Genomic DNA, 230,686 nt, shown 5'->3' on the forward strand with positions numbered 1-230,686 from the left:
GCGGCCTTGAATGAAACTCCAATGAGGCCACCATCCTGCTCTCTACCAAATAGAACACATTGGGCAGAATCGAAATGAGGCAGGATGCTGCGCAAACTGTTTTGAACAGAAAATACTTCTTCTTTAGGAAATAAGCCGAAAGCTACTAAATGCCAGGGAAGATTAGCGGGCAAAATCTTTACGGCTGAATGTTTCAGTTCGGGCTGACCGGATGAAGGGTCGATCATGTTACAAGTAAGGCCGTTGACTCCGCGGCCCGGTGTTTTACCAGCAGCGCCTGAAATAAATTCAGAACCCCAGTGCATAGCAATAAAGGCTTGCGAGGAGGCGATATCGTCTGAGACTTTGATTGGGAAGATCTCACTACCTCTGCGACTAGTGACATGAACTAAATCACCATTTTCTAGATTCATCCTGCCGGCATCTTTAGGTGATAGTTCTACACAAGGCTCAGGTGAGTGCCCATAAAGCGTTCCAATGGTTCCGGTTCTACTCATACCGTGCCATTGATCTCTGAGGCGCCCAGTATTTAAGGCAAATGGATATCGTGCATCCACTGATTCTGCAGTTGCCTTATGAGGCGCAGCGATAAAGTGTGCTTTCTTATCTTTAGTTGGGAATATTCCATCTTCATAGAGACGTTTCTTTCCCGAATCTGAACCTACTGGCATTGGCCACTGTTGAGGCCCACGCTCCTCAAGGATTTTGTAGCTTAAACCAGTAATATCGAGATCGCGACCGGCTGTACTCTCACGATGCTCATTCCAAATATCCTCAGGTCCGGCGTAAGGAAATAGAGTGGATGTTCCTTCTTTTCTATTGCCTGGTAATAGCGCTTCAAGAGCTAATCCAATTTCAAGAGCGATCTGCCAATCATGTTTAGCAGACGCATAGGGATCAATTGCGGGATTTACTTTGGAAATTCTTCGCTCTGAATTAGTAACTGTTCCCACTTTTTCTGCCCAGGTAGTGGTGGGCAATAATACGTCTGCATATAAGGTAGTGGCCGTGTGCGCATAAGCTTCCTGCACCACAACAAATTCTGCCTTGCTTAATCCCTCGTGAACTGCATTGAGATCAGGCATTGATTGTGCAGGGTTTGTACAGACAATCCATATGGCTTTTAGTTTTTCAGTACGCAATGCCTCAAACATGGGAATGGCACTAAGACCTGGCTTTTCGGGAACTGAATCCACCCCCCACAGGTTTGCAACTTCTGCACGATGTTCTGGGTTAGCAAGATCACGGTGTGCGGATAGTAGATTGGCTAAACCTCCAACTTCCCGGCCACCCATGGCATTGGGTTGTCCAGTCAAAGAGAATGGACCAGCACCAGCTTTCCCTATTTGACCGGTGGCCAAGTGTAGATTTACTAAAGCAGCATTCTTGGCTGTACCTGATGCTGATTGATTTAATCCCTGGCAGTACATCGATAGAGTTGCGGGAGAAGTTGCAAACCATTGCGCTGCTTGGAACAAGTCTTTTTCGTTAATGCCACAGATCTGACTTACTGCCTTAGGCGTGAAATCTCTAACCAAATCACGCAGCGCATCAAAATCTGCCGTATATGAGTTGATATAAGACTCATTAATCCATTTCTCCCAGAGCATGATGTAAAGCATCCCGTGATAGAGGGCAACATCAGTACCAGGTTGTATCTGTAGGTAGAGATCAGCCTCTTTGGCGGTATCGGTTTTTCTGGGATCAACAACAATAACTTTGAGATCCGGATTATTTTTACGGGCATCCTCAAGACGTCTATATAAAATCGGATGAGCAAAAGCGGTATTTGATCCCGTAATAAAAATAGTGGATGCAGAATCAATATCTTCATAGCAACAGGGTGGGGCATCCATTCCCAAAGTTTGCTTGTAGCCAGCTACCGCACTAGACATACATAGGCGTGAGTTGGTATCAATATTGTTAGAGCCAATTAGGCCCTTCATTAACTTATTAAAGATGTAATAGTCTTCGGTCAGTAATTGACCAGACACATAAATGCCAACAGATTCTGAACCATGCTCTTGAATGATGTCGGCAAATTTTTGGGCAACAGTTTGAATTGCCTCGGGCCAAGAAATATCTACCGGATCTTCGCCTCTTGCCTTGCGGATTGCTGGTGAACCCAGCCGAGCCTGCATCTGAAGGCTTGGGTTTGCAGTGAGGTGAAGGGTGGAGCCTTTACTGCAGAGTCTGCCAAAGTTTGCAGGATGATCGGGGTCGCCGCGAACCCCGGTTACCTCGATCTTTCCGTTACTTTCTGCGGTTTCAATAATGACGCCACAGCCAACACCGCAATAGCAACAGGTGCTCTTAACTTCAGCCATGAGTAGCTTGCAATTCCTCGCGGCTTAGCCAAACCACACCAGACTCTACTTTGACTGCAAAGGATTTAGCACAGCCTTCATCTGGGGCAACTGCACAGCCAGTGGAGAGATCTATATTCCAGGAATGCAGTGGACAGGTTACGGATTTTCCATGGACAATGCCCTGAGACAGGGGGCCACCCTTATGCGGGCACTTATCCAATACGGCAAATACTTCGTCTTCTGAATTTCTGAAAATAGCTATTTGACCAGCTGGCGCCTCAATAACCCGAGATCCCAGAACAGGAATCTCATCAACTGTTGTGATTTTTTGCCACTGATCAAGTTGGGCGGTATTAGACATTTCCAACCTCGACAATAGGGATGGTTTTAAATTGACGAACATCTACACCAGCACGTTCAAAGTCTTTCCAGGGATCTGGAGCATCTTTTAGATCAAACAGCAGTCTTTCGTAGAGAGCTTTACGACTTTCAGCATCGTCGACCACTTTTTGCTTAATGTATTCCATGCCAACTCTTGCCAAGTAATGGACAGTTCGATCCAAATACCAAGCTTCTTCGCGGTACAGCTGTAAGAAGGCACCAGAATATTCACGAACTTCCTCATCAGTTTTAACTTTACAGAGAAATTCCGCTACTTCAGTTTTAATGCCGCCGTTACCACCAATATAGAGTTCCCAGCCAGATTCAACACCAATGATTCCAACATCTTTGATGCCAGCTTCTGCGCAGTTTCGTGGGCAGCCAGATACTGCAAGCTTCACTTTGTGAGGTGCGTACATACCAAAGAGCATTCTCTCTAGATCTACGCCCATTTTCATGGAGGACTGGGTACCAAAACGACAGTGCTCATCACCAACACAAGTTTTCACTGTGCGAATTGATTTGCCATAGGCATGACCTGACGGCATATCCAACTCTTTCCAAACCGCTGGGAGATCATCCTTCTTGATGCCAAGTAAGTCAATTCGTTGGCCGCCAGTGACCTTCACTGTGGGCACTTGGTATTTCTCAGCAACGTCAGCAATTCTTCGTAGTTCAGAAGGAGTAGTTAGACCACCAAACATCCGCGGAATAACTGAGTAGGTGCCATCTTTCTGGATATTGGCATGAGCACGTTCATTAATGAAGCGGGATTGTGGATCATCTTTTGCTTCATGTGGCCATGTGGAGATCAAATAATAATTTAAGGCAGGGCGACAAGTCGCGCAACCGTTAGGTGTTCTCCAATTCAGCTCGGTGCGAACTTGCTCTTGAGAAATTAAGTGACCGGAGCGTATGGCTTGACGAATTTCATCATGAGAAAGATCGGAGCATCCACAAATTGATTTCTTTCTAGGGGTTGCTGAATAGTCTGTGCCAAGAACATTCATCAGCACTTGCTCAACTAGGCCTGTACATGAGCCACAGGAGCTGCTTGCTTTAGTACATTTCTTTACTTCATCAAGCGTGAATAAACCCTGTTCCCGAATAGCCTTGACAATGGTGCCTTTGGTAACCCCGTTGCATCCGCAAATTTCATCTGCATCAGTCATTCCGGCCGCTTTATTGTGACCTTGATGGCCAACATCACCAATATTGGATTCACCAAACATCAATGTGTCACGAATTTCTGCAATGCTTTGTTCGTCACGCATGAGCTTGAAATACCAAGTGCTGTCTGCTGTATCGCCAAACATGCAGGCGCCAATTAAACGATCATCCTTAAGAACTAATTTTTTATACACGCCACCAATAGGATCGGCTAGAGTAATTTCTTCAGTGCCTTCGCCTCCCATAAAGTTTCCAGCGGAGAAGAGGTCAACACCTGTTACTTTCAGTTTTGTTGACGTTACTGAGCCCTCATAGCGACCAATACCGTGTTCGGCAAGGTGATTTGCACAAACCTTAGCCTGCTCAAATAAAGGCGCAACTAAACCATAGGCAGTTCCTCGATGGCTTGCGCACTCGCCAACTGCATAGACTCTTGGATCAAACGTTTGCAAAGTGTCATTAACAACAATGCCTCTTTGGCAATGTAAACCTGCAGATTCAGCTAAAGCTGTATTGGGCTTAATACCCGCCGCCATAACAACTAAGTCAGCCGGTATTTCTAGCCCGCCTTTGAAGCGGATATGGCCGACACGATCGCCAGCTGCATTAGGGGTAATTGCCTCGGTAGAAGTTTTCAGTAAAAACTTAAGACCCTTTTCTTCCAAGGATTTTTGTAGTAAATCAGCCGCTGTTTTATCTAGCTGTCTTTCCATCAACCATTCAGCCAGATGGACCACAGTCACACTCATACCCCTGAGAGCCAAACCATTTGCAGCTTCTAGACCAAGTAGGCCGCCACCAATGACAACGGCATTTTTGTAACGCGTTGCCACATCAATCATCTCATTGGTATCTTTGATATCACGATACGCAATCACGCCAGGTAAATCATTTCCCGGAACAGGCAAGATGAATGGTAAAGAGCCCGTAGCTAGCAATAAGCGATCGTAGCTTTCAACGGTGCCATCATCGGCAATAACCGTGCGCTCTTTGCGATCAATCTTAGTTATGGTTTTGCCAAGATGAAGATGGATGCCATTACTCTTGTACCAATCGAGGTCATTTAGAACAATTTGCTCAAGAGTCTGTTCGCCAGCCAATACTGGGGACAGCAAAATGCGGTTGTAGTTGGGATGGGGCTCAGCACCAAAGATGGTGATGTCATAAAGCTCTGGGTCGAGCTTTAATAGTTCCTCGATGGTCCTAACTCCGGCCATCCCATTGCCAATCATGACGAGTTTTTGTTTTTTCATGCTTTGATCTTGAAGCCATCTGCATAAGCAGCAGGGTTGGAGCCATTCCACACAACACCATCAAATAATTTGCTGGAGCGCATATCACTTTTTGGTAATGGGGTTTTGGAGGCCGTAGCCGCATCTTTGTAGATAGCGATATTGTTAACCTTCTTCGCAACTGCCAAGTAATCTGGATGTTCTTTGAGTAATCCCCAGCGCTTATGTTGAGTCATAAACCACATGCCATCAGATAGGTATGGGAAAGTCGCTAAACCGTCGTTATAAAACTTCATCGCATGCGGGTCATCCCAGGTCTTGCCGATACCATTGTTATAGCGACCCATCATCCGATCTTGAATCACACTAACATCAGTATTGACAAACGAAGGCGCAGACACTACTTCTGCAGTTGTATGTTTATTAGTTGTCGATGCATCTATGTATTTACCTGCTTCTAAGATCGCAGCTGTAACAGCGCGACAAGTATTGGGGTACTTTTTAGCGAAATCAGAAGTTGTTCCTAAAGCTTTTTCCGGATGATCTTGCCAAATTGCTTGTGTAGTAATGGCTGTAAAGCCAATGCCGTCAATGATTGCGCGGGCATTCCAGGGCTCACCTACACAATAGCCATCCATATTTCCGCTACGCATATTCGCGACCATTTGTGGGGGCGGAACAGTGATAATTTTCGCGTCTTTAAATGGATTAATGCCGTAGTTCGCCAACCAGTAGTAGAGCCACATAGCGTGCGTACCGGTTGGGAAAGTTTGCGCAAAAGTGTAGTCACGCTTTTCTTTATCCATCAAAGCTTTAAGGCTTGCCCCATCAGTAACGCCCTTTTGGTAAAGCGCTTTAGATAAAGTAATTGCTTGGCCGTTATTGTTCAAGGACATCAGGAGAGACATATCTTTTTGTTGTCCACCGATACCCATTTGCAGTCCGTACATCAAGCCATACAGAATGTGCGACATGTCATTTTCACCATTCACTAGCTTGTCACGGATTGCAGCCCATGATGCTTCTTTGGTGGGGATGATCTTGACGCCGTACTTCTTATCTAGACCAAGATGGTTGGCCATGACAACCGATGAGCAGTCTGTAAGGGCAATGAAACTGACCTTTACATCCGTTTTCTCAGGGGCGTCGGAGCCTGCTGCCCAAGCTCCTGCTTTAACCATTGGGTCTATTAAAGACAGAATGCTTGCAGAGCCAATACTTTGGATAAGTTTGCGACGCGTAGGATTCGCATCAGCAACAGTGGGGGTAGTAGCTTCTGGTAATAAGCCGCTAATGCTTGTTTTCTCTTTCATGCTGAGCTCCTTTGGTCGATAACTAACAATAAAGAAGTTGAAAGTTGCGAGATTAATGAAATGGCTCAGAATTGGTGCACCAAACCAATGCATGAGCACTTTTGGTTCACATAGAGAATTTAGGGCTATTGCTGACTGTTACAAATGATGCATGGAACAAATTGCACCAAGAACAGTCAAAGCACCCAAATTAAATGGGGCGTTGCCTGGCGTCTACCTCATCGGTGCTGGGCCTGGAGCCTCTGATCTCATAACTGTTCGGGGTTCAAGAATTTTGGCTCAGGCAGACATTGTTTTTTATGATGCACTCATTGATATTTCTATGTTGGAGTGGTGTCCTAGCACTAGGTTGGTGCAGGTAGGCAAAAGATGCGGATCGCATTCAAGCTCTCAGCACTTCATCAACAAGCAATTGGTGGATGCTGCAGGTAAGTACTCAGTAGTTGTGCGCTTAAAAGGCGGAGATCCAATGATCTTTGGTCGTGCACAGGAAGAGATTGATGCTCTTGAGAAAGCAAACGTGCGCTATGAGATTGTTCCAGGTATCACTACTGCCTTAGCGGCCTCGGCAGAATTAAAGCAGCCTCCAACTACGAGAGAGTTAAGTAGAACCCTGACGCTGACTACACTTCCAGGCCGTTGTGCACACGAAGATCATAAAACCGCTATTTACTATATGGCGCGTGATCAGCTATCTGAGGTTGCGACAACATTGATTGCTCAGGGCTACACGGTAGATACCCCTGTTTGCTTGATGGAATCGGTCAGTCTGCCAACGCAACGCAGTTTCGCCTGCACATTAGATGAATTGCGCTTTGGTGATGTTCATCATCATTTTTTAGATAAGCAACCTGTTGTGGTGATGGTCGGAGAGGTTTATAGAAAAAAACTGCATACGCTTATCCCATTAATCGAGTCACAAAATCATTTCAACGTATTTCAAGCGGCATCTTAATTACTTACTAGGAGCTATAAATGAATTCATATCGTCCTTTTGATCCAGATAGACCTCTGTTTAGCAACCGCTGTAGCTGTGGACAGCATGCATCTGAGTTAGATCATGCAAACTCGCTTTCAGCAATGATGGATGCCGAGCAGCAAAGCGCAGATTTTGTTGAGGCCAGCTTAGTTAAGGCTCTTTTTCCTCAAGAAGATCGTAGACGCGCATTTTTAAAGGCTGTTGGAGTTGGTGGAGCAATGAGCGCTCTCTCGGGCTTCTTGCCGGTAGGGTCCTTGCAGGCAATGGCGCAAGAAAAAGCGCCATTAGAAAAACCAGACCTAAAAATTGGCTTTATCGCAATTACTTGTGCGACTCCACTCATCATGGCCGACCCACTAGGTTTTTATAAAAAACAAGGCCTGAACGTTACCCTTAATAAGACCGCAGGTTGGGCTTTAATTCGTGACAAGATGCTCAATAAAGAGCATGATGCCTCACACTTTTTATCACCAATGCCGATCTCAATGTCAATGGGCTTGGGTTCTGATCCTTCTCAGATGCGTGTGGCCACAATTCAGAACGTGAATGGTCAGGCTATTACGTTAGCTAACAAGCACAAAGATAATCGTGATCCGAAAAACTGGAAAGGCATGAAGTTTGCTGTTCCATTCGAATACTCAATGCATAACTTCTTGCTGCGTTATTACGTAGCTCAAGCTGGCTTAGATCCAGATAAAGATATTCAGATTCGCGTTACACCTCCACCAGAGATGGTGGCTAATTTACGTGCCGGCAATATTGATGGTTTTTTAGGGCCTGATCCATTTAACCAGCGCGCAGTGTATGACGAGGTCGGATTTATACACATCCTGACTAAGCAGATTTGGGACGGTCACCCTTGCTGTGCTTTTGGAACCTCAGAAGATTTTATCCGCAAGAATCCAAATACCTTTGCAGCCCTCTATCGTGCAGTCTTAAATGCTTCGACGATGGCGCGTGATCCTGCGAATAGACCTTTAATTGCTAAAGTAATTTCTACGCCAAATTACCTTAACCAGCCAGAGACAGTTGTAATGCAAGTTCTCACTGGTAAGTTTGCAGATGGTCTAGGCAATGTGCAAAACGTACCAGATCGCATCGACTTCAACCCAATTCCTTGGTACTCCATGGCAACCTGGATGTTGACTCAAATGCAGCGCTGGGGCTATGTCAAAGGCGATGTGAATTACAAGGACATCTCTGAAAAAGTATTCTTGTTGACCGACGCTAAAAAGTATATGGGTGAGACTGGCATTGCAGTTCCACCATTAGCTAAAGTGGGATACAAAAAAGACAAGATTATGGGTAAAGAGTTTGACCCTAGTCAGCCAGCAGCCTATTTGAAATCTTTTCAAACTAATAAAGCATGAATGTAAGGTAAATGAATGAAAACAGTATCAATTAAGGTTAAAGGTGCAATTCTATCGGTTGTGATTTTGCTCATGTGCTTATTTATCTGGCATATGGCGACAACACAAAAAGTTACACCGCCGCCTGGGGTATCAACTGCCTCTAGTGAATACAACAGCCTCATGGGTCAGGGCGGTAGTGAGCCTGTTCAAAAAACTGGATTTCCAACCTTAACGCAGATGGGGGAGACTATCTATAAGCAGTTGTCACACCCTTTTTATGACAATGGTCCAAACGATAAGGGAATTGGTATTCAGCTGGCCTATTCTTTGGCGCGTGTTGCCTTAGGATTCTTGTTGGCAATGATTGTCGCTATTCCGTTTGGATTCTGGATTGGGATGTCACCATTAGCTTATGAGGCATTTAATCCTTTCATTCAAATCCTAAAGCCGATTTCTCCATTGGCTTGGATGCCGATTGCGCTATACACCATCAAAGACTCTGCGATTTCTGGTATTTTTGTGATCTTTATTTGTTCCGTATGGCCAATGCTCCTAAACACAGCATTTGGAGTTGCTAATGTACGTAAAGAATTATTAAACGTTGCCAAGACATTGGAAGTCTCTCCTTTACGTAAGGCATTCTTAGTCATTCTTCCTGCGGCTGCACCAACTATTTTGACTGGTATGCGCATCTCTATGGGTATTGCCTGGTTAGTGATCGTTGCTGCTGAGATGCTTGTCGGCGGCACCGGAATTGGTTACTTCTTATGGAATGAGTGGAATAACCTATCGCTCTCCAGTGTTATTTTTGCAATTCTTTTAATTGGTATTGTTGGAATGTTGCTAGATACAGCATTTGGCAAGTTACAAAAGGCGGTTTCGTATGCAGATTGAAAATACATTCCTCAAAGTTTCAAACCTCAGCAAGTCGTATAAAGCTGACGCACCTCCAGTATTTGAAGGAATAGATTTTGAAATCGAAAAAGGAGAGTTTGTTTGTATCATCGGTCACTCCGGATGTGGCAAAACCACTATTTTGAATGTGCTTGCTGGTCTTGAAGAAGCAACTGGCGGCGATGCCATCATGCTTGGTAAGCGCATTCAGGGCCCCGGTTTAGAGCGTGGCGTTGTATTCCAAGGGCATGCTTTAATGCCGTGGATGACAGTACTGCAGAATGTGGCTTTTGCAGTGAAGTCAAAGTATCCCGATTGGTCAAAAGAGCAGATTACTGAGCATTCCAAAAAGTATCTGGCGATGGTCGGCTTGGTAAATGCTGAAAATAAAAAACCATCTGAATTATCTGGCGGTATGAAGCAAAGGGTTGGTATTGCAAGAGCCTTTGCAATTGAGCCAAAAATGCTACTACTTGATGAACCATTCGGAGCCTTGGATGCGTTAACTCGCGGGGTTATTCAGGATGAGCTTCTCAAAATTTGCAAAGAAACAAATCAAACTGTATTTATGATCACCCATGATGTTGATGAGGCAATCTTGCTTTCTGACAAAATTATGCTGATGAGCAACGGCCCTAATGCACGTATCGCTGAAATCGTTGTCAACACTTTGCCCAAAGGAAGAAAGCGGGCCAATTTACATCATGATGCTATGTATTACCCAATGCGAAACCATTTAGTAGATTTTCTAGTCAATCGATCAAAGGATCTACAGGTAAAAGGTGCTAAGGGTGAGTTGGATGGTTACAAGCCTGTAATAGTGCTTCCAGGCGTTGATGCGGTTGTTGCTTAATACACTAAAACTTAAAACTAGGAGAAAAAGATGGATCGTTCAGTAGTTACACAAAAAATTATCGAAGCCAAAGTTCGCAATGGCATGAAGTGGAGTGATATCGCAAAGGCAATCGGCGAATCAAAGGAGTGGGTTACTGCAGGCTGTTTAGGTCAAATGACCTTTACTAAGGTGCAGGCTGAAGCCGCTGGTAAGTTATTTGATTTGACTGATGAAGAGATGGCTTGGTTGCAAATTGTTCCTTATAAAGGATCTCTGCCAACCGCCGTACCAACAGACCCATTGATCTATCGTTGGTATGAGATTGTGAGTGTTTATGGCACTACTATTAAAGAGTTAATCCATGAAGAGTTTGGCGATGGCATTATGAGTGCAATCGATTTCTCAATGGATATCCAACGTGAGCCGGATCCGAAGGGCGACCGTGTGCAGGTTGTATTATCAGGTAAGTATCTTTCTTATAAGACTTACTAAAAATATAATCGCACCCTAGAACCACTTTCGGGTGGTTTTTTATTGGGGTATTCTTAGCGACAACTTACTAAAAAAATTGAGATTAAATATGTCAGGCATTATAGATTTTAAGGCGCTCGTTAGTCAGATTGGCGAGGCTGTAATCATTTCTGATCGGGATGAAAATATCTTGTTTTGGAATGTTTCTGCTGAGCGTATTTTTGGCTACGGTTCGGCAGAGGCTGTGGGGAAAACCCTCAGTATTATTACGCCTGAACGTTTTAGGGAAAGGCACTCTAAAGGGTATTTCCACACCATACAGACTGGTGTAACAAAGTATGGAAATACTTTGTTAAGAGTTCCTGCGATGCATAAGGATGGGCGTTCTATCTCCATTGCTTTTTCAGTAAGCATGCTTTTTGATGATAAAAAACAACCCATTGCCATAGCTGCGATTGTCCGAGATGAAACTGAACGTTTTCAAGAAGAGCGTAATTTGAAGGTCAAACTGGCAGCATATGAGAGAAGCGAGTAAGACCCCAATGCTAAGGTTGCTATAAATCTGCTTAGATTTAGCTCTTTTGTTTCTCCTTCGCCATTGCTTATGCCCATAATGGGCTCACCATCCCGCTTACCAGTGAAACATGGATTTTAGTAAGTTTGAATGGATTACTCGGGAGTAGAGTCTACCTTCTAAGCCATATGGGCAAGGGGTTTAATGGACATTGGTAGGTTTTACAGGAGGGTCAAAATCTAGATCTCGTCTCCGCCAGCACTTTTGGCATTTTTTCTTCTTTTTACTATGCGCAACATAGACTTAGCCCCCTAACCGGGGCTTTTTCTTTATCACTCCCGCTTACCAGTACGCTTACCACCCAAACAATATGTGATTGCAGATATGTGGCTAATACCAATTAAGCTAACAATCGCTTATTACATCCTGATGGCATGGTTAATTATTGAATACACTAGATTTCAATATAAAAGCCAAAATCGTGTCTTATCCAATTTATGAAACTTCATGTACTGAGTGATTTGCATCTAGAGTTTGCTGACTTTACCCCTACATCAAATACGGCAGATGTTATTGTTCTGGCGGGTGATATCGGCCTTCGCGCGGAAGGTGTAACTTGGGCCAGGAAATCTTTTCCGGATCAAGAAATTATTTATGTGGCTGGCAACCATGAGTTCTATGGTTCTCAGCGTTCTCATGTCATTGAGGACATCCAAAATACATGTGCAGAAAACGGCATTCATTTCCTAGATGACGATGGGATTGAGCTTCATGATCCCCAATCAAATACTCCCGTCCGTTTTTTAGGGGCTACGTTATGGACGGACTTTTTATTATTTGGCGAAGATCTTAAATCTAAATGCTTATCGTATGGCGAGCTTTACTTAAATGACTTCCGAAGAATCCGTGACGGAGGCAGAAATTTTTCTCCAAAAAAGTCTATCCAATTGCATGAAAAGTCACTGGCTTGGCTGCAAAAAGAATTCGAGAATCCGTTTGATGGCAAGACGGTAGTGGTTACCCATCACCTACCTTCAATGCTATCGGTTGCACAGCGCTATAAGCCCGATCTACTATCCGCCTGTTTTGCCTCCGAGTTAGCCCATCTCTTTGGAAGAATGTCTCTATGGATTCATGGGCATACGCATGACTCCTGTGATTATCAAATGAATGGCACTAGGGTGGTTTGTAATCCTCGCGGTTATGTGCGTTCTAACCATGCTGAGAACCCAGCATTTAATTCATCTTTAATAATTGAAATCTAGTTACCCATCACACGCTTCATAATGAGAGCTTAGTTTTTGGCTAGTGTCTTGATTAATTCAGTGCTGCAAATATCATCGATATGCCTATAGGCTAGAGAGATTTCTTCGATTTGATCTGCAGCAATTCCAAGGTTTTCGAAGTGTGTTTTCCATTGCCTAGTTACTCGCCATACACGATCGATAATGTCGCTTGCTTGCTGCGCGGATAGGCCAAAGCGCTCTTTGGCACCATAGGCATTATCTAGTGTGGCCAATTTACCTTGTGGTCCAACACCTAGATGTTGATAACGCTCACTTGCAATGACTGCATGAGGCATCACGTCATAGAGTGGACTCAGGCTCCAGCCTTTAAGCGCATGGCTCCATAAGAATGCATGATTGCGTAGATGATCATCATCGTTACTAACAAAAATATTAAAGATCATGCGTGTATATAGTTCTTCAATATCAGCTTTGACTGTATGAACCACGCAATATCTGCGGATGGCATCCGCAATATCCATATAGCTTTTTGTATTGGATTCTGATTCGTGACAGGTAACTAAGGTGAGGGCGCTAACGACATGATGACGAATTTCTACTGGCCGAGCAAAAGCAGTCCAAGAGCGATCAAAGCGTTTGACCATCAACACTTTTTTCTTGCCAACTTGTTCCAATTGAGTTTGCGCTACATTAAGACCGGCTAACTGCGCAAGTTTGAGTGTGGCGTATTCAATGCTCGGCACATCTAAAGCGCCATCATTGTTGCCTGGAAACTTGGCCATCCATAAAATGTTTTCATCATCGCGCACACTTGCCTTAGGGCGCATGCCCCCAAGACCGCTACCCACAATCAAAATTCTGGATAGTGCTTCTGATACTGGCAAGCCCGCCTCAATCTTTTGCGCACCCTCGAGTACGTATGACAGATTGTGAATACTTTCGTGAGCAGGGCGCTCCTCTTGATCTAAAGAAGATCGAATGTCTAAAGCTCCAACACGATCACTGCCCGCTTCGAGTAGATAGGTTGATTCTGGAAGGCTATTGGCTGGAACCTTAAGCCTAGCTTCAATCACTCTTCTTCCCCAAGAATCAGGAGCAGCATCCCGAATTCCACCAAAAGCCTCTAAGCCGTTAGGTGGAATGAGGCGTTTACCTTTGATCTCACTTTTACTCCTAAGGCTAAGAGCGACTGGATCCACTTCTTGTGCGTTGCTCCTATCTAAGTAACGCAAGCCATAAGCAAATGAAGAGGCAATAAGTCTTGAGCCTTCCTCATCTACTTGCAGTTGACCTGCTGGTACAAATTCACCATCAAGATTGGCAAAGACAAAAAGATCCTTAGTGGTATTGGCCATCAGAAATCAAGCGCTTTCATTTCCGCTGCACTTAAATCACGCACGCGTTGTGGACGTGAGCGACGCTCTAAAGCAATGATCGCAGGATCATCTCCGCTTAAGAGTTGCAATAAGTTCATGCCTGGAGCGATTGCATCTAAGTAACGCAGGAGCGCACCAACGGCTACGCCAGGATCACCCTTTTCAATGCGCTGGGCAGTAGCGCGAGATAGGCCGGCACGGATTGCTGCTTCACCTTGGCGAACACGACGCGCAAGACGCAAAGAAACAAGGCATTGCGCTATTTCAGCGGATTGGCCAAGCTGCTTTGATGCTAGGGTCAGTTCTTGATCTACGCGCATAGTTGCCTCATGCATTTTGTTAAGTATGAGGCGTTAATATACCTGTTTATACGCCATAGGTCAATAAATATGACTCATAAATGAGTCTTTAAGTGTTTTAATGATTTATTTATAAGTCATTTAATGGTTTACAGTAGAAAATTTAGACTTGTAATTCCGTCAAAGGGACACCTCTTTACCGGACAGATTCTCCATGCGTTTTTCTATAAAGTCCTCCCAGTCGGTCATCAAGCAAACCCGTTTTTCCTAATGACTATTAGTTAAAGCCGTTGACCGCCTGCATATAGCCTTGAATATATTGTGGTGGTAAAAAGAGTTCAGTCTTAATTCCTGATTTGGAAGAAACGGTCAGGATGAAACCCTTCTTCATCTTATCTTTGAGGAATGCCTCAGGTATTTGAATAGAGACCACTTCTCTAAAGATGCAACCTCTATCACCACAAGCACCAGCTTCTCTACCTACAACTTTAAATGTAGTGCTAGGTGTGTTTTCTAGTATTGCAGAGTCGTAATAACGCCATTGTGAAAAATACGTTAGTTGCGCGTTGAGCTCATAAGTCTTTGCGCCTTGCTTTGGTTGCTCGGCTCTAAGGCTAAACATTTCATAAGTATTGGCTTCATCCATCGTGTTGATAGGAGGGCCCTGATAGGTTTTTCCACCAGTTGCAGAATTTGGCGTGATGATGGTCGAGTGATAGACATCATTAATTTCCCAGCCACTAATTTTTTTATCATTTTGGTTGCAGGCAAGAAGGCCGGCACTAATGGCAAGTAATAAGACGATTCGGTAGATGATGCGTTGCATATAAAGCTCCTAGATAATCACCAAATCATACTATCCCTTGGTGTAGAGCTTGATTTCTGGGATTTAGACGTATTTCCCGGTCAGGCCGCCATCCACTACCAGCTCAGTGCCGGTGATGTAGGAGGCAGCATCTGAGACTAAAAAGGCACAAGCATGAGCCACATCCCATGCTGTCCCAGAGCGACCCATAGGTACCTGGCGGTCACGCGCAGCCCGGGCCTCATCTAGGCCATTTTCAGAGAACATCTTGGCAACGGTATTAGCAATCCGAGGAGTATCGATTAGGCCTGGAACTACCGTATTAGCCCGAATTCCTTTATCCACATATTGTTGAGCAATCATCCGAATAAATTGGGTATTAGCAGCCTTGGTAACGCTGTAGGCTAGGTGAGGGTAGCCAAGATAGCGCATACCAGCGACCGAAGAGATCGCAATGATGTTGCCAGTACCGCGTGCCACCATTTCAGGCAATACTTCTTGAGCTGCTAGCAATAAGCTCCGCACATTGACCTTGTGAATGCGGTCAAAATCTTCAGCGCTGGTTTCCATTGGTCCGCCAACTTTGCCAATGCCCACGTTGTGGTGCAGAACATCAATAGGACCAAATTGTTTACGTGCTTCGCTAAAAAGTCTTTTCACATCCTCTTCTTCAGAAACATCTCCAACAAAAGTCTGCGCTATACCGCCTTCATCCAGAATGATCTTGGTAGTTTCTTCTGCGGAAGCTTGATCTCGATCGACTACACAGACCTTTGCACCTAAGCGAGCATAGGTAACACATGATGCTCTACCAATACTCCATCCAGGACCTGCAGATCCGCCACCAGAGACGAAGATTACTCGATCAGTGAGATCTGTTGGCAAACCAGGAGGATGATTACTTTCCATTTATTGGCTCAGTCCCACTGTCATGCCGCCACAAACATAAACAACCTGACCAGTAGTAAAGCCGGCGCGATGATCAAGTAGTGAAGCGGCAATATGAGCCACTTCCTCTGGTTGGCCAATGCGACCAAGCGGCACGCTATCTAAGATGCGTTGCGTAGCAGGTACGCCAGGAGGGTTGGCACTCTGAAAGAGCTCAGTTGCTATCGGGCCTGGTCCAATCGCATTAACCGTAATGCCATCATTTGCGAGCTCTAAAGCCAAAGTGCGAGTCAATCCCAGTAATCCTGCCTTAGAAGTCGCATACGAAATACGCTCTTCTTTACCCAAAGCAGCACGACTAGCAATATTCACAATGCGACCAAAATGAGCGGCTTTCATAGTGGGAAGTAAGGCTTGCACGCAAATAATGGCAGCCGCGACATTCACATTCATGACCGCTTGAAAATCTGCAATCGTAGTCTTCTCGATTGTGGCGGGGCGCACGATTCCTGCGTTATTGACTAAACGAGTGATTGCAAATTGAGACGCTATCTTGGCTAATGCATCACGCAAAACTTTTTCATCTGAAACATCTACTTTGATGAAGGTTTCATGCTTAGCAATATTGCCAGGGACTTCTTTATCAAGGTTAATTACATGCATGCCATCCGCAATCAGGCGCTCTGATATCGCACGCCCGATGCCGCGGCTAGCGCCAGTGACTAATACGCATTCCCTGGTTGATTTGACTTCAGAAACCATTATTAGCCAATCTTATTGGCGCCATCCACAAACGGAATGGCATGTTCAATCGTGTCCCAAATAAAGCGACCAGATGGGCTTTGTTGCTCCTCAACAATATGGGCCACTAAGCCAGCAGAGCGGGAGATGACCGCAAAGCCACGCATCACAGCTGTAGGAATGCCAATCTCACCTAATAGGGCGGCAACCGCACCAGTGGCATTAATCGTAATGGGGCGACCAGCCACTTCATCCACTGCTTTAGATAGGGTCTCAAGAGCTCTAATGTGATCACCTTTGAGTTCTTTCTCAGCACGGCCCATGTCTAATAGTTTGTATGCTCGTGGATCTAACGGCTTATGCAGGTGATGTCCAAAGCCAGGAACAGCACCTTTAATGCTCTTGTAATGATGCGCAATGGAAAGAGCTTCAGCGTATTGGTCTTTGGCGGCAATGATGCGATCAAGCAAGGCGGAACAATTTTCCATTGTGCCAATAAAGGAGCTGCCAACAGCAAGTAAGCCTGCAGAAACTGCGCCTTGAAGGTTCTCTGGGGCGCTCATATAGATCAAGCGTGTGGCTATTGCACTCGGCGTTAAACCATGCTCCATCAACACAATCAGCACTACGTCTGTAATGCGAATATCAACACCACGAGGCTCTCTACCTAAAATCTGCATCAACATCACTTCGGTAAATGTTTTCTTGCCCATCAAATCTTTCACTAAATCTGCATCGCGATAATGCAGGCTAGTCAGGGTATGGGTGCATAAGCCAGTGATAGGAGTTTTTTTGTCAGTCATAGTCTATAAGTATTCAATATTGTCTAGGCAGGAGTTTGAAGTTTTTGAATCACAGCACTCTTAAGAAGCTTGCCCACATTGGAGCGTGGCAAGCTCTCATAGAAATGGACGTGCTTAGGAGTTTGTACTGGCCCCAATAAATTGCGAACAAATGCAATCAGTTCTGCTTCATCCGCTTTTTGTCCAGGATGTAATTGGACGGCAGCTTGAACAGTTTCACCCCACTTTTCGTCGGGGAGGCCAAAGACAAGGCATTCGTGAACGGCAGGGTGCTGACTTAAGGCGTTCTCAACATCCACTGGGTACACATTAAATCCGCCAGTAATCACGATGTCCTTAAGGCGATCCTTGAGATACAAAAATCCACGTTCATCAATTAGGCCGCGATCACCAGTATGAAGCCAGCCATCGATAATGGTTTCAGCAGTCTTTTCAGGCATGCGCCAATAGCCACTCATCAGCAGATCACCTCGGGCAACCACTTCACCGATTTCACCGGTAGGTAATAACTTTCCTTCGGGAGACATGATGGCCACATCACTAAACCAAGTGGGTCTGCCAACAGCTGCCCAGTTGTTGGGATCTTCAAAATCCTCAGGCCGCATGACCGTCAAAATTTGCGGCGCTTCGGTTTGACCATAGGTCGTACCCAATACTGGGCCAAAGAAATCACGCACCTTACGCACTTGTTCTGGAGGCATTGGCGCGCCGCCATAAATCAGCCTGCGTAACTTTGGAAAATCGTTTCTAGATGCATTGGGTAATGCCATCAACATATAAACAAGGGTTGGCGGCATAAAGCAGACAGTGCCGCGACGCTCACGAAACGCAGTTCTCACCACTTCAGCTCCTGCACCATCCATAATCACATGACAACCACCTTGCGCCAAGATCGGAACAATATAGGTAGATGTGCCATGCGTAATCGGAGCGGCAACAACATAGCGCTCATGCTCATCAAATCCCCATACCTGAATCTGATTGCTGATGTTTGCCATCCAAGCGCGATAGGGCTGCATTACACCCTTAGGAGCCCCAGTAGTGCCACCGGTAAATTTAATGGCCTGAATTGCATCTAGGGGTAATTCAAAAGAAGGTTGCGGCGCATCTTCATGCAATTGAATTAATTCGTTCATACTCCGCGCAGAAGCATCAGAGTCAGTGCCTGTATAAACCCATGCCCCTGCAGCGCCTTTAAGTAATGCTTGATTAGTGGCATCCAAAATCACAATAGAAGGCTTGGTGACATTAACAATACGCTGAATCTCAGGGTGGGTGCTCTTAGGGTTCAGTGGTACCCAGACCTTGCCACAAGCCAAAATAGCTAATAAGGCAGTAATGTGATCAGCGCTATTACCAGCACATATAGCAACACGACTCTGAAGGCTGGGGTCTAAAGCTGTGAGTCCTGCGGATAAGGCTTTAACGCGCTTCGCTAGGGTGGCGTAATGAATCGGGCCACTCGGTGTATCAATGGCAATGCGATCGGGCCAACGCTGTGCGGCCCTCCAAAAAAAATCAATCGGAAACATAATGAGTTATTCGGCTTTAGCGCCGGAAGCCTTTACAACATCTCGCCAGCGTTTAACTTCGGTTGCTTCAAATGCAGCCATTTTTTCTGGTGAACCAGGCTCTGGTGTTGCGGCTAACTCTTGCATGCGCTGACGCACCTCAGGTGAGTTAAGTGCTTTATTCAGAGCGGCATTTAGTTGTGTGATGACTGGTTTTGGAGTTCCGGCTGGGGCGACTAATGCAAACCAAGACTGCACATCAAAACCGGGATAGCCTGATTCAGCAATAGTTGGAACATCTGGCAAAAATGGGGAGCGTTGGGCGCTAGTCACAGCAATCGGACGAAGTTTTCCGGCCTTAATATGAGGTAATGCAGAGGGTGCGTTGTCAAACATGGATTCCACTTGACCGCCAAGCAAATCCGTTACTGCAGGAGCGCTACCTTTATAAGGAATATGCAGCATTTGAATTTTTGCTTGCATCTTAAACATTTCACCGGAAAGGTGAATAGATGAGCCGCTACCAGAGGAGGCAAAGGTTACGCCATCTTTCGCATCCTTAGCGTAGCGCACGTATTCTGCAAGCGTTTTTACTGGAAGATTTGGGTTTACTACCAAAATATTCGGGATCTTGGCAATCATGCCGATCGGCTCAAAATCTTTAATCGGGTCATAGCTTAGGTTCGGATAGAGCGTGGCGTTAATCGTATTCGCAATGGAAAAGGCGTAAAGCGTATAGCCATCTGCAGGTGAGCGAGCCACAATTTCTGCGCCAACGTTGCTATTGGCGCCTGGGCGGTTTTCTACCACGATAGATTGACCTAAGGTATTGCCCATGCCAACTGATACCAAGCGGGTTAATACATCGGTTGCACCACCAGCGGAATAGCCAACAATAATTTTGATGGGTTTGGTAGGCCAGGCAGCGTTAGATTGCGCTAGGGCCGGAATTGAAGCGGCCGTGATGAGGGCAGCAAAAACAGTCAGCAAGCCTTTTTTGGGCGTGAAATGTAAAGACATAGATCTCCTTCAATTGGTAGGGTGCTTTAAGACAGTCTTAAGAAGCCCCAATTTCTTATTTATTCAGTATTTATAACACCAAAGCGGCTTAAACACCCCAATAAGGCTGCAGTCAAGGCAATCCCAAATCCCTTTTATTAGGGTATCTCATTACTAAATTATTACACTTCACAACTTCACAACTTCAGAAGTTGTGATATAGTGTTGGTACTGGGAGATGAAATGAAGAGACAGGTACCGAAAACACATCAAGCCTTGGAGTGGGTGGGGAAGGGTATGACCGCTGCTCAAGCGGCCAGAAAGATGCAGATTTCAGAATCCAGTGTGTATGCCGCCCTTAGAAAGACAAAGGCGAAAGAAGTGGGTTGTTGTCCAACGTGTGGTCACAAAATAAGGAACTAAGATGAAAAAGACTCTATTAGCAGCCGTAACAATCTCTGTTGCTGCATTCGCTTATGCGAATACATCGCCGTCAGATTCTTCTGAGTTAGTAAATCAGCAGTGCAAGATATCTGCTGAAGCGGTATCCACTTTGAAGGGTCTTCGTTACGGCAATACTGCAATCCGCAAAGATGTATCTACATTAATTAATGCCAGCCTTAAGACTCCAGAAAATCGCGAGCTGGCGCAGAAGACCTTGAACCTCATGGTTGACGATAAGACAGCTGATACACGGGGTTTAGAGGGTAAGTACTGCTCTTAAGGAGTTCAGTCTGATTTTGTAAGGTGGCACATAACGCTGAATGTCCTGATTGTGGAAATATGCGGGCATTGTTTAATCAGTGTCCGCATTGCGGTTCTGTCAATTTTCCTATCTTGAGCTCAGATACGATTGAGCTCAATATTAAGCAAGATGGGCCATATGTTGAAGAGGCGTTAGAGCGGCTGACCGACTATTTACGCAAGTCTTTAGAGGTTGGGATTAAAGCCATTGTGTTGATTCATGGATATGGATCAAGCGGTGAGGGTGGTCGAATTAAGTGGGCTATCCATGATGCGCTCGAAAATAACCGTTACTCCGACAGGGTTGACGAATACCATTTTGGCGAAGATGTAGCTTTTGGCAGTGAGTCCTACCATGCCCTGCTCAAACGCCGTCCTGGTCTGAAGCGATATCTCAAGCGATTTAAAGAGGGTAATGCTGGCATGACAGTTTTATTGCTGGGATCTCAGGCTAGAAGTGCTTAGAATAGGATTATTGGTATTAATGCCTCATCTATTAGGAATCCATTTCCATGACTGCTAAGAAACTCGAACATTCAGATTCACATGATGCCAAGCAAGTTGGCGCAGAAAGTCTCATCGGCGAATTCAAGGCCTTGATGGCTGATGCTGAGGCTTTGATTAAAGCGACAGAAGACCATCCAGGCGCTGCCGTCACATCTATTCGTAATAAAGCATTAGAAACTATTGCTGGTGCCAAAGAAAGCCTCTCAGGTGTTGAGGGCAAGATGCTTGATAAAGCGAAGGTAGCAGCTGAAGGCGCAGATGATTTCGTGCATCGCAATCCTTGGGAGGCAGTGGGTGTTGCAGCTGGCTTAGGTTTGCTGATTGGCTTATTCATTGGACGCCGCTAGTTCTCTATGTCACAAGAAAACTTACTTTCCTCCATCAAAGGTCTTGCTTCTACCGGAGTATCAATAGCCCAAACCCGCTTAGAACTATTATCGCTTGACGTTCAAATCGCTAGAAGTAAATTCATCAGTTTGCTGGTGATGATTATTGGCGCCTTATTCTTCTTGTTCTTTGGCTTGGTCATGCTGGCATTGCTAATAGTGATTTATAGTTGGGAGACGGATCGAATGATGGCGCTCGGTTTACTAGCTGGAGCATTCCTATCTATTGGGTTAATTTTGACCCTCTTAATTACCCAGTCATTACGCAAGATGCCAAGATTGTTTGAGGCTTCAATTACTGAGTTGGCCAAAGATCGCGAAGCCCTTTCAAAATGAACGCCAAACTAGAGGTTCTAGAGTTGCGCCAACGTGAGCTAATGCTTCAGGCAAGTCGTGAGCGCAAAGAGTTCGCTGAACATTTTGAGGCTTGGGAAAAGCCACTCTCATGGGCTGATAAAGGGGTTGATGCCGTCAACTTCTTGAGGAGTAATCCGATTCTATGGACCACTGCATTTGCAGCGTTAGCGCATTACAAACCTAAGCTTGCAAATAAGGCTCTTGCAGTAGGTTGGGGCGCCATGAAGGTCATCAAGAGTGCTAAAAATCTCATTTAGATTTTTAATGCAGACTGATGTTGAATGTCAGATTGATTTAATAGGTCATTGCCATTTAAGAAGGTAATTTCTAGCAAAGTAATTGCGCCACTGACTTCAAAGCCGGCATTACGAATTAATTTGTCAGCAGCAACTAATGTTCCGCCGGTGGCCAGAACATCGTCAAGCAGCAATACTCTGGCATCTTTAGGTAGAGTGGATTGCTGAATCTCTAAGGCGTCATTGCCATACTCCAGGCCGTATGCTTCACGATGGCTTGCCAAGGGAAGTTTGTTTGGCTTTCTGGCTAACACTAAACCTTTATGGGCATAGTGGGCTAAAGCAGAGCCAAAAATAAAGCCGCGGGATTCGATGCCCAAAATGTGAGTGTAATTAAATTGCTGTGCAATCTCATTTAGCTGACGAATGGCTTCCTTAAAGGCGGCTGGATTAGCTAATAAAGGGGATATATCTCTAAAGAGAACACCTGGTTTTGGAAAATCAGGAACCCCTGGTAGATAATCTAATAAATTCATCACAATCCAATATGAAAACAGAACTCCTTATTATTACCGCATTAGAGTCCGAGCTCAAGCGTGAGTCCCTCCCAAGAGGCGTAGAGATTGTGTATTCGGGAGTTGGCAAAATTAATGCTGCCATGACTTGTATCAAAGCAATACACCAATACTCACCAAAGAGAATATTGAACTTTGGTACCGCAGGAAAAATCAAGCCAGAATTGAGCGGCTTATTGGAGATAGGTAAAGTTATTCAACGCGATATGGATGCTGAGCCATTGGCGCCGCGCGGCAGCACTCCTTTTTGCACCCGTCCACAAGAATATCTTTCTACGGGGAATTTTCTGTGCGGCTCTGGAGATAGCTTTGTGACTTCTTATGATTCTTGGTTGCATAGCCAAGGTGTAGATGTAGTAGATATGGAGTTGTTTGCGATTGCTGCAATCGCACATGAACATCAAATACCTTGGCAGTCATTTAAATACATCACAGATGAGGCCAATGAAGACTCTGGGGAACACTGGCAGGCAAAAGTTCATCACGGCCAAGAGCTCTTTTTAGCGGCTTTGAGTCAGGTTCTTGCAGACTATTCCTAGTTAGCCGTTTCCGTAATTTGAGTAAAACGACCATAATTCACCCTAAATAAGGGTTTAAACCTCTCAGGCTCTTGATGATTGCGGCTGAGCCGCGCCGGCAAAATAAGTGCTTGTGTTATAAAATTCATTGACTAGTCAATTAGTTTTATGAAAAACACCAGACCTGCACCATCATCCTTCTATACCCCAGATAATTACACCCCCCAGGGCAGTGTTGCTTATTTGATGTTGCGTAATAAATCAAGCTATCAACGCCTAGGTGATTTGAAGCTGGCTGATCTTGGTATTACCGCAGCGCAGATGAGCGTGTTGCTCCTTGTTTCACATTCTGAAGCAGCTACGATTTCTTCCTTATCGCAAGCGTTGGGAGTTAATGCCGCAGCAACTGTGCGCGTGGTTCAAAAACTGGAAAAGATGAAACTCATACAAAAAGTACCCTCCAAAAAGGACGGACGGGTAATTGGCCTGTCGCTCACTGCTGCCGGAAAGAAGGCTGCTATATCGATTCCACCACTGTGGTGCAATCTATTGAATCAGTCATTAAATGGTTTCACGCAAAAAGAATTTGAGCAATTGCGTGATTTCTTATTGCGAATTGAAAAAAATAATTTACAGCAACTAGAGGTGATCTCATGAGGCGCTTAAGTTGGGTTTGTAGCTTAGTCCTAATAACTTCTATAGGCTTGCTCCTATCGGCTTGCGCCTTTTTTCCTAGACAGGCGTTACCTGAGCAAACAGCGAAACCTATTGGCGTGCTTGAGCCAAAGCTGGGTGCACAGGACAATATTAATAACAGCAGCACCAATCCTATTGAAGATTCTTGGTGGAAGGCATTTGGTGATCCCCAGTTAAATCAATTGATTCAACTGGGGCTTAAGCAGTCTCCTAGCCTGGATACATCAGGCGCAAGGTTAGTAGCAGCCCAAGCGATGTTAGAGAATGAAAGGGCGGTATTTATTCCTCAGGTAAGTGTTGGAGGTCAGGTTGATCGACAACAACTTTCACAAAATTATATTTTTGTGCCTGGCATGCCTATTTACACTGGATACGGACTAGCCAATGCATCACTTAACTGGTCTCTGGATATTTGGGGAAAGCAAAAGAAGTATTTTGATGCCGCCAAGAACCAGGTACTTGTTGCTCAAGCAAATTACAAAGCATCAGAACTTCTTCTGTCGACCACTATTGTGCGTGTTTATTTTGACTATGACCATATGGTTCAGGCTCGAGAACTTTATGCGAGAGAGCTTGAGGTCAGAAAGAATTTACTGCGCATTGCCATTGACCGCCAACACGCTGGCCTAGTTGATGCGTTGACAGTAAATCAACGCAAGGTAGAATTAGAGTCCGCTCAGGCTAATGTAAATCAGTCTAACTTGAGTGTGAGGATGATGCAGCATCAACTTGCTGCGTTGGTTCAGGAGGGCCCATCCTGGGGTGAATCGCTCAAGGCCCCCTCTATTCAAGCAACCAATCTTAGTCTTCCCGAAGTTATCCCATCCGATCTATTGGAGCGCAGGGCTGATTTACAGGCGCTCTTAAGTCAGATTGATGTAGCAAAGCTGCAATTAGAAGGTGCAAAGTTAGAGTACTTGCCGGACGTGAATCTTGCAGGTTTCATCGGAGTTCAATCATTTGGCTTATCTCAACTCTTTTCTAGCAGAAGTCAGCAATTTAGTATCGGCCCTGCGATAAATCTGCCAATTTTTGATGGCGGCCTGACTGATGCCAATATTACTGGCAAAGAGGCTAATCGAAACCAAGCAATTGCCTCATATCAGGAGCAACTTGTGCAGGCCTTACGTGAAGTCGCCGATGGCATTGGATCTGTGAAGAATGCACAGGCCAATTATGAGAGCTACGCTAATGCCGAGATGGGTGCCAAGCGAAATTTTGAAATTACGCGCAGTAGAAGCGAGGTTGGAATTGCCTCAAAAGAAATGGCTCTAACGGTGGAGCAGGCCTATCTTTTGCAGGGGCAAAACTATGCAGATGCCAAAGCCAAAATGTTGACTGCGAATGTAATGCTGGTTCAGGCCTTAGGCGGCTCTTATCTTCAGTCTAAATCTAAAACTCAAGCGAAATAAAACGGACAAACTCAATAAGTATTTCACTCAGAATATTCATGGACACTACTACAAACAATGGCAGGTTTAATCGACCAAAAGCTTTCAAGATCCTTTTTGCAATCTTGATAGGCATCTTTCTTTTAGGGCTGCTTTACTGGCTTATTTTTAGCCGTAACTCAGAATCTACTGATGATGCATATGTATCAGGATCGCAGATTCAGGTTGTATCTCAAATAGAGGGGGCCATTGCTACTGTCAATGTTTCTGAAACCCAATCTGTCGAAGAGGGCCAAACCCTCTTTAGGATTGATCCTACAGAGGTAATGATTGCTTCAGAAAAAGCGGATATTGATTTGCGTAATGCGGAGGCAGATTACCAAAAACGTAAGGCCTTACAAGGCGATGCCAGTGTGTCTAAAGAGGAGCTGGAGCATTCCCACTTGGCTTTGCTAAAAGCGATGGCTAATGCACGCCAAGCCTACATTAATCTACTTCGAGTTGATGTCCAAAGTCCAGCTAAAGCCACAATAGCAAAACGGTATGCTCAAGTTGGCCAACGTGTAGCTCCAGGCACTCAACTGGCAATGATGGTTGCTGGCGATCACATTTGGGTTGATGCTAATTTTAAAGAAGACCAGCTTAAAAATATTCGCATTGGACAGTCAGTCAAATTGGAGTCTGATATCTATGGCGGAAAGATGGAATTTCATGGGAAGGTCGTTGGCTTTGCCCCTGGAACAGGCTCTACTTTGGCTCTCTTGCCACCTCAGAATGCCACGGGAAATTGGGTAAAGGTAGTGCAGCGTTTACCCGTGAGAATCGCGCTTGATAGTAATGAGTTAAATAAATACCCTTTAAATATTGGCTTATCAATGAATGTCAAAGTTGATACCAGCAATCGCGATGGTAGTTCACTACAAGCGATGGATAAAGGTCCGATTAGTGACACAACTATTTATCAAAAGCAATTTGATAAGGCTGAGCGCCATATTCAGTCTTTATTGACGAAATCTAAGAAACCATAATTAGTCCTCATGAGTGCGCCTGAGCTAGAACCCCTCAAGGGATATAAGCTGGTACTTGGAACCTTGGCTTTTGCCTTGGGTTCCTTTATGAACGTTCTCGATATGTCTATTGCAAACGTTGCATTGCCAACGATTGCAGGCGATTTTGCTATTAGCCCCACTCAAGGGACTTGGGTTATTACTTCCTATGCAGTTAGCGAAGCCATCTTCTTGCCATTAACCGGTTTTTTAGCCAAGAGAATTGGTGAGGTGCGTCAGTTTATCTTTGCCACGATCTTATTTACCGTAGCATCAATGCTTTGTGGCTTAGCGCCATCTTTTGAGGTATTGGTCATCTCGCGCATTTTGCAGGGCATCGTTGGCGCCTCAATGATTCCGCTTTCTCAAACCTTAATTATGAAATGCTACCCGCCTGCTAAGCAGGGAATTGCATTAGGTATTTGGGCAACCACAACTATAGTAGCGCCTGTTTTGGGGCCCTTGATTGGTGGTTGGTTAACCGACAATCTGGTGTGGCGCTGGGCTTTCTATATTAATTTGCCATTTGGAATTTTGGTTGCTGTGATGGTCTATTGGTTGTATGGCGCTCCAAAGCCTGAATCTACTAAAGAGAAAATCGATTTAGTTGGCATAGCTCTGCTGGTTGCTGCTGTAGCTTCGATGCAAATTGCTCTAGATAAAGGCAGCGAGTTAGATTGGTTGTCATCATCATTTATTGCAACTTTAGCGGTAATCTCTTCTGTATCTTGGGTCGCCTTTGTTCTCTGGGAGTTGGGAGAAGAGCATCCGATTGTGGATTTACGCTTATTTAAGCTGGTTAACTTTCGTACCTCTGCCATATGCTTGGGGGTAGGATCTTTCGCCTTTTATATCTATATTGTGATTGGGCCTTTATGGCTACAAACGCAATTAGGCTACACCGCATTTAACTCTGGCAAGGTCATGGCAATCACTGGCATATTGGCTTTATTTTGTGGCCCTTTATTTGGAGCCAATATCCATCGCATTGATGCGAGAATCATTGCCACCATTGGATTTGCTGCCATGGCTATTGGGTGCTGGATGGCGGCAGCCTTTACAACTGGCGTCGACGAAAAAACGCTAATGCTTGCTCGGCTCATTATGGGGGTGGGGATTGCTGGATTCTTCATGCCGATGTCTGCAATCTCCATGTCGCAGTTACAGGGGAATCAAATTGCTTCTGGTACGGGCATATCCAACTTCCTAAGAAATGTAGGTGCTAGTGTAGGAACAGCGGTTGCTACTACGCTATGGCAGGACAATGCGATTCGACAGCATGAGAACCTCATGAGTAATATTCAGGCTGGGAATCTTGCATATCAACAATTTATTGATACCGCCACCCAACTTGGTATGACAGAAATGCAGCGATTTGCCTTGATTGATAACTTGGTTACATCTCAGGCCTACATGCTTTCAACCAATCAGCTAATGCTATTGGCAGGACTCATTCTGGTGGCGCTGATGCCCCTAATTTGGTTATCTAAACCTCCATTTGGATCGGGCCTTGTCGGCCATTAATGAGGCTTTAATGCTGCGTCATCATTAGGGATTCTACCGAGATGCTCTGAACACAGCTCCTATGAAAGGCTGCCTATCAATCCAAGCATTTTTTTTGAGTGGAGGCTAAGATGTAGATATGAATGGCATAAGCACAACCCAGAATCCAGGGTGGCACGATAAGCGCTGGCTTTGGTTATTGAGCCCAACTATTCCATTTGCTTTTACCGCTTCTATTCTGGCGTTTGTGTTGACGGGTCAGTGGCTTTATTTGCTTTTTGCCCCAGCCATCATTCATATCGCCATACCAATCTTAGATCTGACTTTTGGTGAAGACTTTAGCAATCCTCCAGAATCCGCCGTCGACAACTTAAATGCAGATTTCTTTTATCGTGCTTTGGTCTGGCTTTATGTCCCGTTTCAACTCATTGGAACAGTCTATGGAACTTGGCTGGCGGCGACTCAATCTTTAGATTGGTATGCCTACGTTGCCTTGGTATTTACAGTGGGATCCACCAATGGTATTGGTATTGGAACCGCCCATGAGCTAGGACATAAACAAGAATCTATTGATCGATGGCTTTCTAAATTGGCATTAGCCTCCAGTATGTATGGCCACTTCTTTGTAGAACATAACCGTGGCCATCACAAACGGGTGGCAACACCAGAGGATCCTGCTAGCGCCCGGATGGGAGAAGGTTTTTGGGTATTTCTGCCGCGCACTGTATTGGGTAGCCTATATTCAGCATGGGAATTAGAGCGAGAACGCTTAAAAAGAAAAGGTAAGGGCGTTTGGAGTATCCAGAATGAAAATCTCCAAGCTTGGTCTCTCACCATTCTCTTGTATGGTGCTCTCATGCTTTGGTTGGGATGGGCAGCCCTGATCTTTCTTGCCCTTCAGGGCATCTACGCTGCCTCCATGTTGGAGGTTGTGAACTATGTAGAGCACTACGGACTATTGCGTCAAAAAGATCAAGATGGTGAGTACGTGCGCTGTGCACCAGAGCACTCTTGGAACAGCAACCATATAGTTGGAAACATTTTGCTGTATCACCTACAGCGTCATTCTGATCATCACGCACATCCAACTAGACGATATCAAGCGCTGCGACATTTTGATAAAGCACCGCAATTACCGGGTGGGTATGCATCTATGATTACTTTGGCGTATTTTCCGCCCCTCTGGTTCGCCTTAATGGACAAGCGTGTGGTGCGTCATTACGCTGGAGATATACATAAGATCAATATTCAACCGTCTGCTAGATCACAGCTGATGAATCGCTGGGCTAATAAATCATGAAGCCTCAGGCCTTTGATTACATCGTCGTAGGTGGCGGGTCTGCTGGTAGCGTGATGGCAGGGCGGCTTAGTGAGGATGCTGGCACTAGCGTTGCATTGCTTGAGGCTGGCGGTAAGGGCGATAGCTGGGTCGTGAAAACACCTGCGGCTGCAGTCGCCATGCTACCCACATCAATTAATAATTACGCCTTTCAAACGGTAGCTCAGAAGGGCTTGAATGGCCGTCGAGGATATCAACCCAGAGGTAAGTGTTTGGGCGGTTCTTCAGCAATTAATGCCATGATTTACACCAGGGGTCATCGCGCTGATTACGATCATTGGGCGTCTCTTGGCAATGCAGGTTGGTCATATGATGACCTACTGCCTTACTTTAAGAAAAGCGAAAACAACACCACCATTAAGAATCAATTTCACGGGAATGATGGCCCATTATCTGTATCGAATCTACAGTCTCATAATCCTTTTCAGAAAATCTATTTGAATGCAGCCAAGGAAGCCGGCTTTCCGGTTACAGAAGACTTCAATGGCGCCGAACAAGAGGGTTTGGGGATTTATCAGGTTACCCATAAAAACGGTGAGCGCTGGAGTGCGGCGCGTGGCTATTTACACCCCCATATGGGTAAACGGACAAATTTAAATGTGCAAACCGGGGTTCAGGTTGAGCGTATTTTGTTCGAAGGTAAGCGCGCTGTGGGCGTGAGCTATACGCAGGGTGGTAAACAGCACATCATGCGCGCTAATAAAGAAGTCATTCTATGTGCTGGCGCCTTCCATTCACCTCAATTGCTTATGGTTTCAGGAGTTGGCCCCAAAGATCAATTAAGTCAATTTGAAATACCGCTAGTTCATGAGCTTCCTGGAGTCGGTCAAAATTTACAAGATCATCCAGATTTTATTTTTGGCTATTCCGCAGATAGTCTTGATCTGATCGGCGTTTCTCTAGGCGGTACAGTTAAATTGACTGGTGAAATTATCAAGTATGTTCGTTCACGCGAAGGCATGATTGCCACCAACTTTGCAGAGGCGGGCGGCTTCCTTAAAACAGATCCCGGCCATGATGTACCAGACGTGCAATTGCATTTTGTAGTTAGCTTAGTGGAAGATCATGCCCGTAAATTACATATGGCCCATGGCTACTCATGTCATGTATGCGTTCTGAGGCCTAAGAGCCGGGGACAGGTAACGCTAGCTAGCAACCGTATGCAAGATGCACCATTAATTGATCCAGCTTTCTTGGCTGAAGAAGAGGATTTGGAAACCCTAGTTAAAGGTTATAAGCTGACCAAACAACTAATGGATGCCCCCTCGTTTACTAAGATACGTAAAAAAGATGTCTTTACGCCTAATGTAAAAACAGATGATGACATTCGGAAGATTATTCGGGAGCGGGCTGATACGGTCTATCACCCAGTGGGCACCTGCAAAATGGGCCATGATGCAATGGCGGTAGTTGATGCAAACCTAAAAGTTCATGGCATGGAGGGATTAAGAGTGGTTGATGGCTCAATCATGCCAACCTTGATCGGAGGCAATACTAATGCCCCCATCATTGCCATAGCCGAAAAAGCAGTAGACCTGATCCGAATGGGTCGCTAATCTAAACCTTCAAAATTAGCGGCACGCTTTTCTAAAAAAGAAGTGAGAGCTTCTTTAGCTGCAGGACCATGAAGTCTATCAATAAAGAGTTTGCCCTCAATATCAATTTGATTGAGTACTGCAGTCTTCAGGGCGCCATCCTTTAACAAAGACTTGGTTCGAGATATCGATCCCGAGGAAAGGGCGGTGAGCTTTTGAGCTCTTTGCTCCGCATAAGGCAGCGCTGATGGCTCTGTGATTACTTTATTTACAAAGCCAATTTGCTTAGCATCATCAGCGCTGATAGGTTCTCCAAAAAGTAATATCTCTGAAGCTCTTTGATGACCAACGAGGCGTGGAAGCAATAAAGAGACGGCACCTTCTGGAACCAAGCCCAAGGAAACAAAAGGAAAGATGAAGCGCGCATCCTTTTGGGCGTAAACCAAATCACAGTGAAACAATAATGTTGCACCAATGCCAACCGCAACTCCATCAACTGCTGCAATTAAGGGTTTGGTTAATCCTGCAAGCACCTTTAATAAGTTAATCGGTGGGGCATCTTCATGTGTGATGGGTGATTTCATGAAATCAGCAATATCATTCCCGGTTGAAAAAGCATTGCCAGCCCCAGAAATCAGCATTACCTTTACTTGGGGGTTTTGATCCCCATCAGACAGTATCTGCGTAAGCTCGCGATACATCGTGTTGGTGAACGCATTCTTTTTCTCAGGACGGTTTAGTAATATCTTCAGAATGCCGTCTACTAGCTGATGATTAATCATATGGGCTATGGAGTGCCTTTAAGTAGGCTGGCTTTAGTTTGATCATATTCAGCTTTTAAATGGGCAACGAACTGCGCTGTAGGTGTAACTGCTTTCACGGCCCCAATACCTTGACCGCAACCCCAAATATCTTTCCAGGCTTTCTGAGCTGCGCCACCAAAGTTCATCTTGCTTGGGTCACTTTCTGGAAGATTATCCGGATCCAAGCCAGCGTTGCGGATGGAGGGCGCTAAATAATTGCCGGACACACCAGTAAAAAGGTTGCTCAAAATAATGTCATCTGAGTTGCAATCAACCACTGCTTGCTTATAGTCTTCACTCGCACGCGCTTCTTCAGTGGCAATAAATGCAGAGCCAATGTACGCATAGTCAGCACCTATGGCCTGAGCTGCTAAAACAGCACCGCCAGTAGCAATGGAGCCACTCAGTACTAATGGTCCTTTAAACCATTCCCGAATCTCCTGAATTAACGCAAAGGGGCTTTTAATGCCGGCATGTCCACCAGCACCAGCTGCAACTGCAATTAAGCCATCAGCACCTTTTTCTATCGCCTTTTTAGCAAAGGCATTATTAATGATGTCATGTAATACGATGCCGCCATAACTATGCGCGGCAGTATTAATTTCTTCGCGTGCACCGAGAGAGGTGATGATGATAGGTACTTTGTATTTGACGCAAAGCGCCATATCATGCTCAAGACGATCGTTGCTCTTGTGCACAATTTGATTGATGGCAAATGGTGCAGCTGGCTTATCCGGATGTTCTCTGTTGTATTCCTCTAAGGCGGTAGTAATTTCAATCAACCATTCTTCAAACTGTTCAGCTGGTCTGGCATTGAGGGCTGGCATAGAGCCAATCACACCCGCTTTACACTGAGCAATCACTAATTTAGGATTGCTGATAATAAAAAGTGGTGCTGCAATGACGGGTAAATTACCATCCGCCAAATGTTTGCGTAGAACTTCTGGAAGAGGTTGATTGCCCATATTATTTAAGTGATCCGTAGATTATTGCTCAGCTTTGTACCAAACTTGGGTGCGACCTAGTAATGGAACACCAATATAGCCACGGACATCCATTTTCTTGCCATCTTCAGTTGCAATTTTGACGCGATAGATTTCACCTTCTTCAGGATCCAGAATTTTTCCATCTATCCAAACACCCGGTTTGTCTCGTCTTAGATCGGTCATGATTTTCATCCCTAGGATGGGCTTATCTTTACGATCATCTTTGCATAGCGTGCAATACACCAAAGGCTTTTCATTTGGCTTTGGAAAGGTTTTAATAATAGTGCCTTCCAGTTTGCCGTTCACATCTTCAATCTTAATTAAAGAAGAGGGCTCATTGGTTTTGTCATCAATGGTCTTCCAAACTCCAATAGCTGGGTCGGTAGCTTGAGCATGCGCATTGCCAGCAATCAGACCAAGTACGCAGGCTGATAGAATAAATTGCTTCTTTAACATTCTGAAGTCTCCTGATTTAAATTAGGCTAATTAACAGCGCTCAAATATTCCAGCAGCGCCCATACCAGTACCAACGCACATCGTCACCATGGCGTGCTTAAGATTACGTCTCTGTAGGGCATGAATCGCTGTAGCAGCACGGATGGCGCCTGTTGCACCCAAAGGGTGTCCAAGGGCAATAGCGCTACCCAAAGGATTGACTTTGCTTTGATCCAAACCGAGATCGCGGATGACAGCTAAAGACTGAGCTGCAAACGCTTCGTTCAATTCGATCCAATCTAAATCCTGCAAATTGAGCCCTGCAAGTTTTAAGGCGGCTGGAATTGCTTCCTTAGGACCAATGCCCATGATTTCAGGTGGAACACCTTTTACGGCAAAGCTAACAAAGCGCGCCAAAGGGGTGAGGCCAAAGGTCTTGATTGCTTTTTCACTAGCCAAGATAAGTGCACCAACACCATCAGAGGTTTGTGAACTATTGCCAGCAGTAACGCTGCCCCTTGCGGCGAATGGAGACTTGAGTTTGGCCAAACCTTCAAGCGAGGTATCTATGCGTGGACCTTCATCTTTAGAAAATTCACGCCATTGCACATCTACTTCACCTTTACCCAGATCCATCGAGCGATGAGCTACCTTAACTGGGAAGATTTCAGAGTTAAATTCACCGGCAGCTTGTGCAGCCATAGCCTTTTGATGCGAATGGAATGCAAAAGCATCTTGATCCTCGCGACTGATCTTCCATTGCTGCGCAACTTTCTCGGCAGTTAAGCCCATGCCGTAAGCGATACCAATATTTTCATCCCCCATAAAAATTTCTGGCGACATTGATGGCGAATTGCCACCCATCGGTACCATGCTCATAGACTCAACGCCACCAGCAATCATCACATCCGCTTCACCAACCCGAATGCGGTCAGCTGCCATAGCAATAGCATTTAATCCGGAGGAGCAGAAGCGGTTTACGGTAATGCCACCTATAGTATTTGGCAGACCACCGAGAAGTAAGCCTATCCGAGCCACATTCAAACCTTGTTGACCTTCTGGCATTGCGCACCCAATAATGGCATCCTCAATCGCTTTGGGATCTAGGGTGGGGACTTGCGTCAGAATATGCTGCAGGGCATTGCCAAGCAAATCATCTGGCCGAGTATTTTTTAATGCGCCTCGCCCAGATCTGCCAACGGCACTGCGAGTAGCTGCAACGATATATGCGTCTTGGATATTTTTCATAGTGATATCTCGGTAAATTAGTTTCTAACAGGCTTGCCAGTTTGGAGAATGCCCATAATTCGTTCCATCGATTTAGGGTGACCAATGAGCTCCACAAAAGCCTGACGCTCTAGTTTGAGCAGCCATTCTTCTGTTACCAGCGTTCCTGCATCTACATCACCACCGGTAATAATCTGGATGATTTTCTGAGCAATGTGAGCATCATGTTCAGAAATAAATCCACCATCACGCATATTGACTACCTGACCCATCACGGTGGCAGCAACAGAACGGCCGCCTACGGGTATTAAGGTTGGGATAGGTGGCCTATATCCTGAGTAGCGCATTGCCTTGACCTGATTTTGTGCTTGAGCTAGTAACTCATAGACGTTAGCAACAATAATGTCACCCTTTTGCAGGTAAGCCATCTTCATTGCCTCTTGGGCCGATGAAGAAACTTTAGCCATCGCAGCATTTTCAAAAGACGCTTTGGTGAAATCTAAGTAATTGGTATTACCAGCAAGCGCGACACCCTGAGCAGCCCGAATAGCCGCTTCTTTTAGTCCGCCACCAGCAGGCAATAGACCAACACCAACTTCCACTAAGCCGATATAGCTCTCCATGGCAGCAACTCTGCGTGCAGATTGGAGGATTAATTCGCAACCACCCCCTAAAGCAATGCCAGAGACTGCTGCAACTACAGGTACTTGGGAGTATTTGATTTTCATCATCGTGTCTTGAAACTCTTTGACGAACGGCTCAACTCCAGCAGGACCGCCTTTCATAACCATCGGCATTGCGGCTTCCAAGTTGGCGCCTGCAGAGAAAGGTCCGCCAGGTGTGCCGAGCTTTAATGAACTTGGCTGCCAGATCACCAATCCCGCATAATTTGCTTCTGCAATCTCAACTGCTTTTTGCAGACCACTTAAGACATCTGGACTGAAGGTATTCATCTTCGAGCGGAATGAGGCAATTAAAACCTCAGGTTGATTAGCATCTACCCAAGCTCGGAAGTCTGTGTTTTCAAAAATAGTAGTGCCCGCTGTTTTAGGATCGGGAGATCCATCTCCTAATAGTGGCGCTCTAAATACTTGCTTTTGATACACCGGCAAAGCAGAGCGGGGGATGTATTTATTCTCAGACGCAGACCATGAACCTTCAGGCGTGTGGAAAGCTTGCTTATCAGCAACTGGGCCGCTAAAGATCCATGCGGGCAAAGGTTCTTTGCTTAGTGATTTGCCTGCATCAATATCTTCTTTAATCCAATTAGCCACTTGCGTTACGCCAGCCGCTTGCCAGTCTTCAAAGGGGCCTAAATTCCAGCCATAACCCCAACGCATTGCAAAATCAATCTCACGGGCCGATTGCGCAATCTCACCAAGATGAATGGCACAGTAGTGGAAGATATCCCGATAGATAGCCCATAAGAACTGAGCTTGCGGTTCGTCGGTCTCGCGCAGCAATCCAAGGCGTTCTGCAATCGGTTTTTTCAGAATGCGCTCAATCAGCGGTTCAATTGTTGCAGTAGATGGTTTGTATTCACCGGTGGCAGCATCCAATACAAGAACATTCTTCCCATCCTTGCGATAAAAGCCTGCCTTGGTCTTCTGACCCAGCGCACCTTTTGCAATGAGTTGATTAACAACTTCAGGTGTTTTAAACAGGGCAGAGAAGGAATCGCCTTGTAATGCATTTTCCATAGTCTTAATGACATGAGCCATGGTGTCTAAGCCAACGACATCGCTGGTTCTAAAGGTCGCTGACTTAGCACGTCCAAGTTTGCTACCGGTAATGGCATCAACCTCATCAAAGCCTAGGCCAAACTTTTGCGCCTCTGCAAACACTGCCAGGATCGAGAAAACACCTACACGGTTGCCGATAAAGTTCGGGGTATCTTTAGCACGCACAACCCCTTTACCCATAGCAGAGGTCATAAAGGTTTCTAGGGCATCCAATACGGCCGGGTCAGTGTCTGCAGCTGGAATAAGTTCCAGTAAGTGCATATATCGAGGCGGATTAAAAAAGTGAACACCACAGAAGCGCTTCTTCAGATCACCAGAAAAGCCTTTGGCAAGTTCCCCAATAGGAAGACCTGAGGTATTTGTAGCAAACAGAGCATGCGCCGGAATATGTGGAGCTACTTTTTCATAAAGAGCGTGCTTCCAATCTAGGCGTTCAGCAATAGCTTCAATGATGAGGTCGCAACCTGCCAAGAGGCCTAAGTCGTCCTCATAATTTGCAGGAGTAATTAGATTGGCTTCTGAAGATAAACCGAGTGGAGCGGGTTTTAGTTTCTTCAGATTCTCGATCGCTTTCATTGCAATCGCATTCTTGTTAACAGATTTGCCATCATCCGATTTGCTTGGCAAGTCAAACAGAACAACTGGTAGACCGACGTTAATGCACTGCGCCGCAATCTGGGCACCCATCACACCAGCACCTAGGATGGCTACTTTTTTAATAATTTTGTTATCACTCATGTTCAGTCTCTCAGAAAAAATCAGCAGGCATAGCCATTAACGATTTAGAGCCAGCACGTGCTTGACGGATCAGCATGGCTGTCTCAGGAAGGAGTTTGTCAAAGTAGAAGCGGGCAGTAGCTAGCTTCGCTTGATAGAAAGGATCATTACTCGATTTATTGGCCAAAGCAATCTTTGCCATGCGCGCAAAAAGATAGGAATAAATCAAATGGCCCACAACGCGCAAGTAAGGAACTGCAGCAGCGCCCACTTCTTCGTGATTCATCATGGCTTTCATACCAATTTCTTTGGTGAGCTTTTCCACCTTGACGGCGATATCAGCAAGCGGATCAATAAACTCCTGCATTTCTTTGCGAACACCTTCATCTTCGATGAACTGTTCGATGATCTTGCCAAACTTGGTGAGCTTTTTTCCCATATCGCCAAGAACTTTTCTACCCAAGAGATCAAGGGATTGAATGGTGTTGGTGCCCTCATAAATCATATTGATACGGGCATCACGCACATATTGCTCCATACCCCATTCGGCAATATAGCCATGACCACCAAATACCTGCATACCTTCATTCGTAGCAGTAAATGCGTTATCGGTTAAGAAGGCCTTAATAATTGGCGTAAGTAGGGCAACCATCTCGCCCGTTTCTTTGCGAACCTTTTCATCAGGATGATTGAGTTCTTTATCAATCATCAGAGCTACCCAGTAAGAAAAAGCCCTGCCTGCTTCTGCATAAGCTCTCTGAGTTAAGAGCATTCGCCGTACATCAGGATGAACAATGATTGGATCAGCCGCTTTCTCAGGAGCCTTAGCACCAGTCAAGCTGCGCATCTGTAAACGCTCTTTGGCATAAGCAGCAGAGTTTTGATACGCCACTTCGGTCAAGCCTAGACTTTGCATGCCAACACCCAAACGCGCTGCATTCATCATCACGAACATCGCGTTAAGGCCCTTATGGGGTTCGCCAACCAATGTACCGATAGCACCATCAAAGTTCATAACGCAAGTGGCATTGCCATGAATGCCCATCTTATGCTCTAGAGAGCCACAAGACACTGCATTGGCTTTACCAATTGAACCATCAGCCCCGATATGAAACTTCGGAACCGCAAATAAAGAGATGCCTTTGCTTCCAATTGGAGAATCAGGTAAACGCGCTAATACTAGATGAACAATATTCTCAGCTAAATCATGATCGCCGCTGGAGATAAAAATCTTGGTTCCATTGATGGAGTATGTGCCATCTGCTTGAGGCTCAGCTTTCGTTTTTAGTAAGCCTAGATCTGTGCCGCAATGGGGTTCAGTCAAACACATCGTTCCAGTCCATTGACCGGATACCAATTTTTCTAGGTAAGTTTTTTTCTGTTCTTCAGTGCCGTGGGCATGTAAGCACTCATATGCACCATGTGATAGGCCGGGATACATCGTCCAAGATTGATTGGCAGAATTTAAAGTCTCATACAGAACGGTATTAAGTAATTGGGGCAATCCTTGGCCACCATATGCGGGATCGCATGATAAAGCGGGCCATCCGCCAGCAACATACTGCTCATAAGCCTGCTTAAAGCCAGCAGGAGTTGACACTGATCCATCCTCACGCCGCGTACAACCTTGTTGATCGCCAATTTGATTCAATGGGAAGGCGATCTCACTGGCAAATTTGCCGGCCTCTTCGATGATCTGATTCATGGTTTCTTTGTCAACATCCTGGTATGCGGGCAGAGCAGCAAACTCTTTGCTAGCATCAAGCATTTCATGAATAACGAATTGCATATCGCGGAGGGGTGGGTTGTATTGAGGCATATTCTTTATCTTCTGTGATGGGATTTAAGAGTTGCTTATTAGGAATTATTTAGTTACTTGATTTGCTGCAAAAATTTCTTTAATTAGCTTATTTGCAATTGCTAGGCATTTTGGATTTTCTAGAAAACGAGAATCATGGTGAACGCCTAATGCGATGCTGTAAAGCCTAAACAGTAGAGCTTGGGCATCCACTGATTTTTTTAGATGTCCCTCAGAAATTGCTTCTTTTATGGCTCTTAGCAAAGCGGAGCGCCATACTTCAACGCTACGAAGTAGCTCATCTCGAACAATACCGGGACAGTCATCAAATTCAGCGGCTCCAGAAATAAAGAAACAGCTAGAGGTATCACCACCGCTGCTCATTTTGAGCCAAGAGCTAATCATTTGATTAAGCCTGGGCAGGCCCTTTGGTTTTAATAGGGCGGGTGCGAATACCACTTCCTGAAATTTTTGATGGTATGCACGAATAACCTCAACCTGCAGCTCTTCTCGGGAGCCAAAATGAGCAAAGACACCGCTTTTACTCATCTTTACAGATTCAGCTAGGTTCCCAATGGTCAAGCCTTCAAGACCGGATTTGCTTGAAATTTCTAAGGCTGCATCCAAAATTAACGTCTTGGTTGCCGACCCTTTGGTTGGCTCGTCTGTAACCTTCAAATTAACCCTTACTTGATTCATGGGATGTATTTTGACCTTGCAATGTTGTAAAAATAATACGATCGTTCGTTTATATTACATCAATACCAAAAACTTGAAACTAGTTTCCAGGCCCTTTAAACAAACAATCCGATCTACAGGGCCAATGGAATTAATGCACTGCACAATTAATTGAGGGAAAACCCGAGATCCAAATTCTAATAAAGGTAATTAATATTTAGTGAGTTGTTTGATATCAATAAAAACTGATTACAGGAAGACATATGAAAACAGTAAAAATTAGCGCTTTGGCTTTAGCAATGATGGGTGTATTCGCAACAAGTGCAAATGCACAGTCTGCAAAAGCAAATGCATGGGAAGGCGCTTATGGGCAAGTATCCGTAGGCTATGGAATGTTTACTCCTAGCGTAGGTACTGGAACTGCAACATCAACATTATCACCAACAGCTCAGGCCTACGGTTATGGACCTACATCTACAGTCAGCACATCTGCGGCTAGTACGAATAATGTAAATACAGCCACCGCTAATCTTGGCCTTGGTTATAACTTCGCTGTTAATAGTCAATATGTAGTGGGTGTTGGTATTTCTTACTATCCTGGAGCTAGTTCTGGCGCCACTGGTGTGTTGGCAACAGGCGCCACCACAGTCACAAGCTCTAAGGGTGCGCCTGCTATACCAGTTGCCGCAAATAACAATGCTGGTACTTTGTCATATAACATTAAGAATCTTTATAGCATCACTATTAACCCTGGTTATGTGATCGATAAAGACCGTTTAGCATACGCAAAGGTTGGCTACACCGGTGCCACAATCGGACTTTCTGGCGCTGGCATTCCTTACAACGCAGTGAATCTCACTGGATATACACTGGGCTTAGGATATAAGCAGATGGTTACTGAATCCTTGTATATGCTTGGCGAGGTTAATTACGCCTCCTACGGAAATAAAACTGCTACAGCAACATCTGATAGCGGTACTGCACTAAATCAACCCGTAAAAGGAACTGGGCTTGATTTCTTGGTTGGTATTGGTTACCGCTTCTAAACGTTGTAAATTGTTAAGTCAAAGCCCTCTCATAGCAGAGGGCTTTTTCTTTAGATTTATTGTTCCTGTGATTAGAATGAGTCATACAGATTTAACAATCTGACTATAAGTAAAACTAGATCGAGACCGAAAGTAACTCATGGTTAATCCCTCAAAACCTTGGTTAAAACACTATCCTGAGGGTGTGCCTCATGATGTTGATATCTCTGGCTATAACTCTTTGCTTGATATGTTCGAGGAAGCCTTTGAGCGCTATCCAAATAGACGTGCCTGTGAGTATCTCGATAAGTTCTTAACGTATCGAGAGCTTGATCAGCACTCCAAGCACTTTGCCTCTTACTTGCAAAACCTGGGTTTAGAGCCTGGTGCTCGTGTGGCAATTATGTTGCCTAACGTATTGCAGTTTCAGATTGCGATGATCGGCATTCTTCGTGCTGGGTACGTAGTGGTCAATGTTAATCCGCTCTATACCGCCCGCGAGTTGGAATACCAACTTAAAGATAGCGGCGCTTCAGCCCTCGTGATCTTAGAGAACTTTGCACATGTTTATCAGCACATCGCTGCTGACGTGCCATTGAAAAAGACCATCGTTACTTCACTGGGTGAAATGATTGGACTCAAAGGTGCGGTAGTCAACTTTGTAGTCCGTAATGTAAAAAAACTCGTGCCCGCATGGGATTTGCCTGGTCATATTACTTTTTTGACTGCTTTAGGTGAGGGCAGTCGTCATTCCTGGAATAAACCTAATACTTCTTTAAGTGACATTGCCTTTTTGCAATACACAGGGGGCACTACAGGTTTATCTAAAGGCGCCATTCTTTTGCATAGCAATATTCTTTCTAATGTCATCCAGACAGAGTTATGGCTTGAGCCGGGATTAAAGCGTAAGAATGTAGATCAATTGGTTTTCTTATGTGCGCTACCTATGTATCACATCTTTGCCTTAACAGCCTGTTCAGTATTGGGTATGCGCAAAGGTGGTCTGTTAGTTTTGGTTCCTAATCCACGTGATTTCGATGGATTCATCAAGCTATTGAAGAAGCATCCAAATATCAATATTTTCCCTGGTGTTAATACTCTCTTTAATGCACTGATGCATAAACCTGAATTCGCCTCTGTTAAGTTTCCTAATATTTTGGCAACTATTGGTGGTGGCATGGCAATGCAAAAGGTAGTTGCAGATCATTGGCAAGAAATGACTGGCGCTCCTATTGCCGAAGGATATGGCCTTTCAGAAACCTCACCAGTCGCTTGCGTAAATTCCGCTTTGATCGAAAGTTTTACTGGTTTTATTGGTTACCCAGTGCCAAGTACAGAAGTGCTTATTTTGGGTGACGACGGTATTGAGGTACCTTTTGGTACTCCTGGTGAGATTTGTATCCGGGGGCCTCAGGTAATGGCTGGGTACTGGAATAAGCCTGAAGAAACTAAGAATGTCATGACATCCGATGGCTTCTTTAAATCGGGCGATATTGGCATCATGAGTGCCGATGGTCTCACTAAGATTGTGGATCGCAAAAAAGATATGGTTCTGGTTTCTGGGTTTAATGTTTATCCAAATGAAGTAGAAGAAGTCCTATCATTGATTCCTGGTGTCCTAGAGTGTGCAGTCATTGGTGTGCCTGATGAAGATTCTGGTGAAGCTGTCAAAGCTTTCGTTGTAAAGCAAGATCAGTCCCTAACAGAAGAAGCTATCTTGGCATTCTGCAAAGAAAACCTTACCAACTATAAGCGCCCAAAGCACATTGTTTTCCGTGCTGATTTGCCAAAAACCAATGTTGGAAAAATCCTAAGACGTGAATTAAGGGATTTATGAGTATTACCAAGGGTCATCGCCCAAGGCTAATCATTTAGAATAAGTTTTTTAGCGCTTTATTAGTAAAAATACTATCGTGATGCTTTGGCTTCGCTCCTTACTGTTCTATTTATTTGGTTTCACAACCGTCATTATTGTTGCTAGCGCAATTATTCTGGTTATACCCTTTACGAGTCGAAGTGCGCGTTACCAGATGGGCGTATTTTGGTGCCGCTTAACTCAGAAAGCACTCTTATTTTTTTGTGGAATTAACATAAAGATAAAGGGCTTTGAGAATATCCCTCGAGAACCTAATAAATCATTGATCATTTTAGGTAAGCATCAATCGGCATGGGAGACCTTTATCTACCCAGCATTTTTCCCAAGACAACTTTGCTTTGTATTCAAAAGAGAATTATTGTTTGTGCCATTTTTTGGCTGGGCTTTAGCCTCTTTAAAAATGATTCACATTAATCGTGGTGATCGTGAGAAGGCTCGTGAAGCAGTCAATGAGCAGGGCAAAGTAGTTTTATCTGATGGAAATTGGATTGCCATTTATCCAGAAGGTACTCGAACCCCACGTGGGTCATTTAAGCCTTACAGAAAAGGCGGTGTTCGCCTTGCTATTAGTACACAAACAGACATTCTTCCGGTGGCGCAGAACTCTGCTGCCATTTGGCCTAGAAATACCTTCTTAAAGCATCCTGGAGTGATTACGCTTTCTATTGGACCAGTGATCTCAGTAGCGGGAAAAACGGAAGATCAGTTACAGTTGGAAGTAGAGACTTGGATTGAAGGCGAGATGCGGAGAATTGATGCGCCTGCTTATACAAATTAATGAAGCGATGAATAGAAAGGCTAGCAATGTACGTTAGCTTTTCTTCATCTTCTTGCGGATATACAAAGTCTTGGTGATGCGCGCCACCACATCATCTTCTTGATCTTTTACGTCGACTATAAAGTCCCTTAAGACCTTATCTCCAGGCTCTGCGGCATTAATAATTTCATCTAATTGGTCTTGAGTAATTTCAAAACTAGCATGAACCTTCCCTTTGCCAGGCTTGAGGAATTCAATTTTGGCCGCCTGATCCCAAATAATATAACCCTTACCTAGATTCTGAGACACCATCATCATGAAGAAGGGGTCAGTCATTGCAAAGAGACTGCCGCCAAAATGAACCCCCACAATATTACGATTCAATAGACCATGCCTAAGGCGTACTCTGGCATGACGAAAGTCTTTGGCAATATGCTCAACCGTAATGCCAGCACCCAGAAATGGGGGCCATAGATTCATGCCCCTACGCAAGAGATTGGCGTTAATCACTGAAAACTTTTATTTAGATGAAGGGGTTTTGCCAATCATTTTGACTGCTCTCAAGAAATCAAAGTCCACACCTTGGTCTGCTTGGGTAACGGTATCCAAAAAGAGTTTCTTGTAACCACGTTCAGCAGTCGGCGAAGTAATGGGATTATCTTTCATGCGCTGAGTCAGTTCTTCATCCGAAATGAGTAGGCTTATTTCACGATTCTTTACGCTTAAACGAATACGGTCACCATTACGCACTTGTGCCAAAGGACCGCCAATAGCAGATTCAGGAGTAACGTGGAGCACAATCGTACCAAAGGCAGTGCCGCTCATACGTCCATCGGAGATGCGCACAATGTCTTTGACGCCGGCTCGTGCCAATTTCATGGGAATAGGAATGTAGCCAGCCTCTGGCATACCAGGAGCCCCTTTGGGACCAATATTTTTGAGTACCAATATATCATCGGCAGTGACATCTAGGTCTTGACTATCAATACGATTAGCTAAGTCCGCAGCATCTTCAAACACTACGGCACGACCTTCATGCTCCATGAGCTTTTCATTAGCAGCAGACTGTTTGATGATGGCACCACCAGGCGCTAAATTACCATGCAATACAGCAATACTGCCGCGTGGATAGATTGGCTTATCAAAAGGACGCACGACATCTTGCTTGAAGCTAGGTTGAGCAGCATCAATCTCTTCACCAAGAGTTCTACCGGAAACAGTCATCGCATCAAGCTTCAATAGAGGCTTCAGTTCACGAAGCAAGGTAGTCATGCCGCCAGCATCATGGAAGTTTTCCATATAGTGGTCACCAGATGGTTTTAAGTCCACCAAAACTGGAGTCTCATCACCCATCTTATCGAGCGCATCCAAATCAATCTCTAGACCCATGCGTCCAGCAATAGCAGCCAAGTGAACAATTCCATTGGTTGATCCGCCAATGGCTAACAAAACACGCATCGCATTTTCAAACGCGTCTGCAGTGAGCACCTTGTCAATCGTTAAACCTTCTTTGGCCATCTTCACGGCACAAGTTCCGGTTTCTTCAGCTACGCGGATACGGTCTGCAGTCACTGCTGGAGGAGTTGCGCCACCTGGAACAGTCATACCTAGCGCTTCAGAGATACAAGCCATCGTGCTTGCTGTTCCCATCACTGAGCAGGTGCCAACGCTGGCTACCAGTTGATCATTGACTTCATCTTTTTCAACTTCATCAATTTCACCAGCACGGAATTTACCCCAGTAACGACGGCAGTCAGTGCAAGCGCCTACACGTTCGCTGCGATGGGATCCGGTGAGCATTGAGCCGGTAATCAGTTGAATGGCGGGTAAGCCTGCAGAAGCGGCACCCATCATTTGTGCGGGAACGGTTTTATCGCAACCACCAATCATGACAACAGCATCCATTGGCTGTGCACGCAACATTTCTTCGGTGTCCATGGACATCAAATTTCGCAAGTACATGCTAGTAGGTGCAGCAAAACTCTCATGAATCGAAATCGTCGGAAATTCCATTGGCAGACCACCGGCCAACATCACACCGCGCTTTACCGCTTCCAAAAGCTGAGGCATATTGCCATGGCATGGGTTGTAAGCGCTACCGGTATTGATGATGCCGATGACAGGGCGATCTAATGCGCTATTGGTATAGCCGGCACCTTTAATAAACGCTTTACGTAAAAATAAAGAGAAGCCTTTGTCACCGTAACTAGTTAAGCCTTTGCGTAAACCGCTCTCAGCGGGATCTTTTGGTTTATTGCTCATGAATGTCTCATATCTTTTTAATGTTCTTTGGCTTTATTGTAGCGATGGAATAGCCTATTTACCTACAGTCCGCCACCCCAGCGGTACTGCCAGGAGATCCCCATCGCGGTGTAGTCAGTATTGGTATTGGAATAGACGCCCTTGCTTCCGGTTAGGCGGATCGAATTGTGCTTATTAATTGGGTAAGAAAAGGTACTGCCAAAACGCCAATTTTCTTGTGAACCACTAATTGCGGTTCCGTTTACATATTTTTGACCACCCATGAAGTAGGTGGCATCGGCAGAGATATAGGCCGTATTCTGAAAGTAATAGATCGCATGGGCTTCCGAGGAGTAGATGGGATTTTGGGAGAGCGTATTGCTTCCCAGAAAACTGGTATTGCTGGTGTAGATCGTCGCCATACCTGCCAGTTCCAAACGCCATGGTCCAACTGCTTGAGATGCTCCGATGGCTGGCTGAATAAGAGAGCGATTGGCGCCCACGTTGAGCATTTGCTCGCTGTTGTACTTGCCCCATGGGATGGATGCAGCAAGACTGGTGCCAATAATGAGATCTTGTTTGTAGTTATTAAATTCTTCTAGCGAGAGTGCTGGCGCACCATAAAGATTGGCGGAGATCTTTACAACAGGATCGGACAGACCTTCTGCGGAGGCGTTCATATTTTGGGTCCTAATGCTGCCCGTACCTGAAAGTTGCGCATAAGGGAGGAGCAGGCTAATCCTGCCCGACTGTCCGAAGACATTAATAATGCGGGTCAGGCTTGCTGCTTCAGTAGTGAGGGTGTATGAACCACTCTTGGCCTGGGCTATTCCACCCGAAACAAAGTTAATGCCAATAGGCGCATTCGAATACGCGCGAGCTTCAATCTCTTGAGCGGACGCTTGTTGGCAAATAAATCCCAACAAGCAGAGCCAAAAAATTCTCACGCAATACAAGTAAGACAATTATTTTTTGGGGCCAAATAGGACGGCAAGTGTTTCAGTATTTCCAACAACCTTATTGAACCCTACAAAAATTAAGTAAGGCCAAACAATTAACCAATACACAATCGACATCGCCAATACCCTTAATGGATCACCGCTTCCAAAAGCGGCCATGGAGGTAATAAATTCTTTTCCATGTATTAGGCCATCGATTCCGGCTTCAATATAGTTCAGGGCAATAATGACAATAATGTATACGATAGACTCAATAAATAGAGGTCCAACAATTCCATGTGCTTTATCGACCTTGATTGGATAGGCAGCCTGAGCAATCAGCATAAATTTTGCCGATAAGCCTGCCTTAATTAATGCAAAGCCAAAGAGAGCTAGGGGAATAGGGCGCTCTTCTAAAGCAGTTGTAGCCATAAACGTAATCGCGCAAAACCAAATACCGAAATAAAGCGACAGAGCAAGCGCTTTCCTCATTTCATCTTCCAGCTTTAATTTCAAGCCGGGTTTGTTTGGTGGGTTCTTAGCGCTGTTAGTCATGAAAATCTTTAATAAGATAAATAGGGATGTTAATCGCCGCAAGTGGAGCAAGAGCTGGAAGTAGCTACTTCAGCTGGTGCAGGTTCTTGTGTATAGCGCGCAATAAAGGCATGTGTTGTGGCCATTGGTATTTTTAGCCAAACAAAGTGACCCGATCCAGGGGCTACATCAATTGACTCGCCCTTCATATTCCACATCTCAGTCAATACAACATCCGTGTTTCCATTTGGTTCAATGATTTCGATTTTGTCACCAACAGAAAAACGATTCTTAACATCTACCTTCACTCGACCCGTAGCAGAGTCAATCTCCAGCGTTTCACCAACATACAAGCTTCGCCCCGATAAGGAGTGGCCACGCATATAGAGTTGATACTCTTTGTCATGGTGACGCTCATAAAAGCCATCTGTATAACCACGGTTGGCTAAACCTTCTAATTGACCTAATAATGCAGTATTAAATGGTTTGCCTGCTACAGCATCATTAATTGCCGCTCTATAGGATTGCACAGTACGCGAAACGTAATAAGGTGATTTGGTACGACCTTCAATTTTGAAAGAGTCAACACCCATCTTAGTTAGGCGCTCAATATGCTCAACGGCTCGCAGATCTTTCGAGTTCATGATGTAGGTGCCATGCTCATCTTCTTCCATTGGCATCAAGTCATCAGGGCGACGTGCTTCCTGAAGCAGTACAACATCACCACTCGTATTTTGTTGCCCAGGCTTCACCTTGTAATCCCAGCGGCAAGCATTCGTGCAGGCGCCTTGATTGGAGTCGCGGTGAGACATATAGCCCGATAACAAGCAGCGACCTGAGTAGGCAATACAGAGAGCGCCATGAACAAATACCTCAAGCTCCATCTCAGGGCAGTCTTGACGTACTTCCTCAATTTCATCAAAGGAAAGTTCGCGGGACAAAATTACACGACTAATACCAACCGAGCGCCAGAACTTAGCGGAAGCACCATTCACGGTATTGGCCTGAACGGATAAATGAATTGGCATATCTGGCCACGCTTCCCGCGCCATCATGATGAGGCCTGGATCGGACATGATTAAAGCATCCGGCTTTAATGCAATTACTGGATCCATATCTTTAATGTAAGTACGCGTCTTACCACCGTGAGGTAATAAGTTAGAAACTAGATAAAACTTCTTGCCCATTTCATGGGCGGTATCGATACCTTGCTTGAGAACCTCAATTTTGCCAAAGTCGTTATTACGAACCCTTAGTGAATAGCGAGGCTGTCCGGCGTAGATGGCATCTGCGCCAAAATCAAAGGCAGTACGGAGCATGGAAAGGCTGCCGGCTGGAGCGAGGAGTTCAGGAATCTTAGTCATCCGGCTATTTTAGTGAATACGGCCGAACTTGTTTGATTTGCCTTATGACTCAGTCCTGGGGCCTTCTAGAACTGGGTTTGCGTAGGCCTGACAAGTAGGCGGCTAGCTAATGAAGAGTATCCTACAGGTGATGTGGAGAGCATTGTCAAGATGAACGGGGAGACTTCCCTTTGACTTTTCACCCTAAATTGAAGGCGCTTACTATAAAAGCATAACGAATTCAGAAAGAATGTAATGTCAAAACTCACATCCAAACCCATCCTAAAAAAAGCCAGTGCCATTTTGGCTCAAGAGTTTGCAATACCTAAAGATATTGCTTGGGCATGGGTCACTCTATTGCTTTCACAAGAAGAACAGAAGCGCGATAGCGAAGAAAAACGTTACAGCCGCATTGCTGAATTTGAAGCTTGGATTTTGGGCCTAAGCCTACCAGCCGACCCAAAGAATCCTGAGAGCGGTGCAGTGAGTCCAGAGGCAGTTAAAAATTCAGCAAGAAATGTCTTTGAGTGGCCACATGAGTACATCTTCGAAGAACCAGCATCCCCAAATCATATGGATACTAAGGTTACCTATAGCGATACCATCACCAAACCCATTTTGGATGCAGTTAAAGACGCTGGTGGATCCGATGATCGAGTAGCATTGATCGCCATCTTAGAAGGCTATGCAAAGGAAGGTAAAGAGCCGTTCGCTAATGTCACAGCAGAAGGCATTGAATGGAAAGGCAGCGCCTGGAAAGAGGGTGATAAATATAACCTCCTGACCATTAAGACTCTGAATAATCGCTTGGCTAATCTACGTAAGAAGGGCTTGATCTAAGTAGATTGCTTTAACTAGGCCGTAAAAGAAAAAGCCCCTAGATTTATCTAGGGGCTTTACTTATTTGGCTCCTCGACCTGGGCTCGAACCAGGGACCTACGGATTAACAGTCCGGCGCTCTACCGACTGAGCTATCGAGGAATAAGCCGATATTATAGCAAGATGAATTCACTTCTTCCCACTTCTGTGCAGATCCCCAAAGTACTGACCATTGCTGGGTCGGATAGTGGCGGTGGGGCGGGGCTCCAGGCTGACCTCAAGGTCATCACCGCCCTTGGTGGCTATGGCATGTCAGTCATAACTGCTATTACCGCCCAAAATACCTTGGGTGTCACGCGCATTCAGGATGTCGATCTTGAGGTCGTAGAAGCCCAGATTGACGCAGTTTTAATGGATATTGGTGCTGATATTGTCAAAATCGGCATGTTGGCCAGTCCAGAAATAGTCCGGACTGTTGCTAAATCTTTACGCAAGCATGGTATGAAACGCATTGTTCTAGATCCTGTTTTGCGCGCTACCTCCGGTGCTAGCTTAGGTGGTGACGATACAGCGCAAGCAATGATTGCTGAATTATTCCCAATGGCATCGCTTGTTACACCCAATCTAGATGAAACTTCATTACTACTTGGGCGTGAGATTAGTGGTGCAGATGATTTCAAATTGGCTGCCGAAGAATTACTCGAGATGGGCCCACAAGCAGTCCTCATCAAGGGCGGACACTTGGATAGCACGCACACTCAAATTACTGATTACTTAATGTGGCGCTCTATGGAAGACGGTCTTGAAGTTGTGCAATCAAAAGAATTCAAACACTATCGCGTCAATACAGTAAATACGCACGGCACTGGATGTTCTTTAGCATCTGCCATTGCTACCTATCTAGCCGATGGTCATGATCTAGCTCATGCAGTTGCTAAGGCGATCGCCTATGTCGAGGCAGCCTTAGAAGCAGGGCGCTTTTTAAGTATTGGCGAAGGTCCTGGCCCTTTGTGGCATATGCACGACTTTTATCAAACTGCGCTGCTTGACGAAAAAACAAAGTCTTAGCAGTGTTTTTAACCTCAATCTACCAATGTTAAAGACCTTAATTGCCATAACATCTTTTTCTTTGGATAATAGAAGCTATGAGCAATTTCTTCATTGACGATCAAACAAAAGCTGCTACATCAGCTTTTATGGATAAGGTTGCTCAATATTTTCCAATAGCAAAAGCGTTGTTGTTTGGAAGTCGAGCTAGGGGTACTCATCACGTAGAAAGTGACGCCGATGTTGCTATTCTTTTGAAAGGCCTAGCAACTCCATTTATGGCGACAAAATTTGTTATGGATGACCTTGCTTATGAAGTTCTTTTAGAGACCGGTATACGTATTCAGCCGCTACCAATATGGCAGGAAGAATGGGATCATCCAGAAACTTATTCAAATCCAAGCCTTATCAATAATGTGCGAAACGAAGGTATTGTGCTTTGAAGGCAAAAGAACTTTTTATTAAAGCGACAACAGCAGCAGCCTCAGCAAAAATACTATTAAATGCTAGTGATTTCGATGGAGCATGTAATCGAGCCTATTACGCTATGTTTGACGCTGCTCGAGGTGCCTTACTTGCTTCCGGTGAGGTAGATTCGGTCGAGCATACAAAAACCCACAGTGGTCTCATATCTGTTTTTAGTTTGAAATTGGTGAAAACAGGTCAAGTCTCAATTGAATTTGGCAAAGCATTAAACAGGGTCGAAGATCTTCGTTTAATGGGTGATTACAAAGGTGATTTGGTGGCCAAGGAGGATGCACAATGGGCGGTTGCTAAAGCAAGTGAATTCGTTGAGCACCTTTTGGGGTTATTTGATAAACCCTAAATCGATTTAAGCCTGCATTAATTCTTGTAAGTGTTTAACTGCTGCCTTAGGATCTTTAGCTTGGGTAATGGCTCTCACAACAGCCACTGAACCAACGCCACTTTTTGCCACCGCATGAATGCTATCTTGATCAATGCCGCCAATAGCAACTAGCGGGTAATTGTCCATGAGCTGAGCATATCGATATAAGCGACCCAGTCCTTGCGGTGCTGTAGGCATCTTCTTTAAATTCGTAGGAAAGACGGCTCCCATCGCAATGTAACTTGGGCAATGGCGATCTGCATAAGCCAGCTCTGCATAGCCATGCGTACTTAATCCCAGTCTTAAACCCGCCATCCGAATTTCTTCTAGGTTGGCATCTACTAAATCCTCTTGACCTAAATGCACGCCATAGGCGCCGGCATCAATTGCTTCTTGCCAATAATCATTAATGAAGAGCAGGGTCTTGCTATCTTTGACTGCTGCAACAGATTCTTTAATTTGTTTTCGGATCTTGGATTTTTCATCCGACTTAAAGCGAAGTTGTACTGTAGGCAGCTCCGCCTCAACCATGCGCTTTACCCAATCGGCATCTGGCATGACACCATACAAGCCTAAACGTTTTGGACATTCTTTAAACGCATTGGGATTCATATTGCGAGTCCAGGGCAATAAATCAAAATGCTCAGGCCTGCTGGGCCATTTAATGGGATTAAAGCCACCATCTTGCGATGTCATGCGTGACCATGCCTTGCCAAGTATTCTGGCATCAGACTCAATAAAGCCCATTTCAATTGCCGCTAGTGCGCCTGCTAATTCGTAATGATCGACTGCTGCTTCGTTATCAATGAGTGGAGGCGGGGAGTTCAGGCTAAAGGCCTGAATCGGAATACATAAATCTTCATTGCGATGCGCAGCAACGATTTGATCAGCAAGGTCACGAATCAGGCTCATGGGTTCAGTGTACTTAAATTAGCGTCACTACGATTGGTGCCAAAACGGAGTACCCACCAAAGGCGTGCTTGCTTGAGCTGATTCCTGAGGCTTCATGGCGCCAGATAAATAGGCTACACGACCAGCATCAACTGCCATAGCAAAGGCTTTGGCCATCACCACAGGATCATCCGCCAAGGCTACTGCTGTATTTAGCAGTACACCATCAAACCCCCATTCCATCACAGTGCAAGCATGAGAAGGAAGTCCTAGGCCGGCATCTACCAAGAGTGGAACCTTTAGACGATCACGCAAGAGTTTCATGGCATATGGATTTAAAGGGCCTTGTCCGGTACCAATTGGAGCAGCCCAAGGCATCACCGCTTGGCAACCGACATCAACCAGACGTTGGCACAAAATGAGATCTTCAGTGCAATATGGCAGAACCTTAAAGCCATCTTTAATCAGAGTCTCTGCTGTCTGCACTAAGCGCAAGACATCGGGTTGCAAAGTGTAATCATCACCAATAAGCTCTAACTTGATCCAATCAGTTTCAAACACTTCGCGCGCCATTTGCGCGGTAGTAATCACTTCTTGTGGGCTATGACAACCAGCGGTATTCGGTAGAACAGGAACAGCCATCTTCTTAAGCAAATCCCAAAAGCCGCTATGTGCTTCAGCGCTGGATGTGCCTTGGCGACGTAAGCTCACAGTAATCATGCCGGGATTCGATACTTGTACAGCGTTCTCAAGAACCTGTGGAGAGGGGTAGCGTGAGGTACCCAATAGCAAGCGACTCGCAAAGCTCTCGCCATAAAGGACAAGTGTATCGGCGCTATTGAGATTATTAGGTAAAGGAGCGTTCATAGCAAAATAATTTGTTTTTAATCAGCCGCCAGTAACTGGAGCAATCACTTCAATTTGGTCGTTCTCATTTAATACAAAGTCTGCATGTTTAGTCTTGGGCACAAAATGAAGATTCACTGCAACGGCGTAAGGTGGTTTCGCCTTGATCAAGGCCAGAGCATCACTCACCATGCTCTTGCTGGGTAACTCATAAGCTACTTGATTAACGATTACGCGCATACCGCCTCAATCTGATTATTGTCTTGAGTCATGCTTAATCCCAAATCCAATGCAGTCTTGCTTGTGCCGAACTCCAGGAGCTCTAATGCGCAATCGAGTACTGCAGGAGAAATCATAAAACCATGGCGATACAAGCCATTGATCATGATCAAATCTGCAAGCCCTTTATCTCTTATTGACCGAATTTCTGGGAGATTATTTTTTAAAGTCGGGCGACACTGCGTTGCCATCTCCAAAATGCGGGCTTCTGCAAACCCACTATGAACGGTGTAGACAGCACTGAGCAATTCCATGGCAGAGCGTAAACTCATTTCTGATAGGTCATCAGATTCAATCTCCGTTGCACCAACTACATAGACGTCATTTTCTTTAGGAGCAATATAAATCGGGTAGCGCGGATGTATTAAGCGGGTAGGGCGACGCAACTTCACTTCTGGTGCATGGAGTCGAATGACTTCACCACGAACGCCACGTAAGCTATTGGGCCTGTCCCCAGATAACCAAGCTTCTTTAGCACCCGTACCGCGGCAATCAATTACCGCTTTATAGCCAGTCTGTTTACGCAATTCAGATGGGTTGATCTCGGTATGCCAGTGACAATTAACCTTCAATAGCGTTAACTCGCTAGCGAGAGCATCCAATAGCTGGCGATTATCTAATTGCCCTTCATTGGGTAAATACAGTCCTTGAGTAAAGCGATCGGCAACACCGGGCTCGAGTTCGCGTAATGCTTCATTATTGAGCTTTTGTGGTGCGCTGAGATCGGCGTTTGAGCGACAGTTCTTCTCTAAATGAGCAGTAAAGCGTTCAGCTTCACTAGCATCTTGGCGGTGCCACAAAATCAAAGTACCATCTTGCTGAAAGTAAACTGGTGAAGACAAGTCAGCAATTAACTCCTTCCAGCGAGGCAGGCTATGCAAACCCATGCGCACTACGGAATCTTCAGTAATTGCAGATTCAGCTAATGGCGCTAACATCGCCGCAGCAATGCGCGCAGCGGCATGGGCGCCGTCAGGGCCGCCTTTATCAAAGAGATCGACTTGAGCACCTCCTTGAGCAAGCGCAACAGCCAGCAAGCGACCCATCAGGCCGCCACCGACAATTGCGTATTTGCTATTGGAGAAGCTTGCGCTAGCCATATTTATCTTTTTAGCTCGTTGGCTTACTGATAAATCTCACTGCCGCGCTTGCGGAACTCTGCTGACATTTCTTCCATGCCCTTAGAAGCGTCAGCTACTTCAGTAATGGGAATAACTTTAGCTTTAGGACTGCCGTCAGCGTCTAAAGTAGCTGCGTAGTCACGAACTTCTTGAGTGATCTTCATGGAGCAGAACTTCGGACCACACATGGAGCAGAAGTGCGCAATCTTGGCACCTTCAGCTGGTAGTGTTGCGTCGTGATACTCACGCGCGCGCTCAGGATCTAAGCCCAGATTAAATTGGTCTTCCCAGCGGAACTCAAAGCGTGCCTTGGAGAGGGCGTTATCACGCACTTGTGCACCAGGCAAACCTTTGGCTAAGTCAGCACCATGGGCAGCAATCTTATAAGTGATGATGCCTTCGCGTACATCTTCCTTATCTGGCAATCCCAAATGCTCTTTTGGTGTGACATAGCAAAGCATTGCTGTGCCATACCAACCGATTTGCGCAGCACCAATGCCGCTGGTGATGTGGTCATAGCCAGGGGCGATATCGGTAATCAATGGTCCGAGGGTGTAGAAGGGAGCTTCTAAGCAATGCTTGAGCTCTTCAGTCATATTCTCTTCAATGCGCTGCATTGGCACATGTCCAGGACCCTCAATCATGACCTGTACATCATGTTTCCAAGCTTTAGCAGTCAGCTCACCGAGTGTATGGAGTTCGCCAAACTGAGCAGCATCATTAGAGTCAGCAATACAACCAGGGCGCAAGCCATCACCCAAGCTAAATGACACATCATAGGCTTTCATGATCTCGCAGATTTCATCAAACTTTGTGTACAGGAAGTTTTCTTTGTGATGAGCCAAGCACCATTTAGCCATGATCGAACCACCACGAGAAACAATGCCCGTAATACGATCAGCTGTTAACGGTACATAACGTAGCAATACACCCGCATGAATGGTGAAGTAATCCACGCCTTGTTCAGCTTGCTCAATAAGTGTGTCACGGAACATTTCCCAAGTGAGATCTTCTGCAATGCCACCGGTTTTATCTAGTGCTTGATAGATTGGAACTGTGCCAATAGGTACTGGAGAGTTACGAATAATCCATTCACGAGTCTCATGAATATGCTTACCAGTGGAGAGATCCATGATGGTATCTGCACCCCATCGAATGGACCACACCATCTTTTCTACTTCTTCATTGATAGAGGAGGTAACAGCAGAGTTGCCTAAGTTGCCGTTAATCTTTACACGGAAGTTACGGCCAATAATCATTGGCTCTAATTCAGGATGATTGATGTTTGCTGGAATGATCGCACGGCCTGCAGCAATCTCAGAGCGCACAAATTCACCGGTAACAATGTCGGGCAGATTGGCGCCATACCCTTTACCTGGATGCTGCTTCAATAACTGCTTGTATGCAGGATCTTTGCGCAGTTGCTCAAGGCCCATAGATTCACGCAGAGCGATGTATTCCATTTCAGGAGTAATGATTCCTTGGCGAGCGTAATACATCTGACTGACGTTATGACCAGACTTCGCAACGCGCGGTGCGCTGATATGAGAAAAGCGTAAATTTTGTGTGGCTTCATCTTGTGAACGCGCAACGCCGTATTCAGAGCTAGGCCCTGCCAACTGGATCGTGTCATTGCGTTCAGCAATCCAGGCATCACGGAGTCTTGGCAAACCTTTTTCAAGATTAATCACAACATCAGGATCGCTGTATGGACCAGAAGTGTCATAGACTGGTACAGGAGGATTTGCCAACATTTCTTCACCTACGCGAGTAGGTAGTTGCTCAATCATCCGGATTGGCGCTTTGACATCAGGCCGTGACCCTTGAAGGTAAGTTTTAGTTGAAGCTGGATAGGCAAACTTTTGCCCGAAGTCGCGCTCCAAACTTTTTAAACTTGGGATCTCGTGTTTTGCATTTTTAGTTGAAGTCTTGCCTGTACTCATGTCCATCTCCTAGCTGTTTTAGATGGACGAAACCGGGTGTCGGTCTGATGTAACTCCCCACGCCAGCATTACCTGGATCGGGTTCTAGGGTCTTTCTCAGCGCCTTCTAGCAAAACTGCTATTAAGGGCACCCCTGTTTCATCCTTAAGATGAATTTAACCACGAATTGACTGATTACTGCATGACGGCAGTCATGCCCTGCCAAATAGGCCCTGCAGGCTACTTATTGCGGCGCAATATGAAATTAGCCGTAACAAAGGCAGCATCAGAGGTAAATTCATCAGCTAGGATTCTGGCGGCAGCTTCCGGCAGAGAGATTTCAATAAAGCCACTGACTTCACCATCATGATTGGTGGGGACAAAGTTGTCAGCCAGCTCTAAATCGTAGACATATAGCTGTTCATCATGAAAGCCTCGACCGGCTATTGGGCGGCGCATATGAATACGTCCCACAGGCTCAATTTGATCGGAGATTTGCTCAGGTACACCAGCTTCTTCCCAAAGCTCACGACGCGCGCTAACCCAGGGTGTTTCATCAGCAGTAATACCACCGGCAGCCAAGTTATCTAACTTACCTGGATCAGTAGGCTTAGTTTCACTGCGTCTTCCAAGCCAAATCGTATTGCCTACCGTATAGCCATTGATATGCGTTGCCATACTGCGAAAGCCAAAGGTACGAAACGCAGCACGCTCCATGCGAAAGTATTTGTGACCATTTAGATCAACCCAAGCAAAGTCTTCGTTACGCCAACCTGGAATAAAACCATCCAATCTCATGCGATTGGCTAACTGATAAAGGCTATTAGATAAATCTCTAGGCTTACCTAATTGAATAGTGAGTTTGTCGTGACCCATTGCAATGAGAGCAATAGCTTCTTTGCGCAAAGAATCTTGCAGATAAGGAATAAATTCTGGATTGAGATGGCCAATGAGTTGTTCACCTATTGCACCGCGGGATAAATAAATCGGCAGGTATTCCGCAGGAGCAGAACGCGCCGTGTTTTGGAGCATTTCCTCGAGGGCAGCTAAAGTGCTGGTTGAAAGGCTGGTCATGCCTTAAGTGTAAGGGAACTCTCCGCTCTATGCGTTTATTGGTAAACCCTCATAACACAAATTCCTATAAGAACTAGCTTAAATATTTATTTGCAAATGCACAAAATAGATAAAGATATCCTGCACACAAATTAGGCAAGCTAGGTCTACCTATACAAATCTGTGACTTACGAAAACTTTTGAGGATTTATCCACAATGCCTGTGGATAAGTATGGGAAATTTTTGGTCCCGCCGACAGGAATCGAACCTGTATCCCACGCTTAGGAGGCATGTGCACTATCCATTGTGCTACGGCGAGATGCTAAGAAAATAAAAAGTGTGCTAAGTCAATTCTAATGAATTACAAACCATGAACTACCAACCACACAGCGCCCATACTTGATTTGTTACTGCCACCATCATATCGGGTGCGAAGTACATGGAGAAAACAAACAACAATGCGAATAAAGCAAACCCATAAAAAATGATTTTCCCAATGCTTGGTTTTCTCTTAAGCATTGGCCACTCTGTGAATTGCTCGTTCCTTTACAGGAAGATTAACTAAGAAAGCAAAGACGCCCAATCCAATTGCGATTTCCCAAACAATTAAATAGGAGCCAGTTTGGTCAAACAAATAACCACCTAGGAAGGCTCCGCAGAAACTGCCCAGTTGATGTGAGAAAAAGATGAGACCAGAAAGCATCGTCAAATACTTCACACCAAAAATTTGCGCAACAATGCCATTGGTCAGCGGAATAGTTGAGAGCCACAAGAAGCCCATGATGGCTGCAAAGATATAAGTGCTCATCGGTGTTGGCGGCAATAACAAGAACGCTGTAATAGCAATGGAACGCCCAATATAGATTGCAGATAGTAAATAGCGTTTAGGGAAGCGTTGACCTAGGATGCCAGAGCTATAGGTGCCGAAGATATTAAACAGGCCAATTAAGGCTAGGGCGGTCGTCGCGACAACCGGAGCCCCGACAGCTGGATGGGTAGAAGACAGGTCCTTAAGGTAAGGTGCCAAATGAACCGCAATAAACACCACCTGAAAGCCACAAACAAAATAACCTAAAGTCAGATAGCGAAAGCTTGGATTACCGATGGCTTCCTTAAGCGCCTGTTTGATTGTTTGATCGCCCAAATTGTGATTGTGGGTGAAATTCTTTTCACGCAACATAAATGCAGTTGGAATCATTAGGCTGGCCATCAATGCCAACATGAGAAGCGCATCTTGTGTACCAAACATACTGAGCAAACCTTGCTCAGCTGGAATCATGAGGAACTGACCAAATGAACCGGCAGCTGCAGTGATACCCATTGCCCAAACTCGTTTCTCCGCAGACACATTGCGACCCAGGATTCCATAGACCACGCTGTAGGTCGTGGCGGTTTGTGCCAGGCCAATAAGTAGGCCGCCGGCTAAAGTGAAATTCATGACATCAGTAGAGATAGCCATGCCTGCTAAACCTAGGGCGTACAAAATCCCACCAGCAACCATGATTTTGAATGCGCCGTAACGATCAGCCAAAGCCCCAGTAACTGGTTGCACAGCGCCCCAAATCAGATTTTGTAAAGCAATAGTCAGAGCAAACGTTTCCCGACCCCAGCCATTGGCTGAAGTAATGGGTAAATTAAAGAGGCCAAAGCCATGACGAATACCCATCGATAGGGTAACCATGAGTCCACCGTAGATGAGGACTTCCTTCATCGAAAGCCCTGCTTTAGATGTCTGTGTTGTCATGGATCTTAGATGATTCCCTTTGTGCGCAGCGCTTCAATCACTTGATCATCTAATTTGAGACGTTCATGCAAGATCTCTTGCGTGTGTTGACCGAGCGTGGGCGGTGCCATTCGCACTTCAGTGGGTGTTTTAGAGAGACGCATAGGACTAGCAACTAATTTCATATTGCCAACAGTAGGGTGTGGAACATTGATCTCTACCCCACGAGCTATGACTTGCTCATTTTCAAAGACTTCTTTGAAGTTATTGATCGGTCCGCAAGGAACATTAGCCTTTTCTAGAAGTGATATCCATTCTTTCTTTGTTTTTTTACGGGTCATGGCTTCAAGTAGCGGCACTAGCTCATCTCGGTGCTGAACACGGAGTGGGTTAGTGGCGTAATGTGGATTATCAGCAAGGTGGCCTTCTTCGCCAGCCATAACAAAGTGTCGGTATTGACCGTCATTGCCAGCAGCAACAATCATCCAGCCATCCGATGTTGGGAAGGTCTGATACGGAACAATGGTTACGGAGGCATTGCCAATTCGACGGGGCACTTTTTCAGATGTAAGGTAGGCGCTTGAAACATTAGCCATCACTGCAATTTGGGTATCCAATAAAGCCATATCGATGTATTGGCCTTCACCTGTATGGTCACGGTGAATGACAGCTGCCAATATGGCTGTAGAGGCATACATGCCGGTAAAGATGTCTGCGATTGCAACCCCTGCTTTTTGTGGGCTAGCTCCTTTAATACCATCCGCTTCACCGGTAACACTCATAAAGCCGCCCATACCCTGAACGATGAAGTCGTAGCCAGGACGATTAGCAAAGGGACCAGTCTGACCAAACCCTGTAATTGAGCAGTAGATCAAATCTGGCTTTACTTTTTTGAGGCTTTCATAATCAAGGCCATATTTAGCGAGGTCGCCAACTTTGTAGTTTTCAATCACCACATCCGATTCGGCAGCCAGCTGACGGATCAATTCTTGACCTTCGGGTTTTGCAATGTCGACCGTAATTGAACGTTTATTGCGGTTAATGCAAATAAAATAGGCAGATTCTTCAGTTTCGTTGCCGTTGGCGTCTTTGACAAAAGGAGGCCCCCAATGGCGGGTATCATCGCCAACGACCGGTCTTTCGACTTTGATGACATCTGCACCCAAATCCGCTAGGTTTTGAGCGCACCAAGGCCCTGCCAAGACTCGGCTAAGGTCTAAAACGCGAATATGACTTAAGGCTCCCATCCCCCGATTTTGGCATGGATGACAGGGGAATTCCCGAAAAATTCGGTCTGAAGCTCAGACATGACTACAATTTGCGCGCATGGCTACCCGTAAAACTTCCGAATACAGCGAATCGTCGATTCAGGTCCTAAAAGGACTGGAACCAGTCCGTCAACGGCCTGGAATGTACACTCGCACCGACAATCCACTCCACATCATTCAAGAGGTGCTGGATAACGCATCCGATGAGGCTTTAGGAGGTTTTGGTAAGCAAATCATCGTTACGATGCATGCCGACGGCAGTGTGAGTGTGGAAGATGATGGTCGCGGCATTCCGGTGGGCATGCATCCTACCGAAAAATTGCCAGTAGTGGAGATTGTGTTTACTCAGCTTCATGCTGGCGGTAAGTTTGAAAAAGGTACTGGTGGTGCTTATGCATTCTCAGGTGGCTTGCACGGCGTTGGTGTTTCTGTAACAAATGCCTTATCCAAAAGATTAGAAGTCACCGTTTGGCGTGATGGCCAAATGTCGACATTGACCTTTTCTGATGGCAAAGTAATTGAAAAGCTCAAAACAATTTCTTCTACAAAAGAAGATAAGTCACACGGTACGCGCGTACGTGCATGGCCAGACGGTAAGTATTTTGATAGCTCAGTGATTCCAATGCCTGAGCTCATTCGCCTATTACGCTCTAAGGCTGTTTTATTGCCTGGCGTGAAGGTAACGCTGATTCAAGAAAAATCAGGCGATACCCAGACATGGCAATATGCACAAGGCTTACGTGGCTACTTAAATGAAGCGATTGCGCAAGCAGGTCATGGCGCCGAAGTCATTCCACCATTCGAAGGCGAGCAATACGCTACCGGCACTGGAGAGGAAGATTCTTTTGCTGAAGGCGAGGGCGCGGCTTGGGTAGTTTGTTGGACTGAAGATGGCGCACCAGTGCGTGAGAGTTATGTGAACTTGATTCCAACGCCTGCAGGCGGTACTCACGAAAGCGGTTTGCGTGAAGGTTTATTCAATGCCGTTAAAGGCTTTATTGAGATGCATGCATTGCAGCCGAAAGGTGTGAAACTCATGCCTGAAGACGTATTTGCTCGCGCGTCTTTCATTTTGTCAGCCAAAGTATTGGATCCTCAGTTTCAAGGACAGATTAAAGAGCGCCTGAATTCTCGTGATGCCGTACGTTTAGTTTCTGGCTATGTGAAGTCTGCTTTAGAGCTTTGGCTCAACCAGCACGTTGACTATGGTCGTAAGTTAGCTGACCTAGTGATTAAACAGGCACAAGCGAGAACCCGTGCTGGCCAAAAGGTAGAGAAGAAGAAGTCTTCTGGTGTAGCTGTTCTGCCTGGCAAGCTTACCGACTGTGAGAGCCAAGACATTGGCATGAATGAAATCTTCCTAGTAGAGGGTGATTCTGCTGGTGGTTCAGCCAAGATGGGCCGTAATAAGGAATATCAGGCTATCTTGCCATTGCGTGGCAAGGTATTAAATACTTGGGAAGCTGAGCGTGATCGCTTATTTGCCAATAATGAAGTACATGACATCGCTGTAGCGATTGGTGTGGATCCGCATGGAGCAAATGACACCCCCGACCTATCCAATCTGCGCTATGGCAAGGTATGCATTCTGTCTGATGCGGACGTTGATGGCGCACACATTCAGGTATTGCTCTTAACCTTGTTCTACAAACATTTCCCTAAATTGATTGAGTTAGGACATGTGCATATTTCTAGACCACCACTATTCAGAGTCGATGCTCCAGCGCGTGGCAAGAAACCAGCACAGAAGATTTATGCCCTTGATGCAAATGAGCTTCAAGCGATTGAAGATAAATTACGTAAAGACGGCGTTAAAGAATCTGCATGGCAGATCTCTCGCTTTAAGGGTCTGGGAGAGATGAGTGCTGAGCAACTTTGGGATACGACTTTGAATCCTGACACTCGTCGTTTACTGCCGGTCACTTTGGGCACATGGACTGAAGACGAAACGTTTAAAACAATGGACATGTTGATGGGTAAATCAGAGTCTGGTGCACGCCGTGATTGGTTAGAAGAGCGCGGCAATGAAGTGGAGGCGGATATCTAATGACAACCAAAAAAACTCCTGGAAAAAATACTCCAGCCGATCAAGCAGATTTGTTTGCCAACCCCATTGAAATAAATATTGTTGAAGTGGAAGAGACTCCTGCAGTTGCTACCTCTTCTGGCGGTGGAGCGGGTAATCATGACCCCAAAACGGTTGACTTAAATGAAGATGGTAAAGACAGCTTAACGCTAGCGGTATACGCAGAGCGCGCCTATTTAGATTACGCAATAAGCGTAGTTAAGGGCCGTGCATTACCAGATGTATCTGATGGCCAAAAACCTGTACAGCGTCGCATTTTGTTCTCAATGAGCGAAATGGGATTGCGTGCAGATGCTAAGCCGGTGAAAAGTGCGCGTGTAGTTGGCGATGTGTTGGGTAAGTTCCATCCCCACGGTGACCAATCCGCATACGATGCCTTGGTTCGTTTGGCGCAAAGCTTCTCATTGCGTTACCCATTAATTGATGGTCAAGGTAACTTCGGCTCACGCGATGGCGATGGCGCGGCAGCGATGCGTTACACGGAGGCTCGTCTTACTAAGATCGCTAGTTTGCTTCTGAGTGAGATTGATGAAGGTACGGTAGATTTTGCGCCGAATTACGACGGCTCATTCCAAGAGCCTAAATTATTACCAGCGCGCTTGCCGTTTGTATTGCTTAATGGCGCATCCGGCATTGCCGTCGGTATGGCGACCGAGATTCCTTCACATAATTTGCGTGAAGTGGCTACAGCTGCTGTTGCTTTAATGAAGTCTCCAAAGATGAGTACTTCAGAGTTATTGGAAATCATGCCTGGACCTGACTATCCAGGCGGCGGTCAAATCATTTCTTCTGCTGCAGAAATTGCGCAGATATATGAGGCAGGGCGCGGCAGTATTAAAGTGCGTGCACGTTGGTCTGTCGAAGAACTCGCTCGAGGTCAATGGCAGATTGTGGTTAACGAACTGCCTCCAGCAACCTCCTCGCAGCGTGTGCTGCAAGAGATTGAAGAAATCACTAATCCAAAGGTGAAGGTTGGTAAAAAGACCTTAACCCCTGAGCAAAACAATCTTAAATCGACCATCTTGAATGTGCTCGATGGCGTGCGTGATGAATCGAGTAAGGATGCCGCAGTACGTTTGGTATTTGAGCCAAAGAGCAAAAATATTGACGTGAATGAGTTTGTCAATTTATTGCTTGCTCATACTTCATTAGAATCCAATGCCCCAATGAACTTGGTGATGATTGGTAATGATGGTCGTCCACGTCAAAAAGGACTAAAAGAAATTCTGTCTGAGTGGGTCGCATTTAGGGTTGCCACAGTAACGCGCAGAACGCAGCATCGCTTAGGCAAAGTCAAAGACCGAATGCATATTTTGGAAGGACGTTTAACCGTTCTTCTCAATATTGATAAGGTCATTAAGATCATCCGTAATAGCGATGAACCTAAAGCGGATTTGATCAAAGAGTTCAAGCTGAGTGATCGCCAGGCTGAAGATATTCTGGATATTCGCTTGCGCCAGTTGGCTCGCTTAGAAGGCATCAAGATTGAGCAAGAGCTGAAAGAGCTTAAGGCTGAACGTGATGACTTAGAGGGTTTGTTGCAAAACGACACGGTATTGCGCAAGCGCATCATCAAAGAAATCGAATCCGATATGAAGGACTTCGGTGATGATCGTCGCACCCTGATTCAGGAAGATAAGCGCGCCATTGCTGAGACCAAAGTCATTGATGAGCCAGTTACAGTGATTGTTTCTCAAAAGGGCTGGGTACGTGTGCGCCAAGGCCATGAGCATGATGCAACTCAATTTGGATTCAAGGCAGGCGATGCTTTATATGCCACCTTTGAAGTGAGAACTGTAGACGTTATTCAGGGCTTTGGTAGCGACGGACGTGTATACACAGTTCCTGTCAGCGAATTACCGGGCGCTCGTGGAGATGGTTCGCCATTAACTAGCTTCGTTAATTTGGCCGCTGGCTCCCAAATGGTTGCCTATTACGCTGGTCAACCAGATGATTTGGTATTGCTTTCCACTAAAGCCGGTTATGGATTCTTGGCTAACGTTGCTGATATGACTACCCGTAACAAAGCGGGCAAATCATTCTTGAGTATGGACGCTAAGGTCCCTGGCGATGCCCCTTTAGGTGCCGCCAAGGTAAAGGTAGGCATGAAGCAAGTTGCCTGCTTATCAGAGGCTTCCAAGTTATTAGTATTCCCATTAGATGAACTCAAGCGTCTGCCAACCGGCGGTAAGGGCGTCATTCTCATGGGCTTGGATGAAAAAGAACACTTGGCTTCGGCTATCGCAGTTGGTCCTGACGGGGCTACCTATTCAGGCGCTGGACGTGCCGGTAAACCAACTGAACTCGGCCTTGACGCCAAAACCTTGAAGTCTTTTGCAGGTAACCGCGCACGCAAAGGCCACTTTGTTGAGCCGCGCTTAAAAGACGGCAAGTTAACAGCGAACTAAGCCAGCCAAGTCGACTAAGTCAGCTAAGTTTTCTTCGGAATACTCACGCCATATTTAACAGCAATTACCTCCGCCAGAATCGAAACTGCGATCTCTGGTGGGGTGAGAGCGCCAATAAATAACCCAACAGGGCCATGTAGCTTTTCAACCTGCTCCTGGCTGACATCAAACTCGAGCAAACGCTCTTTGCGTTTCTGAGTATTTTTTCTGCTCCCTAACGCCCCTACATAAAAGGCAGGAGACTTCAGGGCCTCCATCAAAGCCATGTCATCTAACTTGGGGTCGTGTGTCAGAGCAACAACGGCAGTGTGAGAGTCAACACCTATCTCCAGCAAGACATCATCTGGCATGCCCTTTGAGAAAGTAATATCAGAACGATTTAGACCTTCGGCATATTCTTCACGAGGATCAATCACGACGACTTCGAAATCTGAAGCCAGCGCAAAATCTGCCGTGTATAGGGATAGCTGACCAGCGCCAATAATCACCATGCGCCAACGAGGGCCGTAAGTGGTTTGCATTTCCTGTTCATTACAAGCAAATTCATCACTGCGATCGCCTAAGCTGAGGGTAGATTTGCCAGTAGCCAAATTGACGGAGCGGCGTGTAATTTGATGAGAAGAAATATTCGCAAGCAACTTTTCCAAAATAGCTAGTTCTGGCCTAGGCTCTACCAATAAACGTAAGGTGCCACCACAAGGCAGACCAAAACGGGCGGCCTCTTGCTGTGTTACTCCGTAAACCACCATTTCTGGGGTATCGCGAGTGAGGATTTCAGTTTGGACTCGACGAATCAGGTCATCTTCAACGCAGCCCCCTGAAACAGACCCAGCAACTTGTCCATCAGCTCGTATAGCAAGCCAGGAGCCGACTGGACGGGGTGCTGAGCCCCAAGTCTGAACCACGGTCGCAATTGCGACAGATTGACCCGATTGGAGCCATTCGACGGCAGATTTGAGTACGCTTAAATCGGTGCTGTTCATGCGTTTTCTTCTTTTTCGTTCTTTTGTGAAAGCTTTTATTAATAACTATTTATTATCACTCTAATGACTGTCTCCAGTGAATCCTCCAAAAGCCCCAATTTGCGTCTAGCCACTCTGATATTGGCAGCTGGTGAGGGAAGTCGTTTGGGTGGATATCCCAAAGCCTTGTTAAAAAAAGGCGGAGATAGTTTGTTAAAGCGCTTTATTCAATCTACCCAGAGTTTTGACCCCATTGAGACTTTGGTCGTTACAGGCTTTTACTCGGATCAAATCGAAGCAGAAATTAAATTACTTAAGCAGGGCGTAGCATGCCCACTAACTTGGATAAAAAATCTCCAGCCGGAGTTGGGTCAAGCCTCTTCAGTACGTCTTGGTCTTGAATCGCTAAAAAGTGACTATGAAGTTTTGTTAATTGCTTTATGTGATCAGCCGGACATAGCTAGCACTGAGATCGAGGCATTACTGTGGCAATTTAATCAAAGAAGCGCAAACCAAGAGGTCGTATTGCCGATGGTGAATGGTCAGCGAGGTAACCCCGTGTTATTTTCAAAACCAATCATTGAGAAAATCTTAGCAATACCCGGAATGGTCTGTAGACCTTACATGGATCTACATCCCGAGCTAGTGAAAACTTTTATTACTGATAATCAAGCCTTTGTAATGGATGTCGATACGCAGAAGGATATCGAGAAACTAGGGCTGGATAGAATCCAGCCCCATTAAGTTGCATTGAGTTAAATCTCAGCAATCAATTCAATTTCTACACAAGCACCAAGCGGTATTTGAGCAACGCCAAAGGCGCTACGCGCATGTTTGCCAGCGTCGCCAAAAACTTCAAACAATAATTCTGAGCAGCCATTCAACACTAAGTGTTGCTCGGTATAACTGTCAGTCGAGTTCACCAAACCCATGACTTTGACAATGCGCTTTACCTTGTCCAAAGAGCCAAGATAGTTCTGCAACGTAGATATCAGGTCAATCGCAATAGCGCGGGCAGCGGCTTTACCAGTTTCTGTATCCATATCTTTACCGAGCTTACCAACCCAAGGCTTACCATCATGTTTGGCAATGTGACCAGAAAGAAACACGGTATTGCCACTGGTGGCAGCCATGACATAGGCAGCAGCAGGAGGCCCTGGTGGCGGTAAATCGATGCCAAGAGTCTTAAGACGTTCGCTAATAGTTGTGCTCATATGAGTTTTCTGTAATTGAATTGAATAAAAGAATCTTACTTGGAAAGCTGACGCATGGCACTTTCAAGACCATTTAGAGTGACTGGGTACATACGATCTTTCATGAGGTTTTGCATGATGTCGATCGATTGACGGTATTGCCAGATGGATTCGGGCTCAGGATTAAGCCACGCAAAATGCGGGAAGTGGTCAATGAGCCGATTAATCCAAACAGTGCCCGCTTCTTTATTGTTGTATTCAACGGAGCCGTTAGGGCTCAATATTTCATAAGGAGACATCGTCGCATCTCCAACAAAGATGAGTTTGTAGTCGGGCCCATATTTATTAATGATGTCTTGCGTTGCAGTCACTTGATCACGCCTACGGCGATTGCTTTGCCATAAGTTTTCATAAACGCAGTTATGGAAATAGTAATGTTCTAAGTGCTTAAATTCAGCTTTGGCAGCAGAAAATAACTCAGCAATGCGTTGGATATGATCATCCATTGAACCGCCGACATCCATCAGTAGCAGAACCTTGACCTGGTTGTGTCGCTCGGGTCGCATTTGAATATCGAGCATGCCCGCGTTGGCGGCAGTTGAATGAATCGTTTTATCTAAATCAAGCTCTAAAGTCGATCCTTCTCGGGCAAAACGACGCAGGCGGCGTAAGGCAACTTTGATATTACGAGTACCCAATGCTAAATCACTGTCATAGTCCTTAAATTCTCGAGCTTCCCAGACTTTGATAGCCGTTCTGTTGCCGGCACTCTCGCCACCAATACGGATGCCTTCGGGGTGATAGCCGCTGTGACCAAAGGGTGAAGAACCACCTGCGCCAATCCATTTATTGCCACCGCCATGCCATTCTTTTTGCTCTTTTAGAAGCTCCTCAAGGCGCTTCTTTAAGGCATCCGGCCCACCCAATTTCTGCAGCGCAGCTTTTTCTTCATCCGTTAGTACGCGTTGAAGTTTTTTCTCTAACCATTCCAGTGGAATATCTGGTGAGAGCGCAATGATTTGTTCAATCCCGTTGAAGTAGCTACCAAATACTTGATCAAAGCGATCAAAGTGTTGCTCATCCTTAACTAATGTTAAGCGCGAGAACTGATAAAACTCATCAATAGAGGGGTTAATAACACCGGATTTCAAACCCTCCAAAAGAGTTAAAAACTCTCGCACTGAAACAGGCACCTTGGCCTCTTTCAGATTTAGGAAGAATTGAATCAACATGTCAGAAGTCTTCTAGCTAACAAGTTAGCGATGATTGCGATTCATCATGACCAAGCGTTCAAATAGATGAATATCTTGTTCATTCTTAAGTAAAGCCCCGTGCAATGGTGGTACGACAATCTTTTCATCGCTGCTGTGCAGCGCTTCAGGTGGGATATCCTCCGCCAATAAGAGCTTGAGCCAGTCGATTAATTCAGATGTAGAGGGCTTCTTCTTTAAGCCCGGCAACGAGCGTATCTGGTAGAAGGCCTTGAGGGCGGCATCCAAAAGATCCTGTTTGATATTGGGGTGGTGCACATCCACGATGCTTTTCATCGTATTGGCGTCCGGGAAGGTGATGTAATGAAAGAAGCAGCGACGTAAGAAAGCATCGGGTAATTCTTTTTCATTGTTTGAAGTAATGATGACGAGCGGGCGATGTTTAGCCTTAATCAATTCACGAGTTTCATAGACATAAAACTCCATGCGATCAATTTCGCGTAATAAGTCATTCGGAAACTCAATATCCGCTTTATCGATTTCATCAATGAGCAATACAGTCGGCTCGTCTGCTTCAAATGCTTGCCATAAAACACCTTTGATAATGTAGTTCCGAATATCGTTTACTTTTTCATCGCCCAATTGGGAGTCGCGCAAACGGCTTACGGCATCGTATTCATAAAGACCCTGCTGAGCCTTTGTGGTTGATTTGATATGCCATTGCAATAGTGGCATGTTGAGGGCAGCAGCCACTTCTTCAGCGAGCATGGTTTTCCCAGTGCCAGGCTCACCTTTAATGAGGAGGGGACGCTGCAGAGCAATGGACGCATTCACAGCCAATTTCAGATCATCAGTGGCGACATAGCTTTGGCTACCAGCAAAGCGACTTGGGGAGGGCGAAGTGGATTTGCTCATGGACATACCTAAATAAGGACTGGATTAAGCTTTCAAGTATAGGTAAATGAGGGAAATTTTTCAGTGTTTCTAGTGTTTTTGGCCTCTAAAATGACGGGAAAGGCATCTGTCCGCTATACTCTCTCCAAATTGATCCAAATCAAACTCATTAAAAATGATTTCTATGAAAAAACTCACATTTCTTCCTCATTTGGCCGTTGCTGCAACTCTAGCTTTTGCAGGTTCTGGTGCTCAGGCTGATGAAGTTAAGGGTACTGCAGCTGCTGGTAACGCTAAGGTTTGGCTTTGTGTTGGTTGCCACTCCATTCCTGATTACCGTGCTGATTACCCATTGGTATATAAAGTGCCTATGTTGGGCGGTCAAAACGGTGCTTACATTGCTACCGCTTTGTCAGAGTACAAAAAAGGTGAGCGCAAGCATCCAACGATGCGTGCGATTGCTGCTAGCTTGTCAGACCAAGATATGGCCGATATTGGCGAATACTATGCAGCACAAACCCCTAGCTCACCGAACAACCCATTGAAGTAATTCATTGATAAAGATACATAGAGATACTTTTATGAAATTCGCACTTATTACAGCAGTTTTACTCTCCAGCATTGGTTTGGTAAACGTAGCAAATGCTGCAAACGTAGATAAAGGTCAAGCATTGGTAGAGAAGGCTAATTGCGCCTCTTGCCATGGCGCTGGACTCAATGCCCCAATCTTGCCTGTTTATCCAAAGTTAGCTGGCCAGTATTCTGATTACTTGTATTACGCCTTGAAAGCGTACAAAGTAGGCAATGGCAATCCTCAGTATGGTCGTAATAACGCCATCATGGGCTCACAAGTACAAGCCTTTAGTGATGCTGATATGCAGGATATCGCCGCTTATGTTTCCAGCTTGCCAGGAAATTTTGTTATTAAAAAGTAAATCCTGCTAGCTCAGGCTACTTAAATTAAAGGCTTAGAATATCTTTCTAAGCCTTTAATTTTTATGGGTTTTATCTTAACGCTTCTAGCCCTTGGGCAAGGTGTTTACGCATCACCGCTTCAGCAGCTTGCTCATCTCGCTTGAGAAGTGCTCGAAGGATTTCTCGGTGCTCAACTAAAGAGTTTTGCAGTCTACCGGTGCTGGTTAATGAGTCTCTACGATGTAATTTGAGTACTTTACGTAGATCAGCAATCACTCCATTCATCCATTTATTGCCTGCAATTTCTTGAATTAGCTCATGAAATTTGCCATTTATCTCAAAAAATTGCTCAATATCCCGGTCAGCAGCTGCTTTTTCTAAGCGGTGGTGTAGGTGATCCAGCATATTTAATTCATCTTCAGTCGCTTTAATCGCTGTTTCCTTAGCGGCTTGACCCTCTAAAAGGGAGAGAATCGTGAAGATTTGCTCTAGATCTTTTCTAGCCACCTCAGTTACATAAGCGCCACGACGCATCTTGATGGTTACAAGGCCTTCAGAGGCTAAAACCTTGATTGCTTCGCGCATAGGGGTGCGACTAATCCCAAACTGATCTGCGAGAGATTGCTCATCTAACCAGCTTCCGGGGGTCAATTGTTTGCTAAATATCTGCTCCCGAAGACGGTCGGCAACATCTTCGTATAAGGGCCTATTATTCAGTTTTGTATTCATAATTATGAATACATGATAGCTAGACAAATGAGAAATAGTCAAGCAGAATGTAAGGATATTTCGATGCAATGCAGCAAAAATTAACCGGGAGTTTTTGTGAGTTCTAAAGAAAACAGTTCATGGCCATCATTTCCAGACGCTAATTTAGAGGCCTGGAAAAAGTCAGCGCAAAAATCTGCACCTAATGGTGATGTAGATTCCTTGGGTTGGAAAACTCCGGATGGAATTCATTTAAAAGCTTTATACACATCATCGGATGTAGAAGGTCTTAATTACACCGATACATTGCCAGGATTTGAACCATTTGTTCGCGGTCCACAAGCGACGATGTACTCTGTTCGTCCTTGGACCATTCGTCAGTACGCTGGATTTTCAACTGCAGAAGAATCCAATGCGTTTTATCGCAAGGCGCTAGATGCGGGTGGTCAAGGCGTATCCGTTGCTTTTGACTTAGCCACTCATCGTGGTTACGACTCTGATCATCCACGTGTTACCGGTGACGTTGGTAAGGCCGGTGTTGCTATTGACTCTGTAGAAGATATGAAAATCTTGTTCGATGGCATTCCATTGGACAAGGTATCTGTTTCGATGACGATGAACGGTGCTGTATTGCCGGTTCTGGCTGGATATATTGTTGCTGGTGAAGAGCAAGGCGTGAAGCAGGAGCAATTATCCGGAACGATTCAGAATGACATTCTGAAAGAGTTCATGGTGCGCAACACATACATTTATCCACCGGAGCCTTCGATTCGTATTATTGGCGACATTATTGAGTACACCGCTAAGCATATGCCGAAGTTCAACTCGATTTCTATTTCGGGTTATCACATGCAAGAAGCTGGCGCTAACCAAGTGTTGGAATTGGCTTTCACCTTGGCTGATGGTAAAGAATATGTAAAAACAGCGCTAGCTAAAGGGTTGGACGTAGATGGTTTTGCAGGTCGTCTCTCTTTCTTCTTTGCTATTGGTATGAATTTCTATCTTGAAGTGGCCAAGTTGCGTGCCGCCCGTTTGTTGTGGTGGCGCATTATGAAGTCCTTCGAGCCAAAGAATCCGAAGTCATTGATGTTGCGTACACACTGCCAAACATCCGGCTGGTCTTTAACTGAACAAGATCCATACAACAACGTAGTAAGAACTACGGTAGAGGCGATGGCAGCAGTATTTGGTGGCACGCAGTCATTGCATACCAACTCATTGGATGAAGCGATTGCCTTGCCTTCCGAGTTCTCCAGCCGTATTGCGCGTAATACTCAGTTGATCCTTCAAGAAGAGACGCATATTCCAAGCGTCATCGATCCATGGGCAGGCTCCTACATGATGGAAAACCTCACTCAAGAGATGGCTGACAAGGCCTGGGAAATTATTCAAGAAGTAGAAGCCATGGGCGGCATGACCAAGGCCGTAGAGAGTGGTTGGGCCAAACTCAAAATTGAAGCTGCTGCTGCTGAGAAACAAGCCAAGATTGACTCTGGTTCTGACGTGATCGTTGGCGTAAATAAATACAAGCTTGGCAAAGAAGATCTCGTTGATGTATTGATGATCGACAACGATAAAGTTCGCGAGGGTCAGGTTGCGCGCCTCAAGGAAATTAAGGCTAAGCGTGACTCCAAAAAGGTAGAGGCTGCGTTAGAGGCATTAACTAAGGCTGCTGAAGATAACTCTGGAAACTTGTTGGAGTTATCTGTAAATGCAATTCGTTTACGAGCAACTGTTGGTGAAGTCTCTGATGCATTGGAAAAAGTTTACGGGCGCCATCGCGCCGATACTCAAAAGGTGACCGGTGTGTATGCAGCTGCTTATGACTCAGCCGAAGGCTGGGCAAAACTCCAAACTGAAATTGCTGACTTTGCAAAAGACTTTGGCCGTCGTCCACGTGTGATGATTGCTAAGTTGGGTCAAGATGGTCATGACCGCGGTGCAAAGGTGGTTGCTACGGCTTATGCTGACTTGGGATTTGACGTGGATATCGGACCTTTATTTCAAACTCCAGAAGAGTGTGCTCGCCAAGCGATTGAGAATGACGTCCATGCATTGGGTGTCTCCACCTTAGCGGCTGGCCATAAGACCTTGGTGCCAGCCATCATTGCTGAACTGAAGAGGCAGGGCTCCGACGACATCATCGTATTCGTTGGTGGCGTGATTCCAAGGCAAGATTACGAGTTCCTTTATGAGGCAGGCGTTAAAGGTATTTACGGTCCAGGTACTCCAATTCCGGCTTCGGCTAAGGATGTGCTCGAGCAAATCCGCAAGTCTGTTAAACCAGCTTAGTACGGGCCATAGGCATGCTCGAAGCCGCTGATCAAGCCCTAGTGAATGATCTCACTGGTGCGCCATCGCTTAAACAGCGACGTGCATTAGCGAAGATCATTACGCTGCTTGAATCAACTCGCCTAGATCACCGTCATCGCGCCGATGAGGTACTGAATTCTTTATTGCCAAAAACAGGTAAATCATTTCGTCTGGGAATTTCAGGCGTTCCAGGCGTTGGTAAGTCGACCTTGATTGAGACTTTGGGCCTTTACCTTATCGATAAAGGTCATCGAGTTGCTGTATTGGCGATTGATCCTTCTTCCAGCATCTCTGGCGGCTCTATTTTGGGTGATAAGACCCGTATGGAGCGTCTATCCGTTCTGGAGCACGCCTTTATTCGCCCAAGTCCATCGTCTTGTACGCTGGGTGGTGTTGCAGAGAAGACGCGTGAAGCCATGTTGGTTGCAGAAGCTGCAGGTTTTGACGTGATTATTGTTGAAACAGTTGGCGTAGGGCAGAGTGAGATTGCAGTTGCGGGTATGACAGACATGTTCCTGCTAATGCAACTCCCCAATGCTGGCGATGATCTGCAAGCGATTAAAAAGGGTGTGATGGAAATCGCTGATCTGATCGTCATCAATAAAGTAGACATTGATCCTGATGCTGCAATGCGCGCTCAGTTATTTATCACCAGCTCCTTACGACTGCTCGGCTTTCAAGGCAATCCGGATCACGCATCCCATGACAAAGAATTTTGGCACCCACAAGTCATGACCTTAAGTGCTTTAGAAGGTAACGGCGTTCCGGAGTTATGGGAAAAGGTATCTCATTTTGAATCTCTCCAAAAAGCCAATGGGAAATTTGACTCTCGTCGCAAAGAGCAATCAGGTGCATGGATGTGGGATCGCATCGATGCAGGATTAAAAAATGCATTTCGTAGCAATGAAGCTGTTCAAGCGCTTCTACCAAGCTTGGCAGCACAAGTAAACCAAGGAACTATGGCAGCTTCAGTAGCGGCAAGACGACTACTGGAAGCCATGGGGCATGAATTTTTCTAAGGAGCAGGAAATGAAGGAAATCATTCAACAACTCGAAGCTAAGCGTGAGCTTGCTCGATTGGGTGGCGGGCAAAAGCGCATCCAGGCTCAACATGCGAAGGGCAAATTAACCGCTCGTGAGCGTATTGAACTTTTGCTTGATGCGGGCACATTCGAAGAGTGGGATATGTTTGTTGAGCACCGTTGTCATGATTTTGGCATGGCTGATCAAACCGTTCCTGGCGATGGCGTTGTCACTGGTTATGGAATGATTAATGGTCGCCTCGTATTTGTTTTCTCTCAGGACTTCACCGTTTTAGGTGGCTCCTTATCAGAGGCTCATGCAGAAAAGATTTGCAAGATCATGGATCAAGCGCTCAAGGTAGGTGCTCCTGTAATCGGCCTGAATGACTCTGGCGGTGCGCGTATTCAAGAAGGTGTTGCCTCACTTGGTGGCTATGCAGAAATCTTCCAGCGCAATGTAACTGCATCCGGCGTAATCCCGCAAATTTCCTTGATCATGGGGCCTTCAGCTGGTGGTGCTGTGTATTCCCCGGCCTTGACCGACTTCATTTTCATGGTCAAAGATAGTTCTTACATGTTTGTGACGGGCCCTGAAGTAGTGAAGACTGTTACTCATGAAGATGTTACCGCCGAAGAATTAGGTGGTGCAGTGACTCACTCAACAGTATCTGGTGTTTGCGATTTGGCTTTCGATAATGATGTTGATGCGATCATGATGCTGCGTCGTTTCTTTAACTACTTACCGCTCTCAAACCGTGAGAAACCACCTTTGATCAAAGGTGCAAACCGAACTGAAGAGCCTGATTTTTCATTAGACACCTTAGTGCCATCCAATCCCAATCAACCTTACGATATGAAAGAGTTGATTGAGAAGATCGTGGACGATGGTGAATTCTTTGAATTACAGCCTGACTACGCAAAAAACATCGTAATTGGCTTTGCTCGTATCGAAGGCCGTTCGATTGGTATTGTTGCTAATCAACCACTGATTCTGGCTGGTTGTTTAGATATCAAGGCATCCATCAAAGCTGCGCGTTTCGTGCGCTTCTGCGATGCCTTCAATATTCCGGTAGTAACTTTGGTTGACGTTCCTGGCTTTATGCCTGGCACGGCACAAGAATACGGCGGCATTATTAAGCATGGTGCGAAATTGCTCTATGCGTACGCTGATTGCACTGTGCCTAAGGTAACTTTAATTACTCGTAAAGCTTACGGTGGCGCCTATGACGTGATGGCTTCTAAGCATTTACGTGGTGACGTGAACTTTGCCTGGCCTTCAGCAGAGATTGCCGTGATGGGCCCTAAGGGCGCTGTTGAGATTATTTTCCGTGAAGAGAAAGCAGACCCAGAAAAAATCACTGCACGTGAAGCTGAGTACAAGTCGAAGTTTGCTAACCCTTTTGTAGCAGGTCGTCGCGGTTACATCGATGACGTCATTCTCCCGCACGAGACCCGTAAACGGATTGCTCGTTCACTAGCAATGCTCAAAGACAAAGACTTGAAGAATCCTGCGCGTAAACACGGCAATATCCCTCTGTAAAGGCGCTGACAAATTATGACTACGAAAATGTTTAAGAAAATACTGATTGCTAACCGCGGCGAGATTGCTTGCCGTGTAATAATGACCGCTAAAAAGATGGGCATCAAGACTGTCGCTGTTTATTCTGAAGCCGATAAAGAGGCGCGTCACGTACAACTGGCTGATGAAGCGGTTTGCATCGGACCAGCACCTTCGCGTGAATCCTACTTAGTAATGGACCGAATTATCCAAGCCTGCAAAGATACCGGCGCTGAAGCGGTTCATCCAGGCTACGGCTTCTTATCTGAGAACGAGCAGTTTGCTAAGCGTTGCGAGGAAGAAGGCATTGTCTTTATTGGCCCTAAGCATCAATCCATCGCCGCTATGGGTGACAAGATCGCATCCAAGAAGCTTGCTTTAGAAGCCAAGGTAAATACTATTCCTGGTTATAACGAGGCGATTGACACCACTGAAGAAGCGGTCAAAATTGCTCAAGGTATTGGCTATCCCGTCATGATTAAAGCTTCAGCAGGCGGTGGTGGTAAGGGCTTGCGCGTTGCATTTAATGATAAAGAAGCTGCCGAAGGTTTTGCAGCTTGCAAAACGGAAGCGATGAATAGCTTTGGCGATGACCGTATCTTTATTGAAAAGTTTGTAGAGGGCCCACGTCATATTGAGATTCAGGTTTTAGGCGACTCCTTTGGCAATGTGGTTTATCTTAATGAGCGTGATTGCTCCATTCAGCGCCGTCATCAAAAAGTCATTGAAGAAGCGCCTTCGCCTTTTATCGATCCGGCGACTCGAAAAGCGATGGGCGAACAAGCGGTTGCATTAGCAAAGGCTGTGAACTACCAATCCGCCGGCACAGTGGAGTTTGTGGTTGGTAAAGATAAGTCCTTCTATTTCCTAGAAATGAATACCCGTTTGCAGGTTGAGCATCCAGTGACCGAAAGCATTACTGGCCTTGATTTGGTCGAGCAGATGATTCGGGTAGCCGCTGGTGAGAAGTTGGCATTCAAGCAAGAAGATGTGAAGTTGGATGGTTGGTCTATGGAGTGCCGTATCAACGCCGATGATCCATTTCGTAATTTCCTGCCTTCAACTGGCCGTCTAGTGAAGTACCGTCCGCCAGAGTCTATTAATGGCGTGCGCGTTGATACTGGCGTGTATGAGGGCGGTGAAATTCCGATGTACTACGACTCAATGATTGCTAAATTGATTGTTCACGGCAAGGATCGTACAGAAGCAATTGAAAAGATGCGCGCAGCATTGAATGATTTTGTGATTCGCGGCATTCATTCCAATATCCCATTTCAAGCGGCCTTATTGCAACATCCTCGCTTTGTAAATGGCGACTTTACAACTGGCTTTATCGCTGAAGAGTATCCAGAGGGCTTTAAAAAGGATTCTGTACAGCCCGCTGATCCTAAGCGTTTGGCAGCATTGGCTGCTTTTATGCGCTATCGCTATCTTGAGCATATCAAGATGATTGATGGTCAATTAGCTGGCCATGAAATGATCATTGCCAAGAAATTTGTAGTGGTTACTGGCAAAAAAACCGGCTCCATGAATGATCCGTATGAAGTGCCTATTCGCGTTGAACTCAAAGACGGCATCTATTCTGTCTACATCGATGAGACGGATGATGTGAGTCGTTATGACATTGTGAGTGACTGGCGTCCTGGGCAGATTTGTCTACACGCAACCATTAACGGTACGCACAAAATCACTGCACAAGTAGAGCGTCGTGGCGTTAAGTATCTGTTAATTCTTGACGGAGCTCATTACGAATGTATGGTTCTGAGCCCATTGGGTGCAGAGTTACAACGTCGCATGCCTGTCAAGTTGCCGCCAGATACTTCTAAATTAGTGATGTCGCCAATGCCAGGGTTGCTCACAAAAATTGCTGTCAAGGCAGGTGAATCGGTCACAGCAGGTCAGAAGCTGGCCTCGATTGAAGCGATGAAGATGGAAAATACACTATCTGCCATGCAAGATGGTGTGGTTGCTGAAATCTGCGCTAAAGAGGGCGATAGCTTGGCGGTGGATCAATTAATTATTCGCTTTGAATAAGCAGGTAAATGACTATGAGCACTAAGCCATTTAAGATTTTAGGTATTCAGCAAATCGCTATAGGCGCCGAAAATAAAGATCGACTTAAGAAGTTGTGGGTTGATATGCTCGGATTTGAATACAAAAGCACTTTTGTCTCTGAACGTGAAAACGTTGATGAGGACATCTGTGCAATTGGTTCTGGTGCCCATGAGATTGAGGTTGATCTAATGAAGCCATTTAATATCGAAAAGAAACCGGCCGTACACCAAACGCCTTTAAATCATATTGGTTTATGGGTGGATGACTTGCCTAAAGCGGTCGAGTGGCTTTCAGCTAATGGCTTGCGATTCGCTCCAGGTGGTATCCGCAAGGGTGCTGCTGGCTACGACATCACCTTTGTCCATCCCAAGGGGAATGACGAGTTCCCGATTAGCGGTGAAGGGGTGCTCATTGAGCTGGTTCAAGCGCCTCCCGAAGTGATTGCAGGATTGAGTTCATAATTTGGCTTTGTAATTAGCAAATAGGATTTAAATTGGCAAATATATTGGCCATCGATACCTCTTCAGCGTGGTGTTCGGTGGCTTTATCTTTAGGTGATAAAGCACCAGAGTTCAGGCATGAAGCTGTTTCAGCGGGTGCCAGCCAACTCCTATTGCCCTGGGTTGAGTCGCTACTAGCTAATGCAAAACTGTCTTTAAAAGATCTTGATGCTATTGCCGTTGGTATTGGACCAGGCGCATTCACGGGAGTTAGATTGGGTGTAGCTGCAGTTCAAGGCCTGGCTATTTCAAATAATCTGCCAGTGATATCCGTATGTAGCTTAGATGCAATAGCTGCGCAAATCACAACTACTGACATATACAAAAAAACCAAGCCTCAACGCTTCATGATTGCCGTTGATGCACGCATGGAAGAGATTTATTGGGCGAACTATGAGTCTCAAGCCACTCAATTACCAAAACGCATGGGCGATATCCACCTTACAAAACCTGAAGAGCTTAACTTTGATGGCGTGCAACTCATAGCGGGTAGCGCTTTGAATGCTTACAGCAGTCGTATGCCGATATTTGATGGCTCAAAGGATGTCGAGATCTCAATCTCTGCATTGGGTGTCTTAGAATGCGCCAAACAATCGTTTAAAGAAGGTTTGCAGGAAGATGTTCGACTTCTTGAGCCTATGTATGTGCGAAATAAAGTGGCATTTACCACTGCAGAGCGTGAAGGGGGGATGAGGTAATGTCCGATAGCTCCCCTGGGGAAGGGGTTGCAGAGCTCTCGTTCATGCCAATGCAAGCAGCAGACTTGGATGAAGTTCTCAGGATTGAGTCTGTCTCGCATATTCACCCTTGGACAAAAGGTAATTTTTCTGATTCTTTAGCGGCAGGACATTGGGCATATTGCATTCGGCCGCAGGTAGACCAAATGGTGAAGGGTAGTTATTTGGATCCAGCAGTGCTTTGGGCTTACTGCATCCTATTTCCTGCGGTAGATGAATTACATCTTCTAAATATTACGGTGTCGCCCAATTTGCGCAAGCTTGGGCTAGGCCAACGAATGATGGCTGCGATTGAGGGTGTGGCCGCCCAGCAAAAAATGCCTCGTATCATCCTGGAGGTAAGGCCAACTAATGCAGCTGCGGTAACGCTCTATCAAAAATTGGGTTACGAACAAATCGGTGTTCGTAAAAACTACTACCCAGCTAATCCAGAGACTGGATCTCGTGAAGATGCGCTTGTAATGGCTAAATCGATTAAGCTAGAGCCATGACCAATACACATTCAGCCTTCTTAAAAGAAATGGGCATCACCGAATGGACTTCTCGGGATGTCGAGCAAGCGACAGGCTCAGCAACCGAGCAGACCAATGCTCAAGCTTCTCCTGAAGTTGCACAATCAACTCCAAGAACTAGCTATGGAATGTGGTGGTTTTTTGGTAACGAACCACAGGGCGATGCTCAAATCTTGTTCCAAAATATGATTCGTGTTTTAGGGTTGGCTAAAAATGAGTGGGCTTGGAAAAATCCAGGTCAGAGTCTGAGTCAGTTGAGCGCTCCTGAAATGCCTGTTATAGCAATTGCCTTCGGCGGACCCACTACTCAAAAAATCACTGGTGAAAGAGATCCATTGCCGCAGTTGCGCGAAACAGTTTTGGCTTTAAATACTGGTAATGAGGAAGAGATTCCGGTGATTGCTTCTTTTGAGCTCAATCAAGTGCTTGCAAAATCAGGTGATAAAGCGTTGCTGTGGCAGGATTTGTTGTTAGCGAGATCTGTTCTGCAAAATAGTTGATATGAGCGTAAGCAAGCCTATTGCTTGTGTTCGCCGATCAGATGCATGGAGTCGTACTCCGCTTGATTCCTGGCGTGGCGTTTAATCACTAGCCACATAATTAGGCTAACAATCAAACCAAATCCGATGATTACAAATTGAACTGGTATATCCAGCCAGATCAGCAGAGAATAAACTAACAACATCACTAAAACAGAAATGTTCTCGTTAAAGTTCTGTACTGCAATGGAGTGACCTGCAGACATTAAAACGTGGCCACGATGTTGCAACAAGGCATTCATTGGCACTACAAAGTAACCGGCCAACCAACCTACTAGAATTAATAAAAAATAAGCAGGCAATAAGTTCAGGGATATCTGAAACTTACCCACTGTAAGGATGCTTACACTGGGAAGCATATCTGAGTTATAGACTGCCATGACGCAGACCACCAGACCCATAGCAATGCCATAGGGCAATACGTTTAAGGATTTGCGAAGCGGTATACGCCAAGCCGCATAAACAGCGCCACCAGCAACACCTACAGCTGAAATAGCTTGCAAAATGGCGCCCTGTGAAAGGTTCATATGTAAAGCCACTTGCGCCCATTTGATGACGATAAATTGCAAAGTCGCTCCAGCGCCCCAAAATAAGGTTGTGACCGCTAGAGAAATTTGACCTAAGCGATCATCCCAGAGAGTCTTAAAACAGATGGCAAAGTCTTTAACCAATTCAATTGGATTAGTTTTCTGTGAAACATATCGAGCGCCAGTATCAGGAATCTTTAAGTTGATTAGGGCGGCAATGACATAAATCATCATGATGATCAGAATTGCGGACTCTGCTGGCGTATCAATGCCAGTATCAAATGCAGGCATGTCCAGGGCTAAAAGGCTTTGAGATACGGTACTGCTAATCAGTACGCCACCTAAAACGGTGCCCAAAATGATTGAGCCTACTGTTAATCCTTCGATCCAGCCATTGGCAGCAACTAATTTTTCAGGGGGCAGAAGTTCGGTCAGAATTCCATATTTAGCTGGTGAGTAGGCGGCTGCACCCAGACCAACGATGGCGTAGGCCATCAAAGGGTGGCTACCAAATAACATAGTCACGCATCCAACAAACTTGATGGTATTAGTGATGAACATGACATTGCCCTTGGGGCGGGAGTCTGCAAAGGCTCCAACAAAGGCTGCCAGAAGAACATAGGACAATACGAAGAACAATTTGAGCAGCGGCGTCATCCAGGCCGGAGCTTGAAGCTGGGCCAAGAGCGCAATAGCGGCAATTAGGAGAGCATTATCGGCAAGCGACGAAAAAAATTGCGCCGCCATAATGATGTAAAAGCTACGGTTCATTCGTACAATCTAGTCATTACTGCAATTAAAGCATGAAAGGAGGGGTGAAAATGGGTGATTCAGCTAACGGCCTGATTAATAGGCCAATTTTGGCATCTATTAATACTGCCGCCTTTCAGCATAATTTAAACCGAGTTCGGGAATTGGCGCCAGAATCCAAAATTTGGTCTGTCATTAAAGCCCGAGCTTATGGCCATTGTTTTGAAGCTGCACTAAAGGGGCTTTCCTCTACGGATGGCTTTGCCTTGTTGGATATACAGGACGCCACTTGGCTAAGGGAGCACGGCTGGCAGGGGCGCATCCTCCTTTTAGAAGGTTTATTTCATGAAAATGAGCTAAGCCAAGCGGAAGCTTTAGCATGCGACCTCGTGGTCCACTGTGATGCTCAAGTAGATTGGCTGGAGCGATTTAAAGGTAAAAACCATAAGCCTTTAAGTGTCTTTCTAAAGATGAATACCGGCATGAATCGCTTGGGATTTAAGCCTGAAATATATCGAACTGCTTTTCATCGCTTGCATGCAGCTGGTTATCACATGCATCACATGACCCATTTTGCCAATGCGGATCAAGTAGATCATTTACCTTCAGTTGGAGCTCAACAAGAGTTATTTAATGAAACGATTGCTGGATTAGAAGGTGCAACATCACTAGCAAACTCTGCAGCTATTTTGTGGCATCGTAACGCCTTAGGAGATTGGGTGCGCCCAGGCATCATGCTCTATGGCGCATCACCAACAGGACTGCATGCTGATATTGAGCATGCCAATCTCAGGGCAGTCATGCAACTTCATAGTGAAATTATTGATATTCAAGAACTTCAAAAAGGTGATCGCATTGGTTATGGCGGTCGTTATGAAGCGCCTAATGCAATGCGTATCGGCATTGTGGCCTGTGGCTATGCCGATGGCTATCCTCGGCACGCAAAAGACGGTACTCCAGTGTGGGTTAGTCACGGTGATCACGGTGTGACTTGCCCGCTAGCCGGAAGAGTCTCTATGGACATGCTGGCGATTGATTTAAGCAATGCGCCAAATGCAGGCATCGGTAGCGTTGTTCAACTCTGGGGTGACAAAGTTCCAGTAGATGATGTGGCACAAATGAGTGGCACGATAGGTTATGAATTGCTTTGTGCTGTGGCGCCTAGGGTTCCTGTTGAGATCCAGTAGATAAAGAAAATGCCAAGCCAGTAATAAAAAAATCCTCCACAGCGGAGGATTTTTTTTGAGATTGAAACAATCTTATTTATTCCAGAACTGCCACCATCTGCGTTCTTTCTGAACACGTTGGCCGGTAATCATCATTTGACTGTCAGGGAAATTCAATTTGAAAACGCGAGCGGCATCATTGCTGAGATCAACCATGCCAAGCTTCTCATAAGACTTGGTGAGAATGTAGAGAGCCTCTTCAACGGCAGGTGCACGATCATAATCACGAATAACTAGTTGGGCACGATTGGCTGCGGCCAGATAGGCGCCACGCTGATAGTAAAAGCGGGCAACGATAACATCTGCCTCAGCAAGAGAATTCACGATATAGCGCATACGATCTAATGCATCTGGAGCGTACTTACTATTCGGGAAGCGTTCCACTACTACCTTGAATGACTCAAAGGCTTCCTTTGCGGCTTTAGGATCGCGCTCACTGAGATCCTGGCCAGTGAACTTACCAAGCCATCCCAAGTCATCATTAAAAGTAATAAGACCTTTTAAGTAATAGGCGTAATCAAGACTCGGACTACCTTGATGTAATTTAATAAAGCGATCAATTGCAACCAGTGCTTGAGTTTGCTCTTGTGCTTTCCAATAACAATAAGCGGCATTAATTTGTGCTTGTTGTGAATAGGGTCCGAAAGGAAAGCGCGCCTCTAATTTTTCAAAGTACTTGCCGCACTTAGCAAAGTCAGCATCATTGAGTTTGTCAGTGGCTTCAGAATAGAGTTTTGCTTCTGACCAGATATCTGTGTCATCTTTACTGCCATCGCTACCTGCGCATCCACCTAAAAGTATTAATGCCAACATCAAGGCTAAAAGCAAGGCAAAAGGAGTGCCGTATAAATGGAAGCTCTTTTTTTGTGAGGAAGAATTCCCAGCAAGCCTTAAACTGGCGTCTGATATTACGTCGGACATAACTGAAAGGCTCTCTAAGCGTGGCATTGCCGCAAACTCCTGAATCGAATCCCATTGATTATATCGATGATGAGGATTTCATCTCCCTAGATATCTCTTTGGAGATGGCTGGTGAGCGCTTGGACAAGGTGCTAGCAGGGTCTTTGCCTGATTATTCACGTAATCGCCTTAAAGCTTGGGTTGAGGCTGGGGCGGTTATGGTCGACGGAAAGGTTACTAAAGCCCGTTATTTGCTCCATGGCGGCGAGAGCGTTAAGGTCTTTCCACAGGAAATGCCCGAGCAGTTTGCCTTCAACCCTGAAGATATTTCCCTGGATGTGGTCTACGAGGATGAGGACATCATTGTGGTCAATAAGCCGCCTGGCCTCGTGGTACATCCAGCGGCGGGAAATTGGTCCGGAACCCTGTTAAATGGCCTTTTATTTCATTATCCCGAGCTCAAGTCACTTCCCAGGGCGGGAATAGTGCATCGCCTGGATAAGGACACTTCAGGACTGATGGTTGTGGCAAGAACTTCCCAAGCCCAAACTTCCCTAGTACGTCAACTTCAAGAAAGAACGGTGGGACGTCGCTATTTGGCTTGGGTGTGGGGTGATGCCCCAAGTCAAGGCAAAGTTCTGGCTTCGGTTGGGCGTGATCAGCGAGATCGCCTCAAGATGGCCGCAGGCAGTCTACAAGGAAAACCGGCAGCTACTTTATTTCGACGCTTGGCCAAGGGATTAGTTGGAGAGTCTGCTGTCGCATTGCTGGAGTGTCGATTGGAAACAGGGCGTACGCATCAGATTCGTGTTCATCTAGAATCACTCGGTTTTCCATTGGTGGGCGACCCGGTCTACCGCAAAAAGGTTCCGGGCGCAGCTAAAAATCTTTCATTTAATCGCCAGGCTTTACATGCCTTTGCTTTAAGTCTTCAACATCCAGTGAAGCATGAATTAATGACTTGGTTCCGCTTGCCACCACAGGATTTATTGGACTTATTACCGCAAGTTGGAATGAGTGACGAAGCTCTTCCGAAAGAATCTGTCGTGTTGGCCTCTATTGAAAATGAGGCGCGCTGATGAGTTTGGTTGCGCCTCAATGGCCCGCCCCAAAGTCGGTGCGTACAGCAGTAAGCACAAGGTTAGGCGGGGTAAGTCAAGCACCATATGATTCCCTAAATCTGGGCGATCATGTGGGTGACCGGGCTGAGGCTGTTTTAGTTAATAGAGCTATTTTTACTAAAAAGATGCCAGGTGAGCCTATCTGGTTAAAGCAGACTCACCAAACAACAGTAAGTACTCCAGAAAGTCGAGACTTAAACCGGGGGCTGGCAATTGAGGCTGATGCCTCGGTCACTAATGTTCATGAAGAGGTTTTGGTGATCATGACGGCAGATTGCCTGCCAGTGTTATTTACTAACTCCAAAGGCACTACAGTTGGTGCGGCACATGCTGGCTGGAGGGGGCTGTGCGCTGGAATTCTGGAAAATACGATTGCTGAGTTGCTCAAAATTTCTGACGGATCCACTGCGGCAGACTTCATGGCTTGGTTAGGGCCAGCAATTGGACCTGAATCATTTGAGGTTGGGGAGGATGTTGTGAAGTCGTTTCAAGACTCTGGATTTCCTGTGCCAACGAATGCATTCACAGAAATATCCCATAAACCTGGAAAGTTTCTGGCAGATATCTACCTGTTGGCACGAGCACGTTTAGAGGCTTGTGGCGTAAGAATGATTTTCGGTGGCGACTATTGCACTGTTCGAGACCGGCACCATTTTTTTTCTTATCGTCGCGATGGCGAGACTGGAAGATTTGCCTCAGCTATCTGGATTGAAAAATAGCTTGTGCACAAAAGCATGCGGGTTAGTACTAGCCTCTGCACCAAGCTAGGGTTATTGCGTATAACTCTATAGTGCTTAAGGGCGGAGAATGTCTCTAATTCATTGAAGAGACTACTATGTTTGCAGGCATGAATACCGGTGCAACACCATCTTTGGCGCCGCATCATATGGCGCTAATTCCGCCAGAGCGCTTATCTGAAATCCAGAAAGAATATTTCACGGAGTTGGCACACATTGCAACTAACCCTGAGGCGATTGAAGTCAAAGATCGCCGTTTTGCAGGGAAGGCTTGGCACTCTTCGTGGAGCAAAGTGATTGCTGCTACTTATTTGCTGAATTCCAAGCATCTCATGGAGTTAGCAAAAGCAGTTGAGACTGACGAAAAGTCAAAGCAGAAAATCCTCTTTACGACTGAGCAAATGATTGATGCTTTATCGCCATCAAACTTCATCGCTACTAATCCAGAAGTATTGGAAAGCATTATTAGCTCCCAAGGACAATCCATTCAAAAAGGGATTGTGAATTTGTTGGGAGATATGAAAAAAGGTAAGGTCTCTCAAACAGATGAATCTGCTTTTGAAGTGGGCAAAAATATTGCCACTACAGAAGGTCATGTGGTCTTTCGTAATGAATTATTCGAGTTAATTCAATACACACCATTAACAGAACAAGTATTTGAACGCCCTTATTTAATGGTGCCACCATGCATCAATAAGTATTACATTCTCGATTTACAGCCTGATAACTCTGTAGTGCGCCATATGGTGAGCCAAGGTCATACCGTGTTCTTGGTTTCCTGGAAGAACCCAGATGCTTCCATGGCTAAAGTGAGTTGGGATGATTACGTAGGTAAGGGCGTTATTAAAGCAATTGACGTCGTAAAAGAAATTGGCGATACCAAGCAAATTAATATCTTAGGGTTCTGCGTTGGCGGGACCTTAACCAGCTCTGCATTAGCCGTGCTGGCAGCTCGTAACGAGCACCCAGCGGCCAGCTTGACACTCTTAACCACCTTATTGGATTTCACAGATACCGGAATTCTCGATGTCTTTATCGACGAAGGCTCGGTGGAGATGCGTGAGAACTCTATAGGCGGTAAAGGAGGCAAGTACGGCATGATGTCAGGCCTTGATTTAGGCAATACTTTTTCATTCTTGCGACCCAATGATTTGGTATGGAACTACGTAGTGGAAAACTATCTCAAAGGCAACTCACCACCCCCGTTTGATTTACTGTATTGGAATGGTGACTCCACTAATCTTCCTGGTGCAATGTACTGCTGGTATCTGCGCCACACTTATTTGCAAAATGATTTAGTCAAGCCTGGCAAAGTAAAAATTTGCGGTGAAAAAGTGGATCTCGGAAAAATCAATTGCCCCGCATACATTTATGCATCGCAAGAAGATCATATTGTTCCGTGGCAATCCGCTTATGAATCAACCCATCTGCTCAAGGGTAAAAATCACTTTGTATTGGGCGCATCTGGACACATTGCGGGGGTGATTAACCCTCCGGCAAAAAATAAGCGCTATTACTTTGAAAACAAAAAGATTGCGCCAACTGCAAATGAGTGGTTAGAGGGTGCAAAGCAAATTCCAGGAAGCTGGTGGCCTGATTACACCAAATGGCTTGTGCAATTTGGTGGTGAGAAGAAACCAGCAAGTACTACTTTTGGAAATACTAAGTACAAAAAAATGGAAGCAGCACCTGGTGTGTATGTAAAAGAAAAAGCAACGCCAGAACTCAATTAATAATTAACGAAGGTTTTAAAAAGGGGAAACTAATGTCTCAAAAAGTCGCATATGTAACTGGTGGTATGGGTGGTATTGGTACCGCTATCTGTCAACGTCTGGCTAAAGATGGCTTCAAAGTGATTGCAGGCTGCGGTCCAAATTCTCCGCGTAAAGATCGCTGGATTGGCGAACAAAAGGTGTTGGGCTATGACTTTATTGCTTCCGAAGGTAATGTTTCCGATTGGGATAGTACGGTCGCTGCCTTTGAAAAGGTCAAGGCTGAAGTGGGTCGTGTAGACGTATTGGTTAATAACGCCGGCATTACCCGTGACAGCGTTTTCCGCAAAATGACTCCAGACGCCTGGAAAGCCGTGATTGACACTAATCTGAACTCCTTGTTTAACGTTACCAAACAAGTGATTGATGGCATGGTTGAAAACAACTGGGGCCGGATTATTAATATTTCTTCTGTAAACGGTCAAAAAGGCCAGTTTGGCCAGGCGAACTATTCAACTGCAAAAGCAGGTCTTCATGGCTTCACAATGGCCCTAGCTCAAGAAGTTGCTACCAAGGGCGTTACTGTAAATACAGTATCTCCTGGTTATATCGGCACCGATATGGTTAAAGCCATTCGGGAGGATGTACTTGAAAAGATTGTTTCTGGCATTCCAGTCAAGCGTTTAGGCACCCCCGAAGAGATTGCCTCTATCTGTTGCTGGATAGCTTCTGAAGATGGTGGCTATGCTACTGGTGCAGACTTCTCCTTAAACGGCGGTATCCACACTGGTTAATATTGCACTGCAACAATTAATTCAGTATTTGTAGTATGCGCAGTACGCAACACAGCGTATTTACCTTTTGGTCAACTTAAGGCTAAACTACGTTGATGTTGCGATGCAGTAAATAGTAAGGAAAATACATGGTTACCCGCGCTAAACGAGCTGGCGAAGATCGGCTCATCAAGAAGTATCCGAATCGTCGTCTCTACGATACCCAGACAAGTACATATGTCACGCTATCTGACATCAAAAACTTAGTTATGGCCAATGAAGTATTTAAAGTGGTCGATGCTAAAACTGAAGAAGATTTAACGCGCAACATCTTGCTGCAAATCATTCTTGAGGAAGAGGCTGGTGGCGCACCAGTGTTCTCTTCACAAATGCTTTCTCAAATCATTCGCTTTTATGGAAACTCCATGCAAGGTTTGATGGGAAATTATCTTGAAAAGACTATGCAATCGTTTGTAGATATCCACAATAAGCTTGGTGATCAAACAAAAGGTCTTGGTGCTGGCAGTACGCCAGAGGCTTGGTCACAAATGATGAATCTCCAAAACCCTCTTATGCAAGGTTTGATGGGTAACTACATGGAGCAAAGCAAAGATCTCTTTATCAAAATGCAAGAGCAGGTACAGGGCTCACAGAATATCTTTGGAAATTTTCCATTTACTCCTCAGTCCAATAAAGCTGAAAAAGAATAGTTGTGGCTGGGAAAATTGGATTTGTATCCTTAGGGTGCCCTAAGGCGCTTGTAGACTCTGAACTTATCCTGACGCAATTGAGTGCCGAAGGGTATGAGACCGCCAAGGATTACTCTGGCGCCGATCTTGTAGTTGTGAATACCTGTGGCTTTATCGACTCTGCGGTGGAAGAAAGCCTTTCTGCTATTGGCGAGGCCCTTGCTGAAAATGGCAAAGTGATTGTGACTGGTTGTTTAGGTGCCAGAAAAAATGCCGATGGTAGTGATCTTATCTCGAGTATTCACCCAAAAGTCCTCGCCGTTACAGGGCCTCATGCTACCGACGAGGTAATGCAAGCCATTCATTTGCATCTACCTAAGCCGCATGATCCATTCACAGATTTAGTGCCCCCAGCTGGCGTCAAACTAACGCCAAAGCATTACGCCTATCTCAAAATTAGTGAAGGCTGTAACCATCGCTGTACTTTCTGCATCATTCCTAATATGCGTGGTGATTTAGTTTCACGGCCGATTGGTGAAGTGTTGCTTGAAGCTAAAAGATTGTTTGAGTCTGGCGTAAAAGAGTTGCTAGTTGTTTCACAGGATACAAGTGCTTATGGTGTTGATATTCAATATCGCACTGGCTTTTGGGATGGCAAACCAGTCAAAACGAAAATGTTTGATTTGGTAAATGCTTTAAATCAAATTGCTCGCGAGCATCAGGCTTGGGTGCGATTGCATTATGTTTATCCTTACCCACATGTGGACGATGTCTTGCCATTGATGGCCGAGTTCTCGGAGCATGGTTATGGTGTACTTCCGTATTTAGATATTCCATTGCAGCATTCGCATCCAGATGTTCTCAAGCGCATGAAGCGTCCTGCGAGTGGTGAGAAGAATTTGGAGCGCATCTTAGCGTGGCGCGAAGCTTGTCCTGATTTAGTTATTCGCAGCACCTTTATTGCAGGCTTCCCGGGAGAGACTGAAGAAGAGTTTGAACATCTTCTCAATTTCTTGGATGAGGCGCAAATTGATCGTGCCGGTTGTTTTGCCTATTCACCTGTTGAAGGAGCTACTGCAAACCAATTGGATAACCCAATTCCCTCTGAAATTAGGGAAGAGCGGCGCGCCAGGTTTATGGCTAAAGCAGAAGATATCTCTATCAAGCGACTTGCTAAAAAAATAGGCAAGCGCATGCAGGTCATTATTGATCGGGTAGATGAGTCTGGCGGTATTGGCAGAACCATTGGTGATGCCCCAGAAATTGATGGTCTAGTGAGGGTTTTACCTCCCAGCAAGCCCTCTAAGCGCTATCGTGCCGGTGAAATCATCAAGGCTACTGTAATTAGCTCCCAAGGGCATGACCTAATAGCCGAAACTTGACGAATGCAATAAAACTGATAGTTGGATTACTTATTTAGTACAAAGTCAGCCTAATAATTGGGCTTAGCAAAGGGGATTGATATGAGTCGTGATGTCGTTGTCTTAAGTGCAGTTCGTTCCGCAATTGGTACCTTTAACGGCGCTCTCAGTAGTTTTGAGCCTTCCGAGCTCGGCGGTATCGTGATGAAAGAGGCGGTAGCACGTTCAGGCGTAGATCCTGCTTTGATTAATTACATCACTGTGGGTAACACTATTCCTACAGATAGTCGCTATGGCTATGTCGCTCGTGTCGCATCGATCCAGGCTGGCCTGCCAATGGAATCAGTGGCAATGGCATTAAATCGTTTGTGCAGCTCTGGCTTGCAAGCAATTGTTACAACCGCACAGCAAATTATGTTGGGCGATTGTGACTATGGCATTGGCGGTGGCGTGGAAGTAATGTCCCGCGGCATGTATGGCTCTCCAGCGATGCGCAGTGGTGCACGCATGGGCGATACCAAAATGATCGACTTGATGGTTGGTATTTTGACTGACCCATTTGGTGTTGGTCATATGGGCGTTACAGCAGAAAATCTCGTTGAAAAATGGAAGTTAACACGTGATGAGCAAGATGCTCTGGCCGTTGAGTCTCATCGTCGTGCAGCCAATGCAATTAAAGAAGGTCGCTTTAAATCTCAGATCGTGCCAATCACTATTAAAACTCGTAAGGGTGATGTAGTGTTTGATACCGATGAGCATGTGAAGCCTGAAACTACGATGGAAACGCTTGCCAAGATGAAGGCAGTGTTCAAAAAAGAGGGTGGTTCCGTAACGGCTGGTAATGCATCAGGCATTAATGATGGTGCCGCATTCTTTGTATTGGCGGATGCTGAAACAGCAAAGAAAGCCGGTCATAAGCCTATCGCTCGCTTGGTGTCTTATGCAGTTGCTGGTGTTCCAAACCACATCATGGGTGAAGGCCCAATTCCTGCAACCAAAATTGCGCTTGAACGTGCTGGCTTGAAACTAGATCAAATGGATGTCATTGAATCTAATGAAGCCTTCGCAGCACAAGCTTTAGCGGTTACCAAGGGCTTAGGTTTGGATCCAGCTAAGACTAACGTCAATGGTGGTGCAATCGCTTTGGGTCACCCAATTGGCTGTTCTGGCGCAGCAATTGCTACTAAGGCAATTCATGAGTTACACCGCGTTCAAGGTAAATATGCTTTGGTAACAATGTGTATTGGTGGTGGTCAAGGTATCGCTACTATTTTTGAGCGTCTATAAACATAGACGCATAACTATTACCCCGATCTCTTGGGTACAAGCCTAAGAGATCAGTAGTAAAGCAGCATCTAAGCCGACTCGGTCAAAAGCCGCATCGGCTTTTTCTTTGACAACGGGCTTTGCTTTGTAGGCAACGCTGATGCCAGAGCCATTCATCATCATCAGATCGTTGGCACCATCACCCATGGTAATGGCATTCGCTTTTGTGCAGCCAAGGCGAGCACAAGCTTCGTCTAGATGGGCGGCCTTCGCTGCACCATCGACAATGTCGCCAAGAACCTTGCCGGTGAGCTTGCCATCGATGATTTCAAGCGTATTCGCCTGCGTTTGCTTAAAACCTAATTGCTCGCGTAACTTTTCAGTAAAGAACGTAAACCCGCCTGAGACAAGCAGGGTGTACAAACCCCGTTCATGAGCCCCGGCTAAAAGTTCTACTGCTCCTGGGTTGGGTCGTAAGCGCTCTCGATAAACAGATTCAAGTGCATTAGCATGTACGCCTTCTAAAAGTGCAACACGCCTTCTTAGGCTTTCTTTAAAGTCTTTGATTTCACCACGCATAGTAGCTTCGGTAATTTCAGCTACAGTGGACTTCTTGCCTGTGAAATCAGCAATTTCATCAATGCATTCAATATTAATCAACGTTGAATCCATATCCATTGCTAGTACGCAGATGTCTTGTGGCAATAGATCTGGCCTTAGAAAGCAGAGGTCGATATTAAAGCTTGCTGCAATAGTTCGCAGTTGCTCCCGTTGAGTTGTATCTAGATGGGCGCTTGCTTCAAAACGCTCGGAGTAGTAGCTTCCATTGCTAATTTGACCGCCGTTAGAATGTAACGATATGCCCAGCTTTAAGACTTGATCCTTTAATGAAAAGATCAGCTTCTCGGCAATAGGCTCTCTAGACAGGGCAACAAGAACTTGGTAATTAGGCATGGCTTAATAATATCGGATTGTTAGCTTACTTTTGCAGAGCTCAACACTGCAGAATCATTGAGGCGTCGCAAGATATTGCGTATAGCGTCAAGGCGTTGCTCTAGCTTCTCAAATTCACGGTCTTTCTGGGGAAGTACTTTTAACTTATCCTGACCATTTAGCTGAATGTGCTTTGAAGACTGGATGAGCTGAATGATCTTCAGCGGGTCAATCGGTGGGTTTGGGATGAATTGAATCTGTATAGATGCAGGTGTGGCATCAATCTTTTTAATTCCAAAACCGGTCATCTCTAAACGTAGACGGTGAGTCTCATAAAACGATTTAGCTTGATCGGGAAGGTCACCGAAACGATCAACCAATTCTTCACGCAATCCCATGAGTTCTGAGAAATCATTTGTACCAGCAAAACGCTTATATAAGGATAGACGCTCGTGAACGTCAGGGCAGTAGTCTTCAGGAAAGAGAGCGGGAACGCCGAGATTTACATCGGTGGTTGCTTGCAATGGTGAAAGTAAATCAGGCTCCTTCCCGCTGCGCAGGGACTTAACAGCACGATTAAGCATCTCGGTATATAGCTGGAAGCCAATCTCATGAATTTCACCGGATTGTTTGTCCCCTAGTACCTCACCAGCCCCCCGAATTTCTAGATCATGCATAGCTAAATAGAAGCCAGAGCCAAGCTCTTCCATGGCTTGAATGGCATTAAGACGCAACTGCGCTTGCTTACTGAGTGCCTCAGGATCTGGCACTAGTAAATAAGCATAAGCCTGGTGATGTGAGCGGCCTACACGGCCACGCAGTTGATGTAATTGAGCTAAACCAAACTTATCTGCGCGGTGCATGATAATGGTGTTCGCTGTGGGTACGTCAATACCTGTCTCAATAATCGTGGTACACAGCAAAATATTGGTACGCTGTGTAACAAATTCACGCATGACTGATTCTAGCTCGCGCTCATGCATCTGTCCGTGCGCAACACTAATACTCGCCTCCGGAATCAGTTCTTGTAAAGCATGTTTACGATTCTGAATGGTTTCAACTTCGTTATGCAAGAAGTAGACCTGGCCGCCGCGTTTAATTTCGCGAAGCACGGCCTCACGAATAACACCATCTCCCTCGCGACGAACAAAGGTCTTAATTGCCAGACGTTTCTGTGGGGCAGTGGCAATAATGGAAAACTCACGTAAACATTCCATAGCCATGCCCAAGGTCCTTGGAATAGGTGTAGCGGTTAGCGTCAGAATATCGACTTCAGCACGTAATGCCTTAAGAGCATCTTTTTGCCGTACTCCAAATCGATGTTCCTCGTCCACAATCACTAGGCCAAGGTTGGCAAATTGCGTCTCCTTGGAAAGTAACTTATGTGTGCCAATAATGATGTCTGCATCACCTTTGGCAATGGCCTCTAGGGCTGCATTAATTTCCTTGGTTGTTTTAAAGCGTGACAACTCAACAATGCGGACCGGCCAATCGGCAAAGCGATCTTTCCAGGTGGCCACATGTTGCTCAGCTAGTAAGGTTGTTGGCGCCAAAATAGCAACTTGTTTTCCGCCCATGACTGCAACAAAGCTTGCTCGTAGCGCTACTTCGGTTTTCCCAAAGCCAACATCTCCGCAGACTAAGCGGTCCATTGGCGTGCCGCTCGTCATATCGCCAATAACGGCTGCAATAGCATTGGCTTGGTCTGGAGTTTCCTCAAAGCCAAAGCTTTCTGCAAAAGCAGCATAGTCATGGGCTGAGAATTCAAAAGCATGACCCTTGCGTATCGCTCTAGCTGCATACAGACCTAATAGCTCTGCTGCGGTATCTCGAATTTGTTGGGCGGCCTTGCGTTTGGCCTTATCCCATTGGCCCGAACCTAATTGATGCAGTGGAGCTGAATCAGGGTCAGAGCCTGCATAACGTGTGACCATTTGTAATTGCTGAACAGGAACATACAAAGTTGCCTGTCCTGAATATTGTAAATGCAAGAACTCTTCAAAAATTGGCGCCTCTTTAGGCGGAGCTAAATTCAGAAGCACTAATCCCTGGTAGCGTCCAATACCATGTTCGGCATGGACTACGGGATCGCCGATCTTTAGCTCAGACAGATCCTTAAAGAGCATGTCAGGATCAGCATTCTCATTGCTTTTACCCTTATGCCTCTGCCTTGCTGTTGTGGTAAATAACTCTGCCTCGGTAATGACCAGGAGATTTTCAGCTGGCCATGAAAATCCATTAAAGAGCGGTGCAGTTACCAATCCAAATAATGAATCACTTTTAATAAACTCGGCAATGCTGTCAAAGCTCTCTGGCTTTAGCGGGTAGAGCGGTTTACCGTCGAATCCGGCAATCGAATTACTCTCATCAAAGAGTTGTCGAATTGATTCTTTACGTCCTGCACTGTCGCTACAAACTAATACACGAACCTTTTCAGATGACACTACTTTGCGCAATAGGTTGATCGGATCAGTATCGCGACGATGGACCGCAATATCTGGTACGGCTAAGAATTGACTTTTTTCAGCGCCGTCTTTCTCTAGCGTTAGACGTGCATAAGATTTAGAGGTGGTGAAAAATTCATCGACATCCAAAAATAATTCTTTTGGAGGAAGAATGGGGCGATCAAGATCGTGCTTGAGGAACTCATAACGAGAAAGCGTGTCCTTCCAAAACCCTTTGATGGTTTCTTCAACATCACCAATACTGACAAGCCATACAGGGTCGCCTGAGCGGGGAAAATAATCAAAAAGGTTGGATTTCTCTTCAAAGAAGAGGGGCAAGTAGGATTCAATGCCTGCACTAGGTATGCCTAGGTTGGCATCTTTGTAAATGGAGCAGCGACTCGGATCACCCTCAAATACTTCTCTCCAGCGACCTCTGAAGGCAGTGCGTGAAGCATCATTAAATGGAAATTCATGGCCAGGAAGAAGGCGGACTTCCTTGACGGGGTAGAGGCTTCGTTGTGTATCCGGATCAAACGCCCGAATCTGTTCAATTTCATCACCAAAGAGATCCAATCGGTATGGAAGACTCGATCCCATTGGAAATAAATCAAACAAGCCACCCCGAATACTATATTCACCGGGACGCATTACAGCGCTCACGGGATCATAGCCAGCTTGTTGCAGTTGCAACTTTAGCGCTGCTTCGTTGAGCTTGTCGCCTTGCCGAAAGAAAAAAGTATGGCCAGATAAAAAGTTCGGAGGACCCAATCTTTGCAAAGCAGTTGTCACGGGAACTAAAACAATGTCGCAACTACCATTCAGTAATTCATACAGAGTCGCGAGTCGTTCTGAAACCAAATCTTGATGCGGTGAAAAATGGTCATAAGGAAGAATTTCCCAATCAGGCAAGAGCCTGGTTTTTAGCTGCGGAGCAAAAGCGGGGATTTCTTCTAGAAGCCTCTGGGCCTCCTGGGCTTGAGCGCAAAAAATGACCATCACTGAAAACTGATTGCGGTAGCGCAGGGCGGTTTGGGCGATTAAAGCGGCATCTGCTGAACCCACCAGACCTGAAAAGGTAAAGCGCTGCCCAGCCCGCGGAGCAGGTATAGGGGGTGCTAGATTTAATGCATCAGACATCTGTGCTCATTATAGAATCAGGTATGCACCCTGGAAATCATTCCATTAAGAAATGCCATGCCCTTTTGCCAACGGCAGGTACTGGCTCGCGCCTAGGTGGTGAGTTGCCTAAGCAGTTTCAGCAGCTGGCCGGTAAACCCATGGTCTCTTACGCGCTAGAAGCCTTTAAGGGGTCTCCACTGATCCAGTCTATTTGGATTGGTGTCAGTCCTGGCTTTATCGAGAACCCTATTTTAGGAGCTATTGCAAGCACTGGGGCCGATATTCATTTCGTAGCAACCGGTGGCCCAACACGACAAGAAACAGTCCGAAACACGCTCACAGCAATGCTAAAGGCTGGCATTCCCGAGGATGACTGGATACTGGTTCATGATGCAGCTAGACCAGGTATCACCCCTGCATTGATTGAGAAACTCATTCACTCAGTACAGGCATCCAATAGTGGCGGCATTCTAGCCGTTCCGTTGGCTGATACCTTAAAACAGGCCGATCTAGATTCAGTGATTGCGGGCAACATCCCGCAATCAGAGAGAACTATTCCACGCGAGCATCTCTGGCAAGCACAAACGCCACAGATGTTTGGTTTAAAACAATTGCATGATGCCCTGCAGGATGCTATCCGCCTTGAGGCTGACGTTACTGATGAAGCAAGCGCAATCGAGTTAACTGGAGCTAAACCTTTATTGATTGAAGGTGCCGCTCGTAACTTTAAGGTCACACATCCAGCGGATTGGGAGTTAATGCAATTGCTGTTAAGTTCACGTGCCAAACAATGAGAAATCCAATATGACTCAGAGCAATCCCCATATTCCGCAATTTCGTATTGGCCAGGGTTACGATGTACATGCATTGGTAGCGGACCGAAAGTTGATCCTGGGTGGAGTCCATGTGCCCTTTGAAAAGGGATTATTGGGTCACTCGGATGCAGATGCCTTATTGCACGCCTTAACAGACGCCTTATTGGGCGCTGCAGGTTTAAATGATATTGGACAGTTATTTCCGGATACAGATCCTCAATTTAAGGATATGGACAGTCGTATCTTGCTAAGAAGCGCCTTGCAAAAGATCCAGGCAGCGGGATTTCAGATTGGTAACGTTGATGCCACCATTATTTGCCAAAAGCCGAAATTGGCGGATTTGTTGCCAGAAATGGTCCGCAATATTGCTTCAGATTTGGCGGTGACCCCCAGTCACGTCAATCTTAAGGCCAAGACAAATGAATCCCTGGGCCATTTAGGCAGAGGCGAGGGCATTGCCGTCCATGCCGTTGCTTTGCTCTACAAGGCCTAAAAGATCCTCTAAAACCCTAGGCATTGTAGAATTACGGTCTTTAGAGTGAAGTCTAGGCTTGGCAGTTTGCGGATATCGCGAGGATGGCGAAATTGGTAGACGCACCAGGTTTAGGTCCTGACGCCAGAAATGGTGTGGGGGTTCGAGTCCCCCTCCTCGCACCACAAGATTGCTACTTGGCTTGGACTTCACATTTACAGATTTCAACTAAGAGACGAGAATGGCTGTGCAGATAGAAAATTTAGGTTCACTAGACCGCAAAATGACTTTGGAATTCCCTCGTGCCGATTTGGCAAAAGCGCGTGAAGCCCGTTTAGCTAAAGTTGGTAAGACCATGAAAATGGCCGGCTTCCGCCCAGGCAAGGTACCAAAGAACCTCGTTGAAAAACAGCATGGCATGCAAGTGGATTTTGAACTCCAATTTGATAAAGCTGCTGAACTCTTTTATGACCAAGCTCAAAAAGAAGGTGTTGCTTTAGCTGGTCAACCACGTCTTGAGCCAAAGAGCGAAATTGACGCTGACAAGATTGTTTTTGATGCTTTCTTTGAAGTGTTGCCAGAAGTAAAAATTGGCGACTTTAGCAAGGCAGAAGTTACTAAACATACAACCGATATTGGCGAGGCAGAAATTGACCGCGCTTTAGACGTGCTGCGTAAACAGCAGGTTCACTACCACCCACGCGGTGAAGCTGGCGCGCATGGCGATGGCGGCTCTAACGTTGCATCTCAAAATGGTGACCAAGTAGTGATTGATTTTGTTGGCAAGATTGATGGTGTTGAGTTTGCCGGTGGTAAAGCGGAAAACTTTGAATACGTGTTGGGCGAAGGGCGCATGTTGCCTGAGTTCGAAGCTGCAACATTGGGCCTTAAAGCAGGCGAGAGCAAATCTTTCCCATTGAGTTTCCCAGCCGATTACCACGGTAAGGACGTTGCTGGCAAAACTGCTGAGTTCACTATTACTGTGAATTCAGTTAATTGGCCACATCTGCCAGCCGTTGATGATGCATTTGCATTGTCTTTAGGTGTTACTGAAGGCGGCGTTGCGAAAATGCGTGCTGAAGTAAAAGAGAATTTAGATCGCGAAGTAAAACGTCGTATTACTTCTTTGCTCAAGAATGAAGTGATGGACAAGCTCAATAGCTTGTGCGAACTCGACGTTCCTAAGTCTTTGGTTGCCTCCGAGCAAGAGCGCTTAGTTGAAGGCGCCCGTCAAGACTTAATGCAACGCGGTGTTCCGAATGCTAAGGATGCCCCAATTCCGGCTGAGATTTTTGTAGAGCAAGCTACCAAGCGTGTTCGTCTTGGCTTGATCCTCAGCGAGTTGGTTAAAAAGCAAAACTTGGCCGCTACCGCAGACCAAATTAAAGCTGAAATTGACGAGCAAGCTGCTACATACGAAGATCCAAAAGAAGTGGTGCGTTGGTTCTACAGCAATCCAAGTCGCTTGAAGGATATCGAAAATCTGGTGCTTGAAGATAACGTGATTAAGTATTTCACATCCCAAGCCAAGGTAATTGATAAAGCGGTTACCTTCGAAGAACTCAGCAAGCTAAACTAAGTTAACTACTAAGTCATCCATTTACCAACAAGAGGTTTCGAAATGATCTACAACCATTCTCAGTCTGAAAATCTAGAACCGAAAGGCTTGGGCTTGGTTCCAATGGTGATTGAAACCTCTGGTAGAGGTGAGCGTGCTTACGATATCTACTCAAGATTATTGCGTGAGCGCGTAGTCTTTTTGGTAGGGGAAGTAAACGACCAAACTGCTAATTTGGTAATCGCGCAATTACTGTTCCTTGAGAGTGAAAATCCAGATAAAGAAATTTCTCTGTATATCAACTCTCCAGGCGGTTCAGTTTCTGCAGGATTGGCTATCTACGACACAATGCAATTCATCAAGCCACATGTCAGCACATTGTGTATGGGCATGGCAGCAAGTATGGGCGCATTCTTATTGTGTGCTGGTGAAAAAGGTAAGCGCTATGCTTTGCCAAATTCACGCGTTATGATTCATCAGCCATTAGGTGGTGCACGCGGCCAAGCATCTGACATTGAGATTCAAGCTCGTGAGATTTTGTATTTGCGTGAGCGTTTGAATAAAATTTTGGCTGATCGTACTGGCCAATCAATCGAAACGATTGCCAAGGATACTGATCGCGACAACTTTATGTCTGCAGAGCAAGCCCGTGATTATGGTTTGATCGACAAGGTTATCGAGAAGCGTCCTTAACCCTTCATAGAATATACAGAGCCCATTTTGAGCGACACCAACACTACGAATTCAACAGACAAAGTTCTGTATTGCTCTTTTTGCGGCAAGAGCCAGCATGAAGTAAAAAAACTCATTGCTGGCCCATCTGTTTTTATTTGCGATGAGTGCATTGATCTTTGCACAGACATTATTCAAGAAGAAATTGCCAAGCTTCCCAAGGAAGAGGGCGATGACTCTCTGCCAACACCACATCAAATTCGTGAAAACTTAGACCAATACGTTATTGGTCAAGATCATGCCAAGAAAACATTGGCAGTTGCCGTATACAACCACTACAAGCGCCTACAGTATTTGCCTAAGCCTAAAAAAGAGAAGTTGGATAAGGATGGTAAGCCGGTAGAGGGAGCGGAGAAGAAAGAATCTAAGCTCCCTGCTAAAGCAATGGTTGATGGTGTAGAGCTTGCAAAGAGCAATATTTTGTTGATTGGACCTACTGGCTCAGGTAAAACATTATTAGCGCAGACATTGGCGCGCATGTTAGATGTGCCATTTGTGATGGCCGATGCAACCACCCTAACTGAAGCAGGTTATGTTGGTGAAGACGTTGAAAACATCATCCAAAAATTGTTACAAGCTTGCGACTACAACGTAGAAAAAGCGCAGCGTGGCATTGTCTATATTGATGAGATCGATAAGATTTCACGTAAGTCAGATAACCCATCCATTACACGCGATGTATCGGGTGAGGGTGTGCAACAAGCGCTGTTAAAGCTGGTTGAGGGCACGATGGCCTCTGTGCCGCCTCAAGGTGGACGAAAGCATCCCAATCAAGATTTCTTACAAGTAGATACAACGAATATTTTGTTTATTTGTGGCGGTGCATTTGACGGACTTGAAAAAGTCATTCAGCAGCGTACCGCTAAAACGGGTATTGGATTCAATGCAACTGTTCCAGGTAAAGATGACCGCGGTGTAAGCGATCTCTTGATTGAAGTTGAGCCAGAAGATCTGATTAAGTTTGGCTTGATTCCAGAGTTGATTGGACGCTTGCCCGTTGTTGCGACTTTGGCTCAATTGGATGAGGAGGCTTTAATTCAAATTCTGACCGAACCTAAAAATGCCTTAGTTAAGCAATATCAGGCGCTTTTGACTATGGAAGGCTCTGAGCTCGAAGTACGTCGCGAGGCGCTATCAGCTATTGCCAAGAAGGCAATCGCCCGCAAAACTGGCGCTCGTGGCCTGAGATCTATCCTTGAAGGCTCTTTGATGGATGTCATGTATGACCTGCCATCCTTGAAGAATGTCCAAAAAGTGGTTATCGACGAAAGCAGTATCGCTGAGGGCGGAAAACCGCTTTTAGTCTATAAACAGGATGCCGAACAGGCAGATTTAAGCAAAAAAGCTTAAATTCCTAGGGTTTTCGCTATTTTTGGGGCATTTTTGCCCCTTTTTTGTCTTTTTACCCCTTGTTTTTCTCTAAAGCCTACCCATATAGGTAGTATGCTACTCATGAATAATGTCTCTATTTAGTGGTTGTTGATTCAATTGCTACTAAAGAAGATTTTTGAGGTTTGATTACTTTGGAGGATTTGCCCCATGCCTGGCCACTTATTGTTACCCTCTGAACCAATTCAACTACCTTTGCTCCCATTGCGGGACGTAGTTGTATTTCCTCATATGGTGATCCCGTTGTTTGTGGGTCGCCCAAAATCGATTAAAGCCCTTGAGGCTGCCATGGAAACTGGCAAAAATGTTCTTCTGGTGGCTCAAAAGACAGCCGCTAAAGATGAGCCCGTTATTGAGGACCTCTATGAGGTTGGCTGTATCGCTAATATTCTGCAAATGCTCAAGCTGCCTGATGGCACTGTGAAGGTTCTCGTTGAAGGTGTGCAGCGCGCAGAAGTCAGTCAAATTGAAGATAGTCTGGGTTACTTCAATTGCGAAGCAACGCCAACTGCTATCAATGCAATTGATGCGCATGAAACCGAAGCCTTGCGCCGCGCAATCATGGCGCAGTTTGATCAATACGTAAAACTCAATAAAAAAGTACCTCAAGAGATACTCTCTTCTCTGGGTGGTATAGATGACCCAAGCCGCTTGGCTGACACCATCTGCGCGCATCTACCTGTAAAGCTAGAGCAAAAACAACGCTTACTTGAAATGATGGATGTTGTACAACGTCTGGAAAGCTTGTTGGCTGATCTGGAGAGTGAGATTGATATTCTTCAGGTTGAGAAGCGTATTCGTGGACGTGTAAAGCGTCAGATGGAAAAGAGTCAGCGCGAGTACTACCTAAATGAACAGGTAAAGGCGATTCAGAAAGAGTTAGGCGAAGGCGAGGAGGGCGCTGATCTCGAAGAGCTCGAGAAGCGCATCAAGGCTGCACGCATGCCTAAGGAAGCATTAAAAAAGGCGGAATCAGAACTTAAGAAGCTCAAGTTGATGTCGCCTATGTCTGCAGAGGCAACGGTTATCCGTAACTTTATCGATACCCTGGTAAATCTGCCTTGGAAGAAAAAAACTAAGATTAATAACGACCTTACCAATGCTGAGAAAGTATTGGACGAAGATCACTATGGCTTAGATAAAGTCAAAGAGCGCATCTTGGAGTACCTCGCAGTTCAACAACGTGTTGATCGTGTCAAGGCCCCGATTCTTTGTTTAGTCGGCCCTCCTGGAGTTGGTAAAACTTCTTTAGGTCAATCTATCGCGCGTGCGACAAATCGAAAATTTGTGCGCATGGCCTTAGGTGGTGTGCGTGACGAATCTGAGATTCGTGGTCACCGTCGTACCTATATTGGCTCGATGCCAGGTAAGATTTTGAGTAGCCTCACTAAGGTGGGCGTTCGTAATCCTTTATTCCTTCTTGATGAAGTAGACAAGATGGGTATGGATTTCCGCGGAGATCCAGCCAGTGCTTTGTTAGAGGTTTTAGATCCTGAGCAAAACCACACCTTCCAAGATCACTATGTAGAAGTTGATTTTGACCTATCAGATGTGATGTTCGTGGCTACCTCGAACTCCTTGAATATTCCTGGCCCATTGTTAGATCGTCTTGAGATTATTCGCCTAGCTGGTTATACCGAGGACGAAAAAACCAGCATTGCTGTGAATTATTTGATTCCTAAACAAATCAAAAATAATGGCTTAAAGAAGGACGAGCTCAAGATTGAAGATAGCGCAGTTCGTAACATGATTCGTTACTACACGCGTGAGGCTGGCGTACGTTCTTTAGAGCGTGAAATTAGTAAGATTTGTCGCAAAGTTGTAAAGTTGTTGCTCTTGAAAAAAGAAGCAGCTCCAGTTGTTGTGAATGCCGATAACTTAGAGAAGTTCTTATCGGTACGCATGTATGACTTTGGTTTAGCTGGCAAAGAAAATCAAGTTGGTCAGGTGACGGGCTTGGCTTGGACTGAAGTGGGTGGCGATTTGCTCACCATCGAAGCTGCTGTGATGCCAGGTAAAGGTGTTATTACCCGCACCGGTTCAATTGGTGATGTGATGAAAGAATCCGTTGAAGCTGCTAGAACAGTGGTTCGCTCCAGATCTAAACGACTTGGCATTACGGATGAAGCTTTTGAGAAGAAGGATATACATATTCACTTCCCTGATGGCGCAACACCAAAGGATGGTCCATCTGCCGGTATTGCGATTACAACAGCCTTGGTATCAGTATTTACTGGGATTCCGATTCGTTCAGATGTTGCGATGACAGGTGAAATTACGCTTCGTGGTGAAGTATTGCCTATTGGCGGATTAAAAGAGAAACTTTTGGCTGCTCATCGCGGCGGCATTAAATTGGCCTTAATTCCCGAAGAGAACGTCAAGGACCTGATTGATATTCCCGACAACGTCAAAAATGCAATCGAAATTATTCCGGTTCGCTGGATCGATAAAGTGTTGGAGCTGGCTTTAGAACGTATGCCTGAAGCACTGCCAGATCCTACGCCTGAAGAGTTGGCTAAAAAGGCTTCAGAAGCTAGCAAAGCAAATGAAAAGGGTGCGGCCGCAGACGTTCTTAAGCACTGAAAATAGGGCGATTTTTCGTTAAATTCTCCTCGTCCTTAGAGGTCGGTTTAGCGGAAAGTCCACCCAAAACCCACGCTTAGGTTACAATCTCAGCTGTAATAATTTGGGGCGCTTAGCTCAGTTGGTAGAGCGTCTGCCTTACACGCAGAATGTCGGGAGTTCGAGCCTCTCAGCGCCCACCAAACTATTACCTATTTTTGTTTTTCTTAGCCTACTCAGGCATTTCAATACTCATCAGCCCGGCGCCTAGTACACTCGTGGTATTCATCTTTTTTACTAGCGAACTTTTACATGTTTGATACCGTCCGTAAGCACCAACGAATTCTTCAGTTTGTATTAATGCTTTTGATCGTTCCATCTTTTGCCTTCTTTGGAATTTCTAGCTATTCCAGCTTCATGGACAAAGAGACTGACATTGTCAAAGTTAACGGCAAACCCATTACCGCTCAAGAAGTGGATTTAGCTGCGAAACGTCAAGCTGAGCGCGTTGGTGGAAATGCGCAGATTGCTCAAAGCCTCCAATTTAGACAGGCAATTTTGAATGAGTTATTGCAACAACGCATCCTTGGATTTACAGTCAGCAATTTGCGTTTACAAGTTGGGAAAGAAGCCCTCGTGAAAAGCTTGCAAAATATTCCGCAGATTCGCGCTCTATATAAACAAGATGGAAGTTTCGATGATGCGCGCTTTAAACAGCTCTTGGCTAGTAATGGCTTAAATGAAGAGCAGTTTTATGCGAGCCAGGCTTTTGATTTAAAAATCAGTCAATTGGTGAACTCTGTAGCCCGTACGGAAATCGCCAGTCCAAAATTATCTGAAATTGTTTCAACCCTTTATGAGACTGAGCGTCAAGTTCAGACTCTATCATTTGATGCAAAAGATTATTTAAACAAGGTAAACCCTTCCCAAGAAGACTTACAGGCTTTCTATACCGCTAACACGAAGTTATTCGAGAGCCCAGAGTATGTGGATGTCGAGTACATCGTTCTCAAGGCCGATCCAAAAGAAGATGCGAAAGTATTTAGCGAGAAAGCGGATCAATTTGCCAATATGACTTATGACCAGTCAGATAGCCTTAAGCCAACTGCAGATAAATTAAAGCTAAGCGTTCAAACACAAAAGGGCGTAACGCGTTCCGGTGCAGCTGGCGTTGCAAAAGATCATCCGCTGGCCAATCCTAAGGTAGTTCAATCCCTGTTTGGTGAAGATGCTGTTAAGAACAAACGTAATATTGAAGCCGTACAAACCTCTCAAGGCGTTTTTGTTTCGGCAAGAGTAGTTATTTTTCATCCTGCTCAAACTTTGCCTTACAAAGATGTTGCCGCTGAAGTGAAGCGTCAAGTAAGTCAACGCATGGCTGAAAAACTTGCCATAAGCGCTGCAGCAGATCGCTTTATGGCATTAGAAAAAGATCCAAAGAATAGCGCTGGCTTTGCTAGCCCGGTTTGGGTTTCTCGTAATAAGCCTGCAAATTTAGTGGGTGGAGCATTGGATGAGGTGATGTCCGTTAATCCCGATAAATTCCCTTCACTGGTTTCTGTTCAAAATCCCGGGATCGGAACTATTTTGTATCGTGTTGATCAGACAAGGCAACCTGCAGGTGTTGATGCCAAGGTTCATAAGGCACAAGCGCAACAAATTCAAGCATTGGCAGCCCAGTCTGAATTTGCTGGCTTTATGTCTTACTGGCGTGATGTTGCTGGCGTTAAGGTAATTAATCCTCTTAAGCCGCCATCATCTGGCTCGGGTAGCTAAGTTTTATCGCTAAATTACTTATTTACTCTTAAGCAGTGCTTGATATGGGGCCATAGCGCCCCATACGTTTTTAAAGAGAATGGCTTGCGCCTTTTCGTTAGGATGCATGCGATCTGCCTGAAATAAATTGATGTCAGAAGCAACGTTCTTTAGAAAAAACGGCACAAGTTCAACTTGTTCCTGGCGAGCTAGCTTGGGATAAAGATCCTGAAATTGCTTGGTGTACTCTTGTCCATAATTGGGTGGAATCTGCATTCCAAACAATAGAACTTTTGCTCCTGAGCTTTTGCTTAATTGAATCATCTTGCGTAGATTTCTATCTGACTCTTGGATTGATAGGCCACGTAATGCATCATTTGCTCCAAGCTCTAAAAGGACAATCCCCGGTTTTTTTTGTTCCAATAGTTTTGGTAATCTAGATATGCCACCGGAACTGGTTTCCCCACTAATGCTGGCGTTAAAAACAGTCCAAGGACTAGCTTCTTTATAAAGTTGGTCCTCCAGGAGCTTCACCCACCCAGTGCCGCGTGTCAATCCATATTCTGCCGAGAGACTATCTCCCATAACTAAAATAACGGCATTAGTCTGAGCCTTTGTGCCAAAGGGAATAAACAGGCAAAATAGGGAGCTTGCCATCAATATGGCTTGCAATTTTTTACTCAAGAAGTTCAACCAAATATATTGATTCATTTATGAGTATTCCAGTCAAGGTCCTTAGAGCATTACATCTAGGTAAAGAAGTTTTATCTAGCGATGGATCATTAACTATTTTGCACGACATTAGCTTTGATGTCTTTGATGGCGAAAGTGTTGCTATTACTGGCGCATCGGGTTCTGGGAAAAGTACTTTGCTCGGTCTTCTAGCCGGCTTAGATACTCCCTCTAGTGGTTATGTTGAATTGGTTGCCCAAAATCTCAATCAGTTAGATGAAGATGGACGGGCGAAATTAAGGGGACAAAAGGTTGGCTTTGTATTTCAATCTTTTCAATTGTTGCCTCATTTGACAGCCCTTGAAAACGTCATGCTTCCGGCCGATCTAAATGGGATGGGGAAGGCTAAGGAAAATGCATTGGCCTGCCTAGAACAGGTGGGTTTAAGCGAGCGAGCCAACCATTTCCCCAAGACCTTGTCTGGCGGAGAGCAGCAACGGGTAGCGCTAGCTAGGGCCTTCATCATGAAGCCAGAGATTTTATTTGCTGACGAGCCCACGGGGAGCTTGGATGAGGTTAGCGGAAATCGGGTTATTGAGCTACTTTTTGAGCTAAATCGAGCCAATCATTCCACCCTTATTTTGGTCACCCACGACCAAGCCCTAGCAGATCGGTGCCAGCGGCAATTACACCTTCAAGGCGGTCGATTGGTGTAGGCAAAACCTTATAATCTAGGGATGTCTTTTTTCCACTTTTTGCCCGGCGCTGATGCGCTTTCTCCCTTCCGCCAGCAGCGACTTTTGACTGCTTTGGCCGCTCAAGGGGTTGATCTTGAGTCCATTGAAGCTCAATACCTTCATTTCATATGGTCAGAGGCTGAGCTAAATGCCAAAGACCAAGAAGTCATGGCCAGTTTATTAACTTATGGCGAGCCATTTCATTCCAAAATACATCCAGGAAAATCTTGGTTTGGAAGTGGTAAGACCGAGAATCAAGATGTCATTGTTATCCCAAGATTTGGAACACTTTCTCCATGGGCCAGTAAGGCTACAGATATCGCTCGTCAATGTGGATTGGATGTATTGCGTATTGAGCGTGGCGCTCAATTTTCATGGAAGAGCAAAAAAGCGCTGACACCAGAGCAAAAACAATTAGTGCTGACTGCGGTTCACGACAGAATGACTGAAGCTGTGATTGATTCAACTGAAGCTGCTATTGCTTTATACCAATCACTAGAAGACAAGCCGTTAACACGTATACCGGTAATGACTGAAGGTAGGTCTGCTCTCGATAAAGCAAATCAAGAATTGGGCCTTGCCTTGTCGGATGATGAGGTGACATATCTTGTTGAAAACTTTACTAGACTCAAGCGCAACCCATCAGACGTTGAGCTGATAATGTTCGCTCAAGCGAACAGTGAGCACTGTCGGCATAAGATTTTTAATTCCAGCTGGACAATTGATGGGGATGATCAAGAGCGATCTTTATTTGCCATGATCCGCAATACTCACCAATTGCATCCAGAGGGAACGATTGTTGCGTATTCCGATAACTCTGCAGTCATGGTTGGCTGCGAAGCGGAAACCTGGGTTCCTCAAGGTGATGATCAACGCTATGAAAAGGATACGCGCATGGTCCATACCCTTATGAAGGTGGAGACTCATAATCACCCGACTGCGATCGCTCCTTTTCCTGGCGCATCTACAGGTGCGGGCGGTGAAATTCGTGATGAGGGTGCCACTGGTATAGGCGGACGTCCTAAAGCTGGCCTTACCGGTTTCTCAGTATCTAATTTAAATATTCCTGGCACAGATCTTCCTTGGGAGAATCTGAAATACGGCAAGCCTGAGCGCATCGCTACACCTTTACAAATCATGATTGAAGGCCCACTAGGCGGCGCTGCATTCAATAATGAATTTGGCCGCCCAATTTTGGGTGGTTACTTTAGAGTCTTTGAGCAAACATTGGATGGCACACGTCGTGGTTATCACAAGCCCATCATGATTGCCGGCGGCATTGGAAGCATTGATTCAATCCACACTGCAAAAAAAACAATTCAGGCAGGGCACTTATTGATTCAATTGGGTGGTCCAGGCATGCGAATTGGTATGGGCGGTGCTACAGGTAGCTCTGTTGCAACCGGGACAAATACTGCTGATCTTGATTTTGATTCTGTACAACGAGGCAATCCAGAAATGGAGCGTCGCGCACAAGAAGTGATTAATGCCTGCCGCGCTCTTGGTGAGCATAATCCAATTGTGTCTATACATGATGTGGGTGCGGGTGGTATATCAAATGCATTCCCGGAGCTTGCGGATGGCGCTGGATTGGGGGCTTCATTCAAACTCCGGAGTGTTCCACTCGAAGAAAGTGGCATGAGTCCTGCAGAGATTTGGTGTAATGAATCGCAGGAACGTTATGTTTTGGCAATTGATGCAAAAGATTTGGATTTGTTTAAATCATTTTGCGAACGTGAGCGTTGTCCTTTTGCGGTAGTTGGCGAAGCAATCGCAGAACGTCAGCTGAAATTAAGCGACTCAAAGCAGTCCTCATCTGATGATGCGGTGCTGCCAATTGATATGCCGATGGAAGTTTTGCTTGGCAAGCCTCCAAAGATGCACCGCAATGTTACAAGAGTTGCCCAGGAGTTTAAAGAGCTAGATGTAACGGATGCTGATCTTGCGCAATCAATTGCTTGGGTTCTGCAGCAACCCACCGTAGCAAGCAAATCATTCTTAATTACGATTGGCGACAGAACTGTTGGCGGTCTAAATGCTAGAGACCAGTTTGTTGGGCCATGGCAAATTCCTGTAGCTGATTGCGCCGTTACTCTGATGGATTACAAGGGTTATTGTGGTGAAGCAATGTCGATGGGTGAAAGAACCCCATTAGCGGTTATAGACGCACCAGCTGCTGCACGCATGGCAGTGGGTGAGGCGATTACCAATCTCTTGGCTGCAGATATTGCCAGCCTTGAAAGCGTGAAACTTTCGGCAAACTGGATGGCAGCATGCGGATCTCCTGGCGAGGACGCCAAGCTCTATGACTCCGTTAAAGCAATTGGCATGGAACTGTGTCCTGCGCTTGGAATATCGATTCCAGTTGGCAAAGATTCTCTATCTATGTCTACCGCATGGCAAGATGGTGATGAAGCCAAGAAAGTAGTCGCACCCGTATCTTTAATTATCTCTGCTTTTGCATCTGTGCTAGATGCCCGTAAAACATTGACACCACTGCTGCAGTTGAAGGGTAAAGACGGATCTCCACAAGAGACTGAGCTGATCTTGATCGATTTAGGGCGTGGCAAGAATCGCATGGCAGGAAGTATCTTGGCTCAAGTGCTTGATCAGTCCGGAAAATCAGCGCCTGATATTGATCACCCAGAAGATTTGAAGTCTTTGGCTGCCGCCATTATTGAATTGCGTAAAGAGAATAAGCTTTTGGCTTATCATGACCGTTCTGATGGTGGATTATTTGCCTCTGTTGCTGAAATGGCTTTTGCTTCCCACTGCGGCATCTCGCTTAACGTAGATATGATCGCTAGGGATGCTGGGCAAGAGCCTGATTATGGTGACGCCAAGAATTGGGCGCAACAGGTATCTGGTCGTCGCCATGAGCAAACCATGCGTGCGTTATTTAATGAAGAGTTAGGCGCAGTAATTCAGGTTCGCAAAGCAGATCGTGATGCAGTGTTTGCTGTATTGAGAAGGTTAGGTTTAAGTGCTCATAGCCATGTGATCGGCAAACCCAATACCAACGGTCGAATTGAAATTTGGCGTGATGCTAAAAATATATTTGCTGAACCGCGTGAAGTACTTCAAAAGATCTGGACTAACACTAGCTATCAAATAGCGCGTTTACGTGACAATCCTGCCTGTGCTGATAGTGAATTCTCGCTCTTGGACAATATTGCCGATGCAGGCATGAATCCTAAACTCACATTCAATCCTTCTGATGATATTGCAGCGCCGTTTATCGCTAAGAACTCACGCCCTAAAGTGGCCATATTGCGAGAGCAGGGCGTTAATTCCCATGTTGAAATGGCTTATTCCGTTAATTGGGCTGGATTTGATAGTTATGACGTCCATATGTCAGATTTGCTCAGTGGCAAGGCTAAATTAGAAGACTTTAGAGGGCTTATTGCTTGTGGTGGCTTTAGTTATGGAGACGTATTGGGTGCTGGAGAGGGCTGGGCAAAAACAATTCTGTTCAACCAACAGCTTCGCGATCAGTTTTCTAGGTTCTTTGAGCGTCAAGACAGCTTTGCGTTAGGCGTTTGTAATGGCTGTCAAATGATGAGTAACCTCTCAGGAATTATTCCGGGAGCGGAAGCATGGCCTAAATTTACACGCAATCAATCAGAGCAATATGAAGCGCGCTTAGTAATGGCTGAAGTAATGGCCTCGCCTTCCATATTCACCCAAGGCATGGAAGGTAGTCAGATACCCATTGCGATTGCTCACGGAGAAGGATTTGCTAACTTCAGTCAACAGGGCAGCTTAGAGCAGATTCAAAAACAGGGATTGGCCTCTTTCCGCTTTGTAGATCATCAAGGCAACCCTACAGAAATCTATCCAATGAATCCAAACGGATCTCCCAATGGTTTAACTGGGGTCACGACACCCGATGGTCGTTTTATGGTCATGATGCCTCATCCCGAGCGTGTATTTAGAGCTGTACAGATGAGCTGGTGTCCACCTGGTTGGTTGGATACCCCTGATGGTGCTAGCCCTTGGCTACGCTTATTCCGCAATGCCCGTCGTTGGGCGAATTAAGTTGTCTACTGACGGATTAATGGAGCCGGTCACTTTTTCTGAAAGTGGCGGCGTTCGCTATCTCCACTTTGGCACTGACTCTATTCAGGGTGCGATGCGTATTCGTGATCCAGGTGAGATTTATTTAGAGTACAACCAGCAGATGATGGCCTGGCTTTTGTTTTTAGAGACTAAGCCCGGCATGCGGTTAGCCCAGTTAGGTTTAGGCACGGGCGCATTAACTAAATTTCAACATCGATATTGCCCGGCTGTGAAAACTACCGTAGTAGAGTTCAATCCTGCTGTAATCGTTTCTGCAAGATCTATGTTTTTTACACCTGACGATGATCGCCGCTTAGAAACTCTACAAGCTGATGCAAAACTATTCGTCAAGAATAAAAAGTATCAAGACTACTTTGATGCTGTACAGGTTGATTTGTATGATGCAATCTGCGATGGCCCTGCGGCAAGTTCATTGGAATTCTATAAAGGTTGCTACGATATTCTCAAAGGCCCAGGCGTCATGACGGTGAATTTATTCTCTCGTCATAAAAGCTTTGATCTGAATCTTAAAAATATCTGCGAAGCTTTTGATAACAGGGTGCTCTTATTTCCAGAATCCCATGATTGCAACGTCGTGGCGATTGCATTTAAGGGTCCCAAGCTCGAGGCGGAATGGAAAGATGTTTCAAAAAGGGCAAAACTGATCCTTGAAAAAACCGGGCTTCCTACCAATAAATGGGTATCGGGCATTAGTCGGGAGAACGCCCGACAAGAAAATAAGCTCTCGATCTGATACTTCGAAGCAAAAGAAAAAGGCGATCACACGATCGCCTTTTTTGCTTCTCAACCCATTGCTAGGTTGAGGCAGTTTCTCATTACACAGTCACAGTATCTGCAACATCGCTAAATGACTTGAGCTTATCAAAACTCATGTATTTATAAACATCACCAGCTTTAGCATCGAGCGCCTTCACTTGCTCTAAATACTCCGCAGGAGTAGGTAGGCGACCCAAGAGGGCAGCAACAGACGCTAATTCAGCAGAAGCCAAATACACGCGAGTATCGATACCCAAGCGGTTAGGGAAGTTGCGTGTAGATGTCGATACAGCCGTTGAACCCTTGCGGATCTGTGCTTGGTTACCCATACAAAGTGAACAGCCTGGGCTTTCCATACGGGCACCAGCTGCGCCTAACATGCCGTAGTAGCCTTCTTCCATCAAGACCATAGCATCCATCTTGGTTGGCGGCGCTACCCATAAACGGGTTGGCATATCTTTCTTGCCTTGTAACACCTGACCAGCTGCGCGGAAGTGACCAATATTGGTCATGCATGAGCCAATAAACACTTCATCAATCTTGTCGCCAGCTACTTCTGACAAAACTTTCACATCATCCGGATCGTTAGGGCATGCAAGGATAGGCTCTTTGATTTCATCGATATTGATTTCAATGATCTCTGCATAGTCCGCATCCGCATCAGCTTTGAGAAGTTGTGGATTAGCAATCCAAGCTTCCATGGCTTTGATACGGCGACCAAGAGTACGTTTATCTTCATAACCATTAGCAATCATCCACTTCATCAAGGTGATATTTGATGTCATGTATTCAATGATTGGCTCTTTATTCAAGTGAACTGTACAACCACCAGCGGAACGCTCAGCAGAAGCGTCAGACAATTCAAAGGCTTGCTCAACTTTCAGATCAGGCAGACCTTCAATTTCAAGAATACGGCCAGAGAAAATATTCTTCTTGCCTTGTTTCTCAACAGTCAACAATCCCTTTTTGATTGCATACAAAGGAATCGCATTTACTAGGTCACGTAAGGTGATGCCAGGTTGCATCTTGCCTTTAAAGCGGACCAATACAGACTCAGGCATATCCAATGGCATCACACCTGTAGCTGCGGCAAAGGCAACTAAACCTGAACCAGCCGGGAAAGAAATGCCGATTGGGAAACGAGTATGGCTATCGCCACCAGTTCCGCAGGTATCTGGCAGGAGTAAGCGATTCAGCCAGCTGTGGATCACGCCATCACCTGGGCGCAAGGCAACACCGCCGCGATTGGTCATGAATGGTGGCAATTCATGTTGAGTACGAATATCTACAGGCTTTGGATAAGCTGAGGTATGACAGAACGACTGCATTACTAGATCAGAAGAGAAACCAAGGCAAGCCAAGTCCTTCAATTCATCTCGCGTCATTGGGCCTGTTGTGTCTTGTGAGCCAACGGTAGTCATATGCGGCTCGCAGTAAGTACCAGGACGTACGCCTTGTCCTTCTGGTAAGCCACAAGCGCGTCCAACCATCTTTTGAGCCAAGCTAAAGCCCTTCTTGTTGTCGACTGGATTAACCGGTAAGCGGAATTCAGTAGAAGCAGGCAAGCCCAGTGCAGCACGTGCTTTGGCAGTTAAGCCACGACCAACGATTAATGGGATTCGTCCACCAGCGCGTACTTCATCCAGAATGACGGGCGACTTCAATGTAAAAGTGGTGATTTCCTGACCGTTTTTAAATACTTTTCCTTCGTACGGCCGAAGTTCAATCTCATCACCCATATTCATTTGAGAAACATCTAATTCGATTGGCAATGCTCCAGAATCTTCCATTGTATTGAAGAAGATTGGGGCAATATTAGTGCCTAAACAAACACCACCAAAACGCTTGTTTGGTACGAATGGAATATCTTGACCTGTCCACCAGAGAACAGAGTTTGTTGCAGATTTACGTGATGAGCCTGTACCTACTACGTCTCCAACGTAGGCAATTTGATTACCTTTTTTCTGGAGAGCAGCGATTTGCTTCATCGGACCACGAACACCACTCTCATCTGGCTCAATGCCAGGACGGGGGTTCTTGAGCATGATGGTTGCATGCAGTGGAATATCAGGGCGGCTCCATGCGTCGGGCGCAGGAGAAAGGTCGTCAGTATTAGTTTCACCCGTTACCTTGAAAACAGTTAACTTCATGCTTTCTGGAACTGCGGGTCGGCTAGTAAACCAGTCTGCATTAGCCCAGCTTTGCATTACTGCTTTAGCATTTGCATTGCCTTTTTCAGCAAGTTCTTGAACGTCGTTGAAATAATCAAACATCAAGAGTGTTTTCTTGAGCGCTTCGGCAGCAGCAACACCACACTCAGAGTCAGATAAAAGCTCTACTAAAGGTTTGATGTTGTAACCACCTAGCATCGTGCCCAAAAGTTCAGTAGCACGTACGCGGGAAATTAATGGGGATTTTTCTGTACCTTTGGCAACAGCATCTAAGAACTCAGCTTTAACTTTAGCTGCATCGTCAACACCAGCAGGAACGCGGTTGGTGATTAATTCAAGTAACTCAGCTTCCTTACCGGCAGGTGGGTTCTTCAACAACTTCACCAGTTCAGATGTTTGATCCTTGGTTAAGGGCAGGGCCGGAATACCGAGGGCTGCGCGTTCAGCGGCGAGGGCGTTATAGGCTTCTAACATTATGTTTCCTATGAGGTAAAGGTGATCAATAGAAAGACCAAAAGGGAATTCTCTCCCGTTTTGCCAAATTATAGTTGCTAAATTAAGTCTTATATAAGAGTTTAAACCCTAAAAAAGAGGCAATATTGCCAAAATCAGGACCTTATTTGGGTCTATGACCTAAAAAAGGGCAATTACACAACTCGCTCTTCTTTGAGGGCCCAAACCAGTGCAATTACCCAGCCAATCAGGGACCATCCTAAAAACAGGTTTAAGGCAAAAATAGCCCCTGTATTTGCCCTTTTTTTGTGAAATGCAATGGCAAAAGGGAGGAAATAAAAGAGGGAGAGAATAGTGATTAATATCGCAAATAAAAGGCGCATAGGTAATAAATTATTAGATTTGGGTAGATAAGATCCTATATTAACGATTTTGAAATTCCCCCGCCCCTGATGGCTATCGTTATAATTACTTTTTCCAACAGAGCTTAAGCGATGACCAAATACGTTTTTGTCACTGGTGGTGTGGTTTCTTCTTTAGGGAAAGGAATCGCAGCTGCCTCGCTTGCCGCGATTCTTGAATCCCGCGGTCTGAAAGTCACCCTCCTAAAATTAGACCCTTATATCAACGTTGACCCGGGCACTATGAGCCCACTCCAGCACGGAGAGGTTTTTGTAACTGAAGATGGTGCAGAGACAGACTTGGACTTGGGTCACTATGAGCGCTTTGTTTCTGCAAAGATGCGCAAAAGTAATAATTTCACCACTGGTCAGATTTATGAGTCAGTTATCAGCAAAGAGCGTCGCGGTGAATATCTTGGAAAAACAGTCCAAGTTATTCCGCACATTACAAATGAAATCCAAGCTTTTGTAGAGCGTGGCGCTAAAGCCAGTCATGATGGCAAAGCAGATGTTGCTATTTGCGAAATCGGCGGCACCGTTGGTGATATCGAATCACTTCCGTTCCTAGAGGCCGCAAGACAGATGAGCTTGCGACTACCTTTGCATGATTGCGCTTTTGTTCATTTGACTCTCGTCCCTTATATCCATAGCGCCGGCGAGTTAAAAACTAAACCAACGCAACACTCTGTTCAGAAGCTTCGTGAAATTGGCATCATGCCGACAGTATTGCTCTGCCGTGCTGACCGACCAATTCCTGAAGATGAGCGTGCAAAGATTTCTTTATTCTCAAATGTTCGTGAAGAAGCGGTAATCTCAGTTTGGGATGTAGATACGATTTACAAGATTCCTGAAATGCTCCAAGCCCAAGGCATGGATGATTTAATTTGCCGTCAACTAGATCTCAAAGCCAAGCCAGCAGATCTTTCTGTTTGGGCTAATTTAGTTTATGAAATGGCAAATCCACAACACGAAGTGACCATTGGTATGGTTGGCAAGTATGTGGAGCTAACGGAGTCATACAAATCACTGATTGAAGCTTTGCGTCACGCCGGCATTCATACACATACCCGCGTCAATATTAATTACATTGATTCCGAAGTCATTGAAAAAGATGGTATCGAGTGTCTACAAAATCTCGACGCTATCCTGGTTCCCGGTGGCTTTGGTAAACGTGGCACTGAAGGCAAAATTGCCGCCATTCGTTATGCACGTGAAAACAATGTTCCTTACTTGGGAATTTGTTTGGGTATGCAACTGGCCGTAATTGAATTTGCACGACATGTTGCGAATCTAACCAAGGCAAATAGTACTGAATTTGATCCCCAGTCTAAACAGCCTGTCGTTGCTCTGATAACCGAATGGTTGGACAGAGAAGGGCGAGTAGAGAAACGGACTAATGACTCCGATTTGGGCGGCACTATGCGCTTAGGGTCGCAACGCTGTCCAGTTAAAGCTGGAACCTTAGCCCATCGTATTTACGGTCCCGAGGTAAATGAGCGCCATCGTCATCGTTATGAAGTAAACAACACCTACGTACCTCAGTTGGAGAAATCTGGTTTGATTATTTCAGCTAGAACCCCTAATGAAGAGTTGCCGGAGATGATGGAATTACCAACCTCTATGCATCCTTGGTTCTTCGGTGTGCAGTTTCACCCTGAATTTACTTCAACACCACGGGATGGGCACCCTTTGTTCTCAGCTTTTATAAGTGCTGCACTTGAGCGCCAAAAAGCCGCTGAAAAGCAAGCTGCATAAAGGAAGAATATGAGCGCATTTAAGTTGTGTGGCTTTGACGTAGGTCTAGATCATCGCTTCTTTTTAATTGCTGGCCCCTGTGTCATTGAGTCAGAGCAATCAGCTATTGATATTGCCGGTCAATTGAAAGAAATTACTTCTGCTCTAAAGATCCCGTTTATCTACAAGTCATCGTTTGATAAAGCCAATCGTTCATCAGGAACGTCTTTCCGTGGTTTAGGTATGGATAAGGGCTTAGAGATTTTGGCTAACGTTAAAAAACAAGTTGAAGTTCCTGTGCTTACAGATGTTCATGACATCAGCGAAATTGCTGCCGTAGCTAGCGTTGTAGATGTATTGCAGACCCCGGCATTTTTATGCAGGCAAACTGATTTTATTCGCGCCTGCGCTCAAAGTGGCAAGCCCGTTAATTTTAAGAAGGGTCAGTTTCTTTCGCCGCACGAGATGTTGAATGTTATTGAGAAGGCTCGAGTAGCTGCTGCAGAAAAAAATCTTCCAGATCAATTTATGGTTTGCGAACGTGGCGCTTCCTTTGGCTACAACAACCTGGTTTCAGATATGCGTAGCTTGGCAATTCTGCGGGAATCTAACGCGCCAGTAGTATTTGATGCTACTCATTCAGTTCAATTGCCTGGAGGTCAAGGCAACTCTAGCGGCGGTCAACGTGAATTCGTACCCGTTTTGGCTCGTGCTGCTGTAGCGGTCGGCATTAGCGGCCTATTTATGGAAACCCATCCTGATCCAGCAAAAGCGCTATCCGATGGACCCAATGCCGTTCCTTTAGATCGCATGAAAGACCTGCTTGAATCTTTGGTAGCTATCGACAGCGCTGTTAAATCATCGGGAAGTTTTTTAGAAGACAGCTTTAAGTAAATTATTACAACCCATTTCATATTGTTTTAAGGAGAAGGTGCATGAGCGCCATTGTTGACATCATCGGTAGAGAAGTCCTGGATTCACGCGGTAACCCAACGGTTGAGTGCGATGTTTTGCTTGAGTCAGGTGTTATGGGTCGTGCGGCTGTGCCTTCTGGAGCTTCTACAGGATCTCGTGAGGCAATTGAGTTGCGCGATGGGGATAAGTCACGTTACCTGGGTAAAGGCGTCCTCAAGGCTGTTCAAAACATCAATATTGAGATTGCAGAATCCATTCTTGGACTTGATGCTAGTGAACAAGCTTTTCTTGATCGCACTCTGATTGAATTAGATGGCACTCATAACAAAGCACGCTTAGGTGCTAATGCAACGCTTGCGGTTTCTATGGCTGTTGCTAGAGCTGCAGCTGAAGAAGCGGGCCTGCCTTTATATCGTTATTTTGGCGGATCTGGCGGTATGCAGTTGCCAGTACCTATGATGAATATCGTGAATGGCGGTGCTCATGCCAATAACAGTTTGGACATTCAAGAATTCATGGTGATGCCAGTTGGCGCCGAAAACTTCCGTGACGCACTCCGTTGTGGTGCAGAGATTTTCCATGAGCTCAAAAAGATCTTAGGTGCTCAAGGTATGCCAACTACCGTTGGTGATGAGGGTGGTTTTGCACCAAACTTCAAGAGTAATCACGAATGCTTGCAGACCATCATGAAGGCAATTGAGGGTGCAGGCTATACGGCAGGCGAAGATGTTCTATTGGCTCTGGATTGCGCTGCTAGTGAGTTCTACAAAGATGGTAAATATCACTTGTCAGGAGAAGGTCTCCAATTAAGCTCAAGCGAGTTCTCTGATTACCTTGGTAACTTGACAGACCAATTCCCAATTGTTTCGATTGAGGATGGTATGCATGAAGGTGATTGGGATGGTTGGGCTGACATTACCAAAAAGCTTGGTAAGAAAATTCAATTGGTTGGTGATGATTTGTTTGTTACAAACACCCGTATCCTCCAAGAGGGAATAGACAAAGGCATTGCCAACTCTATTCTGATTAAGATTAATCAGATTGGCACTTTGACAGAAACGTTTGCTGCTATTGAGATGGCTAAGCGGGCAAATTATACTGCTGTGATTTCCCATCGCTCTGGCGAGACCGAAGACAGCACCATTGCAGATATTGCTGTTGGCACTAACGCAGGTCAAATTAAAACCGGTTCTTTATCACGCTCTGATCGCATCGCTAAATATAACCAGCTGTTGCGTATTGAAGAAGATCTGGGTGATGTGGCAACTTATCCAGGTAAATCTGTTTTCTATAATCTCAAACGCTAACTCAGAGTTCTTAATAGCTTATGCGGATTGTCATCTACTCTATGCTGGTATTGCTCATTGCAATCCAGTACCCACTTTGGCTGGGTAAGGGTGGATGGTTAAAGGTTTACGAAATGGAGCGACAAGTAGAGCTTCAAGAGGCTAAAAATAGTCTCTTGGCTCTTCGTAATGCTAAGTTATCTGGCGATGTTAAAGATCTGAAGGATGGCACTCGAGCTATTGAAGAGCGTGCTCGTGTTGAGCATGGCTTAATTAAGGAAGGTGAGTTTTTCGTGCAAATCTTGCCGACAGATAAAATATCAAACACCCAAGCTACCAAACAGTAATATTTTAATGCCCGCTGGATGGGGGTCTTGTGGCATCACTCAGTAAATCAGTTTTAAATACCTGCAGGCAATCAACCGCATCAAAGCGGTATGGTTTTGCACAGAAATCACAGACGGTTTCCACGACTCCTTGTTCCGCAAGAATGCTTTGAACCTCTTCCTCGCCAAGCATTCGCAAGATATCCGCAACCTTAGTACGAGAACATCTACAAGCAAAATGAATGGGGCGAGCAGGGAAGCTGCGTACACCGTTTTCGGCGGACTCTTCTAAAAATAAACGCCTCAAAATAGTCTCTGGTGGAAGTGTTAACAGTTCTTCATCAGTAATTGTTTCACCAAGCGTTTGGATACGTGACCAGCCTTCAGCAGCAACCTGCGGATCTAGATGTGCATGACCCCCAGAATTTGGTAAACGCTGTAGCAATAAGCCGCCAACATGGGTATCGCTGGAAGTAAGCCAAATGCGCGTGTCTAATTGTTCGGAGTTTTGCATATACAGGGCTATAGCCTCTGCAGCACTGGTGACCGGCTTAATGACTGCTCCTTGATGATCTTGTAGCGCTACGATACCTTGGTAGGGGGCTTGCCCCGGTTCACGGTCAGCCGGATCTAAGGTGATCACCAATCTTCCGCTGCCACTCACATCCAGTAGATCGGCCAAGGTTGCGTTGGGCATTATTTCAGAGGGGTCTACTGAAAGCTTGACTGTAGCCCTCATGGACAAATCAGACTTACATTCCACTACCAGAAGCTGTATAGGACCCTTGCTTTGCGCTTGAATAATGAGGGTCCCATCAAATTTAAGGCTGGCACTTAGAAGGGTGGCTGCACCAACAAAGTCGCCCAGAATCCGACGGACGGCAGGGGGGTCATTACGACGCTCTAGAACGGCCTGCCAGGCGCTCCCAATGGACACAATTTCCCCGCGAACTGGGGCGCCATCACACATAAAGACTAGTAATTCATTCATAGGGCAAAGTATCCACTTTTTTTCGGTTTTAGTCATAGTAAGCCTGACCTGAGATAATGTGATTTATGCATATTCGTACACGTTTCGCCCCAAGTCCCACGGGCTTTATTCATCTGGGAAATCTTCGCAGCGCTCTGTATCCATGGGCCTTTGCACGCCACAATAAAGGCGACTTCATTCTTCGGATTGAGGATACTGACCTTGAGCGTTCATCGCAGGAAGCTGTAGACGTCATCATCGAAGGGATGGCGTGGCTCGGCCTTGATTTGGATGAAGGTCCGATCTATCAGATGCAGCGTATTGATCGATATCGTGAAGTAGTAAAACAAATGCTGGATTCTGGATTGGCCTATCCGTGCTACATGAGCGAAGAAGAGCTCAATAAACTCCGCGATCAGCAAATGGCAAATAAAGAAAAGCCTCGCTATAACGGACTTTGGAGACCTGAGCCTGGCAAAACATTGCCGCCCGTTCCCGAAGGTGTAAGCCCAGTAATCCGCTTTAAGAATCCAATTGGTGGGTCAGTCATTTGGAATGACACTGTCAAAGGTCAAATAGAAATTAGTAATGATGAGTTGGATGATCTTGTTATTGCTAGACCAGACGGAACGCCTACCTATAACTTTTGCGTAGTGATTGATGACATGGATATGAACATCACCCACGTTATTCGGGGTGATGACCATGTCAATAATACCCCTAGACAAATCAACATCATGAAGGCGCTTGGAGGAACCCCGCCTGTCTATGCTCATCTGCCAACCGTCCTCAATGATGCCGGTGAAAAAATGAGTAAGCGTAACGGCGCGATGAGTGTGAGAGATTATCAAAAGGCAGGTTACCTTCCTGATGCAATCCTAAATTACCTAGCAAGACTTGGCTGGTCTCATGGTGATGCTGAGGTATTCACTAAAGAGCAATTTGTCGACTGGTTTGATTTGGAAAGTTTAGGTCGTTCACCAGCCCAACATAATCCAGAAAAATTACTTTGGTTAAACCATCAATATATTCAGAATTCAGAACCAGCCAAACTAGCAGCTGCAACTAAGCCATTTGCTCATGAGATGGGCATAGATACAGAATCCGGCCCAGACTTTGTTCAGGTAGTTGGTTTATTAAAAGATCGCGCAAATACTTTGATTGAAATTGCAGAAGGGGCTAAGCTGTTTTATTTGCCCGCACCCAATTTAAGCCCAGAGCAAATCAAAGAAAATATTGCCGAAGCAGTTATTCCTGCATTGAAAGATTTGGTTGAAGCTATTTCATCTGCAGAGCCGACTAAGGAAGCTTATGCGGCTGTTTTTAAGCAAATATTGGCAAAGCACCAAATCAAAATGCCAGCATTAGCAATGCCTGTTAGATACGCATTATTTGCCACTACGCAGACTCCAGCCATTGATTCCGTATTGGTTGTTTTGGGCAAGGAAGAAGCTGTCAAAAGGCTTTCCAAGGTTATCCAATAGAGAATTTGCGCATCTGCACAAAAATAGGATAAAATCTTGGATTGTTTTGAGTGTCTTGTAGTTTTATTGCGGGATTTAGGGGGTATAGCTCAGCTGGGAGAGCGCTTGCATGGCATGCAAGAGGTCAGCGGTTCGATCCCGCTTATCTCCACCAAGCATTTAAAATAGTTTTATTTAGAGTAGTCCAGGTCCCCATCGTCTAGAGGCCTAGGACATCACCCTTTCACGGTGAGTACGGGGGTTCGAATCCCCCTGGGGACGCCAGATTCTTCTGGTAGAAGTAAAGCTGTATGATGTTGCGTTACGCGATGTATTTGGAGCGGTAGTTCAGTTGGTTAGAATATCGGCCTGTCACGCCGAGGGTCGCGGGTTCGAGTCCCGTCCGTTCCGCCAAGACAAGGAAAAGCCCCCTTAACCGGGGGCTTTTCCTTGATTAAAAATAATTCTTTATACGTTCCCCGCCTCTTTACTGAATGTTTATTTAGTTGCAGTAGGCGCAGGCGTTATGTAATTTGCATTTAAATCAGTTGGACCCCCAAAATTAGCCCCTGCTCCTACAGAGCTATTTACGTTAACTGATGGATAGGTGGGAGTAAATTGCATTGATTTTGATGTTAGGTTTGCAGGGGCATTGGCTGTACTGCTAGCGCTCCCGCTGCTAGTGCTATTGCTGGGATTGGATTGTGTTGGGGTCTTCGTATCCGAGATGGCGCTACTGGTAGAAGGCTTTGGTGTTGTGCTCATCGCGTTAGAAGTATTTGCGGTGGCGGTCGTTTTAGTAGCAGAGGTAGTTATTGCAGACTTCTGAGCTGCGGCGGACTCAACTGCGGTAGTTTTTTGAACCGCAGCGGCAGCAGCAGCTTTTTGTGCAGCAGCGGCAGCAGCAGTTTTTTGTGCAGCAGCGGCAGCAGCAGTTTTTTGTGCAGCAGCGGCAGCAGCAGTTTTTTGTGCAGCAGCGGCAGCAGCAGTTTTTTGTGCAGCAGCATTTTGAGCGGTAATATCAGTGGTGATGGAGCTTGTTGCTGCTATAGCAAGAATAGGGGAGAGGATGCATAGGTAACCAGCAGTTATGTATCGGAAAAGTTTGAAATATTGCATGGTTACCTCAATTCAGATTGGGGACATCAAAATTACCACTAAGGCGTTTCAAAAGTATAAGCGTTTTAGCGTGAACCGTGCGCGCATCAAATAGCTCATATTCCGCCTCTCTGAGCTGTAAAACAGCCTGTATACCAACTTTCTTGGAAGCTTTAGTAATGCTATAGGCTAAATTGGCTCTCTCTAGGCGCTCTTTAGCCGCTTCATATTGCAAATAAGTTTGGTTAATCTCAGTTATTACTCTAGTTTTAGTGGCCACTAAGTTGACCTCTTGTTCTGCAACCGAATTGGATCCCGCGATGACATCAGAATCGATCATGAAACCATTACCTATAGGTATGGATAATAAAAAACTAAACGATTTTTGAGCGCCATAATCAAGTCCGCCTGTAGAGTAAGAGGGCGTTTCAGTATAGTAAATACCGGGCATTAGATCGACCCCTTTACTGGCTTTAATCGTCTCTAAATTAGCAGTTGCGGAATCTATTGAAGCCTTTCCTTGGCGCACATCAGTTCTTTTTTCCAATCCTTCTGAAACCAACGTCTTCACATTAAAATTTTCTGGTGGCATATTTAATGTGCCTACAGGCAATGGCAATTCTTTCTCGGCATTGCCAACAAAACTCACTAAAGTGTATGAATAATATTTAAGGTCATTACTAAGAACGCCCTGAGCAACCTGAAACTCTGCCTTGTTTCTTGAGGCCTCATCAGATGCAAACGGCTTGAGTCGATCAATTGAAGCTTGATAAGACTGCCACAGTAATTTAGTGCGTAAGGCATCTATGTAAGCAAAAATTGCCTGGGTTTCAACAGACTTGCTTTCCGTTAAGGCTTCAGCCATTTGGCGATTCAGGTCAGCTTGCGCTTGAGCTTCCCTGGCGGAGCGTTTACCCCAACCCTCAACAGTAATAGAGGCACCGTAAGTATTTGAGGACGGATTTGTATATCCAACGTATGGCGTTTGGGTATACATACTGCCGCGTACATAGGTCAAAATTGGGCTTATATAGGGTCGACCTGCTTGCTTTGCAACTGAGGCCGCAGAATCAGAATTTAGATTTTTTATCTTTATTGTTGGGTTATCCAAATTCACCTCGCCAATATAGGCAGAAAGCGCTATTGGTCGGAATTGGGTGTTGCTTGAATGGAAGACGGGAAGTGATTGAGCCCCGGCTTGTGTGTCATAGAGTAAGGCTAAAAAAATACAGGTAAAAAATTTTGAGGGCATTTGCATTGCTTAACTCTCATTACGATTTCTAATTATTAAGTTAGAGGTATTAAGATTCGTTTCTCTTGAGATCTCTTCTTTTTTGATGGATTGCGCTATGAAGTTAATGGTTTCATTGGCTACAATCTCGCGCTCATTATCAACTGTAATTATGTGATACGAGTTTCCCAGCCAAATCGTACGTCTAGTCTCGGATGAAATGGAATTAAGAATCAAGTCAGGATTTTTGGGGGAAGCCGTTTCATCGTCAACTGCATGAATAATCAAAACATCTGAATTAATTGAAGGCAGGTCTTTTTTGGTTTCTTTAATTAATTTTAAAGACTCAATCAAATGCCTTGCAGGTAAATGAGCTGCCCCGAGCTCGCTGACGCTGTTGGCTTCCACAGCTTTCTTGATGTGCTTTCGCATTTCGAGGTTTTTTACTCCGTACGGGGCTGTTTCCTTGTAATGCCAATTTCGAATGCCCAGAAAATATATAGCCTTAAGAAGAGGGTAATACCAGGGGACTGACCATCCATCAAAAATAAGCACTGGCGAAAGTAAGCTCAAGCTTTGAATATATGAATTGCGCTCTGCAACAGCCAGGGAAAGGGTTGCGCCCATACTGAGCCCCACCAGCGATACTGATGTATGCATTTGCATCAAATCAATAACAAATTGCTCCACATCATCAATCCAGTTTTTATAGGATGTAATGCCGGTATGCGCAGAATAACCCTTAATCCGGGGAATGGCGTAGCTGTATCCTGATTGTTTCAGTAATCTAGGAATGGCGCCCATTTCTAGTTCGGACCCGCATAACCCAGGTAACAGAACAACAGCATGCCCATTGCTTCCCTGCTGAAATAGAAGGCAGCGGTCGGAATTTAGTATTGGATCAGTCATTCGACATTATTCTGTTTTGATGATTTGTTGTTATATTATTAACCATGAAAATTAATAACGCTAAGCGCTGGGCAAAGCCCGGTCTCGAAGGCTATTTTGCAGCTTTTTGTGGAGTTTTTATTGCTTTTGCAATCAGGTATACCCTGCATCCCTTTCTGCAAGGTAATTTGCCCATGACATTTTTCATACTAAATACTATTCTCATTGCTCTGTTTTATGGATACCTCCCTAGCTTTTTAACAATTGCTATCTCCATCCCGTTGGCATTCTTTTTCTTTGTTCCGCCATTTGATTCCTTTGATATGCCAACCCCCCAAGATTCATTTGTGTTTGCTTCCTATATTCTCATTGCATTTATTGCCGTAGGAGTTATTGAATGGTTACAAAGGGAGCGCTATAAAGCTATTCTTGTTATTAGAGTAAGCAATAGCAACTTTCAAATGCTCAGTCAGGCCAGCGCTCATCTCAAAAAAGAGCGGAATCCTACTTAAAAACCCTCTTTTTAGCTGCTTGCAAATGGGGTGGATAGGACCTAGCTTCAAAAAACGTCTATTTGTGCTAAAATACGCTCCAAATGTACGTACGATTAATAGCCACTCTTTTTGTGCTCTGCCTACCTTTATCTGCATTTAGTGCGGGGTTAGGTTTTAATCCGTTCCAGAAGTCATCATCCCCAACGTCTCCAGGTGGCGCCAATCAGAAGCTGCCCCCAGTTACCGCACCAGCGCAAAATATTCAACCAAGCAAGCCAGTTGCACCTGCTTTAGCTCCTGCGGTTAAGCCTGAGAAACAAACCAAAAAATAAGCTTGTACTGCAATCATTTTTTTATATTGATGTGAAATACAAGCTCAGAGTCAGGTGAGCTATTTCTTTGTTGGCGAGCTAATGGATGCTGCCATAGCATCAAAGTAAATCACTTTAACTTGCTCACCCACGTTGATATCAGCCAATAGAGAAGGGTTCTTTACAGTAACGGTTGTTATTTTGCCGCTTGGGCCCTTAACGGAAACTAGTTTTTTCTCGCGATTCACTTCAACAATATCGGCAATGATGGTTGTTTTATTGGTGATCGTCTCGGATGGCTTTTCATCAGCCTTGGATTTGGTTACTGTGTTGGTTTCAACCTTTGAGCGAACACCATCGCTCTTGGTCTTAATTAACTCAATAGCTACAGCAAGTTCATAACTTACGCTAACTCGATCGCCTTTTTTGATCTGTGCAAAGTTGGTGATGTCAGGACCGGCAACAAACTTAGATTCGCCCTCCTTGTTTTTAAATGTAATAGTGCGAGTCTTCTTGTCGATCTTCACTACTTCACCTTCATATAGCTGGTAACGATTGTCAGTTACGGCAGCATCGATCACTGTTGGCTTGGCCGCTGGTGTAGATTGAGCAACAGCCGAAGAGGATCCAATAAAAAGGGTTGCAATAATCAAAGCAATCGGAGCGTATTTAGTATTCATTATTTTCCTTATATGTAAAAGGTACTAAATTCAATCTTAGCCTATTTTGAGAGCTAAATTGGCCCATAAAGTCAGATATTCGTTGACGAGGCTTAAATAGTCATCTTTTGTTAATATCTCACATCACATTGTTTTGCCTTATTTTGTCTACAAGGAATTTAAATGCCACAATTCGCTGCCAATCTCACCATGCTTTTTAATGAAGTGCCATTTATGGAGCGTTTTGAAAAAGCAGCGAAGTCTGGATTTCAGGCTGTGGAATTTCTTTTTCCTTACGCTTTTTCTGCGGAGGATATCAAGCAAAAGCTGGAGCAAAATAAACTCAAATTAGTTCTTCATAATTTACCTGCTGGTGATTGGGATGCGGGCGAACGCGGCATTGCCTGTTTGCCAGATCGTGTTGCAGAATTTCAGGAGGGCGTTGCCAAAGCTATTAAGCATGCAAAAGTGCTGGATGTTAAGCAGTTAAATTGTTTGGCTGGAAAAATTCCCGACGGTGCTGATAAAGCGTTATTACATAAAACATTTATTTCAAACTTACGTTACGCAGCCGACGCTTTAAAAGAAGTCAATATTAAACTTCTCATTGAACCAATCAATACATTCGATATTCCAGGCTTTTATTTATCTAGAACGCAGCAGGCCTTAGATATTCTGAATGAAGTGGGTTCAGATAATTTATTTATTCAATATGACATCTACCATGCCCAACGCATGGAAGGTGAGCTCTGCAAAACCATAGAAACCAATCTTTCTAAAATTGCACACATTCAATTGGCGGATAACCCCGGCAGAAATGAGCCAGGTACTGGAGAAATTAACTACCCGCATCTATTTCAGTTCATCGATAGCATTGGCTATCAAGGCTGGATTGGTTGCGAATACAAGCCAGCATCTAATACCGAAGCAGGATTAGACTGGATTAAAAATCTAAATAAATAACGATACGGAGACATTATGAGTAAGCAATTAAAGCTAGGATTTGTTGGTTTGGGAATAATGGGTACGCCCATGGCAGGCCATTTAGTCAATGCAGGGCACGAAGTGTTTATCAACACTCGCAGCAAAGCTCCGGAAGGACTAGCGTCTTCATCTGCAGTGCAATGCTCTTCACCTCAAGAAGTTGCTAGCAAAGCCGACATTATTTTTACTATGGTCCCAGACACTCCTGATGTTGACATGGTGCTGTTTGGTAAGAATGGAATAGCAGCTGGTCTTACCAAAGGGAAGATTGTTGTTGATATGAGTTCCATATCCCCAATTTCTACCAAAGAGTTTGCTAAGAAAATAAATGCATTAGGCTGCGATTACTTAGATGCTCCAGTTTCTGGCGGTGAGCTCGGTGCAAAAAATGCTACCCTCTCAATCATGGTTGGCGGAGATGAGGGTGTCTTTGAGAAAGTGAAGCCCGTATTTGAGTTGATGGGCAAAAATATTAATCTCGTGGGTGGAAATGGAGATGGTCAAACTGCTAAGGTGGCCAATCAAATTATTGTTGCTCTGAATATTGAGGCTGTAGCAGAAGCGCTCTTGTTTGCCTCTAAAGCTGGCGCTGACCCTGCAAAAGTACGGCAGGCTTTAATGGGTGGTTTTGCAAGCTCTAAGATCTTGGAGGTCCATGGCGAGAGAATGGTCAATCGTACTTTTGATCCCGGTTTCAGAATTGAATTGCATCAAAAAGATTTGAACCTTGCTCTCAATAGCGCTAGAGCTTTGGGTGTTTCATTACCCAATACGGCTACAGCACAGGAATTATTTAATTCATGTGCAGCTCATGGTGGCAAGGCCTGGGATCATTCAGCAATGGTGCGCGCTTTAGAGAAACTTGCAAACTTTGAAATTGGGCAAAAGGCATAAATCGATCCCATGCCTTCAACTTTAGTAGTTTATTTGCATGGTTTTCGCTCCTCCCCAAGATCGAGTAAAGCGGTCTTGACGGGGGATGCAGTAAAAGCCTTATCCACATTAGAGAATCAAATTGAGTGGTATTGCCCTCAGTTGTTAGCTTCACCAAAGGCCAGCATGGATATGGTGACAAAGTATATTGAAGCATCAACTCATGATCACTTGGTGATTATCGGCTCTTCTTTGGGTGGCTACTACACCAACTACTTGGCCGAGAAATTTGGCTGTAAAGCTGTAGTTCTCAACCCGGCAGTCAGAGCGCCAAAAGAGTTGGCGCCGCATGTTGGAATGCTTACCTCATACGATACCAACGAGCCCTACGATTTCCGCCCAGAATATATTGACGAACTAAAGGCGCTACAGGTTGGTGTGATTAGTAACCCGTCGCGTTATTTTCTAATCGCCGCAAAAGGTGACGAGCTCCTGGATTGGCAAGAAATGGTTGATTTCTACAAGGGTTCAGAGCAGCTGGTGCTTGATGGGGGTGACCATGGTATTTCAGATTACCCAGTTCATTTACCCAAAGTTCTGAATTTCATCTCTTGATGGTGGATTGATTGCTGCGCGCTTCTTCTGTAAGATGATCTAAACGACTGCCGCTCATTTGCGCTGTCTAGAAAGGAGAGTTTGTGCTGAGCATCTTGAAATTAGACGCAGGTGGAATTCCCCAGGGCTGGGTTAATGCAGAAGAAGCCACCAAACAATATGCTGATAGTAGCGTTTTGTGGACCTTAGGTGACCCCATTTTCCAAATGCGCGGTGGCATTTCAAGATCCACTGGCAAACAATCCATTATCGAGTTGCACTCCATCATTGCGGTAAAGGGAAGTGCCAAGATCAATCTCTTTGATGTGGTTCCCGTAATTACGAAACATAAACTGTTTAAGCGTGATCGTGGACTATGCGCTTATTGCGGTGACCCCATACACGAAAACCAAGCAGAAGCCGAGCACATCATTCCCAATAGTCGCGGCGGTAAATACAGTTGGATGAACTTGGTAATCTCCTGCAGGCCTTGCAATCAACGCAAAGGCAATCGCACTCCAGAGCAGGCCGGCATGTCCCTGTTGTATACGCCATATTTACCCAGCCTCTATGAAGACATGATTCTAAAAGGGCGCAACATTTTGGCGGACCAAATGGACTTCCTCGCAGCTAATTTGCCTAAAAATAGTCGCCTTCTAGAAGGTCTGATCTGAGCTTGAGAATAGGGTGGTGTAATTTTTTTCATCTTCCCAAGATACATTCCTTCAGAATCATTTTTGCAGCTTTGCTGCTATCGGTATTAGGACATCTCATTCTTTTTTTTGGACTCCCCTTCATCTCTTTTTCTGAACCTGCGCCAATCGCAGATGACTTAATTATTAGGACCGAACTAAAAGTAGATCCCCCAAAGAAGATTCAAATTTCAAAATCCCCCAGGAAGATTCCAAAGAAAACTGAATCGACCAACGTGGTTGAAGACTTGAATTTAACTACAACCGGTCAGCAGGGAGGCGATTCCAATCAAGCGGGTGTAGCTTTTAAATTACCCGAGTCAGGCATCATTTATTACGACTCTTACGTGGATGGTCAAAAGTATCAAACCGGTGAGATCGATTGGAGGGTTGATGGCAATAACTATCGCCTCTATATCAATATCCCGTATGCATTTGTTGGCCCATTTGTTTTTGAATCTCGTGGCTCGGTTGATTCCTATGGAATAGCCCCAATTCTCTATTGGTCACAACGAGGTACAAAACCCCCTCGTTATTCGCGCTTTGATCGAAATGAAAGTGGGCGAGGGCAGATGTTCTTCTCCGAGAAACCTGAGTTCACCCCTGAAATATTGCCTGGAACCCAAGATCGTTTCAGCCTAATGTTCCAGCTGGCCTCATTATTGAATGGAGATAGCAAGTTGGATGAAGCGGGGGCTATTCGGCAAATACCGGTGGTTGACTACAACACCCTAGAGATGTGGAACTTTAAAAGCTATGGTGAGGTAACTTCAGAGGATATACCCAGCCTAGGCAAGGCTGTAAATCGTCATTACGCCTTAATGCAACGAGAAAACGACCCATACAAGCGCCAGGTAGACATCTGGCTTGCAAAAGACCTTGAGTGGCTACCAGGGCGAATTCGTTCTCAAGAATCGAATGGAAGGGTACTTGAGCTGGTTTTCAAGCAAAAGAACCCTATTGCAAGTGTAGTAACGCCTTTATTCTAAAAACCAGATCCAGATCTCGGATTTTGATTATTGTGACCTAGTAGTGCACCCATCATTGTGTACAAGGCAGCGCCTGACATTGATACTGCAAAAATCCCTGAAAAAGAGATGATGATGGGCAGAATGCGCCACTGCTCTGTTAACTTGTAATCACCATATCCAACAGTCGTATACATTTCACCGGCAAAGTAAAAGGTTTGTGGGTTGGTTGGGAACACCTTTAAGGCTACGCAAATGTAGGCCCAAACTACGATTTCAGCTAAATGGATAGCAATAACTAAGAGTATGGCTACGAAATACGACAGAAAGCTTGCTCCAACAATGCGCCGTCTAGTCATGACTTGATCGATAGTATGAAATGCACCAGCAATACCTAGAACGGCAACCGCATGAACAGCCAACATCAGGCATGCACTTACGACAATCACCCAGATCTGACCATTTCCCATGTCTGCATTTATCTCATTGAATAGGGTTGCAAAGCTAGGAAGGTCAGTATTTTGAAAAAGGCTAAGCATGATCGTTCTTGAGTGGGTTGGACTACAAAAATATCTTATTTGACATAATAATGATTATACGCAGAAAGGTATATCAGGATTTGAGTTGACTAAGGGCCTTTGGCACTAATTAAGGTTGCTTATAGAGCTTCTGCCAGCGTGAACTCAAGCCTTCCGCAATCCATGGTTTCTCATAAATCAGCGCAATATCAATAGCCGTAAATCCTTGTGAGTTGCGTAATTGGAGATCAGCCCCCTTATCCAGCAATAACTTAACCAATGCCTCATTGCCAGACTGAACCGCCATCATTAAGGGCGTTGTATTGCTTGGGCTAAGAGCATCAACAATAGCTCCGTTGGCGATTAAATATTGGGCAATCTCTAGATGACCTTTTGCACATGCGTAATGTAAAGGCGTCCAGCCTATGTGGTTAATTTGCGCTTTATGTTGCTGTACGAGGCTTTTAACAAGCGGTAAATTGCCATCTATGGATGCAATCATGAGTGGTGTTTCACCGAATTTATTGGAAATATCCACATCAGTAGCCTTATTAGCCACCAGAAACGTGATGACATCCTCAGACTTGTCCTTAATGGCTAGATTCAGCATTAGCTCGCCCCTGGCATCGATTGAATTCGGGTTAACGCCTTTGGATACTAGGGATCTAACGGTAGAGACATCGTTGAATTTGGCTGCTTTAGCAAAATCAGCAATATCAGCGTCGGATTGAGCTAATGCGAAGTTATTTAAGCTTAGGAAGAAGCAAAAAATACAGACAATTATCTTAATTTTATTTCTCATGAAAATTTTCTATCTATTTGAAAACATTCATAAAAATTACTTGAAGTTTGTTTAGCTAGGTCATCAATGGATACGCTTTTAAGATCGGCAATAAATTCACCGACTTTGGATACCCATGCAGGCTCATTTGTCTTGCCGCGATATGGTATGGGCGCTAAATAAGGCGAATCTGTCTCAATGAGCATTCTATCCAAGGGTACTTGTTTACAGGTTTCTTGGAGTTCTTTAGCGCTTTTGAAGGTCACTATCCCTGAAAAGGAGATAAAAAATCCCATTTCCATGGCCGCCTTTGCAACATCGTAGGATTCGGTAAAGCAATGCATCACCCCACCAATTTGATGGGCACCCTCCTCTTTGAGGATTTTGATGGTGTCCTCAGAGGCAGACCTTGTATGGATGATGAGGGGCTTCTTAGATGCGATGGAAGCTCTGATATGAGTTCTAAACCGCACCCGTTGCCATTCCATGGACTCATAACTACGATCACCCATGCGGTAGTAATCAAGTCCTGTTTCACCAATTGCAACGATTTTGGGGTGCTTTAGAGCCGTCTCAACCAGAAAATCAAAGGTAGGCTCAGGGGTGTCTTCGTAATCAGGATGAACGCCAACAGACGCAAAGAGGTTTGGGTGATCTTGCGCTAATTTAAGTACATTGGGAAAGTCCGGCAAATCAACGGATACACACAAAGCATGACTTACTTTGGCCGAATGCATATTACCCAATACTTCGGGTAGGCGGGATTGAAATTCCGGGAAATCGAGATGGCAATGAGAGTCTATGAACATGACCCGTTATTTTAAACTGCCTGGGTTTATTTTATGAGCCAAAAATCTGTTGGTATTGGGAAAGCAATGCTTCTAACTGGATGCGGTTGGCTAGAGGATGATTTTCATGGCGACGAGCCTGGATGAGCGACTTCCATAGCTGGAGCATTCTTTGAACGTTCACTGCTTTTGAAAGGCCCTGAAGCGTAGAGATGTGCTTTGGGTAATACCGTGGCGCACCATCTTGGACAACTGACTGCAAATCTGAGATCCAGCGTTGCATACTTGCTAAAAGAAAGCCATATTGAGCCTTGTATGTCTTCTCAGCTGCATCTAGCCAATTCATTCCCGCACCCTGAGCCATCGATTGCAATAAGTAGCGTGATGCCTGAATTGATACCGTGAGCTCATCCTTCTCGTCTTTATTGTGCCTTGCGATCAAAGAGCTCAATACTGAGAATGGCGCCCCGCCCTGCTCGTCGTAAATGGTTTCGACATCCCCATCATTTACTTTTAGGCCGTCAATAGTATTCAGTTGTGTTTTTAGCCAAGCCAATCCTTGCTCACGATCAGGGCGTGGTGCAGTCAGAAGTCGGCAGCGCGATCTAATTGTAGGTAAGACGCGATCAACACGATCGGCTAACAATATAAAGATGGTGTTGGCTGGAGGCTCTTCTAGAGATTTTAATAAAGTGTTAGCGGAGTCCGTGCGCAACATTTCCAAGGGATAAATCAATATCACACGATTACCACCGCGATGTGAGCCAATGGAAAGATTTTCTATGGCATGACGGGTTTCTTCAATGGAGATATTTTTCTTCTCTTTTTTTTCGCTTGAATCACTGTCATCATCACGTGCCGCTTTACCTCTTTTGGGTGTTTCGTCACTCTCATAATCAGCGTGAGGTAGGAGCTTTCGATGCGTTTCAGGAACTAAAGCAATAAAGTCCGGATGGTTGCCCGTATCAAACCAGTGGCAGGCTTCGCATTGATTGCAGGGTTTTATTGCTGCATTTGAATTCTCGCAAAGAAGTGCCTTAGCAAGCTCAACAGAGAACGCAAACTTACCGATACCGGACTGCCCGTGCAACAAAATCGCATTAGGGAAATTGGCAAAATCCAAGCTTTCCCATAATGGCTTAAGCCAAGGCGCCATCAGATTATCTTGCTTCACTTAAATCGCAATCTGAATAAGTTTCAGACCGTCCCAAATAGCTTCAGGGGTTTTCGTTGCATCGACTAGATGAAAGCGTGATGAATCATCCTTGGCTCTTCTCAAGTATTCCTGACGAACTCTTTCAAAAAAATCTAGATCCATTTTTTCAAATTTATCCGGGGCACGGACCTTGGAGCGTCTTGCCTCTGCAACCTCACCAGGTAAGTCAAACAGGATTGTTAAGTTGGGTTGCAAAAGTGAACCATCGGGGCGACCCTGAACCCAACGCTCTAATTCATTTAACTTTGCCAAGCTCAGGCCGCGACCACCACCTTGGTAGGCGAAGCTAGCATCTGTAAAGCGATCTGAAATAACAATCTTTCCTGCCGACAGTGCTGGCTCAATGATCTGTGCAATATGTTCACGACGTGCAGCAAACATTAATAAGGCCTCAGTCTCCAAATTCATTGGTGCATCTAAAAGTAGATTGCGCAATTGTTCACCCAAACTAGTTCCACCAGGTTCACGAGTCATCACCACCTCTTTATTTGGGTAGCGCTCTTGCATCAAACTTCTAAAGGCGTCAACGTGCGTACTCTTTCCCGCGCCGTCAATACCTTCGAAACTAATGAAATATCCGTTTTGTGCTGATGTCATAGTTAAATGAATTTAGTTGGCGCCCTTTCCAGGCGCAATTTTGCGTTGGTACCGATCTACTGCTGACTCATGCTCTTTTAAGCTTTGAGAAAAGTGACTGCTACCATCGCCTTTTGCCACGAAAAATAAGGCCTCACTTTTAGCAGGATGCGCAGCAGCCAAAATAGACTCTTTACTGGGCATTGCGATGGGGCTAGGAGGTAAACCTTTATGCATATAGGTATTGTAGGCAGTGTCTTTGCGTAAATCCGCTTTCCGCAAATTTCCATCAAATTTAGGGCCTATTCCGTAGATAACCGTAGGATCGGTTTGAAGAGGCATTCCTTTATTGAGTCTATTTATAAATACCGCAGAAATCATATCCCGATCGCTTGAGCGGCCAGTTTCCTTTTCGATGATGGAAGACAGGATTAAGAGTTCATAGGGTGTTTTTAAGGGAAGCCCAGGCTCTTTTTGATCCCAAGCCTGGTTTAGTTGCTTTTGCATTGCTTGTGCGGCTCTACGATAAATATTTAAATCCGGTTCATCAGGGTCAAATATATAGGTATCAGGAAGAAAAAGTCCTTCATCACTGGGGTAGCTAAGATTGAGGGATTGCAGCAAATTCTTATTGCTCATACCCTTGGTTTGATGGATGAGAGCTGGGTGCATATCGATGATGCTCCGCAGTTGCCAGATAGACATACCCGGAATAATCGCAATACTTTCCCTCACTCGGTCACCGCGTGCTATTTGCAGTAACACTTTTCCGAGGCTCCCTCCTACTGGAAACATATAGGTGCCAGGCTTTAGTTTTGATCCCACGAAAATACTTCTAGCGCCAACCTGGATAGTGAATTTATTGATCGATAAGCCTTGCTCACCCAACTGATCGGCAATGCTAGAAAGGCTTGAATTCGGATTAATCTTCACTTTATAAACAGGTGCGCTATCGACATTGGGAGTGTTGGGCACCACTGGCAGTAAAAAAATACCGCCATAAATTAGACCTAGGAAGATTAACAGAAGGGCAAACCAATACTTGAGACCTCGATCTTTTGACTTTTTCTTAATAAATAGAGATCTGCTCTGAATTTTTCTGCTCATCAGGCTATGATAAAAGGGTCATGATAAATACCCCCAAAATTGAGCAAAACTGGCTAAATAACCCCACTTCCCTACCCTGCAATTTGCCGCAGTGGGGATTAATCCTGGTTGAGGGCTCAGATGCTGCAAGCTTTTTACAAAATCAATTAACAAATTCAGTATTGGGGCTTAACCGCACCCTACCCAGTCAAATAGCCCAAAATTTTTCAGGTGTCCGCCTAGTAGGTTATTGCAGCCCTAAAGGGAGATTGCTTGCAAGCGCATGGCTCGGACTGTTTCCATCTGACGAGAACGCCGAAGATCGCTTTGCTTTATTTATTTCGAAAGATATTGCCGCAAGTACAGCAAAACGCTTATCCATGTTTGTATTGCGCTCAAAGGTAAAAGTTACCGATGTAACCGAGAATTGGATTATTTCTGGACTGCATGGTTCCGAGGAGCAGATTGTCCAATTTAAGATTGATCCTAGCGCTATGAGTTTACGCATGCCCGATGTTTTGGCAAACAATCAATCGGTTGCCCGTCTTTTGTTTGCAATCCCTGTTGATGAACAATCAAGTGCACGTAATTCTAGTGAAATGCTTCAAGCATGGAATGCGCTTGAGGTCTTAAGTGCCATTCCTAGAATTGTTCAAGCAACACAGGAGCAATTTGTGCCCCAAATGATTAATTTTGAATCTGTGGCCGGCGTTGATTTTAAAAAAGGGTGTTATCCAGGCCAAGAAATCGTTGCTCGTAGCCAATATCGTGGCGCCATCAAGCGTCGACTGCAAATTGCCCATATAGATAGAAGTAGTTCAGATGAAAAATTGGCCGTCCCGGGCGCTGAACTTTTCCACTCCAATGATCCCTCCCAGCCAGCAGGAATGGTTGTTTTATCTGCACATTCTCCAGAGGATCAGGAGCGCATTGACCTTCAGATCGAGTGCAAGCTAGAGGCGCTTGAAAATGGGGAAATTCATCTTGGTAGCACTGAGGGACCTGTGTTAAAAATAGATTTATTGCCCTACCCTTTGCTCGAAATTTAATAACCCTTATGTGCCTTATTCTCTTCGCCTGGAATTCTCACCCAGAATATTCGCTGGTGGTAGCAGCGAACCGTGATGAGTTTTATGAGCGCAATACCGATGGTGTTTCATGGTGGTCTGAACATCCCCATGTTTTAGCAGGTAGAGATCGCGCTGATGTATTGGGTAGTCCTGGAACCTGGCTGGGATTTACCAAAACCGGAAAATTTGCAGCCTTAACGAATGTTCGGGCGCCTAGCGAAAAAAATCCCGATTCTAGAACGCGTGGTGAACTATCTTTGATGTACCTCACCGGCAATGAGCGCCCTTCCGAATTTATCCAAGGCAATGCTAAACGCTTTCAGCAATACAACGGCTTTAATCTTTTAATGGCGGATTTAAGTGACCCAGCCAATGCCGAAATGCATTGGGTAAGCAACCGGATGATGATGGGGCAAAGTATTCGTCCGCGTAAAGTGTTTCCACAGCAGATGTTAGAGCCAGGAGTTTATGGCTTGTCCAATGCCATGCTTGATACCCCGTGGCCAAAAGTAAATCATCGTATAGCCGCATTTGCTCAGGCTTTGGCAATGGATCAAGGACAACTTAAAAATGCAGATCCATATTTAAAGCTATTGGCGGATACCCATCACGCCAGTGACAACGAGCTTCCTAACACTGGGGTTAGTCGTGAATGGGAGAAGGCACTCTCACCAGCGTTTATTAAAACTCCTGCTTATGGAACGCGTTCAAGTACTGTTTTAAGGGTGAGGAAAGACGGCCAGTTTGAGATGGTGGAGCGTCGCTTTGATGCTTCAGGAACCGTAGGCCATGACGTTGTTACAGGCGCCCTTAGCTCTGCATCAGATTCAAATTTATCCGTCTAGCATTACTCAAAGCGACCATCATCGTTTATAACTCGATCACCATCCGCATTGCGAGTTGCTAAGCGCTTCAGATACTTGAAGGTGCCGGTAGACATGCAGCAAATTTCACCTTGATCGTTATAAAGCTTGGCTTCACAAAAAGCCATTGTTGCTGTTCTGCGAACCGTATCAGCCTTGACTCTCAGCACACCGGTTGCAGCTTGCATGAAATTATTCTTCATTTCAATGGTCACCACACTGCGATCACCGGGATCGCCGGAGCGTGCTGCAACAGCCATAGCTACATCCATCAGCGTTAACAAAACACCTCCATGCGCTACTTCCCAAGTGTTGTTGTGCTCAGGTTTGAGAGCCAGCAAAATCTCCCCCTTGCCCATTTCAGCGCTTAAACAACGAACACCCAAAAGCTTTAAAAAAGGCACATTCAATTCCTCGCCTAAATTAGCTAACTGGGTCTGTGGATTCATTTGGACTTGTTTGTTCATAGATTAATTTTAGAGCCATGCACGTGATTTAGTAAATCCACCTAGAATACCTCTATGGCCTTTACTTTACGCGGCGATGATGCCTGCCAAGCAACCCTCCCCACCCCGATACCCAATCCCTACTGGGTCGCATTTTCACCCTCATCTGCCAAATTGGTGGGTATCGACCTGGACGAAAATAATCTTCCCATAGATAAAACATGGCTAGAGATATTGTCTGGGAACGGTTTAAATACAACCAATCATCAATTTCCAAATCCTATAGCAACAGCCTATAGCGGACATCAATTTGGGGTGTGGGCTGGTCAACTGGGTGATGGACGCGCAATATTGTTAGGCGATATTGCTGAGCAAGAATTACAGCTCAAAGGAGCTGGGACAACGCGATTCTCCCGCATGGGTGATGGTCGCGCTGTATTGCGCTCATCTATTAGGGAATTCTTATGCAGCGAGTCAATGCATGCTTTGGGAATTCCAACTACAAGAGCGCTATCAATTGTTGGCTCAGACATGCCTGTCAGAAGAGAAACCTTAGAGACTGCAGCCGTTTGTGCTCGCTTGGCGCCAAGCTTTATTCGGGTTGGACACTTTGAGCATTACGCTTCAATACAAAACCATGCAAGGTTAAAAGAGCTCGCAGATTACCTTATAGAAATACATTACCCGGAATCCTTACAGGCTAACGGGCCCTATTTAGATTTATTTAAAAGAATTTGCGCACGTAACGCTAAATTAGTCGCTCAATGGCAGGCTGTGGGCTTTTGTCATGGAGTTCTCAATAGTGACAATATCAGTGCGCTTGGATTGACTATTGACTATGGCCCTTTTGGATTTTTAGACCAGTTTCAGATCGATCATATTTGCAACCATAGCGATCAAGGTGGTCGCTATGCCTACCATCGCCAACCGCAAATCATGCATTGGAATATGGCGTGCTTGGCCAGCGCTATGATTCCACTGCTCGAGCTTCGCCATAACGAAAAAGAAGCGCAAGAGCAATTACGAGCTGCCCTTGAAGAGTTTCCGGTTATTTATGCGAGTAATTGGCAAGCATTGTTTCGTAATAAATTAGGATTTAGTACGGAGCAAGATGGCGACGTCGCTCTGATTGAGAGGTTATTACAGGCAATGCATGATTCAAAAGTGGATTTCACTAACTTCTTTCGCAACCTTGGAAAGCTCAACTCAGATCTGTCTATTTCGCAGATTACCTTAAGAGATGATTTTATTGACCGCGATGCAATTGATCTTTGGTTCGTTGATTATTTAGCTCGCTTACAGAGTGAATCTAGTATTGATTCAGAGCGGCACTTAGCAATGAATCGAGTTAACCCAAAATACATCCTGCGAAATCATCTCGCCCAGTTTGCCATTGAGCAGGCGCAGAAAAAAGACTTTTCTGAGGTATCAAAGCTTCTTAAGGTTTTAAGTAGCCCCTTCGATGAACAGCCAGAATTTGCCTCTTACTCGCTAGCTCCACCACCAGATATGGATATGGTCGAAGTAAGCTGTTCCTCATAAATGTTCATTAAGAAAATCATATTATTGGAGTCAAAATGAAAAAAACAGATCAAGAATATAAGCAATCATTAAGTGATATAGAGTACCGAGTAACTCGAGAAGCAGCAACCGAGCGACCTTTTACCGGCAAGTACTGGGATCATTGGGACAAGGGTCGCTATCAGTGCGTTTGCTGTGGTACACCACTCTTTTTATCAGAGACCAAGTTCGATGCTGGTTGCGGGTGGCCAAGCTATAACGCCCCAGAAGTTGCATCCTCTATTAAGGAAATTCGAGATACTACTCATGGCATGGTTCGCACCGAAGTCCGTTGTGCAAATTGTGATGCCCATTTAGGACATGTATTTGAGGATGGCCCCATGCCAACTGGATTGCGCTACTGCATTAACTCTGCATCCTTGAGTTTTGAGCCAGGCGCCAACGCCATACCCGCAAAAACTGAAAAATAAATAAATAGCTGGATAATCCTCTTATGAAATTTTTATTCGACCTATTCCCCATTATTCTCTTCTTTGTCGCCTTTAAGCTGGGCGACATATACACAGCAACCATCGTAGCCATGGTGGCCACTATCGGACAGATTCTATGGGTCTATTACCGCCATCGCAAGATCGATGCCATGCAATGGATAAGTCTTGTCATGATTGTTGTGTTTGGTAGCCTCACAATCTTCTTGCATGACAAAACATTTATTCAGTTAAAGCCAACAGCTCTTTACTGGCTCTTTTCAGGCGCCCTATTCATCAGCGCTCAGTTTTTTCAAAAGAATTGGATACAAGTATTAATGGGAAAGCAGGTAACGCTTAAAGCAGAATCTGCGCATTCAGTTTGGCATAGCCTCAATATGGCTTGGGCTATATTCTTTTTTATCATGGGTGCACTTAATCTTTATATTGCTTTTGAGTACTCAGAAGAAACTTGGGTTAACTTTAAATTATTCGGCAGCACTGGCCTCCTATTGCTTTTTGTCATTCTGCAAGGAGTTTGGCTCTCCAAGCACATGGAGCATCCAAGCGAATGAGCATCAATCAACTACGAATTGCCGCTTTCGATGAAGATCTACGCAAAGCTTTTCAGGTACAAGCCTTAAAGATTGAAGATGAAAGTCATCTTCATGCTGGCCATGCGGGCGCAGCTAGTGGCGGCGGTCACTTTAGACTGGAAATTGTTGCGCCAGAGTTTATGGGTTTGAGCCTAGTGGCACGCCATAGGGCTGTTTATGCGGCCTTGAATCGCCATATTCCCAAGGAAATTCATGCCCTAACCATTGCCGCCCTAGCCCCAGACGAAGTTACTGTCTAGGGCTACCTTAGAATGGCTTTATTCCCCTTTAATTTACTTATCAAAACCATGATCAATAAACGTCTAATACTCTCAATCAGCCTTCTTGGAGCCGCTCTTTTATCTGCAAATGCAATCGCACAAAATGCCGTCATCGTGAATGGCAAAGCGATTCCTAAAGCACAATTGGATAAGCTAGTTCAACGTTCAGGTCAGCCTGATAACCCGCAGATACGCGATCAAGCTCGTGAGATGTTGGTAACCCGTGAATTGGTATTGCAGGAGGCTGACAAGCGCGGCGTCATTCAGAATGAAATGGTACGCGAGCAATTAGAGCAAGCACGCATGGGAGTTTTAGTTGGCGCTGTATTTGAGGATTATATTGAAAAAGAAGGTGTTGCAGAAGCTGATCTGAAAGCCGCTTATGAATCTGCAAAGGCGCAATACACTGGTAAGGAATATCACGTAGAACATATCTTGGTAGAAAAAGAAGCGGATGCCAAGGCAATTACTGCGCAGCTTAAGGCAGGCGCTAATTTCGAAGAAATTGCTAAGGCAAAGTCGCTCGACCCTGGCTCTGCTAAAAATGGCGGCGATCTAGGCTGGGTTAGCGATAAAGCATTGGTGCCAGAGTTTTCTAAAGCAATGGTTCAACTCAAAAATGGGCAAATTACTGACAAGCCTGTGAAATCAAAGTTTGGTTGGCACATCATCAAGGTAATCGATTCTCGCGATATTCAAGCCCCAAGTTTTGAAGAAATGAAGGCTCAATTGAAACAGATGATCATCTCTGATAAGAATTGGCAAAAAGCGAAGTTCTCAGAAATGATGCAAAAACTACGCGCTAAAGCAAAGATTCAATAAAAAGCTAAGTAGTTCTATCTGGCGGGATAACGTCGCGGTCTGAGTTTTTGGATCGCCAAACCCGCCAGTCCGCATGCAAACGCGGACATTACAAATACATCTCTTGGTTGAGATGCTTCCCATATCCAGCCAGCACATAACCCTCCGAGCGTTCCACCAAGGCCGTAGGAGATGGTAGCCATCAAAGCTTGACCTCTAGCCTGTAACGGGCCTGTGAACCAACGTTGCAAAAGTTTTGTAGCGGCACTATGGTGTGCAGCAAAAGTGCCAGCATGCATTAATTGCGCCACTATCAAAATGGAAGTTATTGGTAGGAAAGCTATTAAGGCAAATCTGACAACGCCAATTCCAAAGGCAGCCTGCAATATAACCTCGGCATCTAACCTGCTCAATGCCTTACTTTGAAAGTAAAAGAAAATGACTTCGGCAAAAACACCTAGAGCCCAAAACAGGCCAATCTGAAATTTGTTGTAGCCAAGGTTGGAGAGATAAAGAGAGTAAAAAACATATAAAGCTGCGTGGGCAAAGATCATAAAAAATCCAGACATTAAAAACCACCGAACATCTGGATTAAAAAGCACAACCAATAACTCCCCTTTCACCATTTTGCGACGCTCCATCTTGGGCTCGTGTAAACAAAAAGTAATAAGAGCTAGGGCAAGTAAAACAACGGTGCCCACAATGGGATAAAGCCCAATACTCTTGCGCTGGAATAACTCTCCTGCGGCAAGAACCATGGCAATAAAGCCGATAGACCCCCACAGACGCAAGCGTCCGTAACGCTTATCGAAGGAATTATCTTTATATAAGGCATGAATAGTGGCTGACTCACCAAGCGGCATCAAACTACTCAAAATGGTGTGCAACACAAACATCCAAATAAAAAACCCGATGTAGCTGTGCAAGAAATAAATGCATAAGAAAACAACCGCCGCAAGACATGCGCAGAATCGAATAATGCTAATCCGATTAGAAAGGTAGTCCGATAACCAACCCCAAGAAAATGGACCAATAATGCGGGTGATCTGTAACATAGACATCAATGCAGCAATTTCTATAACGCTAAAGCCCCGTTCTAAAAAGAACAAGCTGGCATATGGAGAAACCAACCCAACATAAGCGAAATATAAAAAGAAAAAGGACCCGAAGGCCCAGCGTAGCGAAGGCGTCATCGATTAAGCCAATTAATCGCGCAATGAGCCTGGTTGAGAGGCTGGAATAGATGCGGCATCTGGAACATCAGCACATTGAGCGCGATGGCGTAGAGCATGATCCATTAAAACAAGCGCCAACATTGCTTCAGCAATCGGTGTTGCACGAATACCAACGCAAGGGTCATGCCTGCCTTTGGTTTGAACTGTAATAGGCTTTCCATCTAAATCAATAGATTGCTTTGGGCTCATGATGCTAGAAGTTGGTTTAATCGCAATGGAAATACGAAGATCTTGGCCGCTGCTAATGCCACCTAAAGTACCACCGGAGTTATTGCTTGCAAAGCCATCAGGATAAAGCTCATCTCCGTGCTCGCTACCACGTTGAGACACTGACTTAAAGCCGGCGCCAATCTCAACACCTTTAACTGCATTGATACCCATCATGGCATGCGCAATATCGGCATCCAATTTATCGAACAAAGGCTCACCCAGGCCTGCAGGAACATTGCGAGCTCGTACCTCGATACGTGCGCCACAAGAGTCCCCTGCTTTACGCAAGTCATCCATATAACCTTCAAGCTGAGGGATGATTTCTGCATTGGCAGCAAAAAATGGATTCTGATCAATCTGAGTGATATCTTTAAATGGAATTTGAAGCTCACCCAATTGACTCATATAGCCATAAAACTCAGTGCCATATTTCTCATGTAGCCATTTTTTGGCAATCGCAGCCGCAGCAACAACCGGCGCTGTTAAACGAGCGGATGAGCGACCACCACCACGGGGATCACGAACGCCATATTTATTTTGATACGCATAATCTGCGTGACCAGGCCTAAAGGTCTGCAAGATATCGCCATAGTCTTGGCTGCGTTGGTCTGTATTGCGAATTAATAGCGCAATAGGCGTACCTGTTGTCTTACCCTCAAAGACGCCAGAAAGGATTTCAACTTTGTCCTCTTCTTTGCGTTGAGTAACATGACGCGATGTGCCTGGTTTGCGACGATCTAAATCTAGCTGAATGTCTGCTTCGGAAAGATTCATGCCCGGCGGGCAACCATCAACCACCGCCCCGATTGCGGGACCGTGGGATTCACCAAAAGTGGTAACAGTAAAAAGGAGGCCTAAAGTATTTCCTGACATATCGACATTATGTCATTTGTCGGAAAATGATGGCTATAACGACTTAGGAGGTTGCTTTTTCAGTATCTTCCGGCCAATCACGAATATAGGCCTTGAGCATCGTATTTTCGAAGTCCTGAGCCTCTACCACTGATTTCGCTACGTCGTAGAAAGAAATAACGCCCATCAACATCTTTTGATCGACTACTGGCAAATAGCGCGCATGGTCTACCAGCATCATGCGCCGAACCTCATCAATCTCGGTTTCCATATTGCAGGTCAAAGGTGTTTGATTCATCACAGTATTCACTTGAAGATCTTCAAGCTTGCCGTGATGCTTAGCTAAAGCAGCAATGACTTCACGGAAGGTCAGAATACCAACTAGCTTGTCATACTCCATGACTACTAATGAACCAATGTCGTGCTCACTCATTACTAGCACTGCAGTTTGCAACGCTGTATCAGGGGCTACTGTAAAAAGGGTGCTTCCCTTGACACGTAATATGTCACGAACTTTCATTTGGTCTCCGAAAACAATATATATAGATCCAATATAGACTCAAGACCTCCTCGAATCAAGAGCTTAGGCGATACTTTTAGTAACGAATAACCCTAATGACGCCGCTTCGAATATCAGGCAAATTGGCTACCAGTACAGCACCGGTTAAAGTAATCCACCAGGTCATATAGATCCACGTTAAACCCAGGGGCAAGATCGCAAAAGCGCCATATACCGTCTTATAGAAGGCCGTGTTGCCCAAGAAAATAGCAAAACCAAACTTCATTAGCTCAAAGGCAAGTGCTGCTACAAAAGCTCCTGCAAAGGCGTCTCGCCACAAAATCTTGGCGTAAGGAAGAATTTTGTAGACCACTGCATAGACCAGAATGGCCAAAAAGATTGGGGCAATCGCAGCCACTAATTGAAAGCCAAAAGATACCGCGCTGATCCAGCCTTCTGAAGCACTAAATAAAACGCCGCTCAAGTAAATACCAACGCCAAGCATGATTGGACCCAGAATAGTTGCCGCACTATAGATCACAATTTTTTTATACAAAGGGCGTCTTGCAGTGACCTTGAATATTTGGTTAAAGGCACCCTCTATCACCGCTAAAGTCATGATTGTTGTAATAATCAGTCCAGCCAAACCTACATAGGTAAGGCCTTTAGCTTGGGATGAGAATTGATCTAAGTAAATAAATACCTGTTGGTTAATACCACCTGGCATATAAGTATCCAAAAGCCAGGATCTAAAGCTATTTTTAACTTGGATCACGCTTGGGAGCTGGCCAATCAGCATAGTGGCGATCGTCACCATCGGTACCATGGATAAGGTCGTTGTAAATGCCAGGCTAGCCGCAATTTGCTTTAAATTTTGACCGCGATTACGCTCCCAGATCTCTTTAGCCAGAGAGAGCCATAATTGGGGGTTACGAATAAGTCGCATCGCCGTATCATAAGAGATCAATATGAGCCAACACGATATTTTAGTTTTGTACTTCTCCCGTTATGGTGCAACCAAGGATCTGGCGCGCCTGATTGCTGAGGGTATCGAGAGCGTTCCAGGGGCAAATGCCCGCTTGAGAACCGTGCCCCCCATATCTGCGGTTTGTGAAGCTACGGAGGCAGCCGTACCCCAGGATGGAGCACCTTACGTTGAATATTCAGACCTAAAGGAGTGCATTGGTCTTGCTTTGGGTTCTCCGACTCGTTTTGGCAATATGGCAGCGCCGATGAAATACTTTTGGGATGGAAGTTCTTCAGAGTGGTTAAATGGCGCCTTGATTGGTAAACCGGCCTGTGTCTTTACGAGTACCGGTAGCATGCATGGCGGTCAAGAAAGCACCCTCTTAACCATGATGATTCCACTGCTGCATCACGGCATGATGCTAATGGGTATTCCGTACAGCGAGCCCGACCTCATGTCTTCCAATACAGGCGGTAGTCCTTATGGAGTGACTCATCTCGCTCACGCCGACGGACGTGCGCCTATCAGCCCCGAAGAACAACGCCTAGCTAAGGCGCAAGGCAAGCGCCTAGCTGAAACTGCCTTAATGCTTTTTTCAAAATAAAAGGTAATGCATTCAGCAGTCATCATGATAAAAAAGATTCTCGACAAAAATCCATACCAACTTATAGCAACAGCCGCTTTTATTGATTTATTTATCTTGTGTGTCTGTTGGGAGTGGTTTATCTCCCCTCTCCGACCTGGTGGGTCATGGTTGATCCTAAAGGGTATACCTTTGCTATTCGCTATTCCTGGGATATGGAAAGGAAAGGTTTACACGATGCAGTGGGCCTCAATGTTGATATTGCTTTATACAACCGAAGGCTTAGTTCGCATTCTCGAAACGGGTACCAATTTTTGGCTTGCACTGCTAGAAACTATTTTCTCAACTATCGGCTTTGTCTGTTTACTCATGTATCTAAAGCCCATCAAAAAAGAAGCTAAGGCTCTCAAGAAGGCGGCTGCGGAGTAAGAATGCAAACCTTCATCAATCAGTTATCCACAGTCCTTGAGACAAAATATATTCTGACTCACGATGAGGATAAAACGCCCTACTTAACTGATTGGCGTAAACGCTTTACGGGAAAAGCGCTTGCAGTTCTTTTGCCTAGCAATACTGCTGAAGTAGCAAATATCGTCAAGCTCTGCGCCGCAAGCCAGGTTGCTATAGTCCCTCAAGGTGGACATACCGGCTTTTGTGGTGGCGCTACACCTGATATTAGCGGTAAGCAAGTCATCCTCAATCTCAAGCGCATGAATCAGATTCGTGAAATCGATAGTGCTAATCAAACCATCACACTTGAGGCGGGATGCATTTTGCAATCTGTGCAAGAAAAAGCTGCTGAACAAGGATTTTTGTTTCCCTTAAGTTTGGGTGCAGAAGGTAGCTGCATGATCGGTGGCAACTTAGCAACCAATGCAGGTGGAACCAATGTGTTGCGCTACGGTAATGCACGTGATCTATGTCTAGGTCTTGAAGTTGTTACCGCCAAAGGTGATATTTGGAATGGCATTAAAGGTTTGCGTAAGGACAATACGGGTTACGATTTGCGTGACTTGTTTGTTGGATCAGAAGGCACCCTAGGCATCATCACTGCTGCAGTCATGAAGCTTTACCCCTTACCGATTTCCCAATGGACTACCCTCGTCGCATGTGAAACCATCGCCTCTTCAATTGCACTTTTAAATCTCTTTCAGAAACGGGCAACCTCATTGCTGACCGGTTTTGAAATGATGACGCAGGAATCTTTGGAGTTAAATGAGAAGCACTTTCCTCAAATGGCAAATCCACTGCAAGGTAAGCCGCCATTTACCGTACTTGTTGAATTGTCAGATCATGAGAGCGAGGATCATGTCAGACAGCTTCTGGAAACCATTTTGGAGGAAGCCTTCGAATCTGGTCTTATCAGCGACGCTGTTATTGCCAGCAACTTAAGTCAAGCCAATGCCTTTTGGCATATGCGGGAACACATTACGCTAGCGCAAGCCGAAGAAGGTGCAAACCTCAAACATGACATCACCATTCCCCTTTCATCACTTGAAAGCTTTGTCAAAGAAACCGATGCCTTGATCAGGGCAAACTTTCCTGGGGTCAGAATCATCAATTTTGGCCATTTAGGGGATGGAAACTTGCACTACAACATTGCCCCACCCTTAGGCATGGATCCCAAGACTTTCAATGAAATCAATGAAAAACCCATTCATGAGCTCGTATATGCCCAAGTTGAGCGCTGTAATGGCTCCATTTCTGCAGAACACGGGGTAGGACAGCTCAAATTGGAAGGCTTAAGGGCTCATAAGGGTGAGGTGGCCCACGAGCTCATGAAGACCCTCAAAAGAGCTTTAGACCCCCAAAATATCCTTAATCCCCATAAAGTTGTCTCCATTTAAGAAAAACAGCTGCTTTTTTGATAAATATTTTGTAATTCATGTCATCTCGACCGCTTTTCCATGCGTTGTATAGCCATGGAGGTGACAAACATGTCAACAAGATTAAAACGTTGGGCCCGTGCAATTCAAGAGATCGATTTGTCCACAAGGACGCCTGAAGTAGCCATTGGCTACCTGGACAGTAAATACCGCGATATTGCTTGGCGTTATATCCGTATCCTTGGCTTCGAACGCACCATTAGCTTCATGGCAAGCAATAACTTTCACCCTGAGTGATTGTTAAAAAACCCTAAATATTTGATTTATTTAGGGTTTTTTGTTTTGAAGCTTGCTTATTGAGCTTTTAGCCAAAGAATTCCATGGCCTCTACCAGCAAAACGTCAGGAATCTCTTCTGGTATGTAGTGACCACTGGGAACAGCTTTTCCAGCAACATCCTTGGCCACAACCCTCCAGTCTTCTAAAGGTTTAAAGCATTGGTTTACTAAACCATGCTCACCCCACAACACCTTCAGTGGCATCTTCAACATCTTGCCTGCAGCACGATCAGAGCGATCGTGAATGAGGTCAATAGAAGCAGCAGCTCGGTAATCTTCACACATCGCATGCATGCTTTCTGCATGACTAGCCCCAGCCAAATATTCCGACCATCGATCTGGGGAAAATATCCCTGTGCCCGCATGTCGACCCATATGGTTTTTTAACCAAAACTCAGGATTAGCGCCGATTAAGGTTTCTGGAACTGGCTCTGGCTGTATCAGGAAGAACCAATGCCAATATCCCTTAGCAAATTCCATAGTGGTGTTCTCGTACATTGTTAATGTTGGAGAGATATCCAGAACCATTAAACGTAAAACACTTTCAGGAAAGTCCATTGCCAGGCGATGAGAAACCCTTCCACCTCTGTCATGTCCAAGCAAGAAGAATTGATTAAAACCTAAACTTTTCATCAATGCATGTTGATCTGCGGCCATTGATCTTTTTGAATACGTTGAGTGATCACTTTTGCCATGAGGCTTTGATGACGCACCGTAACCCCTTAAGTCTGCAGCAACTACAGTAAAGTTTTTTGCTAACGCAGGAGCCACTTGGCTCCAGATTGCCTTTGTTTGTGGGAAGCCATGGAGTAACAATAGTGGAGGACCATTACCACCGATGAGGTATGAAATCTCAATAGAGCCATCTTCAGAGTCAGTGTGAAATGTTTTAGCTTCAAAACCAGGAAAAGATACAGACATCATTCACCCAATAAAAAAGAGCCTCCTAAGAGGCCCTTGCATTTTAAATATTAACGGTTAGCCATAGCCTGAATTTCAGACACAGTTACATAACCTTTGTTGCTTGAGTCAATGTAACTAAAGTGGTCATAAATACGAGGCATACAACCATTGGCCTCTTCACGAGTTAACTTGCCATCATGATTAACATCGCATTTAGCAAATCGCTCAGCAATTTCTTTATCGCGAGATGCATCATCAGCCAAGGCTAATAATGGGATTGCTACCAGAGATGACAAGGCAATGGCGATTATTTTTTTAATGGATGATTTCATGATGGGAGCTTATTGACCAGTTGGCACTGGGTTGGCGGATGTTTCTAATGCAGAGCGGACCACTTTCTTTGCCATTGCAACAAATGAATCTGCAGATCCAGCGTTAGTTCTAAAGGATTCACCTTGAATGGTAATCAAACCCTCACCCAATAATTGGTTTGATTGACTATCTGTGATTTTGCTCTCGACTAACAGCGCTGGGGTTTTGGAATTTACACCGCCAGCATAAGCAGCTGCATTCATTGCCAAACCAATTGGAGTGAAATTCCAGGGTTGCAAACTATCGGCTGAACTTTCGGCGCCAGTGATGCCAACAGAGATGCGTGCAACACCAGGTCCTGGTTTATTCACTATCTTGATAGTGCCGCGAGAATTAACGGCCTCAACCATAGATGCCTGTAGTGCAGCTTTTGCCTTGCTAATATCATCTAAGCTTACTGACTTAGTAGCATTTTGATTCAGGTAAATCGGATCCAAGATTACCGCAGTATACGAACCAGGGTTCACACCTGAAATGCGATATCTCCAAATGCGAGTATCTTTATCAGCGCTAGCCATTGGAACCAAAAGATTGTAATCAGGCAAGAATCCAGATCTAGGCATGGATTCTGTTGCCAATTTGGGTGCATTGCTACATGCAGCCAAAGTCATTGCTGTAGCAAATGATGCTATCAGTACTTTCATTTTATTCATGGCGATTCCGAGTGAAGGGTTAAGTTACTTTGTAAGGCGGTTATTAATAAAGATCATCATACCTAGATCAATTTAGTCCGGGGCTGGACATGGCAAGGTGCCACCTGTCTTTTTATGAATCTGGGGTTTGCATTCAACTTGGGCGGGAGTCGTCTGAGGTAATCCCGCTGGCGCTGACGTTTGAACATTATTTAAAGGTGCTTGCACTGAAGTTGCTGTAGTTGCTGTCGTTGGCGACGAATCGATTGGATTGCTCACTGCCGGAGCCGGCTTTGCTGGCGCTAAACCAACCTCTCTATAAAAGGCTTTATCCGAACCAGGGCAAGGCATTAAAGCACCTGTTTTAGGGTTCACAACATCTTTGCATTGCGGATTGGCCTCAAGGCGTGCCTCTAACTTCGCAGTAGAGCAAGAGCAAAGAATTAAGGCCGAGCCAATAAGGCATGTACTAATCTTAAGTAAATGAATATTCATCAAAGCATTCTATGACAACGCAGGAAAAAGATAACCATAAAAGATTACAGCTCTGGAAGCTATAGTACGAACGGAGGATGTTTGGCCTGCCCAGCACGATTCGAACGTGCGACCTACGCCTTGTTTTTACTGATCTTTAATTATTTTTGTTATCTGAGTTTGAAGGTTAGGAAGATTGACCTCGATTGTTTTCCAAACAATTTGCATATCCACCTTAAAGTAACCATGGGCTAATGCATTTCGCATTTCATAAGCAATCAATAGGGGAAGGTCAGGATGCTGCACTAAAAATTCAGGAAAGATGCGCTCAATATTCTTACTTGCCTCACCAATCACTTCAAAATTCCGAATAACCGCATCTTGAATTAATTGGCTGTTGATAAAACCGAGTTCATCAATATCTGCACAGTAACCTTCTATTCGCTTTATGGCTTCGAGAATATGTTCCAAATAATCATGCAAACGCTGTGGATCACGCGTCATATTGGCATTGCGCCTGCAATCACTGAGCTGCGGAACTTTTCTGGCAGGGCATTCGGCGTCAAAACATCCACTGGAACACCCAATAATTGCTTTAATTTATAGCGAATTGCGCCAATATCAAATAATGTTGTTTCGGGACTAGGATCAATCAAAACATCTAAGTCACTACCATCAATGTCGGTGCTGTTTGCCACTGAACCAAAAACGCGTGCATTACTGGCATGGTGCGCTTCAATAATTAAGCGAATCTGGGCACGGTTGGCGTTCAGGGCAATCGAAGGTTTCATAACACTAGATTATGCAAATATTTGGCCTGAAGATCAACACAAAGTGTTTTGGCCTGCCCAGCACGATTCGAACGTGCGACCTACGCCTTAGAAGCTGAAAAAATGATATAAATCAATAGCTTAGACAATGGTTTAAGCCCGACAAGATCAGGTGTTCGATACGCACCGAGATCCGTGGAATCATGTGGAACTGACCATATGGTGCGTGGCATCCACAGATGTGGAGTCGGTTAAACCGACACCACATCGTCAGGGCCGCAACAGGCTGTTGCTGATCTTAAAGCAGACCTTAGTCTAAATTGAGTATGGCAGGCAGAGATCGACCCAAAGGAGTCATTTAATAAGACATCCTTTATCATCAAAGACACTCAAATTAGCATCTAAATTTACCTATGAATACCTACATCACTGGCCTTGGCTTATTTACGACAGCTACGATTGTGCTCACCACGCTGTCCGCATACATGATTTACTGGCTGCTGAACAAGTCACCTATCTCAGGATGGCTCAATACCTCTGATTCAATCAGTCCGGCTTTTTTGTCAATCACAGCCTTTCTATTCAGTCTGGCTATCTGAACTATTGCCACCAACTCATTTCAAAGACATCAGATGGCTAGTGACAACTTGACCTCAGAAGCTAACTCAATAGGCGTACTCGTTAGCATCTCTAAATTACTCCCCGCCCAAGACGGCTCAAAACTAATCTTAGCAGTCAATAACTACGTTAATGCTGTGGTTGATAAAGAATGGCCAGTGATTTCAACGAATGGATATGAGAGTCGACAGATTGCATTCCCAGAGTTTGAGGCCTTAAGTACAGTAGTAAACAATATAGATATAGAACCCAATCAACGCGGCTCTATTGAAGGCCGAATGGATGGTGCCGTAGACTCCATTCGTCATAGCCGTCTAATGAGGCAATCATTAGCTTACGAAAATAATAGTCTTAAAAAATGGCCAGCAATTCCCGTTTGCTCATTCCTGCTGCTCTTGTGTGTTGGCTTAATACACCTCAAAAGCCAAAAAGCAATGAAGATAACTCTAGCTGTTGCTGGGCTATGCATTGTGACTTCAATGGTTTTTGTCTATATCGCTATGTCACCCTACCAAGGATGGAATCCGGTTGAGCCTTATAAATTAAGAGACTCATTAGCTTTAATAGATCCATCGCTCATGTCGAAATAAAAACCCGCCGTAGCGGGTCTTTGGTAAAGCTCTTAACTATCGAACAGTCCAGACTTTGCAATTGGTCTCATATACCCCTGACCTGGAGCCGTATCAGGATTTGTAGAGAAGTAAGAAATGACTAAATCACGATCTGGCGAAACATACAAACCTTGCCCCATGAAGCCAAGCTTGAACATGTCGCCATCAGGGAAAATATCATCCCATTGACGATTATTACTAATCACATAGTCATTCAAAGCAGCTGAGAATAGCGGCCCATCGGAGCCAGCCATATAAACATCATGGCTTGGCAATTCCTTGCGAATACGATGAAGAGTAGCGTCAGAAACTACCTTCGCGTCAGAAATCTTATTCCAACTCGGCGTGTAAAGCATTCCAAAGAGCATCAGGTTACGTAGACGACTTGATACCAATCCATGCATACACTCAAGGTGGTCGTTAGCAGACAGATGGAGTTGCATATCACCATCTAAAGACATGTGCGAGAACACTCTTTCATCTACAGCATCTGAAAAGCGTTTATTCAAGACTTCTTCGATAAGTATGACAAGTGATTGCGTATTCGTTGAGCTATAGTCAAAACGCTTTCCCGGATCAATTTCTTTAGTGGCCGACTTCATGATGGAGCGTGTCGTCTCTATCTTATTTGTTACTGGATCAGGATAGCCAAACTCGGATCGGAAGAGGCGAGTCGCCATAGATGTAGGGTCATGCCTAGTGACATCATTCTCTAAGATATTAAGACCAGAAGCCATGTTAAGAATATCAATAATCTTCATGTCTTCCCATGCGGTACCACGAAAATCAGGGACATAGTGACTGTAAGTCTTCTTGTCATCAATCTTGCCTTCATCGATCAATTGCTCGATTAGTAAAGCTACGATTGGCTTTGCTGTCGATGCCCATAGATGACTATCTGTTGACCTCATTCCGGGATAGCACTCATAAACCACCTTGCCCATATGAGCAACTATGAATGCCTGAATAAAACTCTTCGGACTATTCACAAAGTCATCAAGTGACAACTTACCGCAGACAGTTTCAGCCTCAATATTTCCGATTGCTTGATTGGGATCGCTAGGCAGAGGAACAGATGCTTTTCGGGGTGACACGATAGCAGTATGAAAAAAAGATGCTATGCGAGTATTGGCAAATAATGAAACATCGCCACCAGCGAGTGCATTTTCGTACTGAAACCCCCCCACCATCGCAAGAAACTCAGAATTAGAATAGCCAGCAAGTTCCTTGGTTACTGGCTGACGGCTAACATCTGCATCTTTTTTCATGGTTTTTCTCGGTCAATTTTGATTCAAAATTTTAACAGGCGTCAATATAAGCAGCGCCCAGACATATATTGGCTTGATCGTCCTCAATTGGCCGTTCTCTGCCACCCAATCTGCCCTATTTCCGATTTTTCAATGTCCGCATAACCTTTGATAAGAGCCACCTGACCGTCACGTAACCGGACACTTCCGAGTCGGGTCAAACCGACACTAAATGGTATCGCGTTACACGACACTTGAATCTACTAAGGCCTCAATAAATATAGTTAAGGAGTTTGAATAATCTTTAAAGTATTAATCTTGAGGTCTTTTTTCCAACAAATACGATGACAAGTCATTGTTGCCTGCAAGATGTAAAAGAAAGCGATATGCGATGTAGGGCAATATGATCAGCCAATATAAACATAGGAGCGCCATAATATGGGCGATGTCCCCATCACCAAAATTGCGCATAGATTCAATAAATCCTTGATGCTTAAAAAAGCCCTCTGTTCCCGCAGCAGAATAACGCAGCATTAGGGCGACGATGGATGCGAAAGTTGTGCGAACGAAGATTGATAAATAAATAGTGAATTTCAGATTGGGCTTGAATATCACTCCAACAGGAACAATCATTTCGGCGGTGAGCATGATTTTAGACATCACCAAGGCCTGAATCACAGCAAACCCATAGGACTCAATTCCCTTTTCTGGCATATGAACAGCAGCTTGATTGTAAAAAGTAATCGCACAAAACCAGAGTGATAGGTAGGTAGCTACTAATGGCAGCTCCTTTAACATTTTCTTCATGTTTCCAAAAAAGCTAAATTTCATTTAAGTCCGTTCAAAATAGGGAATTACATAGCCAAATCTACTACAAATAATCTTCTAAATATTACAATGCTATCATAATAAATATGATTTTTTTAAGCTTGCGAAGCCCCACCTTATACATCATGCAGATGCATCAATTCAAAGCACTACTGACTATCCTGGTGCTATGTAACGTCAAACTTGCGCGCTCTCAAGATACAAATTTATTCTTCAAAGCGCTTACCCCAGGAGAAGAGAGACTCATTTCTACTGAACGGCAATTACAAGCTCAGGATGATGTCGCCTCAGTACCAATTTATATCAACTTTGACCAAAAAGTAGGTCTAAAACATCAAGGCTCAACTCAATCTACCGAAATCGAGCCTTGGCTCCCCTACCGCATTAGTTCTGACTACAGCTATGTAGTGCATCCCCAAATCACGTATCAATCCTTTAGCAATTTCGATGGTTACTCCAGCTCGGGATTTAAACCAGTCATTATTGAAAGTTTTTTTACAAACACAGGTCAGTCCCGACTGAAGAATTCATTTGGTTTTGGTCCAATGGTACAGATCGGCACCAATATGCCTGCCATGTATGGCAGCTCACAAAATGCTGTGGGATACAGCATGGGCGCCATTCATCGAAGCGAGGATTGGATTGTGGGTGCTTATGCATATCAATCGTTTGGACTTGGAGCAATGCCGCTCAATGGTCCTAGCGCCAATAATGTTGGATTTCAACCTTTTATCACCTACATCACCAAAAGATATGGGAACATTACCCTTGATTGTGAATCGATCACGAATATGGATACCGGCGCCCGTGCCTATCCGATTAATTTAATGGGTAGCAAATTAGTTGAAGTGGCTGACCTACCCTTGCTATTTACAATTGGTGCTCGGTACTACTCGGTCAATACCAACCTAGGTGGCGCGCAAGGTTGGGGTGGGCGGATCGGGCTTACCTATGCTTTTTCACATTAATACCTTATAAAGTTAACTTATGACATCAAATCAAACCCTTTACTTCAACGGTAATATTTTGACCATGGCCGGCGATCAACCTGAATATGTTGAAGCAGTATTGGTGAAAGATGGAAAAATTGCTTTTACTGGTAACAAACAAGAGGCAAACGCTTTGTCCAGCCCAGATGCCAAAATGCATGACCTACATGGTCACACCTTAACCCCAGGATTTATTGACACTTGGGGACACTTTGGTTTGTTTGCTCAACAAACATTAAGTTTGAATGTTGGTTACTTCGCTGACAATCCTCCGCGCAGTAGATCTGAGTTAATTGCACAACTGAAAAAAGACGGCAAGCTTCTTAATGGATGGTTGATCGCAGCCGAGTACATGGATGGCTTAATGAAAGACGGACCATTAACTATTGCTGATTTAGATGCTGCTTTTCCAGATACGCCGGTACTTGTTCAAAACATTTCCACACTAGCGGGCTTGTTTAATACAGCTGGCCTAAAAAAACTAGGCATTACTGCAGATACTAAAGTTGAGTCTGGCACGATCGTAGTTGATCCGACTACTCATCAAATGACGGGCATCATTATTGGGCTACCCTATCTGAACGCAGTTGCTGCGGCTTATGGCCAATTTTCTCAGGATCTCACTTTTAAGACTTATCAAAGCGCAGAGAAAATTTATGCCTCATATGGCACTACGACTGCCCAGCACTATCAAGCCAGTCCTGAAGACATTCAATTGATGCGTCTCGCATCTGATAGCGGTGTTATTTCAATTGATTTAATTGCCCTCCCAATGAGCGATACGGTTGACACCCTACTACAAGGGAATCCCAACTATTCCTTTGGTGTCTACAGCAACGTTGATCGAGGCTTTAAGGTTGCAGGCATATTGATGTCAACAGATGGAGGGCCGCAGCTCAAGCTTGCTTACCTCTCTAAACCCTACAACGATACCACTGGCTTTCCGGATGGCTGGCGGGGTATGGCTTACTACACTCAAGATCAGGTTGATCACTACACTAAGTTGGCCTACGAAAAAAATATCCCGTTCTTTTGCTACAGCAATGGTGATGCAGGCATTGATATGGCCTTAGCCGCGATAAAAAAAGCAATTGCAGAAACTGGGATTACGGAAGATCGCCGCTCGACCATCTCCCATTCATTTTTTGCAAGGGAAGATCAGCTTGATGATTACAAAGCAAATCATATTATTGCCATTACTTTATCCAATCACATATGGTTATATGGAGATATCTATTTAGAGATCGTTGGTGAGGAACGCTCCGATCATTTTTGCCCCATGATGACAGCGCATAACAAAGGGATAGTAGTGGGAATCCATAATGACGTTCCCTCTTCTGGTCCGGACTGCTTATTTACTATTTGGAGTGCAGTCAATCGTAAAACAATGTCTGGAAAAACATTGGGTACTCAGGAAAAGATGGATCCTTACCTAGCATTGCAGGCGTTCACATGTAATGCTGCTTATGTATATCGCGAGGAGAATACGAAGGGTAAGATCCTGCCTGGCATGTTGGCAGATTTAGTGGAGTTGGATCAAAATCCTTTAACGATTGATCCAGATGCAATCAAAGACATCAAGGTAGTCAACACCATCAAAAATGGCAAAGTGATTTACTCCAGGAGTGTCGAGTAGACTTAAGAATGCATCGGATTCATCGGATTCATCGACGAGAGTATTCACTTGAGCTTATAGCAATCATCAAACCAATTAAACACAATTGATCAGCCTGAAACACTATTAATTTAAGAGAATTTTTGGCCTGCCCAGCACGATTCGAACGTGCGACCTACGCCTTAGAAGCTTAAAAAATGAGCTAAAACAATAGCTTAGACAATGACATAAGCCCGACAAGATCAGGTGTTCAGTAGGCACCGAGATCTGTGGTTCGTAGTGGAATTCTCTGGTTAGTGTCTAGCATTAACAGAAGTAGAGTCGGTTAAACCGACAGTAAATCATCAAGTTCAAAAAAGGCTTTACCGTACTTACCTTTCTGGTGGAGCTACTACTGGAGCATTTTCTTTGACTATCTCAGGATTATCTTGAGCTTTATTGATTGGCTCTTGGGCATCCTTGGCTTCAATCAAAGGTTCAGCAGAAATAGTTAGTCTAGCCTCAGACCCATCAGGCTGAGGTTTAAATAAAATAACCAATATCGCTACCCCCAAAATGACCCCCAAAGATAAAGCTGCTTGTATAGGAAATACAGTTTGGTAACTGGCTATCTTTTCCTTAATCAAAATTGAAATTTTTCGCACAATCTTTGCTGCAGAATTTTCTTTGTTTTTACTAGTAATGGGTTTGGGACTTTTCTCTACTAACTCTTTTTGCTCCAACCGCTCTGAGGTAACAGGCTTTGGGGTCAATAGCTCCTTGACAGGAGCTTGAGGAGTCTCTGGCATGATTTGCAAATCAAGTGCTTGCTGCTTTATCAAAAAAGCCTCCTCTTCGCTTAATCCTAATGCTAATGCAATCTTTTTTGCAGCAACCATTTTGATTGATTCAGAATAGAAGGCATTACTTTGCCCATTTTCTATTTGTTCAATATGTGTTTTGGAAAGAGTAACTTCTCTAGCTAAATCTTCAATTGATATTTCTTTTGCTTCTCTAGCTTTTTTGAAATTTTCCCCTAATATATAAGCGATAGAAGAGTGATTTTTCATAATAATTAGACTATGAATCTAGACAAATGATTGGTTTGTGTTTATTGAGACAGTCTGCAGATTATCAGCAAGCTTTTGGTCTGGATCAAAGCAATTTAGCCTGCCATTGACTTTGGCTTCTGGGTGAATATTAAGCTGCTTACACTGAATATCACCTCGAATAATAGCGCTCGGATAAATCTCAACGGAACCACTGGCAAAAATATTGCCATCTACGGTACCCACAATAATTAAGTTAGCCCAATAGATGTTGCCTTGAATATGGGCTGATTTATCAATCACTAGGATACCAATCCCGCCATCAGCCTCCAAAATATCACCTGTAATTTTTCCCAAAATGCGGAAGTTTCCATTGGCCTCTAGCTTGCCCTCAATGGTACTGCCCTCGCCCAAAATGCCCTGAAAAGGCATTTTTTTATATTGGGTTAAGTTTGAGGTTTTGTTGAACAATGTTATCAATCAGGGCTAAATTTTTTTACATAATAATGCCAAACAGTGGCTATTTGAAGAAATGGGCACTCTAGATTAACTATAACAAATAACGATCTAAAAAAACCTCTTAATAAGGACAAAAAAGGAAAGAAGGTCTGATCTTTAAAGAGTCGCAGAGTCGACCAAAGTCCGCCAGGATCAGCTTTAGGGTTGGTTTAGTTGACACATCGGAGAGACTTCCAAGATCTACTACGCCCTTTCTGGGGTACTCAATAAGATGAATGAGCTCGGTCAGGAACGAGCCAGTTCAGCCTGTCCAGCGCGAATCTTCTGCCTAGCTCGTTCTGCCTTTACTGCAGCCTGATCCTGCTTAACCCGATCTTTCATTGATTTAAGCCTAGCCTGCTCTGGGCTTAATGGCTTGATTGTGGCTACTTCACTAATAAGTGCAGGATAGGTAAGGACAGAATTCATTCCAAACTGATATTGAAGAATTAATCGTGCGTGTATTGGGCTATCAGCAAATACCGCTGTTTTAACCAATTGACCTTTTACACGCACACCGGCTTGATACTTGTTCATACAAGTATTTAGTTAGTCTACTTTCCAAAGCCACTTCTTAGCTTGGCGCTGGCTATATCAATTTGAGTATCAAGCTCCCCTGCTTCTACAGCAACTTTAACCGCCTCTAGGGCTTTGATTAAGTCTTCAGCGCTATCAACCTGAATACTAGGCTTACCTTTAGCCAATTCAATCGTCCATCTTCCGTACTTAATAGCTACGCACACTTTGCCCTCCTCAGTCTGAAACCACCAGGGCTTAATGCGTTTGGGCACCTCTACTTGCTTACGCACACCAGTATGAGCATCTTTAATACTGCGGAATTTCATAAGCACAAATGGCGTTCCTGAAATCTGTCCTTTAGCTAACTGGATCTGCTCCCACAAATGGCTCGATAACTTATTTCTACGAATAACAATGGCTGGCTGATGTGTTGGCTTTTTTAGAGCCACGAGTTTTAAAGAATTTAATGCGCTCATTTAATTTCTCCTTATTTGTGAATGGGCGCATATAAGTTAATTTCGAATTAGAAAATGGACTACCTCTATTTAGATCATGAATAAATTGGCTAATTTTAGAAAGAAAAAATATGGTTTTTATTAACGAGGGATAAATATTTACGAGTCGCGTAATGAGTTGCATTGAGATGCGATTAAAAAAGAAGTTGCAGTGAGTTGCTGTATTGGGAACAAATGAGTAACTCTGATCTGCAACTCAAGCAACAGCATCTGTATTTGGTCTCGCCTCTCAAAGCATCTCAAGCAACATCGCGACTTCTTTCAAACTTAAAGGAGATTAAAAATGAAAGAAATAACAGCCCGTTTATGGGAAAACAAAATGTATGGAACTACATATGGAAAAGGACAATACCGAAAAGCCATCTATAACGGCACATTGGAGTTAAACGATCCTTATGCCAAGTATTTATTGGACTTTGAGGAGATAGCTGATTGGTTTCACTTTACAAAAGCACCATTGCATCAACAAATGGCCAAGAACTTGGACAATATTCCCGAAAATGAATCTGGGGTGTTTATGACCTGGCTATATCGATATGAGCAAGGTATCAAAACTGCAATTGGTGGATATGCTGCATTAGATCTAAACAAGAATCGCATTTTGATTCAAGTGGATGATCAAGACCTTCAAATAAGCGAGCATTGGGAATTACCTGTGCGCAACTGCATCGCTAGAATTCCAGGAAAGCCAACCCCTGCGCTGATTGCTACAACCTTATCAGAGTTAAATTCCCCTCAAAAACCCGCTACAAACGGTGGATTTATTGGGAGAAATAAGCAACTACTTGAGGGGCTATTAAACAGCGTATAGCGCGAATTTGAGGTGTTACACGAGGATCGCTGTTTTAAGTCCGTTTAGCTGTTGTCTAAATCTCACGAAAAGAAGCGATCTTTTATAAATACTGCATAAAGAACAGGTTAAGAAAATTGTACTTTTCTTAACCCGCCTTGTAAGTCATTGATTCTTGGAAGATCTTTTTTGATGACCAAGCACACAAATTTCGGTCGACCTTTTGAGACTTAGAAAACATACTAAATACGCACTTTTTATTTATCTAAGGAGCATTAAATGGCACAAGCAAAAACCCTATCTCAAACAGAACTAGATCTTGTTCTTAATTACGTCAGCACCAAAAAATACGCCCTGCGCGATAGAGCATTAATACTTACCAGCTTTCTCGGAGGACTTCGCGTTGCCGAAATTGCTAGCTTGAAAATGGGTGATGTATTAAATCTCGATGGCACTATTAAGAATGAGATTCGCTTATCGGCTGCACAAACCAAGGGTAAGCACCCTAGGACTGTATTTGTCTCACAGCGATTACAGGCTGAATTAGCCAACTACTTAACAACAAGATATATAAAAGAACCTGATATCCCCCTCTTTCATACAGATCACCGCTTGGGATTTAGTGCTAATGGCTTATGCGTGTGGTTTTATCAGCTTTATAAGAATGTGGGTATTAGCGGCGGCAGCAGTCATTCAGGAAGAAAATTTTTTATTACTACCTTGGCTAATAAAGGGATTGGCGTTCGAATCTTAGCCAGTCTCGCCGGTCATCGGTCGATTGCGGTTACCCAAAGATATATCGATGTTAACGATGAGCAAAAAAGACAGGCTGTAGAACTAATATGAATAGCAGTCGGGTAAAACCGACTCTAGCAGGCAAGCCCAGTCAATTGCGATACACGATCTCTTGCGCAGTCAAACTCGTGATTACCTAATGAGAATAATCGACTAGCGAAATTTTCATCTTCAAAATTAAAGCAGGTTTGAAAGCTTTTGCCTAATTCTTGTTGTGGAAAACCGCCAAGTGCAGCCTGCTCTGAAATATTTAAAGCGCTTTCCTTATGCCTCATCACCATTAATGTCATATGGCGCCGCATATGATCATCTCCACTTTTATGCTTTGCAGCTAATGGGTCTAACCTCCCGATAAAGCGATCTACTAGCATTGCCATAGCCCCAGCCCGCCAGAGCTCAATATGGGGATTTAAGGCCATGGTGTAGATCAGGAGCAAATCCTTCCACATATTCTTTAATTTAGTGCCTTTAAGCACTTGACCATGAATTTGCTTAATTTGCGTATTTGGCCAAATTTGCGATAAGGCATTGACTAGTTGGGTAATCGATGGAGGATCTTGATCGCCACAAAGCTTTAGCAATACATCGTCATCACATACGAACAATCTATCCCCGCCTCTAATGACCTCAATCACTGGCTGGCAAGAATACATTGGCAGCTGTTTGTGCCCTTCAAACCAAGTCGCAAATAAGCAATTCAAGACGCAACCGTACTTGGAGTAACAATCTAAGACTTGTCGATTATCAAGACTCATTTTCTTAGGTAATCGTTTAGGTCTTACATACTGACTGGCGGCGGTGTAGCTAGGGCTTATGCGTAAAAAGTTAAAGAAAAGCCGCGCCATCTCTAAATGACAATCTTGCTGCTCCGCACAAAGTTTTCCGCCCATGCGGATATCTCCAGCCTAAATTTACCTACTTTTTTTGATTCTAACTTTTGTATGTATTCGCTACAGAAGTACTGCGGTGAAATCAGATCGTGAATGGAATCCACCATCACATTTTTAACCATTTCAGGAGAAAATCCATGAGTGAAACTACTGTAGTCGAATCAGGTGTTAGCGCCCCTAACGCTGAAAAAACGAATGCCAACCCTTTTGCAGTAGGAATTGGCAATTTATTAACAGGTAGCAATCCAGAAAAAGCCATCGGCGACTCTATCGATCGCCTGGTTGAGTATCGTAAAAACTGGGAAAGTAATGAGCTTTCTAGTGCAAATGATGTTCTCTATGGCATCTTGCAGCATTGCTATGCATTAAACAATACGATGCAAGGCTCGGACACCATTGCCAAAAGTCTTAAAAAGGGGCTGGCAAACTACATCAAGACCCATGAGTACAAATTTAGCGATAGCTCGCCCCTCATTACTAAGATCGTGAAATGCGTCTTTGGTGTAGATCGCCGTCGCGTGAATGCTTACAGCACATCAATGAAAGCAGCAATGGCAGCCAGAGTAAGTGTTCTAGATCTACCTAAATACTTTCGCGAGAATGGCGGCGTTGAGGAAGTTAGACGCTCTACTACAAGCAAAGGCAAGTCGATTGCTCAGAAGGTGGAATTAGGTAGAACAGTACTAGAAGGCGAAATATTAGCCAAAGTCCAAAGTGATTCTCTTAATGCCTCATTTTCCAATGAGCAATTAGAAGAAGGTGTTGTCTTATTGGCAACCCGTGAGGACGATGGTAGTTTTGCCATTCGCAGGGTTGTTCAAAGCGGTACGGCGGTTAAGTCAGCATTAGCAGCTTGCTCTAGTGTCGGCGCAGAGAAGGAAAGAGCTCAAAAACTCGCAGATGAAACTAAAGCGATTGAAGATGAGCGTATAGCAGCCCAAGCAAAACTCAAAGCCGCTTGAACTTGTTGTTTGCTATCTGATTGCTGGTATTTACTCCCTAAGATAAATCCAGCAATCATTTCCACTACATAAAGGAGATTGCAATGCATAACCCTAGACCACCATCTGTCGTCATACAAGCACCTCAGTGCTTAGATGATTTTGCCCTACAACCCAATAGTCGATTTAAACTTGAATCCATACTTGATTTAAGTCTGCCCATTCCCGCGAATGGTATTTGCGGGATAGTTCTATACGGCCTTTATGGGACCGGCAAGACTACCTTAGCAAACCTACTGCCAGGACTTATTGAAACAGCCAAGATCAATCCAGCTAGTACTTCGATGAGCGCTGGATTAATCGTTGATACAGAAGATCCTAATTCAGATTACTTTGCCTGTGCACAAGGTCAGAATGGCGCTCAATTAACTCAAGCCATTCAGAATCGAACCAGCTATATATCATTTAATAGTAGCGGCCTTCATTATGTGATTATGGATGAGGTAGATGTTTTAACCCCTGCCGCTCAAGCTGGTTTTAAATCAATCATGAATCGCAAGGATGTCATATTTATTATGACTAGCAATAACTTGGATCAGATTGATAAGGGCATTCAGAATCGATCAGTTTTAATTGATATGAATGTTCCACCTATTAACGACTGGCGGCCTATCTTGCGTCGGGTATATGAGAATGCCGGCTTACCAGCACCGCCCGATGCCGTTCTTGATCAAGTAGTTCAAGCTGGCAGAGGTTCAGCTCGAAGTATTTTCTCCGACATTGTGATGAGTGTAAATCAAGAGATGAGAGAAAAACATGATAACCATCTAATTACTTTAAAAGCTTGCGGCTAAGAAAGGAAAAAATATGAATGGCTTACTTGGAAACTTTGATTCGGCGAAGTTTATTTTTATTGCCTGCGATGAAGAAAGCTGGGTTCCAACACCCAAAGAAATTAAAACCTTTTTTCCTAACTCCCTTTGTAATATATATAAAGCATGGGGGCACTTTAAAGATAACTTCAAAGACATAGAAAATCTTTTTCACATAAGGCGTAGTGGTATTCAAATTCATGGATGCTGGAATAATCATGGAAGAATAATCAGCCACGCTATTAGAGTAGAAAATACTTGCTCCCGAAACTCATTTTTTGATTTGAAATATGGGGACTTTATTGTGGATTCTTTACAAATTGGAAATGATTCATTAAGTAAACTTGATTTATTTTTACAAGGCGCTGCTAAGATGAATTCCGCAATTAATTCGGTTTGTGAATGTAAAAACAAAATGGATACTACGTCTGAATTAGCCAAGCAAATGAGTTTGAAGGATTCAAAGATTGCATCACCCAGTGAATCAGCTGTAGCGGAAATATTTGATGACTATGGACTTGAAGCGCGAGCACAAATGTCGAACGCATTAAATAAGTGGTATGACCAGGCCAAGTGGTCTAAGTAACCCACTTTAGGTGTCGGGTAAAACCGACACCAAATGGTCATACCCTCACCCATCTCTACCCTGCCAATCTTTCTGCACTAAGCATAGGGGTTAACTTGCTGTAGTGGCGCTCAATCATTCCCACGCTAGTTCCCATCTGCTTTGCAAGAGTATGAATATCGACACCTTCTTCTAATCTAAAGGTGGCATAGGTATGGCGTAGGCTGTATAAAACCCTATTCTTGCCAGCCGCATCCTTAAACAAACCCGATTCAACCATTAAGCGTTCGAACACGCTATCTAGGCTATGCGGAGCATCACCTTCGGGAAACACAAATACCTTGCGATCTAACTTGGCTTCAATGACAGCATCGAGATTGGCATAAGGCAAAGCTTGCCACTTGATTAGTCGCTCTAAACTATCAATAACAAAGTGGCGGGCAATCAAATATCTCGGCCCCGTTTTGCCCGACACCCAAATTCTTAGGTAACGTTGCTCACCTATCCAATGCCATTGCAGACTCTTCCAACGTATAGGCATGCTTTCAGTGCCCTGCCGTATTCCAGTACCTAATAAGAACTCCACATACACTCGGCAAAGCCTACGCATATGGTTACTGCGTTGATTACGGCCAAACCTTTCCCAATCCTGCATGTATTCCAACAAGTAATCGATCTCTTGGTGGCTAAAGGCTGGCCTAACCTGCGCAGCACCACCAGTGATTACCAATAAGGGAATATTGCGGTGTTGTGAAATAAGCCCTTGTGCTCTAGCCCGCTCAATCACCCGCTTATAAAGACCAGCATGACGCCTTTGGGTATAAGTTTTAGGCTCTTTACCCATTTTGGATATTCGCCAAGCAACGTAGTCATCAACTAGCTCTTGGGTAATGTCGTTAACTTGGTAATTGCCAAAGAACGGGATTAAGTACTTGGTATAGATATGGATGTAGTCAACATGGGTACGCTTATTGGAGTTCGACTGGACAACCTTGGCAGCCATAGCCAGCTCTTGCGTGGCTAATTGACGAAAGGTCTTGGACTTAATGGCTAGATCACTGGCAATCTTGACCTTGACTGTTTCATAGATCGCAATAGCTTGGGTTGTGGCTTCGGCTAACTGGTCAGATCCAGTACTAGCGGAATGCCAAACCCCCGTAGCAAGCTTAAATCGACATTGCCACTGGCGACTATTGGGTCTTCTATAGAGAGTGAGAAGGCCATCAAGGAGTTTGATGGGCTCTTGAGCGATAGTAGAAGCAAACAACATGGATAAATGATTCATTACAAGCGTCTCGTTACATGACGCTTGTAATTATGTTTTCAGATTTGCGTTTGGGCGACCTGAATTATTTACTGTCGGTTAAACCGACAATGCAGCGTCAAGGCCGCGATAGACTGTTGCTGATCACAAAGCAGCCCTTTACCCTACTTACTAATGGCAGGCTCAAAACGACCCATAGCAGACATCGGCATTAAAAAGGAATAATCAATTCTTCCATTAAATATCTATAGAAATAGTAAGGGCCAAGAAATCCTGCCATCTTGCCATAACCTGCCCGAGTCTTAAAGAAGCAATCATTGTCATACTCAGTCTTTTATTTTGATGTTGTCAAGAGGTGATAAATATCCAGTACGCACTCGATAGCCATATGCAATCTTCCCCTTAATAAGAAGGTCGTAGATCCCCATAATCCGGCTATATGTATGAAATTGGTGATAACCAAATTGTTCGAAAAACCCTGTCATCAGAAGACGTATCAGGCTGCTTGTTTTATCTTGCCGAAAGCGTGAAAACTCCTGCAATAAAACAGCACTTACCGAGACCACTACTCCTAGCACTACGCCAAATATAAAAAATAAGGCAATGTCTGTAAGACTTGCAAGGCCTACAAAATAGGCAAATGGGGCTAGCAGCATAGTCAAGCCCTCCACTAAAGCAGAGAGTGCCTCAAAGATAAAGAAAAAAGGAACGCCGAACATACCTACCATGCGATAACGGGGGTTAAACATCATGTCGCGATTCCAAATGAGGGATTGTAAGATTGCCCTCTGCCAAAAGTTTCTTTGAGAATTCAGCGCCTTCCAAGTTTCTGGCACTTCTGAGTAACAACCAGGATCTGGTATGTAGGCAATCCTTAAAGGGCCTAACTCTTTATGATTTTGGATATACCGATGAATACTCACGGTCAATTCAAAATCGTCCACTACTGCATTTAGATTAGCGCCACCAACTTTCAAAAAAATATCCTTACGGACTAAAGTGTATGCACCAGACATGCAAAGCATGCTATTTAACTTTGATAAACCTGCCCGGGCCCACTGAAACGCCCTGAGATACTCAACATACTGGAACATTGGCAGCCAATTTTTTGGCAGTCCACGACTAATGATTTTTCCATCATGGACTATGAGTCCATTTGAGGGTCGAATCATCCCTGTTGCCGCTACAACATATTGATCATCCAAAAATGGATGAATCATTCTTAGCAATGCATCCTCTTCTAGAACGCAATCAGCATCAATCTGACAAATAATAGGATAGCGTGCATGCTCTACTCCTGCATTATTGGCATCAGCTCTACGACCATTTTCCTTATCAACTACTAGTAAGTTAGGATATTTTTCGGAAAGATATACACCATGCACTAGCTTTGTCTGTAATTTTTTACTAAAGACGTGCTTAGTAGGAAACATTTTGAAACGCTCTATCAGCAGTCTCAAGGTAGCGTCCTCTGAGCCATCGTTTACGACGATTACTTCAAATCGAGGGTAGCGCAGTAAAAGACTATTCAGAACCGTTTCAATAATCATCTTTTCTTCGTTATACGCAGAAATAACAATTGAAATAGGTAGTGTCAAGCTTGATTCACTGATGCGTTTGAACTCTCCAAAATGAATCCCTTGGTGATATTTTCTTTGTTCCCAGGCGCCTAGAATAATTAATAAGAAATAGATACCATGCATTAACAGGAAATACACCAAAATCGCTTCAATTAAAAATTTTGCTAATGTAATAACCGCTGGATCAAACGCAATACTCATACGCTTACCTCTGAATGACTTCGATCCAAAATCATTTGGGATATTTCTCGAGCAAATCGATCAGGGCTTTTTAGACTTTGAAGCAAGGCCTCTTTTCCATCGACGCCTAGATCCCCTAAAGATGAAGCGCAATTGAATCTGACCCACCAAACCCTATCAGTTAATCCCAGCTGAAGTGCCCTAATGCTTACAGCCCCAGGGAAATGCTCTAAGGCTTTAGCGGATACTGATCTTATTTCCCACCGATCATCAAGCATGCCACCCAAAATCATTGGAAAAGCTCTAGCATCCCCTATTAATCCCAAAGCCCTATAGGTCTCGATTCTGATTTCCAGATTAATATGCGATGTCAATTGAGTCAATGTAGAAATACTTGAGCTTGCTTTCTTATAGCCTAAAACTGCAATGGCGACTTGTATACCCGATTCGCTTGCCGCAGGATCATTTAAGTACTGAACCAAAATTGGAATAGCGCGATCGTCAAAACGGAGAATAATTTCGATTAAGCGTTCAATGGGCCATGAACCTTGTAAAGCTAAACTATCCAGAATTGGTCTGATAGATGCAGGATCATCGAGCTCAGAAAGAGATAGTGCGGCTGCTAAGCGCACATCTAAGTACTCATCCTCTAGACCATGGAGCAGTGGTTGTATCGTAATTGAAGCTGGAGCAATAAATGGTAAGTAGGTCATTGCATTTAGCCTATCAAGCCAGTGCCCTGAATTTAGCCGTTCAAGCTCATCACTAATGACAAATTCACAATGACATTCTGGGATCACTGCCAGCAATCTTGCTTGGTACTCTGGGTTTGCCGACACCGACATTTGCGCTAAAACTCCAACCAGCTCGCCTCTTTGAGAAAGAATCAGTTTTTCTAGAGCAAAAGCAGATAGATTGCTACTTAGATAGGATTCAATACAGTTTTTTAACCACTCTCGGCTTAAAGCAATCTTTTTTTGTCTATAGTTCGCATAAATGTTGTAAAAGATTACCAGCACAGAAAGAATGATTACTACTGCCAATAGGAATAAAACACCATATGAAAAAAAAATGAATAAGGAAGAATGGGGTGTTAAATTAATAAGAGCCTCACTACGTCAATTCAATTGAGTTTTTATCGGCGCTCAGTGCAATTAATTGATCAATCGTTGCATCCAAGGTCCATTGTGATTTGAATCCAGTGAGCGCCAGAAGCTTTTTGAGCACTGGGCGTCGATGGGTAATATCCTCAAATTCCAAGCCATAAGCCTCTTCGTAGGTAATGTTTTCGATACTTGCTTGCTTACCAGAGCGTTCAATAATGCGCCTTGCTAAATCTCCAATAGAAATTTCTTCGTCGCTACCAACATTCACAATCTCACCATTTGCGGCAGGATTTGATGCAAGAAGATCTAAAGCTCGAACCGTATCGGCCACATTGCAAAATGAACGAGTTTGTGTACCGTCGCCAAATACCGTTAACCCTCTTCCTTCCATGGCCTGTTTGATGAAATTTGGAAAGACCATGCCATACTTTCCCGTTTGACGAGGACCAACAGTATTAAATAACCTAGCAATCACTACTTTGATATTGGATTTCTTCATAAATGCATAAGCAAGATACTCATCAGAGAGTTTTGTCACTGCATAACACCACCGTAATCTACCTGCTGAGCGCAAGACGATGTCATCGGTCTCTTCAAACGCTGGTTTTGTATTAAAGCCATATACTTCAGAACTTGATGCGACTACCACTTGTGACAATGGGTTTACTTCAGCAACCGATCGAAATACACGCTCCGTTCCAGCAATATTGGTAGCCATTACAGCGCGCGGATCCTCTAGCACTTTCTTAACGCCTACAATCGCTGCCATATGGTAAATACGATCAGACCAACGCACTTCAGCTTTTAAACCATCCCAAGTCAATATATTGGCTTCTTGAAACTGAAATTTTGGATTTTGAAATAGGGCTCCAATATTGCTAATTTGCCCAGTGGATAAGTCATCTACTACGTGAACTACATCATTCTTAGCTAGGTGATAGGCCGCTAAATGAGAACCAATAAATCCTGCTCCGCCAGTAATCAATATATTCATGTCATCCTAAAAAGTAGCTCGTAAGCCAAGTTGTCCACCATTACGTTGATAGTAAGAGCCCTCTTTTCCATGCCATAGTGCTGTCGTAACCCCTATAGTCTTTGTAATCCAATACAAACTATCGATTTGAATATATTGAAATTGAATACTGGCGAGATTATTTAGGGCTACTACTGCGGGCTCCATCCCTTGTGCGTAAGTAAGGCCTAAGCGGTTTTCGCTAGATCCAATCCACTGGCCTTGAACCTTAGAAGCAAAAGAACCTTGATTGCGATTGATTGAGGAGACCATACCAACATAGGCAAATCTAAACTCACCAATATATTTTTCTAGCCCTAGGCTATACATATTGGTTGCAGCATTGGCATAGGATTCTGAGTATTGTTTCTGGTTTGCAGCAACAATATAACCAAAACCCTCTGGAAGTTTTCCATTCCAACCTAGTCCCAAAGATGTTTGAGGTAAAAAATTAGGATTTGCAGAATACACTCCATCCAAATTAATTACTCCAAGTTTTGTTGGGTATGCATATGCAATATTAAGATCTTGGTCAACCATGCTAAAACGTTGTACATTTTGGACTTGTACATTGACTAAGCCATTTTCATGAAGAGGTAGAGAAAGATTTAGATACTGTGCGCTCCAAGATGCATAGTTATTGGTTAGCTGATCGTAATTCGATCCAATTTCTACATACGGCGCAGCATCAAATACTGCTGGCCTACCTGCATAACCAGTTGACAACTCATCTAAGGCTGCAGTTCCAATCTGCACATTGACAGCATTTTGGGCAAGAGCTGACCCAGCACTAATTAAGAGCAAAAAGGGGATCCTCGCCATATTATTAGGTTCCTAACTTCACCTGAATACTCACAAACGCCACACTGAAAATCCAGCATTCTCAAGATCAGTTCTGGAAATGGCACTCTGAATATCTATAAAGCAACCGTGTGGACGCAATTTACTAGTTAATTGCTCTATTGGCATTGCCATGAATTCATCATGACTAACGGCAAAAATGATGGCATTCACAATTGGCAAGTCATCCCACTCAATCAATTCAATTCCATATACTGAATGGGCCATCTGTGGCTTTACAACTGGGTCGTAAACGATTACTTCCACCTCAAATGACTCGAGCTCTTTAACTGTGTCAATAATCTTAGAGTTACTAAGATCCTGAACATTTTCCTTAAAGGCCAATCCAAAAATACAGACCTTGGCGCCATTGATGACAACCCCTGCTCTAATCATCTGCTTGACTGTCTGATCGGCAATATATTTCCCCATGCCGTCATTAATTCTTCTACCCGCCAAAATCACATCTGGGTGATAGCCCAACATTTCTGCTTTATAGGTCAGATAGTAAGGAACCACGCCAATGCAATGCCCTCCAACCAAACCAGGTCGCATTGGAATGAAATTCCATTTCGTAGATGCGGCATCAATCACTTCTTGGGTATCAATACCCACCAAGTTTGAAATGATGGCGACTTCATTCATTAAACCGATATTCAAATCGCGCTGAGTATTTTCTACTACCTTTGCAGCCTCGGCGACCTTAATACAAGAGACGCGGTAAACACCTGCCTTAATAATCTTTTCATAAAGGGTCGCAACGCTCTCTAAAGTTTCTAAAGTATCGCCAGAAACAATTTTTACTATATCTACTAAGGTATGTTTTTTATCCCCAGGGTTGACCCTCTCCGGAGAGTAACCCACATGAAAATCCGTTTTCCATTTAAGGCCAGATGCAGCCTCTAATGCAGGAATGCATTCCTCTTCAGTAGCACCGGGATAGACAGTTGACTCATATACAACTGTTACCCCCGGCTTCATATACTTTCCAACCATCTTACTTGCCGCGACTAGAGGATTTAAATCAGGCTGATGCATTGCGTTGACTAGGGTTGGAACTGCCAAAATAATAAAATCTGCAGCAGCCAAACAACGAGGATCATCGGAAAAGGTGAGATTTGGGGAGTTAGCTAGTTCCTCTGATTCGACCTCGCCTCCTGGTGCTTGGTGCGCTTGTAGGAGTGATACTTTCTCAGTAGAAATATCGAAGCCAACTGTTGGGAAATGTTTGCCGAACTCTATAGCAAGCGGTATACCTACATACCCCTGACCCACAATTACTATAGATGTCATGACCCGCCCTACAAAGATTGTTTTAACTTCAAAATCTAGGGCGGTAGTCTTAGCGGGATGCTAAGACAGCTCGAAGGTTCGCATTTCTATGCTACAAAAATTATTTAAGTACTTTTTGTTCTAGATCAACAAATACCTCTTTCTATCAACATATAGCCTTGTTTAAGACTTACCCCTAATAGAATCAGCAACTTCTCTTGCTTGATTGGAAAGCTTGACTGCTTCAGCCGCTGAATCTGCTGCCATCCTAGAGGCGGTAGCAGCTTCAGATGAGGCTTTAAGTAGCGACTCTTCTGCTTGATGTGATACTGCAGATGCAGCAGCAGCTGCGGCAGCTGCGGCAGCTGCAGCGGATTCCACTGCTGCTAGTGCTGCGGCTACTGCGGCTGTTACCGCAGCCTCTACTACGACTATTAAGGCAGGATTAGCAGATGCCTCTTTGGCTGCAATCATGGCATTCATTGCAGCAATTCGGGATTGTTCGGTAGATCTAGCGGCTCGTTTTGCTGCTTCAGATGAGTGAAGCGTTAAATCATTTAGGGTATTTAAAGCAATTGAATAACTTCTACTGACGCCTTTATAAGTAGACCTGAGATCATCAAGGTCGGTTTTAAGTGCTGCTAGTTGAACATAGACTTGTTCTAGATTTTGGGTCATGACTTCCTATTGGGGTTGACTTCTCTTTTGAGCATACTCGCTATTCCAATAAAGAAGTAAAGTATTTATCTTGCTTTATAGCCATCAAAAGTACTTTTAAAGAAGCATTGAGCGCATACTGAAAAGATGCCCCCCAAATCTAGATCAATTACTACTGATCACACACGTCTTTCTGACTTAACTCGGCAATTAGAGTTAATGGGAAAAGAGATCAACAAGGACCAAGAATCCCTAAAATCTATTATCACGCCAATGGCTCTCATGGTAGTTCGTGCAGAGAGTGCAGAAGCGGCGCTTGCAGCCAGTGATCTAGCCTTACAGGCCTTACAACTTCTTCAGGCTAATAGTATTGAAATTATTCATTCTGGTGAAATCGTCATTGCCTCCATGAAAGCCACCATCAAAGAAAATGATGAAGATAAAGCCATCAAACTGCATGCTTTGGCTGAGCTATCGAAGATCATTGAAAAGAATAAGGAATCACTCAAAGCAAGTGCTGAAGCACTTTCTGCAGTCAAAGAGCTTGCCTTTACTGATGCTCTAACACATCTACCCAATCGAAGACTGCTCAATGATCGCCTAAGTCAAATCATTGCATCTAATAAACGCTGGGCTTCTTATGGCGCAGCTATTTTTCTAGATTTAGATAAATTCAAAAAAATTAATGCCGAGTATGGTCATCAAGCAGGAGATGATTTATTAATTTTAGTAGGAAGTCGCCTTAAATTGGCTGTGCGTGAAACTGATACTGTTGCACGGTATGGAGGAGATGAGTTTGTAGTTTTACTAAATCGTCTCAATGGCAATCTAATTGATGCCAGAGTTGAGTCTGAAATCATTGCCAAGAAGATTCTTGCTGCGCTAGAGCCACCCTATACCCTACATGTCCAAATGCCCGATGGCGTAACGAAGAGGATTGAATGCAGGATTTTTGCCAGTCTAGGCGTGGCAATGTTTAATGGGGACTTGAAAACAGAAAGCGTCATTTTAGACTGGGCAGATGAGGCGATGTATTGGGCTAAAGCTGAAGGCGGTAGAACTATTCGTTTTTATGACGCCAAAAATTCTAGTGACCAAACATTAACTAAGCTTTATCAATTGGCTATTGATAATGACGATGAATCCAGCAATCACGGCATTCGCACTCGAAAATATGTAAAAACTCTAGCGCATCGCGCTCAGCAAATGAATTTGTATCCCAATCAGTTGAGCGATGAGATTATTGAACGATTATTCAAAACCACCCAATTACACGATATAGGCAAGACAGAAGTTCCATATGCCATCCTTCATAAAAAGACAAAATTTACACCACAAGAATGGGAGGTTATGAAAAACCACGCAGCACTTGGCGGCATGCTTCTTGAGGCTGCTAAAAAGCAAAATGTGGAACTTTCTGACCTTCTCAATACGGCAATTGATATTGCCACTAGCCATCATGAAAATTGGGACGGGACAGGCTACCCAAAGGGTCTTGCTGGAAATGCCATCCCTTTAGGTGGACGCTTGATGGGAATTGCGGATGTCTATGATGCATTGATCAGTAAAAGGAGCTACAAAGAGGCTTGGAGCCATGAAGATGTCTGTAAAGAAATCATCTCGCTTTCTGGCACTAAATTTGACCCTTACCTTATAGAAGCGTTTAAGCGCGAAATGGATAATTTCAAACTCATTGCTGAGATCGCAAAAGACTAGCTATATGTCCACTATAGGCCATTCTCTGCCACCACCAATCATCACCCAAATTGAACGTCAGCAAGCAACCCCATAAAAGCCACCAGACCGTCGCGTAACCGGACATCCGATAGTCGGGTCAAACCGACACCTGATCACCAGGGTTCAAATTTCAACTGAGTCGCCCCATAGTCCACTAGGATCCGCCACGCCCTAATACAAGATCGGGTTCTCGATAGCAAAGCTAGATCATGATTAGCCACAATCAGGCCAATAGACCAGCCTAAATATGTATGAAGAAATGTGAAATTTGGCCTGCCCAGCACGATTCGAACGTGCGACCTACGCCTTAGAAGCTGTAAAAATGAGGCTAAACAACACTAAAAACAATCCTTTTAAGGTGTTGGCTTTTGGTGTGGCATAGGCACCGAGAGTTGTGGTTTGAGGTGGAATAGCTCTGATATTGGGTGGCATTCGCAGGCGGTTGGGTGGTCAGAGGTCGCTATCGACCCAAAACGGTCATTCAGCCTTTTATAAACCAATCTTGTGTTGAGCATTAACTTCGATTGTTTTATTTTTTTATCAGTGTTCAGCTTTACTAAGTGCTTCAGCTGAATCACCTGATAAGTTTGCCTTAAGAAATCCTGGCGTTTCTGGCAAGGCTATCGCCAGATTATCTGCATCCATTACCTGTAGTTTAAGATTCTTAGCCTCAACACCTAGAACATGACCACCATGCAGATGATCACCGGAGAGAAAGTGCAGATGATATCCAGGCACACTTAAGGTTGACGCATAGGTAGGTGACCAAAAACCAAGCAAAGTCCCAGGAATATTCTTGAACTTAAAATCTTCCTGATGACTTGTCGCAGTCACAAGGTCAGTGCCAGTAGCTACCTTACATGTAACCCTATAGCAAATTTCGTCAAAGATTCCGTCTATACGAACTGCAGTAAAGAGATTTTCAGAGCGACGAAGGGAGTCAATCTGCTTGCAAAGATCCTCCCAACTACTTACCGAGTCAATCACTGCACTTCGATCAGCCTCAAATTCAGCACTAAACCAAAAAGGGGTTGTAGCAGAATCTGAGGGCGCAACAACCGACCCGTCCCCTAATGCTTGGTAAACATGTCCATCTAGCATTAGACCTTCACCATTAAGGGAGTCGAAAGTACCTATTCCAAAATTGCCATGCGTTTTAATCCTACCCACATTCATGCAACCCTCAAAAACCCCTTGAACCACGGCATTTGAAGTTGATACCTCATACAGCGTGTGATGCTCTACGCCAAGCGCCTTTGCTAGCGAATCTTGGACTAGATGATCAATGGTCTCACCAGTTTCAAGACAACGCTTTTGCAGAGCGTTATAGAGCGAATCAGAGACATTAATACTGAGGGCCTGACTACCCGGTATGTTTGACTTTGCCATGGTGATTAATTAACAAAGCTCTGAACAACGTCTTGCATTAAACGCTCATTCAGACTGTAGTCAACAGGTACATGAATGAGAACGGGTACCTCAGATTTAAAAGCCTCTTCAAAAATACCTGGAAGCTCATCTGCGGACTTAACGCTATAGCCCTTACAACCAAAAGATTCTGCAAACTTGACTGGGTCATAGTGGCCGAGAGTAATGCCAGCTGTTTCGCCATAGCGTGCTTGCTCCTGAAAACCGACCATATCATAAGAATGGCTATCCCAAATAACGTGAACGAATTTGGCACCAACACGCACAGCAGTTTCCAACTCGGTTGCAGTAAATAAGAAGCCTCCATCACCAGAAGTGGAAAGTACTCTTTCGCCAGGATAAAGAAGGCTCATCGCAATCGCCCAAGGGAGGGCAACGCCAAGTGTTTGCTGACCATTGCTCACTAAAAAATTACGTGCGTTATCAGCAGCGCTGTAACGATTCATCCAAATATAGTTAGAACCCACGTCAAAAGATACATGCGTGCCAGGTGTCATTTGCTTTTGAAGCTCATAGACAAGACGAAGAGGCTCAACAGGGAATTTGTTCATTGATTTACCCTCGCCTAGGGTGTCACTAACCTCTTTAATGGCTGCTTTGGCAGCCGATATGAATGCCGGATCAATTTGTGTCGTGATTCCAGCAGTAAGAGCATCTAAAGACTCGCCAATATCACCAATTAATCCTGTGGATGGCAAAAACGCATTATCTTGATAAGCAGGGATTGAATCTAGGCAAATAACTGGGCGATCTAGATTGGTATTCCATATAGAAGGGTCATATTCAATTGGATCGTAACCAATTGCTAGAATCGCATCGGCCTGATCCAGTAACTTGTCTGCGGGCTGATTTCGAAATAAACCGATACGACCTGCATAAGTTGCTCCACAAGCAGTTGCAACCCAGCCGCCTGCACCTTGAAAGGTTGAAACATATGGGATCCCGGATTTCTTGAAGAAATTGATTAGCGCATTAGAAGTATCCTGACTTGATGACTGCATACCGAGAATAGCAATAGGTCGCTTACTTGCTTTTAGAGTGTTGAGAGCTTCGTCGATGCTTGACTTTGCTGCAGAACCCATCGGAAGCTTCTTGCCCCAAGTAGCATTAACATCACCAGGATAGTCCGCTAAACTAACATCTCTGGGTAGTGATAAAAATACAGCGCCACGACGCCCGCTTTCAGCAACCCGAATGGCATTGCCCATCAATTCGCCCACCTGATCAGGAGTGACTATTTCTTCAGAAAGCTTAGTTACTGATTTCATTAAACTAGTGGAATCAAGTGACTGATGTGTTTTCTTCAAACGCTCATCGACAGGCACTTCACCACCAATAGCTAAAACAGGGTCTCCTTCACTTGTAGCGGTTGCCAATCCAGTAGTCAAATTGGTAACACCAGGGCCAGATGTTGCGATACAGACACCGATCTTGCCAGTCAGGCGTCCAAATGCTGCTGCCATGAAAGCTGCATTCTGCTCGTGGCGGCAAATAACCACCTTAATTTTAGAATGCTTAAGAGCAATAAAGAGACTGTCAATTTTTGCACCGGGGATACCAAAAACATGTGTAACCCCATGATTTTCTAAAATCTTAACAATCGCGTTAGCGCAGTTTTTGGGATTATTTGGCTCGATCGTCATGTTGATTCATCCAGTATATGTAATTAGAAAAAGAAATTCTTTACCACAACTACTTCCGTTATCCAATTAATTGAGGCGCATAAATTTTTAGTTTATGGCGTTGATATCTAAATAACTTTTGCAATATAACTAATTTTGATGACAGCTTAATTAATCCGTGCACCAAAATGGATCAGTCATTCAATGGCTCTTAATGGCCGAAAGCAGTCATCCAGAATCAACCTACGCCCTACCCGGGCGTTCCAAAAGATGAGCCAGCTTGGTCAGGATCGAGCCAGTTCAGCTTGTCCAGCCCGAATCTTCTGCCTAGCTCGCTCTGCCTTAACAGCTGCTTGATCCTGCTTAACCCGATCTTTCATTGACTTAATACGCTGCTGATCAGGAGTTAAAGGCTTGATTGTGGCTACTTCAGTAATGGCTAAGGGATAGCTCACTATAGAATCCATGCCAAATTGATACTGCAAGATTAAACGTGCATGTATTGGACTATCAGCAAATACGGCTGTTTTAACCAATTGACCTTTTACACGCACACCGGCTTGATACTTGTTCATACAAGTATTTAGTTAGCCTACTTACCAAAGCCACTTCTTAGCTTGGCACTGGCTATCTCGATTTGACTATCCAGCTCCCCTGCTTCTACTGCAATCTTGATAGTCTCTAAGGCCTTGACTAAAGCCTCGCCACTTTCAACTTCTACGCTGGGCTTTCCCTTGGCTAGATCAATTGTCCAGCTACCGTAACGAACTGAAAAACACACTTTGCCTTCATCGCTCTGAAACCACCAAGGCTTGATGCGTTTGGGCACCTCTACTTGCTTAATTAGGCCAGTTTCACGATCTTTCACACTTCTGAACTTGGTCACTACAAACGAAGTGCCTTTCAACTGGCTTTGGGCCAACTGGATCTGCTCCCATAAGCGGCTCGAAAGTTTATTCCTGCGAACCACGATAGCAGGCATATTGCGGGGCTTTTTAACATCTACTAATTTGAGATTACTTAATACGCTCATTTGATTCTCCTATGTAATTAATGGGCATATACAAGTTAATTTCGAATTGGCAAATGGACGACCTCTATTTAATTTGGCTAATTTTGGATAGAAAAAATACGGTTTTTATTAACGAGGGATAAATATTTACGAGTCGCGTAATGAGTTGCTTTGAGATGCGATTGAGAAATAGTTGCTGTTGCAAATAGGAGTTGCGGTATTGGGGACAAATGAGTAGCCCTGACTAGCAACTCAAGCAACAGCATCTGTCTTTTGAATCTGCCACTCTCTGCAACTAAGCGACTTCTTTCAAAATTAAAGGAGATTAAAAATGAAAGAAATAACAGCCCGTTTATGGGAAAACAAACTATATGGAACCACTTATGGCAAAGGCCAATACCGCAAAGCCATCTATAACGGCACATTGGAGCTAAACGATCCTTATGCCAAGTATTTAGTGGATTTTGAGGAGATCGCTGACTGGTTTCACTTTACTAAAGCACCCTTGCATCATTCCATCGCTAAACGATTGGATAGCATTCCACAAAATGAAGCAGGCATCTTTATGACTTGGCTATATCGATATGAGCAAGGCATAAAGACTGCTATTGGTGGTTATGGCGCATTAGACCTAAACCATAATCGCATTCTGATTCAAATAGACGATCAAGACCTTGAATTAAGCGAACATTGGGAATTGCCTGTACGCAGTTGCATTGCTAGGATTCCTGGCAAACCCACGCCAGTACTCATCGCTACTACGCTTACGGAACTAAATTCACCTCAAAAACCGTCTACAAACGGCGCATTTTTCGGGGGAAATAAGCAACTACTTAAGGAGTTAATCAGCCGCGTATAGCGTTGTTTTGAGGGGTTTTATGGGGACCCCACTTTTAAGGATTTTTCGTGTCGTCTAAATCCCACGAAAAAGCACTACTTTCATAAATACTTACATAAAGATGCAGGTTAAGAAAATATAAATAATCTTAACCTGCTTTGTAAGTCATTGAATCTTGGAAGAATTTTTGTCGGGTAAACCGACAAGATTAAGGTCGACCTTTTTGCAATAAGAAAACATACTTAAAACGCACCTTTTATTTATGGAGAAATTAAAAAATGGCACAAGCAAAAACCCTATCCCAAGCAGAACTAGATCAAGTACTTGATTACGTTAGTACCAAAAAATATGCTTTGCGTGACAGAGCAATCATTCTCACCAGCTTTCTTGGTGGCCTTCGCGTTGCCGAAATAGCCAGTTTAAAAATGGGTGATGTAGTAAATCCTGATGGCACGATAAAGAACGAAATCCGGCTAACTGCAGAGCAAACCAAAGGAAAACATCCCAGAACAGTCTTTGTTTCGCAGCGTTTACAGACTGAATTGGCCAACTACTTAACAACAAGGCATATCAAAGATCCAAGCATCCCTTTCTTCCATACTGATAACCGCCTAGGCTTTAGCGGTAATGGCTTATGTGTCTGGTTCTTTCAGTTATACAAGAACGTAGGTATTTGCGGCGGTAGCAGCCACTCGGGTAGAAAATTTTTCATCACTACCTTAGCTAATAAAGGCATTGGTGTTCGAATCTTAGCCAGCCTTGCCGGCCATCGTTCGATTGCAGTAACTCAAAGGTATATCGAGGTTAACGATGAGCAAAAGAGAAATGCCGTAGAACTATTAACGTAATCCTTTTTTTACTTGGGAATTTCGGTACATTTCTCGAGCAATTTCTAAAGCCATTTCTTCAGCCTTTACTTGTGACTCTGATTCAATCATTTTCTTGATTTCTTGCTCTTGGAGAGCCTTCGAAATTAACTCTTTATAGTCATCCTTCGCTTTTTTCTTTCGCTTGATGGGCGTAACAAAGCTATTATCAAGTTGCAATAATTCATTCAATGTTTGATTCAAATCTTTATAAAGAACTTGCTCTAAGGCTGTGGGATCAAATTTCAAGCAAGGGATACTCTGTTTTGAAGGAAAAACCCCTCTTGCAGCATTCTCAGAAATATACCGAGCCTCTGAAAGATTCTTACTCATCAACATAGATAAATAACGCTTAGCCTTTTCAGATAGTTTGTTGTTGTAATCCGCTTTAAGGCCAACTATTTCCTGTCTTGGAATTTCGATTAACGAATCATCTTTACGCTTAGATTTATCTTTAATAAATTCTACAAACCCCTCCTTCATTACAAATGATTTAGTAATATTCCTAAACGCTCTACTTTTTTTATCATGTACCAAGCTATCTCTAAAATGATATGCAGCTAGCCAATTTGGTAGCCATCCATTTTTTTGTACCAATCGGTCATGTCTACTGATGTTGTATTTCTCGACAACGATTGAATACCTATTTTCTAAAGTTGTGTCTCTTATTTTATTTTTTAAAAACCCAACTTTATTTTGATTATTAATATGAGCTCTTCTTTTATTCTCAATTAGAAGGGTTAAAACTTCAGCATTGTATTTTGAAGATCTAGTGAAATCTGGCTTAAAAAGTAATGTCGGCTCTTTAGACTTTGCCTCAATAATTTTGTGGCCAGTTTCAGCCCACCACACATCAAAAGTTCTATCGAATACATTTCCACATAATGAGTACATCTCTAGCACCTTATGAAAGTCAGGTACTTTATTAGTATTCCGCGCTTTTCTTTTGTCTGAGCGACTTATATGAGCAATGTAGTAGCTAGGACTAATCACCAAAAAATTAAAAAACATCCGATGCCTAAATGTAGGTTTAGGTATCGGATCAATATCTGATGGCAGCTGCTCAAAAAGGTTGCTACTCATAATTTAAATGTTATACAAAATAAATACATTCTTATTCTATACAACAAAATGATCTTTTTTTCAATCTAAATTGGCGTTGTATTAGCAGCGCCCACTTCAAATATTTGCCTATTTTGAAGACCAAATACCGCTGGGAAACCAGCAATGCCTTTCCAGAGTCAATGGCTAAGGAAAGTTTTTTAGTAATTCTTAATAAGGAGGTCAATATGACCGAAGTCTTAGATGTAATAAATATGGAAACCAAATCTACCTCGGATTTAGCTGAAAAAGTCAGTCTAAATAACCGTAAAGAGATTGGCGATGTAGTAGATAGACTAATAGCCGAGCGTAAATCATGGCAATCTAATGAGTTTGCCCGCAGCAATCAACGCCTCTATCAGATTTTACAGAGCTGCTATGTTCTGTACAAAGACATGTCTGGCGTATCTGGCGAAAAGTTAGCCCTCAAGCGTGCCTTTAACAAGTACTGCGAGGAATTGGGTTGCAATTTCAAAGATAGCACTCACCTGATGGTCAAAATAGTAAGCTGTGTATTTGGCAACGATAATCGCCGCCGCACTTCAAGCTATGCCAAAGCATTACGCATAGCAACTGAAAAACGTATTAGCGTTATGGATATTCCCAAGTTCCTCAGTGACGCTGGTGGTGTAGAAGAAGTCCGCCGGGAAAGCAAGTCAACCAAAGCCACTACCAAAAAAAAGGCTGCAGCTGGATTGAATTTAATGGCCAGTAAAGCCCTAGGCTCCGTCCAAAGCGATGACTTAAATGCGGTATTTGATGAGGCTGCCTATAACGGTGCGGTGTTATTGATGTCCACCCGCGAAGTTAATGGAAGCTTTCAAATTAAATACGTGCTTCAAAACGGCGTACTTATTACCAGCGCCCTAGCCCATCTTCCAGCACTTCTTAAAGAAAAGGGAGCGTTAAAGGCAGAAGAGCAAAAGGCAGCAAATGATGACCAAGTTCGCTCTGAAGCGATCAACCAGGCACTAGTGGCCTAAACCCCATTGGGCGCTTCTAATAGGTCAAGGAATAGGCAAATTGAACACATACTCAAGGAGAATGATGATGACATTAATTATTAACCCGCCAACAATGCTAGATGACTTTCCGCTAATGCCGCATACACGGCAAAAATTAGAAATGATCCTTAGCGGAACCATTAAATTTCCAAAACAGAAAAAAGGATTACTGCTATACGGAACCTATGGAACAGGCAAAACCACCATGGCAGAGCTTTTGCCAGGATGGATAGAGACAGCTAAAACTACCTCTAGCTGGAAAAATAGACCTATTGGCGAGCTAGTTGATGCTACCCAACCAAACTATGATCTACACCCCTGTGCCCAGGGCCAAAATGGCGTGACCTTGATTGGAAGAATACAGACACAAACAAGCCATATGAGCTTTAACTCAACAGGTCTACATTACGTGATCCTAGATGAACTAGATCTACTTACTGAAGCAGCTAGTGCTTCTTTAAAGGCAATTATGAATCGTACAGATGTTGCATTCATTCTGACAACTAATCACCTTAATAAAGTAGATCGCGGAGTACAAGATCGATGCATTTTGATTGATATGAACGCGCCACCACCAACTGAGTGGCTAAACAAAATACATACGATATACCAGGCCTCAGGATTAACGCCACCGAGCAATCAAGCCATTACTAGCATTGTGCAAGCTGGCAATGGATCGGCACGCAATATTTTGACTGACACTCAAATTGCGGAAGAAAAAAGACAGGGAGATCTGCAAAATGCTTAATCAATTTTTATCAAAAGTTATTTGGGTAGATTTTAAAACCAAGCGAATTTATGACTTGAAAAATTTAGGCCGTCCAGACAAGTCTTCCCAACCAATTCCGTGGCTTTGTCAAAAAGCACGCATTAAGGAGAGAAAAAATGGCCATCGTTAAATATAAGGTCATTGGATCATTTACTGATCGCTGGTACTACTCTCAAATCGTTAATGTTGACGACAGTATCTATGTTACACATGACGACCAAATTGAATTTATAGAGGATTTTCTTTGTGATGATTGCCTCCAATTTGATCCAAATAATTGGAAAGATGAGGGTAGTGAATGCGTTGATTATTTTGTAATTGATAAATTTATTAAGCTATAGATCAATCAAGAGTAAACATCATGCGATACCCAAGAGCTTTTTTTATTTTTGATCACCAAGAAAACCTGCCAGATGCAGAATATTTTAAAGGATTATCGAATTCAAGTAGGGCAGCTTATGTAGCCGGAATCTCACAACCCATCAAGTCAATCGAGAATCAGGTTCATCTAGTGCTAGCCGCAAACTCCTATTTAAGCAATGAATTCAAAAAGTCGAAGGATGTTGTTGTTCTTAGCTTTCCAAAGATCTTTGATTTTCTTCTGGCGTATTTTGGCGATAAAAATCTTAGTCTTTTTTGGATAGATGATCATGATTCCTATGAGCGTATTTATATAGCCAATGATGCCTTGGATGAATTGGGCTGCATGGATAGTTTTTTGTACGATGCTTACCATGCATATTTCAACGCCTATAAAGGTTTTTACCATTTAGCCAGACGTGATCCTCACCCTCACGACGTCATTATTACCACCATGCAAGCGATGGCTAATGGTGAAATAAAAACTGTCTTGGAGAGTGAATTACGGGTTCATCTTACGCAACTTCTCAGCGTTAATGTGTTAAATCGAATTGATCTTTAACTGTAATCTATTAAGTATCAATAAATTCTAAGCTAATTTCTTAGCTGCCATCATAGGAGTAAGTTTTGAGTAATGCCGCTCAATCATCAAAGTCGAAGTACCCATTTGCCTAGCTAAGGTGTGTATGTCAACACCTTCAGCTAGTGCGAATGTGGCATAGGTATGGCGTAGGCTATATAAAGTCCTATTCTTACCAGTAGCATCCTTAAACAAGCCAGACTCAACCATAAGCCTCTCAAACACGCTATCAAGACTATGGGGTGCATCGCCTTCTGGAAATACAAACACCCTTCGATCTAGCTTGGCTTCAATTACAGCATCTAGGTTCGGATAAGGCAAAGCCTGCCAAGCAATTAATCGCTCTAAAGCCTCAATGACAAAATGTCTTGCTATTAGGTATCTAGGGCCAGTTTTGCCAGACACCCAAACCCGTAAATATCGCTGCTCACCTATCCAGTGCCACTGTAAAGATTTCCAGCGGATTGGCATACTTTCAGTACCTTGCCTTATGCCCGTTCCCAGCAAGAACGCCACATAGACCCGGCAAAGTCTGCGCATATGGTTACTGCGTTGATTACGACCAAACCTTTCCCAGTCCTGCATGTATTCCAATAAGTAATTGACCTCTTGCTGATTAAAGGCTGGCCTAGCTTCAGGTTTATCTCCGGCTACTTCTAATAATGGAATGGTTCGATGCTGGTGAATTAAGCCCTGAGCCCTGGCTCGCTCAATTACCCGCTTATAAAGACCAGCATGGCGCCTTTGCGTATAAGACTTGGGCTCCTTACCCATCTGAGATATGCGCCAAGCTGAATAGTCATCTACTAGCTCTTGGGTAATGTCATTAATTTGATAGGCACCAAAAAATGGGATCAAGTACTTGGTATAGATATGAATGTAGTCAACATGGGTGCGTTTATTGGGATTGGCATGGACTACTCGAGCAGCTGCAGCCAGCTCTTGGTTAGCCAATTGCCGAAAGGTCCGAGTCTTAATGGCAAGATCACTGGCTAGCTTGACCTTAACGGTTTCATAGATAGCAATGGCTTGGGTAGTGGCTTCGGCCAACTGATCAGATCCAGTGCTAGCGGAATGCCAAGCGCCAGTAGCCAGCTTGAAGCGGCATTGCCATTGGTGACTATGAGACCTCTTATAGAGAGTTAGGTCACCATCAAGGAGTTTGATGGTCTCATCATCAGTGATAACGGTAGAAAATAAGAGTGATAAATTATTCATAACAAGTGTCTCGAAAAACGACACTTGCTAGCTTAATTTCAGATTTTGTTAAGGTCGATCGGAAAATTTGTCGGGTAAACCGACACCACAGCGTCAGGGCTGCGATCGGCTACTACTAGACACAAAGAAGACTTTCGCTCTACTTATCGATAGCTGGCTCAAATCGACCCTAAACAGACTTTGGGGACAGTACCTCCGCAAAGTGGATAAACCCAAGCAATCTAAGCCACCATCATTTATTAGACAGGACTAATTCATCAGTCATTAGAGAGCCATAATCCCACGGAACTTGTTTACCGTTTGTTTTTGCCATAACCGTCTTGCGCACTTTTCTGAGTAGCAGGGAAATATCAATTCGCTCATTCATATGCGCTAACATGGCTTCTGTATAAGGACTATTTTTGCCGTCGCCATCTAAGGCAACGCTACCATCCTTCGTTGAGTATGAAATCAATGTACCCCCACCAACCTCCATAGGAGCTAGGCCCCTAGATGCACCACCCGAACTTCTTGAGGCCACTTGTAAAGACCGACTAAGTGGGTTGTCTCGACAGGCATCTAAAAATACTAGCTTAGTATTAGCTTGCATATATTTTTCAACAATAGAATTAACTGGAATTGCGTCAAATTCTACGTTGGCACCGTTGGGAGCTAAAGACATATCCACTGGGATGATGTAATTAATTCCATTAAGTTGAATCCCATGACCAGCATAGTAAAGAATATTTATATCGTACTTTGACGACTCGGTCTGGTATTTGGTTAGGGCTGATATAAGAGACTTTCGATTGCCATCAAGTACTAGATCTACTTTGAACCCAAATTCAGCTAAACGTCTTGCAATAGCCTGGGCATCATTAGTTGGATTGATTAACGTAGATACACCATAGTTTGAATTTCCAATGATTAGTGCCCTTACTGATTTAGTTGTTTGTCTGCTTGGATTTTCAGCATTTGCAACAGGTGGGATCGTCTTTATTGGGGAGGGAATTTGCAAAGCTTCTACCGTAGAATTTATTTTGGTATCTTTATCCTTTGAGGCCTGAATATTTTTTTCATCAATCGGTGGTTGTGTTTGGATAGAACTTGAAGGCAACAAATTAACTTGAGGCTTAGGTTTATCTAGAGCTAACGGCGGTTTAGAGGTTTCTATGTTTTGTAAAGTAGCTCCGCCAACATATTGCGCATAGAATTTTTTATTAGCTTCCAATTCTTCATCGCTGTATTGAGACTTAAATCTTGCTTCATTTTGAGTCAGAGCCACCCAAGCACGAGTTTTTACTTCAAATTCACCCCTAGGAACGGGTACGTTGACCTGGGATGGTGAGGCCTCATAAATGATTTCGCACTCGCATGTTTTAGGATTAAGATTCCTTTTTAGAGCACCTTCTATGATCTTTGATTCACATTCTTGCAGCGCCAAATTAGATGTATTGCGCATGCGACCACCCCAGTAATATGCGCTCCATGGGATCGGACAGGTATTGGGATTTTTGTTGACTGCAATTGAGAAACTTTGCTTCCCATAAATTAACTCTGCAAGTCCATCAGGTGCAAAGGGGGGCCTTTTAATGGTGAAGAATTTGTAATCTGACATGCAACCAGTTGAGCCATCAGCAAAACGTAGCTCTTGAAAACTACTACATTTGCTTGCAAAACTGATATTTGCAAAAGCGAATAAAATAACGAAACAAGTACAGAGTCGAAATCTCATTTAATTTCAAACTCAATTATCTTACTTCCTACCCTACCCTCGGAATCCTGCACATTCAATGTAATCTTATGACTTCCTTTTGGCAGCGCCGCCTCTTTAAGATTAATGCCTTGCGCCGTAACTTGTGCAACACCGAGCAATCTATTGGTAATGTCAATTTGAAAAGTGCCATAGTAGGCTTTAAAACTTTCGGGCTTTACATTAGCTGGCGCCTTAGGAACAAATTTTAATAGGATGGGTGTTGGTGAAGTAATCGAGCCATCTAATTTTGGCGTAATCACATCTATTACAGGTGCGTCTAATGGGGGAACAACTCTGGGATAAAAGGGGGGCTTTGCACTATTTGATTTGAGCGTTTCTTCAGGCGTTACTAACCAAAGGGGCTCTGCTATTACTTGAAGAGGTGCTAATAAAATAAATAGCACAGCAAGTAAACTACTTCTTAATATCATAGTCATCTCAAGAATTTAAAGTAATGCGTACACGGCGGTTCTCAGCGGCATCTGGTTTATCGGGCACTAAAAGCTCATTAGAGCCTTTACCTATTGCCTTCAGACGAACTCTACTCACAGCACCAGTTGACGCTAAGTAATTTAATACCGCAGTTGCACGTTGATCAGAGAGACGCAGGTTATAGGCTGGCAATCCTACTCCATCGGTATACCCCTCAACGATAAAGGTAAAATCTCTTAACTCATTACTATTGATTGCTTTGGCCAAGTTATCTAAGAGCGGTTTACTTTCAGGCAGTATTTTTGCTGAATCAAATTCAAACTGAATGGATAAATCAACCGTTGGCTTATCACGAACCTCAGGCGTTAAATTTCTCATCCCACGTGTCTTTGGTGGATTAGGATTGAGTTTTTCAATTAGCTCATCTGATGAAGCCGAACGTAATACAGTTTGAGCAGTTGCTGCGCCAATCAAAGAAAAAATAAGGAGAGCTAAGAGAATCTTAAATTTCACTGGACCTCCGAAACGGTTAATATTTTTGCGGCAAACTTCTCAGACTTACCTTCAGGAGTTTTTCCAGTGAGGTAATCAATCAAAGCGCCGCGACCCTTAAGATTATTTAAGGCATAAACAAATGGTGAATTAGGATCTGCACCTAAAGCTTCAAGTGACTTTAGATCTCGCGGTGAATCTGAAACCATGACTAAGATATGGTCAATACCCGCAGGCCCTGCAGCCTTAATTTGCCATGACTGACTTGGTAAATTAATTATTTGCCCCGCTTTAATAAAATTATCTTGCTCCAACTTATTTGGGTAGAGAACATAAAAACTCTTCTTGTCAGAACCCAGCAATACTAAATACAAATACCCATCATGGTTAGATTTAATCTGAAGATCTAAGTAGTCTTTATCAATTTTTAAAGATTTTTTAGCCAGTTTTACATCGATAACCCTTTGAGGATTTCGTTGCGCCTCAACATCCTGTAAGGTTGCTAATGAGGCAACTTGAATATTCACCTCTGGCTGGACTGCTGGGGGTTTATTTGGAGGTTTTTGGCTCTGATTCTCTGCAACTATTTGTACAGGCTTTATTGGTTTATTTTCAACAGGCTTAATAGGTTTTGTTGATTCTACGGGCGGAGTTACTTTATTTACTTCGCTAACTGGTTGAATAATTGGCGCTGGTGGCGTAGAAGAAAGATCGTCACGCTGCGATGTTTGGCTATTCACGACAGGAATTAAATTACGATTCCCTTTAATGGTGATATTGCTGGCAATCTGTATAGGACCAGGCATTTGCTTATTCATAATGTCTTGGGCGCATTGCCGAACCTCTTCTAGCGAAACTGCGCCGGAACTATTGAGGTCCCTAGCGCTTCCAAGTAAACATTTCTTAAGAGCCTGCGTGGCAACACCACCTAAGTCTTCCTGATCCCAGCTTACCTCATCAGGCTTTGCAGATGATATGAAAACTACATTCTCTTCTATTGCGCCTAATGCCTTGGTTTCATCAAACAAACTTCTTGTTTTGTAATTTACTGGGGTACAGACTTCTGCACCGGTTCTATCCTTAGCGGCAAATTTTGCTACATAACTGGAATTAAAGGCTGACCTAGTTTTAGTAGTGTTAACAACACCTCCAGAATGACATGTATCTACTAAGAGGATAGACTTATCGACTGATTTATTTAAATTTTTAGTCGCCTCAGCCAGCTCCGTATTGCTGATTACCTCATAATCATAGGTAAGCAAACCCTCAACACAGTTATTCACAAACGGGTTGTAATATCTTGTGCCATGACCGGAGAAATAGATAAAAACTCTACCTCCATCCGCCGCCTTATTGCTAAAAGATTTCATGACCTCTAATACTTTTTTCTTAGTAGCCTCTTGATCCCGTATTACAGTAATGTTTTTATCTGGGATATCCATAGCTCTAGCCATTTCTTTTGCCATAACAATATCTGCTGGCACACCCTTAAGATCAGCTGCTGGGCCGTTATAGTGGCCAATACCAATAATTAATGCAGACCTATTTGTATTTTCTACAGCGAATACTTGCGTGCCAAAAATGGCTAATAAGGAACAAAAAATGCCTACACATGTTCTTACTGAACACTGGGCAATGGAATGGATTGAAGTCACTTAATCTCTCTCGGAGTAAATATCACTTTCTGAACATACAAACCACCTTGTGCATTTCTGCCTAAGGCAATATTGACATCTCGTTTTTTTGCACCTTCCTCAGCGGTATAACTAGCATACTGTCCACCCATCAACTTTATTGCCTGCCAAATCCCGGTAAATAAACCCAGCAAAAGAATTGGGTCTCTAGGTGCAAGCTCGTTAGGTGGTTGGGTTACTGTAATCTTTCCTCCAGTAGTTTCAGCAACTGCTATCCACTTTTCTAAACGGGGAGGCATTTGGTTTGGACTAACTGGATTATAAAACTCTACATCAACTGGATTCTTATTGTTTACAAGGGAATTACCCAGCTCAGTATCAAATTTTTGAGTATCAATAAAAGTTAATGAGTCCTTAGGCGGAGTTAAGCTAATTGACTGACAGCCAAATAAGACCCCTGCGAAAATAAATGTCATCAATAAAATTAATGGCTTAGTATATTTAATGAGCATTTCAATATTTTTACTGGTTTAAACAGCCTTAGTCTACCGTATTAATTATGAGTTTTATAGCAATAATTTGTGCAAAACTAAGTGTAAGGGGCGCATTGGCTCTGTCCAGGGATTTCGGTGGCGCCAAAAGGAGCTTGGGGTTGCTCTATGTCAAATTAATAAAGGGGTACCCCTGTCATAACTTTGACATTTACCAATGAATTTTTTATATTAGCCCCTAGGATTATCTGTTTGCCTAATTAGGAGGCAAAATAAAACAGCAGCAGCTCAACCGTCACGTAACCGGACACCTCACAGTCGGGTCAAACCGACACCTGATCACCAGGGTTCAAATTTCAACTGAGTCGCCCCATAGTCCACTAGGATCCGCCACGCCCTAATACAAGATCGGGTTCTCGATAGCAAAGCTAGATCATGATTAGCCACAATCAGGCCAATAGACCAGCCTAAATATGTATGAAGAAATGTGAAATTTGGCCTGCCCAGCACGATTCGAACGTGCGACCTACGCCTTAGAAGGGCGTTGCTCTATCCAGCTGAGCTATGGGCAGTTATATGCTGGGTATATCTAGAACAATAAGGGAAAGTGGTCGGAGTACAAGGATTCGAACCTTGGACCCCCTGCTCCCAAAGCAGGTGCGCTACCAGGCTGCGCTACACTCCGACGGAACCGATATTTTACACCGAGAGGGCCATGCAAGGCAAATCCTGTAAGATTCGTCACATGGTTGCCTATTTTTCAAGCAAATTTATGAAGCAAATTCATGCTGCGTTTACAGCGGCATTGCTAGTATTTTGCTTGCTTGGCACCCACTGGATAGGCCTCTCACATAGCATTTCTCATACTGGCTTCCAAAATCAAGTACTGGAAGCTAATACCTCTGCCAATATTGATAAGAGTTTCAATCACAGCTCGGATGTCTGTCATTTGTTTGACGCACTTTCACTTGCAGGATTTGTACCAAGTAATCACATTCAAGCCCCGGTTATTCTTGTCAGCGCTTTAGATCTACAAAATTCAAGCAATCCTTCGTTGCGAAGCTTGACTGGTAGCTCTTACCACTCACGCGCTCCCCCTACTTTCATCCTTTAAAACAAAGCGCTCTATTGCGCACCTCCGTTTTAATTGCTCACCATGTATTGGTGAATCTGGATGAATATGAATTATCGTTTTACACAATTTTCTTGCAATCGCCTAATAGCACTGGCCTGTATTTTGCTAATGAATCCTGCTTGGTCCCAAAACCAAGCGGAGAGTTTGCCTCAACTTGATGTCACTGGAGTACGTGAAGGTGGGCAAGGATTCCTCTCGCCAAATAAAGTATTAGCTGGTGATGAACTTCAAAACAAGCTTTCCGGAACACTGGGAGCAACGCTTGCCAATGAGTTGGGAATTTCAGCGACTGGTTATGGGGCGGGATCTTCAAGGCCAGTTATTCGAGGCCTAGATGGCGCCAGAGTACAAATCTTGCAGAACGGCCTATCGGTTGGGGATGTTTCCAGTATCTCGCCAGACCATGCAGTTGCAAGCCCAATGCAAAATACCCATCAGATTGAAATCTTGCGCGGTGCCTCTGCCCTGCTTTATGGATCAGGCTCAAGCGGTGGCCTGGTAAACGTTGTGAATGATCGCATTGTCACCTCAATGCCTGATGCAGTATCTGGCGCACTCAATACCAGCTACGAAACAGTGAATCAAGGTAAGACTGCCAATATTGAATTAGATGCACCTGCGGGACCTTTAGCACTCCACTTTGATTCAGCGATCAGTAATTCGAATAACTATCGCATCCCAGGCTTTGCAGAACAAGGTGGACCAAATGCTAATTGGTCTATCAATCCAGGTCAGCCAGTGAATATCCCCTACAGCGGCAAGTTACCCTTCTCTTTTAGCAATGAAAATAGTATGGGCTTAGGAGCGAGCTATGTTCGCTCCGATGGATACACCGGCATCTCCTTAGAGCGTATGAATCACAACTACGGAATTCCTACTGCAGAAGGTGGCTTTATTCAGCAGTCGCAGAATCGTTACGATTTTGCTCACCAAACTAATGATCCGTTTGAGGGCTTTAGCTCGGTCAAAATTAGTGCTGCCAATACCAATTACCAACACACCGAATTTACTAACAATGGGGTTGCCTCCACACAGTGGAACAACACAGCCACTGAAGCAAGGCTAGAGTTGGCTCATAAAGAATTGCTTGGATCTAAGGGTATATTAGGCGCGCAAATTACTGGCGCAACCTTAAATGCCACGGATTTATCCACGAATAATTACGCTATTGTTCCGCAGACAAAATCCAATGCAACTGCCCTATTTTTGGTTGAGGAAGGCCGTTATGGCCCTTTAAAAACAAGTCTTGGGGCTCGCTATAGCTACACTACTCAAAATCCCAATTCCGGAACACAGTTTCCAAGCGCAAGCAGTCAGGAATTTGTCCCGACATCTTATGGTCCTCCATCACTACAGAGTAGACAATTTAATTTAATGTCCTATTCAGCTGGTGGAATGTTCGATATTGCCAAAGGATACGGCATGGGTCTTGCCTATACAGTCTCTCAAAGAGCGCCATCTGCACAAGAGCTTTACTCCTATGGGCCTCATGATTCAACCGCAACATTCGATATCGGTAATGCAAACCTAAGCACAGAAACATCACATAATTTAGAACTGAGTTTTCAGAAGAGCTTGGGGGTAATCCGCAGTAAAGCTAGTATTTACAGGAACCAATTTAGTAACTACATCTATGGCTACTACACTGGCGCCTATAGCCAAGCCAATGAAAACTTTTCCGTGGTTCAAGCATCTCAAGCAAATGCCTCTATTCAAGGTGCAGAGGCAGAGCTTAGTTATAACTGGAATGAAACCGGCGTGGGGGGCAGATTGTTTGGTGATGTATCACAAGGAACATTTACCGCGGGAGGAAATCTTCCGCTACAACCGGCACCACGTCTAGGCAGTGAATTGGCTTACCAACGTAACGGCTGGTTAACAAGCGCCACCTATATTTACAGCTATCAACAAAATAAATTGGCCAGCTGGGAAATTGGTCCTACGCCCAGTTACAACCTAGTAAATGCCAACCTCTCCTACACTGAGCGTATTGGAAAAGTGAATTGGACTGGATATCTCATACTAAAGAATCTACTTAATGAAGAGATTCGCTACGCTACATCACCCATGGCAGTACGACTATATGCGCCACAACCAGGAAGAAGTCTCATGGTTGGCGTTCGCGCAGCCTTTTAATAAAGGCACACTAAAGATATTTGAGTAGTAAAAATCCAAGTAATCCTGAACCGAGAATTACAAATACAGGATTAATTTTTGTTCTCAGAATGAAATACAGGGAAATTAAAGCCAACCCCAAAGTTATGGGGCTAACGACAGAGGATTTAGCTACAGCATAGACACCAGATGCCATTAAGCCGATTGAAATGGGCTCTAAAGCATTTTGAATGCTTCTACGCCAAGGGCTTTCTCCAAAACGCTTCCAGATGCGACCAGCATAAAAGCACAAAATACTCGATGGCAAGAAAAATGAGAGCAGAACAACTCCAGCTCCTACTAAGCCAGCAACCTGAAATCCGATCACTAAGACCATCAGCATATTAGGGCCTGGTGCAATTTGTCCGATACTATAAATATGTACAAAACGCAGGTGATCAATACCAAATTGATGAGCCAGTAAGGTTTGCATCTCCGGCAATACAGCGGTCCCGCCCCCTACTGCCAGGAGTGACAGCAAGCCAAAGCTGAGTGCCAATGATACTAAATGACTCATGAGCTAACCCTTGGGCGATACATATAAATTGCTATCGGGGCCATTATTAACAGGACGATGGGTAGGCTTAGCTTTACAAGACTCATCAAAATAAAGGTTGGAACAATAATGAGAAGTGACTTGAGATGCTTCCAGTGCTCGTCACCAATCCGATAAGTAATTGCCGCCAGTAGGCCGCATGCAGCTGCTGCAACTCCAGACAAAATGATATTTGCTAGTGGGTGATCTGTATTCGTGGTGTACGCAACACCAATAATTAGTACAAATAGAGATCCGGGAAGTATTAGGCCGATGGTAGCCACGAAAGCGCCTAGCATGCCACGCAAATGATCTCCGGTTAACACCGCTAAGTTCACTGAATTTAAGCCTGGCATAGTTTGGCTAATTGCAAGATAGCCCATGAATTCATCGGCAGTCAGCCAGCATCTTTTTTCAATTAAAAGAATGCGCTCATAGGCAATAATTCCCCCACCAAAACTTATGGCACCGATGAGCAAAAACTGGAAAAAGAGGTCATATAAACTTACTGACAGCTTTTTCTCAGTTAATTTTGTGGAGCTCATTCAGGCTTTCCATAGATTAATGCCGTTTTTGTACTACCAATTTCTAACCAATCAGCTAATTCAGTTTGAAGCTTTTTAAAAAACTTATCAGCCCTTTTGTGTGCCTTGGCTTGTGAGCGATTTTCATCGTTTACGCGATATGAAAAGGCAAGCTCCCCTACGATAGGGTCGCCAGCAGTCCTCATCCAAATAGCAATTTCACAATGAGCTTGTACACCATCCCCAAAAACCAGATTTCCCAATGGCAGACAGGCTTCAAGTATCTTATTGTTAGGACCACCAACAATATGCACAGGCGTTTTTTTATCTATTGCAAGATATGCCATGCCTGGGAAATACTCACAAATCGCACTTATGGATCTGTCAAATAAACTATCAATTGGAACGGCGTCCAAAATTGCATTATTCGAGTAAATTTGACGTTTAGAGCCCAGTGCATCACCACGTAATATTTCCTCTTTGAAGCGAGCTCTGGATTTTATTTTCTTTTGTGGGGTTGGATTAAATTTGGACGCATGCTCCATGTCATGGGTTCGACACTTGAGCGTGACTTCTGCATAGTCATCTACCCACACATTCTGTCGCGACTCTCGAACGCGCAAAATAATATTATTTAAACGGAAATCCTCACCAGGAGTATCGTAAAAATAAATATTTCGTAGCCCAGTATTTGCATTATCAAGATGAAAGAAATCCACCTTACTTTTCTTGCAAAACTTCACAATTTGTTCGCTAAGAAGCAATATTCTGCCGTGACGATCAAGGCCCTTGGGCTTGATGAGCAGTTTAAATTCTCTATTGGTGATGGATGGATGAAGCTTCATACAATACTCCTCTGTTTTCTTGAGCCTATCACCAATTAGTGAAAGTAAGTCGGTTCATGAGGCCATATATGGAAAAAACAAGCCCTTAGTGAATTAAGTGGGTTAGGCAGTAGGAACCAAATCAGCAATGCTTTTAGCCGCACTCATTGCGATATCAGCATCTTTAGTCTCAACCATTACACGCAATAAAGGCTCTGTACCTGAGGCGCGTATCAGAACCCTACCAATGTTTTGGAGATCAGCCTCAACCTTCGTAATTTGACTTTTTAACTTCTCGTCCGTTTTCCAGTCGTAACCAGATTTGAATTTCACATTCAATAGTACCTGTGGGAATACTTTGACGGAATCCAATAATTGCGCAAGACTTTTTTTATTTTGGCTCATTGCCGCTAACACTTGAAGTGCCGCAATAGTGCCGTCACCTGTGGAGTGTTGGTCTAAGCAAAGCAAGTGACCCGAACCTTCGCCACCAATAATCCAACCATTTTGTTTGAGCAATTCCAAAACATAACGATCGCCTACATTGGCGCGCTCAAAACCGATGCCCAACTCTTTAATAGCATTTTCAACTGCAAGATTAGTCATTAGAGTACCTACAGCACCACCAATCTGCTGGCCACGATCCAAGCGATCTTTTACTAAAACATACAGAAGCTCATCACCATTAAATAAACGACCAGTAGCATCAACCATTTGCAAGCGATCAGCATCTCCATCTAGAGCAATACCTAGATCCGCTTTTACTTCCTTAACTTTGGCGATTAAGGCTGCTGGTGCTGTTGCTCCGCAACCATCATTGATATTGCGACCATCAGGGCTCACGCCAATGGAAATCACATCAGCACCTAGCTCATGAAAAACATGGGGGGCTGTGTGATATGCGGCTCCATTGGCGCAATCTACTACAAGCTTTAACCCCTTAAGATTTAGCTCGCCTGGAAATGTTGATTTACAAAACTCAATATAGCGTCCTGCAGCATCATCTAAGCGAAAGGCTTTACCAAGCTCTTTTGAATTTACACAACCCATAGGTTTTTCTAATTCAGCTTCAATGGCAAGCTCAAACTCATCTGACAACTTATCGCCATTTGCAGAGAAAAACTTGATGCCGTTATCTTGGTAGGGATTATGGGAAGCTGAAATCACTAAGCCAGCAGACAAACGCAATGCCTTAGTGAGGTAAGCAACACCGGGGGTTGGAATGGGGCCACAAAGCATGACGTCCACCCCTGCAGCAGCAAACCCGGCCTCCAACGCAGCCTCCAACAAATATCCCGATACGCGAGTGTCTTTACCTATGAGAATTTTGCAGCGTTCACCCGGCTTGGCTTCACGTGTTAATACTTTGCCGGCAGCATAGCCAAGGCGTGTCATAAATTCAGGGACGATAGGAAATTGGCCTACTTCTCCTCGAATGCCATCAGTACCAAAGTATTGTTTTTTCATGGGTTTCATTATAAAACTTAGATGCGTCACTAAGTATTGATAGCCTCCCAAAGCTTTAGAGCATCAACAGTCTCGGGAACATCATGAACCCGGACAATTTGAGCGCCACGATCAGCAGCCATAATTGCTGCGGCAATGCTTGGGGCAACACGTTCGTTAGTGTCTTTACCAGTAATTTTGCCAATCATCGATTTACGGGAAATTCCCGCCAATACAGGAAGACCTAAAGTCGAGAAGTCAGCAAAGTGTGCCAGCATTTTGAGGTTATGTTCCAAGCTCTTGCCAAAACCAAATCCCGGATCAATAGCAATACGGTCACCTCTAATGCCTTTGGAAATGAGGAGTTCCGCCCTATCCTTCAGAAATTTCTTTACTTCTACAATGACATCCTGATACTCGGGGTTAAATTGCATTGTTAAGGGGTCGCGTTGCATGTGCATTAATACAATGCCACAGTCGCGACTTTCCATCACCGCCTCTAAAGCTCCCGCCTGCCTAAGGGCCCAAATATCATTTACACAATCAACTCCAGCATGCAGCGCTTGACGCATTGTTTCTGCTTTATAGGTGTCTATTGATAAAGGCACGCCACAATCTTTTAAGGCCTCAATGACCGGAAGCACTCTATCCAACTCTTCTTGCAGTTCAACTGGTTCAGCACCAGGTCGAGTTGATTCCCCGCCAATGTCAATAAGATCAACGCCGTTGTCAATCATCAACTCCGCTTGCGCAATAGCATCCTTAGCACTTCTAAATTTACCGCCATCAGAAAATGAATCCGGGGTTGCATTCAGAATGCCCATCACAATCGGGCGCTTGCGTTCGGTGAAGTCAAAAAGAAAACGCCCACAACGCCAAGTTGTGGGCATATCTTGAAGGCTTTGATAATGCATCAAAGACTGCAGCTAAGCAAAGTAATTAAGCAGTAGCTGGAGCGCTGCCAGTAGCAGGGCCAGGGGTACCAGCAGAATTACCAAACTGAGTGGCTGGAGGTGGCTTAGGCGCACGTGGTGGGCGACCTTCCATGATGTCATTTATTTGCTCTGCATCAATGGTTTCCCATTCAAGCAAAGCCGCAACCATCGCCTCAACTTTATCTCGGTTTTCTTCCAAGATCGATCTAGCTAAAGCATATTGGCTATCAATCAACGTACGTATTTCAGCATCTACCTTTTGTTGAGTTAGTTCGGAAACTGTTTTGGTGCTGTTACGACCAAAAATACTTTCTGATTCAGTATCAACATAAACCATAGTGCCCAAGCTATCACTCATACCATAACGAGTCACCATGTCACGAGCCATTTTCGTAGCGCGCTCAAAGTCATTGGATGCCCCAGTACTTGAAGAGTGCAAGAACAACTCTTCAGCAGCACGACCACCAAACAAAATAGCCAACTCTTCCATCATGCGATCTTTATACAAGTTCACACGATCAAATTCAGGTAGCTGCCAAGTCACGCCCAACGCCATACCTCGCGGCATGATGGTGACTTTATGAACAGGGTCAGCCTTAGGTAAAACCTTAGCTACAACAGCATGGCCAGACTCGTGATAAGCGGTATTGCGACGCTCTTCTTCGCGCATAACAGCAGACTTGCGCTCAGGACCCATATAGATCTTGTCTTTAGCGTCCTCAAAGTCTTTCATGTCTACTGCACGTTTATTACGACGTGCTGCAAATAATGCAGATTCATTTACCAAGTTCGCTAAATCTGCTCCTGAGAAACCCGGAGTACCGCGAGCCAAAACAGCAGCATTAACGTCGGGGTCAATTGGAACCTTGCGCATATGCACTTGCAAAATTTGCTCACGGCCACGGATGTCTGGCAAACCTACATGCACTTGTCGATCAAAACGTCCTGGACGTAATAAAGCTTTATCAAGCACATCAGAGCGGTTAGTGGCAGCCACTACGATCACGCCACTATTACTTTCGAAACCATCCATCTCAACCAGCATTTGGTTTAGTGTTTGTTCGCGTTCATCATTGCCGCCGCCCATGCCAGCACCGCGATGACGACCAACAGCATCAATCTCATCAATAAAGATGATGCAAGGAGAATTTTTCTTGGCGTTTTCAAACATGTCACGAACACGTGATGCACCAACACCAACAAACATCTCAACAAAGTCAGAGCCGGAGATTGAGAAGAAAGGAACCTTCGCCTCGCCTGCAATGGCGCGAGCCAAAAGAGTCTTACCAGTGCCCGGAGGACCTACGAGCAATACGCCGTGCGGAATACGACCACCAAGCTTTTGAAACTTTTGCGGATCTTTTAAGAAATCAACAATCTCAAAGACTTCCTCTTTGGCTTCATCGCAACCTGCAACATCGGCAAAGGTAACAGTATTACTGTTCTCATCAATCAAGCGCGCTTTAGATTTGCCAAAGGAGAATGCACCACCCTTACCGCCACCTTGCATTTGGCGCATCATGAAAAACCAAAAGCCAATAATTAATAAGGTAGGGCCAAGATAGTACAAAGCAGAAACCAACATATTTGGCTCGTCATCAGCTTTACCGGTAACTTGAACTCCATATTTCATGAGGTCACCAACCATCCAGATATCACCTGGAGAGATGATGGAGTATTTAGTGCCGTCAGCAGGCGTCACTTGCAATGTGCGACCTTGCACATCTACACGCTTTACTTTGCCGGCTTTAGCGTCATCCATGAATTGGGAATACGTCACCTGAGTTTGATCCTTAGGCTTATCAAACTGTTTAAAAACAGTGAAAAGCACCAAGCCCACAATGAGCCACACACCGATTTTTTGGAACATATTGCTGTTCAAAATGAGTCCTTTTCTGGAGTGAACCAGGAGTTAAAGCGATTTGCTTCCTAAGTATTTGATTCTACTACCACCCTTTTTCAAGAGCTAATGGCATATATATTTGATAAAACCCTATAAAAACGGGGGTATTAGCCAGTATTTAGAGCCTATTTCGGAGGTTTTAGGTTTCTACCCAAAAGGAAGATCTCAGAAGACTTTGCTCTAGATGCTTTAGGTTTACGGGAGGCAACGGTTTTAAAGACCTTTTTAAAGGATTCCACTATCTGGCTATAGCCACTACCGTTAAAACATTTGATTAAAAGCGCACCCTCAGGTTTCAGATGAGCAGTAGCGAAGTCTAGGGCTATCTCTGCTAAAAAAGCCATTCTGGCAGCATCAGCAACACCAACCCCAGAAAGGTTTGGCGCCATATCCGATAGAACCAAATCAACCTTGCCTTCGGCACTCTTCGGTAAAAGCGCCTCCAAAGCAGCAAGACCCTCATCTTCCCTAAAATCACCCTGAATAAAACTCACATCAGCTATATCTTCCATGGGCAAAATGTCGATGGCAATAATCTGACCGTCCGGTTTGCCGGACTCAATTTTGGGATTGCTTTTGCCAAGCTCAGTGAGACGATTACGCACGTACTGAGACCAACTCCCGGGAGCGCTCCCTAAGTCCACAATAGTCATACCTGCCTTGATAAGATGATCTTGCTCGTCAATTTCACTGAGCTTATAAACCGCTCTAGCGCGATAGCCCTCTTTTTGAGCCATCTTCACATAGGGATCGGACAGATGATCCTGCAACCAACTTTTATTAAATTTATTCTTTGCCACAATTTACCCACTTTCGCCGTCTATTTTCCTAGTTTCTGAGCTCTAAAGCAAAAGGAATCGATCAAAATACAGGCAAATTCAAGCTAAAAGGGCAATTTAGATCCTCAATGCTCTATCATCAAGCCCATGACTGCACTCACTATTACCCCTGCACAACGTAAATCCCTCAAAGCTGACGCTCACGACCTAAGTCCCGTTGTCATGATTGGTGGCGATGGCTTAACACCTGCTGTAATCAAAGAAGCTAAATTAGCCATTAATCATCACGGATTAATTAAGATTCGTGTTTTTGGTGATGAGCGCGAAGCACGCATTGCTATGTATGAAGAGCTTTGCGACAAACTTGATGCTGCTCCAGTTCAACATATCGGCAAGTTACTTGTGTTGTGGAAACCAAAAGATATGGTGGATGAGGCTTTTAGCAATCTAGGTAGATCAAGTAAGCAAACTAAGAAATCTTTGCAGGCTCCTCGTACGAAACGCCAGCCAAATCGTGCTCCAGCAAAAGCTGGCGTACGTACTAGCACCTCAGAAAGATCGGATCGTCGCTCTGCTTCAAATGCAGCACCATTTGCACGTGCTGCAGCAGTGAAGTCGGCAACACCTAAGAAACGTGTTTTGCGCTCTGAAGCGGCGGAATCAAAAATTGGCTGGTCTTCTCCCGGCTACAGAAAAGCAGTTGCTGCACCCGCACCAATTAAGAAACGTAAAGTCAGAATGAGCAGCACTAAGAAAAAGTCACTTGGCTCTTAATTTAAGCAAGTGAAATACAAAAACGCCGCTAGTCGGCGTTTTTTGTTGCCCACCAAACTAAGGCAAGACCGAGTACTGCTTGAATCATAAAAATTGCACTAGAAACGCCATGTAGGCGAGCAAATAATGCGGCATTTGTAGACTCGCGAACCGACAAGCCTAAATAAAGTGCTTGCTCTCTCAATGCATCCATCCAAGGAATAATGATAAATGCTGCGCCAACTGTGAATGCGAGCATTCCTAATAAGATCCAACGAATGATGCGGTAATGGTCGTCACCCTGTCTTACTAGGTGATTTGCCATCACCATTAGAAATGCGCTTAAGGCGACACCGATATAGGCAGTGGTTTTGAAGAGATTTGCTGCAATCATGCCGGCAACCTGTCTGTCGCCCAAATTAGAGAACAAAACAGGCACCACTAGAAATCCAATGGTGATGAAGCTACCAACCCAAAGACCTGAAATCAGGTTAAAAATTCTTTGGGTGCGGATGGGGGGCATTAGACGTAACGCACAGCCAAGATTTCAACTTCGCGATTGCCGCCAGGGGCTTGCACAGCCACAATGTCACCCTCTTCTTTGCCGATTAATGCACGAGCAATCGGTGAACTGATGGAGATTTTCTTAACGGCGATATCCGCTTCATCATCTCCAACGATTTGATAGGTTAGCTTAGTACCATCTTCTAAGTCCTCAAGATCAACAGTAGCACCAAAGACTATGCGGCCAGCAACATCCAAGGTAGCAGGGTCAATAATTTGAGCTGCCGATAATTTGCCCTCTAACTCTTGAATGCGGCCTTCAATGAAACCTTGTTTTTCTTTAGCGGCATCGTATTCAGCATTCTCAGAAAGATCACCTTGAGCGCGAGCCTCGGAGATGGCATTGATAACAGAAGGACGCTCAACGTGTTTAAGACGGTGCAGCTCCTCTTTGAGAAGTTCTGCACCGCGCTTAGTAATCGGAATTGTGCTCATGAAACTAACCTAACTTAAATTCTTGCGCAAAATCGCGCGTATAAAAGTCAATTTTAGATTAAATGAGCTCGCGATGTAAGTTTTGCAAGGAATAAACCTCGAGGGAGTCGAGTCGGCCATTTTCAGAGGCTAACAAACCATCCATCACTGCTCGTGCTGCACTAATAGTCGTGTAATAAGTAACGCCATTAGCCTGAGCGCTGGTTCGAATCGATCTAGAGTCTGCAATCGCCGTCCGGGTCTCATCCACAGTAGTAAATACCAATGAAATCTCACCATTCTTGATGAAATCCACAATATGGGGGCGTCCATCCTTTACTTTATTAACTACCTTTACAGGTAAGCCAGCCGCTTCAATTGCTGCTGCAGTACCTTTAGTAGCAACCATCGGGAAGCCCAGTTGATGTAACAACTTAGCAACTTCAATTGCTTTTGGCTTGTCACTATCTTTGACAGTCAAAAGAACGGTTCCGCTCTTAGGCAATTTGATGCCAGCACCCAACTGTGACTTAAATAAAGCCTCACCAAAGGTCTTGCCAACACCCATCACTTCGCCAGTAGAACGCATTTCTGGTCCGAGAATTGGATCAATGCCTGGAAATTTATTAAATGGAAATACCGCTTCCTTGACTGAGAAGTATGGCGGTTTCACTTCAGTCTTAATGCCCTGCTGCTCTAGGGTCTGACCAACCATACAACGTGCCGCAATCTTGGCCAACTGCAAACCAGTGGCTTTTGATACAAACGGTACGGTACGTGAAGCGCGTGGATTTACTTCCAAGACATAGATGACATCTTTGCCATCTACATTCTGAATCGCAAACTGAACGTTCATTAAACCAACAACATTCAGTCCTTTAGCCATCGCTGCAGTTTGGCGTTTAATCTCTGCCACCGTTGCATCAGATAAAGAGTATGGAGGCAATGAGCAGGCTGAATCGCCAGAGTGAACACCGGCTTGCTCGATATGCTCCATAACGCCACCAATAAATACGGCTGTACCATCGCTAATGCAATCAACGTCACATTCAATAGCATCATTCAAGAAGCGATCTAGAAGCACAGGAGAGTCATGAGATACCTTAACGGCTTCACGCATGTAACGCTCAAGGTCACGACCATCATGAACGATTTCCATTGCACGACCACCCAAGACATAGGAAGGACGAACCACTAATGGATAACCAATTTCTTCGGCGAGCTTTAGAGCCTCTTCTTCAGCACGCGCTGTACGGTTAGGCGGCTGACGCAGTCCGAGATCCTGTAGTAGCTTCTGGAAGCGTTCGCGGTCTTCTGCTGCATCAATCATGTCTGGTGAAGTGCCAATAATTGGCACCCCATTGCGTTCAAGATCTAAAGCCAATTTCAAAGGTGTTTGACCACCGTATTGAACGATGACGCCCTTTGGTTTTTCTTTAGCAACAATCTCCAATACATCTTCTAGAGTTAGTGGCTCAAAGTACAAGCGATCCGATGTATCGTAGTCAGTCGAAACGGTTTCAGGGTTGCAGTTAACCATGATGGTTTCATAACCATCATCACGCATTGCTAAAGCAGCATGCACGCAGCAATAGTCAAACTCAATACCTTGACCAATACGGTTAGGGCCTCCGCCCAAAACCATGATCTTCTCTTTATTGGTTGGTTGTGATTCGCACTCACCATGCTCTGCTTCATAGGTTGAATACAAATAAGCAGTGTTAGTTGAGAATTCAGCCGCACAAGTATCCACGCGCTTGTAGACTGGAACCACTTTCAATCGATGGCGCGCAGCACGAACGGATGCAGCGTCGACTTTGAGTAACTTTGCTAAGCGGCGATCGGAGAAACCTTTTTGCTTTACAAAGCGTAACTCAGGAGCTGTTAGGCTATCGATCTTGCGCTGCTTAAGCTCAGTCTCTATGGTGATCAGTTCTTCAATTTGCTCCAGGAACCAAGGATCAACTTTAGTTTCACTATAGATCTCATCAAGACCCATACCCATGCGGAATGCGTCTGCCAAATACCAAATACGATCTGGACCAGGCTCATTGATTTCATTAATGATGTCATCAAGATCTGTGGATACTTCATCCAAGCCGTCAACACCAACCTCAAGACCGCGAAGCGCTTTCTGGAAAGACTCTTGGAAAGTTCGACCAATGGCCATGACTTCGCCAACTGACTTCATCTGCGTTGTTAGGCGGGAATCAGCCTGAGGGAACTTCTCAAATGCAAAACGTGGAATCTTGGTAACAACGTAATCGATTGAAGGCTCAAATGATGCTGGTGTGGCACCACCAGTAATATCATTCTTGAGTTCATCAAGGGTGTAGCCTACGGCCAATTTAGCCGCAATCTTAGCAATTGGGAAGCCTGTAGCCTTTGATGCTAAAGCCGATGAACGGGATACCCTTGGATTCATCTCAATGACGATCATGCGACCATCCACTGGATTAATCGAGAACTGAACGTTAGACCCACCGGTATCAACACCAATTTCTCTCAGAACAGCAATCGATGCATTACGCATGATTTGATATTCTTTATCTGTCAACGTTTGCGCAGGCGCTACGGTAATTGAGTCACCGGTATGTACGCCCATTGGGTCTAAGTTTTCAATTGAGCAAACGATGATGCAGTTGTCATTGCGATCGCGCACGACTTCCATCTCGAATTCTTTCCAACCCAAGAGAGACTCTTCGATTAAGAGCTCACGTGTTGGTGATAAATCGAGACCACGTTTACAAATTTCTTCAAATTCTTCACGGTTATAGGCAATACCGCCACCTGATCCACCCATGGTGAATGATGGACGAATAACTACCGGGAAACCTGAGCTGCCAGTTTGCTTCTGAATTTGCTGCTGAACCTCATGAGCCTCATCCATTGAGTGCGCAATGCCGGACTTTGCAGAGCCAAGGCCAATTTTGGTCATGGCCTCTTTAAACTTTTGACGATCTTCTGCTTTATCAATGGCTTCTGGTGAAGCGCCAATCAGTTCGCAGCCGTATTTCTCTAAAACACCATGACGGTGAATATCTAACGCGCAGTTCAGTGCAGTCTGGCCACCCATGGTTGGCAAAATGGCATCAGGCTTTTCAGTAGCAATAATGCGTTCAACTACTTCCCAAGTAATCGGCTCGATGTAGGTTACATCAGCCATCTCTGGATCAGTCATGATGGTTGCAGGATTACTGTTGACCAAAATAACTTTGTAGCCCTCATCACGCAATGCCTTACAAGCTTGCGCTCCGGAGTAGTCAAACTCACAGGCCTGTCCAATCACAATCGGACCAGCTCCAATAATCAGGATGCTCTTAATGTCGCTACGCTTAGGCATTATTTGCCCTCCTTCTTGGCAGCATTCATTAGCTCCACAAAACGATCAAATAAATAGGCAATGTCATGAGGACCTGGTGAGGCCTCAGGATGTCCTTGGAAACACAGTGCTGGCTTGTCATTCCATGCCAAACCTTGTAAAGATCCATCAAATAAAGACACGTGGGTTACGCGAATATTGCTTGGCAATGTATTGGCATCAACCGCAAAACCATGATTCTGTGAGGTGATGGCAACACGTCCCGTATCTAAATCTTTCACGGGATGATTGGCACCATGGTGGCCAAATTTCATTTTTAATGTCTTGGCGCCTGCTGCAAGACCCATGATTTGATGGCCTAGACAGATGCCAAAGGTTGGGACGCCCTTTTCAATAATTTCTTTTGCTGCAGAAATAGCGTAGTCGCATGGACCAGGATCGCCAGGCCCATTTGAGAAGAACACGCCATCCGGATTCATGGCCAGCACTTCTGCTGCGCTAGTTTGCGCAGGCACAACTGTTAATTCACAGCCTCGCTCAGTCAGCATGCGCAAGATATTGCGTTTCACACCAAAGTCGTAAGCAACTACCTTTTTAATTGGCTTGCTAGTATCTAATGTTCTATATGCAGGCTTGCCGTTTGGCCCGTGAAGATCCCATTCGGCCTCGCGCCACTGATAGGCTTTTTTAGTAGTAACTACCTTTGCAAGATCTAAGCCTGACATGCCGGGGAAAGCTTTAGCAAGCTCAAGAGCTTTCGCTCCTAAGGATTCATAGCTATCGCCTACTTTACCGGCAACAATTGCGCCGGATTGGGCGCCCTTGTCACGCAGAATTGTGGTGAGTTTGCGTGTATCTATGCCAGCAATTCCTAAAACACCTGCTTTGGTAAGGTAGTCATCCAAGGAACCTTCTGAGCGGAAATTGGATACGCGCTTTGGAAGATCCTTCACTACCAAACCTGCTGCATGAATCTGATCTGATTCCGCATCTTGAGCGTTTACACCAACATTGCCGATGTGCGGATAAGTTAAGGTAATAATTTGGCGTGAGTAGCTGGGATCAGTAATGATCTCTTGATATCCAGTCAATGCGGTATTGAATACAACTTCGCCAGTAGTTTCGCCAGGGGCGCCAATGCTAAAACCGGGAAATAATGTGCCGTCGGCTAGGGCCAACACAGCTGGGGGAAAAGAAGGAAGCAAGGGTGACAAACCATCTCCAGTCCCTGCTCCATCCGACGCTCAAAACCCCAAAAAAGACTAGCCCGGGGATGTTTTTGCGGGTGGTGAGTGTCTTTAAGCGCTAGGGTATTTATTAAGTTTCGAACCTTGCAATCATAACATTTTTGCTCGTAAACCCTTGGATATACAGCCAAATGGGGGTTGGAAGGTAAAAAGCTCCCCTAGCCTAATGGCTGGGAGAGCAATTTATTCAAAAATGGGTGTTTTAAGCCTTGGCGCTTTGCTCAATGATAGTCTTAACTTGAGCTAAAACAGACTGGTCATCCATCGTGCTGATATCGCCAGGATCACGTCCTTCGGCTACAGCCTGAAGTGCGCGACGAACAATCTTGCCTGAACGTGTCTTTGGCAACGCAGTAACTATATAAACCCGGCCAGGTCGTGCAATAGCCCCTAAGGTGGTGTCGACAGTCTTCATGCACTCCGCTTCCAAAGTAGCGGTATTGGAGGCATCTTTAGGAATCACAAAGGCAATCGCGGCTTGCCCCTTTAATTTATCCTCAATACCAACCACGGCAACTTCTGAAACATTCGGATGGCTAGAAATACTTTCTTCGATTTCGCGAGTACCAAGGCGATGTCCAGCTACGTTAATCACGTCATCCGTACGACCCAAGATGAAGAAATAACCATCCTTATCTTTAATGCCCCAGTCAAAGGTGGAGTAAATTAATTTGCCTGGAATCGTTTCCCAATAGGTGCTGACAAAGCGCTTGTCATCGCCCCAAACAGTTTGCATGCAACCTGGAGGCAATGGACCTTCAATGGCAATGACGCCCTTCTGATCTGGGCCCAGCTCTTCGGAAGTGGCATCGTCGAGTAACTTCATGTTGTAACCAAACGATGGCACACCTGGTGAGCCAAATTTATGCGGCATGACTTCAACGCCACGCTGAATTGCCAGCATTGGCCAACCTGTTTCTGTCTGCCAATAGTTATCCACGATCGGCTTATTAATTGCACCATGAATCCAACTGGCTGTCGGTTCATCCAAGGGCTCTCCTGCCAGGAACAGAGCACGCAATTTAGAAAGGTCATATTTGGTTAAGAAAGCAGGGTCTTGTTTCTTCAGAACGCGAACTGCTGTTGGCGCAGAAAACATGACAGACACTTTGTATTTATCTACTAGCTCCCACCAAATGCCTGCATCAGGACGCAAGGGAGTGCCCTCGTACATGATCGTAGCCATACCAGATAGCAATGGCGCATAAATAATGTAGCTGTGGCCAACAACCCAACCAATATCGGATGTGCAGAACATGGTCTCACCAGCATTACCGGTAAAAATATGTTTCATCGACGCGGCGAGAGCGACTGCGTAGCCGCCTGTATCACGCTGAACACCTTTAGGCTTTCCAGTTGTACCGGAGGTGTACAAAATATAAGAAGGATGAGTTGCATCAACCCATACAATAGGCACTACATCATTTAAATGCTTTTGGCGTTCGCTTGCGTAATCTAAATCACGTCCAGCAACGGTGGTGAATTCAGTCAAACCGCGATTCACAATCAAGACCTTTTCAGGCTTGTATTCAGCCAGAGTAATTGCCTCATCTAGCAATGGCTTGTAAGGAACTGCTTTGCCGCCACGTGCACCTGCTTCTGCGGTAACAATCAGCTTTGGTTTTGCATCATCAATGCGAGATGCCAAGCTGTGTGATGCAAAGCCACCAAACACAACGGAGTGAATGGCGCCAATGCGAGCGCAGGCAAGCATTGCAAAACAAGCCTCAGCAATCATCGGCATATAAATAAGTACGCGATCACCCTTTTTAACGCCTGCTGATGTGTAAATTGCTGCCATACGATTCACTTCTTCGTATAACTCTTTAAATGTATATGCCTTCTCTTGATTGGTTTCTGTAGAAACTGCAACCAAGGCAATTTGATCTGGACGATCTTCTAAGTGACGATCAACTGCGTTGTAGCAAAGATTCGTTGAGCCACCCTCAAACCATTTAGCAAATGGAGGGTTATCGTAATTGAGGACTTTGTCAAAAGGTTTTTCCCAATGTATTAACTGCGCCTGCTCACCCCAAAATCCATCTGGGTCTTTAATTGAACGTTCGTGGTGTGCTTTGTAGGACATGGTCAACCTGATCTCTTAAAAAGTTACTCGAATTACTGGCTCTTACTCACCCCTTTACTAGCGTTGCTGCTGGCTGAGGCAGGTGAAATACCATTTTTCGCAGATTTTGCAAGCCCTGTCGATGCGGATTTATGCTGAGATGCAGCATTTTTTGCAGAAGAATTACCCTTAGAGGTGCCCTTAACTACTGTTTTGGTGTTACTGGGTGCCACGCATTTAGTTGATTTGCCGCCCTTAGCTCCCTTGGTCGGTTTAGGGCACTTAGGCGCAGGCGGAGCTGGCTTTTCTAAGCTGAGACTGGCATTTTCTGCCATAGCAGTTGAAACATCGCCAGGTCTGCGACTAGTTTTGGGAATCAGCACGGTAGAGCCTGCACGAATACGCATCCCTCTTGGAATACCGTTTACCTCGCGCAGAGCATCTACGTCAACCCCTAACGTTTTGGCCGCCTGATCAACACTTTCTGTTTTAGATACCTGAACAGCCGTCCAAGTAGAAAGTGGTTTGGTGTATTGCATTAGGTTATCTTGAAAAATTTCCGCATGTGCAAATGGTAGAAGAATTTGCTGATTAGCGTTACTTAAAATTACCGGCTTATTAAATGATGGATTTAGAATTTGAAATTCATCTGCAGGTATCTCGGCCAGCTTAATTACAAGAGCAACATCAATATCGCTTCCGACATCGACCGCTACAAAGTATGGGTGATTTTCCAATTCAGGCAGCACAATTCCATATGCTTGCGGATCCAACACAATTTGTCGATACGCCATCAATTTAGGGACGTAATTACGCGTCTCACGCGGCAAGGTCAAACTTTCGTAGTCAGTTGGCAAACCAGCAGCAGCATTGCGCTTCTGCGCTTTAGAGATATTGCCGGCACCCCAGTTATACGCAGCAAGCGCCAATTCCCAGCTCCCAAACTGATTGTTCAAACGTTGCAAGTAATCCAGTGCTGCGTCTGTTGACTGCACAACATCACGTCGTTCATCCCTAAATACATTTTGCGTGAGTCGAAAGTCTTTTCCAGTGGCAGGCATAAATTGCCATAAGCCTACCGCCTTCGCACTGGACTTTGCATTAGTTACAAAAGCACTCTCAACAAAAGGTAGAAGTGCAATTTCAGTTGGCATATTGCGCGCGTTTACTTCTTGAACAATGTAAAACAAATATCGCGAAGAACGCGTCATTGAGCGGTTGACGTAATCGGGCCTTGCGGCTAACCAACGAATTTGCTCTATTTCCAGCGGGGTATTCATTGGCTCCATCTGGAAGCCATCACGGATGCGTATCCACAGATTGTCAGAAGGCGCATAAACCTTGCTAACAGATTGATTTTTGAGATTTACTCGGGCAGCTTTTGATGTTTTTGAATTTGCCTTTGTTGGGGTGTCAGAAGTCCAATCACCCGTACTTGCACAGCCACTCAACAAAGCAGCAATTACCAAGACTGCATACATCATCCGCATTAGAAGCGATCTTTCCAGCCGCGAATAACTGCCAATACATGCGCTGGCGTTGGTAATGATGGCTGGCCAGAAATCTCTTTAGCCATTGCAATGACTTCGGCTTGATCACAGCGCATAAATGGATTAACTTGCAGCTCTTGTCCAATAGTAGTTGGAAGAGTTGGCAAACCCTGCTCTCGCAGAGATTTAGCTTGCTCTGACCATGAAAGTAGATTGAGGTTGTTAGGCTCTACTGCTAGAGCAAAACGAATATTCGATAAAGTGTACTCATGGGTGCAATAAACCAAAGTATTTTTTGGCAGTGCGGCAAACTTAGCCAGCGACTCCGTCATTTGAGTTGGCGTCCCCTCGAATAATCTTCCACAACCCGAGGCGAATAAAGTATCCCCACAGAACAGCATTGGCTCAACAACATTTGCTTGCATGTTTGCAAAGTAAGCAATGTGACTTAAGGTATGCCCAGGAACTTCGAGAACCTTCAAGCTAATACGTGGGGAAGCAATTTCAAATTTATCGTCCTGCATTACGACATTAGTACGACCTGGAATATTGTCACCAACTGGGCCATAAACAGGCAGATCTTCACCCACACTTTGCAATAAGTTGAGAATGCCACCCGTATGGTCTGCATGGTGGTGAGTAATGAGAATGCCCTTGAGGGTCAAATGATTTGCGCTCAGGTACTCCAAAACTGGCGCTGAATCACCTGGATCCACCACTAAAGCAGAGCTGCCATCGTGAATGCACCAGATATAGTTATCATCAAATGCCGGTATGGGCCAAACCTGCAATAAAGTATTCTTATTCATAGACCGATGATACCAACCCCACCCATCCCCTCTCAGACGCCTGCACCTCCCTGGAGCTCGTGGGAAAAATGGCTCCAATCCCCTCCGGGACGCTATGTCCTAGCGTGGGAGCAAAGGTGTTTTGACCAAATTGTTGCCGATGTCTTTGGCTTTCATGCGTTGCAAATAGGCCTACCTCAGATAAACGCGTTAAGTGAAAATCGCATGCCTTTGCATGCCATCCTCATTCACTCTAACGACAGCCGCTCTCAAGCTGGCAATTACAACTGGCATTTGATTGAAGGTGACTCGACAGACCTCCCTTTTGCCAGCGATAGCCTAGATCTGATTGTGCTGCCGCATGTTTTAGAATTTGCTACAGACCCCCATCAAATATTGCGCGAAGTCGATCGAGTGCTTCGACCTGAGGGTCGTTTAATTATCTCCGGCTTCAACCCAGCAAGCCTCTGGGGTGCCAGACAATATCTGAGTAGATTGGTAGGCACTCCCTATCTACCTAGAGATGGTCAATTTATTAGTCTGATCCGAATTAAAGACTGGTTGGAGTTACTTAACTTCTCTTTAGACCGCGGTCACTTTGGCTGCTATAAATTTCCCTTGCAAGGCGAAGCTGTGATGGGCAAGATGAATTTTCTTGAAAAAATGGGGAATCGTTGGTGGCCCATATTTGGGGCTGTTTTCTTAGTTTCAGCCATTAAACGCCAACAAGGAATACGCCTCATTGGCCCGGCATCACTTGTCCGCATACCAGCCATTAAGCAGCTAAGTCCTGCTGCCGAGCGTAGCAATATGCAAAAACGCCTCAATAACAGCAATACCAAGTAAATTATTGCCATGCCGCAATCGAAATCCCACCCCCACCATCCTCATATCGTGATCTACACAGATGGCGCCTGTAAAGGCAATCCTGGGCCTGGCGGCTGGGGGGCTGTTTTGCGATCAGGCGGTCATGAAAAGCATATTCATGGGGGTGAAAAGCTCACCACCAACAACCGCATGGAAATTTGTGCCGTTATTTTTGCCTTAAAAGCACTGAAACAACGCAGTACTGTCGAGCTATGGACGGACTCTCAATACGTACAAAAGGGCGTCACAGAATGGCTAGAGGGTTGGAAAAAACGGGGCTGGAAGACTGCCAGCAAGGATCCGGTTAAAAATGCTGACCTCTGGCAAGAACTCGACTCCCTGCTCCCAGGACATGAAATCTCCTGGCACTGGGTTAGAGGGCACAATGGACACCCTGGGAACGAGCTTGCCGACCAGTTGGCAAATAAGGGGGTTGAGGAGTTTTTGCCATAGGGCAAATGCGCGTCGACAACCTCCTTTTCAGTCATCTTATGAGAGAATGATCCTGCTTTAAATAGCTTAGAAACAGCATAAAACCCCCATAAAAAACCAAGAAAAACGAGACTGTGTCAAAAATAGAATCTTCACTCGATAAGGCTTTTGCCAAACTCGTTCAATTTAAAGATATAGGCAAAGTTCGCTTGTGCGCCCTTTGGCAAAAATATTTACCCCAATTAGACCAAGTAAAGAAGCTAGATTTCGCGACAGTAAAATCTTTTGTGATCAGATTTAAATGGCGCTTGCTATTAATTCTGCTCTTACTCTATGCGGGCTCAAAAGCATATGATTATTTTTTCCCAGCCTCTGCTAAATCTGGCGGCCCTGTTACCGTAACATCATTCGTAGTCCAGAAAAAAGATGTGCCGCTAATCATTGAGGCAACTGGCACCATTGTTTCCAATAGCATTGTTGACATTCGCCCAATGGTCACCAATACCGTCGCCACAATTCAAGTTAAAGATGGCCAAGAAGTTAAAGCTGGCGATCTGCTATTTACCTTAGATGACCGCAACGATAAAGCAAACTATGAAAAGCTCAAAGCACTTGCTGATGATGCTCAAAAACAATATCTGCGCGCCAAAGAATTGGTTAGCAAAAACTTTATTTCTAAAGCCGCTCTAGAAACTACATTGGCAAATGCCAAGTCAGCACAAGCAGCAGCCCGCGCGGCAGAAGTGCAGCTTTCTTTTGATTACATTAAGTCCCCTATTGATGGTCGTGCTGGCATCGTCAATGTATTCCCGGGCTCCCTTGTCCAGGCTAGCAACATTGTTTCCACCGCGACCAGCTCAACTGCTACATCCAGCGTTGGATCCATGGTGACCATTACTCAATTAAACCCAATTGATGTTCAATTTGTCATTCCAGAAAAAGATATTCCGATCATCTTAGAGAACCAGTTAGATGGTGATGCGATGAATGTTACGGTGACTGTAGGCGATAGCGGCAAAAGAACTTACGAAGGAAAGGTGCTGGTCGTTGATAACCAAGTCGATCCTTCGATCGCGGCGGTACGCGTAAAAGCGCAAATCCCGAATGACGCCAAAACCCTCTTGCCAGGTGAATTTGCTCGCGTATCCCTAGTGGCCAATACTTTGAAGGATGCCTTAGCCATTCCATCGCAAGCAGTAGTGATCAACCCTCGTGGAAAACTTGTTTATGTTGTCGATAAAGATGACAAAGTGGCAGCCAAGCCCGTAAAAGTAGTTTATGACTACCAAGGATTGTCTGTTGTCACAGGTATAGATGCTGGCGATAGAGTGGTGGTTGAGGGCAAGCAGAATTTGCGTCCAGGAAGCAAAGTCCGCGAGGATAAATCAGCTGCACCGCAAGCAACTACTACCTCAACAACTCCAACAGCCCCAGAGAAAAAATGACACTATCCGAATTATGTATTCGGCGCCCGGTAATGACGGTGTTGCTCTCGATAGCAACAGTCATCGCAGGGGCTGTTGCCTACATGAAAATTCCAGTAGCTGCGCTACCTAGTTTTAATACGCCAGTTATTTCTGTAAGCGCATCTTTACCGGGTGCATCACCAGAAAATATGGCTGCCTCGGTAGCCCTTCCCCTTGAAAAAGAATTTTCGACGATTGATGGCATCACCGTAATTAGCTCCACTAATTCTTTGGGCAGTACGAGCATTACTTTGGAATTCAATAACGATCGAGATATTGATAAAGCCGCAGTTGACGTTCAAGCAGCTTTGTTGAGAGCCCAAAAGCGCTTACCGATTGAAATGACGGTGCCACCGTCCTACCGGAAGATAAATCCAGCCGACACTCCTGTTCTAGTGGTGCGCATGAGCTCGCCATCAATCAGTCTCTCAGATCTCAATCAATACGCAGAAAATTTACTTTCACCTAACTTATCAACCATTAGTGGTGTAGCGCAAGTTCTAGTTTATGGTGCAAAGCGTTATGCGGTTCGCGTACGAGTGCATCCCGACGCTCTTGCTAACCGCAATCTCACTATTGACGATATCGCCGTTGCTATCAACAAAGCCAACTCCAATAGTCCTGTAGGGGTTTTAGACGGGCCCCGTCAGGCCATCACTATTTATGCCAACCCACAACTAGTAAGACCTGAAGAGTTTGCCAATTTAATTGTTAGTCAAAAAAATGGTCTTCCGATCTACCTCAAGGACGTTGCCGATGTGATCGAGAGTTACGAGGATGTAAAAACATTGGCGAGTGCTAATGGAGAGCGCTCTATTGCGATTGCAGTATTGCGCCAACCGAGCGCGAATACTGTGGATGTTGTTAACTCCGTTAAGGCATTACTACCTCAATTACAAAAGCAGATGCCGGAATCTGTTCGTATGCAATTGTTGAATGATCGTTCGCTCTCCATTCTAGAAGCGATACATGACGTTAATCTCACATTGGCTTTAACGATCTTGTTGGTTGTTATGGTAATTTTCTTGTTCCTGAAACATGTTTCGGCGACAGTTATTCCCTCTATCAGCCTTCCAATCTCACTGATCGGGGCATTCTTTTTGCTCTATTTTTTGGGATACAGCTTAGATAACATATCGCTTCTGGGTATAACGCTTGCTGTAGGCTTGGTTGTTGATGATGCAATTGTGGTGCTTGAAAACATCATGCGTTATGTTGAACAAGGTATGGACCCACTCAAAGCATCCCTCAAAGGTAGCAAAGAAGTGGGCTTTACGATTATTTCCATTTCTATTTCTTTAGTGGCTGTATTTATTCCACTCTTCTTTATGGCTGGTCCTATTGGCCTTCTGTTTAGAGAATTTGCGGTAGTGGTTTCACTTTCTATTTTGGTATCAGCAGTCGTATCGCTCACGGTTGTGCCAATGTTATGCAGTCGCTTCCTGCCAAAACCAGGTCAGCATGCCAAGGAATATGCGATCAATAAGAAGTTTGATCGCGTCTTTGACTGGATGCTAAAAACCTATATTCACTACCTTGATCTGGCTCTTAATAATCGCAAAAAAGTGTTATGGGGCGCTCTTTCCACCTTTGTCATTACCGTGGTTTTGTTTGTCTATAGCCCAAAGGGTTTCTTTCCAGAAGAAGATATTGGGCAAATTCAAGCAACTACTGAGGCATCTGAAGATATCTCCTTTAAAGCGATGTTGGCACTTCAGGATAGAGCTGCAGAACTAGTGAATACAGACCCGAATGTGGATAGCTCTATTTCAGTCATTGGCGGTGGTGCGAGCTCAGGCTACAACACCGGCAGGATTTTTATCATTCTTAAGCCCAAGGGCGATCGCGCTAAGATGGCTCAGGTGATGGAGGGATTAAGAAATAAATTTAAAGAGATCCCCGGCCTTCAGGTCTACATGCGTCCGGTCCAGAATTTACAGCTTGGCGGCAAAAATAGTAAAAGCCGCTACCAATTTACTTTGCAAAGTGTTGGCTTTGAAGGCGTGAATGAATGGGCTGATAAGTTGATGCAAAAGATGCGTACCGACCCACTTTTCCGTGACGTTACCAGTGACTCACAGCTAAAAGGTCTCAACGTCAAGATCAATATTGATCGTGAAAAAGCGGCTAGTGCCGGCGTTACGATTGCTGACATCCGTACAGCCCTCTATTCTGCCTACGGTGAGAGGCAGGTATCTACTATCTACACACCAGTGAATACTTATTACGTGATCCTAGAAGCTGCTGAAGAAGATCGTCAATATGAGACAGATCTGAATAAGATTTTTGTAAGAGGTCGCGCAACCGACAAGCTGATTCCACTATCTAGCGTAGCTAGCTTCACTCGTGAAATCGGCCCAACCGCCGTAAACCATCAAGGGCAAATTCCGGCTGTAACCCTGTCATTCAACCTTGCTCCTGATGTCTTCCTTGGTGACGCCACGAAAAAGATTGAGGAATACACCAAGGAAATTGGCTTACCCGCTTCCATCATTACGAGTTACGGTGGAGATGCGGCAGTATTTAAAAGCAACCAATCAGGTCAGCTGATACTAATTCTATCGGCTCTAGGCGTAATTTACATATTGCTTGGCGTGCTTTACGAGAGTTACATTCATCCGCTGACTATTTTGGCTGGCTTGCCATCCGCTGCGATTGGCGCCATCCTTGCTTTGCGCATCTTTGGCTTCGAGCTAACCGTCGTTGCATCGATCGGTATTTTATTATTGATCGGCATCGTTAAAAAGAATGCGATTTTGATGATTGACTTTGCCTTAGATGCACAACGTAACCAAGGCATGTCTCCTGAAAAGGCGATTCGTGAAGCATGCATCTTGCGTTTCCGGCCCATTATGATGACAACCGTTGCCGCTTTAATGGGCGCACTCCCGATTGCTTTTGGATTGGGTGCCGGTGCAGAGTTACGTCAACCTTTAGGCATTAGTGTTGCTGGCGGCCTGATTTTTTCTCAGTTCGTAACGTTGATCATTACACCCGTGATTTATCTCTATTTGGATAAATATGCAGGCAATGGACCGATGGACATTCCACCAGCTGTTCTAGAGGGAACCTGATGCGTCAAGTGATTCTCGATACCGAAACTACTGGCCTTAATCCAGCCACCGGCGACCGCATTATTGAAATTGGTTGCGTTGAGATGATTGGTCGTCGTCTTACCGATAGAACTTTCCATTACTACATTAATCCTGAACGCGATATTGATGCTGGCGCCTTTGCAGTCCACGGACTTTCTAGAGAGTTTTTATCTGATAAACCAATCTTTGCAAACATTGTTGAGCAGTTAATTGAGTTTGTAGATGGCGCTGAAATTGTGATTCATAACGCAGCCTTCGATTTGGGATTCTTGGATAACGAGTTTGCCCTTCTAAAGCGTCCTCCATTCAGAAATTTAGCCCCCAAGATTACCGATACCCTGCTCGACGCGCGTCAAATGTTCCCTGGAAAGCGCAATTCATTAGATGCCCTGTGTGAACGCTTTTCAATTAGCAATAAACACCGTACTTTGCACGGCGCGCTGTTAGATGCCCAGTTACTAGCTGAAGTTTACGTATCGATGACTAGAGGTCAAGAAGACCTCTCTATTGATTTAATTGATTACACAGTGGGAGCAGACTCTACTGGCCATACCAAAGCCTTACCAACCAATCTCATGGTGCTATCTGCATCAAATGATGACCTTGAAAGCCATCAAAAAATCTTGGCAGAGATTGCGAAGGCAAGTAAAAAGGACCCCATTTGGAGTCCTTTAAATGCTGCTGCCTAATTAGTAGATTACCAGTTAGATTGCTGCGGCAATCGCCTTACCTAAATCATCCGTCTTTGCTGTGCCACCAAGATCTGGTGTCAAAGGTGCGTTTCCTGGACCGGATGCTAATACCTTTTCAATCGCAGTAAATATTGCCTTACCTGCCTCTGGATAACCAAGGTGATCCAGCATCATCGCCCCACTCCAGATCTGACCAATTGGGTTGGCGATCATTTTGCCAAAGATATCAGGCGCTGATCCGTGAACAGGCTCGAACAAGGAAGGGAATTTACCCTCAGGATTGATGCTGCCAGATGGTGCTACCGCAATGGTCCCGGTACATGCAGGACCTAAGTCGGAGAGAATATCTCCAAATAAATTGCTCGCCACCACAACGTCAAACCGATCTGGATTCATAACGAAGTGAGCCGCCAAAATATCAATGTGATATTTATCGGCTCTTACATCAGCAAATTTCTTAGACATCGCTTCAACACGCTCATCCCAATAAGGCATGGTGATGGCAATACCATTGGATTTGGTTGCAGAAGTTAAATGCTTCTTAGGGCGACTTTGGGCTAAGTCAAAAGCGTATTGCAAAATTCGGTCAACGCCCTGTCTAGTGAAAACAGATTCTTGAATCACGATCTCACGATCGGTATCCGGGAACATCTTGCCACCAACACTGGAGTATTCACCTTCAGTGTTCTCGCGAACTACAAAGAAATCAATGTCACCAGGCTTACGGTTGGCCAGTGGGCATGGTACTCCTGGCAATAAACGTACTGGGCGCAAATTGACATACTGATCAAAGCCACGGCGAAATTGAATTAAGCTTCCCCAAAGTGACACATGGTCAGGCAGAATGTCAGGCATACCGACTGCGCCAAAAAAGATCGCATCGTACTTCATGAGAGTATCGAACCAATCATCCGGCATCATCTTTCCATGCTTGAGATAGTAATCACAGCTCGCAAAATCAAAATGATCAAACTGCATACCAAGATTAAATTTACGATTGGCCGCCTCTAGCGCGCGCACACCCTCCGGCATGACTTCTTTGCCAATACCATCTCCAGGAATAACGGCAATCTTAGGATTCTTAAATATTTTCTTTGCGTTCATAAATGATGTGTCTCGTTTTATTTTTGTTGAAGATGAATTTTACAAATAACTAGCTAATAGCGCGACGGATTTCATCTGGCGCCTTCTTACTACCTTTTTCAACTGATTCACTATCGTAATCAGTGGTATTTTCAATGGTCTCAGGAACGGCCTCGAGCATGCGAATATTGTCTTTGGGACAGATAGGTGCGCCATAACTGGCCCATTTCTTGAGCAAGGTCACCTCATAGCCACATTGACCGCATTTGGCCTTACTTCGACTGGCATTGCTAGGCCTTGGTGGTGGGAAAACAATCGCCTGGTGCGGGTAAGGGCCAAGCTCCTGACTAATCATCATCAGCCTTACAGTGAGCTCCTCAGTAGCATGAGCCATTCTTGCGGGGCCTTCCAGACCCACCGTTTGAGCGATTCCCTTGAAATCTTCGCCATGGCCGCTAAAACAATCATCCACCGCATGGCAGAGTTCATGAACCAAGGTATCTAAAAGCTGTACGGGTTCATCCAACTTAGGGGATATGAATATCTCATTTACGCCACCACCTGAGCGCTCACGCGGCCAACATTGCCCTAGTGTCGTTCTAGGGCTACTAGAGGCCGGGAATCCACATGAGACCCTGACGGGAGGGATGGCATAACCTGCTTTTGAAAAGACCGGCTCTAGATGCCTTACAGCGTCTTCTAGCCAGGATTCACGTACTGTATGTTGCTTCATCTAACTTATCTTCTATCGTAATTCTGGAACAAAAAAGCTTAAATTGCGATCATACGCCACCATAAGTAGAATGAGTCCATGAAAGATCTCGAAAGCCTTAGCGCCACCCAAGCCATCAAAGCCCTCTCTAAGAGGGAAATTAAAGCAACTGATTTACTCCTATCCTGCCTAGACCGCATAGGACAAAAGGAGAGCGTTGTTAAGGCCTGGGCAAGCCTGGGTAAGGAAAATGCCTTGTCTCGCGCCAAACAGCTTGATAAAGGCGCCTTTCAGGGTCTATTGCATGGTCTCCCAATTGGGGTTAAAGATCTTTATGACACCTATGATTTGCCGACCTCCTATGGTTCACCCATTTACGCCAACCACTATCCAGTCGCTGATGCTGTGGCGGTTGCCCTGATGCGACAGTCTGGTGCCATTATTTTAGGCAAAACTGTTACAACAGAATTTGCAACTTTTAAGAGTGGCTTAACAACAAATCCCCATAAACCAAAGCACACACCCGGCGGTTCTTCTAGCGGCTCTGCGGCTGCGGTAGCCGATTTTATGGTCCCCCTAGCAACCGGCAGTCAAACTGCTGGCTCAATTATTCGCCCTGCTTCTTTTTGTGGCGTAGTGGGTTTTAAACCTAGTCACGGCAAAGTGAGTATTGCGGGAATTAAAAGTCTTTCTGTAACACTCGACACCATGGGTTGCTTTGGTAGAACAGTAGAAGATGTGGGGCTCGGTGTAGCGGCTATGAGTGGCGATCATCGACTAGCAAAAATTGAAGTCTTGCATAACAAACCCCGCATCGCCATTTGCAAAACATCTAGCTGGCCGTTTGCACAAAAGGAAACTGCTACAGCACTTGCAGTTGCTCGGCATGCTGCAGAGATGATTGCTAAAGGCACGGTAATTGATCAGAAGTTACCAAAGACATGTGATGGCCTCACTCAAGCCCAAACTCGCATCATGATTTCTGAAATGTCACGCAGCCTTGCTTTTGAACAAGTGCATTACGCTAAAAAGCTCAGCCCACAACTTCTGAAGCAACTTAGTGAAGGCGCTGAAATTAGCTACGAGCAATATGCAAAAGATTTGAGCCTTGCCGATAGATCAAGGGAGGCCATGGAAGACTTATTTAATAATGAAGTTGACATCTTGATTGCCCCAAGTGCTAATGGCGAAGCGCCCAACATCAAAGACGGTACTGGAGATCCTCTTTTTTCTAGAGCTTGGACGCTTCTGGGTTTACCCTGCATCAATATCAACGTAGGCGCTGGACCCAACGGATTGCCAGTAGGCGTGCAACTCATTGCAGGCCCAGGTAAAGATCATTTCTTATTAAGCGCTGCCCGGGCATTTACATTGGCATTGCCTGACCCCACCCTGCGAGATCAGGCTTAGCCAAGCCCTTAATCGAGAGTAATGTTTGCCGCTTTAATTGCTTTAGCCCAGAAAGGGATCTCTTTCTTCACTAGCGCATCAGTTTGGTTTGGTCCTAAGTAACGAAGTTCAACACCAGCAGCATCCGCACGCTCTTTAATTTCAGGTAATGCCAAGCTCTGCTTTACAGAATTAGTGAGCTTGGTAACCACTGCTGCAGGTGTTCCTGCAGGCGCATAAAGGGCCACCCATGATTCCAACTGAAATGATGGTAGACCAGCTTCAGCGGTGGTTGGTACGTTTGGCATACCAGGGTGACGATTTTTGCCGGTCACAGCAAGCCCCTTGAGTTTTCCACTTTGGACGTGTTGCATGACTGAGGGTGGCGTACTAATAAATACCTGTACCTGCCCCGCCAAAACATCCTGAATGGCTGGACCAGATCCCTTGTATGGAACATGCACCATATCCACACCAGTAGTTTGCTTGAAGATCTCCGTACCAATATGCGACACAGAACCATTGCCCTGTGAGGCGTAATTTAATTTACCTGGATTAGCCTTTGCATAAGCAATGAATTCCTTCAGATTATTGACTGGCACTGAAGGGTGTACTGCAATGACATTGGTAGAGACAGTTAGCAAGGCAATTGGAGAAAAATCCTTAATAGGGTCCCACGGCAGCTTATCGAATAAAGCTGGGTTACCAACGTGATAACCAGAATAGGAAATCAATAAGGTATAGCCATCGGGCTTTGCTTTGGCAACATACTGATAGGCCGTATTACCACTTGCTCCCGGCTTGTTGTCAACAATCACTGGTTGACCGATCACGCGCGACAACGGTTCACTCAATAGGCGTGCCGAAGTATCAACAAGCCCGCCAGGTGGATTGGGTACTACCAAAGTAATTGGGCGATCCGGAAAGGATTCAGCCATAACTAGACATGAAATCCCAAGCCCTAAAATTACAAGCGCACTGCACACCACGGAATATTTTTTCATTACTGTCTCCAACGTATGATTTTTGAGCACTTATCGCTGCCCTACTTTTACGTCACCAAATACGGCCTGGGCTTCTCTAGGTAAACAACGCCAATAACGTTCATTTGCGGTAACTGTGCCACCTAGAGCTGCTGCAGCTTCCCAACCCCAGCGAGGCTTATATAAAAATGCTCTTGCCAAAGCTATGAGATCCGCATCACCCGCTTGCAAAATGTCTTCGGCTTGTTGGGGCTCAGTAATGAGTCCAACTGTCATGGTTGGCAAACCAGATTGATCTTTAACTATCTTTGCAAAAGGCACTTGGTAATTTGGACCAATTGCAATCTTTTGTTTTGGCGAAATACCACCAGAAGAAATGTGTACAAAATCACAACCCAAAGGTTTAAGTTGTTTTGCAAAATTCGCAGTTTCTTCTGGAGTCCAGCCACCCTCTATCCAGTCGCTAGCTGAAATGCGTATGCCAAGCACACCTTGGTATGCCGCTCTTACTGCAGCAAATAACTCCAATGGAAAGCGAATGCGGTTTTCAAATGAGCCGCCGTATTCATCTGTGCGCTGATTGGCAATGGGAGATAAAAATTGGTGTAACAAGTATCCATGAGCACCATGGAGCTCAATCCCATCAATTCCAATACGATCTGCACGTTTTGCTGATGCCACAAAATCATCTATTAGCTTTTTTAATTCAGCCTTACTCAATTCATGAGGTAAACGCTCTCCATCTAACTGGGGGATCGCTGAGGGCGCTAGTGTTTCCCATCCACCTTGTTCGGTTGAAAGAAGCTGCCCGCCATCCCAGGGAGTTGCACTTGATGCTTTGCGACCAGCATGGGCTAGCTGAATAAAAACAGGTACCGCTGGAGCCAAACTACGTGCACGATTTAATTTATCTTTCAAGGCTGCTTCAGTGCGATCATCCCAAAGCCCAAGACAAGCAGGCGTAATTCGGGCCTCTGGGCTTACCCCGGTGGCCTCAATAATGAAGAGTGCTGCGCCACTATTAAGCAAGTTTCCCCAATGCATGAGGTGCCAGTCAGTGGCTTCGCCATTATTGGCGGAATACTGGCACATTGGAGCGACAACTATGCGATTTGCCAGCTCAAGGGGCCCACGTGGGGAATTGAGGGTATAACTTGAAAATAAAAGACTCATAGAATGCCTTTAAAAGACCCAAAATAGGTCAAAAAAATACGAAAATTGCCGTAAAGCGATAGAATAACTAAAAAGCAGAATAAACGAGACAGCGAAGTCGTGCAGGCTATTTAGCTAAGCGGCTTTTTTACCAAAAACCCGAAAAATACCCACCACAAGAGATTATGAACGCACCTCAAGCCTTTGAATCAAAAGAAGATATTGGCCACTTTGTTGGCGGCAATGTAGTTAACCCTAAAGATGGTCGCTTTGCCGATGTTTACAACCCAACCAAAGGAGCTGTAGCGCGCCGTGTTGCGCTTGCCAGCCGCAAAGAGGTTGATGAAGTTGTAGCCAATGCCCAAACAGCATTTACGTCATGGAGTCAAACCTCCCCATTGCGCCGTTCACGCATCATGTTCAAGTATCTTGAATTGCTAAACGCTCATCGCGATGAATTAGCTGCCATCATCACAGCAGAACATGGCAAGGTGTTTACAGATGCCCAAGGGGAAGTAACACGCGGTATTGAGATTGTGGAATTTGCCACCGGCATTCCTGAGTTGCTCAAAGGTGACTACACCGAGCAAGTATCAACCGGTATCGATAACTGGGTTATGCGTCAGCCTTTAGGTGTGGTTGCTGGTATTACCCCATTTAACTTCCCAGTCATGGTGCCAATGTGGATGTTCCCGGTTGCGATTGCTTGCGGCAATACCTTTATTCTCAAACCAAGCCCTACCGATCCTTCAGCTTCATTGTTTATGGCGAAACTCCTCAAGGAAGCAGGCCTGCCTGACGGCGTATTCAACGTTGTTCAAGGTGACAAAGAAGCAGTTGATGCCTTAATTGAAAATCCAGATGTTAAAGCGGTAAGTTTTGTGGGCTCCACTCCAATTGCCAATTACATCTATGAACGCTGCTCTCACTTTGGCAAGCGCTCCCAAGCTTTAGGCGGTGCAAAGAATCACATGGTGATCATGCCTGACGCTGATATTGACAAAGCTATTGATGCCCTGGTAGGTGCTGCTTACGGCTCCGCTGGCGAACGCTGTATGGCCATTTCTGTAGCGGTATTGGTTGGTGATGTGGCAGAGAAGATCATGCCAAAGCTAATCGAGCGCACCAAGACTCTAAAAGTTAAAAACGGCATGGAGCTTGATGCTGAAATGGGTCCAATCGTTACTAAAGCAGCCCTAGAGCGCATTACTGGCTATATTGAGGCTGGTGTAGCTTCGGGCGCAAAACTCCTTGTTGATGGCCGCGGACTCAAAGTTCCTGGTAACGAGAGCGGCTTCTTTATCGGCGGCACATTGTTTGATAGCGTCACACCCGACATGAAGATTTACTTAGAAGAAATCTTTGGACCAGTTTTGTCCTGCTTGCGTGTTGCCAACTTTACAGATGCGCTTAACTTAGTTAACTCTTGCGAATTTGGCAATGGTGTCGCCTGCTTCACAAGCGATGGCAATATTGCCCGTGAATTTGCTCGTCGTGTACAAGTAGGTATGGTTGGTATTAACGTACCAATTCCAGTGCCTATGGCATGGCACGGTTTTGGTGGTTGGAAAAAGTCTATCTTTGGCGATATGCATGCATACGGCAAAGAAGGCGTTCGTTTCTACACCAAGCAAAAGAGTGTGATGCAACGCTGGCCTGAGAGTATTGCTAAAGGCGCAGAGTTTGTAATGCCTACCTCCAAGTAACATCAGGAAGTGATTAGCAAAAAGCGATCTTCGGATCGCTTTTTTATTTGCCAGTATGAAGTAGAAAATTACTGGAGTGTATTTTTTAGAGCAGGAATCATTGGCATCGAGAGCACATCGATGCCCTCTTCTCTCAAGGCTTCAGCCTCATCGAAAGTAGTTTGCCCACGAATACTTCGCTCAGGAGATTCTTTGTAGTGAATTTTTCTAGCTTCATCAGCAAAGGAATTGCCAACATCCTCAGAGCGACCCATTAGCTCACGCATACCTTTCAAAAAGGCGGCCTGTACCTGAGCCTCTAAGTGCGAATGATCGCTACCAGTAAGAGCAACGACGCCCCCGCTTAAATTTTCGGATTGAGGCTTGGATACAGTTAACTCGGTAGACGATGATTTGCCAATATGCGGCGCTGAAGGCATGCGAGTGATTTCCGTGCTGTCGCATACTGGACAAGCAAGCATCCCCTTGTCCTGCTGAGCAAGGCAATCTTCTTCTGAAGCAAACCATCCTTCAAAGCGATGGTCTAGGGGGCAGGCTAAGTTATAAACTTTCATAAAACGTATATAAGGGCAAAAACGATAAATTCAATACCCCCATTTTAATCGGGTTTGAATACAACCTATTCGATTGGATGCGGTTTTACTAAGCCCCTACGATAGCGATCAAGCCAATAGGTGGCTATCGTGGTTTTGACGTCTGTAATCTCACCATTCTCAACCCAGGATATCAATTGCTCCAATGGAGCAGCAAATACGTCCAAAAATTCTTCATCATCTAGATGGCTTTTACCGGGAATCAGCTCCTCTGCCAGATAGATATCAATAAACTCTGTTGAATACGAAATCACAGGATGAATACGACGAATGAAACTCCATTTTTTGGCTGTATACCCAGTTTCTTCCTCAAGCTCTCGCTGAGCACAAACCAGATGATCTTCCTTGGGGTCTAACTTTCCAGCAGGAATTTCAATGCAGGCTTTTGCAATCGGATAGCGATATTGTCGCTCGAGCAACACACGACCATCATCTAAGATCGCAACAATAGCTACCGCACCCGGATGAGTTAAATATTCGCGTATCGCCTCTTCACCATCAGGCAATGAGACTTTATCTCGCTTCATCTTTAAAAAGATGCCGCCGTAAATATCTTCGCCAGATAGACGCTCTTCACGTAAATGCTCATCACCAGTCGGTAGATCTTCAAATGATTTTTCAGTCATGGGTCTTAGTACATATTCCGTCTGTTATTGATTAAACTAGATTAGCTAAATTGAATGTCATTTTGATGGTACCTGAAATGATAAAGGCCCCTTACGGAGCCTTTAGATAGAATTTGATTACTTTTAAGACCCTAATAAGGTACGGCGCATTGCATCCAAGCAAAGACTCATTAAACCCGCAGGAACAATACCGATAACTAAAACCAGAATGCCATTGAGACTCAAGATTCCCTTGGCAAAGCCCGAACCAGAAACTGCAATCTCATGCTCAGGCTCATCGAAGTACATTACCTTAACCACTCTGAGGTAATAAAAAGCACCAATCAAAGAGGCGATCACAGCAATTACAGCTAAGAATGTATGCTCCGCATCCACCAAAGCTTCCAAAACACCTAACTTAGCAGCAAAACCGACTGTAGGCGGAATACCAGCCAAGGAAAACATCATCACCAGACCAATAAAAGCAAACCACGGATGCTTCTTATTGAGGCCTTTTAAACCATCCAAGGTTTCGCAGTCATAACCTTTGCGTGACAAAGCCATCAACAAGCCGAACGTGCCAAGCGTTGTTAGCACATAAGTAATGGCGTAGAACATTGCCGCACTAAATGCGTGATCATCGAAAACAGATAGCATGCCCAATAGCACAAAACCCATTTGCGCAATGGCAGAATAAGCCAGCATGCGCTTGATATTGGTTTGCGCTATCGCAGTCACATTACCAACAACTAACGATAGAACTGCTAACAGGACAAGCATTGGCTGCCAGTCGCCTAGTAAAGGCAATAAAGTATTTACCAATAAACGGAATAACAAAGCAAAGGCAGCTAGCTTGGGTGCTGCAGCAATCATTAAAGTAACAGCTGTTGGAGCACCTTGATAAACGTCTGGTACCCACATATGAAATGGCACCACACCCAACTTAAAGGCCAAACCAGCAACAATAAATACCAAGCCAAACGCCATCACCAAATGGTTTACACGAGGGTCGGCAACCGTTTTAAAGATCTCAATAAGGTCAAGCGATCCGGTGACACCATAGAGCATCGACATGCCATAGAGCAAGAAACCAGATGCTAATGCACCCAAGATAAAGTACTTAATACCAGCTTCCACACTCTTTTCGCTACTGTGACGCATTGCAACCAATGCGTATGTAGGCAAAGCCATCAACTCCAAGCCTAGGTATAGAGTTAATAGATTTGCACCAGAGATCAATACAAACTGGCCAAGCAAAGCAAGCAGAGCCAAGACAATGAAGTCAGGACGGAACAAGGCACGATCCATCAAATATTGCTTGGAGTAAATCAAGCTCACCAAAACAGCGATGCATGAACATGCCTTGAGCAAGTTAGAAAATGGATCAGACTGAAATAGGCCATTCATTGCTACAAGCGCTGGATCGCCCATGCGGCTAATAAAAGCAAAAATGAGATAGGCCAACAAGATCAGTGAGAAAAAGTACACGAAGCCAACTCCACGCGGAGTATGAAAGATGTCTTGCTCAACACCAGGGGTAGATATCACTCTTTCGCGAACATAAACGCTAACAACCAATAACAAGCAGGTTGCTATGAGTAAAACAAGTTCCGGCAGGATGGCGTAAAGGTCGAATGCTTGCATTTGTACTTACTCAGAGTTTGCTGACAGCAACATGCTGCAACAGATTAATTACAGCTGGATGAATGATGTCCGTGAATGGTTTTGGATAGACACCCATACCAATTACACAGATAGATAAAACTGCCATCAAGAAATATTCGCGACCGTTCAAATCCTTTAACTCTTCAACGTGGGCATTGTTAACGGTACCGAAAAATACACGTTTCACCATCCACAAGGAATAAGCGGCGCCTAAGATCAATGCTGTAGCAGCTAGGATACCGATGACAAAGTCGTAATCAACAGCAGCCAAGATCACCATGAATTCACCAACAAAACCAGAGGTAGCAGGTAAACCACAGTTGGCCATCGCCATTAGTACGGCAAATGCAGTAAATGCAGGCATGCGATGCACTACGCCACCGTAATCAGCGATCTGACGGGTATGCATGCGGTCATAAAGCACGCCAATGGACAAGAACATCGCACCGGCAACAAAGCCGTGTGAAATCATCTGCACAATGCCGCCCTCAATACCCAGCGGACTAAAGAGGAAGAAGCCTAAGGTTACAAAGCCCATGTGAGCAACTGAAGAATAGGCAACCAGTTTTTTCATGTCTTTTTGAACAAGAGCAACTGCACCTACATAGATCACAGCAACCAAAGACAGGAAGATAACAAATGGGCCCAAGTACTGGCTCGCATCTGGCGCGATTGGCAAAGAGAAGCGCAGGAAGCCATATGCACCGAGCTTCAACATAATGGCAGCCAAGACTACTGAGCCACCTGTTGGCGCTTCAACGTGGACGTCTGGTAGCCAAGTATGTAATGGCCACATTGGAACCTTGACAGCAAACGCCATAAAGAATGCTGCAAACAATAGGATCTGCTCAACAATATCTAGTCGGGCATTTTGCCAAGCCAGAATATCGAATGTATTAGTCACGTTGTACAGATACAGCATGGCAATTAAAGTAAGTAAAGAGCCAAGCAAGGTATACAAGAAGAACTTAAATGCCGCATAAATACGGTTGTGGCCACCCCATACACCAATAATGATGTACATCGGAATTAATGTCGCCTCAAAGAATACATAGAAAAGCAATGCATCAAGAGCGCAAAATACGCCGATCATTAGTCCAGACAGGATCATGAACGAAGCCATGTATTGCGATACCTTGGTTTGAATGACTTCCCATGCTGCAATCACCACAATAACGTTAATGAATGCAGTAAGCACAATAAACCAAACAGAAATACCGTCAATACCTAGGTAATAGTTAATGTCGTAACGTGGAATCCAGCTGACCTTTTCAACAAACTGCATTCCAGAATTAGCGATATCAAAATTAATCAACAATGGAAGCGTTGCAATAAAGCTAAGTACCGCTCCGATCAGCGTCAACCAGCGTACACCGGCAGTTGATCTTTCAGACCCATAAAACAAAATAATGAGTCCAAAGACAATCGGGGTCCAAATGGCGTAAGAAAGAATCATAGTGGCTACTTAAGTAACAAAGGCCTAGCGAACAAAAGGCAGGTAAGCATACAAAACCCAAGCCAACAATACTGCTAGGCCCGCAATCATTGCGAAGGCATAGTGGTAGAGATAACCGGATTGCAAATGACGAATTACTCCGGCAAAGCGCCCTACTGCATGCGCACTGCCATTAACAAAGAAACCATCGATGATCTTTTGATCGCCACGATGCCATAAGAAACTGCCGATCCAAATAAGGCCTTTAGCAAACACAGCTTGGTTAATTTCATCGAGGTAATACTTGTTATCAAATAATTTTTTAATTGGTGCAAATGTTTCGGCAACTTTGGCTGGTAGCTTGGGCGCCCAGAGATAACCAATCGCAGCAGTCAACACGCCAAGTACTACCAACAACAAGACTGGTGAAGTGAATGCATGAATTGCCATTGCAATCGGACCATGGAACTCATCTTCCAATTCTTTCATCACCGGATGGCGTGCTAAGTCAATAAAGATGGAATCGCCAAAGTAAGTTCCGAATAACAAGGGAGAGATGGTGTAGAAACCAATGATCACGGATGGAATTGCCAGAAGGATCAATGGCAAAGTGACAACGAATGGTGATTCATGTGGCTTTTGACCTGGAGCTAAACCATGATGCGCATGATCGTCACCCTGCTCCGCATGATCATGATGATGGTCGTGAGCATGTGAACCCTCATGACCCCAGCGTGCTTTACCGTGGAATACATAAAAATACAAACGGAATGAGTACAAGGCTGTTACGAATACGCTAGCCATGACTGCAAAGTAGGCAAAGCCTGAACCAGGGATATGACTTGCAGCCACCGCCTCAATAATGGAATCTTTTGAATAGAAGCCTGAGAAGAATGGAGTCCCTACCAACGCCAGATTACCCAGCAACATCATGAGGCAAGTAATTGGCATATATTTCCAAAGACCGCCCATCTTGCGCATATCTTGCTCATGATGCATACCAAGAATTACGCTACCTGCAGCAAGGAATAGCAATGCTTTAAAAAAAGCGTGCGTCATCAAATGGAAAATAGCCACTGGATATGCAGATACACCCAAAGCGACTGTCATATACCCCAGCTGAGATAAGGTCGAATAAGCAACAACACGCTTAATATCGTTTTGCACAATACCAAGGAAGCCCATAAAGAGCGCTGTGATTGAACCAATCACCAAAATAAAGCTCAGCGCGACATCTGAAAGCTCAAACAGTGGTGACATCCGTGACACCATGAAAATACCGGCTGTAACCATGGTTGCGGCATGAATCAAAGCAGAGATTGGTGTTGGGCCTTCCATCGAATCAGGCAACCAAACATGCAATGGGAATTGAGCGGATTTACCCATTGCACCAATAAACAAGCAGATACAAGCAACCGTCATTAAATTCCAGCTAGTACCAGGCAATGTCTGGGCTGCTAAAGCAGAATTCTGAGAGAAGATCACGTCATATTGCATCGAGCCAGTACTGGCCAGCAGAATACCGATGCCCAAGATGAAGCCAAAGTCACCGACGCGGTTAACTAAAAAAGCCTTCATATTGGCAAATACAGCGGATTGGCGCTCAAAATAGAAGCCAATCAACAAATAAGAAACCACACCCACAGCTTCCCAGCCAAAGAAGAGTTGCAACAAGTTATTACTCATTACCAACATCAACATGGCAAAGGTAAATAAAGAAATATAGGAGAAGAAGCGGTTGTAACCTTCTTCACCATGCATATAGCCAATGGTATAAATGTGAACCATCAATGACACAAAGGTCACTACGCACATCATCGTTGCCGTTAAAGGGTCAATTAGGAAGCCAATATCTAAATTGAGTTCGCCCAATTGCATCCAATGGTAAACAGTTCCGTTGAAATAGAAGCCATCCATCACTTGAACTAATACATTGCAGGAAAGTACAAATGCAATGGTTACGCCCAAAATAGTCACGAACTGACTTGCGCCATGACCAATGCGATTGCCGCCTAATTTAGTGCCAAAGAAGCCAGCGATGATAGAGCCGACTAATGGCGCCAAAGGAATGGCGCAAAGTACAGGAATGTTTAAGGTCAATTGCATGACTAGCCTTTTAGGTGGTCAAGATCATCAGCATTAATCGTGTCAACCTTACGGAAGAGCACAACCAAAATTGCCAAGCCGATAGCCGCCTCAGCAGCTGCCACAGTCAAAATAAAGAATACGAATACTTGACCAGCCATATCACCCAAATAATGGGAGAAAGCCACAAAGTTCATGTTCACCGAGAGAAGCATCAGCTCAATTGCCATTAGCAAAACAATGACATTCTTACGGTTTAAGAAAATTCCGATAACGCTAGTTGCAAATAAGATCGCACCCAGCACTAAATAATGAGCGAGAGTGATATTCATTTCTTCTCCCCTCTTATATCTTGCTTTGCAGCCATGTCTGAACCCATTTTCACAATGCGCATGCGATCTGCTGCAACGACATTGACTTGCTCGTGAATATTCTGCGATTTAGAGTCTTTGCGATTACGCAATGTCAATGCTACAGCGGCAATAATTGCCACCAGTAAGATCACACCAGCAACCTCAAAGGCGTATACATAATCTACAAAGATCAGCATACCCAAAGCTTGGGTATTGTTAGCCATCATTTCTTCTGGCATAGGCTGCACTGGAGCATTGGTTCCGATAAAGCTACGAATGATCACAATCGACAGCTCTAGAACAATAACGGCACCCATCAAGAAGGCAACTGGCAGAAACTTTTTGAAATCGCGACGTAAATGTTCAACATCTAAGTCCAACATCATCACCACGAAGAGGAACAGAACCATCACTGCGCCAACATAGACCAAAATCAGAGCCAAGCTCAAGAATTCGGCTTTGAGCAACATCCAGAGGCCTGATGCACAAAAGAACGCCAATACCAGAAATAGTGCTGCATGCACTGGGTTACAAGCCGTGATCACACGAAGCGCAGAAAACACCAATAAGCCTGCAAAGCCATAGAAGAACATGGCAAATAAAGTAGATGGATCGAATGTCATATTAGTTAAGCTCGATTCGATTAACGGTAAGGTGCATCAGCTGCACGGTTAGCGGCAATATCTTTTTCGTATTTATCGCCTACAGCTAAAAGCATATCTTTGGTGAAATACAAGTCACCGCGCTTATCGCCAAAATACTCAAAAATATTTGTTTCAACAATGGCGTCTACTGGACAAGCCTCTTCACAGAAACCACAGAAAATACATTTTGTGAGATCGATGTCATAACGACTGGTGCGACGAGTGCCATCATCACGCTCAGCAGTTTCAATAGTGATGGCATAAGCCGGACAAACTGCTTCACATAACTTGCAGCCAATACAGCGCTCTTCACCATTTTCATAGCGACGAAGTGCGTGCAAACCACGGAAGCGACTAGACAACGGCGTCTTCTCTTCGGGGTATTGAACGGTAATTTTTGGCTTGAAGAGATAGCGACCAGTAATAGACATACCAACCAAGATGTCTCTTAGCATCAAGCTATCGAGGAATTGGGAAATTTTCTTAAACATGATTTATCAACTTATTTCCAAATATTCCATGGTGAGACAACCCACGCGCCGATAACA

225 protein-coding genes, 9 tRNA genes and 1 riboswitch (2 of these 235 cut by a window edge) are annotated in these 230,686 nt (G+C 44.7%); of the genes, 111 read left to right on the forward strand and 123 right to left on the reverse strand.

Going from position 1 to position 230,686, the window contains the following annotated elements:
• The 4 genes in view from ICE89_RS01145 to ICE89_RS01160 are tightly spaced (each overlapping or abutting the next) and all read right to left on the reverse strand, a layout consistent with a single transcriptional unit that may run on beyond the window.
• A protein-coding gene (locus tag ICE89_RS01145; RefSeq protein WP_216264346.1) for a nitrate reductase crosses the window boundary here: on the reverse strand, positions 1-2,327 show its 5' portion. Its footprint begins 514 nt before the window's first position; the window shows 2,327 of its 2,841 coding nt (coding positions 1-2,327); it begins with the start codon at positions 2,325-2,327; its stop codon lies off the left edge, out of view.
• On the reverse strand, positions 2,320-2,670 hold the full coding sequence (gene nirD, locus ICE89_RS01150; protein WP_011902842.1) for a nitrite reductase small subunit NirD: 351 nt from the start codon (positions 2,668-2,670) through the stop codon (positions 2,320-2,322). The genes ICE89_RS01145 and nirD overlap by 8 nt, the downstream gene beginning before the upstream one ends.
• The gene (nirB, locus tag ICE89_RS01155) at positions 2,663-5,113 is read right to left on the reverse strand and encodes a nitrite reductase large subunit NirB (protein ID WP_216264347.1); all 2,451 of its coding nucleotides are present in this window, start codon (positions 5,111-5,113) and stop codon (positions 2,663-2,665) included. The genes nirD and nirB overlap by 8 nt, the downstream gene beginning before the upstream one ends.
• A complete protein-coding gene (locus ICE89_RS01160; protein WP_216861928.1) occupies positions 5,110-6,405 on the reverse strand; it encodes a CmpA/NrtA family ABC transporter substrate-binding protein in 1,296 nt (431 codons plus the stop codon). The genes nirB and ICE89_RS01160 overlap by 4 nt, the downstream gene beginning before the upstream one ends.
• A 151-nt stretch (positions 6,406-6,556) precedes the next feature.
• On the opposite strand from ICE89_RS01160, the gene cobA reads away from it, so the two are divergent.
• The 7 genes from cobA (at position 6,557) to ICE89_RS01195 (ending at position 12,715) form a co-directional block, all read left to right on the forward strand.
• Complete coding sequence (cobA, locus tag ICE89_RS01165; protein WP_255558612.1) at positions 6,557-7,360, forward strand: uroporphyrinogen-III C-methyltransferase; 804 nt, start codon at positions 6,557-6,559, stop codon at positions 7,358-7,360.
• Between the two features lie 20 nt (positions 7,361-7,380).
• Positions 7,381-8,754 carry a CmpA/NrtA family ABC transporter substrate-binding protein gene (locus ICE89_RS01170; protein WP_216264348.1) on the forward strand — a complete coding sequence of 458 codons (1,374 nt, stop codon included), beginning with the start codon at positions 7,381-7,383 and terminating at the stop codon, positions 8,752-8,754.
• 15 nt (positions 8,755-8,769) lie between these two features.
• A complete protein-coding gene (gene ntrB / locus ICE89_RS01175) occupies positions 8,770-9,630 on the forward strand; it encodes a nitrate ABC transporter permease (RefSeq protein WP_216264349.1) in 861 nt (286 codons plus the stop codon).
• Positions 9,620-10,483, forward strand: a complete 864-nt coding sequence (locus ICE89_RS01180; RefSeq protein ID WP_215345032.1) for an ABC transporter ATP-binding protein — start codon at positions 9,620-9,622, stop codon at positions 10,481-10,483. Before ntrB ends, ICE89_RS01180 begins: the two co-directional genes overlap by 11 nt.
• Before the next feature lie 30 nt (positions 10,484-10,513).
• On the forward strand, positions 10,514-10,957 hold the full coding sequence (gene cynS / locus ICE89_RS01185) for a cyanase (RefSeq protein ID WP_011902835.1): 444 nt from the start codon (positions 10,514-10,516) through the stop codon (positions 10,955-10,957).
• 88 nt (positions 10,958-11,045) lie between these two features.
• Positions 11,046-11,471, forward strand: a complete 426-nt coding sequence (locus ICE89_RS01190) for a PAS domain S-box protein (protein WP_216264350.1) — start codon at positions 11,046-11,048, stop codon at positions 11,469-11,471.
• A gap of 476 nt (positions 11,472-11,947) precedes the next feature.
• Positions 11,948-12,715 (forward strand): metallophosphoesterase, encoded by a 768-nt coding sequence (locus ICE89_RS01195; protein ID WP_216264351.1) that lies wholly within the window; start codon positions 11,948-11,950, stop codon positions 12,713-12,715.
• Between the two features lie 29 nt (positions 12,716-12,744).
• On the opposite strand, the gene ICE89_RS01200 is transcribed toward ICE89_RS01195, so the two are convergent.
• From ICE89_RS01200 to ICE89_RS01235, 8 genes are all read right to left on the reverse strand, one after another.
• Positions 12,745-14,052 (reverse strand): type II toxin-antitoxin system HipA family toxin, encoded by a 1,308-nt coding sequence (locus tag ICE89_RS01200; RefSeq protein WP_216264352.1) that lies wholly within the window; start codon positions 14,050-14,052, stop codon positions 12,745-12,747.
• Positions 14,052-14,408, reverse strand: coding sequence for a helix-turn-helix transcriptional regulator (locus tag ICE89_RS01205; protein ID WP_251373155.1), 357 nt, complete (start codon positions 14,406-14,408; stop codon positions 14,052-14,054). Before ICE89_RS01205 ends, ICE89_RS01200 begins: the two co-directional genes overlap by 1 nt.
• Before the next feature lie 241 nt (positions 14,409-14,649).
• On the reverse strand, positions 14,650-15,198 hold the full coding sequence (locus ICE89_RS01210; RefSeq protein WP_216264353.1) for a hypothetical protein: 549 nt from the start codon (positions 15,196-15,198) through the stop codon (positions 14,650-14,652).
• Positions 15,199-15,261: 63 nt separating this feature from the next.
• On the reverse strand, positions 15,262-16,086 hold the full coding sequence (locus ICE89_RS01215) for an SDR family NAD(P)-dependent oxidoreductase (protein ID WP_216264354.1): 825 nt from the start codon (positions 16,084-16,086) through the stop codon (positions 15,262-15,264).
• Positions 16,087-16,827 (reverse strand): SDR family oxidoreductase, encoded by a 741-nt coding sequence (locus tag ICE89_RS01220; RefSeq protein WP_216264355.1) that lies wholly within the window; start codon positions 16,825-16,827, stop codon positions 16,087-16,089.
• A 2-nt stretch (positions 16,828-16,829) separates the two neighbouring features.
• Positions 16,830-17,609, reverse strand: coding sequence for a citryl-CoA lyase (locus ICE89_RS01225; protein ID WP_216264356.1), 780 nt, complete (start codon positions 17,607-17,609; stop codon positions 16,830-16,832).
• Between the two features lie 23 nt (positions 17,610-17,632).
• Positions 17,633-19,141 carry a class I adenylate-forming enzyme family protein gene (locus tag ICE89_RS01230; protein ID WP_216264357.1) on the reverse strand — a complete coding sequence of 503 codons (1,509 nt, stop codon included), beginning with the start codon at positions 19,139-19,141 and terminating at the stop codon, positions 17,633-17,635.
• Between the two features lie 6 nt (positions 19,142-19,147).
• The gene (locus ICE89_RS01235; RefSeq protein WP_216264358.1) at positions 19,148-20,140 is read right to left on the reverse strand and encodes a tripartite tricarboxylate transporter substrate binding protein; all 993 of its coding nucleotides are present in this window, start codon (positions 20,138-20,140) and stop codon (positions 19,148-19,150) included.
• Between the two features lie 403 nt (positions 20,141-20,543).
• On the opposite strand from ICE89_RS01235, the gene ICE89_RS01240 reads away from it, so the two are divergent.
• From ICE89_RS01240 to ICE89_RS01260, 5 genes are read left to right on the forward strand one after another with little or no spacing between them, the layout of a single operon-like run.
• Positions 20,544-20,843 (forward strand): hypothetical protein, encoded by a 300-nt coding sequence (locus ICE89_RS01240; protein ID WP_072582336.1) that lies wholly within the window; start codon positions 20,544-20,546, stop codon positions 20,841-20,843.
• A 59-nt stretch (positions 20,844-20,902) separates the two neighbouring features.
• Complete coding sequence (locus ICE89_RS01245; RefSeq protein ID WP_216861929.1) at positions 20,903-21,328, forward strand: Smr/MutS family protein; 426 nt, start codon at positions 20,903-20,905, stop codon at positions 21,326-21,328.
• 47 nt (positions 21,329-21,375) lie between these two features.
• Entirely contained in the window at positions 21,376-21,717 is a 342-nt protein-coding gene (locus ICE89_RS01250) for a YqjD family protein (RefSeq protein ID WP_216264360.1), read from the forward strand.
• 6 nt (positions 21,718-21,723) lie between these two features.
• Entirely contained in the window at positions 21,724-22,092 is a 369-nt protein-coding gene (locus tag ICE89_RS01255) for a phage holin family protein (RefSeq protein WP_072582339.1), read from the forward strand.
• Positions 22,089-22,370, forward strand: a complete 282-nt coding sequence (locus ICE89_RS01260) for a YqjK-like family protein (protein ID WP_072582340.1) — start codon at positions 22,089-22,091, stop codon at positions 22,368-22,370. The genes ICE89_RS01255 and ICE89_RS01260 overlap by 4 nt, the downstream gene beginning before the upstream one ends.
• On the opposite strand, the gene ICE89_RS01265 is transcribed toward ICE89_RS01260, so the two are convergent.
• On the reverse strand, positions 22,367-22,885 hold the full coding sequence (locus ICE89_RS01265; protein WP_216264361.1) for an adenine phosphoribosyltransferase: 519 nt from the start codon (positions 22,883-22,885) through the stop codon (positions 22,367-22,369). The genes ICE89_RS01260 and ICE89_RS01265 overlap by 4 nt on opposite strands.
• 11 nt (positions 22,886-22,896) lie before the next feature.
• On the opposite strand from ICE89_RS01265, the gene ICE89_RS01270 reads away from it, so the two are divergent.
• From ICE89_RS01270 to ICE89_RS01300, 7 genes are all read left to right on the forward strand, one after another.
• Positions 22,897-23,463 (forward strand): 5'-methylthioadenosine/S-adenosylhomocysteine nucleosidase, encoded by a 567-nt coding sequence (locus ICE89_RS01270; RefSeq protein WP_216264362.1) that lies wholly within the window; start codon positions 22,897-22,899, stop codon positions 23,461-23,463.
• A 147-nt stretch (positions 23,464-23,610) separates the two neighbouring features.
• Positions 23,611-24,099 carry a MarR family winged helix-turn-helix transcriptional regulator gene (locus tag ICE89_RS01275; protein WP_072582343.1) on the forward strand — a complete coding sequence of 163 codons (489 nt, stop codon included), beginning with the start codon at positions 23,611-23,613 and terminating at the stop codon, positions 24,097-24,099.
• A complete protein-coding gene (locus ICE89_RS01280; protein ID WP_216264363.1) occupies positions 24,096-25,550 on the forward strand; it encodes an efflux transporter outer membrane subunit in 1,455 nt (484 codons plus the stop codon). The genes ICE89_RS01275 and ICE89_RS01280 overlap by 4 nt, the downstream gene beginning before the upstream one ends.
• A gap of 38 nt (positions 25,551-25,588) precedes the next feature.
• Complete coding sequence (locus ICE89_RS01285; protein ID WP_216264364.1) at positions 25,589-26,557, forward strand: efflux RND transporter periplasmic adaptor subunit; 969 nt, start codon at positions 25,589-25,591, stop codon at positions 26,555-26,557.
• Between the two features lie 9 nt (positions 26,558-26,566).
• Entirely contained in the window at positions 26,567-28,099 is a 1,533-nt protein-coding gene (locus ICE89_RS01290; protein WP_216264365.1) for a DHA2 family efflux MFS transporter permease subunit, read from the forward strand.
• Positions 28,100-28,217: 118 nt separating this feature from the next.
• Complete coding sequence (locus ICE89_RS01295; RefSeq protein WP_216264366.1) at positions 28,218-29,378, forward strand: alkane 1-monooxygenase; 1,161 nt, start codon at positions 28,218-28,220, stop codon at positions 29,376-29,378.
• Positions 29,375-30,973, forward strand: a complete 1,599-nt coding sequence (locus tag ICE89_RS01300; protein WP_216264367.1) for a GMC family oxidoreductase — start codon at positions 29,375-29,377, stop codon at positions 30,971-30,973. Before ICE89_RS01295 ends, ICE89_RS01300 begins: the two co-directional genes overlap by 4 nt.
• On the opposite strand, the gene ICE89_RS01305 is transcribed toward ICE89_RS01300, so the two are convergent.
• Genes ICE89_RS01305 through ICE89_RS01335 form a run of 7 tightly spaced genes read right to left on the reverse strand, consistent with a single transcriptional unit; the run spans position 30,970 to position 39,359 of the window.
• On the reverse strand, positions 30,970-31,734 hold the full coding sequence (locus ICE89_RS01305) for an enoyl-CoA hydratase (RefSeq protein WP_216264368.1): 765 nt from the start codon (positions 31,732-31,734) through the stop codon (positions 30,970-30,972). The two genes, ICE89_RS01300 and ICE89_RS01305, sit on opposite strands and share 4 nt — an antisense overlap.
• A gap of 5 nt (positions 31,735-31,739) precedes the next feature.
• Complete coding sequence (locus tag ICE89_RS01310) at positions 31,740-32,720, reverse strand: nitronate monooxygenase family protein (RefSeq protein ID WP_216264369.1); 981 nt, start codon at positions 32,718-32,720, stop codon at positions 31,740-31,742.
• A 21-nt stretch (positions 32,721-32,741) separates the two neighbouring features.
• Positions 32,742-33,197 carry a DUF2147 domain-containing protein gene (locus ICE89_RS01315; RefSeq protein WP_216264370.1) on the reverse strand — a complete coding sequence of 152 codons (456 nt, stop codon included), beginning with the start codon at positions 33,195-33,197 and terminating at the stop codon, positions 32,742-32,744.
• A 30-nt stretch (positions 33,198-33,227) separates the two neighbouring features.
• Positions 33,228-34,424, reverse strand: coding sequence for an acetyl-CoA C-acyltransferase (locus ICE89_RS01320; RefSeq protein ID WP_216264371.1), 1,197 nt, complete (start codon positions 34,422-34,424; stop codon positions 33,228-33,230).
• A 17-nt stretch (positions 34,425-34,441) separates the two neighbouring features.
• Complete coding sequence (locus ICE89_RS01325) at positions 34,442-36,883, reverse strand: 3-hydroxyacyl-CoA dehydrogenase/enoyl-CoA hydratase family protein (protein ID WP_216264372.1); 2,442 nt, start codon at positions 36,881-36,883, stop codon at positions 34,442-34,444.
• A gap of 10 nt (positions 36,884-36,893) precedes the next feature.
• On the reverse strand, positions 36,894-38,681 hold the full coding sequence (locus ICE89_RS01330; RefSeq protein ID WP_216264373.1) for an acyl-CoA dehydrogenase C-terminal domain-containing protein: 1,788 nt from the start codon (positions 38,679-38,681) through the stop codon (positions 36,894-36,896).
• A 45-nt stretch (positions 38,682-38,726) separates the two neighbouring features.
• Positions 38,727-39,359: a TetR/AcrR family transcriptional regulator gene (locus ICE89_RS01335; protein ID WP_216264374.1), complete on the reverse strand. Its 633-nt coding sequence runs from the start codon at positions 39,357-39,359 to the stop codon at positions 38,727-38,729.
• A 242-nt stretch (positions 39,360-39,601) separates the two neighbouring features.
• Between ICE89_RS01335 and ICE89_RS01340 the strand changes: the two genes are divergently transcribed.
• The 3 genes from ICE89_RS01340 (at position 39,602) to ICE89_RS01350 (ending at position 43,017) form a co-directional block, all read left to right on the forward strand.
• Positions 39,602-40,384, forward strand: coding sequence for an outer membrane protein (locus ICE89_RS01340; RefSeq protein WP_216264375.1), 783 nt, complete (start codon positions 39,602-39,604; stop codon positions 40,382-40,384).
• 139 nt (positions 40,385-40,523) lie between these two features.
• Positions 40,524-42,200: a long-chain-fatty-acid--CoA ligase gene (locus ICE89_RS01345; protein WP_216264376.1), complete on the forward strand. Its 1,677-nt coding sequence runs from the start codon at positions 40,524-40,526 to the stop codon at positions 42,198-42,200.
• A 79-nt stretch (positions 42,201-42,279) separates the two neighbouring features.
• Entirely contained in the window at positions 42,280-43,017 is a 738-nt protein-coding gene (locus tag ICE89_RS01350) for a 1-acyl-sn-glycerol-3-phosphate acyltransferase (protein ID WP_216264995.1), read from the forward strand.
• 33 nt (positions 43,018-43,050) lie between these two features.
• Here ICE89_RS01350 and ICE89_RS01355 read toward each other — a convergent pair whose 3' ends face one another.
• The 5 genes from ICE89_RS01355 to ICE89_RS01375 form a co-directional block, all read right to left on the reverse strand.
• On the reverse strand, positions 43,051-43,476 hold the full coding sequence (locus ICE89_RS01355) for a DUF4442 domain-containing protein (RefSeq protein WP_216264377.1): 426 nt from the start codon (positions 43,474-43,476) through the stop codon (positions 43,051-43,053).
• A gap of 39 nt (positions 43,477-43,515) precedes the next feature.
• Positions 43,516-45,258 carry an IlvD/Edd family dehydratase gene (locus tag ICE89_RS01360; protein WP_216264378.1) on the reverse strand — a complete coding sequence of 581 codons (1,743 nt, stop codon included), beginning with the start codon at positions 45,256-45,258 and terminating at the stop codon, positions 43,516-43,518.
• Positions 45,259-45,320: 62 nt separating this feature from the next.
• Complete coding sequence (locus ICE89_RS01365) at positions 45,321-46,184, reverse strand: transporter (RefSeq protein ID WP_370625309.1); 864 nt, start codon at positions 46,182-46,184, stop codon at positions 45,321-45,323.
• An 18-nt stretch (positions 46,185-46,202) separates the two neighbouring features.
• A complete protein-coding gene (locus ICE89_RS01370) occupies positions 46,203-46,730 on the reverse strand; it encodes a hypothetical protein (protein WP_216264380.1) in 528 nt (175 codons plus the stop codon).
• 29 nt (positions 46,731-46,759) lie between these two features.
• Positions 46,760-48,073 carry a U32 family peptidase gene (locus ICE89_RS01375; RefSeq protein ID WP_216264381.1) on the reverse strand — a complete coding sequence of 438 codons (1,314 nt, stop codon included), beginning with the start codon at positions 48,071-48,073 and terminating at the stop codon, positions 46,760-46,762.
• Positions 48,074-48,307: 234 nt separating this feature from the next.
• Here ICE89_RS01375 and ICE89_RS01380 point away from each other — a divergent pair, with 234 nt between their 5' ends.
• Positions 48,308-48,892, forward strand: coding sequence for a hypothetical protein (locus ICE89_RS01380; RefSeq protein WP_216264382.1), 585 nt, complete (start codon positions 48,308-48,310; stop codon positions 48,890-48,892).
• A gap of 65 nt (positions 48,893-48,957) precedes the next feature.
• On the opposite strand, the gene ICE89_RS01385 is transcribed toward ICE89_RS01380, so the two are convergent.
• A tRNA-Asn gene (locus ICE89_RS01385) sits at positions 48,958-49,033 on the reverse strand.
• A gap of 21 nt (positions 49,034-49,054) precedes the next feature.
• Here ICE89_RS01385 and thiD point away from each other — a divergent pair.
• The 3 genes from thiD (at position 49,055) to ICE89_RS01400 (ending at position 50,744) form a co-directional block, all read left to right on the forward strand.
• Positions 49,055-49,939 carry a bifunctional hydroxymethylpyrimidine kinase/phosphomethylpyrimidine kinase gene (gene thiD, locus ICE89_RS01390; protein WP_216264383.1) on the forward strand — a complete coding sequence of 295 codons (885 nt, stop codon included), beginning with the start codon at positions 49,055-49,057 and terminating at the stop codon, positions 49,937-49,939.
• 77 nt (positions 49,940-50,016) lie between these two features.
• A complete protein-coding gene (locus ICE89_RS01395; protein WP_216264384.1) occupies positions 50,017-50,361 on the forward strand; it encodes a nucleotidyltransferase domain-containing protein in 345 nt (114 codons plus the stop codon).
• Entirely contained in the window at positions 50,358-50,744 is a 387-nt protein-coding gene (locus ICE89_RS01400; RefSeq protein WP_216263163.1) for a HEPN domain-containing protein, read from the forward strand. Before ICE89_RS01395 ends, ICE89_RS01400 begins: the two co-directional genes overlap by 4 nt.
• A 6-nt stretch (positions 50,745-50,750) precedes the next feature.
• On the opposite strand, the gene thiE is transcribed toward ICE89_RS01400, so the two are convergent.
• The 9 genes from thiE to ICE89_RS01445 all read right to left on the reverse strand — a co-directional run bounded on the left by thiE (position 50,751) and on the right by ICE89_RS01445 (position 59,848).
• Entirely contained in the window at positions 50,751-51,677 is a 927-nt protein-coding gene (gene thiE / locus ICE89_RS01405) for a thiamine phosphate synthase (protein WP_216263164.1), read from the reverse strand.
• A gap of 27 nt (positions 51,678-51,704) precedes the next feature.
• Entirely contained in the window at positions 51,705-52,523 is an 819-nt protein-coding gene (locus ICE89_RS01410; protein WP_216264385.1) for a thiazole synthase, read from the reverse strand.
• A gap of 21 nt (positions 52,524-52,544) precedes the next feature.
• Complete coding sequence (thiS, locus tag ICE89_RS01415; protein WP_216263166.1) at positions 52,545-52,742, reverse strand: sulfur carrier protein ThiS; 198 nt, start codon at positions 52,740-52,742, stop codon at positions 52,545-52,547.
• Positions 52,733-53,881 (reverse strand): FAD-dependent oxidoreductase, encoded by a 1,149-nt coding sequence (locus tag ICE89_RS01420; RefSeq protein ID WP_216264386.1) that lies wholly within the window; start codon positions 53,879-53,881, stop codon positions 52,733-52,735. Before ICE89_RS01420 ends, thiS begins: the two co-directional genes overlap by 10 nt.
• A gap of 23 nt (positions 53,882-53,904) precedes the next feature.
• Positions 53,905-55,845: a phosphomethylpyrimidine synthase ThiC gene (thiC, locus tag ICE89_RS01425; protein ID WP_255537447.1), complete on the reverse strand. Its 1,941-nt coding sequence runs from the start codon at positions 55,843-55,845 to the stop codon at positions 53,905-53,907.
• Positions 55,846-55,882: 37 nt separating this feature from the next.
• Positions 55,883-55,990: riboswitch (TPP riboswitch) on the reverse strand.
• 74 nt (positions 55,991-56,064) lie between these two features.
• Complete coding sequence (locus ICE89_RS01430) at positions 56,065-56,898, reverse strand: NUDIX hydrolase family protein (protein WP_216264387.1); 834 nt, start codon at positions 56,896-56,898, stop codon at positions 56,065-56,067.
• A 224-nt stretch (positions 56,899-57,122) separates the two neighbouring features.
• Positions 57,123-57,197 (reverse strand) — tRNA-Arg (locus tag ICE89_RS01435).
• A 192-nt stretch (positions 57,198-57,389) separates the two neighbouring features.
• Positions 57,390-58,622, reverse strand: a complete 1,233-nt coding sequence (locus ICE89_RS01440; RefSeq protein ID WP_216263169.1) for an MFS transporter — start codon at positions 58,620-58,622, stop codon at positions 57,390-57,392.
• Between the two features lie 5 nt (positions 58,623-58,627).
• Positions 58,628-59,848 carry a CaiB/BaiF CoA-transferase family protein gene (locus tag ICE89_RS01445; protein ID WP_216264388.1) on the reverse strand — a complete coding sequence of 407 codons (1,221 nt, stop codon included), beginning with the start codon at positions 59,846-59,848 and terminating at the stop codon, positions 58,628-58,630.
• Positions 59,849-59,927: 79 nt separating this feature from the next.
• Between ICE89_RS01445 and ICE89_RS01450 the strand changes: the two genes are divergently transcribed.
• The gene (locus ICE89_RS01450; protein WP_216264389.1) at positions 59,928-61,916 is read left to right on the forward strand and encodes a DNA topoisomerase IV subunit B; all 1,989 of its coding nucleotides are present in this window, start codon (positions 59,928-59,930) and stop codon (positions 61,914-61,916) included.
• A gap of 71 nt (positions 61,917-61,987) precedes the next feature.
• The gene (gene parC / locus ICE89_RS01455) at positions 61,988-64,363 is read left to right on the forward strand and encodes a DNA topoisomerase IV subunit A (RefSeq protein ID WP_216264996.1); all 2,376 of its coding nucleotides are present in this window, start codon (positions 61,988-61,990) and stop codon (positions 64,361-64,363) included.
• A gap of 23 nt (positions 64,364-64,386) precedes the next feature.
• Here parC and ICE89_RS01460 read toward each other — a convergent pair whose 3' ends face one another.
• Positions 64,387-65,346: an XdhC family protein gene (locus ICE89_RS01460; RefSeq protein ID WP_216264390.1), complete on the reverse strand. Its 960-nt coding sequence runs from the start codon at positions 65,344-65,346 to the stop codon at positions 64,387-64,389.
• Positions 65,347-65,409: 63 nt separating this feature from the next.
• Here ICE89_RS01460 and ICE89_RS01465 point away from each other — a divergent pair, with 63 nt between their 5' ends.
• On the forward strand, positions 65,410-66,069 hold the full coding sequence (locus ICE89_RS01465) for an NTP transferase domain-containing protein (protein ID WP_216264391.1): 660 nt from the start codon (positions 65,410-65,412) through the stop codon (positions 66,067-66,069).
• A gap of 11 nt (positions 66,070-66,080) precedes the next feature.
• On the opposite strand, the gene ICE89_RS01470 is transcribed toward ICE89_RS01465, so the two are convergent.
• From ICE89_RS01470 to ICE89_RS01480, 3 genes are read right to left on the reverse strand one after another with little or no spacing between them, the layout of a single operon-like run.
• A complete protein-coding gene (locus ICE89_RS01470; protein ID WP_216263174.1) occupies positions 66,081-66,539 on the reverse strand; it encodes a RidA family protein in 459 nt (152 codons plus the stop codon).
• Positions 66,540-66,574: 35 nt separating this feature from the next.
• The gene (locus tag ICE89_RS01475) at positions 66,575-67,750 is read right to left on the reverse strand and encodes a VWA domain-containing protein (RefSeq protein WP_216263175.1); all 1,176 of its coding nucleotides are present in this window, start codon (positions 67,748-67,750) and stop codon (positions 66,575-66,577) included.
• 24 nt (positions 67,751-67,774) lie between these two features.
• Positions 67,775-68,644 carry a MoxR family ATPase gene (locus ICE89_RS01480; protein ID WP_216264392.1) on the reverse strand — a complete coding sequence of 290 codons (870 nt, stop codon included), beginning with the start codon at positions 68,642-68,644 and terminating at the stop codon, positions 67,775-67,777.
• 163 nt (positions 68,645-68,807) lie between these two features.
• Between ICE89_RS01480 and ICE89_RS01485 the strand changes: the two genes are divergently transcribed.
• Together ICE89_RS01485 and ICE89_RS01490 are read left to right on the forward strand one after the other, a co-directional pair.
• Positions 68,808-69,173, forward strand: coding sequence for a cytochrome c (locus tag ICE89_RS01485; RefSeq protein ID WP_216264393.1), 366 nt, complete (start codon positions 68,808-68,810; stop codon positions 69,171-69,173).
• Positions 69,174-69,204: 31 nt separating this feature from the next.
• Entirely contained in the window at positions 69,205-69,558 is a 354-nt protein-coding gene (locus ICE89_RS01490) for a cytochrome c (protein ID WP_215322117.1), read from the forward strand.
• A 70-nt stretch (positions 69,559-69,628) separates the two neighbouring features.
• Here the strand turns inward: ICE89_RS01490 and ICE89_RS01495 are convergent, their stop codons facing one another.
• Positions 69,629-70,267: a GntR family transcriptional regulator gene (locus ICE89_RS01495; RefSeq protein ID WP_216264394.1), complete on the reverse strand. Its 639-nt coding sequence runs from the start codon at positions 70,265-70,267 to the stop codon at positions 69,629-69,631.
• Between the two features lie 96 nt (positions 70,268-70,363).
• Here ICE89_RS01495 and scpA point away from each other — a divergent pair, with 96 nt between their 5' ends.
• The 8 genes from scpA to ICE89_RS01535 are packed head-to-tail and all read left to right on the forward strand — an operon-like array spanning position 70,364 to position 79,443.
• Entirely contained in the window at positions 70,364-72,538 is a 2,175-nt protein-coding gene (scpA, locus tag ICE89_RS01500) for a methylmalonyl-CoA mutase (protein ID WP_216264395.1), read from the forward strand.
• Positions 72,539-72,552: 14 nt separating this feature from the next.
• Entirely contained in the window at positions 72,553-73,578 is a 1,026-nt protein-coding gene (meaB, locus tag ICE89_RS01505; protein ID WP_216264396.1) for a methylmalonyl Co-A mutase-associated GTPase MeaB, read from the forward strand.
• A gap of 10 nt (positions 73,579-73,588) precedes the next feature.
• Positions 73,589-75,121 carry an acyl-CoA carboxylase subunit beta gene (locus ICE89_RS01510; RefSeq protein WP_216264397.1) on the forward strand — a complete coding sequence of 511 codons (1,533 nt, stop codon included), beginning with the start codon at positions 73,589-73,591 and terminating at the stop codon, positions 75,119-75,121.
• A gap of 27 nt (positions 75,122-75,148) precedes the next feature.
• Entirely contained in the window at positions 75,149-77,173 is a 2,025-nt protein-coding gene (gene accC / locus ICE89_RS01515) for an acetyl-CoA carboxylase biotin carboxylase subunit (RefSeq protein WP_216264997.1), read from the forward strand.
• Positions 77,174-77,187: 14 nt separating this feature from the next.
• On the forward strand, positions 77,188-77,655 hold the full coding sequence (locus ICE89_RS01520; RefSeq protein WP_216264998.1) for a VOC family protein: 468 nt from the start codon (positions 77,188-77,190) through the stop codon (positions 77,653-77,655).
• A 32-nt stretch (positions 77,656-77,687) separates the two neighbouring features.
• Positions 77,688-78,392, forward strand: coding sequence for a tRNA (adenosine(37)-N6)-threonylcarbamoyltransferase complex dimerization subunit type 1 TsaB (gene tsaB / locus ICE89_RS01525; RefSeq protein ID WP_216861930.1), 705 nt, complete (start codon positions 77,688-77,690; stop codon positions 78,390-78,392).
• Positions 78,392-78,922 carry a ribosomal protein S18-alanine N-acetyltransferase gene (gene rimI / locus ICE89_RS01530; protein ID WP_216264398.1) on the forward strand — a complete coding sequence of 177 codons (531 nt, stop codon included), beginning with the start codon at positions 78,392-78,394 and terminating at the stop codon, positions 78,920-78,922. The genes tsaB and rimI overlap by 1 nt, the downstream gene beginning before the upstream one ends.
• Positions 78,919-79,443 carry a hypothetical protein gene (locus tag ICE89_RS01535; RefSeq protein ID WP_216263182.1) on the forward strand — a complete coding sequence of 175 codons (525 nt, stop codon included), beginning with the start codon at positions 78,919-78,921 and terminating at the stop codon, positions 79,441-79,443. The genes rimI and ICE89_RS01535 overlap by 4 nt, the downstream gene beginning before the upstream one ends.
• Before the next feature lie 17 nt (positions 79,444-79,460).
• On the opposite strand, the gene lplT is transcribed toward ICE89_RS01535, so the two are convergent.
• Positions 79,461-80,780, reverse strand: a complete 1,320-nt coding sequence (gene lplT, locus ICE89_RS01540; RefSeq protein ID WP_216264399.1) for a lysophospholipid transporter LplT — start codon at positions 80,778-80,780, stop codon at positions 79,461-79,463.
• A gap of 74 nt (positions 80,781-80,854) precedes the next feature.
• Here lplT and alr point away from each other — a divergent pair, with 74 nt between their 5' ends.
• Positions 80,855-81,946, forward strand: a complete 1,092-nt coding sequence (gene alr / locus ICE89_RS01545; protein ID WP_216265000.1) for an alanine racemase — start codon at positions 80,855-80,857, stop codon at positions 81,944-81,946.
• A 72-nt stretch (positions 81,947-82,018) separates the two neighbouring features.
• Here the strand turns inward: alr and ICE89_RS01550 are convergent, their stop codons facing one another.
• A complete protein-coding gene (locus ICE89_RS01550) occupies positions 82,019-82,906 on the reverse strand; it encodes an outer membrane protein assembly factor BamD (protein ID WP_216264400.1) in 888 nt (295 codons plus the stop codon).
• Between the two features lie 20 nt (positions 82,907-82,926).
• Here ICE89_RS01550 and ICE89_RS01555 point away from each other — a divergent pair, with 20 nt between their 5' ends.
• The 7 genes from ICE89_RS01555 (at position 82,927) to ICE89_RS01585 (ending at position 90,565) form a co-directional block, all read left to right on the forward strand.
• Positions 82,927-83,964 carry an RluA family pseudouridine synthase gene (locus ICE89_RS01555; protein WP_216264401.1) on the forward strand — a complete coding sequence of 346 codons (1,038 nt, stop codon included), beginning with the start codon at positions 82,927-82,929 and terminating at the stop codon, positions 83,962-83,964.
• Positions 83,964-84,725, forward strand: a complete 762-nt coding sequence (gene pgeF / locus ICE89_RS01560; RefSeq protein WP_216264402.1) for a peptidoglycan editing factor PgeF — start codon at positions 83,964-83,966, stop codon at positions 84,723-84,725. Before ICE89_RS01555 ends, pgeF begins: the two co-directional genes overlap by 1 nt.
• A 116-nt stretch (positions 84,726-84,841) precedes the next feature.
• Positions 84,842-86,476 (forward strand): class I poly(R)-hydroxyalkanoic acid synthase, encoded by a 1,635-nt coding sequence (gene phaC / locus ICE89_RS01565; RefSeq protein ID WP_216264403.1) that lies wholly within the window; start codon positions 84,842-84,844, stop codon positions 86,474-86,476.
• Positions 86,477-86,508: 32 nt separating this feature from the next.
• Positions 86,509-87,249 (forward strand): 3-ketoacyl-ACP reductase, encoded by a 741-nt coding sequence (locus tag ICE89_RS01570; RefSeq protein ID WP_216263188.1) that lies wholly within the window; start codon positions 86,509-86,511, stop codon positions 87,247-87,249.
• Positions 87,250-87,377: 128 nt separating this feature from the next.
• Positions 87,378-87,938 (forward strand): polyhydroxyalkanoate synthesis repressor PhaR, encoded by a 561-nt coding sequence (gene phaR / locus ICE89_RS01575; RefSeq protein WP_216263189.1) that lies wholly within the window; start codon positions 87,378-87,380, stop codon positions 87,936-87,938.
• A 2-nt stretch (positions 87,939-87,940) separates the two neighbouring features.
• Positions 87,941-89,299: a 30S ribosomal protein S12 methylthiotransferase RimO gene (rimO, locus tag ICE89_RS01580; RefSeq protein WP_216264404.1), complete on the forward strand. Its 1,359-nt coding sequence runs from the start codon at positions 87,941-87,943 to the stop codon at positions 89,297-89,299.
• 81 nt (positions 89,300-89,380) lie between these two features.
• A complete protein-coding gene (locus ICE89_RS01585) occupies positions 89,381-90,565 on the forward strand; it encodes an acetyl-CoA C-acyltransferase family protein (protein WP_215360237.1) in 1,185 nt (394 codons plus the stop codon).
• Between the two features lie 42 nt (positions 90,566-90,607).
• Here ICE89_RS01585 and serB read toward each other — a convergent pair whose 3' ends face one another.
• Both serB and mfd read right to left on the reverse strand, forming a co-directional pair.
• Positions 90,608-91,498 (reverse strand): phosphoserine phosphatase SerB, encoded by an 891-nt coding sequence (gene serB / locus ICE89_RS01590; protein ID WP_216263191.1) that lies wholly within the window; start codon positions 91,496-91,498, stop codon positions 90,608-90,610.
• A gap of 20 nt (positions 91,499-91,518) precedes the next feature.
• A complete protein-coding gene (mfd, locus tag ICE89_RS01595) occupies positions 91,519-95,061 on the reverse strand; it encodes a transcription-repair coupling factor (protein WP_216264405.1) in 3,543 nt (1,180 codons plus the stop codon).
• A 23-nt stretch (positions 95,062-95,084) separates the two neighbouring features.
• On the opposite strand from mfd, the gene ispD reads away from it, so the two are divergent.
• The 9 genes from ispD to ICE89_RS01640 all read left to right on the forward strand — a co-directional run bounded on the left by ispD (position 95,085) and on the right by ICE89_RS01640 (position 104,347).
• Positions 95,085-95,837, forward strand: a complete 753-nt coding sequence (gene ispD, locus ICE89_RS01600; protein ID WP_216263193.1) for a 2-C-methyl-D-erythritol 4-phosphate cytidylyltransferase — start codon at positions 95,085-95,087, stop codon at positions 95,835-95,837.
• Positions 95,838-95,847: 10 nt separating this feature from the next.
• Positions 95,848-96,351 carry a 2-C-methyl-D-erythritol 2,4-cyclodiphosphate synthase gene (ispF, locus tag ICE89_RS01605; protein WP_216263194.1) on the forward strand — a complete coding sequence of 168 codons (504 nt, stop codon included), beginning with the start codon at positions 95,848-95,850 and terminating at the stop codon, positions 96,349-96,351.
• Between the two features lie 77 nt (positions 96,352-96,428).
• Positions 96,429-96,515 (forward strand) — tRNA-Leu (locus ICE89_RS01610).
• Positions 96,516-96,571: 56 nt separating this feature from the next.
• Positions 96,572-97,909, forward strand: coding sequence for a trigger factor (gene tig, locus ICE89_RS01615; protein ID WP_216264406.1), 1,338 nt, complete (start codon positions 96,572-96,574; stop codon positions 97,907-97,909).
• Between the two features lie 42 nt (positions 97,910-97,951).
• Positions 97,952-98,581: an ATP-dependent Clp endopeptidase proteolytic subunit ClpP gene (gene clpP / locus ICE89_RS01620; protein ID WP_072582405.1), complete on the forward strand. Its 630-nt coding sequence runs from the start codon at positions 97,952-97,954 to the stop codon at positions 98,579-98,581.
• A 27-nt stretch (positions 98,582-98,608) separates the two neighbouring features.
• Positions 98,609-99,970: an ATP-dependent Clp protease ATP-binding subunit ClpX gene (gene clpX / locus ICE89_RS01625; protein ID WP_216264407.1), complete on the forward strand. Its 1,362-nt coding sequence runs from the start codon at positions 98,609-98,611 to the stop codon at positions 99,968-99,970.
• A gap of 189 nt (positions 99,971-100,159) precedes the next feature.
• Positions 100,160-102,592 (forward strand): endopeptidase La, encoded by a 2,433-nt coding sequence (lon, locus tag ICE89_RS01630; protein WP_215356775.1) that lies wholly within the window; start codon positions 100,160-100,162, stop codon positions 102,590-102,592.
• 106 nt (positions 102,593-102,698) lie between these two features.
• Positions 102,699-102,774: transfer RNA gene (locus ICE89_RS01635), tRNA-Val, on the forward strand.
• 109 nt (positions 102,775-102,883) lie between these two features.
• Positions 102,884-104,347 (forward strand): peptidylprolyl isomerase, encoded by a 1,464-nt coding sequence (locus tag ICE89_RS01640; protein ID WP_216264408.1) that lies wholly within the window; start codon positions 102,884-102,886, stop codon positions 104,345-104,347.
• Between the two features lie 18 nt (positions 104,348-104,365).
• On the opposite strand, the gene ICE89_RS01645 is transcribed toward ICE89_RS01640, so the two are convergent.
• Positions 104,366-105,037 carry an arylesterase gene (locus ICE89_RS01645; RefSeq protein ID WP_216264409.1) on the reverse strand — a complete coding sequence of 224 codons (672 nt, stop codon included), beginning with the start codon at positions 105,035-105,037 and terminating at the stop codon, positions 104,366-104,368.
• A gap of 2 nt (positions 105,038-105,039) precedes the next feature.
• Between ICE89_RS01645 and ICE89_RS01650 the strand changes: the two genes are divergently transcribed.
• Genes ICE89_RS01650 through ICE89_RS01660 form a run of 3 tightly spaced genes read left to right on the forward strand, consistent with a single transcriptional unit; the run spans position 105,040 to position 110,548 of the window.
• Positions 105,040-105,714, forward strand: coding sequence for an ABC transporter ATP-binding protein (locus tag ICE89_RS01650; protein WP_216264410.1), 675 nt, complete (start codon positions 105,040-105,042; stop codon positions 105,712-105,714).
• 21 nt (positions 105,715-105,735) lie between these two features.
• Positions 105,736-109,773 carry a phosphoribosylformylglycinamidine synthase gene (gene purL, locus ICE89_RS01655; protein ID WP_216264411.1) on the forward strand — a complete coding sequence of 1,346 codons (4,038 nt, stop codon included), beginning with the start codon at positions 105,736-105,738 and terminating at the stop codon, positions 109,771-109,773.
• On the forward strand, positions 109,718-110,548 hold the full coding sequence (locus ICE89_RS01660) for a spermidine synthase (RefSeq protein ID WP_255558620.1): 831 nt from the start codon (positions 109,718-109,720) through the stop codon (positions 110,546-110,548). The genes purL and ICE89_RS01660 overlap by 56 nt, the downstream gene beginning before the upstream one ends.
• Positions 110,549-110,630: 82 nt before the next feature.
• On the opposite strand, the gene ICE89_RS01665 is transcribed toward ICE89_RS01660, so the two are convergent.
• Positions 110,631-113,216 carry a bifunctional aconitate hydratase 2/2-methylisocitrate dehydratase gene (locus tag ICE89_RS01665; protein ID WP_216264412.1) on the reverse strand — a complete coding sequence of 862 codons (2,586 nt, stop codon included), beginning with the start codon at positions 113,214-113,216 and terminating at the stop codon, positions 110,631-110,633.
• Positions 113,217-113,389: 173 nt separating this feature from the next.
• On the reverse strand, positions 113,390-113,578 hold the full coding sequence (locus ICE89_RS01670) for a superinfection immunity protein (RefSeq protein ID WP_216263202.1): 189 nt from the start codon (positions 113,576-113,578) through the stop codon (positions 113,390-113,392).
• A gap of 111 nt (positions 113,579-113,689) precedes the next feature.
• Here ICE89_RS01670 and ICE89_RS01675 point away from each other — a divergent pair, with 111 nt between their 5' ends.
• Genes ICE89_RS01675 through ftsB form a run of 4 tightly spaced genes read left to right on the forward strand, consistent with a single transcriptional unit; the run spans position 113,690 to position 117,878 of the window.
• Positions 113,690-115,351, forward strand: a complete 1,662-nt coding sequence (locus ICE89_RS01675) for a CTP synthase (protein WP_216264413.1) — start codon at positions 113,690-113,692, stop codon at positions 115,349-115,351.
• Between the two features lie 9 nt (positions 115,352-115,360).
• A complete protein-coding gene (gene kdsA / locus ICE89_RS01680; protein ID WP_216264414.1) occupies positions 115,361-116,224 on the forward strand; it encodes a 3-deoxy-8-phosphooctulonate synthase in 864 nt (287 codons plus the stop codon).
• Positions 116,225-116,265: 41 nt separating this feature from the next.
• Positions 116,266-117,552: a phosphopyruvate hydratase gene (gene eno, locus ICE89_RS01685; RefSeq protein WP_072582415.1), complete on the forward strand. Its 1,287-nt coding sequence runs from the start codon at positions 116,266-116,268 to the stop codon at positions 117,550-117,552.
• Positions 117,553-117,572: 20 nt separating this feature from the next.
• Positions 117,573-117,878 (forward strand): cell division protein FtsB, encoded by a 306-nt coding sequence (gene ftsB, locus ICE89_RS01690; protein WP_216264415.1) that lies wholly within the window; start codon positions 117,573-117,575, stop codon positions 117,876-117,878.
• A 4-nt stretch (positions 117,879-117,882) separates the two neighbouring features.
• Here the strand turns inward: ftsB and ICE89_RS01695 are convergent, their stop codons facing one another.
• Positions 117,883-118,848, reverse strand: a complete 966-nt coding sequence (locus tag ICE89_RS01695) for an Hsp33 family molecular chaperone HslO (protein WP_216265002.1) — start codon at positions 118,846-118,848, stop codon at positions 117,883-117,885.
• Positions 118,849-118,913: 65 nt separating this feature from the next.
• Between ICE89_RS01695 and gltX the strand changes: the two genes are divergently transcribed.
• The 4 genes from gltX (at position 118,914) to ICE89_RS01715 (ending at position 120,704) form a co-directional block, all read left to right on the forward strand.
• Positions 118,914-120,311, forward strand: coding sequence for a glutamate--tRNA ligase (gene gltX, locus ICE89_RS01700; RefSeq protein WP_216264416.1), 1,398 nt, complete (start codon positions 118,914-118,916; stop codon positions 120,309-120,311).
• Between the two features lie 78 nt (positions 120,312-120,389).
• A tRNA-Ala gene (locus tag ICE89_RS01705) sits at positions 120,390-120,465 on the forward strand.
• A gap of 34 nt (positions 120,466-120,499) precedes the next feature.
• Positions 120,500-120,575, forward strand: a tRNA-Glu gene (locus tag ICE89_RS01710).
• Positions 120,576-120,627: 52 nt separating this feature from the next.
• Positions 120,628-120,704 (forward strand) — tRNA-Asp (locus ICE89_RS01715).
• Positions 120,705-120,788: 84 nt separating this feature from the next.
• On the opposite strand, the gene ICE89_RS01720 is transcribed toward ICE89_RS01715, so the two are convergent.
• The 3 genes from ICE89_RS01720 to ICE89_RS01730 are packed head-to-tail and all read right to left on the reverse strand — an operon-like array spanning position 120,789 to position 123,528.
• The gene (locus tag ICE89_RS01720) at positions 120,789-121,409 is read right to left on the reverse strand and encodes a hypothetical protein (RefSeq protein WP_216264417.1); all 621 of its coding nucleotides are present in this window, start codon (positions 121,407-121,409) and stop codon (positions 120,789-120,791) included.
• Between the two features lie 7 nt (positions 121,410-121,416).
• On the reverse strand, positions 121,417-122,640 hold the full coding sequence (locus tag ICE89_RS01725; protein WP_216264418.1) for a TolC family protein: 1,224 nt from the start codon (positions 122,638-122,640) through the stop codon (positions 121,417-121,419).
• A 9-nt stretch (positions 122,641-122,649) separates the two neighbouring features.
• A complete protein-coding gene (locus ICE89_RS01730) occupies positions 122,650-123,528 on the reverse strand; it encodes a carboxylesterase (protein ID WP_216264419.1) in 879 nt (292 codons plus the stop codon).
• A gap of 44 nt (positions 123,529-123,572) precedes the next feature.
• Between ICE89_RS01730 and ICE89_RS01735 the strand changes: the two genes are divergently transcribed.
• Positions 123,573-124,019 (forward strand): DUF4118 domain-containing protein, encoded by a 447-nt coding sequence (locus ICE89_RS01735; protein WP_216264420.1) that lies wholly within the window; start codon positions 123,573-123,575, stop codon positions 124,017-124,019.
• A gap of 83 nt (positions 124,020-124,102) precedes the next feature.
• Entirely contained in the window at positions 124,103-124,333 is a 231-nt protein-coding gene (locus tag ICE89_RS01740; RefSeq protein ID WP_216264421.1) for a hypothetical protein, read from the forward strand.
• A gap of 59 nt (positions 124,334-124,392) precedes the next feature.
• Here ICE89_RS01740 and ICE89_RS01745 read toward each other — a convergent pair whose 3' ends face one another.
• A complete protein-coding gene (locus ICE89_RS01745; protein ID WP_216264422.1) occupies positions 124,393-124,992 on the reverse strand; it encodes a hypothetical protein in 600 nt (199 codons plus the stop codon).
• Between the two features lie 162 nt (positions 124,993-125,154).
• Here ICE89_RS01745 and hyi point away from each other — a divergent pair, with 162 nt between their 5' ends.
• The 5 genes from hyi (at position 125,155) to ICE89_RS01770 (ending at position 129,103) form a co-directional block, all read left to right on the forward strand.
• Complete coding sequence (gene hyi / locus ICE89_RS01750; protein WP_216264423.1) at positions 125,155-125,934, forward strand: hydroxypyruvate isomerase; 780 nt, start codon at positions 125,155-125,157, stop codon at positions 125,932-125,934.
• 15 nt (positions 125,935-125,949) lie between these two features.
• Positions 125,950-126,849 carry a 2-hydroxy-3-oxopropionate reductase gene (glxR, locus tag ICE89_RS01755; protein ID WP_216861932.1) on the forward strand — a complete coding sequence of 300 codons (900 nt, stop codon included), beginning with the start codon at positions 125,950-125,952 and terminating at the stop codon, positions 126,847-126,849.
• A 9-nt stretch (positions 126,850-126,858) separates the two neighbouring features.
• Positions 126,859-127,443 carry a YqiA/YcfP family alpha/beta fold hydrolase gene (locus tag ICE89_RS01760; protein WP_216264424.1) on the forward strand — a complete coding sequence of 195 codons (585 nt, stop codon included), beginning with the start codon at positions 126,859-126,861 and terminating at the stop codon, positions 127,441-127,443.
• 83 nt (positions 127,444-127,526) lie between these two features.
• Complete coding sequence (locus ICE89_RS01765) at positions 127,527-128,096, forward strand: HNH endonuclease (protein ID WP_370623966.1); 570 nt, start codon at positions 127,527-127,529, stop codon at positions 128,094-128,096.
• A 266-nt stretch (positions 128,097-128,362) separates the two neighbouring features.
• The gene (locus tag ICE89_RS01770; RefSeq protein WP_255558622.1) at positions 128,363-129,103 is read left to right on the forward strand and encodes a DUF3108 domain-containing protein; all 741 of its coding nucleotides are present in this window, start codon (positions 128,363-128,365) and stop codon (positions 129,101-129,103) included.
• Here the strand turns inward: ICE89_RS01770 and ICE89_RS01775 are convergent.
• The 6 genes from ICE89_RS01775 to mltG all read right to left on the reverse strand — a co-directional run bounded on the left by ICE89_RS01775 (position 129,100) and on the right by mltG (position 134,068).
• Positions 129,100-129,621 carry an ion channel gene (locus tag ICE89_RS01775; protein ID WP_216264425.1) on the reverse strand — a complete coding sequence of 174 codons (522 nt, stop codon included), beginning with the start codon at positions 129,619-129,621 and terminating at the stop codon, positions 129,100-129,102. The two genes, ICE89_RS01770 and ICE89_RS01775, sit on opposite strands and share 4 nt — an antisense overlap.
• Before the next feature lie 109 nt (positions 129,622-129,730).
• Positions 129,731-130,402, reverse strand: coding sequence for an ankyrin repeat domain-containing protein (locus ICE89_RS01780; RefSeq protein ID WP_216264426.1), 672 nt, complete (start codon positions 130,400-130,402; stop codon positions 129,731-129,733).
• Complete coding sequence (locus ICE89_RS01785; protein ID WP_216264427.1) at positions 130,399-131,190, reverse strand: TatD family hydrolase; 792 nt, start codon at positions 131,188-131,190, stop codon at positions 130,399-130,401. Before ICE89_RS01785 ends, ICE89_RS01780 begins: the two co-directional genes overlap by 4 nt.
• Before the next feature lie 31 nt (positions 131,191-131,221).
• Positions 131,222-132,343 (reverse strand): DNA polymerase III subunit delta', encoded by a 1,122-nt coding sequence (locus ICE89_RS01790; protein WP_216264428.1) that lies wholly within the window; start codon positions 132,341-132,343, stop codon positions 131,222-131,224.
• Positions 132,344-132,982 carry a dTMP kinase gene (gene tmk / locus ICE89_RS01795; protein WP_216264429.1) on the reverse strand — a complete coding sequence of 213 codons (639 nt, stop codon included), beginning with the start codon at positions 132,980-132,982 and terminating at the stop codon, positions 132,344-132,346.
• A 12-nt stretch (positions 132,983-132,994) separates the two neighbouring features.
• The gene (mltG, locus tag ICE89_RS01800) at positions 132,995-134,068 is read right to left on the reverse strand and encodes an endolytic transglycosylase MltG (RefSeq protein ID WP_216264430.1); all 1,074 of its coding nucleotides are present in this window, start codon (positions 134,066-134,068) and stop codon (positions 132,995-132,997) included.
• Between the two features lie 20 nt (positions 134,069-134,088).
• On the opposite strand from mltG, the gene ICE89_RS01805 reads away from it, so the two are divergent.
• Positions 134,089-135,096 (forward strand): folate-binding protein YgfZ, encoded by a 1,008-nt coding sequence (locus ICE89_RS01805; RefSeq protein WP_216264431.1) that lies wholly within the window; start codon positions 134,089-134,091, stop codon positions 135,094-135,096.
• Between the two features lie 8 nt (positions 135,097-135,104).
• Complete coding sequence (locus ICE89_RS01810) at positions 135,105-135,962, forward strand: NRDE family protein (protein ID WP_216264432.1); 858 nt, start codon at positions 135,105-135,107, stop codon at positions 135,960-135,962.
• A 2-nt stretch (positions 135,963-135,964) separates the two neighbouring features.
• Here ICE89_RS01810 and ICE89_RS01815 read toward each other — a convergent pair whose 3' ends face one another.
• Positions 135,965-136,447, reverse strand: a complete 483-nt coding sequence (locus ICE89_RS01815) for a PaaI family thioesterase (protein WP_216264433.1) — start codon at positions 136,445-136,447, stop codon at positions 135,965-135,967.
• Positions 136,448-136,501: 54 nt separating this feature from the next.
• On the opposite strand from ICE89_RS01815, the gene ICE89_RS01820 reads away from it, so the two are divergent.
• From ICE89_RS01820 to ICE89_RS01840, 5 genes are read left to right on the forward strand one after another with little or no spacing between them, the layout of a single operon-like run.
• On the forward strand, positions 136,502-137,968 hold the full coding sequence (locus ICE89_RS01820) for a YdiU family protein (protein WP_216264434.1): 1,467 nt from the start codon (positions 136,502-136,504) through the stop codon (positions 137,966-137,968).
• 35 nt (positions 137,969-138,003) lie between these two features.
• Positions 138,004-138,417, forward strand: coding sequence for a peptide-methionine (R)-S-oxide reductase MsrB (gene msrB / locus ICE89_RS01825; RefSeq protein ID WP_216264435.1), 414 nt, complete (start codon positions 138,004-138,006; stop codon positions 138,415-138,417).
• Positions 138,418-138,440: 23 nt separating this feature from the next.
• Positions 138,441-138,989 (forward strand): septation protein A, encoded by a 549-nt coding sequence (locus tag ICE89_RS01830; protein WP_216264436.1) that lies wholly within the window; start codon positions 138,441-138,443, stop codon positions 138,987-138,989.
• The gene (locus tag ICE89_RS01835) at positions 138,986-139,270 is read left to right on the forward strand and encodes a BolA family protein (protein ID WP_216264437.1); all 285 of its coding nucleotides are present in this window, start codon (positions 138,986-138,988) and stop codon (positions 139,268-139,270) included. The genes ICE89_RS01830 and ICE89_RS01835 overlap by 4 nt, the downstream gene beginning before the upstream one ends.
• A 48-nt stretch (positions 139,271-139,318) precedes the next feature.
• Positions 139,319-140,113: a peptidylprolyl isomerase gene (locus tag ICE89_RS01840; RefSeq protein WP_216265005.1), complete on the forward strand. Its 795-nt coding sequence runs from the start codon at positions 139,319-139,321 to the stop codon at positions 140,111-140,113.
• 14 nt (positions 140,114-140,127) lie between these two features.
• Here ICE89_RS01840 and ICE89_RS01845 read toward each other — a convergent pair whose 3' ends face one another.
• From ICE89_RS01845 to ICE89_RS01860, 4 genes are all read right to left on the reverse strand, one after another.
• Positions 140,128-141,285 (reverse strand): MFS transporter, encoded by a 1,158-nt coding sequence (locus ICE89_RS01845; protein WP_216264438.1) that lies wholly within the window; start codon positions 141,283-141,285, stop codon positions 140,128-140,130.
• A gap of 12 nt (positions 141,286-141,297) precedes the next feature.
• Positions 141,298-142,410 carry a chorismate synthase gene (gene aroC, locus ICE89_RS01850; RefSeq protein WP_216264439.1) on the reverse strand — a complete coding sequence of 371 codons (1,113 nt, stop codon included), beginning with the start codon at positions 142,408-142,410 and terminating at the stop codon, positions 141,298-141,300.
• Between the two features lie 43 nt (positions 142,411-142,453).
• The gene (locus ICE89_RS01855) at positions 142,454-142,909 is read right to left on the reverse strand and encodes a CBS domain-containing protein (RefSeq protein WP_216264441.1); all 456 of its coding nucleotides are present in this window, start codon (positions 142,907-142,909) and stop codon (positions 142,454-142,456) included.
• A 76-nt stretch (positions 142,910-142,985) separates the two neighbouring features.
• Positions 142,986-143,834 (reverse strand): YhjD/YihY/BrkB family envelope integrity protein, encoded by an 849-nt coding sequence (locus tag ICE89_RS01860; protein WP_216264442.1) that lies wholly within the window; start codon positions 143,832-143,834, stop codon positions 142,986-142,988.
• A 22-nt stretch (positions 143,835-143,856) separates the two neighbouring features.
• Here ICE89_RS01860 and wrbA point away from each other — a divergent pair, with 22 nt between their 5' ends.
• The 4 genes from wrbA to ICE89_RS01880 all read left to right on the forward strand — a co-directional run bounded on the left by wrbA (position 143,857) and on the right by ICE89_RS01880 (position 146,561).
• Positions 143,857-144,459 (forward strand): NAD(P)H:quinone oxidoreductase, encoded by a 603-nt coding sequence (wrbA, locus tag ICE89_RS01865; protein ID WP_216264443.1) that lies wholly within the window; start codon positions 143,857-143,859, stop codon positions 144,457-144,459.
• Between the two features lie 24 nt (positions 144,460-144,483).
• A complete protein-coding gene (locus tag ICE89_RS01870; RefSeq protein ID WP_216264444.1) occupies positions 144,484-144,867 on the forward strand; it encodes a DUF2069 domain-containing protein in 384 nt (127 codons plus the stop codon).
• A gap of 2 nt (positions 144,868-144,869) precedes the next feature.
• Positions 144,870-146,285, forward strand: a complete 1,416-nt coding sequence (locus ICE89_RS01875) for an FAD-binding oxidoreductase (protein WP_216264445.1) — start codon at positions 144,870-144,872, stop codon at positions 146,283-146,285.
• 90 nt (positions 146,286-146,375) lie between these two features.
• Positions 146,376-146,561: a hypothetical protein gene (locus ICE89_RS01880; RefSeq protein ID WP_072582447.1), complete on the forward strand. Its 186-nt coding sequence runs from the start codon at positions 146,376-146,378 to the stop codon at positions 146,559-146,561.
• A 67-nt stretch (positions 146,562-146,628) separates the two neighbouring features.
• On the opposite strand, the gene ICE89_RS01885 is transcribed toward ICE89_RS01880, so the two are convergent.
• From ICE89_RS01885 to ICE89_RS01910, 6 genes are all read right to left on the reverse strand, one after another.
• A complete protein-coding gene (locus ICE89_RS01885; RefSeq protein ID WP_216265006.1) occupies positions 146,629-147,522 on the reverse strand; it encodes an alpha/beta fold hydrolase in 894 nt (297 codons plus the stop codon).
• A gap of 50 nt (positions 147,523-147,572) precedes the next feature.
• Entirely contained in the window at positions 147,573-147,836 is a 264-nt protein-coding gene (locus ICE89_RS01890; RefSeq protein ID WP_216264447.1) for an EF-hand domain-containing protein, read from the reverse strand.
• Positions 147,837-147,845: 9 nt separating this feature from the next.
• On the reverse strand, positions 147,846-148,529 hold the full coding sequence (locus tag ICE89_RS01895) for a DUF3313 domain-containing protein (protein WP_216264448.1): 684 nt from the start codon (positions 148,527-148,529) through the stop codon (positions 147,846-147,848).
• A gap of 72 nt (positions 148,530-148,601) precedes the next feature.
• Positions 148,602-149,003, reverse strand: coding sequence for a hypothetical protein (locus ICE89_RS01900; RefSeq protein ID WP_216264449.1), 402 nt, complete (start codon positions 149,001-149,003; stop codon positions 148,602-148,604).
• A gap of 126 nt (positions 149,004-149,129) precedes the next feature.
• The gene (locus ICE89_RS01905) at positions 149,130-149,486 is read right to left on the reverse strand and encodes a DUF86 domain-containing protein (RefSeq protein WP_216264450.1); all 357 of its coding nucleotides are present in this window, start codon (positions 149,484-149,486) and stop codon (positions 149,130-149,132) included.
• A complete protein-coding gene (locus ICE89_RS01910) occupies positions 149,483-149,773 on the reverse strand; it encodes a nucleotidyltransferase family protein (RefSeq protein ID WP_216264451.1) in 291 nt (96 codons plus the stop codon). The genes ICE89_RS01905 and ICE89_RS01910 overlap by 4 nt, the downstream gene beginning before the upstream one ends.
• 611 nt (positions 149,774-150,384) lie before the next feature.
• Here ICE89_RS01910 and ICE89_RS01915 point away from each other — a divergent pair.
• A complete protein-coding gene (locus ICE89_RS01915; protein WP_216264452.1) occupies positions 150,385-150,960 on the forward strand; it encodes a hypothetical protein in 576 nt (191 codons plus the stop codon).
• Between the two features lie 32 nt (positions 150,961-150,992).
• On the opposite strand, the gene ICE89_RS01920 is transcribed toward ICE89_RS01915, so the two are convergent.
• A complete protein-coding gene (locus ICE89_RS01920) occupies positions 150,993-152,249 on the reverse strand; it encodes a serine hydrolase (protein ID WP_216264453.1) in 1,257 nt (418 codons plus the stop codon).
• A 291-nt stretch (positions 152,250-152,540) separates the two neighbouring features.
• A complete protein-coding gene (locus ICE89_RS01925) occupies positions 152,541-153,035 on the reverse strand; it encodes a hypothetical protein (RefSeq protein WP_215274748.1) in 495 nt (164 codons plus the stop codon).
• 107 nt (positions 153,036-153,142) lie between these two features.
• Here ICE89_RS01925 and ICE89_RS01930 point away from each other — a divergent pair, with 107 nt between their 5' ends.
• A complete protein-coding gene (locus ICE89_RS01930; RefSeq protein WP_216264454.1) occupies positions 153,143-154,024 on the forward strand; it encodes a hypothetical protein in 882 nt (293 codons plus the stop codon).
• 19 nt (positions 154,025-154,043) lie between these two features.
• Positions 154,044-155,681 (forward strand): amidohydrolase, encoded by a 1,638-nt coding sequence (locus tag ICE89_RS01935; RefSeq protein ID WP_216264456.1) that lies wholly within the window; start codon positions 154,044-154,046, stop codon positions 155,679-155,681.
• 350 nt (positions 155,682-156,031) lie between these two features.
• Here ICE89_RS01935 and ICE89_RS01940 read toward each other — a convergent pair whose 3' ends face one another.
• The 4 genes from ICE89_RS01940 to ICE89_RS01955 all read right to left on the reverse strand — a co-directional run bounded on the left by ICE89_RS01940 (position 156,032) and on the right by ICE89_RS01955 (position 158,181).
• Positions 156,032-156,709, reverse strand: a complete 678-nt coding sequence (locus tag ICE89_RS01940; protein WP_216264458.1) for a RodZ family helix-turn-helix domain-containing protein — start codon at positions 156,707-156,709, stop codon at positions 156,032-156,034.
• A gap of 18 nt (positions 156,710-156,727) precedes the next feature.
• A complete protein-coding gene (locus ICE89_RS01945; RefSeq protein WP_216202104.1) occupies positions 156,728-157,120 on the reverse strand; it encodes a polymer-forming cytoskeletal protein in 393 nt (130 codons plus the stop codon).
• A gap of 312 nt (positions 157,121-157,432) precedes the next feature.
• Complete coding sequence (locus ICE89_RS01950; protein ID WP_216264459.1) at positions 157,433-157,723, reverse strand: hypothetical protein; 291 nt, start codon at positions 157,721-157,723, stop codon at positions 157,433-157,435.
• A gap of 17 nt (positions 157,724-157,740) precedes the next feature.
• The gene (locus tag ICE89_RS01955) at positions 157,741-158,181 is read right to left on the reverse strand and encodes a DUF6641 family protein (RefSeq protein WP_216264461.1); all 441 of its coding nucleotides are present in this window, start codon (positions 158,179-158,181) and stop codon (positions 157,741-157,743) included.
• 322 nt (positions 158,182-158,503) lie between these two features.
• Here ICE89_RS01955 and ICE89_RS01960 point away from each other — a divergent pair, with 322 nt between their 5' ends.
• Together ICE89_RS01960 and ICE89_RS01965 are read left to right on the forward strand one after the other, a co-directional pair.
• Positions 158,504-159,031, forward strand: coding sequence for a hypothetical protein (locus ICE89_RS01960; RefSeq protein WP_216264463.1), 528 nt, complete (start codon positions 158,504-158,506; stop codon positions 159,029-159,031).
• A 258-nt stretch (positions 159,032-159,289) separates the two neighbouring features.
• Positions 159,290-159,856 (forward strand): site-specific integrase, encoded by a 567-nt coding sequence (locus tag ICE89_RS01965; protein WP_216264465.1) that lies wholly within the window; start codon positions 159,290-159,292, stop codon positions 159,854-159,856.
• A 23-nt stretch (positions 159,857-159,879) separates the two neighbouring features.
• On the opposite strand, the gene ICE89_RS01970 is transcribed toward ICE89_RS01965, so the two are convergent.
• A complete protein-coding gene (locus ICE89_RS01970; RefSeq protein ID WP_216264466.1) occupies positions 159,880-160,695 on the reverse strand; it encodes a hypothetical protein in 816 nt (271 codons plus the stop codon).
• Between the two features lie 137 nt (positions 160,696-160,832).
• Here ICE89_RS01970 and ICE89_RS01975 point away from each other — a divergent pair, with 137 nt between their 5' ends.
• The 3 genes from ICE89_RS01975 to ICE89_RS01985 all read left to right on the forward strand — a co-directional run bounded on the left by ICE89_RS01975 (position 160,833) and on the right by ICE89_RS01985 (position 163,094).
• Complete coding sequence (locus tag ICE89_RS01975) at positions 160,833-161,657, forward strand: hypothetical protein (protein WP_216264468.1); 825 nt, start codon at positions 160,833-160,835, stop codon at positions 161,655-161,657.
• A gap of 83 nt (positions 161,658-161,740) precedes the next feature.
• Positions 161,741-162,490: an ATP-binding protein gene (locus ICE89_RS01980; protein WP_216264470.1), complete on the forward strand. Its 750-nt coding sequence runs from the start codon at positions 161,741-161,743 to the stop codon at positions 162,488-162,490.
• 13 nt (positions 162,491-162,503) lie between these two features.
• On the forward strand, positions 162,504-163,094 hold the full coding sequence (locus ICE89_RS01985; RefSeq protein WP_216264472.1) for a hypothetical protein: 591 nt from the start codon (positions 162,504-162,506) through the stop codon (positions 163,092-163,094).
• A gap of 55 nt (positions 163,095-163,149) precedes the next feature.
• On the opposite strand, the gene ICE89_RS01990 is transcribed toward ICE89_RS01985, so the two are convergent.
• From ICE89_RS01990 to ICE89_RS02020, 7 genes are all read right to left on the reverse strand, one after another.
• A complete protein-coding gene (locus ICE89_RS01990) occupies positions 163,150-164,358 on the reverse strand; it encodes an integrase (RefSeq protein ID WP_216264473.1) in 1,209 nt (402 codons plus the stop codon).
• 305 nt (positions 164,359-164,663) lie between these two features.
• Positions 164,664-166,118 (reverse strand): glycosyltransferase, encoded by a 1,455-nt coding sequence (locus ICE89_RS01995; RefSeq protein WP_216264475.1) that lies wholly within the window; start codon positions 166,116-166,118, stop codon positions 164,664-164,666.
• Positions 166,115-167,140 (reverse strand): HEAT repeat domain-containing protein, encoded by a 1,026-nt coding sequence (locus ICE89_RS02000; RefSeq protein WP_216264477.1) that lies wholly within the window; start codon positions 167,138-167,140, stop codon positions 166,115-166,117. The genes ICE89_RS01995 and ICE89_RS02000 overlap by 4 nt, the downstream gene beginning before the upstream one ends.
• A gap of 70 nt (positions 167,141-167,210) precedes the next feature.
• Positions 167,211-168,197 (reverse strand): NAD(P)-dependent oxidoreductase, encoded by a 987-nt coding sequence (locus tag ICE89_RS02005; protein WP_215272512.1) that lies wholly within the window; start codon positions 168,195-168,197, stop codon positions 167,211-167,213.
• A 6-nt stretch (positions 168,198-168,203) separates the two neighbouring features.
• A complete protein-coding gene (locus ICE89_RS02010) occupies positions 168,204-169,037 on the reverse strand; it encodes a YaiO family outer membrane beta-barrel protein (protein WP_216264479.1) in 834 nt (277 codons plus the stop codon).
• A 30-nt stretch (positions 169,038-169,067) separates the two neighbouring features.
• Positions 169,068-170,348, reverse strand: a complete 1,281-nt coding sequence (locus tag ICE89_RS02015) for a nucleotide sugar dehydrogenase (RefSeq protein WP_216264481.1) — start codon at positions 170,346-170,348, stop codon at positions 169,068-169,070.
• Between the two features lie 162 nt (positions 170,349-170,510).
• Complete coding sequence (locus ICE89_RS02020; protein ID WP_216264483.1) at positions 170,511-171,005, reverse strand: hypothetical protein; 495 nt, start codon at positions 171,003-171,005, stop codon at positions 170,511-170,513.
• A 126-nt stretch (positions 171,006-171,131) separates the two neighbouring features.
• On the opposite strand from ICE89_RS02020, the gene ICE89_RS02025 reads away from it, so the two are divergent.
• Positions 171,132-172,700, forward strand: a complete 1,569-nt coding sequence (locus ICE89_RS02025) for a diguanylate cyclase domain-containing protein (protein ID WP_216264500.1) — start codon at positions 171,132-171,134, stop codon at positions 172,698-172,700.
• A gap of 561 nt (positions 172,701-173,261) precedes the next feature.
• Here ICE89_RS02025 and budA read toward each other — a convergent pair.
• From budA to ICE89_RS02045, 4 genes are all read right to left on the reverse strand, one after another.
• Complete coding sequence (budA, locus tag ICE89_RS02030) at positions 173,262-174,110, reverse strand: acetolactate decarboxylase (RefSeq protein ID WP_216264503.1); 849 nt, start codon at positions 174,108-174,110, stop codon at positions 173,262-173,264.
• A 5-nt stretch (positions 174,111-174,115) separates the two neighbouring features.
• Positions 174,116-175,792, reverse strand: a complete 1,677-nt coding sequence (alsS, locus tag ICE89_RS02035) for an acetolactate synthase AlsS (RefSeq protein ID WP_216264506.1) — start codon at positions 175,790-175,792, stop codon at positions 174,116-174,118.
• A gap of 263 nt (positions 175,793-176,055) precedes the next feature.
• Positions 176,056-176,346: a hypothetical protein gene (locus ICE89_RS02040; protein ID WP_216264509.1), complete on the reverse strand. Its 291-nt coding sequence runs from the start codon at positions 176,344-176,346 to the stop codon at positions 176,056-176,058.
• A 17-nt stretch (positions 176,347-176,363) separates the two neighbouring features.
• The gene (locus ICE89_RS02045) at positions 176,364-176,804 is read right to left on the reverse strand and encodes a DUF6641 family protein (RefSeq protein WP_216264510.1); all 441 of its coding nucleotides are present in this window, start codon (positions 176,802-176,804) and stop codon (positions 176,364-176,366) included.
• Positions 176,805-177,114: 310 nt separating this feature from the next.
• Here ICE89_RS02045 and ICE89_RS02050 point away from each other — a divergent pair, with 310 nt between their 5' ends.
• Both ICE89_RS02050 and ICE89_RS02055 read left to right on the forward strand, forming a co-directional pair.
• Complete coding sequence (locus tag ICE89_RS02050) at positions 177,115-177,642, forward strand: hypothetical protein (protein WP_216264513.1); 528 nt, start codon at positions 177,115-177,117, stop codon at positions 177,640-177,642.
• A gap of 257 nt (positions 177,643-177,899) precedes the next feature.
• Positions 177,900-178,469 carry a site-specific integrase gene (locus ICE89_RS02055; RefSeq protein WP_216264516.1) on the forward strand — a complete coding sequence of 190 codons (570 nt, stop codon included), beginning with the start codon at positions 177,900-177,902 and terminating at the stop codon, positions 178,467-178,469.
• Here the strand turns inward: ICE89_RS02055 and ICE89_RS02060 are convergent.
• Positions 178,461-179,570 (reverse strand): hypothetical protein, encoded by a 1,110-nt coding sequence (locus ICE89_RS02060; RefSeq protein WP_216264518.1) that lies wholly within the window; start codon positions 179,568-179,570, stop codon positions 178,461-178,463. The two genes, ICE89_RS02055 and ICE89_RS02060, sit on opposite strands and share 9 nt — an antisense overlap.
• A 206-nt stretch (positions 179,571-179,776) precedes the next feature.
• On the opposite strand from ICE89_RS02060, the gene ICE89_RS02065 reads away from it, so the two are divergent.
• The 5 genes from ICE89_RS02065 to ICE89_RS02085 all read left to right on the forward strand — a co-directional run bounded on the left by ICE89_RS02065 (position 179,777) and on the right by ICE89_RS02085 (position 182,283).
• Positions 179,777-180,571, forward strand: coding sequence for a hypothetical protein (locus ICE89_RS02065; RefSeq protein WP_216264520.1), 795 nt, complete (start codon positions 179,777-179,779; stop codon positions 180,569-180,571).
• A 61-nt stretch (positions 180,572-180,632) separates the two neighbouring features.
• Positions 180,633-181,340, forward strand: coding sequence for an AAA family ATPase (locus tag ICE89_RS02070; RefSeq protein ID WP_216264536.1), 708 nt, complete (start codon positions 180,633-180,635; stop codon positions 181,338-181,340).
• Positions 181,333-181,491, forward strand: a complete 159-nt coding sequence (locus ICE89_RS02075; RefSeq protein ID WP_216264537.1) for a hypothetical protein — start codon at positions 181,333-181,335, stop codon at positions 181,489-181,491. The genes ICE89_RS02070 and ICE89_RS02075 overlap by 8 nt, the downstream gene beginning before the upstream one ends.
• Complete coding sequence (locus tag ICE89_RS02080; RefSeq protein WP_216264539.1) at positions 181,478-181,702, forward strand: hypothetical protein; 225 nt, start codon at positions 181,478-181,480, stop codon at positions 181,700-181,702. The genes ICE89_RS02075 and ICE89_RS02080 overlap by 14 nt, the downstream gene beginning before the upstream one ends.
• Positions 181,703-181,722: 20 nt before the next feature.
• Positions 181,723-182,283: a hypothetical protein gene (locus tag ICE89_RS02085; RefSeq protein ID WP_216264542.1), complete on the forward strand. Its 561-nt coding sequence runs from the start codon at positions 181,723-181,725 to the stop codon at positions 182,281-182,283.
• 27 nt (positions 182,284-182,310) lie between these two features.
• Here ICE89_RS02085 and ICE89_RS02090 read toward each other — a convergent pair whose 3' ends face one another.
• From ICE89_RS02090 to ICE89_RS02125, 8 genes are all read right to left on the reverse strand, one after another.
• Positions 182,311-183,519: a site-specific integrase gene (locus ICE89_RS02090; RefSeq protein WP_216264544.1), complete on the reverse strand. Its 1,209-nt coding sequence runs from the start codon at positions 183,517-183,519 to the stop codon at positions 182,311-182,313.
• Between the two features lie 232 nt (positions 183,520-183,751).
• Positions 183,752-185,116: a caspase family protein gene (locus ICE89_RS02095; protein ID WP_216264547.1), complete on the reverse strand. Its 1,365-nt coding sequence runs from the start codon at positions 185,114-185,116 to the stop codon at positions 183,752-183,754.
• Between the two features lie 113 nt (positions 185,117-185,229).
• Positions 185,230-185,691, reverse strand: coding sequence for a hypothetical protein (locus ICE89_RS02100; RefSeq protein WP_216264550.1), 462 nt, complete (start codon positions 185,689-185,691; stop codon positions 185,230-185,232).
• Position 185,692: 1 nt separating this feature from the next.
• Positions 185,693-186,199 carry an OmpA family protein gene (locus ICE89_RS02105; protein WP_216264551.1) on the reverse strand — a complete coding sequence of 169 codons (507 nt, stop codon included), beginning with the start codon at positions 186,197-186,199 and terminating at the stop codon, positions 185,693-185,695.
• Complete coding sequence (locus ICE89_RS11760) at positions 186,196-187,833, reverse strand: caspase family protein (RefSeq protein ID WP_216264554.1); 1,638 nt, start codon at positions 187,831-187,833, stop codon at positions 186,196-186,198. The genes ICE89_RS02105 and ICE89_RS11760 overlap by 4 nt, the downstream gene beginning before the upstream one ends.
• Entirely contained in the window at positions 187,830-188,324 is a 495-nt protein-coding gene (locus ICE89_RS02115; protein WP_216264555.1) for a hypothetical protein, read from the reverse strand. Before ICE89_RS02115 ends, ICE89_RS11760 begins: the two co-directional genes overlap by 4 nt.
• A gap of 474 nt (positions 188,325-188,798) precedes the next feature.
• A tRNA-Arg gene (locus tag ICE89_RS02120) sits at positions 188,799-188,875 on the reverse strand.
• A gap of 36 nt (positions 188,876-188,911) precedes the next feature.
• A tRNA-Pro gene (locus tag ICE89_RS02125) sits at positions 188,912-188,988 on the reverse strand.
• A 30-nt stretch (positions 188,989-189,018) separates the two neighbouring features.
• On the opposite strand from ICE89_RS02125, the gene ICE89_RS02130 reads away from it, so the two are divergent.
• Together ICE89_RS02130 and ICE89_RS02135 are read left to right on the forward strand one after the other, a co-directional pair.
• Entirely contained in the window at positions 189,019-189,417 is a 399-nt protein-coding gene (locus ICE89_RS02130) for a hypothetical protein (RefSeq protein WP_216264570.1), read from the forward strand.
• A gap of 129 nt (positions 189,418-189,546) precedes the next feature.
• Complete coding sequence (locus tag ICE89_RS02135; RefSeq protein ID WP_216263893.1) at positions 189,547-191,574, forward strand: TonB-dependent receptor; 2,028 nt, start codon at positions 189,547-189,549, stop codon at positions 191,572-191,574.
• Between the two features lie 10 nt (positions 191,575-191,584).
• Here ICE89_RS02135 and ICE89_RS02140 read toward each other — a convergent pair whose 3' ends face one another.
• The 7 genes from ICE89_RS02140 to ICE89_RS02170 all read right to left on the reverse strand — a co-directional run bounded on the left by ICE89_RS02140 (position 191,585) and on the right by ICE89_RS02170 (position 198,559).
• Positions 191,585-192,109, reverse strand: coding sequence for a chromate transporter (locus ICE89_RS02140; protein WP_216264573.1), 525 nt, complete (start codon positions 192,107-192,109; stop codon positions 191,585-191,587).
• Positions 192,106-192,672 carry a chromate transporter gene (locus tag ICE89_RS02145; RefSeq protein WP_216264576.1) on the reverse strand — a complete coding sequence of 189 codons (567 nt, stop codon included), beginning with the start codon at positions 192,670-192,672 and terminating at the stop codon, positions 192,106-192,108. Before ICE89_RS02145 ends, ICE89_RS02140 begins: the two co-directional genes overlap by 4 nt.
• Positions 192,669-193,496, reverse strand: a complete 828-nt coding sequence (locus tag ICE89_RS02150) for a hypothetical protein (protein ID WP_216264579.1) — start codon at positions 193,494-193,496, stop codon at positions 192,669-192,671. Before ICE89_RS02150 ends, ICE89_RS02145 begins: the two co-directional genes overlap by 4 nt.
• Before the next feature lie 102 nt (positions 193,497-193,598).
• The gene (gene glmM / locus ICE89_RS02155) at positions 193,599-194,942 is read right to left on the reverse strand and encodes a phosphoglucosamine mutase (RefSeq protein ID WP_216264593.1); all 1,344 of its coding nucleotides are present in this window, start codon (positions 194,940-194,942) and stop codon (positions 193,599-193,601) included.
• Positions 194,943-194,971: 29 nt separating this feature from the next.
• Positions 194,972-195,811 (reverse strand): dihydropteroate synthase, encoded by an 840-nt coding sequence (gene folP / locus ICE89_RS02160; protein ID WP_216264596.1) that lies wholly within the window; start codon positions 195,809-195,811, stop codon positions 194,972-194,974.
• Between the two features lie 49 nt (positions 195,812-195,860).
• A complete protein-coding gene (gene ftsH, locus ICE89_RS02165) occupies positions 195,861-197,738 on the reverse strand; it encodes an ATP-dependent zinc metalloprotease FtsH (protein ID WP_216264626.1) in 1,878 nt (625 codons plus the stop codon).
• Positions 197,739-197,884: 146 nt separating this feature from the next.
• Positions 197,885-198,559: an RlmE family RNA methyltransferase gene (locus tag ICE89_RS02170; RefSeq protein ID WP_216264629.1), complete on the reverse strand. Its 675-nt coding sequence runs from the start codon at positions 198,557-198,559 to the stop codon at positions 197,885-197,887.
• 126 nt (positions 198,560-198,685) lie between these two features.
• On the opposite strand from ICE89_RS02170, the gene ICE89_RS02175 reads away from it, so the two are divergent.
• Entirely contained in the window at positions 198,686-199,312 is a 627-nt protein-coding gene (locus tag ICE89_RS02175; RefSeq protein ID WP_072582461.1) for a YhbY family RNA-binding protein, read from the forward strand.
• A 28-nt stretch (positions 199,313-199,340) separates the two neighbouring features.
• Here the strand turns inward: ICE89_RS02175 and ICE89_RS02180 are convergent, their stop codons facing one another.
• The 7 genes from ICE89_RS02180 to gloB form a co-directional block, all read right to left on the reverse strand.
• On the reverse strand, positions 199,341-199,814 hold the full coding sequence (locus tag ICE89_RS02180) for a DUF4149 domain-containing protein (RefSeq protein ID WP_216264632.1): 474 nt from the start codon (positions 199,812-199,814) through the stop codon (positions 199,341-199,343).
• Positions 199,814-200,290, reverse strand: coding sequence for a transcription elongation factor GreA (gene greA, locus ICE89_RS02185; RefSeq protein ID WP_216263868.1), 477 nt, complete (start codon positions 200,288-200,290; stop codon positions 199,814-199,816). Before greA ends, ICE89_RS02180 begins: the two co-directional genes overlap by 1 nt.
• A gap of 58 nt (positions 200,291-200,348) precedes the next feature.
• A complete protein-coding gene (carB, locus tag ICE89_RS02190) occupies positions 200,349-203,612 on the reverse strand; it encodes a carbamoyl-phosphate synthase large subunit (protein WP_216264647.1) in 3,264 nt (1,087 codons plus the stop codon).
• Positions 203,612-204,796, reverse strand: coding sequence for a glutamine-hydrolyzing carbamoyl-phosphate synthase small subunit (gene carA / locus ICE89_RS02195; protein WP_216265007.1), 1,185 nt, complete (start codon positions 204,794-204,796; stop codon positions 203,612-203,614). Before carA ends, carB begins: the two co-directional genes overlap by 1 nt.
• A gap of 244 nt (positions 204,797-205,040) precedes the next feature.
• Positions 205,041-206,924, reverse strand: a complete 1,884-nt coding sequence (locus tag ICE89_RS02200) for a propionate--CoA ligase (RefSeq protein WP_216264650.1) — start codon at positions 206,922-206,924, stop codon at positions 205,041-205,043.
• 32 nt (positions 206,925-206,956) lie between these two features.
• Complete coding sequence (locus ICE89_RS02205; RefSeq protein ID WP_216264652.1) at positions 206,957-208,393, reverse strand: transglycosylase SLT domain-containing protein; 1,437 nt, start codon at positions 208,391-208,393, stop codon at positions 206,957-206,959.
• A complete protein-coding gene (gene gloB, locus ICE89_RS02210) occupies positions 208,393-209,202 on the reverse strand; it encodes a hydroxyacylglutathione hydrolase (protein WP_216264654.1) in 810 nt (269 codons plus the stop codon). The genes ICE89_RS02205 and gloB overlap by 1 nt, the downstream gene beginning before the upstream one ends.
• A gap of 6 nt (positions 209,203-209,208) precedes the next feature.
• Between gloB and ICE89_RS02215 the strand changes: the two genes are divergently transcribed.
• The 5 genes from ICE89_RS02215 to dnaQ all read left to right on the forward strand — a co-directional run bounded on the left by ICE89_RS02215 (position 209,209) and on the right by dnaQ (position 215,730).
• Positions 209,209-210,027: a class I SAM-dependent methyltransferase gene (locus tag ICE89_RS02215; RefSeq protein WP_216264656.1), complete on the forward strand. Its 819-nt coding sequence runs from the start codon at positions 209,209-209,211 to the stop codon at positions 210,025-210,027.
• Between the two features lie 9 nt (positions 210,028-210,036).
• Positions 210,037-210,501, forward strand: a complete 465-nt coding sequence (gene rnhA / locus ICE89_RS02220; protein WP_216264659.1) for a ribonuclease HI — start codon at positions 210,037-210,039, stop codon at positions 210,499-210,501.
• A 113-nt stretch (positions 210,502-210,614) separates the two neighbouring features.
• A complete protein-coding gene (locus ICE89_RS02225; RefSeq protein WP_216264661.1) occupies positions 210,615-211,925 on the forward strand; it encodes an efflux RND transporter periplasmic adaptor subunit in 1,311 nt (436 codons plus the stop codon).
• Positions 211,922-215,020, forward strand: coding sequence for an efflux RND transporter permease subunit (locus ICE89_RS02230; RefSeq protein WP_216264663.1), 3,099 nt, complete (start codon positions 211,922-211,924; stop codon positions 215,018-215,020). Before ICE89_RS02225 ends, ICE89_RS02230 begins: the two co-directional genes overlap by 4 nt.
• Positions 215,020-215,730, forward strand: coding sequence for a DNA polymerase III subunit epsilon (gene dnaQ, locus ICE89_RS02235; protein ID WP_216264665.1), 711 nt, complete (start codon positions 215,020-215,022; stop codon positions 215,728-215,730). The genes ICE89_RS02230 and dnaQ overlap by 1 nt, the downstream gene beginning before the upstream one ends.
• A 15-nt stretch (positions 215,731-215,745) precedes the next feature.
• On the opposite strand, the gene ICE89_RS02240 is transcribed toward dnaQ, so the two are convergent.
• Both ICE89_RS02240 and ICE89_RS02245 read right to left on the reverse strand, forming a co-directional pair.
• A complete protein-coding gene (locus tag ICE89_RS02240) occupies positions 215,746-216,837 on the reverse strand; it encodes a tartrate dehydrogenase (protein WP_216861934.1) in 1,092 nt (363 codons plus the stop codon).
• Between the two features lie 49 nt (positions 216,838-216,886).
• Positions 216,887-217,549, reverse strand: coding sequence for a SprT family zinc-dependent metalloprotease (locus ICE89_RS02245; RefSeq protein ID WP_216264667.1), 663 nt, complete (start codon positions 217,547-217,549; stop codon positions 216,887-216,889).
• A 78-nt stretch (positions 217,550-217,627) separates the two neighbouring features.
• Here ICE89_RS02245 and ICE89_RS02250 point away from each other — a divergent pair, with 78 nt between their 5' ends.
• On the forward strand, positions 217,628-218,938 hold the full coding sequence (locus tag ICE89_RS02250) for an amidase (RefSeq protein WP_216264669.1): 1,311 nt from the start codon (positions 217,628-217,630) through the stop codon (positions 218,936-218,938).
• Between the two features lie 8 nt (positions 218,939-218,946).
• On the opposite strand, the gene ICE89_RS02255 is transcribed toward ICE89_RS02250, so the two are convergent.
• Positions 218,947-219,921 (reverse strand): tripartite tricarboxylate transporter substrate binding protein, encoded by a 975-nt coding sequence (locus tag ICE89_RS02255; protein ID WP_216264670.1) that lies wholly within the window; start codon positions 219,919-219,921, stop codon positions 218,947-218,949.
• 30 nt (positions 219,922-219,951) lie between these two features.
• Complete coding sequence (locus ICE89_RS02260) at positions 219,952-221,073, reverse strand: NADH:flavin oxidoreductase/NADH oxidase (RefSeq protein WP_216264672.1); 1,122 nt, start codon at positions 221,071-221,073, stop codon at positions 219,952-219,954.
• A 164-nt stretch (positions 221,074-221,237) separates the two neighbouring features.
• On the opposite strand from ICE89_RS02260, the gene ICE89_RS02265 reads away from it, so the two are divergent.
• A complete protein-coding gene (locus ICE89_RS02265) occupies positions 221,238-222,758 on the forward strand; it encodes a CoA-acylating methylmalonate-semialdehyde dehydrogenase (RefSeq protein ID WP_216264679.1) in 1,521 nt (506 codons plus the stop codon).
• 68 nt (positions 222,759-222,826) lie between these two features.
• On the opposite strand, the gene ICE89_RS02270 is transcribed toward ICE89_RS02265, so the two are convergent.
• The 9 genes from ICE89_RS02270 to nuoH all read right to left on the reverse strand — a co-directional run.
• Complete coding sequence (locus ICE89_RS02270) at positions 222,827-223,312, reverse strand: DUF1178 family protein (RefSeq protein WP_216263853.1); 486 nt, start codon at positions 223,310-223,312, stop codon at positions 222,827-222,829.
• 65 nt (positions 223,313-223,377) lie between these two features.
• A complete protein-coding gene (locus ICE89_RS02275; RefSeq protein ID WP_216263852.1) occupies positions 223,378-223,977 on the reverse strand; it encodes an NUDIX domain-containing protein in 600 nt (199 codons plus the stop codon).
• Positions 223,978-224,100: 123 nt separating this feature from the next.
• Positions 224,101-225,600, reverse strand: coding sequence for an NADH-quinone oxidoreductase subunit NuoN (gene nuoN, locus ICE89_RS02280; protein ID WP_216263851.1), 1,500 nt, complete (start codon positions 225,598-225,600; stop codon positions 224,101-224,103).
• A gap of 10 nt (positions 225,601-225,610) precedes the next feature.
• Positions 225,611-227,077, reverse strand: coding sequence for an NADH-quinone oxidoreductase subunit M (locus ICE89_RS02285; RefSeq protein ID WP_216264680.1), 1,467 nt, complete (start codon positions 227,075-227,077; stop codon positions 225,611-225,613).
• A gap of 24 nt (positions 227,078-227,101) precedes the next feature.
• Positions 227,102-229,162: an NADH-quinone oxidoreductase subunit L gene (gene nuoL / locus ICE89_RS02290; protein ID WP_216264682.1), complete on the reverse strand. Its 2,061-nt coding sequence runs from the start codon at positions 229,160-229,162 to the stop codon at positions 227,102-227,104.
• 2 nt (positions 229,163-229,164) lie between these two features.
• Positions 229,165-229,473 carry an NADH-quinone oxidoreductase subunit NuoK gene (nuoK, locus tag ICE89_RS02295; protein WP_072582482.1) on the reverse strand — a complete coding sequence of 103 codons (309 nt, stop codon included), beginning with the start codon at positions 229,471-229,473 and terminating at the stop codon, positions 229,165-229,167.
• On the reverse strand, positions 229,470-230,117 hold the full coding sequence (locus tag ICE89_RS02300) for an NADH-quinone oxidoreductase subunit J (protein ID WP_216263848.1): 648 nt from the start codon (positions 230,115-230,117) through the stop codon (positions 229,470-229,472). The genes nuoK and ICE89_RS02300 overlap by 4 nt, the downstream gene beginning before the upstream one ends.
• A gap of 20 nt (positions 230,118-230,137) precedes the next feature.
• On the reverse strand, positions 230,138-230,629 hold the full coding sequence (nuoI, locus tag ICE89_RS02305) for an NADH-quinone oxidoreductase subunit NuoI (protein WP_215319862.1): 492 nt from the start codon (positions 230,627-230,629) through the stop codon (positions 230,138-230,140).
• Positions 230,630-230,640: 11 nt separating this feature from the next.
• A protein-coding gene (nuoH, locus tag ICE89_RS02310) for an NADH-quinone oxidoreductase subunit NuoH (protein WP_072582485.1) crosses the window boundary here: on the reverse strand, positions 230,641-230,686 show its 3' end. Its footprint extends 1,028 nt past the window's final position; 46 of the gene's 1,074 nt are visible here — the last part of the coding sequence; the start codon falls outside the window, past its right edge; it ends in the stop codon at positions 230,641-230,643.

The organism is Polynucleobacter sp. AP-Kaivos-20-H2, assembly GCF_018882215.1.
In the GTDB taxonomy this organism is placed as follows: Bacteria; Pseudomonadota; Gammaproteobacteria; order Burkholderiales; family Burkholderiaceae; genus Polynucleobacter.

Excerpts from the sequence above, each read along its gene's own strand:
- nirD (WP_011902842.1), bottom strand. The coding sequence starts at position 2,670 with ATGTCTAATACCGCCCAACTTGATCAGTGGCAAAAAATCACAACAGTT.
- nirB (WP_216264347.1), bottom strand. The coding sequence starts at position 5,113 with ATGAAAAAACAAAAACTCGTCATGATTGGCAATGGGATGGCCGGAGTT.
- ICE89_RS01160 (WP_216861928.1), bottom strand. The coding sequence starts at position 6,405 with ATGAAAGAGAAAACAAGCATTAGCGGCTTATTACCAGAAGCTACTACC.
- cobA (WP_255558612.1), top strand. The coding sequence starts at position 6,557 with ATGGAACAAATTGCACCAAGAACAGTCAAAGCACCCAAATTAAATGGG.
- ICE89_RS01170 (WP_216264348.1), top strand. The coding sequence starts at position 7,381 with ATGAATTCATATCGTCCTTTTGATCCAGATAGACCTCTGTTTAGCAAC.
- ntrB (WP_216264349.1), top strand. The coding sequence starts at position 8,770 with ATGAAAACAGTATCAATTAAGGTTAAAGGTGCAATTCTATCGGTTGTG.
- ICE89_RS01180 (WP_215345032.1), top strand. The coding sequence starts at position 9,620 with ATGCAGATTGAAAATACATTCCTCAAAGTTTCAAACCTCAGCAAGTCG.
- cynS (WP_011902835.1), top strand. The coding sequence starts at position 10,514 with ATGGATCGTTCAGTAGTTACACAAAAAATTATCGAAGCCAAAGTTCGC.
- ICE89_RS01190 (WP_216264350.1), top strand. The coding sequence starts at position 11,046 with ATGTCAGGCATTATAGATTTTAAGGCGCTCGTTAGTCAGATTGGCGAG.
- ICE89_RS01195 (WP_216264351.1), top strand. The coding sequence starts at position 11,948 with ATGAAACTTCATGTACTGAGTGATTTGCATCTAGAGTTTGCTGACTTT.
- ICE89_RS01200 (WP_216264352.1), bottom strand. The coding sequence starts at position 14,052 with ATGGCCAATACCACTAAGGATCTTTTTGTCTTTGCCAATCTTGATGGT.
- ICE89_RS01205 (WP_251373155.1), bottom strand. The coding sequence starts at position 14,408 with ATGCATGAGGCAACTATGCGCGTAGATCAAGAACTGACCCTAGCATCA.
- ICE89_RS01210 (WP_216264353.1), bottom strand. The coding sequence starts at position 15,198 with ATGCAACGCATCATCTACCGAATCGTCTTATTACTTGCCATTAGTGCC.
- ICE89_RS01215 (WP_216264354.1), bottom strand. The coding sequence starts at position 16,086 with ATGGAAAGTAATCATCCTCCTGGTTTGCCAACAGATCTCACTGATCGA.
- ICE89_RS01220 (WP_216264355.1), bottom strand. The coding sequence starts at position 16,827 with ATGGTTTCTGAAGTCAAATCAACCAGGGAATGCGTATTAGTCACTGGC.
- ICE89_RS01225 (WP_216264356.1), bottom strand. The coding sequence starts at position 17,609 with ATGACTGACAAAAAAACTCCTATCACTGGCTTATGCACCCATACCCTG.
- ICE89_RS01230 (WP_216264357.1), bottom strand. The coding sequence starts at position 19,141 with ATGTTTCCGATTGATTTTTTTTGGAGGGCCGCACAGCGTTGGCCCGAT.
- ICE89_RS01235 (WP_216264358.1), bottom strand. The coding sequence starts at position 20,140 with ATGTCTTTACATTTCACGCCCAAAAAAGGCTTGCTGACTGTTTTTGCT.
- ICE89_RS01240 (WP_072582336.1), top strand. The coding sequence starts at position 20,544 with ATGAAAAAGACTCTATTAGCAGCCGTAACAATCTCTGTTGCTGCATTC.
- ICE89_RS01245 (WP_216861929.1), top strand. The coding sequence starts at position 20,903 with ATGCGGGCATTGTTTAATCAGTGTCCGCATTGCGGTTCTGTCAATTTT.
- ICE89_RS01250 (WP_216264360.1), top strand. The coding sequence starts at position 21,376 with ATGACTGCTAAGAAACTCGAACATTCAGATTCACATGATGCCAAGCAA.
- ICE89_RS01255 (WP_072582339.1), top strand. The coding sequence starts at position 21,724 with ATGTCACAAGAAAACTTACTTTCCTCCATCAAAGGTCTTGCTTCTACC.
- ICE89_RS01260 (WP_072582340.1), top strand. The coding sequence starts at position 22,089 with ATGAACGCCAAACTAGAGGTTCTAGAGTTGCGCCAACGTGAGCTAATG.
- ICE89_RS01265 (WP_216264361.1), bottom strand. The coding sequence starts at position 22,885 with ATGAATTTATTAGATTATCTACCAGGGGTTCCTGATTTTCCAAAACCA.
- ICE89_RS01270 (WP_216264362.1), top strand. The coding sequence starts at position 22,897 with ATGAAAACAGAACTCCTTATTATTACCGCATTAGAGTCCGAGCTCAAG.
- ICE89_RS01275 (WP_072582343.1), top strand. The coding sequence starts at position 23,611 with ATGAAAAACACCAGACCTGCACCATCATCCTTCTATACCCCAGATAAT.
- ICE89_RS01280 (WP_216264363.1), top strand. The coding sequence starts at position 24,096 with ATGAGGCGCTTAAGTTGGGTTTGTAGCTTAGTCCTAATAACTTCTATA.
- ICE89_RS01285 (WP_216264364.1), top strand. The coding sequence starts at position 25,589 with ATGGACACTACTACAAACAATGGCAGGTTTAATCGACCAAAAGCTTTC.
- ICE89_RS01290 (WP_216264365.1), top strand. The coding sequence starts at position 26,567 with ATGAGTGCGCCTGAGCTAGAACCCCTCAAGGGATATAAGCTGGTACTT.
- ICE89_RS01295 (WP_216264366.1), top strand. The coding sequence starts at position 28,218 with ATGAATGGCATAAGCACAACCCAGAATCCAGGGTGGCACGATAAGCGC.
- ICE89_RS01300 (WP_216264367.1), top strand. The coding sequence starts at position 29,375 with ATGAAGCCTCAGGCCTTTGATTACATCGTCGTAGGTGGCGGGTCTGCT.
- ICE89_RS01305 (WP_216264368.1), bottom strand. The coding sequence starts at position 31,734 with ATGATTAATCATCAGCTAGTAGACGGCATTCTGAAGATATTACTAAAC.
- ICE89_RS01310 (WP_216264369.1), bottom strand. The coding sequence starts at position 32,720 with ATGGGCAATCAACCTCTTCCAGAAGTTCTACGCAAACATTTGGCGGAT.
- ICE89_RS01315 (WP_216264370.1), bottom strand. The coding sequence starts at position 33,197 with ATGTTAAAGAAGCAATTTATTCTATCAGCCTGCGTACTTGGTCTGATT.
- ICE89_RS01320 (WP_216264371.1), bottom strand. The coding sequence starts at position 34,424 with ATGAAAAATATCCAAGACGCATATATCGTTGCAGCTACTCGCAGTGCC.
- ICE89_RS01325 (WP_216264372.1), bottom strand. The coding sequence starts at position 36,883 with ATGAGTGATAACAAAATTATTAAAAAAGTAGCCATCCTAGGTGCTGGT.
- ICE89_RS01330 (WP_216264373.1), bottom strand. The coding sequence starts at position 38,681 with ATGCCTCAATACAACCCACCCCTCCGCGATATGCAATTCGTTATTCAT.
- ICE89_RS01335 (WP_216264374.1), bottom strand. The coding sequence starts at position 39,359 with ATGAATCAAGTAAGGGTTAATTTGAAGGTTACAGACGAGCCAACCAAA.
- ICE89_RS01340 (WP_216264375.1), top strand. The coding sequence starts at position 39,602 with ATGAAAACAGTAAAAATTAGCGCTTTGGCTTTAGCAATGATGGGTGTA.
- ICE89_RS01345 (WP_216264376.1), top strand. The coding sequence starts at position 40,524 with ATGGTTAATCCCTCAAAACCTTGGTTAAAACACTATCCTGAGGGTGTG.
- ICE89_RS01350 (WP_216264995.1), top strand. The coding sequence starts at position 42,280 with ATGCTTTGGCTTCGCTCCTTACTGTTCTATTTATTTGGTTTCACAACC.
- ICE89_RS01355 (WP_216264377.1), bottom strand. The coding sequence starts at position 43,476 with ATGAATCTATGGCCCCCATTTCTGGGTGCTGGCATTACGGTTGAGCAT.
- ICE89_RS01360 (WP_216264378.1), bottom strand. The coding sequence starts at position 45,258 with ATGAGCAATAAACCAAAAGATCCCGCTGAGAGCGGTTTACGCAAAGGC.
- ICE89_RS01370 (WP_216264380.1), bottom strand. The coding sequence starts at position 46,730 with ATGACTAACAGCGCTAAGAACCCACCAAACAAACCCGGCTTGAAATTA.
- ICE89_RS01375 (WP_216264381.1), bottom strand. The coding sequence starts at position 48,073 with ATGACTAAGATTCCTGAACTCCTCGCTCCAGCCGGCAGCCTTTCCATG.
- ICE89_RS01380 (WP_216264382.1), top strand. The coding sequence starts at position 48,308 with ATGTCAAAACTCACATCCAAACCCATCCTAAAAAAAGCCAGTGCCATT.
- thiD (WP_216264383.1), top strand. The coding sequence starts at position 49,055 with ATGAATTCACTTCTTCCCACTTCTGTGCAGATCCCCAAAGTACTGACC.
- ICE89_RS01395 (WP_216264384.1), top strand. The coding sequence starts at position 50,017 with ATGAGCAATTTCTTCATTGACGATCAAACAAAAGCTGCTACATCAGCT.
- thiE (WP_216263164.1), bottom strand. The coding sequence starts at position 51,677 with ATGAGCCTGATTCGTGACCTTGCTGATCAAATCGTTGCTGCGCATCGC.
- ICE89_RS01410 (WP_216264385.1), bottom strand. The coding sequence starts at position 52,523 with ATGAACGCTCCTTTACCTAATAATCTCAATAGCGCCGATACACTTGTC.
- thiS (WP_216263166.1), bottom strand. The coding sequence starts at position 52,742 with ATGCGCGTAATCGTTAATCAAGTAGCTTATGAGTTACCCAGCAAGAGC.
- ICE89_RS01420 (WP_216264386.1), bottom strand. The coding sequence starts at position 53,881 with ATGGCTAGCGCAAGCTTCTCCAATAGCAAATACGCAATTGTCGGTGGC.
- thiC (WP_255537447.1), bottom strand. The coding sequence starts at position 55,845 with ATGAGTACAGGCAAGACTTCAACTAAAAATGCAAAACACGAGATCCCA.
- ICE89_RS01430 (WP_216264387.1), bottom strand. The coding sequence starts at position 56,898 with ATGACCAGCCTTTCAACCAGCACTTTAGCTGCCCTCGAGGAAATGCTC.
- ICE89_RS01440 (WP_216263169.1), bottom strand. The coding sequence starts at position 58,622 with ATGACAACACAGACATCTAAAGCAGGGCTTTCGATGAAGGAAGTCCTC.
- ICE89_RS01445 (WP_216264388.1), bottom strand. The coding sequence starts at position 59,848 with ATGGGAGCCTTAAGTCATATTCGCGTTTTAGACCTTAGCCGAGTCTTG.
- ICE89_RS01450 (WP_216264389.1), top strand. The coding sequence starts at position 59,928 with ATGGCTACCCGTAAAACTTCCGAATACAGCGAATCGTCGATTCAGGTC.
- ICE89_RS01460 (WP_216264390.1), bottom strand. The coding sequence starts at position 65,346 with ATGAACAGCACCGATTTAAGCGTACTCAAATCTGCCGTCGAATGGCTC.
- ICE89_RS01465 (WP_216264391.1), top strand. The coding sequence starts at position 65,410 with ATGACTGTCTCCAGTGAATCCTCCAAAAGCCCCAATTTGCGTCTAGCC.
- ICE89_RS01470 (WP_216263174.1), bottom strand. The coding sequence starts at position 66,539 with ATGAGCACAACTATTAGCGAACGTCTTAAGACTCTTGGCATCGATTTA.
- ICE89_RS01475 (WP_216263175.1), bottom strand. The coding sequence starts at position 67,750 with ATGTTGATTCAATTCTTCCTAAATCTGAAAGAGGCCAAGGTGCCTGTT.
- ICE89_RS01480 (WP_216264392.1), bottom strand. The coding sequence starts at position 68,644 with ATGAGCAAATCCACTTCGCCCTCCCCAAGTCGCTTTGCTGGTAGCCAA.
- ICE89_RS01485 (WP_216264393.1), top strand. The coding sequence starts at position 68,808 with ATGAAAAAACTCACATTTCTTCCTCATTTGGCCGTTGCTGCAACTCTA.
- ICE89_RS01490 (WP_215322117.1), top strand. The coding sequence starts at position 69,205 with ATGAAATTCGCACTTATTACAGCAGTTTTACTCTCCAGCATTGGTTTG.
- ICE89_RS01495 (WP_216264394.1), bottom strand. The coding sequence starts at position 70,267 with ATGAATACAAAACTGAATAATAGGCCCTTATACGAAGATGTTGCCGAC.
- meaB (WP_216264396.1), top strand. The coding sequence starts at position 72,553 with ATGCTCGAAGCCGCTGATCAAGCCCTAGTGAATGATCTCACTGGTGCG.
- ICE89_RS01510 (WP_216264397.1), top strand. The coding sequence starts at position 73,589 with ATGAAGGAAATCATTCAACAACTCGAAGCTAAGCGTGAGCTTGCTCGA.
- accC (WP_216264997.1), top strand. The coding sequence starts at position 75,149 with ATGTTTAAGAAAATACTGATTGCTAACCGCGGCGAGATTGCTTGCCGT.
- ICE89_RS01520 (WP_216264998.1), top strand. The coding sequence starts at position 77,188 with ATGAGCACTAAGCCATTTAAGATTTTAGGTATTCAGCAAATCGCTATA.
- rimI (WP_216264398.1), top strand. The coding sequence starts at position 78,392 with ATGTCCGATAGCTCCCCTGGGGAAGGGGTTGCAGAGCTCTCGTTCATG.
- ICE89_RS01535 (WP_216263182.1), top strand. The coding sequence starts at position 78,919 with ATGACCAATACACATTCAGCCTTCTTAAAAGAAATGGGCATCACCGAA.
- lplT (WP_216264399.1), bottom strand. The coding sequence starts at position 80,780 with ATGAACCGTAGCTTTTACATCATTATGGCGGCGCAATTTTTTTCGTCG.
- ICE89_RS01550 (WP_216264400.1), bottom strand. The coding sequence starts at position 82,906 with ATGTCCGACGTAATATCAGACGCCAGTTTAAGGCTTGCTGGGAATTCT.
- pgeF (WP_216264402.1), top strand. The coding sequence starts at position 83,964 with ATGAGTTTGGTTGCGCCTCAATGGCCCGCCCCAAAGTCGGTGCGTACA.
- phaC (WP_216264403.1), top strand. The coding sequence starts at position 84,842 with ATGTTTGCAGGCATGAATACCGGTGCAACACCATCTTTGGCGCCGCAT.
- ICE89_RS01570 (WP_216263188.1), top strand. The coding sequence starts at position 86,509 with ATGTCTCAAAAAGTCGCATATGTAACTGGTGGTATGGGTGGTATTGGT.
- phaR (WP_216263189.1), top strand. The coding sequence starts at position 87,378 with ATGGTTACCCGCGCTAAACGAGCTGGCGAAGATCGGCTCATCAAGAAG.
- ICE89_RS01585 (WP_215360237.1), top strand. The coding sequence starts at position 89,381 with ATGAGTCGTGATGTCGTTGTCTTAAGTGCAGTTCGTTCCGCAATTGGT.
- serB (WP_216263191.1), bottom strand. The coding sequence starts at position 91,498 with ATGCCTAATTACCAAGTTCTTGTTGCCCTGTCTAGAGAGCCTATTGCC.
- mfd (WP_216264405.1), bottom strand. The coding sequence starts at position 95,061 with ATGTCTGATGCATTAAATCTAGCACCCCCTATACCTGCTCCGCGGGCT.
- ispD (WP_216263193.1), top strand. The coding sequence starts at position 95,085 with ATGCACCCTGGAAATCATTCCATTAAGAAATGCCATGCCCTTTTGCCA.
- ispF (WP_216263194.1), top strand. The coding sequence starts at position 95,848 with ATGACTCAGAGCAATCCCCATATTCCGCAATTTCGTATTGGCCAGGGT.
- tig (WP_216264406.1), top strand. The coding sequence starts at position 96,572 with ATGGCTGTGCAGATAGAAAATTTAGGTTCACTAGACCGCAAAATGACT.
- clpP (WP_072582405.1), top strand. The coding sequence starts at position 97,952 with ATGATCTACAACCATTCTCAGTCTGAAAATCTAGAACCGAAAGGCTTG.
- lon (WP_215356775.1), top strand. The coding sequence starts at position 100,160 with ATGCCTGGCCACTTATTGTTACCCTCTGAACCAATTCAACTACCTTTG.
- ICE89_RS01640 (WP_216264408.1), top strand. The coding sequence starts at position 102,884 with ATGTTTGATACCGTCCGTAAGCACCAACGAATTCTTCAGTTTGTATTA.
- ICE89_RS01645 (WP_216264409.1), bottom strand. The coding sequence starts at position 105,037 with ATGAATCAATATATTTGGTTGAACTTCTTGAGTAAAAAATTGCAAGCC.
- ICE89_RS01650 (WP_216264410.1), top strand. The coding sequence starts at position 105,040 with ATGAGTATTCCAGTCAAGGTCCTTAGAGCATTACATCTAGGTAAAGAA.
- purL (WP_216264411.1), top strand. The coding sequence starts at position 105,736 with ATGTCTTTTTTCCACTTTTTGCCCGGCGCTGATGCGCTTTCTCCCTTC.
- ICE89_RS01660 (WP_255558620.1), top strand. The coding sequence starts at position 109,718 with ATGGTGCTAGCCCTTGGCTACGCTTATTCCGCAATGCCCGTCGTTGGG.
- ICE89_RS01665 (WP_216264412.1), bottom strand. The coding sequence starts at position 113,216 with ATGTTAGAAGCCTATAACGCCCTCGCCGCTGAACGCGCAGCCCTCGGT.
- ICE89_RS01670 (WP_216263202.1), bottom strand. The coding sequence starts at position 113,578 with ATGCGCCTTTTATTTGCGATATTAATCACTATTCTCTCCCTCTTTTAT.
- ICE89_RS01675 (WP_216264413.1), top strand. The coding sequence starts at position 113,690 with ATGACCAAATACGTTTTTGTCACTGGTGGTGTGGTTTCTTCTTTAGGG.
- kdsA (WP_216264414.1), top strand. The coding sequence starts at position 115,361 with ATGAGCGCATTTAAGTTGTGTGGCTTTGACGTAGGTCTAGATCATCGC.
- eno (WP_072582415.1), top strand. The coding sequence starts at position 116,266 with ATGAGCGCCATTGTTGACATCATCGGTAGAGAAGTCCTGGATTCACGC.
- ftsB (WP_216264415.1), top strand. The coding sequence starts at position 117,573 with ATGCGGATTGTCATCTACTCTATGCTGGTATTGCTCATTGCAATCCAG.
- ICE89_RS01695 (WP_216265002.1), bottom strand. The coding sequence starts at position 118,848 with ATGAATGAATTACTAGTCTTTATGTGTGATGGCGCCCCAGTTCGCGGG.
- gltX (WP_216264416.1), top strand. The coding sequence starts at position 118,914 with ATGCATATTCGTACACGTTTCGCCCCAAGTCCCACGGGCTTTATTCAT.
- ICE89_RS01720 (WP_216264417.1), bottom strand. The coding sequence starts at position 121,409 with ATGCAATATTTCAAACTTTTCCGATACATAACTGCTGGTTACCTATGC.
- ICE89_RS01725 (WP_216264418.1), bottom strand. The coding sequence starts at position 122,640 with ATGCCCTCAAAATTTTTTACCTGTATTTTTTTAGCCTTACTCTATGAC.
- ICE89_RS01730 (WP_216264419.1), bottom strand. The coding sequence starts at position 123,528 with ATGACTGATCCAATACTAAATTCCGACCGCTGCCTTCTATTTCAGCAG.
- ICE89_RS01735 (WP_216264420.1), top strand. The coding sequence starts at position 123,573 with ATGAAAATTAATAACGCTAAGCGCTGGGCAAAGCCCGGTCTCGAAGGC.
- ICE89_RS01740 (WP_216264421.1), top strand. The coding sequence starts at position 124,103 with ATGTACGTACGATTAATAGCCACTCTTTTTGTGCTCTGCCTACCTTTA.
- ICE89_RS01745 (WP_216264422.1), bottom strand. The coding sequence starts at position 124,992 with ATGAATACTAAATACGCTCCGATTGCTTTGATTATTGCAACCCTTTTT.
- hyi (WP_216264423.1), top strand. The coding sequence starts at position 125,155 with ATGCCACAATTCGCTGCCAATCTCACCATGCTTTTTAATGAAGTGCCA.
- glxR (WP_216861932.1), top strand. The coding sequence starts at position 125,950 with ATGAGTAAGCAATTAAAGCTAGGATTTGTTGGTTTGGGAATAATGGGT.
- ICE89_RS01760 (WP_216264424.1), top strand. The coding sequence starts at position 126,859 with ATGCCTTCAACTTTAGTAGTTTATTTGCATGGTTTTCGCTCCTCCCCA.
- ICE89_RS01775 (WP_216264425.1), bottom strand. The coding sequence starts at position 129,621 with ATGCTTAGCCTTTTTCAAAATACTGACCTTCCTAGCTTTGCAACCCTA.
- ICE89_RS01780 (WP_216264426.1), bottom strand. The coding sequence starts at position 130,402 with ATGAGAAATAAAATTAAGATAATTGTCTGTATTTTTTGCTTCTTCCTA.
- ICE89_RS01785 (WP_216264427.1), bottom strand. The coding sequence starts at position 131,190 with ATGTTCATAGACTCTCATTGCCATCTCGATTTCCCGGAATTTCAATCC.
- tmk (WP_216264429.1), bottom strand. The coding sequence starts at position 132,982 with ATGACATCAGCACAAAACGGATATTTCATTAGTTTCGAAGGTATTGAC.
- mltG (WP_216264430.1), bottom strand. The coding sequence starts at position 134,068 with ATGAGCAGAAAAATTCAGAGCAGATCTCTATTTATTAAGAAAAAGTCA.
- ICE89_RS01805 (WP_216264431.1), top strand. The coding sequence starts at position 134,089 with ATGATAAATACCCCCAAAATTGAGCAAAACTGGCTAAATAACCCCACT.
- ICE89_RS01810 (WP_216264432.1), top strand. The coding sequence starts at position 135,105 with ATGTGCCTTATTCTCTTCGCCTGGAATTCTCACCCAGAATATTCGCTG.
- ICE89_RS01815 (WP_216264433.1), bottom strand. The coding sequence starts at position 136,447 with ATGAACAAACAAGTCCAAATGAATCCACAGACCCAGTTAGCTAATTTA.
- ICE89_RS01820 (WP_216264434.1), top strand. The coding sequence starts at position 136,502 with ATGGCCTTTACTTTACGCGGCGATGATGCCTGCCAAGCAACCCTCCCC.
- msrB (WP_216264435.1), top strand. The coding sequence starts at position 138,004 with ATGAAAAAAACAGATCAAGAATATAAGCAATCATTAAGTGATATAGAG.
- ICE89_RS01830 (WP_216264436.1), top strand. The coding sequence starts at position 138,441 with ATGAAATTTTTATTCGACCTATTCCCCATTATTCTCTTCTTTGTCGCC.
- ICE89_RS01835 (WP_216264437.1), top strand. The coding sequence starts at position 138,986 with ATGAGCATCAATCAACTACGAATTGCCGCTTTCGATGAAGATCTACGC.
- ICE89_RS01840 (WP_216265005.1), top strand. The coding sequence starts at position 139,319 with ATGATCAATAAACGTCTAATACTCTCAATCAGCCTTCTTGGAGCCGCT.
- ICE89_RS01845 (WP_216264438.1), bottom strand. The coding sequence starts at position 141,285 with ATGACGCCTTCGCTACGCTGGGCCTTCGGGTCCTTTTTCTTTTTATAT.
- aroC (WP_216264439.1), bottom strand. The coding sequence starts at position 142,410 with ATGTCAGGAAATACTTTAGGCCTCCTTTTTACTGTTACCACTTTTGGT.
- ICE89_RS01855 (WP_216264441.1), bottom strand. The coding sequence starts at position 142,909 with ATGAAAGTTCGTGACATATTACGTGTCAAGGGAAGCACCCTTTTTACA.
- ICE89_RS01860 (WP_216264442.1), bottom strand. The coding sequence starts at position 143,834 with ATGCGACTTATTCGTAACCCCCAATTATGGCTCTCTCTGGCTAAAGAG.
- wrbA (WP_216264443.1), top strand. The coding sequence starts at position 143,857 with ATGAGCCAACACGATATTTTAGTTTTGTACTTCTCCCGTTATGGTGCA.
- ICE89_RS01870 (WP_216264444.1), top strand. The coding sequence starts at position 144,484 with ATGATAAAAAAGATTCTCGACAAAAATCCATACCAACTTATAGCAACA.
- ICE89_RS01875 (WP_216264445.1), top strand. The coding sequence starts at position 144,870 with ATGCAAACCTTCATCAATCAGTTATCCACAGTCCTTGAGACAAAATAT.
- ICE89_RS01880 (WP_072582447.1), top strand. The coding sequence starts at position 146,376 with ATGTCAACAAGATTAAAACGTTGGGCCCGTGCAATTCAAGAGATCGAT.
- ICE89_RS01885 (WP_216265006.1), bottom strand. The coding sequence starts at position 147,522 with ATGTCTGTATCTTTTCCTGGTTTTGAAGCTAAAACATTTCACACTGAC.
- ICE89_RS01890 (WP_216264447.1), bottom strand. The coding sequence starts at position 147,836 with ATGAAATCATCCATTAAAAAAATAATCGCCATTGCCTTGTCATCTCTG.
- ICE89_RS01895 (WP_216264448.1), bottom strand. The coding sequence starts at position 148,529 with ATGAATAAAATGAAAGTACTGATAGCATCATTTGCTACAGCAATGACT.
- ICE89_RS01900 (WP_216264449.1), bottom strand. The coding sequence starts at position 149,003 with ATGAATATTCATTTACTTAAGATTAGTACATGCCTTATTGGCTCGGCC.
- ICE89_RS01905 (WP_216264450.1), bottom strand. The coding sequence starts at position 149,486 with ATGACGCGTGATCCACAGCGTTTGCATGATTATTTGGAACATATTCTC.
- ICE89_RS01910 (WP_216264451.1), bottom strand. The coding sequence starts at position 149,773 with ATGAAACCTTCGATTGCCCTGAACGCCAACCGTGCCCAGATTCGCTTA.
- ICE89_RS01915 (WP_216264452.1), top strand. The coding sequence starts at position 150,385 with ATGGCTAGTGACAACTTGACCTCAGAAGCTAACTCAATAGGCGTACTC.
- ICE89_RS01920 (WP_216264453.1), bottom strand. The coding sequence starts at position 152,249 with ATGAAAAAAGATGCAGATGTTAGCCGTCAGCCAGTAACCAAGGAACTT.
- ICE89_RS01925 (WP_215274748.1), bottom strand. The coding sequence starts at position 153,035 with ATGAAGAAAATGTTAAAGGAGCTGCCATTAGTAGCTACCTACCTATCA.
- ICE89_RS01930 (WP_216264454.1), top strand. The coding sequence starts at position 153,143 with ATGATTTTTTTAAGCTTGCGAAGCCCCACCTTATACATCATGCAGATG.
- ICE89_RS01935 (WP_216264456.1), top strand. The coding sequence starts at position 154,044 with ATGACATCAAATCAAACCCTTTACTTCAACGGTAATATTTTGACCATG.
- ICE89_RS01940 (WP_216264458.1), bottom strand. The coding sequence starts at position 156,709 with ATGAAAAATCACTCTTCTATCGCTTATATATTAGGGGAAAATTTCAAA.
- ICE89_RS01945 (WP_216202104.1), bottom strand. The coding sequence starts at position 157,120 with ATGCCTTTTCAGGGCATTTTGGGCGAGGGCAGTACCATTGAGGGCAAG.
- ICE89_RS01950 (WP_216264459.1), bottom strand. The coding sequence starts at position 157,723 with ATGAACAAGTATCAAGCCGGTGTGCGTGTAAAAGGTCAATTGGTTAAA.
- ICE89_RS01955 (WP_216264461.1), bottom strand. The coding sequence starts at position 158,181 with ATGAGCGCATTAAATTCTTTAAAACTCGTGGCTCTAAAAAAGCCAACA.
- ICE89_RS01960 (WP_216264463.1), top strand. The coding sequence starts at position 158,504 with ATGAAAGAAATAACAGCCCGTTTATGGGAAAACAAAATGTATGGAACT.
- ICE89_RS01965 (WP_216264465.1), top strand. The coding sequence starts at position 159,290 with ATGGCACAAGCAAAAACCCTATCTCAAACAGAACTAGATCTTGTTCTT.
- ICE89_RS01970 (WP_216264466.1), bottom strand. The coding sequence starts at position 160,695 with ATGGGCGGAAAACTTTGTGCGGAGCAGCAAGATTGTCATTTAGAGATG.
- ICE89_RS01975 (WP_216264468.1), top strand. The coding sequence starts at position 160,833 with ATGAGTGAAACTACTGTAGTCGAATCAGGTGTTAGCGCCCCTAACGCT.
- ICE89_RS01980 (WP_216264470.1), top strand. The coding sequence starts at position 161,741 with ATGCATAACCCTAGACCACCATCTGTCGTCATACAAGCACCTCAGTGC.
- ICE89_RS01985 (WP_216264472.1), top strand. The coding sequence starts at position 162,504 with ATGAATGGCTTACTTGGAAACTTTGATTCGGCGAAGTTTATTTTTATT.
- ICE89_RS01990 (WP_216264473.1), bottom strand. The coding sequence starts at position 164,358 with ATGAATCATTTATCCATGTTGTTTGCTTCTACTATCGCTCAAGAGCCC.
- ICE89_RS01995 (WP_216264475.1), bottom strand. The coding sequence starts at position 166,118 with ATGAGTATTGCGTTTGATCCAGCGGTTATTACATTAGCAAAATTTTTA.
- ICE89_RS02005 (WP_215272512.1), bottom strand. The coding sequence starts at position 168,197 with ATGAATATATTGATTACTGGCGGAGCAGGATTTATTGGTTCTCATTTA.
- ICE89_RS02010 (WP_216264479.1), bottom strand. The coding sequence starts at position 169,037 with ATGGCGAGGATCCCCTTTTTGCTCTTAATTAGTGCTGGGTCAGCTCTT.
- ICE89_RS02015 (WP_216264481.1), bottom strand. The coding sequence starts at position 170,348 with ATGACATCTATAGTAATTGTGGGTCAGGGGTATGTAGGTATACCGCTT.
- ICE89_RS02020 (WP_216264483.1), bottom strand. The coding sequence starts at position 171,005 with ATGACCCAAAATCTAGAACAAGTCTATGTTCAACTAGCAGCACTTAAA.
- ICE89_RS02025 (WP_216264500.1), top strand. The coding sequence starts at position 171,132 with ATGCCCCCCAAATCTAGATCAATTACTACTGATCACACACGTCTTTCT.
- budA (WP_216264503.1), bottom strand. The coding sequence starts at position 174,110 with ATGGCAAAGTCAAACATACCGGGTAGTCAGGCCCTCAGTATTAATGTC.
- alsS (WP_216264506.1), bottom strand. The coding sequence starts at position 175,792 with ATGACGATCGAGCCAAATAATCCCAAAAACTGCGCTAACGCGATTGTT.
- ICE89_RS02040 (WP_216264509.1), bottom strand. The coding sequence starts at position 176,346 with ATGAACAAGTATCAAGCCGGTGTGCGTGTAAAAGGTCAATTGGTTAAA.
- ICE89_RS02045 (WP_216264510.1), bottom strand. The coding sequence starts at position 176,804 with ATGAGCGTATTAAGTAATCTCAAATTAGTAGATGTTAAAAAGCCCCGC.
- ICE89_RS02050 (WP_216264513.1), top strand. The coding sequence starts at position 177,115 with ATGAAAGAAATAACAGCCCGTTTATGGGAAAACAAACTATATGGAACC.
- ICE89_RS02055 (WP_216264516.1), top strand. The coding sequence starts at position 177,900 with ATGGCACAAGCAAAAACCCTATCCCAAGCAGAACTAGATCAAGTACTT.
- ICE89_RS02060 (WP_216264518.1), bottom strand. The coding sequence starts at position 179,570 with ATGAGTAGCAACCTTTTTGAGCAGCTGCCATCAGATATTGATCCGATA.
- ICE89_RS02065 (WP_216264520.1), top strand. The coding sequence starts at position 179,777 with ATGACCGAAGTCTTAGATGTAATAAATATGGAAACCAAATCTACCTCG.
- ICE89_RS02070 (WP_216264536.1), top strand. The coding sequence starts at position 180,633 with ATGATGATGACATTAATTATTAACCCGCCAACAATGCTAGATGACTTT.
- ICE89_RS02075 (WP_216264537.1), top strand. The coding sequence starts at position 181,333 with ATGCTTAATCAATTTTTATCAAAAGTTATTTGGGTAGATTTTAAAACC.
- ICE89_RS02080 (WP_216264539.1), top strand. The coding sequence starts at position 181,478 with ATGGCCATCGTTAAATATAAGGTCATTGGATCATTTACTGATCGCTGG.
- ICE89_RS02085 (WP_216264542.1), top strand. The coding sequence starts at position 181,723 with ATGCGATACCCAAGAGCTTTTTTTATTTTTGATCACCAAGAAAACCTG.
- ICE89_RS02090 (WP_216264544.1), bottom strand. The coding sequence starts at position 183,519 with ATGAATAATTTATCACTCTTATTTTCTACCGTTATCACTGATGATGAG.
- ICE89_RS02095 (WP_216264547.1), bottom strand. The coding sequence starts at position 185,116 with ATGTCAGATTACAAATTCTTCACCATTAAAAGGCCCCCCTTTGCACCT.
- ICE89_RS02100 (WP_216264550.1), bottom strand. The coding sequence starts at position 185,691 with ATGACTATGATATTAAGAAGTAGTTTACTTGCTGTGCTATTTATTTTA.
- ICE89_RS02115 (WP_216264555.1), bottom strand. The coding sequence starts at position 188,324 with ATGCTCATTAAATATACTAAGCCATTAATTTTATTGATGACATTTATT.
- ICE89_RS02130 (WP_216264570.1), top strand. The coding sequence starts at position 189,019 with ATGCAAGGCAAATCCTGTAAGATTCGTCACATGGTTGCCTATTTTTCA.
- ICE89_RS02135 (WP_216263893.1), top strand. The coding sequence starts at position 189,547 with ATGAATCCTGCTTGGTCCCAAAACCAAGCGGAGAGTTTGCCTCAACTT.
- ICE89_RS02140 (WP_216264573.1), bottom strand. The coding sequence starts at position 192,109 with ATGAGTCATTTAGTATCATTGGCACTCAGCTTTGGCTTGCTGTCACTC.
- ICE89_RS02145 (WP_216264576.1), bottom strand. The coding sequence starts at position 192,672 with ATGAGCTCCACAAAATTAACTGAGAAAAAGCTGTCAGTAAGTTTATAT.
- ICE89_RS02150 (WP_216264579.1), bottom strand. The coding sequence starts at position 193,496 with ATGAAGCTTCATCCATCCATCACCAATAGAGAATTTAAACTGCTCATC.
- glmM (WP_216264593.1), bottom strand. The coding sequence starts at position 194,942 with ATGAAAAAACAATACTTTGGTACTGATGGCATTCGAGGAGAAGTAGGC.
- folP (WP_216264596.1), bottom strand. The coding sequence starts at position 195,811 with ATGCCCACAACTTGGCGTTGTGGGCGTTTTCTTTTTGACTTCACCGAA.
- ICE89_RS02175 (WP_072582461.1), top strand. The coding sequence starts at position 198,686 with ATGACTGCACTCACTATTACCCCTGCACAACGTAAATCCCTCAAAGCT.
- ICE89_RS02180 (WP_216264632.1), bottom strand. The coding sequence starts at position 199,814 with ATGCCCCCCATCCGCACCCAAAGAATTTTTAACCTGATTTCAGGTCTT.
- greA (WP_216263868.1), bottom strand. The coding sequence starts at position 200,290 with ATGAGCACAATTCCGATTACTAAGCGCGGTGCAGAACTTCTCAAAGAG.
- carB (WP_216264647.1), bottom strand. The coding sequence starts at position 203,612 with ATGCCTAAGCGTAGCGACATTAAGAGCATCCTGATTATTGGAGCTGGT.
- ICE89_RS02200 (WP_216264650.1), bottom strand. The coding sequence starts at position 206,924 with ATGTCCTACAAAGCACACCACGAACGTTCAATTAAAGACCCAGATGGA.
- ICE89_RS02205 (WP_216264652.1), bottom strand. The coding sequence starts at position 208,393 with ATGCGGATGATGTATGCAGTCTTGGTAATTGCTGCTTTGTTGAGTGGC.
- gloB (WP_216264654.1), bottom strand. The coding sequence starts at position 209,202 with ATGAATAAGAATACTTTATTGCAGGTTTGGCCCATACCGGCATTTGAT.
- ICE89_RS02215 (WP_216264656.1), top strand. The coding sequence starts at position 209,209 with ATGATACCAACCCCACCCATCCCCTCTCAGACGCCTGCACCTCCCTGG.
- rnhA (WP_216264659.1), top strand. The coding sequence starts at position 210,037 with ATGCCGCAATCGAAATCCCACCCCCACCATCCTCATATCGTGATCTAC.
- ICE89_RS02230 (WP_216264663.1), top strand. The coding sequence starts at position 211,922 with ATGACACTATCCGAATTATGTATTCGGCGCCCGGTAATGACGGTGTTG.
- dnaQ (WP_216264665.1), top strand. The coding sequence starts at position 215,020 with ATGCGTCAAGTGATTCTCGATACCGAAACTACTGGCCTTAATCCAGCC.
- ICE89_RS02240 (WP_216861934.1), bottom strand. The coding sequence starts at position 216,837 with ATGAACGCAAAGAAAATATTTAAGAATCCTAAGATTGCCGTTATTCCT.
- ICE89_RS02245 (WP_216264667.1), bottom strand. The coding sequence starts at position 217,549 with ATGAAGCAACATACAGTACGTGAATCCTGGCTAGAAGACGCTGTAAGG.
- ICE89_RS02250 (WP_216264669.1), top strand. The coding sequence starts at position 217,628 with ATGAAAGATCTCGAAAGCCTTAGCGCCACCCAAGCCATCAAAGCCCTC.
- ICE89_RS02255 (WP_216264670.1), bottom strand. The coding sequence starts at position 219,921 with ATGAAAAAATATTCCGTGGTGTGCAGTGCGCTTGTAATTTTAGGGCTT.
- ICE89_RS02260 (WP_216264672.1), bottom strand. The coding sequence starts at position 221,073 with ATGAGTCTTTTATTTTCAAGTTATACCCTCAATTCCCCACGTGGGCCC.
- ICE89_RS02265 (WP_216264679.1), top strand. The coding sequence starts at position 221,238 with ATGAACGCACCTCAAGCCTTTGAATCAAAAGAAGATATTGGCCACTTT.
- ICE89_RS02270 (WP_216263853.1), bottom strand. The coding sequence starts at position 223,312 with ATGAAAGTTTATAACTTAGCCTGCCCCCTAGACCATCGCTTTGAAGGA.
- ICE89_RS02275 (WP_216263852.1), bottom strand. The coding sequence starts at position 223,977 with ATGACTGAAAAATCATTTGAAGATCTACCGACTGGTGATGAGCATTTA.
- nuoN (WP_216263851.1), bottom strand. The coding sequence starts at position 225,600 with ATGCAAGCATTCGACCTTTACGCCATCCTGCCGGAACTTGTTTTACTC.
- ICE89_RS02285 (WP_216264680.1), bottom strand. The coding sequence starts at position 227,077 with ATGATTCTTTCTTACGCCATTTGGACCCCGATTGTCTTTGGACTCATT.
- nuoL (WP_216264682.1), bottom strand. The coding sequence starts at position 229,162 with ATGCAATTGACCTTAAACATTCCTGTACTTTGCGCCATTCCTTTGGCG.
- nuoK (WP_072582482.1), bottom strand. The coding sequence starts at position 229,473 with ATGAATATCACTCTCGCTCATTATTTAGTGCTGGGTGCGATCTTATTT.
- ICE89_RS02300 (WP_216263848.1), bottom strand. The coding sequence starts at position 230,117 with ATGACATTCGATCCATCTACTTTATTTGCCATGTTCTTCTATGGCTTT.
- nuoI (WP_215319862.1), bottom strand. The coding sequence starts at position 230,629 with ATGTTTAAGAAAATTTCCCAATTCCTCGATAGCTTGATGCTAAGAGAC.